Source organism: Neoaquamicrobium microcysteis, from assembly GCF_008180155.1.
GTDB classification, from domain to species: domain Bacteria; phylum Pseudomonadota; class Alphaproteobacteria; order Rhizobiales; family Rhizobiaceae; genus Aerobium; species Aerobium microcysteis.
Map to the genome: position 1 here is coordinate 1 of NZ_VSZS01000056.1, position 162,621 is coordinate 162,621.

At 64.8% G+C, this 162,621-nt stretch carries 160 protein-coding genes, 3 tRNA genes and 1 pseudogene; 62 read left to right on the plus strand and 102 right to left on the minus strand.

What is annotated here, in order from left to right; genetic code table 11:
• Positions 1–189: hypothetical protein (locus FY036_RS23730; RefSeq protein WP_161601094.1), on the plus strand; the 189-nt coding region annotated here is incomplete at its 5' end.
• A 313-nt stretch (positions 190–502) separates the two neighbouring features.
• On the opposite strand, the gene FY036_RS04755 is transcribed toward FY036_RS23730, so the two are convergent.
• The 3 genes from FY036_RS04755 to FY036_RS04765 form a co-directional block, all read right to left on the minus strand.
• The gene (locus tag FY036_RS04755; RefSeq protein WP_148913569.1) at positions 503–727 is read right to left on the minus strand and encodes a hypothetical protein; all 225 of its coding nucleotides are present in this window, start codon (positions 725–727) and stop codon (positions 503–505) included.
• 71 nt (positions 728–798) lie between these two features.
• Positions 799–2,424: a chaperonin GroEL gene (groL, locus tag FY036_RS04760; protein ID WP_148913570.1), complete on the minus strand. Its 1,626-nt coding sequence runs from the start codon at positions 2,422–2,424 to the stop codon at positions 799–801.
• Between the two features lie 55 nt (positions 2,425–2,479).
• Complete coding sequence (locus tag FY036_RS04765; protein WP_148913571.1) at positions 2,480–2,794, minus strand: co-chaperone GroES; 315 nt, start codon at positions 2,792–2,794, stop codon at positions 2,480–2,482.
• A gap of 343 nt (positions 2,795–3,137) precedes the next feature.
• Here FY036_RS04765 and FY036_RS04770 point away from each other — a divergent pair, with 343 nt between their 5' ends.
• Both FY036_RS04770 and FY036_RS04775 read left to right on the plus strand, forming a co-directional pair.
• Positions 3,138–3,482: a hypothetical protein gene (locus FY036_RS04770; protein WP_148913572.1), complete on the plus strand. Its 345-nt coding sequence runs from the start codon at positions 3,138–3,140 to the stop codon at positions 3,480–3,482.
• Positions 3,483–3,501: 19 nt separating this feature from the next.
• The gene (locus tag FY036_RS04775; protein WP_148913573.1) at positions 3,502–3,780 is read left to right on the plus strand and encodes an usg protein; all 279 of its coding nucleotides are present in this window, start codon (positions 3,502–3,504) and stop codon (positions 3,778–3,780) included.
• A gap of 37 nt (positions 3,781–3,817) precedes the next feature.
• Here the strand turns inward: FY036_RS04775 and FY036_RS04780 are convergent, their stop codons facing one another.
• The 3 genes from FY036_RS04780 to FY036_RS04790 all read right to left on the minus strand — a co-directional run bounded on the left by FY036_RS04780 (position 3,818) and on the right by FY036_RS04790 (position 5,543).
• Positions 3,818–4,129 carry an Atu4866 domain-containing protein gene (locus FY036_RS04780; protein WP_148913574.1) on the minus strand — a complete coding sequence of 104 codons (312 nt, stop codon included), beginning with the start codon at positions 4,127–4,129 and terminating at the stop codon, positions 3,818–3,820.
• A gap of 92 nt (positions 4,130–4,221) precedes the next feature.
• Positions 4,222–4,740, minus strand: a complete 519-nt coding sequence (locus FY036_RS04785; protein WP_148913575.1) for a nuclear transport factor 2 family protein — start codon at positions 4,738–4,740, stop codon at positions 4,222–4,224.
• Positions 4,741–4,820: 80 nt separating this feature from the next.
• Positions 4,821–5,543, minus strand: coding sequence for an SDR family oxidoreductase (locus FY036_RS04790; RefSeq protein WP_148913576.1), 723 nt, complete (start codon positions 5,541–5,543; stop codon positions 4,821–4,823).
• Between the two features lie 97 nt (positions 5,544–5,640).
• Here FY036_RS04790 and FY036_RS04795 point away from each other — a divergent pair, with 97 nt between their 5' ends.
• Both FY036_RS04795 and FY036_RS04800 read left to right on the plus strand, forming a co-directional pair.
• Complete coding sequence (locus tag FY036_RS04795; protein WP_148913577.1) at positions 5,641–6,534, plus strand: LysR family transcriptional regulator; 894 nt, start codon at positions 5,641–5,643, stop codon at positions 6,532–6,534.
• A 501-nt stretch (positions 6,535–7,035) separates the two neighbouring features.
• Complete coding sequence (locus FY036_RS04800) at positions 7,036–7,389, plus strand: hypothetical protein (RefSeq protein ID WP_148913578.1); 354 nt, start codon at positions 7,036–7,038, stop codon at positions 7,387–7,389.
• 425 nt (positions 7,390–7,814) lie between these two features.
• Here the strand turns inward: FY036_RS04800 and FY036_RS04805 are convergent, their stop codons facing one another.
• The 7 genes from FY036_RS04805 to FY036_RS04835 all read right to left on the minus strand — a co-directional run bounded on the left by FY036_RS04805 (position 7,815) and on the right by FY036_RS04835 (position 15,304).
• Entirely contained in the window at positions 7,815–8,816 is a 1,002-nt protein-coding gene (locus FY036_RS04805; RefSeq protein WP_148913579.1) for an SIS domain-containing protein, read from the minus strand.
• Between the two features lie 19 nt (positions 8,817–8,835).
• A complete protein-coding gene (locus FY036_RS04810; protein ID WP_148913580.1) occupies positions 8,836–9,789 on the minus strand; it encodes an N-acetylglucosamine kinase in 954 nt (317 codons plus the stop codon).
• Positions 9,790–9,794: 5 nt separating this feature from the next.
• Entirely contained in the window at positions 9,795–10,889 is a 1,095-nt protein-coding gene (locus tag FY036_RS04815) for an ABC transporter ATP-binding protein (RefSeq protein ID WP_148913581.1), read from the minus strand.
• Between the two features lie 20 nt (positions 10,890–10,909).
• The gene (locus FY036_RS04820) at positions 10,910–11,782 is read right to left on the minus strand and encodes a carbohydrate ABC transporter permease (RefSeq protein ID WP_148913582.1); all 873 of its coding nucleotides are present in this window, start codon (positions 11,780–11,782) and stop codon (positions 10,910–10,912) included.
• Complete coding sequence (locus FY036_RS04825; protein WP_148913583.1) at positions 11,779–12,666, minus strand: carbohydrate ABC transporter permease; 888 nt, start codon at positions 12,664–12,666, stop codon at positions 11,779–11,781. The genes FY036_RS04820 and FY036_RS04825 overlap by 4 nt, the downstream gene beginning before the upstream one ends.
• A gap of 81 nt (positions 12,667–12,747) precedes the next feature.
• Positions 12,748–14,007, minus strand: coding sequence for an extracellular solute-binding protein (locus FY036_RS04830; protein WP_148913584.1), 1,260 nt, complete (start codon positions 14,005–14,007; stop codon positions 12,748–12,750).
• Positions 14,008–14,137: 130 nt separating this feature from the next.
• Positions 14,138–15,304 (minus strand): ROK family transcriptional regulator, encoded by a 1,167-nt coding sequence (locus FY036_RS04835; RefSeq protein ID WP_235897525.1) that lies wholly within the window; start codon positions 15,302–15,304, stop codon positions 14,138–14,140.
• A 165-nt stretch (positions 15,305–15,469) separates the two neighbouring features.
• Between FY036_RS04835 and FY036_RS04840 the strand changes: the two genes are divergently transcribed.
• The gene (locus FY036_RS04840) at positions 15,470–16,552 is read left to right on the plus strand and encodes a DSD1 family PLP-dependent enzyme (RefSeq protein WP_235897540.1); all 1,083 of its coding nucleotides are present in this window, start codon (positions 15,470–15,472) and stop codon (positions 16,550–16,552) included.
• Between the two features lie 331 nt (positions 16,553–16,883).
• On the opposite strand, the gene FY036_RS04845 is transcribed toward FY036_RS04840, so the two are convergent.
• Together FY036_RS04845 and FY036_RS04850 are read right to left on the minus strand one after the other, a co-directional pair.
• The gene (locus FY036_RS04845) at positions 16,884–17,159 is read right to left on the minus strand and encodes a hypothetical protein (protein WP_235897526.1); all 276 of its coding nucleotides are present in this window, start codon (positions 17,157–17,159) and stop codon (positions 16,884–16,886) included.
• A gap of 190 nt (positions 17,160–17,349) precedes the next feature.
• Positions 17,350–17,426 (minus strand) — tRNA-Arg (locus tag FY036_RS04850).
• Positions 17,427–17,825: 399 nt separating this feature from the next.
• On the opposite strand from FY036_RS04850, the gene FY036_RS04855 reads away from it, so the two are divergent.
• From FY036_RS04855 to FY036_RS04865, 3 genes are all read left to right on the plus strand, one after another.
• Positions 17,826–18,872 (plus strand): porin, encoded by a 1,047-nt coding sequence (locus tag FY036_RS04855; RefSeq protein WP_148913586.1) that lies wholly within the window; start codon positions 17,826–17,828, stop codon positions 18,870–18,872.
• Between the two features lie 246 nt (positions 18,873–19,118).
• A complete protein-coding gene (locus FY036_RS04860) occupies positions 19,119–20,294 on the plus strand; it encodes a serine hydrolase domain-containing protein (RefSeq protein ID WP_148913587.1) in 1,176 nt (391 codons plus the stop codon).
• Between the two features lie 36 nt (positions 20,295–20,330).
• Positions 20,331–21,440: a pyridoxal phosphate-dependent aminotransferase gene (locus FY036_RS04865; protein WP_148913588.1), complete on the plus strand. Its 1,110-nt coding sequence runs from the start codon at positions 20,331–20,333 to the stop codon at positions 21,438–21,440.
• Here FY036_RS04865 and FY036_RS04870 read toward each other — a convergent pair.
• Positions 21,437–22,360, minus strand: a complete 924-nt coding sequence (locus tag FY036_RS04870; protein WP_148913589.1) for a bifunctional helix-turn-helix transcriptional regulator/GNAT family N-acetyltransferase — start codon at positions 22,358–22,360, stop codon at positions 21,437–21,439. The genes FY036_RS04865 and FY036_RS04870 overlap by 4 nt on opposite strands.
• 63 nt (positions 22,361–22,423) lie before the next feature.
• Positions 22,424–23,338, minus strand: coding sequence for an alpha/beta hydrolase (locus tag FY036_RS04875; RefSeq protein WP_235897541.1), 915 nt, complete (start codon positions 23,336–23,338; stop codon positions 22,424–22,426).
• 106 nt (positions 23,339–23,444) lie between these two features.
• On the opposite strand from FY036_RS04875, the gene FY036_RS04880 reads away from it, so the two are divergent.
• The 5 genes from FY036_RS04880 to FY036_RS04900 all read left to right on the plus strand — a co-directional run bounded on the left by FY036_RS04880 (position 23,445) and on the right by FY036_RS04900 (position 27,623).
• Positions 23,445–24,044, plus strand: a complete 600-nt coding sequence (locus FY036_RS04880) for a TetR/AcrR family transcriptional regulator (RefSeq protein ID WP_148913591.1) — start codon at positions 23,445–23,447, stop codon at positions 24,042–24,044.
• An 11-nt stretch (positions 24,045–24,055) separates the two neighbouring features.
• Positions 24,056–25,216, plus strand: a complete 1,161-nt coding sequence (locus FY036_RS04885) for an isovaleryl-CoA dehydrogenase (protein ID WP_148913592.1) — start codon at positions 24,056–24,058, stop codon at positions 25,214–25,216.
• 79 nt (positions 25,217–25,295) lie between these two features.
• On the plus strand, positions 25,296–25,631 hold the full coding sequence (locus tag FY036_RS04890) for an AbrB/MazE/SpoVT family DNA-binding domain-containing protein (RefSeq protein ID WP_148913593.1): 336 nt from the start codon (positions 25,296–25,298) through the stop codon (positions 25,629–25,631).
• Positions 25,628–26,005, plus strand: coding sequence for a type II toxin-antitoxin system VapC family toxin (locus tag FY036_RS04895; protein ID WP_148913594.1), 378 nt, complete (start codon positions 25,628–25,630; stop codon positions 26,003–26,005). Before FY036_RS04890 ends, FY036_RS04895 begins: the two co-directional genes overlap by 4 nt.
• Positions 26,006–26,015: 10 nt before the next feature.
• Complete coding sequence (locus FY036_RS04900) at positions 26,016–27,623, plus strand: carboxyl transferase domain-containing protein (RefSeq protein WP_148913595.1); 1,608 nt, start codon at positions 26,016–26,018, stop codon at positions 27,621–27,623.
• 28 nt (positions 27,624–27,651) lie between these two features.
• Here the strand turns inward: FY036_RS04900 and FY036_RS04905 are convergent, their stop codons facing one another.
• Positions 27,652–28,251, minus strand: coding sequence for a DUF922 domain-containing Zn-dependent protease (locus tag FY036_RS04905; protein ID WP_148913596.1), 600 nt, complete (start codon positions 28,249–28,251; stop codon positions 27,652–27,654).
• Between the two features lie 72 nt (positions 28,252–28,323).
• The gene (locus FY036_RS04910; protein WP_148913597.1) at positions 28,324–29,247 is read right to left on the minus strand and encodes a transglutaminase-like domain-containing protein; all 924 of its coding nucleotides are present in this window, start codon (positions 29,245–29,247) and stop codon (positions 28,324–28,326) included.
• A 189-nt stretch (positions 29,248–29,436) separates the two neighbouring features.
• Here FY036_RS04910 and FY036_RS04915 point away from each other — a divergent pair, with 189 nt between their 5' ends.
• The gene (locus tag FY036_RS04915) at positions 29,437–31,386 is read left to right on the plus strand and encodes an acetyl/propionyl/methylcrotonyl-CoA carboxylase subunit alpha (RefSeq protein ID WP_148913598.1); all 1,950 of its coding nucleotides are present in this window, start codon (positions 29,437–29,439) and stop codon (positions 31,384–31,386) included.
• A gap of 188 nt (positions 31,387–31,574) precedes the next feature.
• Here FY036_RS04915 and FY036_RS04920 read toward each other — a convergent pair whose 3' ends face one another.
• Positions 31,575–31,832 carry an SEL1-like repeat protein gene (locus tag FY036_RS04920; RefSeq protein WP_148913599.1) on the minus strand — a complete coding sequence of 86 codons (258 nt, stop codon included), beginning with the start codon at positions 31,830–31,832 and terminating at the stop codon, positions 31,575–31,577.
• Positions 31,833–32,276: 444 nt separating this feature from the next.
• On the opposite strand from FY036_RS04920, the gene FY036_RS04925 reads away from it, so the two are divergent.
• The 5 genes from FY036_RS04925 to FY036_RS04940 all read left to right on the plus strand — a co-directional run bounded on the left by FY036_RS04925 (position 32,277) and on the right by FY036_RS04940 (position 35,791).
• Complete coding sequence (locus FY036_RS04925) at positions 32,277–32,618, plus strand: DUF2147 domain-containing protein (protein WP_148913600.1); 342 nt, start codon at positions 32,277–32,279, stop codon at positions 32,616–32,618.
• Positions 32,619–32,772: 154 nt separating this feature from the next.
• The gene (locus FY036_RS23735; RefSeq protein WP_161601096.1) at positions 32,773–32,931 is read left to right on the plus strand and encodes a hypothetical protein; all 159 of its coding nucleotides are present in this window, start codon (positions 32,773–32,775) and stop codon (positions 32,929–32,931) included.
• Between the two features lie 13 nt (positions 32,932–32,944).
• Positions 32,945–33,133: a hypothetical protein gene (locus FY036_RS04930; protein ID WP_161601097.1), complete on the plus strand. Its 189-nt coding sequence runs from the start codon at positions 32,945–32,947 to the stop codon at positions 33,131–33,133.
• An 83-nt stretch (positions 33,134–33,216) separates the two neighbouring features.
• Positions 33,217–34,719, plus strand: a complete 1,503-nt coding sequence (locus FY036_RS04935) for an AMP nucleosidase (protein ID WP_148913602.1) — start codon at positions 33,217–33,219, stop codon at positions 34,717–34,719.
• 55 nt (positions 34,720–34,774) lie between these two features.
• On the plus strand, positions 34,775–35,791 hold the full coding sequence (locus tag FY036_RS04940; protein WP_235897528.1) for an endonuclease/exonuclease/phosphatase family protein: 1,017 nt from the start codon (positions 34,775–34,777) through the stop codon (positions 35,789–35,791).
• Between the two features lie 46 nt (positions 35,792–35,837).
• On the opposite strand, the gene FY036_RS04945 is transcribed toward FY036_RS04940, so the two are convergent.
• Entirely contained in the window at positions 35,838–37,517 is a 1,680-nt protein-coding gene (locus FY036_RS04945; protein ID WP_148913603.1) for an electron transfer flavoprotein-ubiquinone oxidoreductase, read from the minus strand.
• A 272-nt stretch (positions 37,518–37,789) separates the two neighbouring features.
• Between FY036_RS04945 and FY036_RS04950 the strand changes: the two genes are divergently transcribed.
• Together FY036_RS04950 and FY036_RS04955 are read left to right on the plus strand one after the other, a co-directional pair.
• Positions 37,790–38,386 carry a hypothetical protein gene (locus FY036_RS04950; protein ID WP_148913604.1) on the plus strand — a complete coding sequence of 199 codons (597 nt, stop codon included), beginning with the start codon at positions 37,790–37,792 and terminating at the stop codon, positions 38,384–38,386.
• 30 nt (positions 38,387–38,416) lie between these two features.
• Positions 38,417–39,265, plus strand: coding sequence for a uracil-DNA glycosylase (locus tag FY036_RS04955; protein WP_148913707.1), 849 nt, complete (start codon positions 38,417–38,419; stop codon positions 39,263–39,265).
• Between the two features lie 5 nt (positions 39,266–39,270).
• On the opposite strand, the gene FY036_RS04960 is transcribed toward FY036_RS04955, so the two are convergent.
• Positions 39,271–39,669, minus strand: coding sequence for a hypothetical protein (locus tag FY036_RS04960; RefSeq protein ID WP_148913605.1), 399 nt, complete (start codon positions 39,667–39,669; stop codon positions 39,271–39,273).
• Positions 39,670–39,812: 143 nt separating this feature from the next.
• Between FY036_RS04960 and FY036_RS04965 the strand changes: the two genes are divergently transcribed.
• Positions 39,813–40,610, plus strand: coding sequence for a helix-turn-helix domain-containing protein (locus tag FY036_RS04965; RefSeq protein ID WP_148913606.1), 798 nt, complete (start codon positions 39,813–39,815; stop codon positions 40,608–40,610).
• A 105-nt stretch (positions 40,611–40,715) separates the two neighbouring features.
• On the opposite strand, the gene FY036_RS04970 is transcribed toward FY036_RS04965, so the two are convergent.
• Positions 40,716–41,672, minus strand: coding sequence for a DMT family transporter (locus tag FY036_RS04970; RefSeq protein WP_148913607.1), 957 nt, complete (start codon positions 41,670–41,672; stop codon positions 40,716–40,718).
• A gap of 62 nt (positions 41,673–41,734) precedes the next feature.
• Complete coding sequence (locus FY036_RS04975; protein ID WP_148913608.1) at positions 41,735–44,047, minus strand: xanthine dehydrogenase family protein molybdopterin-binding subunit; 2,313 nt, start codon at positions 44,045–44,047, stop codon at positions 41,735–41,737.
• 141 nt (positions 44,048–44,188) lie between these two features.
• Between FY036_RS04975 and pepN the strand changes: the two genes are divergently transcribed.
• Positions 44,189–46,834, plus strand: a complete 2,646-nt coding sequence (gene pepN, locus FY036_RS04980; protein WP_148913609.1) for an aminopeptidase N — start codon at positions 44,189–44,191, stop codon at positions 46,832–46,834.
• A gap of 144 nt (positions 46,835–46,978) precedes the next feature.
• Positions 46,979–49,309, plus strand: coding sequence for a PAS domain-containing sensor histidine kinase (locus FY036_RS04985; RefSeq protein WP_148913610.1), 2,331 nt, complete (start codon positions 46,979–46,981; stop codon positions 49,307–49,309).
• A 6-nt stretch (positions 49,310–49,315) separates the two neighbouring features.
• On the opposite strand, the gene FY036_RS04990 is transcribed toward FY036_RS04985, so the two are convergent.
• The 39 genes and pseudogenes from FY036_RS04990 to minC all read right to left on the minus strand — a co-directional run bounded on the left by FY036_RS04990 (position 49,316) and on the right by minC (position 82,569).
• The gene (locus FY036_RS04990) at positions 49,316–52,270 is read right to left on the minus strand and encodes a bifunctional [glutamine synthetase] adenylyltransferase/[glutamine synthetase]-adenylyl-L-tyrosine phosphorylase (RefSeq protein ID WP_148913611.1); all 2,955 of its coding nucleotides are present in this window, start codon (positions 52,268–52,270) and stop codon (positions 49,316–49,318) included.
• Positions 52,267–53,703: a sensor histidine kinase gene (locus FY036_RS04995; protein ID WP_148913612.1), complete on the minus strand. Its 1,437-nt coding sequence runs from the start codon at positions 53,701–53,703 to the stop codon at positions 52,267–52,269. Before FY036_RS04995 ends, FY036_RS04990 begins: the two co-directional genes overlap by 4 nt.
• Before the next feature lie 2 nt (positions 53,704–53,705).
• Positions 53,706–54,380: a response regulator transcription factor gene (locus FY036_RS05000; RefSeq protein ID WP_148913613.1), complete on the minus strand. Its 675-nt coding sequence runs from the start codon at positions 54,378–54,380 to the stop codon at positions 53,706–53,708.
• Between the two features lie 91 nt (positions 54,381–54,471).
• Positions 54,472–56,025: a Do family serine endopeptidase gene (locus FY036_RS05005; RefSeq protein WP_148913614.1), complete on the minus strand. Its 1,554-nt coding sequence runs from the start codon at positions 56,023–56,025 to the stop codon at positions 54,472–54,474.
• A gap of 144 nt (positions 56,026–56,169) precedes the next feature.
• A complete protein-coding gene (locus FY036_RS05010) occupies positions 56,170–56,625 on the minus strand; it encodes a cytochrome c-type biogenesis protein (protein WP_148913615.1) in 456 nt (151 codons plus the stop codon).
• Complete coding sequence (locus tag FY036_RS05015; protein WP_148913708.1) at positions 56,622–58,613, minus strand: heme lyase CcmF/NrfE family subunit; 1,992 nt, start codon at positions 58,611–58,613, stop codon at positions 56,622–56,624. The genes FY036_RS05010 and FY036_RS05015 overlap by 4 nt, the downstream gene beginning before the upstream one ends.
• A 24-nt stretch (positions 58,614–58,637) precedes the next feature.
• Entirely contained in the window at positions 58,638–59,075 is a 438-nt protein-coding gene (ccmE, locus tag FY036_RS05020; protein WP_148913616.1) for a cytochrome c maturation protein CcmE, read from the minus strand.
• Positions 59,072–60,208: a c-type cytochrome biogenesis protein CcmI gene (gene ccmI / locus FY036_RS05025; RefSeq protein ID WP_148913709.1), complete on the minus strand. Its 1,137-nt coding sequence runs from the start codon at positions 60,206–60,208 to the stop codon at positions 59,072–59,074. The genes ccmE and ccmI overlap by 4 nt, the downstream gene beginning before the upstream one ends.
• A 110-nt stretch (positions 60,209–60,318) precedes the next feature.
• Positions 60,319–60,768: a hypothetical protein gene (locus FY036_RS05030; RefSeq protein ID WP_148913617.1), complete on the minus strand. Its 450-nt coding sequence runs from the start codon at positions 60,766–60,768 to the stop codon at positions 60,319–60,321.
• A 105-nt stretch (positions 60,769–60,873) separates the two neighbouring features.
• Complete coding sequence (locus FY036_RS05035; RefSeq protein ID WP_235897530.1) at positions 60,874–62,262, minus strand: ATP-binding protein; 1,389 nt, start codon at positions 62,260–62,262, stop codon at positions 60,874–60,876.
• 40 nt (positions 62,263–62,302) lie between these two features.
• Complete coding sequence (locus FY036_RS05040; protein WP_148913619.1) at positions 62,303–62,968, minus strand: response regulator transcription factor; 666 nt, start codon at positions 62,966–62,968, stop codon at positions 62,303–62,305.
• Positions 62,969–63,039: 71 nt separating this feature from the next.
• Positions 63,040–63,345 carry a hypothetical protein gene (locus FY036_RS05045; protein ID WP_148913620.1) on the minus strand — a complete coding sequence of 102 codons (306 nt, stop codon included), beginning with the start codon at positions 63,343–63,345 and terminating at the stop codon, positions 63,040–63,042.
• Positions 63,346–63,402: 57 nt separating this feature from the next.
• The gene (locus FY036_RS05050; RefSeq protein WP_148913621.1) at positions 63,403–63,609 is read right to left on the minus strand and encodes a hypothetical protein; all 207 of its coding nucleotides are present in this window, start codon (positions 63,607–63,609) and stop codon (positions 63,403–63,405) included.
• Positions 63,610–63,626: 17 nt separating this feature from the next.
• Positions 63,627–67,529, minus strand: a complete 3,903-nt coding sequence (locus tag FY036_RS05055) for a baseplate multidomain protein megatron (RefSeq protein ID WP_148913622.1) — start codon at positions 67,527–67,529, stop codon at positions 63,627–63,629.
• 13 nt (positions 67,530–67,542) lie between these two features.
• On the minus strand, positions 67,543–67,995 hold the full coding sequence (locus FY036_RS05060) for an NlpC/P60 family protein (RefSeq protein WP_148913623.1): 453 nt from the start codon (positions 67,993–67,995) through the stop codon (positions 67,543–67,545).
• Positions 67,992–68,879, minus strand: coding sequence for a DUF2163 domain-containing protein (locus FY036_RS05065; RefSeq protein ID WP_148913624.1), 888 nt, complete (start codon positions 68,877–68,879; stop codon positions 67,992–67,994). The genes FY036_RS05060 and FY036_RS05065 overlap by 4 nt, the downstream gene beginning before the upstream one ends.
• Positions 68,876–69,517 carry a DUF2460 domain-containing protein gene (locus tag FY036_RS05070; protein ID WP_148913625.1) on the minus strand — a complete coding sequence of 214 codons (642 nt, stop codon included), beginning with the start codon at positions 69,515–69,517 and terminating at the stop codon, positions 68,876–68,878. Before FY036_RS05070 ends, FY036_RS05065 begins: the two co-directional genes overlap by 4 nt.
• A 13-nt stretch (positions 69,518–69,530) precedes the next feature.
• Positions 69,531–70,067, minus strand: coding sequence for a phage tail tape measure protein (locus FY036_RS05075; RefSeq protein WP_148913626.1), 537 nt, complete (start codon positions 70,065–70,067; stop codon positions 69,531–69,533).
• 2 nt (positions 70,068–70,069) lie between these two features.
• Positions 70,070–70,285 (minus strand): phage tail assembly chaperone, encoded by a 216-nt coding sequence (locus tag FY036_RS05080; RefSeq protein WP_148913710.1) that lies wholly within the window; start codon positions 70,283–70,285, stop codon positions 70,070–70,072.
• Positions 70,282–70,620: a gene transfer agent family protein gene (locus tag FY036_RS05085; protein WP_148913627.1), complete on the minus strand. Its 339-nt coding sequence runs from the start codon at positions 70,618–70,620 to the stop codon at positions 70,282–70,284. Before FY036_RS05085 ends, FY036_RS05080 begins: the two co-directional genes overlap by 4 nt.
• Entirely contained in the window at positions 70,617–71,024 is a 408-nt protein-coding gene (locus tag FY036_RS05090; RefSeq protein WP_148913628.1) for a phage major tail protein, TP901-1 family, read from the minus strand. Before FY036_RS05090 ends, FY036_RS05085 begins: the two co-directional genes overlap by 4 nt.
• Before the next feature lie 53 nt (positions 71,025–71,077).
• Positions 71,078–71,488 (minus strand): DUF3168 domain-containing protein, encoded by a 411-nt coding sequence (locus FY036_RS05095; RefSeq protein ID WP_148913629.1) that lies wholly within the window; start codon positions 71,486–71,488, stop codon positions 71,078–71,080.
• Positions 71,485–71,634, minus strand: a complete 150-nt coding sequence (locus FY036_RS23740; protein ID WP_161601098.1) for a hypothetical protein — start codon at positions 71,632–71,634, stop codon at positions 71,485–71,487. The genes FY036_RS05095 and FY036_RS23740 overlap by 4 nt, the downstream gene beginning before the upstream one ends.
• Before the next feature lie 8 nt (positions 71,635–71,642).
• Positions 71,643–71,978 (minus strand): phage head closure protein, encoded by a 336-nt coding sequence (locus FY036_RS05100; RefSeq protein WP_148913630.1) that lies wholly within the window; start codon positions 71,976–71,978, stop codon positions 71,643–71,645.
• Positions 71,979–72,548, minus strand: coding sequence for a head-tail connector protein (locus tag FY036_RS05105; RefSeq protein ID WP_148913631.1), 570 nt, complete (start codon positions 72,546–72,548; stop codon positions 71,979–71,981).
• Positions 72,549–72,648: 100 nt separating this feature from the next.
• Entirely contained in the window at positions 72,649–73,905 is a 1,257-nt protein-coding gene (locus FY036_RS05110; protein WP_148913632.1) for a phage major capsid protein, read from the minus strand.
• On the minus strand, positions 73,902–74,591 hold the full coding sequence (locus FY036_RS05115) for an HK97 family phage prohead protease (protein WP_148913633.1): 690 nt from the start codon (positions 74,589–74,591) through the stop codon (positions 73,902–73,904). Before FY036_RS05115 ends, FY036_RS05110 begins: the two co-directional genes overlap by 4 nt.
• A complete protein-coding gene (locus FY036_RS05120; RefSeq protein WP_148913634.1) occupies positions 74,581–74,904 on the minus strand; it encodes a DUF6107 family protein in 324 nt (107 codons plus the stop codon). Before FY036_RS05120 ends, FY036_RS05115 begins: the two co-directional genes overlap by 11 nt.
• A gap of 25 nt (positions 74,905–74,929) precedes the next feature.
• Positions 74,930–76,096 (minus strand): phage portal protein, encoded by a 1,167-nt coding sequence (locus tag FY036_RS05125; RefSeq protein WP_148913711.1) that lies wholly within the window; start codon positions 76,094–76,096, stop codon positions 74,930–74,932.
• Between the two features lie 15 nt (positions 76,097–76,111).
• Positions 76,112–77,473 carry a DNA-packaging protein gene (locus FY036_RS05130; protein ID WP_235897532.1) on the minus strand — a complete coding sequence of 454 codons (1,362 nt, stop codon included), beginning with the start codon at positions 77,471–77,473 and terminating at the stop codon, positions 76,112–76,114.
• Positions 77,373–78,056, minus strand: a complete 684-nt coding sequence (locus FY036_RS05135; protein WP_148913635.1) for a hypothetical protein — start codon at positions 78,054–78,056, stop codon at positions 77,373–77,375. Before FY036_RS05135 ends, FY036_RS05130 begins: the two co-directional genes overlap by 101 nt.
• Before the next feature lie 264 nt (positions 78,057–78,320).
• Positions 78,321–79,076 carry a DUF3800 domain-containing protein gene (locus FY036_RS05140; protein WP_148913636.1) on the minus strand — a complete coding sequence of 252 codons (756 nt, stop codon included), beginning with the start codon at positions 79,074–79,076 and terminating at the stop codon, positions 78,321–78,323.
• Positions 79,077–79,260: 184 nt separating this feature from the next.
• On the minus strand, positions 79,261–79,572 hold the full coding sequence (locus FY036_RS05145) for a hypothetical protein (protein WP_148913637.1): 312 nt from the start codon (positions 79,570–79,572) through the stop codon (positions 79,261–79,263).
• 250 nt (positions 79,573–79,822) lie between these two features.
• Positions 79,823–80,011: pseudogene (locus FY036_RS05150) on the minus strand (IS1595 family transposase); the annotation flags it as partial.
• Entirely contained in the window at positions 79,987–80,379 is a 393-nt protein-coding gene (locus FY036_RS05155) for a GFA family protein (protein ID WP_148913638.1), read from the minus strand. The gene FY036_RS05155 and the pseudogene FY036_RS05150, both read right to left, overlap by 25 nt.
• Before the next feature lie 79 nt (positions 80,380–80,458).
• Positions 80,459–80,668, minus strand: a complete 210-nt coding sequence (locus FY036_RS05160) for a hypothetical protein (RefSeq protein WP_148913639.1) — start codon at positions 80,666–80,668, stop codon at positions 80,459–80,461.
• 48 nt (positions 80,669–80,716) lie between these two features.
• Positions 80,717–80,986 carry a cell division topological specificity factor MinE gene (gene minE, locus FY036_RS05165; protein ID WP_148913640.1) on the minus strand — a complete coding sequence of 90 codons (270 nt, stop codon included), beginning with the start codon at positions 80,984–80,986 and terminating at the stop codon, positions 80,717–80,719.
• Complete coding sequence (minD, locus tag FY036_RS05170) at positions 80,983–81,798, minus strand: septum site-determining protein MinD (protein ID WP_148913641.1); 816 nt, start codon at positions 81,796–81,798, stop codon at positions 80,983–80,985. The genes minE and minD overlap by 4 nt, the downstream gene beginning before the upstream one ends.
• A gap of 33 nt (positions 81,799–81,831) precedes the next feature.
• Positions 81,832–82,569 (minus strand): septum site-determining protein MinC, encoded by a 738-nt coding sequence (gene minC, locus FY036_RS05175; protein WP_148913713.1) that lies wholly within the window; start codon positions 82,567–82,569, stop codon positions 81,832–81,834.
• A gap of 275 nt (positions 82,570–82,844) precedes the next feature.
• On the opposite strand from minC, the gene FY036_RS05180 reads away from it, so the two are divergent.
• The 7 genes from FY036_RS05180 to FY036_RS05210 all read left to right on the plus strand — a co-directional run bounded on the left by FY036_RS05180 (position 82,845) and on the right by FY036_RS05210 (position 89,293).
• Positions 82,845–83,180 carry a hypothetical protein gene (locus FY036_RS05180; protein WP_148913642.1) on the plus strand — a complete coding sequence of 112 codons (336 nt, stop codon included), beginning with the start codon at positions 82,845–82,847 and terminating at the stop codon, positions 83,178–83,180.
• Between the two features lie 89 nt (positions 83,181–83,269).
• Positions 83,270–83,791 (plus strand): copper chaperone PCu(A)C, encoded by a 522-nt coding sequence (locus FY036_RS05185; RefSeq protein WP_148913643.1) that lies wholly within the window; start codon positions 83,270–83,272, stop codon positions 83,789–83,791.
• Positions 83,792–83,871: 80 nt separating this feature from the next.
• Positions 83,872–85,272, plus strand: coding sequence for a PepSY-associated TM helix domain-containing protein (locus FY036_RS05190; protein ID WP_148913644.1), 1,401 nt, complete (start codon positions 83,872–83,874; stop codon positions 85,270–85,272).
• Positions 85,273–85,365: 93 nt separating this feature from the next.
• Positions 85,366–85,638, plus strand: coding sequence for a hypothetical protein (locus FY036_RS05195; protein ID WP_148913645.1), 273 nt, complete (start codon positions 85,366–85,368; stop codon positions 85,636–85,638).
• A gap of 205 nt (positions 85,639–85,843) precedes the next feature.
• Positions 85,844–87,997: a transglycosylase domain-containing protein gene (locus tag FY036_RS05200; RefSeq protein WP_148913646.1), complete on the plus strand. Its 2,154-nt coding sequence runs from the start codon at positions 85,844–85,846 to the stop codon at positions 87,995–87,997.
• A 140-nt stretch (positions 87,998–88,137) separates the two neighbouring features.
• On the plus strand, positions 88,138–88,722 hold the full coding sequence (locus FY036_RS05205; protein WP_148913647.1) for a DUF1214 domain-containing protein: 585 nt from the start codon (positions 88,138–88,140) through the stop codon (positions 88,720–88,722).
• Entirely contained in the window at positions 88,715–89,293 is a 579-nt protein-coding gene (locus FY036_RS05210; protein WP_148913648.1) for a DUF1254 domain-containing protein, read from the plus strand. The genes FY036_RS05205 and FY036_RS05210 overlap by 8 nt, the downstream gene beginning before the upstream one ends.
• Positions 89,294–89,306: 13 nt before the next feature.
• On the opposite strand, the gene FY036_RS05215 is transcribed toward FY036_RS05210, so the two are convergent.
• Positions 89,307–89,498, minus strand: coding sequence for a hypothetical protein (locus FY036_RS05215; RefSeq protein ID WP_148913649.1), 192 nt, complete (start codon positions 89,496–89,498; stop codon positions 89,307–89,309).
• A 183-nt stretch (positions 89,499–89,681) separates the two neighbouring features.
• On the opposite strand from FY036_RS05215, the gene FY036_RS05220 reads away from it, so the two are divergent.
• Positions 89,682–90,575, plus strand: coding sequence for a hypothetical protein (locus FY036_RS05220; protein WP_148913650.1), 894 nt, complete (start codon positions 89,682–89,684; stop codon positions 90,573–90,575).
• Here FY036_RS05220 and FY036_RS05225 read toward each other — a convergent pair.
• From FY036_RS05225 to FY036_RS05235, 3 genes are read right to left on the minus strand one after another with little or no spacing between them, the layout of a single operon-like run.
• The gene (locus FY036_RS05225; RefSeq protein WP_148913651.1) at positions 90,562–90,909 is read right to left on the minus strand and encodes a DUF1491 family protein; all 348 of its coding nucleotides are present in this window, start codon (positions 90,907–90,909) and stop codon (positions 90,562–90,564) included. The two genes, FY036_RS05220 and FY036_RS05225, sit on opposite strands and share 14 nt — an antisense overlap.
• 7 nt (positions 90,910–90,916) lie before the next feature.
• Entirely contained in the window at positions 90,917–91,777 is an 861-nt protein-coding gene (locus FY036_RS05230; protein WP_148913652.1) for a peptidoglycan-binding domain-containing protein, read from the minus strand.
• The gene (locus FY036_RS05235; protein WP_235897533.1) at positions 91,749–93,512 is read right to left on the minus strand and encodes a sensor histidine kinase; all 1,764 of its coding nucleotides are present in this window, start codon (positions 93,510–93,512) and stop codon (positions 91,749–91,751) included. The genes FY036_RS05230 and FY036_RS05235 overlap by 29 nt, the downstream gene beginning before the upstream one ends.
• Before the next feature lie 465 nt (positions 93,513–93,977).
• On the opposite strand from FY036_RS05235, the gene FY036_RS05240 reads away from it, so the two are divergent.
• Together FY036_RS05240 and FY036_RS05245 are read left to right on the plus strand one after the other, a co-directional pair.
• Positions 93,978–94,328 (plus strand): DUF5330 domain-containing protein, encoded by a 351-nt coding sequence (locus tag FY036_RS05240; RefSeq protein ID WP_148913653.1) that lies wholly within the window; start codon positions 93,978–93,980, stop codon positions 94,326–94,328.
• 34 nt (positions 94,329–94,362) lie between these two features.
• Positions 94,363–94,797: a SufE family protein gene (locus FY036_RS05245; RefSeq protein ID WP_148913654.1), complete on the plus strand. Its 435-nt coding sequence runs from the start codon at positions 94,363–94,365 to the stop codon at positions 94,795–94,797.
• A gap of 7 nt (positions 94,798–94,804) precedes the next feature.
• Here the strand turns inward: FY036_RS05245 and FY036_RS05250 are convergent, their stop codons facing one another.
• Together FY036_RS05250 and FY036_RS05255 are read right to left on the minus strand one after the other, a co-directional pair.
• The gene (locus FY036_RS05250; protein ID WP_148913655.1) at positions 94,805–95,614 is read right to left on the minus strand and encodes a DUF6456 domain-containing protein; all 810 of its coding nucleotides are present in this window, start codon (positions 95,612–95,614) and stop codon (positions 94,805–94,807) included.
• A gap of 9 nt (positions 95,615–95,623) precedes the next feature.
• On the minus strand, positions 95,624–96,028 hold the full coding sequence (locus FY036_RS05255) for a helix-turn-helix domain-containing protein (RefSeq protein ID WP_148913656.1): 405 nt from the start codon (positions 96,026–96,028) through the stop codon (positions 95,624–95,626).
• A gap of 238 nt (positions 96,029–96,266) precedes the next feature.
• On the opposite strand from FY036_RS05255, the gene FY036_RS24110 reads away from it, so the two are divergent.
• Complete coding sequence (locus tag FY036_RS24110) at positions 96,267–96,584, plus strand: cytoplasmic protein (RefSeq protein ID WP_407941128.1); 318 nt, start codon at positions 96,267–96,269, stop codon at positions 96,582–96,584.
• A 13-nt stretch (positions 96,585–96,597) separates the two neighbouring features.
• On the opposite strand, the gene FY036_RS05265 is transcribed toward FY036_RS24110, so the two are convergent.
• Positions 96,598–97,017, minus strand: a complete 420-nt coding sequence (locus tag FY036_RS05265; RefSeq protein ID WP_148913657.1) for a MucR family transcriptional regulator — start codon at positions 97,015–97,017, stop codon at positions 96,598–96,600.
• Between the two features lie 393 nt (positions 97,018–97,410).
• Here FY036_RS05265 and FY036_RS05270 point away from each other — a divergent pair, with 393 nt between their 5' ends.
• Positions 97,411–99,507: a S9 family peptidase gene (locus FY036_RS05270; protein ID WP_148913658.1), complete on the plus strand. Its 2,097-nt coding sequence runs from the start codon at positions 97,411–97,413 to the stop codon at positions 99,505–99,507.
• 7 nt (positions 99,508–99,514) lie between these two features.
• On the opposite strand, the gene FY036_RS05275 is transcribed toward FY036_RS05270, so the two are convergent.
• The 4 genes from FY036_RS05275 to FY036_RS05290 form a co-directional block, all read right to left on the minus strand.
• On the minus strand, positions 99,515–100,438 hold the full coding sequence (locus FY036_RS05275; RefSeq protein ID WP_148913659.1) for a c-type cytochrome: 924 nt from the start codon (positions 100,436–100,438) through the stop codon (positions 99,515–99,517).
• A gap of 19 nt (positions 100,439–100,457) precedes the next feature.
• Positions 100,458–100,889 (minus strand): c-type cytochrome, encoded by a 432-nt coding sequence (locus FY036_RS05280; protein ID WP_148913660.1) that lies wholly within the window; start codon positions 100,887–100,889, stop codon positions 100,458–100,460.
• A gap of 189 nt (positions 100,890–101,078) precedes the next feature.
• On the minus strand, positions 101,079–101,681 hold the full coding sequence (locus FY036_RS05285; RefSeq protein WP_148913661.1) for a superoxide dismutase: 603 nt from the start codon (positions 101,679–101,681) through the stop codon (positions 101,079–101,081).
• Positions 101,682–101,780: 99 nt separating this feature from the next.
• The gene (locus FY036_RS05290) at positions 101,781–102,659 is read right to left on the minus strand and encodes a branched-chain amino acid aminotransferase (protein ID WP_148913662.1); all 879 of its coding nucleotides are present in this window, start codon (positions 102,657–102,659) and stop codon (positions 101,781–101,783) included.
• A gap of 155 nt (positions 102,660–102,814) precedes the next feature.
• Between FY036_RS05290 and FY036_RS05295 the strand changes: the two genes are divergently transcribed.
• On the plus strand, positions 102,815–103,471 hold the full coding sequence (locus FY036_RS05295; RefSeq protein WP_148913663.1) for a haloacid dehalogenase type II: 657 nt from the start codon (positions 102,815–102,817) through the stop codon (positions 103,469–103,471).
• 226 nt (positions 103,472–103,697) lie between these two features.
• Positions 103,698–104,450: a L,D-transpeptidase gene (locus tag FY036_RS05300; RefSeq protein ID WP_407941126.1), complete on the plus strand. Its 753-nt coding sequence runs from the start codon at positions 103,698–103,700 to the stop codon at positions 104,448–104,450.
• Positions 104,451–104,514: 64 nt separating this feature from the next.
• On the opposite strand, the gene FY036_RS05305 is transcribed toward FY036_RS05300, so the two are convergent.
• Complete coding sequence (locus tag FY036_RS05305; protein ID WP_148913664.1) at positions 104,515–106,095, minus strand: helicase HerA-like C-terminal domain-containing protein; 1,581 nt, start codon at positions 106,093–106,095, stop codon at positions 104,515–104,517.
• 235 nt (positions 106,096–106,330) lie between these two features.
• Between FY036_RS05305 and FY036_RS05310 the strand changes: the two genes are divergently transcribed.
• Positions 106,331–107,743: a methylmalonyl-CoA mutase family protein gene (locus FY036_RS05310; RefSeq protein WP_148913716.1), complete on the plus strand. Its 1,413-nt coding sequence runs from the start codon at positions 106,331–106,333 to the stop codon at positions 107,741–107,743.
• 12 nt (positions 107,744–107,755) lie between these two features.
• On the opposite strand, the gene greA is transcribed toward FY036_RS05310, so the two are convergent.
• A complete protein-coding gene (gene greA / locus FY036_RS05315) occupies positions 107,756–108,229 on the minus strand; it encodes a transcription elongation factor GreA (protein ID WP_148913665.1) in 474 nt (157 codons plus the stop codon).
• A 66-nt stretch (positions 108,230–108,295) separates the two neighbouring features.
• Between greA and FY036_RS05320 the strand changes: the two genes are divergently transcribed.
• Positions 108,296–109,711 (plus strand): TIGR03808 family TAT-translocated repetitive protein, encoded by a 1,416-nt coding sequence (locus FY036_RS05320; RefSeq protein ID WP_235897536.1) that lies wholly within the window; start codon positions 108,296–108,298, stop codon positions 109,709–109,711.
• Here the strand turns inward: FY036_RS05320 and FY036_RS05325 are convergent.
• Positions 109,704–110,711, minus strand: a complete 1,008-nt coding sequence (locus tag FY036_RS05325; RefSeq protein WP_148913666.1) for an asparaginase — start codon at positions 110,709–110,711, stop codon at positions 109,704–109,706. The two genes, FY036_RS05320 and FY036_RS05325, sit on opposite strands and share 8 nt — an antisense overlap.
• Positions 110,712–110,795: 84 nt before the next feature.
• Here FY036_RS05325 and FY036_RS05330 point away from each other — a divergent pair, with 84 nt between their 5' ends.
• On the plus strand, positions 110,796–111,533 hold the full coding sequence (locus FY036_RS05330) for a DUF3750 domain-containing protein (RefSeq protein WP_148913718.1): 738 nt from the start codon (positions 110,796–110,798) through the stop codon (positions 111,531–111,533).
• 6 nt (positions 111,534–111,539) lie between these two features.
• Here the strand turns inward: FY036_RS05330 and FY036_RS05335 are convergent, their stop codons facing one another.
• Together FY036_RS05335 and FY036_RS05340 are read right to left on the minus strand one after the other, a co-directional pair.
• Positions 111,540–112,283, minus strand: coding sequence for an SDR family NAD(P)-dependent oxidoreductase (locus FY036_RS05335; protein ID WP_148913667.1), 744 nt, complete (start codon positions 112,281–112,283; stop codon positions 111,540–111,542).
• Entirely contained in the window at positions 112,280–113,446 is a 1,167-nt protein-coding gene (locus FY036_RS05340; protein ID WP_148913668.1) for an acetyl-CoA acetyltransferase, read from the minus strand. Before FY036_RS05340 ends, FY036_RS05335 begins: the two co-directional genes overlap by 4 nt.
• Positions 113,447–113,619: 173 nt before the next feature.
• Between FY036_RS05340 and betI the strand changes: the two genes are divergently transcribed.
• From betI to FY036_RS05370, 6 genes are all read left to right on the plus strand, one after another.
• Complete coding sequence (betI, locus tag FY036_RS05345; protein ID WP_148913669.1) at positions 113,620–114,213, plus strand: choline-binding transcriptional repressor BetI; 594 nt, start codon at positions 113,620–113,622, stop codon at positions 114,211–114,213.
• The gene (gene betC / locus FY036_RS05350; protein WP_148913670.1) at positions 114,210–115,736 is read left to right on the plus strand and encodes a choline-sulfatase; all 1,527 of its coding nucleotides are present in this window, start codon (positions 114,210–114,212) and stop codon (positions 115,734–115,736) included. Before betI ends, betC begins: the two co-directional genes overlap by 4 nt.
• Positions 115,736–116,740, plus strand: coding sequence for a threonine/serine dehydratase (locus FY036_RS05355; protein ID WP_201744695.1), 1,005 nt, complete (start codon positions 115,736–115,738; stop codon positions 116,738–116,740). The genes betC and FY036_RS05355 overlap by 1 nt, the downstream gene beginning before the upstream one ends.
• Positions 116,733–118,385 (plus strand): choline dehydrogenase, encoded by a 1,653-nt coding sequence (gene betA / locus FY036_RS05360; protein ID WP_148913719.1) that lies wholly within the window; start codon positions 116,733–116,735, stop codon positions 118,383–118,385. Before FY036_RS05355 ends, betA begins: the two co-directional genes overlap by 8 nt.
• Before the next feature lie 9 nt (positions 118,386–118,394).
• Positions 118,395–119,861 carry a betaine-aldehyde dehydrogenase gene (betB, locus tag FY036_RS05365; RefSeq protein ID WP_148913672.1) on the plus strand — a complete coding sequence of 489 codons (1,467 nt, stop codon included), beginning with the start codon at positions 118,395–118,397 and terminating at the stop codon, positions 119,859–119,861.
• An 84-nt stretch (positions 119,862–119,945) separates the two neighbouring features.
• Positions 119,946–120,022: transfer RNA gene (locus FY036_RS05370), tRNA-Pro, on the plus strand.
• Positions 120,023–120,512: 490 nt separating this feature from the next.
• On the opposite strand, the gene FY036_RS05375 is transcribed toward FY036_RS05370, so the two are convergent.
• A complete protein-coding gene (locus FY036_RS05375) occupies positions 120,513–121,754 on the minus strand; it encodes a saccharopine dehydrogenase family protein (RefSeq protein ID WP_148913673.1) in 1,242 nt (413 codons plus the stop codon).
• A 43-nt stretch (positions 121,755–121,797) separates the two neighbouring features.
• The gene (gene nspC, locus FY036_RS05380; protein ID WP_148913674.1) at positions 121,798–122,901 is read right to left on the minus strand and encodes a carboxynorspermidine decarboxylase; all 1,104 of its coding nucleotides are present in this window, start codon (positions 122,899–122,901) and stop codon (positions 121,798–121,800) included.
• A 331-nt stretch (positions 122,902–123,232) separates the two neighbouring features.
• Here nspC and rnk point away from each other — a divergent pair, with 331 nt between their 5' ends.
• Positions 123,233–123,628, plus strand: coding sequence for a nucleoside diphosphate kinase regulator (gene rnk, locus FY036_RS05385; protein WP_148913675.1), 396 nt, complete (start codon positions 123,233–123,235; stop codon positions 123,626–123,628).
• A 7-nt stretch (positions 123,629–123,635) separates the two neighbouring features.
• On the opposite strand, the gene cysQ is transcribed toward rnk, so the two are convergent.
• The 3 genes from cysQ to cysD all read right to left on the minus strand — a co-directional run bounded on the left by cysQ (position 123,636) and on the right by cysD (position 127,326).
• Entirely contained in the window at positions 123,636–124,448 is an 813-nt protein-coding gene (cysQ, locus tag FY036_RS05390; RefSeq protein ID WP_148913676.1) for a 3'(2'),5'-bisphosphate nucleotidase CysQ, read from the minus strand.
• Between the two features lie 29 nt (positions 124,449–124,477).
• Positions 124,478–126,307 carry a sulfate adenylyltransferase subunit CysN gene (cysN, locus tag FY036_RS05395; RefSeq protein ID WP_235897543.1) on the minus strand — a complete coding sequence of 610 codons (1,830 nt, stop codon included), beginning with the start codon at positions 126,305–126,307 and terminating at the stop codon, positions 124,478–124,480.
• Between the two features lie 113 nt (positions 126,308–126,420).
• Entirely contained in the window at positions 126,421–127,326 is a 906-nt protein-coding gene (gene cysD / locus FY036_RS05400) for a sulfate adenylyltransferase subunit CysD (protein ID WP_148913678.1), read from the minus strand.
• Between the two features lie 250 nt (positions 127,327–127,576).
• Between cysD and FY036_RS05405 the strand changes: the two genes are divergently transcribed.
• Positions 127,577–127,651, plus strand: a tRNA-Gln gene (locus tag FY036_RS05405).
• Positions 127,652–127,886: 235 nt separating this feature from the next.
• Here the strand turns inward: FY036_RS05405 and FY036_RS05410 are convergent.
• The 5 genes from FY036_RS05410 to FY036_RS05430 are packed head-to-tail and all read right to left on the minus strand — an operon-like array spanning position 127,887 to position 132,634.
• On the minus strand, positions 127,887–129,341 hold the full coding sequence (locus FY036_RS05410) for an NAD-dependent succinate-semialdehyde dehydrogenase (RefSeq protein ID WP_148913679.1): 1,455 nt from the start codon (positions 129,339–129,341) through the stop codon (positions 127,887–127,889).
• On the minus strand, positions 129,338–129,778 hold the full coding sequence (locus FY036_RS05415; RefSeq protein ID WP_148913680.1) for an acyl-CoA thioesterase: 441 nt from the start codon (positions 129,776–129,778) through the stop codon (positions 129,338–129,340). The genes FY036_RS05410 and FY036_RS05415 overlap by 4 nt, the downstream gene beginning before the upstream one ends.
• Positions 129,778–130,935, minus strand: a complete 1,158-nt coding sequence (locus tag FY036_RS05420; RefSeq protein ID WP_148913681.1) for an iron-containing alcohol dehydrogenase — start codon at positions 130,933–130,935, stop codon at positions 129,778–129,780. The genes FY036_RS05415 and FY036_RS05420 overlap by 1 nt, the downstream gene beginning before the upstream one ends.
• Positions 130,936–130,979: 44 nt before the next feature.
• Positions 130,980–131,735 (minus strand): SDR family NAD(P)-dependent oxidoreductase, encoded by a 756-nt coding sequence (locus tag FY036_RS05425; RefSeq protein WP_148913682.1) that lies wholly within the window; start codon positions 131,733–131,735, stop codon positions 130,980–130,982.
• A gap of 26 nt (positions 131,736–131,761) precedes the next feature.
• Entirely contained in the window at positions 131,762–132,634 is an 873-nt protein-coding gene (locus FY036_RS05430; RefSeq protein WP_328593095.1) for an SRPBCC family protein, read from the minus strand.
• A 96-nt stretch (positions 132,635–132,730) separates the two neighbouring features.
• On the opposite strand from FY036_RS05430, the gene FY036_RS05435 reads away from it, so the two are divergent.
• From FY036_RS05435 to FY036_RS05450, 4 genes are read left to right on the plus strand one after another with little or no spacing between them, the layout of a single operon-like run.
• Positions 132,731–133,621, plus strand: a complete 891-nt coding sequence (locus FY036_RS05435; RefSeq protein WP_148913683.1) for an FAD binding domain-containing protein — start codon at positions 132,731–132,733, stop codon at positions 133,619–133,621.
• Positions 133,614–134,099 (plus strand): (2Fe-2S)-binding protein, encoded by a 486-nt coding sequence (locus tag FY036_RS05440; protein WP_148913684.1) that lies wholly within the window; start codon positions 133,614–133,616, stop codon positions 134,097–134,099. Before FY036_RS05435 ends, FY036_RS05440 begins: the two co-directional genes overlap by 8 nt.
• Entirely contained in the window at positions 134,096–134,857 is a 762-nt protein-coding gene (locus tag FY036_RS05445; protein WP_148913685.1) for an N-acyl homoserine lactonase family protein, read from the plus strand. Before FY036_RS05440 ends, FY036_RS05445 begins: the two co-directional genes overlap by 4 nt.
• Positions 134,818–137,247: a xanthine dehydrogenase family protein molybdopterin-binding subunit gene (locus FY036_RS05450; RefSeq protein ID WP_235897539.1), complete on the plus strand. Its 2,430-nt coding sequence runs from the start codon at positions 134,818–134,820 to the stop codon at positions 137,245–137,247. Before FY036_RS05445 ends, FY036_RS05450 begins: the two co-directional genes overlap by 40 nt.
• Positions 137,248–137,255: 8 nt before the next feature.
• Here the strand turns inward: FY036_RS05450 and FY036_RS05455 are convergent, their stop codons facing one another.
• The 5 genes from FY036_RS05455 to FY036_RS05475 form a co-directional block, all read right to left on the minus strand.
• The gene (locus FY036_RS05455; protein ID WP_148913722.1) at positions 137,256–138,176 is read right to left on the minus strand and encodes a winged helix-turn-helix transcriptional regulator; all 921 of its coding nucleotides are present in this window, start codon (positions 138,174–138,176) and stop codon (positions 137,256–137,258) included.
• Positions 138,177–138,309: 133 nt separating this feature from the next.
• Positions 138,310–139,320, minus strand: coding sequence for a branched-chain amino acid ABC transporter permease (locus tag FY036_RS05460; RefSeq protein WP_201744696.1), 1,011 nt, complete (start codon positions 139,318–139,320; stop codon positions 138,310–138,312).
• Position 139,321: 1 nt separating this feature from the next.
• Positions 139,322–140,209, minus strand: coding sequence for a branched-chain amino acid ABC transporter permease (locus FY036_RS05465; protein WP_148913686.1), 888 nt, complete (start codon positions 140,207–140,209; stop codon positions 139,322–139,324).
• Positions 140,210–140,218: 9 nt separating this feature from the next.
• A complete protein-coding gene (locus FY036_RS05470; RefSeq protein ID WP_148913687.1) occupies positions 140,219–140,923 on the minus strand; it encodes an ABC transporter ATP-binding protein in 705 nt (234 codons plus the stop codon).
• Positions 140,916–141,674: an ABC transporter ATP-binding protein gene (locus FY036_RS05475; protein ID WP_148913688.1), complete on the minus strand. Its 759-nt coding sequence runs from the start codon at positions 141,672–141,674 to the stop codon at positions 140,916–140,918. The genes FY036_RS05470 and FY036_RS05475 overlap by 8 nt, the downstream gene beginning before the upstream one ends.
• 256 nt (positions 141,675–141,930) lie before the next feature.
• Between FY036_RS05475 and FY036_RS05480 the strand changes: the two genes are divergently transcribed.
• Genes FY036_RS05480 through FY036_RS05490 form a run of 3 tightly spaced genes read left to right on the plus strand, consistent with a single transcriptional unit; the run spans position 141,931 to position 145,527 of the window.
• Positions 141,931–143,136: an ABC transporter substrate-binding protein gene (locus FY036_RS05480; protein WP_148913689.1), complete on the plus strand. Its 1,206-nt coding sequence runs from the start codon at positions 141,931–141,933 to the stop codon at positions 143,134–143,136.
• A 54-nt stretch (positions 143,137–143,190) separates the two neighbouring features.
• Positions 143,191–143,961 carry an enoyl-CoA hydratase/isomerase family protein gene (locus FY036_RS05485; RefSeq protein ID WP_148913690.1) on the plus strand — a complete coding sequence of 257 codons (771 nt, stop codon included), beginning with the start codon at positions 143,191–143,193 and terminating at the stop codon, positions 143,959–143,961.
• A gap of 45 nt (positions 143,962–144,006) precedes the next feature.
• The gene (locus FY036_RS05490; RefSeq protein ID WP_148913691.1) at positions 144,007–145,527 is read left to right on the plus strand and encodes a class I adenylate-forming enzyme family protein; all 1,521 of its coding nucleotides are present in this window, start codon (positions 144,007–144,009) and stop codon (positions 145,525–145,527) included.
• Between the two features lie 189 nt (positions 145,528–145,716).
• Here the strand turns inward: FY036_RS05490 and FY036_RS05495 are convergent, their stop codons facing one another.
• The 8 genes from FY036_RS05495 to FY036_RS05530 all read right to left on the minus strand — a co-directional run bounded on the left by FY036_RS05495 (position 145,717) and on the right by FY036_RS05530 (position 157,075).
• On the minus strand, positions 145,717–146,742 hold the full coding sequence (locus FY036_RS05495) for an Ldh family oxidoreductase (RefSeq protein WP_148913692.1): 1,026 nt from the start codon (positions 146,740–146,742) through the stop codon (positions 145,717–145,719).
• Positions 146,739–147,908 (minus strand): M20 aminoacylase family protein, encoded by a 1,170-nt coding sequence (locus FY036_RS05500; RefSeq protein WP_148913693.1) that lies wholly within the window; start codon positions 147,906–147,908, stop codon positions 146,739–146,741. The genes FY036_RS05495 and FY036_RS05500 overlap by 4 nt, the downstream gene beginning before the upstream one ends.
• 36 nt (positions 147,909–147,944) lie before the next feature.
• The gene (locus tag FY036_RS05505; protein WP_148913694.1) at positions 147,945–148,766 is read right to left on the minus strand and encodes an ABC transporter ATP-binding protein; all 822 of its coding nucleotides are present in this window, start codon (positions 148,764–148,766) and stop codon (positions 147,945–147,947) included.
• Complete coding sequence (locus FY036_RS05510; protein WP_148913695.1) at positions 148,763–149,650, minus strand: ABC transporter ATP-binding protein; 888 nt, start codon at positions 149,648–149,650, stop codon at positions 148,763–148,765. The genes FY036_RS05505 and FY036_RS05510 overlap by 4 nt, the downstream gene beginning before the upstream one ends.
• Before the next feature lie 10 nt (positions 149,651–149,660).
• Positions 149,661–150,560, minus strand: coding sequence for an ABC transporter permease (locus FY036_RS05515; RefSeq protein ID WP_148913696.1), 900 nt, complete (start codon positions 150,558–150,560; stop codon positions 149,661–149,663).
• On the minus strand, positions 150,557–151,564 hold the full coding sequence (locus tag FY036_RS05520) for an ABC transporter permease (RefSeq protein ID WP_148913697.1): 1,008 nt from the start codon (positions 151,562–151,564) through the stop codon (positions 150,557–150,559). The genes FY036_RS05515 and FY036_RS05520 overlap by 4 nt, the downstream gene beginning before the upstream one ends.
• A gap of 53 nt (positions 151,565–151,617) precedes the next feature.
• Entirely contained in the window at positions 151,618–153,171 is a 1,554-nt protein-coding gene (locus tag FY036_RS05525; protein ID WP_148913698.1) for an ABC transporter substrate-binding protein, read from the minus strand.
• A 76-nt stretch (positions 153,172–153,247) separates the two neighbouring features.
• Positions 153,248–157,075: a hydantoinase B/oxoprolinase family protein gene (locus FY036_RS05530; protein ID WP_148913699.1), complete on the minus strand. Its 3,828-nt coding sequence runs from the start codon at positions 157,073–157,075 to the stop codon at positions 153,248–153,250.
• 376 nt (positions 157,076–157,451) lie between these two features.
• Between FY036_RS05530 and FY036_RS05535 the strand changes: the two genes are divergently transcribed.
• The 5 genes from FY036_RS05535 to FY036_RS05555 all read left to right on the plus strand — a co-directional run.
• Positions 157,452–158,192: an IclR family transcriptional regulator gene (locus FY036_RS05535; protein ID WP_148913700.1), complete on the plus strand. Its 741-nt coding sequence runs from the start codon at positions 157,452–157,454 to the stop codon at positions 158,190–158,192.
• A gap of 393 nt (positions 158,193–158,585) precedes the next feature.
• Positions 158,586–159,611, plus strand: coding sequence for a TerC family protein (locus tag FY036_RS05540; RefSeq protein ID WP_148913701.1), 1,026 nt, complete (start codon positions 158,586–158,588; stop codon positions 159,609–159,611).
• A 102-nt stretch (positions 159,612–159,713) separates the two neighbouring features.
• On the plus strand, positions 159,714–160,607 hold the full coding sequence (locus FY036_RS05545; protein WP_148913702.1) for a LysR family transcriptional regulator: 894 nt from the start codon (positions 159,714–159,716) through the stop codon (positions 160,605–160,607).
• A 130-nt stretch (positions 160,608–160,737) separates the two neighbouring features.
• Positions 160,738–161,673 carry a pirin family protein gene (locus tag FY036_RS05550; RefSeq protein ID WP_148913703.1) on the plus strand — a complete coding sequence of 312 codons (936 nt, stop codon included), beginning with the start codon at positions 160,738–160,740 and terminating at the stop codon, positions 161,671–161,673.
• Positions 161,674–161,698: 25 nt separating this feature from the next.
• Positions 161,699–162,621, plus strand: a 923-nt coding sequence (locus FY036_RS05555) for a DUF5996 family protein (protein ID WP_148913704.1), incomplete at its 3' end; no start/stop codon positions are given.

Here is a 162,621-nt window from a genome sequence, read left to right on the forward strand (position 1 = left end):
ACCGGCGAACTCGTCACCTTCGCCGCCTTCGTCAGCCACAAGCAAACGGACGTTCCGCTCGACGCGGCGCCCGCCGGCCTGATCGTCAACTTCACCAGCAACGGCGAAACCGTCGCAACCACAACCACGCCAATCTGCACCGAAGTCGCCGGAACCTGCCAGGCACGCCAAGAGGCACACCTCAGATAGCGTGCCGCACAAAGACCAACAGAAGCCCCGCAGCTCACGTTGCGGGGCTTTTTTTCAACAGCACGATCACAGCGCCTTGCATCTGGTTCATTGACAACGGCCTGACGGATGGCGCTGAGCGATCGAGCGGAATCCCAGTCACCTCGCCACAGAGTTCTTGCGGCGATATCCAAGCGGATGATGCCTTGGCACCACCGTCAGCCAGACCGATAGTGCCGCACCGATTGGCAATCGCGGATAAGGAGCGGCAATCTAAAGAAACGCGCCCGCCAGACCCCCGCCCGTAGGCGAGGGCCAAGAGTCGTTGGCCGAGTTACTGGGTCGTCCCGTTTCTGTAGAAGGCCGACACCTGCGCCGCTGCGTGGAACATCAGCGCGGACGCGGCCGTCCGCCTGTCCCATCCGGCCATCGCCAGCCGGTCGAGCAAAGTGTCGACCAGCGGGGCGAGCGCGGTCCTTGCCTCGGCATCATGCGCCAGGAACTCCGCGGGCGGATGGTGCGGTGCGGGCACATGGTCAAAGTCTGGCATGACCGTCATGTCAGTCTCCGATCGACGTCTGGTCATCGCCCGCCCCCCGAACAGGGAGCGGGCGGTTCCGGCACGGATCGTCAGAAGTCCATTCCGCCGGCGGGAAGCGCCGGGGCGACATCCTTCTTTGGCCTTTCGGCGATCATCGCCTCCGTCGTCACCAGGAGGCCGGCGACGGACGCCGCATCCTGCAGCGCGGTGCGAACGACCTTTGCCGGGTCGATTACGCCCTGCGCGAAGAGATCGCCATATTCGTTGGTCTGGGCGTTCCAGCCGAATGCGAAGTCGGTCCTTTCGCGCAGCTTGCCGACGATGATCGAACCTTCCGCGCCGGCATTCTCGGCGATCTGGCGAACCGGCGCCTCGATGGCACGGCGCACGATCTCGACGCCGTGCTTCTGGTCGGTGTTGTCCACCTGAACGTTGTCGAGCGCCCTCGCCGCGCGCAGCAGCGCCACGCCGCCGCCGGGCAGGATGCCTTCCTCGACCGCAGCGCGGGTCGCGTGCAGCGCGTCGTCGACGCGGTCCTTCTTCTCCTTGACCTCGACCTCCGTCGCCCCGCCTACGCGGATCACCGCAACGCCGCCCGCAAGCTTTGCCAGACGCTCCTGGAGCTTTTCGCGGTCGTAGTCGGAGGTGGTCTCCTCGATCTGCGCCTTGATCTGCCTCACCCGGCCCTCGATCTCATCCTTCCGGCCTGAGCCATCGACGATAGTGGTGTTTTCCTTTTCGATGACCACCTTCTTGGCGCGGCCGAGCATGTCGAGGCCGACGTTTTCCAGCTTGATGCCGAGGTCTTCCGAGATGGCGGTGCCGCCGGTGAGGATGGCGATGTCCTCCAGCATGGCCTTGCGGCGGTCGCCGAAGCCCGGAGCCTTGACGGCCGCCACCTTAAGCCCGCCGCGCAGCTTGTTGACCACCAGCGTCGCCAGGGCCTCGCCCTCTACATCCTCGGCGATGATGATCAGCGGCTTGCCGGACTGGACGACGGCTTCGAGCACCGGCAGCAGCACCTGAAGGTTCGACAGCTTCTTTTCGTGGATCAGCACGTAGGGCTCGTCGAACTCGACGCGCATCTTGTCTTGATTGGTCACGAAATAGGGGCTGAGATAGCCGCGGTCGAACTGCATACCCTCCACGACCTCGAGCTCTGTCTCGGCAGTCTTGGCTTCCTCGACCGTGATGACGCCCTCATTGCCGACCTTTTCCATCGCCTGTGCGAGGAAACGGCCGATTTCAGCGTCGCCATTGGCCGAGATGGTGCCGACCTGGGCGATCTCGTCGTTCTTCGAGATCTTGCGGGCATTGGCCTTGAGCTCGGCGACCACCGCGTCGACCGCCCTGTCGATACCGCGCTTCAGGTCCATCGGGTTCATGCCAGACGCGACGGCCTTCGCGCCTTCCTTGACGATGGCCTGCGCCAGCACCGTCGCGGTCGTGGTGCCGTCGCCGGCGAGGTCGTTGGTCTTGGAGGCCACCTCGCGCACCATCTGGGCGCCCATGTTCTCGAACTTGTCCTCCAGCTCGATTTCCTTGGCGACGGAAACGCCGTCCTTGGTGATGCGGGGTGCGCCGAACGACTTGTCGATGACGACGTTGCGACCCTTGGGACCGAGCGTCACTTTCACAGCATTGGCGAGAATGTCGACGCCGCGCAGCATCTTCTCGCGCGCGTCGGAATGGAATTTGACTTCCTTGGCAGCCATTGGATCACTCCTTCAATAGGCAGCTTTCATGGACTGAAACGTGGGGAAGAAGCCGTCAGGCGGCCTTCTTCAGCGTGGCGGCATGTTCGATGACACCCATCACGTCGCTTTCCTTCATGATGAGCAGGTCCTCGCCATCGAGCCTGATCTCGGTGCCGGACCACTTGCCGAACAGGATGCGGTCGCCGACCTTGACGTCGAGTTCGACCAGCTTGCCGGTCTCGTCGCGCGCACCGGGTCCGACGGCGATCACCTCGCCTTCGCTCGGCTTCTCCCTGGCAGTGTCGGGGATGATGATGCCGCCAGCGGTCTTTTCCTCGGCTTCGATGCGGCGGACCAGGATACGGTCATGCAATGGACGGAACGCCATATTCGTTCTCCTTCAAGGACAAACAGATTTTGAAGTTCCTCCACACCGGACAGGCAATATCGGGCCGGTGCGGGGTGCTGCGACCCCGAGAGGGCATCGCGCTTCAACGAGCTAGTTTTCGGATTCCGGCGTTTCAAGAGGCGAACGCAAAAATTTCAGCACTCTCGTGCGACGGCTGCTAGTACGATGAAATCATGAGATAAAAACACGCACGGCGAAGATTTCGCTCTTGAAAATTGCGGCGGGTCGAGCAAAATTTCCGCAGTCCCGTGTACGATCGCACGGCCCGGATATCGGATCGAAACGGAGTTTTTTGGAACGGCAGAACGGAAGGAGGACAGCGATGCGCCGAACCGGTTTTTCGACGATCATTCCCTCTCTCGCGCCTCGGGCGGAAGACATCGCCCTAGACCGGCTTCTCTCGCCGGGGCGTCACTACAAACACCCTGATGACGTGCTTCGCGACGCCACGCTGGAGCATGGCGAAAAACGCGCCATCCTGTCGTCATGGGCGTCGGATGCATGTGCGGTGGAATCGATGCCTGCCTTGCGTCAGCCGCCGGGGGCGGAAAGACCGGTCCCGTTCGACAGCATCATGGATGCGCTGCGTCGCCTCGACCAGACGCATCCGGGAGCGCGGGACGGCGCATGTGCCGGTTCGAATGAGCCGCATCGTCTGGACGCATGAAGCAGTAACGGAGAGACAGATGCCAGCGATCGCCAGTCGCGAATTCCGGATGCAGATGGAAGGCTACGGCCTGACCACGGCGCAGATCCATTACCATCTCCCCGACCATCCCAGCCTGCTGCAGGTTTACGTATGGCAGGAATACGACCTCGCTCCGAAATTTCCCGAACTGCGCGGCTTTCTCGATTACTGGACAGAAACGCTCGAAGGGGCGCTTCACTCCGTGCGCGTCGCCCACCACCGCCTCATCCAGCCTTCCGAGTGGAAGGCAGTCGACGGGATAATCGCCCTTCATTGAAGGCAAACATGCAGGGTGTGTGGAGCGCTGGTTGCCGTCATCGGCGGTAGAGGATCATCCCGGCATGATGGAGAACGTCGTCGATGAAGTCTCCATCGGCGGTGAAGCCGGTGTCGTCCCAGTATTCGATGTGCGTGCCGGTCACTTCGTATCGGCCTTCGTAGGCGCGCTCGCGTGTCCCGCGCGCTTCCACGTAGCGGCCGGTGGGCAGCAGCTCGTGGCGGATATGGCCGTCCTCTGTGACCCAGAGCCCGACATAGGGATGGCTGGCTTGCATTTCGGTTTCCTCGGCTGTCACGGGGTGGGCCAGAAGCGTTGCCGCGATCAACATTGCAAAGGTACGCCGCATGGTCGAACTCCCTGTTTCACGATTGGGTTGGTGGCGGAGAGACGACCGCCTGGCGGCCGTCTCGGCTGTGACGTTTCTGTCTACTGGGCTGCCTATTGCTGGCGCGGCTCGTTGGTATCGACGACTTCCTGATAGGCGACGAGGTCGAGGAACGCCTCCGCCTCGACGACCGAACCTTCCTCCATCCGGAATATCCAGACGAACTGGTTGCGATAGGGTGCGCCTGAAGTGGTGGTCGCCGAGGCGTCGAAGCGGATGATGACCCTGTCTTCCGCGGCCCAGATATGATGGACCTGCGGCGTCAGCGGGGACGCCAGCCGGCTGACGAGCGGGACCGAGCCGCGCTGCATGAAATCCTCGGCGCCTTCGTAGGTATCGGCGACCGGGCCGGAACCGTGGATGGTCCAGCGGACGTCAGGGGCGAGCAGGTCGAAGACACTGCCGCTGCCGGCAGCCCATCGCTCGAACGCCTCGCGCACGAGCGTTTCATTGCGGATTTCGGCGCTCGAGGCGGTGGTGCCGGCTTGCGCCGGTGCGACAGCAACGAAGAATGCCAGTGCAATCAGCAGATTGCGGGCGGCGGCTGGCCTTTTTCTCGAAGCAGGGATCATCGGTTCACTCCATTCTTGCAGGGTTGCGGTATTGGCCGGGGCAGCCACCAGGTGGCCGCTTTGCATCGGCGCATCGGTCATCAATTCGTCGATGCGGTCGGACGGATGGTTATCTCGGTCGTGTCGACCCCGGCCGGCGCCTCGATCACCTGTCGGACGGCGCGCGCGATATCGGCCGGCTGAAGCGCAACGGCGCGGTATTCGTCCATCAGCGCCCGCGTGCGCTCGTGGGTGATGGTGGAGGCGAGCTCGCTTTCGACCACGCCGGGATTGACGCAGGTGACGCGGATACTCGTGCTTTCCTGCCGCAGGCCGTCCGATATCGCCCGGACCGCAAATTTCGTGGCGCAATAGACCGCCGCGGTCGGCACGACCTGCAGCGCGCCGATGGACGCGATATTGATGATCTGGCCGCTTCCCTGCGCTTCCATGGCGGGCAGCACCGCGCCTATGCCCCAGAGCACGCCCTTGATATTCACGTCCACCATGCGATCCCACTCGTCCTGCTTGCCGGCCGCAAGCGGCGAGAGCGGCATCACGCCGGCATTGTTGACGAGCACATCGATGCGTCCCCATTTCTCCTTCGCGGCCTGAGCGAAGGCGGCCATGGACGAGCGGTCGGTGACGTCCAGCGATCGTGCCTCGGCGGTCCCGCCAGCTTCGCGGATGTCCGCAGCGATCGCCTCGATCCGATCCAGCCTGCGTGCGCCCAGCAAGACTTTCGCGCCGGCACCGGCAAGCTCGCGGGCTATGCCTTCGCCGATCCCGCTGGAGGCGCCGGTGACAAGGATGGTCCTGTTCATTTCATGCTCCCTGCATCAGTTGCGAGGGAAGATGGACGCTCGCTATCGGTGATGGTATCCATCGCGTACTGGACTGACTGGTTAGCAATGCTGGACAATGACTGTCGATCTCAACCTGTTGCCGCTCTTTCTCGCCGTCGCGGAGGAGGATAATTTCCGGGCCGCTGCCGATAGGCTGGGCGTGACGCGCTCGGCCGTCAGCCAGGGCATGCGGCGACTGGAGGACACGGTGGGTACGGCGCTCGTCATGCGCACGACGCGGTCGGTGCGCCTGACGGAAGCCGGCGAGCGTCTGCACGACGCGCTTTCCCGGCCGCTCTCGGATATCGAAACCGCACTTGAAAGCGTCTCGGCGGAGAACGCGCCACGCGGGCTCCTCAGGATCGCTGCCACCTCGATCGCCGAGCAATTCCTTTCCGGTCCGCTCATCGCGTCATTTGCAGCGGCCCATCCGGGTGTGACGATCGACGTCACGGTCACCGATGACGAATTCGACATCGTTGCTGCCGGCTATGACGCCGGCGTCAGGCTGGGCGAGGTGATCGAGCAGGACATGATCGCCATCCCCATCGCCGGCGATCAGCGGGAGATGGTGGTCGCAAGCCCGGCCTATCTCGCCGCCCACGGAACCCCCGCGCATCCGCGCGAACTCGTCCGTCATCGCTGTATCGGCTGGCGCCCCGCACCCAATGTCGCGCCCTATCGCTGGGAATTCGAGGAAAACGGCGTTGCCTTCGACGTTGCCGTCCAGCCCCAGATCACCACCAACGACCTTCGCCTGATGCTGCGCACCGCGCTTGCGAGCGGCGGGATCACGTTCGCGCCGGAAGAGACGTTTCGGCCGTTCGTGGAAACGGGTGAACTCGTGCCTCTGCTCGGCGAGTTCCTGCCGCCGTTCCCGGGGTTTTTCCTCTACTTCCCCCAGCGCCGCAACATGGCCCCCAAGCTGCGCGCGCTGGTCGACCATATCAGGCGCTCGAACGCCTCCTGAGCCGCGCGTGGGTCGACCACCGCCGGGCAAAGGCGTGTGCGTTCAAGGATACAACTTGTTGATGAAGGCAATCTGCGGAATTTGGCGCACCACTCGCAATGACAGAGTGAACTTCTATGTCATTGAATTAGAAAGAGAAAAACGATCTTCGCGTAGATGGTTCGGTTGACGATTCTGATTTTCTTCTGAACTAGGCAAGCGCCTGACGGAGTTGATGGCACCTAAGCGACAGCGCCCACCGGCGATCTCCACCTAGGGGGTTCACGCGCTGATCGGGCTAGCCGTGATCGTTGGGCTTGTGTGGCTATTACTCTGAGACGGCAGAAGCTTTTGCGAACCCTAGCCAGAACTGGATATCGCAGAGGAAATTGAGAGGGCGAGGGATGCCCGCTGTATACAGCGCCTTTTCTTCTTGCACCTATTCCTCCCGGTGAAATCGCCCCCGATAGTGCGCCCCAGCGAACTCTGCTATTGAGGCGCACAGGGATGGGAGGGAATTTGATGGAGAAAGCCGTTGGGGCAGCCTCGCTGGTGGCGATGCTTACAGCCTGCCAGTCGTACCCTGACCAGCCTAGCGGCGTGTTTAGCGTCACCGGCGATTATCAGGCGATCGCCGATTGCACCTACCTGAAGTTGCGCGAGAACGGATATTGGCGGAAGGACGATCTGCCGAGTCTCAACAAGACGGAACTGGTTCTCGGTACCAACACTGTCGCCGCCGGTCGCATCGATTTCAGTGCATCCGGCGCGAACGCAACTACCGTCTCGATACTGTTTCCGACCCCTATTCAGGGCCGAGACCACTACACCAACCAGTTCCGGCCGATCGTGGAAAGCTGCCTCGGGCCGAGCTGACAGAGAGGGGAGGTTACCAGCAGTTCATCTTCGCGATCCGCAGCGGAACTCCTATCGCCGGCGCTCCGGCAACAGCCGAATACCTTCCCGTTGTTACGGCCGCACAGTGCGTCGAGCAGTGGGCCGGGCCGTTCCGTCTCCCCTTGTTGAAGGGTTGCGCATAACTCCGTTGGTGAGTGGCGAATGCCGCGCCAGCTTTTGCACCAACCGAGTTTCTTAGGTTTATCACAACTGCTCGTCGCGCCACAGCGGTCGGCGTATGTATTGAACTTCCACCGGCCGAATGCGGGCATGTCAGGATGGAAAGTTTTCACACCGCAGCACCTATCTTTGCCAATACCGCAGACCAAGACGCCAAGGATGCCGCCAAGGGGTGCACCATGGCCGCCTAACGCATCAGCGTAGCGTCGTCGACGAGAAGCCTGTCAGCTTGCCTGGTCGACGATCTTGGTATCGGACTGCTTGTAGCGGAACTTGACGTCGGTGAGACCGGCCGCATCCGAAAGTTCTGCTGCAAGAAGCTGCGCTGTGAAGATGTCGATGATGCCCCGCAGCACGAGATCGTCACTGGCGGGCACATGCACCACGGTCAGCTTGCCGCTATCCGATATGTCGGTGTTGCTCGTCACCAGCAAGGCTGGGCAGCCGATATCGTTGAGGTTTTCGGCCAGTGCCAGTTCGCGCGCGTCGCCGAAGATCACCACACCCGTAGCTGCGTCCATCGATTCCATCGGACCGTGCAGATAGTGACGCGTCTCGTAGCCCGAGGCGGGCAGGCGTGCCGCTTCGCGAATCAGCAGCGATGCGCCGTCCGCTGTGCCGATGGATGCGCCCGCCCCGACGCAATCGATGGCGCGGCGGTCGCGGAACAGCTCGGCCAGTCGGGGCATCTTTTCGGCCGCGCGGCCCTGCACGTCCTTCGTCAGTTCCGGCAGGCTGGCCCAGTCTGCACCGCCGCTGCCGTGTATCGCATCGATTGCAAGACCTGCTGCCAGCAGCGTGGCGGTGTAACCGGTGCTGGAAGGTGTGGCGTCAGAGCCGTTGTTCAGCTGGATGTGAAAGGTTGCAGTCTTCGCTAGCGGGCTTTCAGGGTTGTTGGTGACGGCGAGGGTCTTGGCGTTCGGAAGCTTCTGCAATGCCTCGACGGTTTCCACGCTGCGGCCGCGATGCGACAGCGCCAGAACTGTGTCCGCGATGTCGTATCCAGCCATCATCTCGCCCGAACGGACCGGAAACGCGCGGCGACCACGGCGCTGCAGTTCGGCGGCCACCACCACGGCGGCGGCATAGGACGCGCCGATGCCGGTGACGGCCATCACGCCCGATGAGAGTGGTGAAAGATCGAGGCTGGCCAGTTCCGCTTGTGCTGCTGCGAGAGTGTCGGCTAGCGATTCTGGCTGCCGGGCGACGGTGGAGCGATAGCTCATTGAACTGACCTTTCGTACATTAGGAAACGGCGGTGTGAGGGCTGGCGTGGAGATCGGCAGCCAATCTGTCGGCAAGCACGATGGCGCCTTCGACGGGTGGCCCCTCGTGCAGGAACAACGAAAACTCGGTCCCGCACAGCGCGGCGACACCGGCGCGGAACGCGTTCCACAGCCGGGGCTGCGAGGCGATGACGCTGCCGCCTGCAACGGCCGAACCGGCTTGCGAACCACGCAGCCTGAGGCGTGCGACAAGGTCTGCGAGTGCGCGACCGCCTTCTTTGATCACCGCGTCGGCAAGGGGCGACCCCTCGTCGGCCGCGTCGAATATCAGGCTGGCGTGGCGGCCGACAGCCGTCGCACTTCCCAGGCTGCCAAGCCGGCTGCCGATGCGCGCGGCGGACGGAATTTCCAGGGAAGCGAACAGGCGGCGCACGAGAGGGTCGTCCTCGCTCCCGCCGCCATCCAGGTGCAGCGCGACCGTGCGGGCCGCCTCGCGCACGAGGCTCGCGGCACTGCCTTCATCACCGATGATCCATCCCCACCCGCCGGCCACCAGCATTTCCCCGTCGGCCGTACGGCAGACTGCGATAGAGCCGGTTCCGGCCACCACACCAATCTGCTGCTCCAGCCCGAAAGCCGCCGGCATCAGCTCGGCATCGTTGACAACGCGCACCGGAAGCGGTCCGGCGCTGCGAAATGCATCCTCGAACGCCTCACACTCGCTTTTGTCGTCGCAACCATGCGCCCCGATCCCTATTGCCGCGAGCGGCGCATCGTTGGTGAAGCGCGCGATCAGCTCGAGCAGCGATCGCGCGTCGCGTTGCCACTCACGATGTCGCCAGTCCCCGGTCGGCACGACGAGATCGCGCTGGCCCGCCGCCTCGCGCAGGCGCAGGTGGGTTTTGGTGCCCCCTATATCGACGCCGACGACACTGGCCTGAGGGGCCAGCGGCGTCACCTGACGTGTTGTCATGTCGGTCAGGCCCCGCTTTCACGCAGCCGGCGACCGCCGGTATCGAAGAGGCGCATGCCTGCCGGGTCGATCGCAACCGTGCAGTTTTCCGCGCCGTCATGACGCTTGCCGTCGCTGCGCGCGATCACCGGCGTGCCGGCAGGCAGCTTGCCGTGAATGTAGGTGACGTCCCCAAGCTCCTCTGCGAAGCTGACGAAAACCGGCAGTTCGCTGGAAGCACCGGTCCCGATCCTGACATGCTCCGGCCGCACGCCGAGCGTGACGATCTTCACCGATGCATCGAAGCCTCGGAATGGCACACGCAGAGTGCGGTCGCTGCCGCCGACACCAGCGAGCGTGACATGATCGGCGCCGACCTCCTGCACAGAAGCGTCGAGAAAATTCATCTTCGGCGATCCGATGAAGCCGGCAACGAAGCGATTGTCCGGATCGTCGTAGAGATCGAGCGGACGGCCGTACTGTTGAACCACGCCGCCGTTCATCACCACGATCCGGTCGGCCAGCGTCATCGCTTCGACCTGATCGTGCGTGACATAGATCATGGTGGCGCCGAGGCGGCGATGCAAGTCGATCAGCTCGGCGCGCATCTGCACACGCAACTCGGCATCCAGGTTCGACAGCGGCTCGTCGAACAGGAATACTTTCGGCTTGCGCACGATGGCGCGGCCGATGGCGACGCGCTGCTTCTGACCGCCCGAGAGCTGGCCAGGCCTGCGCTCCAGCAGTTGCTCGAGCCTGAGGATCGCAGCGGCCTGCCCTACCTTCTCGCGGATCGACGCTTTCGGCTCGCCCGCCATCTTGAGGCCGAAACCCATGTTTTCGGCCACCGTCATATGTGGGTAGAGCGCGTAGGACTGGAACACCATCGCCGTGCCGCGCTTGGCCGGATCGATGTCGTTGACGCGCTGCCCGTCAATGAACAGATCCCCCGCACTTTCGGTTTCGAGCCCCGTGATCATGCGCAGCAATGTCGACTTGCCGCATCCCGACGGGCCGACGAACACGACGAATTCGCCCGAATTGATCTTCAGGTTGACGTCTCTGAGCACCTCGACCGCGCCAAAGGACTTCGAGACGGATGTGATTTCTACTTCAGCCATGATTTTCTCACTGTATCCGTTCAGCCCTTGGAGCCCGACATGGCGATGCCTTCGACGATCTTGCGCTGGAAGATGAGGAAGAAAATCAGCGGCGGCACGGCAGCCAGCAGGTTCGCCGTCATCACCACATCCACCGTCTGGTGCGAGAAGGGTGCGTTGAAGAGGCCGACGACCTGCCCGACGGTGTAGGTGTCGGGACGCGGAGCCACGATCAGGGGCCAGGCGAAATTGCCCCACGTCTTCATGAAGGTGAGGATGGCCAGCGTCACCATCGCATTCTTCGACAGAGGCAGGGCGATGTACCAGTAGATCTTGAAGTGGCTCGCCCCGTCGAGCCTCGCCGCCTCGATCATCTCCATCGGCAGGGTGCGCATGAACTGCACCAGCATGAAGAGGCCGAAGGCAGATGCGAGCCCCGGAACGACCAGGCCCTGCATCGTATTGAGCCAGCCTAGATCGGCAACCAGCAGGTAGGTCGGAATGATCGTGACCACCGTCGGAACCATAAGCGACAGCATCACCAGCCCGAAGAGAATCCGCTTGCCGGGGAAGTCGAACAGCGCGAACTCGAAGGCCGCCATCGAACCGATCAGCATTACCCCAAGAATGGTCAGCAGGGCGTAGGCGATGGTGATGTAGTAGGCGCGCAGATACTGTGTCTCCGTCAGGATCATTTGGATCTTCGACAGGCCCGAGCTGAGCGAAGTCGGATAGAGCCGCGGATTGATCGATACGGGTGTTCCGGGGTCGGAGAAGACGACGTTGATCATCCACCAGATCGGAAACACCGCCACGATCGCCACGCAGATGGCGACGACCCATTTGAGGAAACGCCACGTCCAAAGATCGGCGATAACGTACCGGTTGGCGGCGGAGGCTCGGCTGGCGCTCATTTCGGCGTCCTCCAGGCGCGCACTGCAAACATGGCGGCCGTTATAAAGATGATGACGGCGGTGAGGATAAAGCCATAAGCTGCGGCTTCGCCGAAGCGCACCGAACCGAACGCCCTGCCCATCATGTCCATGACGGGGAACAGAAGCGCGCTGCGGCGTCCGCCGTAGGCCGTAAACGACGATCCGGTCAGCAGCCATGGCACGTCGAAGACCTGCAGGGCTGAAATAAACCCGTAGGTGATGACGAAGAACAGCACCGGCGCCAGCATCGGTATTGTGATGTAGCGCACCTGCTGGATTCGGCTTGCGCCATCGAGCCGTGCGGCTTCGTAGAGGTCCTGCGGGATATTCTTCAGCCCGGCAAGCAGGATGACCATGTTGAAGCCGGCCGACACCCAAACGTCCACGGCGATAAGCGCGTAGAGCATCATGCCGGTGTCGTTGAGGAAGTTGATCGAGGGCATGCCGAACCAGCCCAGCACCATGTTCACCAGGCCGAAATTGGGCGCATACATCCAGCGCCAGATGGTCGCGGCCAGAAACGCCGGCAGCACCACGGGCAGAAAGAAGGCACTCCGGAAGAAATTGGCCCAAAAGCCGCTAAAGCTGTCCACCAGCAATGCCAGTCCGAATGCCACCGTAATGCCAAGCGGCACGGTAATCGCGATATAGGTGAGCAGGTTAGACATGGAGCGCGAGAAGTCGCGCGAGTTCAGCACCGCCTCGTAGTTGGCCAAGCCGACAAAACGCGCCTCGGTCGCGGCATTCCAGTCATGGAAGCTGTAATAGAGCCCACTCACGATCGGGTAGAGGAAGAACGCCGCAAAGAGCACGCCGAATGGCAGCACCATCGCGTAATGCGGCAGAAGTCGTCTGGCACTCATGACGGCTCCGAAAAAGTGAGGGGCATGGGTTGATTAGGATGGACGGATGGCGCGACTTCACGCGCCATCCGGGATGCCGGCTTATCGTGCCAGGCAGTCGTTCAGCTCTGCGATCAGTTCCTCTGCGCCCTCTTCGGCCGTGTATTCGCCGTCGGCGACGGCGGAGGCCATGTCGGTCATGATCGAGCGGTAGCAGTTCGGCACCGCACCGACGAAGTAGGGCGGCATCACGTCCATGGCGTACTTCACCGCCTCTACCGACTTGACGATCAGCGGCAGCGCTGTGACTTCCGGATCGGCCATGGCGGCTGCGTTGGCGTTGTAGCGCGACAGCAGCTTGGCCCAGCGCGCCATCTGGTTCTTTTCAGTGATGTAGGAAGCGAACTTCCACGCGATCTCACGGTTCGGGCCAGGCGCGATGCTGACGAACTCGTAGCTCTTGATGCCGCCATGGTCGCCTTCCGTGGCACCGGGCACGAGCACGAAGTCGTATTTCAGGCCGGAATCATTGGCGGCCTGCGCGTAGGTCGGGTTGACCCACGGCCCGACGACGTGGAAGGCGAGCTGGTTGGTGATGAACAGGTCGCGCGTGCCCTGGTCGTTGCGGCTGGTTCCGCTGTTCATGGGCGCCATGTCGATAAACATCTGCATGGTACGCGTCATCGACTCAGGCTCGATCAGCGTCTCGCGAGCCTCGAAGTCGATGCCCCACTTTTCCTTGTCACCGCGTACGGCGTACATGCTGGCGACAGAGTTGAAGACCTGAGTCTGGTCCGGAACGGCGAACTTGCCGGCTTCGCTTACCTTCACCATCTGCTCATGCCACTCTTCCCAGGTGGCGGGCGGCGTGGTGGTGTCGACGCCAGCTTCCTCAAGCACCGTCAGGTTACGATACATGATCTCGCCGAAGCCGGTGTAGGGGATGCAGTACATCTCCTCGGGCTTGGGCGTGCAGCTTGCAATAGCGGCCGCGTCGAACTGGTCGCGGAATTCCTGCGGCATGGCCATCCATTCTTCATGGATATTGGCCAACGCACCCACTTCCACCAGCTGCGCGCCGACGGCCAGACCGTTCATGAACACATCGGGAAGCGTGCCGGATGCGGCACCCGCGATCTGCCCGGAGGTGAGGTCGTCGTCGCCCCTGCCCGAGATAACGATCTTGACGCCGGGGTTTTCCGCCTCGAACTCGGCGATGAATTCCTGCTGCAGCTTCAGCGCCTCGCCCTGTGCGAAGTCGGAATAGACCCAGTATTGCAGTTCCTGCGCAGAAAGGGCGCCGGCACCCAGAAAGGTTGCGCTTGTCGCCAGTATGGCAGCGCGGCACGTCGTTGCGATCATGATAGTCTCCCTTGTCAAAACACCCTCGAAACACGACCTGCCCAAGCGGCCGCTTATTATGTTAGGCAAGTTAACAAAAAAAATCGGTGACGCAACGAAAATCGTATTCGGGCGCGATTCCGACAAGCCGTCAGTCCCGGCTCTCACCCAGCAGCAAATCGACGGTCTGTTCGCAGGCGAGCTTTTCGATGCCAAGAACGGTCGCATCCTGGCCCAGTGTGCTGGTGCGGACCTCTACAGGATAGCTGAGTCGGTTCGCCACTTCGGAAACGGTCGGCATCAGGAGCGGGCTGCCGCCCATCCCGCCGCCCAACACGACAAGCCCGGGGTCGGCAACGCTGACGCAGCTTGCGACGATCGCGCCGATGTCCTCGGCGTGGCGCGTCACATGCGCAAGCGCGGTGGCGCAACCCTCGCCCGCCCGCGCCATAAGGTCTGCAGCATCCGCCGGTGCCTTACCTGAGGGTTCAGGCCACGCCGCCACCACGCGCTGCATGAAACCCTCGGTGCCCATATAGCGCTCGATTTCGCCTGCTATCGGTTTGCTGCCGTCCGCCATCGGGAAAGCGAGATGCCCGATTTCTCCCGCCGCCCCATTGCGGCCCCGCAGCAATCTGCCGCCAAGCATCAGCCCCATGCCGATTTTCAGCCCGATTTGTACGTAGGCGAATGTCTCGGAATCCTTAGCGATGCCATAGGAACGCTCGGCAACGGCGGCGCAGTTGACGTTGTTTTCCAGCACGACCGGTACGTTTGCCGGAGGCTCGAAGCAGCTGAAGATTTCCTCCTGTCGCGTCGCGCTTCGGTCGCCCTGGGGGCCCACGACCCGCGACGGCACGGCGATGCCGATCATGCGCAACGGCCCCCAGCCGGGGTCGGTCTCTGTCAGCGTTGCTGCCACCTCTTCTGCCACCGCGCGGCTGATCTCCTCGCCTAGCAGAAGCTGGCTAGCCGGCAGCCGGTAAACGCGGCTGTGCAGGAGCCGCCTGTCGATTGTGGATACGCGCAGGCGCACATGCGTGGAACCTGCATCGATGGCGATCACATGGCCCGCCGTCGGACCGGGGCGGTAGATTGCGGCCTTGCGCCCGATCAGGCCTTGCACCTCACCGATTTTTGCGACGAGGCCGAGCTGCTCCAGCTCGGCGATGGCAGCCGACATGGTCGGCCGCGACAGGTTCAATGCCTCCCCAAGCTGCGGCCGGGTAGAGGGATCGCCCTCGGCCAGCAGTCGGAATATCGACTTCGCACTGGCGGTCAGCGACCCTGCCGGGCTTGATTCGAATGGTGGCCGCAAACGATGCCTCTTTCTTTTGTTCTTCTGCTTTGCAAAAGTAGCTGCGTTCGCCGGTCGTCTTCAACCCGCAACATCGGCCCTCAGGAGAATTTTGTGACAGACCTAATCCGCCACGTCCCCATCGAGGCTGCAGAGCCGGGCTTCGACGTTCCCGCTTTGCCCGGAATGGCTTTACACGAAATTCAGACGCCGGCGCTACTGGTTGATCTCGACGTCCTCGACCGCAACATGGAGCGCATGCGTGTGGCGGCCCAAGGGGCTGGCGTGCGGCTTCGCGCGCATGCCAAGACCCACAAATCGGCCGACATCGCACGCCTTCAGATGGAACGGGGCGGCGCCTGCGGCATCTGCTGCCAGAAGGTGTCGGAGGCCGAGGCCATGGTGCGTGCGGGCATTGCCGACATTCTCGTCGCCAACGAGGTTCGCGATCCGGCAAAGCTCGACCGGCTGGCACGGCTGGCAGGATGTGCACGCATTATCGTGTGCGTAGATGATCCGGCGGCAGTGGAAGACCTGTCAGCCGCTGCACAAAAGGCCGGAACCAGGATCGAAGTACTGGTCGAAATCGACTGCGGAGCCGGACGCTGCGGCATAGCGCCAGGCGAACCAGCCCGCGACCTGGCGCTGGCGGTTTCCTGCGCACCTGGCCTGCAGTTTGCCGGCATTCAGGCTTATCACGGCGGGGCCCAGCATCTGGCGACGGAACTGGAGCGCCGCGACGCCATCGCATCAGCCGAGACCCTGACGCGCAAAACCGTGGAGCTTATCGCGGCGGAAGGGCTTTCCTGCAACATCGTAGGCGGGGCAGGCACCGGCACGTATCCGCTGGAGGCCGCCAGCGGCGTCTGGAACGAGTTGCAATGCGGTTCCTACATTTTCATGGATGCCGACTATCGCCGCGCGCTCGGTCCCCTGGCCAACGCCGGTTTCGAGCATGCGCTCTTCGTTCTTTCTTCTGTGATGAGCAGGGCGCCGGGCCGCGCTGTGGCAGATGCGGGGCTCAAGTGCTTCTCGGTCGATAGCGGCCTTCCAGTCGTTCACGATCTCGACGGCGTCATATGCACCGGCCTCTCTGACGAGCACTGCCAGCTCGACGACCCACAGGGACGTCTTGCGATCAATCAGCGTCTGCAATTGATCCCCGGTCACTGTGACCCGACCTGCAATCTCTACGACTGGTATGTCGGCATTCGCGACGGCAAGGTCGAGACGCTTTGGCCGGTAACTGCACGCGGCAAGGTGTTTTAACCTGATGCCCTAGGCTCATTGGTTGGAGCGTCACAGGTACCAACCGAAAGACATGCGTGCGTAGCGGAAGGAAATTATTGGCTAGGCAATTGGCAGCTTTCTCCGCATAGCCGCTCAAAACCTGCCAGTCAGTTCTCAACCCCGGGCAAGTCGTTGGCGTCGTCCCGACCCGCTGGAGCCGGGAAATGTTTTCCCACTACCGCTCAGCGGCCATCTACGGTCCGTCCGGTTCAGGATGAGACACTGGGAAAGCCGACCTTCGGCAAACGACGCCTTTGCGGTCGTTCACAGGGCTGGCTCGGTTAGTGAGAAGCCGCCGTCCGTTTTCGCATCAGGCAGCGTTGAAGTCGAACGGTGCTTGCTGGAGCAGGTCTGGCCCGCGGACGAACACCTTACAGGTTCGACGTGCGCGGGTGATGCCGTTGTAGAGCAGTCTGGCTTTCAGCTCATCGCTCCCAAGCAGCGGGATGCCGCGCCTGCGCTCGCTAGCATAGGCGCGAAAATTTGCGGCCTTCCGCTCGACCAAGGCACGAAGTTCTGGTGCCGTCCAAAGCGTCTTGCCCTGAAAGATCATCGATTGAAAAGCGGCCGCCCCAACTTGCGACATTCAGTCGAACTCTGCGAGAACGCATTCGCGAGGGTAATCCCGTCCTGCGACGCAACTACCTAAAATCGATCATCGGCGCAGTCGTAGTTGAACAGGATCGAATCCGAATCGTAGGCCACAAGCCGACGATTGCGGAGACCGTAGGCGCACCTTCATTTGCCGAAAAAAAGTTCATAGTTTCGAACCGAATTGGCGCACCCGACAGGATTCGAACCTGTGACCTCTGCCTTCGGAGGGCAGCACTCTATCCAGCTGAGCTACGGGTGCTTGTCGGGCTGAGCCCGACGCCAGCGCAAACATAACGCCGATGACGCGGTTCATACAGGATGGCAGCGGCGGCTTCAACTACTGAAAAATGAAGGTTCGGCCCCCTGCGCTCCGCCACTAAACGAACCGAAATAGGCTGGCCGGCTTCCCTAAACTCCATGGCACGAACCATCTTTCGGCATATGCCTATTTGCGCGCCATGCAAAAGTAACATTTCCGCCACAGTTGGCGTGGTGCGAGATGCGCCCCTAACGCGCGCGGAACATTTAGATTGCGCGGCAAAGCAAATAAGGCACATTTTTGCCGTGGGGACACCCGGAGCCTGATCGCGATTCCTCCCAAGGCGCGGATGAGGTCGGGGAAAGCCCGGGCGATAACAATGTCGAAACGGAGACATTCATGAACATCAAGGGGCTTTTCCTTGGCCAGGCCGCAGCGCTGCTGGCCGTGTCTGGCGCTCAGGCCGCCGATGCCATCATCATGGCAGAGCCGGAGCCTATGGAATATGTGCGCGTCTGCGACGTCTACGGTGCCGGGTTCTTCTACATTCCCGGAACCGAGACCTGCCTGCAGATCGGCGGCTACATGCGCTACCGCATGGATTATGTGAAGATCGGCGGTCAGCCCTACGAATTCTCGAAGACGGCCCGTTTCGCGCCCAGCTTCGATGCCCGCAACGAGACCGAGTGGGGCACGCTGCGCAGCTTCGCGCACCTGTTCTTCGAGTGGAACTCTGTGACCGGCAATGACGTCTATGCCGACATGGCCTTCATCGAGCTGCAGACGGCCAGCGGCTCGTTCCTCATCGGCAAGAACGACACGCCCTATGCCCGCTTCTTCGGCGGCTACGGCGCCGATGGCGACCTGGACGGCGACTACGGCAGCCAGATCTACAACAGCGGCGAGCTGTCCTACACCTATACCGGCGCGAACGGCTTCTCGGCTGTGATCGCCGCGATTGAATCCATTGACATCACGACCGGCGCTGGCACCGGCAAGTTCCAGCCAAACATCGAAGCCGGCGCGATCTACGAGCAGGACTGGGGTTCCATCGGCGGTATCGTCGGCTACGACAATCCCGACGATTCGTGGGGCGCCAAGGGTGTGGCCCGCTTCAACTTCGACCCGTTCTCCGTCGGCGTCCACGTGCTGTACTCGAGCAGCGAGAGCGGCGTCTACGGCGCGGCCAACCCGGATTCCGGCGAGACCTCGGAGTGGTCGGTTCTGGCCCATGCCGGCGTGCAGGTCAGCGAGAAGGTTTCCGTCAACGGCTACTTCCAATGGTTCGACGCAACCACCAGCAGCCCGAGCGCCTATCAGGTCAAGGGTGGCCTGGGCCTGACGCCGGTCGAAAACCTCGAGATCCTCCCCGAGGTGCGCTACACCAAGGTTTCGGGCGGCGGCGACGCCTGGGAAGGCGTTCTGCGCTTCACCCGCAGCTTCTAGAGCATGTTGCAGTCGGGTGGACTCACCCGGCGTCGCATACATGCGGCTAAATCAATAAGTTGGACCATGATGTCGTCCGAAAACCGGTTCCCACTTTTCGGCATCATTGTCTAAAAGCGCGACATTTCGATTGCGAAACCCGGCGGGCGACCGCCGGGTTTTTTGTTGACTTCGCCAACCCATCTGCTCCCTATCGCGGCGCCGCACGAGCATATCGAGGCACAAGCCGCAATCGGAGAGCCATGCATGACCGAAGCCTTCCAGCGCACAGACATCACGCTGGCCAACTGGCGTCTTTCTCCCTTTAGCCGCTACAGCTTCGAGCATGTCGCCGAGTTCGTGCCGACGGCCGACGTGTCCGCTCGGGGCGAAAGGGAAGCGCCCTCCCCGGGCCCGGCGGCTTTGGCGGAGATGATGCTGGAGGACACCGATGGAAGCCCGATTACCGCGCTTGCGCATATGCGCCGCTCGCACACAGACCATGCAGTCGTCATGCGCGACGGCGCGGTCATCGCTGAGTGGCTGGCCGACCACGCGAATGCCTCGCGCCCGCACGTCATCTTCTCGATCAGCAAGTCGCTGACCGGCATCCTGGCCGGCATCGCGGCGGACGAAGGGCTGCTCGATGCCGACGCCCCGGTCACCTCATATGTGCCTTCCATGCGCGGTTCGGCCTATGGCGATGCGCGGGTACGCGATCTCCTCGACATGACCGTCGATCTCGATTTCGACGAGGAATATCTGGACAATGGCGGCGCGTTCGACCGCTACCGGCGCGCGATGCTGTGGAACCCGGAAAGGTCGGAGACGCACCCGGAAACCATGGAAGGGTTTCTAGCGACGCTCGGCAGGCGCGGCGAGCCGCACGGGAGCCGGTTCTACTACGCCTCGCCCAACACCGACCTTCTGGGCCTCGTCATCGAGCGGGCTACCGGCATCCGGTATCACCGCTATCTGGCCGAGCGGTTGTGGACGCCGATGGGCGCACGGGGTGCTGCCTGCGTCACGGTCGACCGTGTCGGCACCGCGCGAGCGGCCGGCGGCGTATGCGTGACCACGCGCGATCTGGCGCGGCTGGGCCAGCTCGTGCTCGATGGCGGGCGCACGGTTGACGGACATCAGGTCATTCCGCGCGCATGGATCGACGATATGCACAGGAACGGCAACAGGCAGGCGTGGATCGTCGGCAACTTCGCCGATGTGTTCGCGGATGGACGCTATCGCTCCTGCTGGTACGACGTCGGCGACGGGCGTGGGAGCTTCGCGGCCATCGGCATCCATGGCCAGTGGCTGTGGGACGACCCGCAAAGCCGCGTCGTCATCGCCAAGACGGCGTCGCGGCCGGATGCCAGCAATGACGATGCGACCGCGCTTGAAATCCGCATGCTCGCACAGATCGCAAAAGCCTTTGAAACGCTGTAAAGCGACGTGAACCGCCGTACCGCTGGAAAGCCCGCCATGACCACGCATCCCAAGCTCACCGCCCTTGCCGAATCTCTTCCGGCAACGGTTCCCTTCGTTGGCCCGGAGGCGCAGGAGCGCCAGCGCGGACGCCCGTTCCGCGCACGCATCGGAGCGAACGAGAGCGGCTTCGGCCCCTCCCCCGCCGTGCAGGCCGTGATCGCCGCGGCGGCCGGCGATGTCTGGAAATATGCCGACCCCGAGAACCACGATCTAAAGGCGGCGCTGGGCGCGCATCTGGGGATCGCGGCGGAAAACATCGTGATCGGCGAAGGCATAGACGGATTGCTGGGCCTGATCGTGCGGCTGTTCGTGGAGGCCGGGCAGCCGGTGGTCACCTCGCTCGGTGCCTACCCCACCTTCAACTATCACGTCGCCGGGTTCGGCGGGCGGCTCGTCACCGTGCCCTATGCCAACGACCGCGAGGATCTCAACGGCCTTCTTGCCGCCGTGAAGCGCGAGGACGCGCCGCTGCTTTATCTGTCCAATCCCGACAACCCGATGGGCACATGGTGGGAGGCGGATGAAATCTCGCGGTTGATCGAAGCGCTGCCCGAAACGACCATGCTTGTGCTGGACGAGGCCTATGGCGAAACCGCGCCTGCATCGGCGATGCCCGCACTCGACGTTTCGCGGCCCAACGTGCTGCGCATGCGGACCTTCTCCAAGGCCTACGGGCTGGCCGGCCTGCGCTGCGGCTACGCGCTCGGCGAGACGCAGATGATCCGCGCGTTCGACAAGGTGCGCAACCATTTCGGCGTCAACCGCGTGGCGCAGACTGCGGCTCTGGCCGCGCTTGCAGACCAGCAATACCTCCGCTCGGTGGTCGCCGATGTCGATGCGTGCCGCAAGCGGATAGCGGGCATTGCGGTGGCAAACGGGCTTGTGGCGCTGCCGTCGGCCACCAATTTCGTCACCTTCGATTGCGGCGGCGACGGCGCGCCGGCGCTGCGCGTCATGCAGGAACTCATCAAGCGAGACGTGTTCGTGCGCAAGCCCATGGCCCCGGTACTCGACCGCTGCATCCGCGTGAGCGTGGGCCCGTCAGCCGAAATCGACCTGTTCGAGCAGGAACTGCCGGAGGCGCTGAAGGCTGCGCGGGGTTAGAGCTCGAGTTCCCAGTACTGGCCGGTCAGGTCCACGCCGAAGCTGTGATGCGCCTCCTCGCTGACCAACTGAAAGCCGACGCGTTCGTAGATGCGGCGCGCCTCGGCGAGGATGCTGTTCGTCCATAGAGTGAGCCGGCGGTAGCCGCTGTCGCGCGCCTGCTGCACGCAGCGTTCGACGAGCATGCGGCCGACGCCCCTGCCGCGCGCGGCGCTCTCCACATGCAGAAGCCGCAGCTTCGCCACCTCGTCGTCCTGCCGCACCAGAAAGATCGCCCCAAGCCGCTCGCCACCCCTCTCCGCGATCCAGCAGAACTCTCGGGCGGGCTGGAAATTTCGCAGGAAGTCAGCGCAGATTTGCGCCACCATCGCCTCGAACTCGATGTTCCAGCCATATTCCTCGGTATAAAGGCTTGCCTCGCGGCTGATGACCCAGCCGATGTCGCCGGGCCGGTGGGGCCGCAGCACCACGGGGACGTCCGGCTCGGCGTCGCCCTGCAACGTCTCGGTGATCCGGGCCATCGCATCGACCATGTTTTCGCGGTGAAGCGCATCCAGCGGCGCCAGAAGCGCTTCTATCTGCTGCTTGGAACGCGCCTGAAGCGTGTTGAGCGCGGCACGTCCCTTGGCCGTCAGTTCAAGCCTGCGCCGGCGGCGATCCTCGCCATCGGCGTGCGCCTTCACCAGCCCGTTCTCCCGGAACCGGCGCAATATGCGCGCCAGATAGGCAGGGTCGAGCAACAGGTCGCGGGCGATATCCACCGCGTTCGGCGATGCCCGATGGCCAAGCTCATAAAGCACGCGCGATTCGGCCAGCGTGAACTCGCTCTGCGTCAGCGTCTCGTTCAGCACGCCGATGGTGCGCGTATAGAAGCGGTTGAACTCCCGAACCCTGCCTACGCTGTCCTGCAACGAAGTCATCGCACCGCTCCTCGCCATCACGCCTCAAGGATAATGACAATTAGTGGACTGCGTCAACTATTCTCATTGTGCAGCACGGCCGCCGAAAGGCAAGACTGCCGCAGACATGGGCCCCGCTCCCGCACCCTCGGCGACGGCCATGTGCAAGTCCGACAGGCCGGCCAGGAATTCGCGCACCACCTGGCCACCGCCGAGCCGAATGATGTTGACGTGGTTTGCGTCCTCTATCACCGCCACGCTCGCCAACGCGGGGTTGGCTTCCGCCAGTACGCGGGCAAACAGCGGCGGCGTGACTAGATCGCGGCTTCCGGCAAGCAGCAGCACCGGCGCACGGATTTCGGCCACGCGCGCGACATTGTCGAAGCGCGATCGCACCAGTAGCGCAGGGATGTTGCCGGCCTGCTGCCTTACCGCCTGAAGGAAATTGGACAGCGGCGCCTCAAGGATCACCGCGCGCACATCCAGCTGCGCGCCGGTGTTGGCCGCGATCGTCGAGCCCATCGAGTAGCCGTAGAGCACGAAACCGCCCGGCGCCTCCACCCGCTCGCGGAACTGCGTCAGCATCGACATGGCGTCCAGATACAGGTCAAACTCCCGCGGCGTGCCCCTGTTGCCGCCATATCCGCGGTAGCCTGCGAGCAGCAGGCCGTAGCCCTGCGTGGTTAGTTCCAGCAGATGGCCCGGCTTGCGCATGATGTCACCGTCCCTACCAGGGAAATAGACGAGCACCGGCTTGTCGCCTTGCGGCGCGACGTACCAGGAGCGCAATTTGAGCCTGTCGTGCGTGGTGTGATCGAACGGGCGCAGAACCGCGTGGCCGTCCAGATCGAAGACGTTGAACGCCAGCCGCTGGCGAAACAGGATCCATTCGGGAACGAGCGACAGGACGATGGCGCAGGCAGCGACAAGGATTGCTGTGGCCGTTGCCAGCGGCAGTCGTCGAAATCGCGCGGCAGGGTCTCGTGTCGACTGCAGCATGTTTCTCAACGAGTTTTTCCGCGGAGGGTTCCTGTGGACAGTCCCGCGACACCGACCTTGAATTAATTGAACGTTCGTTTTATTCTTGTCGGAACGGGAGAGAACGATGGCGCGAACGGCCGGATCGGATGGAGGAAAGACGCAGGCCGCGATACGCGACGCCGCCATCAGCCTCATCGCCCGCTTCGGCTACGAGGCCGTGTCGATGCGCCAGCTCGCCGCCGAGGTCGGCGTGCAGGCGGCCGCGCTCTACCGCTATTTTCCCACCAAGGAAGATTTGCTCTACGATCTGATGACGGCGCACATGCAGGCCCTGCTGGCAAGCTGGCAGGAAGCACGCCCTTCCACCGCCGAGCCCGCGCCCCGGCTTGCTGCCTTCGTCAGAAACCACATCCGCTTCCATGTCGAGCGGCGTCATTCTACCCACGTCAACAACATGGAGCTGCGCTCGCTGTCGCGCGACAGGCTGACGGCGATCCTGCGTCTGCGTGCATCCTACGAGAAGGAATTGCGGCAAATCCTGCGCGACGGCGCGGAGCAAGGCGCGTTCACCGTAGAGGATGTGACGCTTACCGCCATGGCCATCATCCAGATGGTGACGGGAGTGATCGTCTGGTTTCGGCCCGACGAGCGCCTTTCCGTGGCCGAAGTTACGGATACCTATCACAAGATGACGATGCGCCTCGTGGGCGCACGCGAGAATTAGGGAGAAAGCCCATGTACGACCGCGTGATGAATTTCGGGCTCGGCGAGGACATCGACGCGCTGCGCGACACCGTGCGCCGCTTCGCGCAGGACCGGATCGCGCCGGCAGCGGGCGAGATCGACCGTTCCAACGAGTTCCCGGCTCACCTCTGGTCCGAAATGGGCGCGCTCGGCCTCCTGGGCATGACCGCCGATCCCGAATATGGCGGCACCGGCATGGGCTACCTCGCCCACGTCGTCGCGATGGAGGAAATCTCGCGCGCATCCGCCTCGGTCGGCCTGTCCTACGGCGCGCACTCAAACCTCTGCGTGAATCAGATCAACCGCTGGGGCACGGCAGAGCAGAAGGCGAAATATCTTCCCGCGCTGTGCGCTGGCGAGGCGGTGGGCGCACTGGCGATGTCAGAGCCGGGCGCAGGATCGGACGTGGTGTCGATGAAGCTGCGGGCCGACAAGAAGAACGACTGCTACGTGCTGAACGGCTCGAAGATGTGGATCACCAACGGCCCGACGGCCGATACGCTGGTGGTCTACGCCAAGACGGAACCGACCATGGGCTCGCGCGGCATCACCGCCTTCCTCATCGAACGCGGGATGAAGGGCTTTTCGGTCGCGCAGAAGCTGGACAAGCTGGGCATGCGCGGCTCCGACACCGGCGAACTGGTGTTCGAAGACGTCGAGGTGCCTTACGAGAACGTGCTGCATCAGGAGGGCAAGGGCGTCGAGGTGCTGATGTCGGGTCTCGACTATGAGCGCGTGGTGCTGTCGGGCGGGCCGCTCGGCATCATGGCCGCCGCGCTCGATGTCGCCGTGCCCTACGCGCAGGAGCGCCGGCAGTTCGGCAACGCCATCGGCGAGTTCCAGCTCGTGCAAGGCAAGCTTGCCGACATGTACACGACGATGAACGCCTGCCGCGCCTATGTCTATGCGGTGGCCACCGCCTGCGACCGCAAGGAGACGACCCGCAAGGACGCCGCCGGCTGCATCCTCTATTCGGCTGAAAAGGCCACCCAGATCGCGCTCGACTCCATCCAGCTTCTTGGCGGCAACGGCTACATCAACGATTACCCAACCGGCCGCCTGCTGCGCGACGCCAAGCTCTACGAGATCGGCGCTGGCACCAGCGAGATCAGGCGCTGGCTGATCGGGCGGGAGATGATGGCGGAAGGATAAATGGCAGCCTTTTGGATATTTGCCATAAATTGCCGAACGTGGCATATTTTCTCCTTTTCGCCATAAGGGAATGCACACAATGAGCCCGGACGAGAAAAGCGGCTTCGCGGAACAGTCACAGACTTCGTACGATGCGGAATTGCGCGAGCAGCTTCTGCGCAGACCACCCCGCTATGAGAAACTGAAACTCGGGAATGGCGGCCGGATCGTCATCCCCGCCGCCATGCGGGAGGAAATGGGCGTCAAGCCGGGCGACACGCTGATCGCTGAGGTAAAGGATGGCGAGTTGCGGCTGATCTCCCGCAGGATGGCCCTGCGACAGGTGCAGGCTGAAATGGCAAAGTACCGCAAGCCGGGCGAGAGCGTCGTCGATGAGTTTCTCGCGGAGCGCCGCGCCATGTGGGGCGAAGAATGATCGTTCTGGACAGTTCCGCCGTGCTGGCGGCCATGCTCAATGAGAGCGGCGCAGACAACGTCCATGCCGTGATCGACGACAGCGTCATATCGTCGATCAACGCCGCAGAGATCATCACCAAGCTAGTCGATCGAGGATTGCCGGGAGCTGAGGTCCGCGCCCGATACGAAAATCTTAGGCTGGAGGTAATCGCCTTCGATGAGTCCCTTGCTATCGCGACAGGTTTTCTGCGCTCCGCCACCCGGCACAAAGGGCTGTCGCTGGGCGACAGGGCGTGCCTGGCGCTGGCCATCCGCGAGAACGGCACGGCAGTCACGGCGGACCGCAAATGGGCCGACCTCGACCTCGGCTGCACGATAAAAGTGATCCGATAGGAGAAAGAGCTTGCCTGTCATCCAGTCACAACTGTCACCTTCGTCAGACACGTTTCGCGCCAATGCCGAGCGGATGCGCGAGCTTGTCGCCGACATCGGCGAGAAGGCCGCCGCCGTCGAGCTGGGCGGCAGCGCCGAGGCGCGCGAACGTCACCTGTCGCGCGGCAAGCTCCTGCCGCGTGAGCGTCTCGCCCAGCTTCTCGATACCGGCGCGCCGTTTCTGGAGGTGGGACAGTTCGCTGCCTGGAGCATGTATGGAGATGACATCGCGTCTGCCGGCATGATCTGCGGCGTCGGGCGCATCGAAGGCACGGAGTGCATGATCGTCGTCAACGACGCGACGGTCAAAGGCGGCACCTATTATCCGCTGACCGTGAAGAAGCATCTGCGCGCGCAGGAGATCGCGCTTCAGAACAACCTGCCCTGCATCTATCTGGTGGACTCCGGCGGGGCGAACCTGCCCAACCAGGACGAGGTGTTTCCCGATCGCGACCATTTCGGCCGCATCTTCTTCAACCAGGCCAACATGTCGGCGGCAGGCATTCCGCAGATCGCCTGCGTCATGGGTTCGTGCACGGCGGGCGGCGCCTATGTGCCTGCCATGTCCGACGAGACGATCATGGTGCGCAAGCAGGCAACCATCTTTCTGGGCGGGCCGCCGCTGGTGAAAGCCGCCACCGGCGAGGACGTGACGGCCGAGGAACTGGGTGGGGCCGACCTGCACACGCGCGAATCCGGCGTAGCCGACCACTATGCCACCGACGATGCCCACGCGCTGGCCATCGTGCGGCGGATCGTGAAAAACCTGAATCGGAACAAGCGCATCGGGCTTGCTCTCAAGAAACCGATTCAACCGCTCTATGCGCCAGATGCAATCTACGGCGTGGTGCCGACCGACCTGCGCCAGCCCTACGACGTGCGCGAGGTCATCGCCCGCATCGTGGACGGCTCGGAGTTCGACGAGTTCAAGGCCAATTACGGCAGCACGCTAGTCACAGGCTTCGCACACCTGCACGGCATGCCGGTCGGTATTCTCGGCAACAACGGCGTGCTGTTCTCGGAAAGCGCGCTCAAGGGCGCGCACTTCATCGAGCTGTGCTGCCAGCGCAAGATCCCGCTGATCTTCCTGCAGAACATCACCGGTTTCATGGTGGGCCGCAAATACGAGGCCGGCGGCATCGCCAAGGACGGCGCAAAGCTCGTTACGGCCGTTGCCACCGCCAAGGTGCCCAAGCTTACGGTCATCATCGGCGGCTCGTTCGGCGCCGGCAATTACGGCATGTGCGGACGCGCCTATTCGCCGCGTTTCCTGTGGATGTGGCCCAATGCCCGCATCTCCGTCATGGGCGGCGAGCAGGCCGCCACGGTGCTGGCCATGGTCAAGCGCGAGGGCTTCGAGCGCAGGGGCGAGGAGTGGTCCGCCGAGGACGAGGCGAAATTCCGTAAGCCGATCCTGATGAAATACGAGCACGAAGGCCACCCGCTCTACTCATCCGCGCGGCTGTGGGACGACGGCATCATCGATCCGGCCAAGACCCGCGACGTGCTGGCGCTAAGCCTGTCTGCGGCACTCAACGCCGAGGTGGAGGACACGAAGTTCGGCGTGTTCAGGATGTAGGATGAACAGGGGTTTGCCGGCCTTGCCTTCAACCGCCATTGACGAGATCGAGCACCAGACGGTGGACGTTTCCGCCGTCGCGCAGCTCGACGCGGTCGAACTCCTGGCTGCGCCGGCGCTGCTCCTGAGACAGCGGCCCGAGCCGGCTTTGAAGCTCGGCGCGCACCTTCTGGCATTGGGGATCGTTGGGCGCGCTGAGGCCGACCGACGTGGCTTCGATGGCCTTCACCAGATCGACGATGAAATCGCCGTGGATTTTCTCATGCGCGGTCACGCCTTCGACGAACGTCTCCCACAGCCGGCGCGTGCCCGCCGGCATGTCGCCGGACGCGCGAGGAAGGCGATAGGTGATGGTCAGGCTGGGCCGCGCGGAAACGAGCGTGCACGAGCCGTCCGGCTGCGGGCGATAGTCTCGCGACCAGAGCAGGTCGAAATCGGTGTAGGCGATGGCTCGGCCGACGCCGACCTGCGGGCCGTTCTCGCCGATCGAGCGATAGAGCTCGATACCGGAACTGCCGGACACGTTGTAATGCACGACCTTTTCGACCGGCTGCCAGTTGGCGGAGGCCGTGCCTGGCGCCAGCGCAACCATCGCGCAAACGATACTTGTTCGGATTCCGCTGCTCATGAAGCTTCCCGGCTCGTTTCAGCCGCGGAAGCTAGAGGGGGTTTCGGGACCGCGCAACCCGCAGGCCGTCGCTCAGAGCAGATTGGTGGTCATCTCGGGAAGGCCGAAGTCTCGCGGCGAACGTCCCGGCGGTCCGTAGCGCGTGCTGCCTTCGCGCCGGCGCGCGCGCGGCACGTCCACGGGCAGCGCGCCCTTGAACTCTTCCGTCCAGACCTCGAACCTGTGCAGCCTGTGAGAGCCGAAGGTGTGGAGAAGCGGCACGTCTGTCGCGTCGCGACCGCGCGCCACCACGATGCGGCCGATCCGGCGCTGGTTGTGGCGGGCATCGAACGTGTACCAGCGTCCACCCAGATAGGCCTCGAACCACGCGTTGAAGTCCATCGGCGCGGGATCGGGCTCGACGCCGATATCGCCCATGTAGCCGTTGACGTAGCGGGCCGGAATGTTCATCGCGCGGCAGAATGCGACCGCCAGATGGGTGAAGTCGCGGCACACTCCCACCCGCTCCTCGTGCGCCTCGACGGCCGTGCGGGTGGCGCGCGCAAAGCCGTAGGAAAACGTCAGGCGCGAGTGCACGTAATCGCAGATCGCCTGCACCCGCTGCCATCCCGGCGGCGTGTCGCCGAAAAGCTTCCACGCCAGCGGCGCGAGACGATCCGTCTCGCAGTAGCGGCTGCCCAGCAGGTAGACGAGGCATTCGTCGGGCAGCTTGTCGGCATCGATCTGCTCGGCGTCGGGCTCATAGTCGTCGGGCAGCCCGGGGTCTTCCACGACGGCGTCGTAGCGAAGCACGCTGATGCCCGGCTTGGCCACCAGCCGCTCGCATGCGTTGCCGAAGCAATCGACGAAGGTGCGCGCGTCCGGACGCGCCTCGGCCAAAGGCGGGCGCGACCAGCGTATGTCGCCATGTCGTTCGGGATGCACGCCCATCAGCGTGTAGAGCGGCGTTGTCCGATCGACTTCGATGGCTATCTTGTACCCGACACGAATAAGCACGGCGAACATCCCTTCAAAACGCGCAGTCTGTTCGCAAAATTCCGGGCGGGGCGGTTTGTTCCACCCTCGCGTGAAGAAAAGTCCAATGATCTCAACCAATTAATAAAAGACGTAGTGCACCGCACAATGCACGGCAAGACCACGTACAAACCCACGTCCTTGCCGGCATTTGCATAGGGAGCGGCAGAAATGTTCCAGAAAATCCTGATAGCCAATCGCGGCGAGATCGCCTGTCGCGTCATCCGCACGGCGCGGCGGATGGGTGTCGCCACCGTCGCGGTCTATTCCGACGCCGACGCCCGCGCGCTGCATGTCGAAATGGCCGACGAGGCCGTCCATATCGGGCCCTCACCCGTCGGAGAGAGCTATCTGGTTGCGGACAAGATCATCGCCGCCGCCAGGGCTACGGGCGCGCAGGCGATCCATCCCGGCTACGGCTTTCTTTCCGAGAACCCCGGTTTCGTGGATGCGGTGGAAGCGGCGGGGTTGGTGTTCATAGGGCCTTCGGCGGCCTCCATCCGCGCCATGGGCCTCAAGGACGCCGCAAAGCGGCTGATGGAAAAGGCCGGCGTTCCGGTCGTGCCCGGCTATCACGGCGAAGGGCAGGAGATCGTCATCCTGGCATCCAAGTCCCGCGAGATCGGCTATCCGGTGCTCATCAAGGCGCGGGCGGGCGGCGGCGGCAAGGGCATGCGCAAGGTCGATCACCCCGACGATTTTCCCGAGGCGCTGGCGGCGGCAAAGCGTGAAGCCAAGGCCGCCTTCGGCGACGACCGGGTGCTGGTGGAGAAGTACGTCGAGAAGCCGCGCCACATCGAGGTTCAGGTGTTCGGCGACAGCCACGGCAACGTCGTCCACCTGTTCGAGCGCGACTGTTCGGCCCAGCGCCGCCACCAGAAGGTGATCGAGGAGGCCCCCGCCCCCGGCATGACGGCGGAAATGCGTGCTGCGATGACCGAAGCTGCGGTTAAGGCCGCGCAGGCGATCGACTATGCGGGCGCCGGGACGATCGAGTTCATCGTCGACGCTTCGCAAGGGCTTCGCCCCGACCGCTTCTGGTTCATGGAGATGAACACGCGGCTGCAGGTCGAGCATCCCGTGACCGAGATGGTGACTGGCATCGACCTCGTCGAATGGCAGTTGCGCGTCGCGGCAGGTGAGCGGCTGCCGAAACTGCAGCCCGAGATTTCTCTCGACGGCCACGCCTTCGAGGCGCGGCTCTACGCCGAGGATGCGGCGAAGGGTTTCCTGCCCGCCATCGGCACGCTGCATCATCTGCGGTTCCCGGCAGAGGGCGAAGCCCTGCGCGTCGAAACCGGCGTGCGGCAGGGCGACGCCATCTCGCCCTTCTACGATCCGATGATCGCCAAGCTGGTCGTTCACGGCCACGACCGCGCAACGGCGCTGGACGCGCTGATCCATGCGCTGGAACGGACGGAAATCGCCGGCTCCGTGGTCAACACCGCCTTTCTGGCCGCACTTGCCGCCGATCCTGCCTTCGCGGCCGGCGACGTCGATACGGGGCTCATCGCGCGTCGGCAGGAGGCGCTGGTCGCCCTGCCCTCGCCTTCGCCGCGCGATATCGCGGCGGCAGCGCTGGCCGCAGCCGAGCCCGCCGTCGACACGACCGCCGACGATCCATGGACCGCGCTGGCAGGCTACGCGCACTTCCATGCGCCAGAAAAGCAGGTTCGCCTCGCCCATGACGGGCAGCCGATCCTCGCGCGCCTGTCGGTCGCAGCCAACGGAAACGCCACGGTGACCGTCGCAGACCATACGACAACCCTGCCAGCCTCGGGCGGCCGCCATCCCGCCGCCCGCTGGCCGGGCCATGTGACGGTGTTTGCCGGCGCCGCGAGCCACACCTTCGCGGTTGCCGACCCCTTCGCCGAGGCGGAGGCCGCAACTGCAGGCGGCGATGCGCTGCGCGCGCCCATGCCCGGCCTCGTCAAGGTGGTTCGCGCGGCGGCCGGCGATGCCGTCCAGAAGGGACAGCCCCTGCTGGTGCTGGAAGCCATGAAGATGGAGCACACCATCGCAGCGCCGCATGACGGCATCATTGCCGAGATCGCGACGGAGGGCGCACAGGTCACTGACGGCACCGTGCTGGTACGCTTCGAGGAAGCCGAACAGGCCTGACGCACCTCCAACGACGAAGGCCGCGCCGACTGTTTCCGTCGGTCGCGGCCATGCGCCCTAGTCAAGCCCCCGGCGCGCCCCACGCCCAAGCCTGCCATCCCTGTTTTTGCGGCCGGCCGTCATTGCGGCCTGCTCGTCGTTGATTTCCCCTCGGTGCCTTGCCCTGCGTATTCCTTTGACGCGGTTTCTTAGTGAACCGTCATCCACTCGCGGGCTTCGCGCAGTGCCTTCGCAATGTCCTGCTTGGACATCGAGGCCGACAGTTCGGCGCGCAGTTCCGCGGCGCGGTCCGAGCCCTTGATCGCTGCGATGTTGAACCACTTGTGAGCGGCGACGAGGTCGATGTCGCAGTCGCGGCCGGTGGCGTACATCAGTCCCAGTTCAAACAGGATTTCCGCCTGTGCGGTGGAGCCGATCCCGGCTTCAAGCATATCGAAACGAGCCATTTTCAAGTCCCCTGTCTATCTCCCGAGAACCCTTGTTTTGTGCGGGTCTCGTTGTGTGATCCGATGGTTTGGAGAATGCCGGGCAGGCTTGAATCCGTCGTTAAATGGCGTGCTTAATTTGAAGAAAACAAAATTAAAACAAGAGGTAAACCTCGTAATTCGTTAAGGATAGGAAGCGCGGCGTTCTGCGGGGTTTGCCGAAAATGCGATGAAAATTGCGCGAGGTAGGCGAAAGCCTTTGCTAACCACGCCACAGCCTTGCGCGTCAGGATTATGCGCCCGATGCATTTTTCGGCGCGCCGAAAACACGTTTCCCCGCCAGCAAAAATCTTCATCGCTCCACCTCGAGCGGCCCTTCCAAGCCGCTCGAAAGTGGATTACGTTTACGTTTGCGTAAGAAACGAGCGGCGCTTGCCGTTTTGGCGTGGCCGCATGGGAGGAAACATGCTTCGCACACTCACCCTGGCTTTTGCGGCCACCGTCATGCTTGCCGGCGCGGCTTCGGCAGATCCGATCCTTGGCAACTGGAAGACCGACAGCGGCGCGATTGCGCAGATCGCCTCTGCCGGAGGCGCGTTCACGATCACGCTGCGCAGCGGCGACCACAACGGCAAGCGCATCGGGCAGATGCAGCCCAACGGCGCCGGCAAGTACAAGGGCACGATCACCGATCCGGCCAACGACAAGACCTATTCCGGCAACGCCACGCTCAACGGCAACCGTCTGGCCATGCAGGGCTGCGTCGCCGCCATCTTCTGCCGGACGCAGAACTGGCAGCGCCAGTAGCAAGTCCATGATCTCGCGGCTGCGCGCCTGCGCAGCCGCCTTCCATCCCGCGTTAACGCGCCGTCAAGGTAGCTGAACGCCGGATGAACGCACATCTCAGACATGGTTCAGCCGCAGTCGGGCATGTTCTCGCCATAAACGAGGAACCGCCCGAATGCTCGCCCGCCGCTTCACCATCGTTTGCCTGCTGGTTTCGGTCTTCGGAATGATGCTCTCGGTGCTGGTCGCCGAGGACAGCCGCGCCAACCATGTGCGCGGCACCGGCTTCCTCAGCTGCGACGCAAATGGCTGCGGCCTTCCGGCCCGGCGCTAAGGAGCCCATGATGATGAACCACGGCGCAACGATAGATCTTTTCGGCACGCTGATCCGCGTCGCGCTGCTCGTGGTCGTCCTGTTCTCGCCGCTGGTCGCGATCCAGACGGTGCAGGCGGGCTCGAGCACGATCATCGAAGGCGGGGATACGCCCAAGAAAGGCATCGGCTTCGTCCTGCTCACCAGCCTGCAGCGCGTCTGACCACGTCTGCCCGGCGAAACAGCTTCAAACCGAAATTGCAGGCAGCCCCTCGAAACGTGAGGGGCAAGTCTCTATAATAGGTCATGGAAAAGCGAATCTACCCGGAACCTATCGAATCGGTCTCCACCCCGGAGCCATACACCCGTCAGAGCTTCACCGACGCGACCGAAGCCGTTGAAGCGCTCAAGGCTCTCTACGAACGCAACACGGCCTTCCTGCGCACCTCTTTCGAGGAACTCGCGACAGGCGTCGACCAGCACCGGCGCTACCGCGCCTTCTATCCCGAGGTCGGCGTCTCGACCGCCTCCTACGCCCAGATCGACACGCGCCTGGCCTACGGCCATATGCCCGCGCCGGGGCACTATTCCACTACCATCACACGGCCCGACCTGTTCGAGAGCTATCTCCTCGAACAACTCAAGCTTTTGATGCGCAACCACGGCGTGCCGGTGACGGTGGGCGAGTCCGAAACGCCGATCCCGCTGCATTTCGCCTTCCTCGAGGGCACGCATGTCGATTCCGCCTTTGCCGACCGCATCCAGCGGCCGCTGCGCGACCTGTTCGACGTGCCGGACCTCAACGCCACCGACGATCACATCGCCAACGGCACATACGAGCCGCTGCCGGGCGACCCGTCTCCGCTTGCGCCTTTCACGGCCCAGCGCATCGACTATTCGCTGCACCGCCTGTCGCACTACACGGCGACCAGCCCCAACCACTTCCAGAATTTCGTGCTGTTCACGAACTACCAGTTCTACATCGACGAGTTCTGCGTTCTGGCCCGCGACCTGATGGCCAAGGGCGGCGGCGGCTACGAGGCCTTCATCGAGCCGGGCAACGTCACCACCTCGGCCGGCGAGACCATGCCGCACGACGGCGCGACGCTGACCCGCATGCCGCAGATGCCCGCCTATCACCTGACCAAGCCCGGCCATGCCGGCATTACCATGGTCAATATCGGCGTCGGCCCGTCCAACGCAAAGACGATCACCGACCATATCGCCGTGCTTCGCCCCCATGCATGGCTGATGCTGGGGCACTGCGCCGGGCTGCGCAACACGCAGGCCCTGGGCGACTACGTTCTGGCGCATGCCTATGTGCGCGAGGATCACGTGCTGGACGACGACCTGCCGGTCTGGGTGCCCATCCCCGCGCTTGCCGAGATACAGGTGGCGCTGCAGGAAGCTGTGGCGGAGGTGACCGGCCTTTCGGGTTACGACCTCAAGCGCATCATGCGCACGGGTACGGTCGCAACCATCGACAACCGCAACTGGGAGCTGCGCGACCAGCGCGGGCCGGTGCAGCGCCTGTCCCAGTCGCGCGCCATCGCGCTCGACATGGAATCCGCAACCATCGCGGCCAACGGCTTCCGCTTCCGCGTGCCCTACGGCACGCTGCTGTGCGTCTCCGACAAGCCGCTGCACGGCGAACTGAAGCTGCCGGGCATGGCGACCGAATTCTACAAGCGGCAGGTGGCCCAGCACCTCACCATCGGCATTCGTGCGATGGAGAAGCTGGCCGAGATGCCGTCGGAAAGGCTGCATTCCCGCAAGCTGCGCAGCTTCTCGGAAACCGCCTTCCTTTAGCTTTCCCCCTGGCGCGGTCTTGATCGCGCCAAAATCGTCAACCACCTGAGAAACGATGGATCGGCTGAGGGGATCACTGCTGCTGCGGCTTCTGGCGCTGGCGACGTTGCTTGGCATCGTTGGAGCGCTGGCGTTCGGCTATCTGGGCTGGATACATCCGGCCTTCGATTCCTTCTCGCATCTGCGCATTCATCTGGCGGCCGGCCTGCTCGTCTGCGGCGTGCCGCTGCTGGCGCTGCTGCGCTACTGGCCAGAGACGGTCTGCGCCCTGCTTGTCGGCACCATGTCCATCGTGCAGACCGTCGGCTTACCGATGACCGGCCACGCGTTCGAGCGCGGGGCGATCCATGGCGGCACCTACAGGCTGATCCAGCTCAACCTGCGCTACGACAATCCGACGCCGCAGGCGGTGTTCTCGATGATCGGGCGCGAGAAGCCCGACATCGTTACCTTGAACGAGGTCTCGGCCTACTGGATCGACAAGCTGGCGGCGCTGAAGGCCGCCTATCCCCACCAGATCATCTGTCCGCCGCCGGCCTTCATCGGCGGTTCGGCGATCCTGTCGCGCCGCCCCTTCGCGCACGGCTTCACGCCCGAGTGCGGTGATCGAGGTTCGCTTGCTCATGCGATCCTCGACATCAACGGCAATACCCTTGAAGTAGCGGCACTGCATCTGGGCTGGCCGTGGCCGTTCGCGCAGCCGTGGCAGCTTCCCCGCATGGAGCCGCTGCTGGCTCAGGTCGGCGACACCGCCATCGTGGCCGGAGACCTAAACGCCGTGCCGTGGAGCCAGACCGCGCGCCGCGTCGAGCGCGCAAGCGGCACGGAGATGCTGCGCGGCATCGGGCCCACCTATCTCGACCGCCGCTTCCCCGCGTGGCTGCGCACGTCGGCTGGCCTGCCCATCGACCACCTGATGGTCAAGGGCGGCGTGATACCGACAGGCGTCCGACGGCTCGACGCCGTCGGCTCCGACCATCTGCCGCTGCTGCTCGAATTCATGCTGCTGCCGCAGCAGCAGCGCGCGACGGTGCTGCAGGCGCAAATTCGGCAGTCGGCAGATCGGCAGTAGGTCCGAATGCCGATTGCCGATCTGCCGATCTGCCGACTGCCCGATTTCACATATTCGGATAGACCGGTCCCTCGCCACCCTGCGGCGGCACCCAGTTGATGTTCTGGTTCGGGTCCTTGATATCGCACGTCTTGCAGTGCACGCAGTTCTGCGCGTTGATGACGAACTTCACGTCGATGCCCATCCGGTCGGCGGCAGCATTGCCGTCTGCATCCACCCATTCGTAGACGCCCGCGGGGCAGTAGCGCGAGGACGGGCCGGCATAGACGTCATGCTCGGACCGCTTCTGCAATTCCATGTCGTTGACCTGAAGGTGGATCGGCTGATCCTCTTCATGGTTGGTGTTGGACAGGAACACCGAAGACAGCCGGTCGAAGGTCAGCACGCCGTCCGGCTTGGGATAGTCGATCTTCTTGTGCTTCGACGCCGGCTCCAGCGCGGCCGCATCGGTCTTGCCGTGCTTCATCGTGCCGAAGGGCGAGAAGCCGAACAGCGTGTTGAGCCACATGTCGAGCCCGCCGAGGCCGACGCCCAGCCACAGGCCGAACTTCGACCACAGCGGCTTGACGTTGCGCACACGCTTCAAATCCTTGCCGATGTCGCTCGCGCGCCAGGCGTTCTCGTAGGCGGTCAGCTCGTCATGCGAGCGACCAGCGGCGATGGCTTGAGCCACGTGCTCGGCGGCCATCATTCCGGACAGGACCGCATTGTGCGAACCCTTGATGCGCGGAACGTTGACGAGACCGGCCGAGCAGCCGATCAGCGCGCCGCCGGGGAATGAGAGCTTGGGGACCGACTGGAATCCGCCTTCGGTGATGGCGCGTGCGCCATAGGAGAGCCGCTTGGCGCCCTCGAAGGTGCCTGCGATCGACGGATGTGTCTTGAAGCGCTGGAACTCCTCGAACGGCGCGAGATACGGGTTCTTGTAGTTCAGGTGAACCACGAAACCGACGGCGACCTGGGTGTCCTCAAGATGGTAGAGGAACGAGCCGCCACCCGTCGCGCCGCCCAGCGGCCAGCCGAAGGAGTGCTGCACGAGGCCGGGCTTGTGATGCTCCGGCTTGACCTGCCAGAGCTCCTTGAGGCCGATGCCGTACTTCTGCGGCTCGCGCCCCTCTCCCAGCCCGAACTTCTGGATGAGTTGCTTGGCCAGCGAGCCGCGCACGCCCTCGCCGATCAGCACGTACTTGCCCAGCAGCGCCATGCCGGGCGCGTAGTTGGGGCCCTTGGTGCCGTCGCGCTCGATGCCCATGTCGCCGGTGGCGACGCCGATGACGGAGCCCGAATCGTCGTAGAGCACTTCGGCGGCCGCAAAGCCCGGGTAGATTTCGACGCCCAGCGCTTCGGCGTGGCCGGCCAGCCAGCGGCAGACATTGCCCAGCGAGACGATGTAGTTGCCGTGGTTGTTCATCAGCGGCGGCATGAGGATGTTGGGCAGCCGCACCGAGCCCGCCGGCCCGAGAATAAGGAAATGATCGTCGGTCACCGGCGTCTTGAACGGATGGTCGGCTTCCGAACGCCAGTCGGGCAGCAGCCGGTCGATGCCGATGGGATCGACGACCGCGCCGGACAGGATATGCGCGCCGACTTCAGCGCCCTTTTCGAGCACGACGACGGAAAGCTCGGGGTTGACCTGCTTCAGTCGGATCGCCGCGGCGAGACCCGCCGGCCCGGCACCGACGATCACCACGTCGAATTCCATGCTTTCGCGTTCAATCTCGCTCATTGAAATATCCTCTGCGTCCGCCCGTCGGCATTACAACCAAGATGATGACCCTTGCGCTCTTAACGCATGAATCGGCGGTGAGAAACCGCCTGCGACGCAGGGTCACGCAAATCTCTCCCCTTATGCAAAGGGCTATATTACTTTGACGTAAACGTCAATTTCATCCGAGGTTGGATGCTGCCAGCCGATTCTCGTCTCTGGGGATGATAGGAAGCGGCGATCTTCTACCGCGCCGACTTTGCCTGTAGAGTTGCCGGCATACGGGAGGATGCATGGTGAAGCTGCCGCATGTCCTGTTTCCGCTGGCGGGCCTGCTGACGGCAGGCCCAGCGTGGCCGGCCGACGATCTCGGCCGCTGGCATGCCGGCCCCTACTCCTATTCCGACGAGATGGGCGGCTTCACCATTCGCGGAATTTCGGGCTCCGGAACCCTCGACGATCCGGTCGTTCTGATACAGGAGCTCTATTCGGCCAGCCCGGTCACGCTGATGATACGCGCCGAAAAGCCAATTCGCGCAGGCGATTACTCGGGCAATTTCGCGCATGGAATCATCTACATCCGCCTCGAAACGCTCAACAGCAGCGGCCTGCCGTGGCTCGAATTCGAGTTCGAGCTGCAGGAAATCCACGGCCAGCCGAGCAGCTTCGGCGACGGACTTTCGTTCGACCAGCGGCGAACCGATTCCGCCAACATCTTTTCCGACAGCTATGCCGAGTTCAGCCGGGACTACGAACCCTACGACCGGCTGGTGTTTTCGAAGGGCTACACCGACCCTCTGGCAACGGTGGCGTTCGAGTTTCTCATCACCGATTTCACCCCGCGCTGGGAGTTCTTTCTCATACAGGACCCCACCGTGCCCTTCTCCTGACGGCCCCCGTCGCATATGGTCGCCGGCGTGATGCCGACCGCCGACCCCGCCATTCCTCCGATAGACCTTGCCGACCTGCTGCGGTTCTACGCCGATGCCGGGGTGGACGAGGCGCTGCTGGACGAGCCGGCGGACCGGTTCGCCGAGACCGCCACCGCGATGCCGCCCGTGAGAGCGCCGCAAACCGCGCCGGAGCCCGCCAAGGGACCGGCGACAACTCCCTCCCCAGCCCCTCCCCGCCCCGCGCCTTCCATGGCGGTGCCGGATGAGGCGCAGGCCGCAAAGGCACGCGAACTGGCGCGGCAGGCCGGATCGCTTGAGGAGCTGCGCGAGCTTCTTGCCGGGTTTGAGGGTTGCAATCTCCGGCTGACGGCGAAGCAGATGGTGTTTGCCGACGGCAACCCGCAGGCCGACCTGATGCTGGTCGGCGAAGCGCCTGGGCGCGACGAGGATCTTGAAGGCCTGCCCTTCGTCGGGCGCTCGGGCCGGTTGCTCGACCGGATGCTCGCCGCCATCGGCCTCGACCGCGCCAACGCCTACATCGCCAACGTGATCCCGTGGCGTCCGCCCGGCAACCGCACACCGACGCCGCTGGAAACGGAAATCTGCCGCCCGTTCATCGAGCGGCAGATCGAACTCGCCAATCCCAAAGTGCTGGTGACGCTGGGCGGGCCGTCGGCCAAGGTGCTTCTGAACGCCACTGAAGGCGTGCTGCGCATGCGCGGCAACTGGAAAGCGCACACCACCGCTTCCGGCCTGTCGATCCCCACCATGCCGACGCTGCACCCGGCCTACCTTTTGCGAAACCCCGCCCACAAGAAGCTTGCGTGGCGGGATTTCCTGGAGATCAGGGCGAAGCTGGAAGAGCTTCGCGGCTAGTCGTTTCAGGCGGCAACGGGTCGCGCCTGCCGCAGGGCAGTGTACTGGAGCACCGCAAAGAGGCCTACCGCCAGCGCCTGAGCCACCACGAAGGCGATGCCAAGCAGGTTGGGCTGCACGAGGCCGAGGGCGAGCAGACCGAAGCTGGCGACCACCCAGGCCGAATTTATCAGCACGATCTCGGCCAGCCACGAGCGGGGAATGTGCGCCTTGCGCGCCATCACCAGCAGGAAGGCCACGATCGGCAGGAGCGCCACGCCCGCCCAGAAGATCAGTGCCTCCGGCAATGCGAGCAGCGACGACAGGAAGCCTGCGCCGAAGATGGTGAGCAGGGCGGCCGAAGCGCCGACGCCGGCATCGGCCAGAAGGGTGTTGCGCAGGAAGGGGGTGTTCTCGATGGCCATCGTCGTTCTCCTGTGTTGAGAGGCATTCGATGGACGGGAACATGACCGCGAAAATTGCGGCTGGCGATTACGCGCGAGGTAATAGGAAATGACACCTGCGACGGATAGGTTTCGATGACCTACACGGACAGGGACCATTGCCAATGGACGCGACACCGATGACGGCGGGCATGCTCATCAGGGAGTGGCGGCAGCGCCGCCGCATGAGCCAGCTCGATCTCGCGCTGGATGCGGAAATCTCGCAGCGCCATCTGAGCTTCATCGAAAGCGGCCGCTCGTCGCCTTCGCGCGATATGGTGCTGCGGCTGGCCGAACGCCTCTCCGTGCCGCTGCGCCAGCGCAACCGTATGCTCGTTGCGGCCGGCTTCGCGCCGATATATGGCGAGCGCGGGCTGGAAGACGAGGCTTTCAAACCCGCGCTCGCCGCCGTCGAGCTGGTGCTGAAAGGGCACGAGCCCTACCCTGCCATCGCCGTCGATAAGGGATGGAACATGGTGCTCGCCAACGCGTCCATCGCGCCCTTCCTGCAAGGCATCGAGGAGGCGGAACTGCTCGAGCCGCCCGTCAACGTGCTGCGGCTCAGCCTGCATCCGAAAGGCCTCGCGCCGCGCATCGTCAACCTCGATGAATGGCGCACGCACCTTATCGAGCGGCTGAAAATCCAGGTCGAGGCGTCTGGGGACCCCGCGCTGGAAGCGCTGGAGAAGGAGCTGTCGTCCTATCCGGGCCGCCCGCGCGGCAACGCAAAGGCCTACGACCCTGCCGCAAACGTCGCCGTGCCGCTGCGGTTGAACATGGACGGCGCGATGCTGTCGTTCATCAGCACTATCACGGTCTTCGGCACGCCGCTCGACGTGACGCTCTCCGAGCTTGCGATCGAATCCTTCTTTCCCGCCGACCCTGAAACGGGCGCGTTCCTGCGCCGCATGGCGAAGCCGTAGGCTAAAGCATGTCTCCCGAAAGTGGGAACCGGTTTCGGGACAAAGACATGCGTCAAGACAAACAGCTAAAGCGCATGGAGCGAATCTGAAAGATCGCGACGCGCTTTATTGCGGCGGCGCGACCTTGCGCGCCCTGCCCCGCTCCAGCCCCAACTGCCGCTCGCGCCAGATGATGAAGATGCCGGCCGCAACGACGATGATACCGCCGACGAGCGTATAAATCGTCGGCAGATCGCCGAATGCGAGGTAACCGACGGCGATGCCGAGGATCATCGAGGTATATTCGAACGGCGCGACGGTGGACGCTTCGGCGTGGCGGTAGCTTTCCGTCATCAAGATCTGCGCGATGCCGCCCGAAATGCCGGCCGATACGAGGAAGATCGTCTGCCACATCGTCAGCGACGACCATCCGAACGGCACGGTGAAGAGCGCCACGATCGATGCCGTCAGCGAGAACCACAGGACGATGGTGGACGTCTTCTCGGTATGCACCAGCTTGCGCACGAGCAGCATTGCGACGGCCGAGACCGCGGCGGCCGCAAGCGCTGCGGCGACACCCAGCGCCTGCTCGCGCTCCATGCCGGTTTCACCCGCAAACAGGGTCAGGTTGGGCCAAGAGATGATGACGACGCCGAACAGCCCGACGATAACCGCCGTCCAGCGATAGACGCGGATCGCCTCGCCCAGGAACATGGCGCTGAAGACGACAACCAGAAGCGGCTGGGCATAGTTGAGTGTGATGGCCTCCGGCAGCGGCAGGCGGGTAAGCGCGAAAAAACCCAGCCCCATGGCAGTGACGCCGACGACGCCGCGCGCGATGTGCCCGCCGAGGTTGGAGGTATGCAGAGCGGTGCGCAGTTCGTGTCGCCACGCCAGCATCACCACGATGGGCAGGATGGCGAAGAACGAACGGAAGAAGACGATCTGCCCGGCGGGCAGTTGCCCGGCCGCCTTTATGAGGGCCGACATGCCCACGAATATCGCGACCGATGCGACCTTGAGCGCGATGCCGCGTAGCGGGTTTGCGGTTGCAGCCACAACCGGCGCGTGCTGGCTGGCCATATCAGAAAGCCTGACGCCGCCGGATACGGCCGGCGGCTCTCGTTACGCACATCAGCAAGGTCTCATCTGGACAGGCCGGCCTCCGCAAGCGCCTGCCAGACGCGCCGGGGCGTAGCGGGCATCTCGATATGGCCGATTCCGCATGCCCTGTGAAGCGCGTCGGTCACCGCGCTCATCACCGCCGGCGTCGCGCCGATGGTGCCGGCCTCGCCTGCCCCCTTCATGCCCATCGCATTGGTGGTCGACGGCACGTTGCGGGTCTCGAAACTGAATGACGGCACGTCGTCGGCGCGCGGCATGGCATAATCCATGAAGCTCGCCGTGAGAAGCTGGCCGTCCTCGCCATAGACGGTGTCTTCGGTGAGCGCCTGGCCGATACCCTGCACGACGCCGCCATGCACCTGCCCCGCCAGAAGCACCGGGTTCACCGTCGCGCCGAAATCGTCGACGATCGTGTAGTTGACGATCTCCGTGTGTCCCGTATCCGGGTCGATCTCCACCTCGCAGATATGCGTACCGTTGGGATAAGTCGCCTCGTCCTGAACGAACTCGCCGAAGCCCTTGATATCTTCCCGCGATTTCGCCGCACGAGCGATGTCGGCAAACCCGATGCGCCGGTCGGTGCCTACGATGCGCGCCTCGCCGCCGGAAAGCTCGATGTCGGCGGCCGCAGCCTCCAGTTCGTCCGCCGCTATCTTCCTGATCTTCTCGGCAAGGTTTTCGCCCGCACGCGCGGCCGAGACGCCGCCGAGCGGAATGGAGCGCGAGCCGCCGGTACCGCCACCGTCGTTCAGCCGGTCCGTATCGCCCTGATGCAGCGTGATCTTCGACACGTCGAGGTCGAGCTTCTCTGCGACGAGCTGAGCATAGGCGGTTGCGTGCCCCTGCCCGTTCGACTGGGTGCCGATGATGAGCGTGACGGTGCCGTCGTCGTTGAGCTCGACATGGGCCGGCTCCGAGCCTGCAAAGGCACAGGCCTCGATATAGGTCGCCATGCCGATGCCCCGCAGTTTGCCCCCTGCCGTCGAGGCCTTGAGCCGATCCTCGAAGGAAGCCCACCCGGCGCGTTCCATCGCAAGGGTCATGTGGCCTTCGAACTCGCCGACATCATATTTGCGGCCGCCCTGGGTCAGATAGGGGAATTGCTCGGGCCTGATGAAGTTGCGGCGGCGGATCTCATCGGGCGCAAGGCCCAGATCGCGGGCGCAGGCATCCGCCAGCTTCTCGATGAGGAAGGCAGCCTCCGGCCGCCCGGCGCCGCGATAGGCATCGACCGGGCAGGTGTTGGTGTAGACGCCGGTGATGGTCACATCCATCGCGGGAATATCGTAGACGCCGGTGGACATCGACGCGCCGCCATAGGGAATGTAAGGCCCGAATTGGTGCGTGTAGGCACCCATATTGGCGATGTTGTGCACGCGGAGGGCCAGGAACCGTCCCTCCCCATCCATCGCCATCTCCGCGGTCACGGCATTGTCGCGCCCCTGCGCATCGGTCAGGAAATGCTCGTTGCGGTCGCCGGTCCATTTGACCGGGCGGCCGAGGCGGCGGGCCGCTTCAAGCACCAGCGGATATTCGCGGTAGACGAAGACCTTAGGCCCGAACCCGCCGCCGACATCCGGCGTTATGACGCGCAGCTTCTCGTGCGGTATCTTCAGCACCTGATCGGCGATGATGCGGCGCACCGAATGGACGCCCTGCGAGCCGGTGGTCAGCGTAAAGCGCGCATCGACCTCGTCCCATTCGCCGATGGCAGCGCGCGCCTCCATGTAGTTGCAGACCAGGCGGTTGTTGACGAACTCGATGCGGGTGACGTGCGCGGCCTTGGCAAACGCCGCCTCCGTCCGGGCAGCATCGCCGAGCTTGTATTCGAATGCGCGGTTGGACCCGAGTTCCGGCCATACGAGCGCCGCACCGTCCTCCAGTGCCTGACGCGTGCCGGAGGCTGCATCTTCCGCCTCGAACTCGATGTCGATGAGTTCGGCGGCGTCCTGCGCCTGCGCGCGGGTATCCGCCACCACGAAGGCGACCGCATCGCCGACATAGTGGACGCGGTCGCGGCACAGGATGGGTATGTCGCGGGTCGGCGCGCGCGTTCCGTCGGCCTGTTTCTGCATACCGCCGGACTTCAGGTCGCCGAGTTCGGCAAGGTCGGCGCCCGTCAGCACCAAATGCACGCCGTCGGCCTCTCGGGCGGCATCGACGGACGCGATCGTGAACGTGCCGTTGGCGACGGGCGAGCGCAGCACATAGCCATGCAGCACGCCTTCGGGTGCGATATCATCGGTGTAACGTCCCTTCCCGGTGAGGAAGGTTTCGTCTTCGACGCGCAGCACGGACGCGCCCATGCCGAACTTCGGGGTCATAACGTTCATGGCGATTTCCCGGAAACGATCTGGCGATGGTTGTCAGATAGGTTGCAGCCCAGTTTTGTCGAGCGCACGGATCATGTAAAGACCACGACTCGTAAAACATGCGCGGACGCATCGGCCGCGCCACCGGCAGGACGACAGCGAATGCGCAAGGATACGGGGCAGGTCTTCCGCATAGAAGACTACAGGCCGAGCGACTATCTCATCCCGCAAACCGGCCTGACTTTCGCGCTGGCGCCGGAAGAGACGATCGTGACGGCGCAGCTTGAGATCGAGCGCCGGGAAGGCGTCGCGCCCGGTACGCCGCTGCGGCTCGAAGGCGACGAACTCGCGCTTCTCGGCGTGGCCGTAGACGGCGAACCGCTCGACGCATCGGCCTACGAGGCGACCAGCCAGCTCCTGTCCATTCCCCGCCCGCCCCGCAGCAGCAGGTTCACGCTCACCCTCGTCACCAAGGTCGATCCGTCGCGCAACAGCTCGCTCATGGGCCTCTTCCGCTCCAACGGCGTCTATTGCACCCAGTGCGAGCCGGAAGGCTTTCGCCGCATCACCTATTTCGTCGACCGGCCCGACATGCTCTCGGTCTACACCGTGCGCGTCGAGGCCGGCGAGGACGAAGCGCCGATCCTGCTTTCCAACGGCAATCTGGTCGAGACCGGCAAGCTGGAAAGGGGCCGGCACTTCGCCGTCTGGCACGATCCGTTTCCCAAGCCGTCATATCTTTTCGCGCTGGTGGCCGGCGACCTCGCCGTGCTGCACGACGAATTCATCACCGCGTCCGGCAGGAAGGTCGCGCTGGGCATCCATGTCGAGCACGGCAAGAAGGAGCGCGCGTCCTATGCCATGGACGCGTTGAAGCGGTCGATGAAGTGGGACGAGGACATCTTCGGCCTCGAATACGACCTCGACGTCTTCAACATCGTCGCCGTGTCCGACTTCAACATGGGCGCGATGGAAAACAAGGGCCTCAACGTCTTCAACGACAAATACGTGCTCGCCGACGAGGCGACGGCCACGGATGCGGACTTCGCCAACATCGAAGCCATCATCGCGCACGAGTATTTCCACAATTGGACAGGAAACAGAATCACTTGCCGTGACTGGTTCCAGCTGTGCCTGAAGGAAGGGCTCACGGTCTTCCGCGACCACGAGTTCTCCGCCGACCAGCGCTCGCGCGCCGTCAAGCGCATCGCGGAGGTGCGCACCCTGCGCGCCCACCAGTTCCCCGAGGACCAGGGGCCGCTGGCGCATCCCGTGCGGCCGAGGCGCTATCGCGAGATCAACAACTTCTACACCGCGACGGTCTACGAGAAGGGGTCCGAGGTGGTGCGCATGATCCGTACCATCCTGGGCCCGGACGATTTCCGCAAGGGGATGAACCTCTACATCACCCGCCACGACGGCGACGCGGCGACCATCGAGGATTTCGTCAAGGCGTTCGAGGATGCTTCCGGCAAGGATCTTTCGCAGTTTGCGCTTTGGTATCATCAGGCCGGTACGCCCAACCTGTCGGTGTCCACGGCGCATGACGCGGAGCGCGGCGAGTTTCGCATCGAGATCGAGCAGTCGGTGCCGCCCACGCCGTCTGAAAGCCGCAAGCGGCTGATGCACATTCCGCTGGCATTCGGCCTCGTGGGGCCGGACGGCAACGACATGCAGCCCGCAGCCGTGGATGGAGCAACCGTCGAGGACGGCGTGATCCATTTGAAGAAGCGCCGACATGTCGTGCGCTTTCAGGGCGTGAAGGAGCGGCCGTCCCTGTCGCTCAACCGCGGCTTTTCGGCTCCCATCACCCTGTCGGTGGAGCAGAAGCCGGAGGACCTGCTTTTCCTCGCACGCAAGGACAGCGACCTCGTCGCGCGCTGGCAGGCTTCCACCACCCTCTTCACGCAGGCGCTGATCCAGGGCTTCCGTGCGGTACGCGGCCAGAAGCAGGCGGTGTTCGACGACGCGCTCGTCGAAGCCATCGGCGAGATCGCGGCCGACGCCTCGCTGGAACCTGCCTACCGCGCGCTGGCGCTGACCCTGCCGGCCGAAGCGGACATCGCGCGCGAAATCGGCTCGCATATCGACCCGGACGCGATCTTCATCGCCCGCGAGGCGCTGTCGCAGGCAATCGCGCAACGCAATGCCGGCGTGTTCGCTACGCTGTACGAAGGGCTGGACGGCGGCGCGGCCTTCAGCCCCGATGCCGAAAGTGCCGGCCGGCGTGCGCTGCGCAACGTGCTGCTCGACTATCTCGCGGTAGGAGAAGGCGCACCCGATCTGGCGGTACGCCAGTTCGAGACCGCGACCAACATGACCGACAGGGCTGCGGCGCTGACCGTGCTGGCCCACAAGTTCTCCGGGCACGAAAAGAGCGTCGCCGCGCTTGCCTCCTTCGAGAACCAGTATGGCGACGACCCGCTGGTCATGGACAAGTGGTACCAGACGCAGGCTACCGTGCCGGGCGCGGGCGCGGTCGATCTGGTCAGGTCGCTGACCCGCCATCGCGGCTTCTCGCTGAGCAATCCCAACCGCGTGCGCGCACTGATCGGCACGTTCTCGACCATGAACCAGACCGGTTTTCACCGTGCCGACGGCGCGGGCTATCGCTTCTTCGCGGAGACGGTGCTGGAGATCGAGAAGCGCAACCCGCAGGTGGCGGCAAGGCTCGCCACCGCGCTGCGCTCGTGGCGCTCGCTGGAGCCCACGAGACAGGCTGCCGCGCGCGATGCGCTGCTGTCGATCGCCGCGCCCGAGAACCTGTCGAGCGACCTGCGCGACATCATCGAGCGGACGCTGGCCTGACGCCTGCGGCGACGGGCATAAACAATTTCGTAACTTTTGGGCGCGCGCCTCTAGACAGCGCGAATCACCTCTGATTCCTTAGGGACGATTCGGGCGTGCGGCGTTGCCGGATCATCAGAGGGACAGGGATCGGGGAGCCATTCGATGGCAAACGCGGACGCGTGGCACGCGGCCGAAGGGACGGCTCGCGCCCGGCGCAGGGCGGCACGAAACGCTCGTGCCGGGCTGACCGGTCATGCGAAGATGATCGCGGCCCCCGCCTACAAGCGACTGCTCGCAGCCGAACCGCTTCTCAAGCGTCTCATTCCTATCCTCATCGTCGTCTTCCTGATCGTGGTGGCCGGCACGCGCTGCCTCTCGCTCATGGCGCATCGCGACGATGTGGAACGTTCGGCCCGGGGCATGCTCGCGCTGGCGGCGGGCCAGCTCACTCATGCGATGACCGTGGCCCGCATGCAGGGCGAGCCCGATCGCGCAGCGCTCAACGCCCTGATCGAGGATGTCGCGCTGCACGGTTCGATCAGCGGTCGCCATGCGCTGCTGATTACCGATGGCGCCTTCATTGTGGAAAGCGCGACCCCGACGGCTGAGGCCTGGATCGGTCGCTCGCTGGAAAGCATCATCTCCGGCGCGCAGCCGCTGTTCCTTTTCGGCGAACGCGCCGGCGTGATGGAAGTGCGCGTGGGCGAAAGCGTCTGGTATGCCGCCATGGGCATCGACAACAACCGGCGCGGCGCGGCCCTTGCCATGATCGCGCAGGAGCATGTGTTCGCCGATTGGCGCAAATCGGTGACGCTCAACGTCACCCTGTTCGTCGCCACCGCCGCGGTGCTGCTGGTGATCCTCTACGCCTATTTCGGACAGGCGGCGCGCGCGCAGGCCGCCGATCGTCTCTATCTCGAAGCGCAGGAGCGCGTCGATCTCGCGCTGGTGCGCGGCCGCTGCGGGCTCTGGGACTGGGACATGGTGCGCGGCAAGATGTACTGGTCGCGATCGATGTACGACATGCTCGGCTATGAGCCGTCGGACTCGATGCTCTCCTTCGGCGCGGTTTCGGACATCATCCACCCGGAGGATGGCGACCTCTTCGCGCTCGCCAACCGCATCGTCTGCCGCGAGGTGGACCAGATCGACCACATCTTCCGCATGCGCCACGCCAACGGCCAGTGGGTCTGGATACGCGCCAAGGCGCAGGTGAGCGACCCAGATGCGCCGGAGGTTCACCTGATCGGCATCGCCGTCGACATCACCGAGCAGCGCACGCTTGCGCAGCGCTCCGAGACGGCCGACATGCGGCTGCGCACCGCCATCGAAAGCATTTCGGAATCGTTCGTCCTGTGGGACGCGAACCAGTGTCTCGTGATGTGCAATTCCAAGTACCAGCAGGACAACGGCCTGCGCGACGACCACATGGTGCCGGGCACGCCGCGCGCCACCGTGGAAGAGCGCATGAAGGCGCCGATCCACGAGCGGCGGCTGGCCAATCCCAACGGGCCCTCCGGCGGCGCCACGTTCGAGCGCCAGCTGGCGGACGGTCGCTGGGTGCAGGTCAACGAACTGCAGACCCGCGACGGTGGCATGGTGTCGGTGGGCGCCGACATCACGCAGCTCAAGCTGCATCAGGAAAAGCTGGTGGTCAGCGAACGCCGGCAGATGGCGACCATCCACGATCTCAGCCTTGCGCGAAAGGCCGAAGGCGAACGCACTGCCGAACTGGTCGAACTCAACCGCAAGTACATGAAGGAAACCGAGCGCGCCGAGGCCGCCAGCCGCGCGAAGTCGGAATTCCTGGCCAATATGAGCCATGAGCTGCGTACGCCGCTCAACGCCATCATCGGCTTCTCGGAAATGATGCAGCAGGCCTATTTCGGCCCGCTCGGCTCCGAGAAATACGAGGAATACGTCAAGGATATCCACGCCAGCGGCTCCTACCTGCTTGGCGTCATCAACGACATTCTCGACATGTCCAAGATCGAGGCCGGCCAGTTCTCGATCGAGCGCGAGGGCATCGACCTCGCCCCGCTCATCACCGAAACGGTGCGTGTCGTCGCGCTGCAGGCGGCGGAAAAGTCGATCACGGTCGATACCAAGATTTCCGACCAGATGGTGCTCTTTGCCGACCGCCGCGCCATCAAGCAGATCGCCATCAACCTGCTCTCGAACGCGGTGAAGTTCACCGGGCATGGCGGCCATATCTCGCTGCGGGCGCGCAAGGTGGCCGGCGCGATCATGCTGACGATCGAGGATACGGGCTGCGGCATTCCCAAGGACGCGCTCAGGAAGCTCGGCAGGCCGTTCGAGCAGGTGCAGAACCAGTTCTCCAAGAACCACACGGGCTCGGGGCTGGGTCTGGCGATCTCGCGCTCGCTTGCCGAGCTGCATGGCGGTGCGCTCAAGATCCGCTCCACCGAGGGCGCCGGCACCATCGTGTCGGTGCGCATTCCGGTAGGGCGGCAGCTGAAAAAGGCGGCTTGACCGCCTTTACCGCTTCTTTCGCACCAGCGCGTCGAAATGGCTTTCCACGCCCTTCGCGGTGTCGCGTATGTGCGCTTCCAGCACGCCCAGATCGGGAAGGTCGGTGCTTCGCAGCAGCAGGTCGGCCAGGCCCGGCGGCACGTCGTCCGGCTCGAACGGGCCGGTCAGGCAGAGCCGGATGATCTGCGTGAGCGTCAGGTAGAGCGAATAGGCCGCGAGAAGCTCGTCGCGCGCCTGCGCTTCGCAGAACCCCGGCGAAAGCCGGGCCAACGCATCGCCCGTTGACGTAGGCGGCCATCGCTCAGGCTCGATATTTCCGGTCAGGCGCGCGCATTGCGCGATGAACTCGAGGTCGATCTGCCCGCCCGCGATGAGCTTCAGGTCCCAGATGTCGCGCGGCGGCTTCTCCTGCGCGATGGTGGTGCGCATCTCGGCGGCATCCTTGAGCACCTTCGCTGCATCGTGCGGCCGCGCCAGCACATCCGCCACCTCGGCCTCGACGGCCTGGCAGAACGCCTCGTCACCGGCAACCGGCCGCGCGCGCGTCAGCGCCATGTGCTCCCACGTCCAGGCCTCTTCACGCTGATATTTGCGGAAGGATTCGATATGCGTGGCGACCGGGCCCTTGTTGCCCGAGGGGCGCAGGCGCAGGTCGAGCTCGTAGAGCACGCCTTCGGCCGTCGGCGCGGAGACGGCTGCGATGAGCCGCTGCGTCAGGCGGGCATAGTAGTGCGACGGGGCCAACCCCTTCTCGCCGTCGGATTCGTCCGCGCCTTCCTCGTGGTCGTAGAGCAGGATCAGGTCGACATCGGAGCCTGCGGTCAGCTCGCGGCTGCCCAGCTTGCCCATGCCCAGAATGGCCACCTGCCCGCCCGCTACCTGGCCGTGGCGTAGCGCGAACTCGGCCTTCACGGCGTCGAGCGCGGCACCGATTGTCAGGTCTGCAAGGTCGGAGAAGGCCTTTCCCGCCCGCACCGCGTCGATGGCGCCCGTCAGCAGGCGCACGCCGATGAGGAACTTCTGCTCGGCGGCAAAGATGCGCAGCCGGTCGAGCCTTTCCTCGTGCAGCTCGGCCCCCTGCAGGAAGGCGTCGAGCCGGGCGGCGAGATAGGCCTTGTTGGGCAGTTCCGACATCAGGCCGGGGTCCAGCAGCCCGTCGAACACATGCGCGCGCCGGGTGATGATGGCCGCGAGCCGCGGTGCGGCACCCATGATCGTCGCGATGAGATCGAGCAGCGCCGGATTGGTCTGGAGCAGCGAGAAGAGCTGGATGCCCGCCGGCAGCCCCGACAGGAATTCGTCAAAGCGCAGCAGCGCCTCGTCGGCGCGGCGTGTGCGGCCGAAGGTCTCGAGCAGCGCCGGCGTCAGCTCGGTCAGCCGCTCGCGCGCCTCGGCCGATTGCGTCGCGCGGTAGCGGCCGAAGTGCCACGTCCGGATCACCCGGCAGATGTCGCTCGGCCGCGAGAAGCCCAGTTCGTGCAGGGTCTGCAACGTGCCCGGGTCGTCCACGTCGCCGGTGAAGACGAGGTTGCCGACACCGCGAGAGAGCTGCGGCGCGGTCTCGAACAGCGCGGCGTAGTGTTTTTCCACCAGATGCAGCGAGGCGCGGAAAGCGGTCGCGAACGCATCGGCATTCTCGAAGCCCAGCATATGGGCGATGCGCTCGATGCCCTCGTCGTCTTCCGGCAGGTTGTGGGTCTGTTCGTCGGCCACCATCTGGATCGCGTGCTCGACATCGCGCAGAAACCAGTACTGCGCCGCCAGCGCGTCGCGCGCTTCCTCGTTGATCCACCCGCGCGCCGCCAGTTCGCCAAGCATCGCCACCGTCTCGCGGCCCCGCAGCTCGTGGAAGCGGCCACCGGCGATAAGCTGCTGCGTCTGCACGAAGAACTCGATCTCGCGGATGCCGCCGCGCCCCAGCTTGACGTTGTGGCCCTTGACCGCGACCTCGCCGTGGCCCTTGTGGGCATGGATCTGCCGCTTGATGGAATGCACGTCCGCGATGGCGGCGAAGTCCATGTATTTGCGCCAGACATAGGGCGTCAGCTCGCGCAGGAACGCCTCGCCCGCCTTGAGGTCGCCGGCCACCGGCCGCGCCTTTATCATGGCCGCGCGTTCCCAGTTCTGGCCGCGCCCTTCGTAGTAGTTCAGGGCCGCTTCCACTGGGATGGCCAGCGGCGTCGAGCCCGGATCGGGCCGCAGCCGCAAGTCGGTGCGAAAAACGTAGCCATGCTCGGTCCGGTCCTGGAGGATGCGCACCAGCCGCCGCGTCAGCCGCGAGAACAGCTCGGTCGCCTCCAGCGGGTCGGTGACAGCCGGCGCGTGGGGGTCATAGAATACGATGAGGTCGATGTCGGACGAGAAATTGAGTTCGTGCGCGCCGAGCTTGCCCATGCCCAGCACGATCCAGCCCGAACCCTTCCCCGGCTCCGCAGGATCGGGCAGCACGAGCTTTCCGGTGCGATGTGCGTCCCGCAACAGGAAGGCCACCGCCGTCGACACGGAGGCGTCGGCAAGCCTGCTCAGCCGCCGCACGGTTGTTGCGGCGTCCGCCTCACCGGCCAGATCGGCCAGCGCGATCAGGAAATGCGCCTCGCCCTTCAGTGCGCGCAACCGCTGCATCAGGCCCGCTTCCGTCTGGTCATCTCTCAGCCCCACGCCCGCGATGTCTTCGACGAGCGCATCGAGCCGCGCCTGCACGGGCGCATCGAACAGCGCCTCCAGCGCATCGGGGTGGCGGCGGGCACAATCGCGCAGGAAGGGCGAGAGATCGAAGACGGCGGCGAGGAAGGATGAGAGCGGCGACCCGCCTTCGGCCAGCTTCGCCAGCCGCTTGAGCCCGCGCTCCTCGGCCAGTTCCGCCAGATCGGCCAGCTCCGAAGCTGCATTGTCCGCGTCGAGCGGCTTGAGAGCGGCGGCCGGCTTCCCGAACCATTTATCGCCGTTTTCGGTTTTGCTCATGTCTGGCGCGATTCCCCCGGAAAGGTCATTTTGACCGATAGTCCGGGGTTTCGGCCCGAAAGTTCAAGCCCGCCGCCGTGAAATTTCATCACCGCCTTCGCAAGGCTCAGCCCGAGGCCCGATCCGGGCTGGGAACGGCTCTGCTCCAGCCGGACGAAACGCTCCGTCGCGCGCTCGCGGTCGTCCTCGGGGATACCGGGGCCGTTGTCGGCGACTTCGAGGGTGAAGCTCGAGCCGTCGGTTCGAAGCGAGACGACCACCTTCGGCGCGTCGCAGGTGCCGGCCGAGTATTTGATCGCGTTGTCGACGATGTTGGACAGCGCCTGCGCCACCAGTTCCCGGTTGGCCGTGACCGGTGCCTTGCCGGAAACCGCCGCTTCCAGCGCCACGCCCTGCTCCTCCGCGACCGGCTCGTAGAGTTCGACGACGTCGGCAACGATCTCGGCCAGATCCACCTCGCCGGTCTGCTCGGCCGAATAGCCGGCCTCCAGCCGCGAGATCATGAGGATGGCGTTGAAGGTGCGGATGAGATGATCGGATTCGGCGATGGTCGCTTCCAGCGCCTCGCGATAGTCGCCGGAGCTCTTCTTGCCGGACAGCGCTCCTTCGGCGCGGTTTCTCAGCCGTGTCAGAGGCGTCTTCAGGTCGTGGGCGATGTTGTCGGAGACCTGCTTGAGCCCGTCGTTGAGCCTGGCGATCCGTCCCAGCATGACGTTCAGCTTTTCCGACAGCCGGTCGAACTCGTCGCCCGAACCGCTCACGGGCAGCCGTTCCGACAGGTCGCCCTCCATGATGCGCTGGCTGGCGTGGGAAACGGTGTCGATGCGCTTGAGCGCCCGGCGACCCACGAAGAACCAGATGAGCAGCGCGCCGAAGCCCATCATGCCGAACGCCAGGATCAGCGCACGGTTGACGATGTCGCGCACGATCTCCGGCTCGCCCAGGTCGCGCCCGACGAGCAGGATCATCTGGTTCGGCAGGCGCAGCACCAGCGCAACGGCCCGGTGCCGCTGGCCTGTGCCCGCCGCATCCTCGTCGCCGTTCGCCGCGCCCTGCTGCTCTCCGAAACGGCGATACTCGAACGACCGCTCGGTCCAGCCGTCGATCTCCAGTACGCCCGGCTCGAGGCTTTCCACATTGCCGGAAAGAATGCGTCCGTTGGGGTCTGCGATCAGATAGAGGTTCGCGCCGGGCTGGCGCGAGCGCGTCTCGACGAACCGCACCAGCAGCGGCAGGCCGCCGCGCTGGTAGGCCCGGCCCAGCACCTGCACTTCCGCGGCCACCGTCTCCTGCGTCTGGGTTTCCAGCATCCGCACCGACAGCGACGACATGTAGAAGACCAGCACGGTCGCGCACAGCGCGAACAGGATGAGGAACAGCGCGGAAAGCCGCGCCGCCGTCGTCTTCATGATCGCTGGCATGGCAATCGCCACCGTCAGCCGGCCTTCAGCATGTAGCCGGCACCGCGAACTGTATGCAGAACGGGTGCGTCGAAGCCCTTCTCGATCTTGGAGCGAAGGCGCGAGACATGCACGTCGATGACGTTCGTCTGCGGGTCGAAATGATAATCCCAGACGTTCTCCAGCAGCATGGTGCGGGTGACGACGCGGCCGGCGTGGCGCATCAGATATTCGAGCAGCCGGAACTCGCGCGGCTGCAGAACGATCTCCTTGCCCGCACGCTTCACGGTATGGGAGAGACGGTCGAGTTCGAGGTCGCCGGCGCGGTACATGGTCTCGACATCCTTCGAGCCTACGCGGCGGCTCAGCACCTCGATACGCGCGAGCAGTTCGTTGAACGCGTATGGTTTGGTCAGGTAGTCGTCGCCGCCGGCCCGCAGGCCGGTGACGCGGTCGTCCACCTCGCCGAGCGCCGACAGGATCAGCACCGGCGTTTCCACGCCACGCGCACGCAGGCCGGCGATGACGGAAAGCCCGTCCCGCTTGGGAAGCATGCGGTCGACCACCAGCACGTCGTAATCGCCGCGCCCCGCAAGCTCGAAGCCGGTTTCTCCATCGCGGGCGACATGGGCGTTGTGCCCCGCCTCCCCCAGCGCCTTCTCCAAATATTCGGCCGCTTCGCGGTCGTCTTCGATGACAAGAATCTTCATGGCAGGACTATACGCGAAAACAGGAGAAACGAAGAAACGGCGGCAGGCCGTCAGACCCGCCGCCGCTTGTTACCTTCACACAGCCGCCCGCTTAGCCGATGGGCAGGGCTACGAAGCGGTTTGCCTCGTCGCGGGTGATCTGGATAAGCACGGCCTTGCGGCCGGCATCCGTCGCTGCGGCGACCGCCTTGGCGACATCCTCGGAGTTGGCAACTTCCATCGAGTTGACGGTCATGATGACGTCGCCAGCCTGGATGCCACGCTCCTCTGCGGCACTGCCGGGCTCGACATCGGTCACGACGAGACCCTTGCCGTCATCGGCGCGGGTTACCGTCAGGCCGAAATCCTCAAGCGAGGTGTCGGTGCCGGAGGGCGTCTCGGTTTCGACCGCTGCCTGCTGCTCCTCGCCCGGCAACTGGCCGAGCGCGACGCTCACCGTTTCCTGCGCGCCGCCTCTCCAGAGGGTCACGTCCACCTTCGTGTCGGGGGCGTAGTTGCCGACGATGCGGGCCAGTTCACGCGGGGAAGCCACTTCGCGGTCGTTCACGGCTGTAATCACGTCGCCGGCGCGAATGCCTGCATCGCGGGCCGGGCCATCGGCCTGCGCATCCGAAACCAGCGCGCCGCGCGTGCCTTCGAGCCCGATGGACTCGGCGATTTCGGCCGTCACCGGCTGGATTTGCACGCCCAGCCAGCCGCGCAGAACGGCACCGCTCTCGACAAGCGTACCGACCACTTCCTTGGCGGTCGAGGCCGGGATGGCGAACGCGATGCCGACATTGCCGCCCGAAGGCGAGAAGATGGCGGTGTTGATGCCCACGACTTCGCCGTTCAGGTTGAAGGCCGGGCCACCGGAATTGCCGCGGTTCACCGCCGCGTCGATCTGGATGAAGTCGTCGTAGGGGCCTGCGCCGATGTCACGGCCGCGAGCCGAGACGATGCCGGCCGTCACGGTTCCGCCGAGGCCGAACGGGTTGCCGACAGCGACCACCCAGTCGCCTACGCGCACCTCGGAATCGTCGGCGAAGGCGACGTAGGTGAACTTCTGGTCGGCGTCATCGACCTTCAGCACGGCAAGGTCGGTGCGCGGGTCGGTACCGACCAGCCGCGCGTCGAACTCGTCGCCATTGTCGTTGACGACGGTGAAGGTCGAGCCACCTTCCACGACGTGGTTGTTGGTGACGAGATAGCCGTCTTCGGAGATGAAGAAGCCGGAGCCCTGCGAGACAGGCCGTGCACGCTCGCCGCGCTCACGATTGCCGAAGCGCTCGCCGCCCCTCGGGCCACGCTCGCCACGAAACTCTCGGTCGCCGCGGAACTCACGGAAAAATCTGTTGAGCGGGTGATCGCGCGGCAGGTCTTCGAAGCCGGGCATGCCGAACTGGAAGGTGCCGTCTCCGCCACGGTCGGAAGCGGGTTCGACCCTAGCCTGCACGCGCACGCTGACGACAGCCGGCGTTACCTTTTCCACCACATCGGCAAAGCCGGTAGCCTGTACGCCTTCAACGCGTACCGCTTCGGCCAGAACGGGGGCGGTTCCGGTGGTCACCGCGCCGAAGCCGATCGCGCCGGCGATAGCAACCGACGCGGCTGCGGCCAGAAGGCGGCTGCGGGTCTTGGACACGGGGTTTGTCTGGTTTTGCATTTCTGGAATCCCTTGTGAAATCCACATGGACGCGCGGGGGCCGCATCCTTCGCACAAGAGATAGGAGCGTGAACCTTACGGCGCTCTTTCCGCTACATGAAACTTTCGTAATCTTGATCGCAGCGGCGCGCCTCGGCGACAAAATCAGTCCGGCTCTTTGAGAATGTCGCGAAGGCGGCGCTCCTCTTCCGCCGAAAGTCCGGCGGGTGCCGCACGCCTGCGCCGGGCCGCGTGAAGTGCGATCACGCTCCCCCCCGCCACAAGCAGGAGCACGGGCGTCGCCCACAACAGTGCGTTGCGCGCGCTGAAGCGCGGCTGCAGCAGCACGAACTCGCCATAGCGCGACACGACGTAGTCGATCACCTGCTCGTCGGTTTCGCCCGCGACAAGGCGCTCGCGCACCAGCACGCGCAGGTCGCGCGCAAGCTCGGCGTCCGAATCGTCGATGGACTGGTTCTGGCAGACCATGCAGCGCAGGCCGGCGGAAAGATTGCGGGCGCGCGCTTCCAGCGCCGGATCATCCAGCACTTCCGACGGCTTTACCGCCAGGGCGGGCGACGCGACGGCCAGCAGCAGCAGGATGGCGGCAAGGCGTCTCATTCGGCCGCCACCTGCGGCTTGAGAACGTCCTTCGATCGCCGTGCCGACGGCGCGCCGACGCGCAGGCGGCGATCCAGCAGGGACATGGTGCCGCCTGCCATCATCACCACGCCACCGAGCCAGATCAGCAGAACCAGCGGCTTCCACCACACGCGCACGACGACACCGCCGTCGGAGGTTGGGTCGCCGAGCGCGACATAGAGCTGGCTGAACCCGCGCGTGGCGATGCCGGCCTCGGTCGTCGGCATCTGGCGGGCCGTGTAGAGCCGCTTCGACGACATGATCGCGCCGCGCTCGCGCCCGGCGGCATCGAAATAGACGAACCGCCCCTGCTCTTCGGTGAAGTTCGGGCCCTGGAACGGCTGGATGCCCTCGAAGCGCAGCGTGTAGCCGGCAATCGGCATGGTTTCGCCCGGCCGCATCGTCACGATCCGCTCGACTTCCAGCGTGGTGACGGCAACGATGCCGAGCGTCGTGACGCCCAGCCCGAAATGCGCCAGCGCCGTGCCGAAAACGGACCTCGGCAGACCGACGAACCTGCGCCAAGCCACGGCCGCGCCGACGCTACCTATCCCGGATTTGAGCGCGAGATCCGTCACAGCTCCCAGCATCAGCCACGCCGCCACGCCGATGCCGAACGCGGCCAGCACACCGATGCCGTCTACGAAAAAGAACGAGAGGAGCACGACCAGAAGCGCGCCGCCGAAAGCCGCGAACAGCCTTTGAGCCACGGCGTAGAGATCGCCGCGTTTCCACGCCATCAGCGGCCCGAATGGCACGGCCAGCAGCAGCGGCATCACCAGCGGAATGAAGGTCAGGTTGAAGAACGGCGCGCCGACCGAGATCTTCTCGCCAGTCACGGCCTCGATCAGCAGCGGATAGAGCGTCCCGATCAGCACCGTGGCGGTCGCCGTCGTCAGGAACAGGTTGTTGAGGACCAGCGCCCCCTCGCGCGACACCGGATGAAACAGCCCGCCCTGCGTCAGCGAAGACGCGCGCAGCGCGAAGAGCGCCAGCGATCCGCCGATGAACAGGATCAGGATCATCAGGATGAACAGCCCGCGCGACGGGTCGGTCGCAAATGCGTGCACCGAGGTCAGCACGCCCGATCGCACGAGGAAGGTGCCCAGCAGCGACAGCGAGAAGGTCAGGATGGCCAGCAGCAGCGTCCAGATCTTCAACGCCGAACGCTTCTCCATCACGATCGCCGAATGCAGCAGTGCGGTGCCCGACAGCCACGGCAGGAACGAAGCGTTCTCGACCGGGTCCCAAAACCACCAGCCGCCCCAGCCGAGCTCGTAATAGGCCCAGTACGAGCCCATCGCGATTCCGCCGGTCAGGAAGACCCATGCGGCCAGCGTCCACGGCCTCACCCAGCGCGCCCAGGCCGCATCGATGCGGCCCTCTATCAGCGCTGCGACGGCGAAGGAGAAGCAGATCGAGAAACCGACATAGCCCAGATAAAGCAGCGGCGGGTGGATCGCGAGGCCGATGTCCTGGAGGATCGGGTTGAGGTCGCGCCCTTCCATCGGCGCAGGGTCGATACGCGCGAACGGGTTGGACGTCGCCAGCACGAACAGGAAGAACGCCGCGCCGATCAGACCCTGTACCGACAGCACGTTGGCGCGCAGCGTCGCCGGCAGGTTGGCGCCGAACCACGCCACCAGCGCGCCGAAGAAGGCCAGGATGAGCACCCACAGCAGCATCGAGCCTTCGTGGTTCCCCCACACGCCCGTCACCTTGTAGAGCATCGGCTTGAGCGAATGGGAGTTCTCCCAGACGTTTGCGACCGAGAAGTCCGACTGGACATAGGCAGCCGTCAGCGCGGCAAACGACAGCGCGGTCAGCGCGAAGCCTGCCACCGCCACCGGGCCGGCAACGGCCATCAGCCGCTGGTCGCCCAGCCTAGTGCCGGCAAGCGGCACGGCGAACTGCACCAGCGACAGTGCGAATGCCAGCACGAGCGCGAAATGGCCGGTCTCGACGATCAAGCAGTCTTCCTCCCGGCCGGTTCAGTCGTCATCTTGCCACAGGCCGGTTGCCTTGAGGCCGTCGGCGACTTCCTTGGGCATATAGTTCTCGTCGTGCTTGGCCAGCACGCTGTCGGCGACGAACACGCCGTCCTCACGGAACGTGCCCTCCGTCACCACGCCCTGCTCTTCGCGGAAGAGATCGGGCAGGATGCCGCTATAGGCGACCTTCACCGAATGAACCTGGTCCGTCACCGCGAAGGCGACGGCCGTTCCCTCGCCGCGTACGACCGTGCCCTTTTCGACCAGCCCGCCCAGACGGATGCGCTGGCCGGGCTCCAGAACGGCCGCCTGCAACTCACCGGGCATAAAGAAATATGAGGTCTTCTGGCCGAGCGCATACAGGGTGAGCCCGGACGCCAGCGCCAGGAACACCATCGCGCCGCCGATCACCGAAAGTCTCTTCTGCTTGCGCGTCACTGTTCCACCTGCCCTTCAAGCACCACGCCGCGTTCGGCTGCGAACGCAACCAGATCGCCGGCCGCCTCGCCTTCGTCGCCAAGCGCCTCGACACCGCGCTTTAGTGCATCGCCTGCGTCTTCCATGCGTCCCAGCACCACGTAGGACTGCACCAGCCTGCGCCAGCCTTCCGCATCCTGCGGGTTGTCGCGCAGCCGCTGGTCAAGGCCGGCTACCATATTCTCGATCATCTGGGCACGGTCGTTGTCCGACATCAAGGCGGCGGCTTCCATATCGTCGGCGCTGGGGCCGGGGCGCGCCGGGTCCGCCTCGACGCCAAGCTGGGCCAGCGCCTGCCCCACCGCGCCGCGCCAGGGCGAGTCGGCTGCAAGCCCGTCCAGCATCGTTCGCAGCATGCCCTCGGCCTCTTTCGTCCTGCCCTCCTGCGCGAAACCGGTGGCCAGGAGGAAGCGGGCCTTCGCATTGTCGGGCTCAATCTCCAGCGCGCGCTCGAACGCGGCCTGCGCCTCGGTCGTGATCATGCCGCCCGCGTTCGCGGCGATCGCCTCGCCTAGCCCGATCTCGCGCGCGGCGGTCACGCCCTGAAGGCGCATGGCGTTGCGATAGGCGACTACCGCGTCATTGTAGCGGCCCATGCGGAAATAGATCGGGGCCAGCACTTCCCAGCCGCGCCCGTCCTCCGGGTTGGCGGCAAGATGCCCCTCGGCGCGCGCCACCAGTTCCTGCATGGAGCTGTCCGCCGGGTTCTTCTCGAGCCGCGCCTGCAAGGGCTGCGCCGGCAGGTTGGGGGAGCCGATGGCGGCGTAGATGCCCCAGCTTGCGACCGGCACCGCCAGCACCGCGATCGTCGCAACGATCCGCCCCAGCCGGCCGCTGCCGGCGCTCCCGTCCTGCTTTCGCTCTGCGGCCAGCTTGATGATGCGCCGGCCGATCTCGGCGCGCGCCTGCTCGGCTTCCACGGCGTCGATCACGCCGCGCGCGGCGTCACGTTCCAGTTCGCCCAGCTGGTCCTGATAGACTTCCAGATCGTGGTCGGCATCCGCCACCGCCCGCCCGCGCACCCGCATGGCCGGCAGCAGCACGGCGAGGCACGCGCAAAGTGTGAGAACTGCGGCGACGATCCAGAACAGCATGGACACCAGATAAACCCTGCGTCGGCCCATGCCAATGACGCGGGCATGCGGCCTTTTTTCACTGGACGTCGCCTGCGGGCCGCCGGAGAGCGGCTAGACCGAGATGAGGTCTAGACCAGCGGCGTCCAGCTTCCATCCGGGTTGCGGCAGGCAGATCCCCGCGCCATTCGCGGTTGCCCGTTCAGATACACCGTATGGGCATATTGGCGGCAGTCCTGCGAACCGACGCGATAGGGCGATCCGGCCACGACCTGCCCGTGACGGCGGCTGCCTTCCTTGCCCCAGCCAACGGCCTGCCCCGCCGGTGTGTATTCCAGCGCCCGGTATTCGGCTTCAAGCCCGCGCCGGCGCTCGCGCGAATCGAGGTTGGAGCCGAGCGTGCCGCCGATGAGCCCGCCGGCCATCGCGTCCACGATCGCGGAGGCGAGCGGCGGTTCGGCCGGGTTGATGTCCTCGACAAAGGCCTGCACCGCAGAACCCGTGCCGCCACTGCCGGACGTCGAGCACGCCGAGAGCAGCGCCACCGCCGCCATGCCTGCTGCAACATGCTTCCAGCTCATCCTTGAATGCCCTTCCACTCTCGCTAAGCGATAGATCGGCACAAACCGCCGTTACTTCAAGCCTTCTTGCTTCCGACTTTGGCGCAGAAATGGCGCTGCGGCAAATTACACCTCTTCCTGCACGCGTCGCAGCACCACTGTTGCCTTGAGGCCACCAAGGTCCGAGCGCGCGAGATGCAGGCTGCCGCCATATTCCTTGACAACGTCGGCCACGATCGCGAGGCCGAGACCGGTTCCCGGCTTCGTCTCGTCGAGCCTTCGGCCGCGCACCAGCGCGTCGCGAGTCTTTTCTTCGGGTATGCCGGGGCCGTCGTCTTCGACCACGAGGGTGAAATTGCGTCCACCGCTTCCGTCGGGGCCGGGCGTCACGCTCACCGACACGGCCTTGCGGCCCCATTTCATCGCGTTTTCGAGCAGATTGCCGACGATCTCCTCGAAATCCTCGCGTTCGCCCGCAAACACGATCTCGCCATCCGGAAATCTGGCGTCCAGCTTCATATGCGGATTCAGTTTCGCAACCACGCGCACCATGCGCTCCATCGTCGCTTTCACCGGGGTGCGGAAAACGATGGTGTCGCGCTGCGCGGCCATGCGCGCGCGTTGCAGATAATGCTCGACCTGCTGGCGCATCGAGCCGGCCTGGTCCTCGATCAGCCTGCCCTTCGCGCCGCCTATGCTGCGCGCCTCGTTGGTCAGCACCGCCAGCGGCGTCTTCAGCGAATGCGCCAGATTGCCCACCTGCGTGCGCGAGCGTTCGACGATGCGCCGGTTGCTTTCGATCAGTTCGTTGGTCTCATCGGCCAGCGGCGCGATCTCGGCGGGAAACGTGCCGTCCAGCCGTTGCGCAGCGCCCGCACGTATTTCCGAAAGCGCCCTGCGCACGCGTCGCAGCGGCTCAAGTCCCACAAGGATGGCCAGCGCGTTGATGGCGATCATGCCGGCGCCGAAAATAAGCAGGTAGAGATAGATCTGCTGCTCGAAGGCGGAGATATCGTCTTCCAGCTCGGTGCGGTTTCCCATCATGCGGAACCGCGCGATGTTGTTGTCCGCATCGAGGACGAACTCGCTTTCGAAGACCTCGATCGTTTCGCCGGCCAGTCCTTCCGCGAGATAGCTGCGCTGGAAGTCGCTGTCGAACGGCACTTCGGAGGAAGGCGGAGACGGGATTTGCCCGGTCAACGATTGCGACCGAAGCTGCCCGGTCGCGCCCGTCACCGGCTCCACCGCCCAGTACCACCCCGATTGCGGAACGGTGAAACGCAGGTCGCCGAGGTTGGGCGAGCCCTGCAGCATCCCGGCCGGGCTCACGCCCACCGACCCGATGAGGTTGAAGAGATGGGCGGTCAGCAGGCTTTCGAAGCCCCGTTCGCTCGCCTGTCTGAACAGTGACGAAATCACGGTCGCGATCACCACCAGCGCAACCACGGCCCACAGCGTGGAAAACGCCACCACGCGGAAGGTGAGTGAGTTGAGCCGGCGTCTCAGCTTGGCCATCGCGCTTCCGCCCGTCATCGTCGGCGTGGCGGCGCGAGAATCAATCCTGCGCCTCGCGCATGCGATAGCCCATGCCGCGCACGGTTTCGATCATGTCGATGCCCATCTTCTTGCGCAGGCGGCCGACGAACACCTCGATGGTGTTGGAGTCGCGGTCGAAATCCTGGTCGTACAGATGCTCGACCAGTTCGGTGCGCGACACCACCTCGCCCATGTGGTGCATCAGATAGGCCAGCAGGCGGAACTCGTGCGAGGTCAGCTTCAGCGGCACGCCATTCACGTCGGCCTTCGAGGCCTTCGTGTCCAGCCGCAGGGGCCCGCAGATCAGCTCGGACGATGCATGGCCCGCGGCGCGGCGGATGAGCGCGCGCACCCTCGCCAGCACCTCTTCGATGTGAAACGGCTTGGTGACGTAGTCGTCCGCGCCCGCGTCGATGCCCGACACCTTGTCGCTCCAGCGGTCGCGCGCAGTGAGGATCAGCACCGGCATCTTGCGGCCGTCCCGCCGCCAGCGCTCGACCACGCTGATGCCGTCCATCTGCGGCAGGCCGATATCCAGCACCACCGCGTCATAAGGCTCCGTGTCGCCGAGAAAGTGGCCTTCCTCGCCGTCATAGGCGCGGTCCACGACGTAACCCGCATCGGTCAGCGCGTCGCCGATCTGGCGGTTCAGGTCCTTGTCGTCCTCGACCACGAGTATGCGCATGCGTTTTCCTGGCGATGTGATTGCGTTTTGCCGATTGTGCCGGATTCGGTGCTGGCGGCCAAGCTGGGCCGTCAGCCCATCGGCACCACGATCTCCTTGCGGCGGGGCCGTTCGCCGCCCTGTGCTGCCACCAGCACGACGATGACGCAGACCTGCTGGCCGCCTCTCACCTCCTGCGTCGCACGGGCGAGCTGGCCGCCTTCCTGCGCGGCCGTCTGCATGCCGATGGCGTAGCAATCGCCCGACTGCGCCAGTTGGATCGGCGCGGTGGGGACCGCTGGTGCCGGCACCGGCGCGGCGATCACCGAGGAGACGAGCATGCCCGCCATCGAAACGACGATGGTCGCAGTGCGAAGGAGGGTGTGGAGCGTGTTCATGGCAGTGTTTCTAACGCATGGCGGCTGAACACGGAATGAACAATTCCCGCTTGGGTTTCATTCAATTCTCGTCGTCGCCCCAAGCCGGCCCAAAATCGCGATCACGCCGGCCAGCGCAGCGACGGTCTGGAACAGCGCGTCGGCCAGCGCCTCGGTGTCCGCATCGTCGAGCGCGAAGCCGAAACCGCCCGCAATCGTCGCGCCGACCATCACCAGCGCGGCCCAGATCGTGCGCGACATATACCATGGCTTGGCATCTTCCATATGGGGTCTCCTCGGGTTCATGTCAGGTGAAAGCGTTTGGTGGCCGGCAGGCCCGCGCCGACGGTCGCGCTGATCTGGCGGATCGTCACGTCGATCTGCGCCGGCAGTACGGTCAGATCGGCCGCGATCTGCGTGCTGCCATAGGTCCAGTTCGGCACGCCGGTCTGCACCGTCCGCAACAGGTTGCCGGCAGAGGAGCGGATTTCGACGCGGTAGCGCTCGAACTCCTCGCCCAGCGGGATGTCCTCGGCCAGCCAGTTGTCGGCATCGACGCGCCCGCGCCTTGTCCATGTCAGGCGCGCGGCTCCGTCGGGCTGACGCGCGAGCCGCAGATGCACCGGCGACAGCGGCAGCCGCGAGCGCACGCCTCCCGCCTCGTTGAGCTCGACATAGTTCGCCCCGCCGAACTGCTCGCCCTGCGGGCCTACGCGCCAGTTGAGCGTCAGCCCGGCCTGTTCGGGCGAAAGGCCCGCACTGCTGACAGCATCGTCCAGCAGCACGAAGGCCGTTCCGAGCGAATGTCCGGCTTTCATAGCGTCGCCCGTTCCCTGCTGGCCGCGCAGCAACCGCGTCAGCCGCCAGGTCGATGGCGCGATCTCCTCCGCGCCTGCAAACTGCACGATCTCCCATTCGCCGTTGTCGGCCCGCATCGCGGCCGTGTTGCCGCCATTGAGAAGCTGGGCGTCGGATATGCTCGACAGCTCGCCGTCGTAGAGCGCGACAGTCAGCGCACCATGTGTGTCGAACCGGCCCTCGACCCCCTCGCCGCTCGGATCGACCAGTTCACCCATCGTCGCTGGTGCAGCCAGGCCGGCAGTGAAGGCGAAGCCCGTTTCCTCCGGCGACGAATAGGCGACCTGCCCCTTCCACGGGCTGGCATAGGCCGCGACGCGGAAAGCGTCCTGCGGCGCCGCACTGCCGGGCATGGCGGGCAGGTCCAGCATCAGCACGTAGGGTGCGCCCGCGATGGCCGGTCTCGCGCCCGCCCGGCCCGTCGCGCCTGCGCGCCACGGCGTGGGCGCTGCACGCGCCGCTCTCGTTGCCGAGACGCGGCGGGCCATGCCCGTCTCCACCGCGGTCACGAGATATTCGCGGCCATCTGCATCGTTGGGCAGCGTCACCAGCGCGCCCGGCTCCACCTCCACGGCTCCCGGCGGCACCGAAAACGTCACGCTTTCGCGCGCGCTCTGCGCCCGGCGCAGCCAGTCGTCCACCAGCGCGGCCGCCGCTCCGGATTCCAGGCACCCCGGAAAGCCGAGCGAGCGGCTTCCTCCACCCTCACCGTCGAAGGGCGCGCTGCGCGCCACCGATGCCTGATAGTCCAGAAAGGGATTGGCGAACGCCAGCTCCGCCTCGTCCGGCAGTTCGTGGCGCGGCAGGCGCGTGCGCTCCAGCGTCGCGCCGCCTTCCTCCACCACCATCTCCGAGATCGTCAGCGGCTCGCCGGCCACCGTGCCGCGATCCCGAAATGCCAGCGTCCCGTCCTCGTCGCGCACGGCGATGCCGTGCAGCTCGACCACCGGTTCCAGCGCGGATCGCGCGGTCGTCGGCGCTTCGACCGCATAGCCGGCGACGCTGCCTCCGACATGGTCGGTATCGGTATCGCCCAGCCCATGGTCGGCCAGGATCGCGCGGATCAGCCCGGCGGTCGATACGCCCGAGAGACGTCCGTTCAGCCAGTGGCCGCGATGCCAGTTGGCGCTGTCGCTCCACAATTCGCCGTCGGCCGGGAATACCGGAAACGGCCTTGCATCCCACGCCCAGACATAGAGCCTGGACGGATCGACCATCCGTCCGCCATAGACCGGCGATATGGGGTTGTGGGCTGGCTGAAAATGCCCGCTTGCCGGGCTCCAGCGGTCCATGTGCGCACGCAGGAAATGCGCCTGCGCGATGTCCGAGCGCCCGCCGGACGAGAAATACGGGACGGCATTTTCCGAAGACAGCGCATCCGGAAACACGTTCGGCTGGTTCGGTCCCTTGTCCACGGCCGGGCAACCCAGTTCGGTGAACCAGACCGGCTTGGAGCGTGGCGTCCAGGCCGTCGGCGTTGCGGCCTCCACCCCGCCGATACGATCGAAGTGCTGGTTCTCCCACCACGACCGGATGTCCTTGTAGCGGTAGACCCACGGCTTGCCGTAGGCACCGTCCGCGATCGAGGAGCGGTTTCGCCCCGCCCGGGCGGCATCGCTGGCATAGTACCAGTCGAACCCCTCGCCCGCGCCGATCTGGGCGCGCAGGCCGGCGAGGTCGTAGGGCCATGCGAACCCGTCCGGGTTGCCGCCGCCATAGTCTTCGTCGCGCCAGTCCGATAGCGGCATGTAGTTGTCGATGCCGACGGCACTCACCGCCTCATGCGCCCACAGCGCGTCGAGATGGAAATAGACGTCGCCCGAGCCGTCCGCCGGCTGATGGCCGAAATATTCCGACCAGTCGGCGCCGTAGCTGATCCCAGCCCCCGCGCCCAGCACCCCGCGCACGTCGCCCGCCAGTTGGCACAGCGCCTCGACGAACGGAAACGCGTTCGCCCCGTCGCGCAGCGTGGTCAGACCGCGCATCTCGGAGCCCAGCAGGAACGTGTCGACCCCGCCCGCCGCGACCGCCAGATGCGCGTAGTGCAGCACCAGCCTGCGATAGCCCCAGTCGTCGGCTGCCCCTGCATAGGTCACGCGCCCGCCGGCCACAGCGAAGTCGCCGGCCGACACCGCCCCGCAGAACGCATTGACCTGGCTTCGCGCCGCGCCCGTCCTGTCCGCGCTGCCGCCATGCCCCGGTGCGGGGCTGCAGGTGATGCGTCCGCGCCAGGGGAAGGCCGGCTGGCCCGTCCCGCCATAGGGGTTGGGCAGCGCGTTGTCTGGCGGAATGTCCATCATCAAGAAGGGGTAGAGCGCGACCCGCAGGCCCCTGCGCCTTATCTCGGAAATGCACTCGATCACCGAGCGGTCGGACGGGGTGCCGCCATAGGATGCGTTGTCGCCCACGAAGCTCACCGTCGCCGCGGCGGCGCGCGAGACCCCGCAAACCTCCCACGGCTCCGCATGCCCCGACGCGTCGTTGTACATCACCGCCGGGCGCACCGTGCAGGCGCCCGCCCGCAGGTCGCTGCCGAACCACGTCACGACGACGGCGACTTCCTGAAGGTTCGGGCACAGCGCCTGAAGCTCGTCCAGCGAGGCCATCAAGTCGGACGCCCCGTGCAGCACGTTGCGGTTCACCTGCACGGTTTCGCCGCGCCTCGGACTGCGCGTCACCGCACGTGGCAGCAGTCCGTATTCCGTCGATCCCGGCAGCAGCACCACCGATCTTATCTGCTCGTTCAGCCGGTCTACCGGCCGCATCACCTCGAACTGGAACTGCGGCAGGCGGTTGCCGTAATCGTCCAGCGGAAACCGCTCGAACACGACATAGGCGACGCCGCGATAGGCGGGCGCATTGCCGGTGCCCTGCTTGGCGGCGATCAGCGGGTCCACAGGCTGGCTCTCGCTGCCGCGATGGACCCGCACCGTCACCTGTTCCAGGTCGATCTCGCGCCCGTCCGCCCAGATGCGCCTCACGCCCGCGATCTCGCCCTCGCACAGCGCGAACGCCGCGTTGGCGTAGTAGGAATAGGTCGTCACCTTCGGCCCGCCCTTGGCGCCGCCGCGCCGCGACTGGCTCGCCTCCTCGAACCGCGTCGCCCAGATGACGTTGCCGCCCACCCGCACCGTGCCATAGAGCCGCGCCAGTGGCGCGCCCTCTTCGGCCAGAAACGGCTTCATCGAGCTGAGACGCGGCCCCTCCACGCGCTGCAGGCTCTGCAACGCGCTGCGGTCGAGCATGTAGCCGGCCATGGCTCCCGCGGCCCGCCCGATCGCGAACCCGACTGGCCCTAGAAAGCCGCCCAGAAACGCGCCTGCGGCCTGCAATACGATCGTTGCCATTGCGCCTGGCCTTTCAGCTCGCGTTGAGGTCGGGGAAGGCGAACACGCCGGCGATCCGGCGTCGCCATTGCGGCACCAGTGCCGAGATCGTCACGGCGTGGCCTTCATAGGCGTGCACGAAGCGGTCGCCCGGCATCAGCAGGCCCAGATGCTTGGCTGCGTGCTGCAGCCGCCAGCGAAACACGATCAGGTCGCCGGGCCTCGCCGCGTCCAGCGGCTTTTCTCGGCAGTGTCGGCGCGCGGCCTCCAGCAATCGGTCCTTTCCGCCCGCCTCGGCCCAGTCGGCGGCGTAGGGGCCGGGCGTTTCGGGTTCGCGCCCGTACACCGCCTTCCAGATGCCGCGCACCAGCCCCAGGCAGTCGCAGCCCAGCCCCTTCGTCGCGCCCTGATGGCGATACGGCGTGCCGATCCACGTCTCGGCTTCGGCCAGCACGGCCGCCGCCGCATTCCCACTAGACTTGCTCATTCGACGATAGGCCCTCCGTCGAACTGTCCGCCACCGGTGACGTAGCCATAGGCCGCGTCATTGCCCGGCAGATGCGGAAACCCCCGGAAATTGACGGGATTGGAGAACTTCGCCTTGCAGGTCGCAAACTGCTTGTCGCAGCCGGCGACGATGCTGAACGTGTCTCCCGGCCCCGGCATCGCCTCGTCGGCCGGCAGCGCGATCAGCACGCCTTCGCTTGCGATCCGATGGTCCACCACGATGGCGGAGCGGCCCTGCAACGCGCCGCCGGTCCAGGAGATCTCGCCGAACGAGAACCACCCGGCCGCGAAGCCTCCAAGCCCGCTCACCCGGATGGTCGCGGGTGCGGTCTGCTGCACGACCGCGCCGCGCCCGTTCAACGCGCCGGCGCTCATGTTCACCCCGCAGCGCGCATCGCCCAGCCGCGCATCACAGGTCCGCCTCAGATACCGGCCATTGGGGCGGTCGAGGCTTGCCGCCACGCTTTCCAGCTCGGCTACGAACCGCCCATCGGTCCGCACGATCTTTCCGATCACCGCCCTGCGGATCGAGGCGAACTGCGCCGGCGTCTGCCAGTTCACCAGCAGCGTCTGCACGGTCGCGCCGTCGAACAGGCCGCCCGCGATGTCGTCTTCCGCGATCACGTCGGAAGACAGCGCGCCCTCCACGTCCACCGCATCGGCCGCCATCCCAAGCGATGCGCGCGCCTCGCTCGTCGCAAATCCGCTCTGGGGTTCGTAGGCGAAGCCATCCACCGTCAGCGCACGGTCATGGTCGGTGAAGCCGAAACTCTGGCCGTCGCGGCGCGTCACCCGCCAGCAATGGCACAGCGTCGTGCACTCGCTTTCGAGATGCGCGCGGAACGCGGGAGAATAGGCGCTCAAGGGTCGATCTCCACGATGGGTATGGACGGGATTTGCCCGGCCTTGAAGGCGTTGAGGCTGATGGCGATGCGCTCCGTATCGAAGCGTGCCGGCACGTCGAACTCGTAGCCGGCATGGATGGTCTGGCCGCTGGCCGGGATCGAGGCGGGCTGAAACGTCACGACGCCGGTCTGGTGGTTCACGGTGAAATGCGTCGGGCTCGTCCGCTCGACACCCGCGACCGCCACCCGCACCGTGCCCGAGACCGGCTTGCGGATCGGCCGCAGATAAATGTCCGCGCCGGTGCCGTAGCGTTTGACGAGCTGGAAGCTGGCCGTCGCGCCGTTGCCGGTACCCACAAGCTGGTCCGTCGGCGCCGGCATCTGGTCCGGCGGGCAGGATTTCATCTCGAACGGATCGCGAAACCGGAATCCGTGAAACGAACCCCTGCGCGCCTCGAAGAACGCGATGATCTCGTTCAGCTCGGCCAGGGAGCGCACGCCGGTGCCCGCGTCGAAGTGGCGGCGCGACTGCGAGAACCGCAGGTTGCGGCGCTCGCGTCCCGATGTCAGCGTCACGATTTCGTTGCGCCGTTCCGGCCCGCCCGTCGCTCCGAACGATACCGAGACCGGAAACCGGACTTCGTGGAAACTCTGCATCAGCCTCTCTGCCTCAAAGGGTTCTCGTGCCGCGTGAGACGGCGCGTGCCAGCATCCCCGTCACCTGCGCTTCGGATTTGCGGAAGGATGCGGCGTCCTGCGTCGTCACGTTGAAGACCACGTTCGTCGGCGCGCCGGCGCGGCTCCCCTCCATTGGCGCGCCTTGCATGTTCTGGCCGATCGCGGCGGAAACAGCCGCTCCGCCCGCTGCACCTATCGCAGAGGCCGAAGGCAGATAGCTCGGCGCGGCAAACCCTCCTTCGGTGAGGAAAGGCAGCCCGCCACCGCCGCCCAGAAAGCCCGGCAACAGCCCCGAAATCAGGCCCGAAAGCGGGCGCAAGCCCATGTTCAGCGCCATGCCGGCTAGGTTGAGGCCGATGCGCTGAAGCACCTGCTCCAGCGAACGGCCGTTCACGACGGCGTCGCGCAGCGCGCCGGTCAGCTGTCGGCCGAACGCATCCGACAGCGATGCCAGATCGTCCAGCGCCGCCGTGAATGCCTGCGTATCCACATCGAAGCGCACTTCGATGGGCTCCACGCCGTCGATCATCTTCAGCCCCCTTCTCTCGTATCGGGAAACATCGTCATCAGCCTTTCCAGCACAGGTCGGCGCAGGGGCTGGCCCGCGCCGAACGCGCGCAGCACGTGCGCAAGCTCACGCGGCGTCGTCGCCCAGAAATCGCGTGGGGAAAGCCGCAGCCGGCCCAGCCCCAGGGCGATCAGCTCGTCCCAGGGAAACTGGCGCGTCGTGCCGGTTGCGGCGTTCAGGGGTCCGGGCGCGTTCCGTCGCCTGCGCCGAAGGTCACTTTCAGCAGGTCGACGGCGATGGCGGCAAAGCCCGCGATCCCGCCTTCAGTCGTCATCGTGGCGACGTCGCCGTCACTCACCGCAGCGCCGCCGCCGCGCAGGCCGGCGGCCACCACCCGCGTCAGGTCGCGGGCCGACAGCCGCCCCGTCGAGAAGCGCTGCGCCAGCGCCGCGAGGTCTTCCACCTCGAAGGCGGCTTCCAGTTCGGCCAGCGCGCCCAGCGTCAGGCACAGCACGCGCTCCTGCCCGTCTATCGTTGCGGCGATCTCGCCGCGTCTCCTGTTGGCCATCGTCATGCCGCCGCGAAGCTGATGGAGCCGGCCGATTCCAGCGCGATCTCGAACGTCACCTCGCCATCGTGGTTGCCGGTGTATTCCAGCGCCGTCACCTGAAACGGCCCTTCCACCGTGCCGAAATCCGGTATCGCCAGCTGCCAGGAAACGATCGTCCCGGCAAAGAAGCCGGTGCGGATGAGCGCGTCCGACTGCGCATCCTTGAAGATGCCCGCCCCGCTCAGCGAGGCGCGTTGCACGCCGGCTCCCGCCAGCAGTTCGCGCCAGCGCCCCGCAGAATCCGCGTCGGTCACGTCGACCGTCTCGCTGTTGAACGCCAGCCGCTTGGTGCGCAGCCCCGCCACCGTCACGAAGCTTCCGCCATTGCCGATCTTCAACAGAAGATCCCTGCCCTTCTGTGCCACCACAGCGAGCCTCCTTTATGGTTTGATGATCTCGAAAAGCGCCCTGGGCGCCGATGTCAGCTTGCGGGCTCGGTCACCGCGCGAAACCGGAGCAGGCCGTGATAGACGCCGAAATCGTCGTCGAACCTGGCTTCCTCGAACTCGGCGCGCAAATTGACCAGATGGTGCCCGTCCAGCGCCGGCTCCACATCCGCCAGCGCGGAGCGCACGATGTCCAGCAGTTCCAGGGTCTCGCCCCGTCCCCGCGCCTTCGACCAGACGTGGATGGTCAGGAGATGCTCCCTGCCCTCCTCGCTGTCGGTGCTCCAGTCGCGCACAGTGCTCCGGCCGAAGGTCAGGTAGGGGAATTCCGCCCTCGCCGGCGCATGGTCGTAGATGCGCGCCTCGCCCAGCTTGGCGAGCAGCCCGGCGTCGGCGCTCAGCACCGCGAACACCGCTTTCTGCAATTCCATCGCGGCCGATGTCATGTCGCGCGCTCCTCCCTTTCTTCGCCGGCGGCGGCGATGCGCGCCTCGCGCCTTGCCTGGACCGCCCTGTCCGCCGCGATCTTCTCGGCGATTTCGCGGGCCCGCGCGTCCAGCGTGCGCAGCAGCCCGTCGAGCGTAAGCTTCATCGTCGCCTTCACAAGCCCTCCTCCCTGACCCCGCACACAAGGTAGCGGCCGCTCTCGTCGGGATCGTGAACGGTCATGATGTCGAACACCCGGTCGAGCCGCCTCATCCGCATGCCGCTGCGCAGGTCGCCACGGTGGCGAAGCGTGATGCGGTGCGTCAACGTCTCGATCGTCTGGTCTGCGCCGAAGCGGCTCCTGGCAGTCACCGGCTCGATACGCGCGAACACCGTGGCGATCTCGCTCCACTGTTCGGCGTGGCCGCCCGCATCGTCCGGCAGCAGCGTCGCCGCCTCCAGCGCCAGCTCGTGCCGGAACCGGCCCGGATCGATGAACTCGCCCCTCATCTAGAGCCTCCGCATGCGCCACGGCGCAATCAGCCGGTCGTAGCCCGCAGGCAGCGAGACCGGCTGGTCTGCGGCCGAAAAATGCGCGCGGAACTCGTACCAGTGCGCCACCAGCATCAGCATCGCCCGCTTGAGGGCGTCTGGCACGTCGGTGCCTGCCTCGCCGAAGCCGGCCGCAAAATCGACCTCGATCCCGTTCATCGCGACGCCCGGCTCCGGCGTCGACGAAAAATGCAACCTTGCCGGCCGCGCATTGCGGTCGACGCTGTAGCTCGAAGGGTCAACCAGCGAGGCCTCGCCGTCTTTGCCGTAAACCGTTACCGACAGGATTTCGCGCACCGGATGCCGGCGCAGCAGCACGCGGCCCGAACGCGGCAGCCTGTCGAGCGAAAGCCGCCACGACTGGTCGATCAGCGCCAGCCCGCAGGCGGCCTCCACCTCCTCGCGGGCCGCCCGGATCAGCCCGCCCAGCAACTCGTCCTCGCTGTCGTGGCCGATGCGCAAATTGCGCTTCACCTCGACCAGCGTCACCGGCTCGGCCTCGGGCGCCACCGTACGGAATTGTGTCATTCGAACCTCGTCGGACAGGGAAGGAAAAACGGCCCCGGCAGGGAGAACCGGGGCCGTCGCGGCATGGATCGGGAGGGCGGGAGGGGTGCCCGCCGCGCCCCTACGCCACGCCGAACTTGAGCAGCTTGATCGCGTTGAAGTCCTGCACCCCGCCGCCGACGCGCTTGGTCACGTAGAACAGCACGTAGGGCTTGGCGGAATACGGGTCGCGCAGCACGCGCACGCCCGCCCGGTCGACCACCAGATAGCCGCGCTGGAAGTCGCCGAAGGCGATCGGCGTGGCGTCGTTGGCGATGTCGGGCATGTCCTCGGCTTCCACCACCGGGAAGCCCATCAGCATGGCCCGGCTGCCCGCGGTCGCCGGCGGCTGCCACAGATAATTGCCGTCGGCATCCTTCATCTTGCGGATCGCCGCCTGGCTCTTGCGGTTCATCACCCAGCTCGCGTTCTGGCGATAGCCGGCCTTGAGCGCATAGATCGTGTCGATGAGCCTGTCGGCCGGGTTCTCCGCCGGGAAGGCACCCGCCGCCCCGGTCGCCAGATAGCCGATCCTGCCCCAGGCCCAGTCGGCCTCCGGCTCCCTGTCGTAGTCGAGGAAGCCGCGCGGCATGTTCACGCCGTCGCCGTCCACGAAGGCCTTGCCCTCCTGCTCGGCGAACGCCGCTTCCACCTCGCCCACGATCCACTGGTCGAGGTTGACGACCGCGTCCTCCAGCAGAGACGGGGTCGCCGCCGGCATGGCGTAGATTTCGGCCGCCGGGAACTGCAGCGCGTCGAGCGACGGCGAACCGGTCTTTGGCCGCGCCGCCGTCTCGCCCACCCAGCCCGTCACCGGCCCCGACACCATGAACGGCTTCTTGAGCACCGCGCTTGACACCTGCGTCACGGATGCGATCGAGCGGATCGGCGAGATCGACGCCAGCCGCCGGCCGATCTCGGCCTCCACCTCGTCGGGCACCAGATAGCCGCCATCCGGGCCGGAGCCGTAGGACATGTCCTTGGTTTCCAGCGAGCGCAGCGCGCGCTCGTCACCCGACCGCATGTAGCTGTCGAACGCCTGCTTGCGCTCCACATCGGCCACCGAAAGCGCGTCGTCGCGGCCGCCTAGCGCCGGGCGCACGCGCTTCAGCGCCAGATTGTCCAGCACCTGTTTCTGGCGGTCGAGCGCATCGGAGATGCGGTCCACCTTCTCGGTGGTCACGACATCGGCGCCCTTGCGGGTCTCGATCTCGCGCAGGCGCCTGTCGTTGCTGTCGCGAAACTCCGCGAACGTCGTCATGAACTCGTCGAACGTGTCCGCCAGCGCCGCATAGCCGCCGTCGGATTTGGTTTCAGGCGCGACCTGAGATGTCCTCATGTCCTGTCTTCCTCTTGCTTGATTGTGTCCATGGCCCGGCGAATGCGCTCCGCCAGCCCTTGCGCCGATCCCCGCGCGGCGTCCCGCCCGTCCACGAGGCTGGAGAAGCCGCGCGCGATCACCGTGCGCGCCTCCCCGCGTGTCAGCTTCGCGTCCCGCGTCAGCCAACGTTCGAATTCCCGCACCGAGGGCAACCGCCTGCCCGCCTTCACGCTGTCGATCCGCGCCTCGGGCAGCATGGGAAACGTCACCACCGAGATTTCCCAAAGGTCCGCCTCGACGATCCGGCGCACGCCCGCCTTGGCGTCGCGCTTCGCCTTCACGGTGCGGAATCCGATGGAAAGCCCGTCCAGCGCGCCGCTGCGCATCAGCTCCAGCACCTCGGCGGCGCGGCCGACGCCGCGCGTCAGCCGGCCACGAACGAACAGCCCGCGTGCGTCCTCGCGCAGGTCCAGCCAGGTGCCGATCGGCTGGTTCGGGTCGTGCTGATAGAGCATGCGCACGCCGCCCGCCCCGCGCCGCGCCAGCGAGCGCGCGAACGCGCCGGCCTCCACCACGTCACGCGCCAGGTCCGTCCTGCCGAACACGCTGGCGTAGCCCGAAAACGTGCCGTCGCCATCGACATGGCTTATCGCCGCGTCGGCGAATTTCCGCTCGCGCGCCGCAAGTATCGTCTCATGCCTCATCCGTGCCGCTCCGGTTTCGTCCGTTTGCCTTGAATGCGCGCATGACGACGCCCAGCGCCCACCAGGCGCACAGGCTTGCGGCCGCCGATCCCATCAGCACCAGCTCGTAGGGGCCGAGATGCTCCTCGACGCCCAGCTCCACGGCGATCTTCAGGCCCACCGTGCCGCCGAACACCAGTCCGCTCGCCAGCCCGACGCCGAAGCGTATGCCCGCCTCGCGCCGCTCGACCGGCAGCACATAGGCCAGCGAGATCGCCGACCCCGCCGCCGCGCCGCCCATCTTGGCCCACCAGAGCCAGATCGCATCGTTCATCTGTTTCCTGCCTCCTGAAATGGGCTCAGAGCCGAGCGCCATAGCCAACCGCCTCCCGCTTTTCGTCATCCGTCAGGAAATCCGCCGCGCCGATGCGGGCCCACAGCGCCTCGCGCTCGGCCGAAAGCCCGTCGATCCGGTCGGCGTCGAAGCCCAGCTTCAGCCCGTCGCCGAAGCGCGGGCCCAGGAAGGCCGAGAGCTCCACCGCCGTCTTGGCCACCAGCGGCAGCACCGTCATGCGGTAGAAGGCGCGGTTGGCCTCCTGATAGTTCGCGTAGGTGTTGTCGCCGGGAATGCCGAGGATCATCGGCGGCACGCCGAAGGCCAGCGCGATGTCGCGGCTGGCCCCGTTGCGCGCCTCCACGAAGTCCATGTCCTTCGGCGTCAGCCCCATCGCCTTCCAGTCGAGCCCGCCTTCCAGCAGCATCGGCCGCCCAGCCCGCGCCGCGCCGGAATAGCCTTCCTCCAGCTCTTCCTTCAGGCGGGCATACTGGTCCTCGGTGAGGTTGCCGCCTTCCTTCGGCGCATAGACCAGCGCGCCCGAGGGCCTTGCCGAATTGTCCAGCAGCGCCTTGTTCCAGCGCCCCGCCGCGTTGTGGATGTCCAGCGCCATCAGTGCCGCCTGCAAGGGCGGGAACCCGTAATGGTCGTCCAGCGGGTGAAACAGCCGCAGATGCAGCGCGCCCCCGCCATCCTCGCCGCCCAGCGCTACCCGTCGCGCCGTGCCGCCATGGCGATGTTCCAGCGCCACCGGCCATCCGCTTGCGTCGGTCGCAACGGCCACATGGTCGGGCCGAAGCAGGTGCAGCTCGCGCGCGTCGCCCGCCTCCGCCAGCTCGACATAGGCGTTGCCCGACATCAGCAGATGCCCGTACAGCGTCTCGAAGAAGCTCGTTCCCGCGCCGCGCTGGTTCGGCCGTTCCAGCAGATCCAGCAGCGGATGCTCCGACAGCTCGGCCGTCCCGTCATAGAGCAGCCAGGGCACCGCTGCGGCCGCCTCCGCGATCATGCGCACCGCCCGGTGCACCACCGGGTTGCGCATGAAGCCCTCGCGCGCCAGTGCTGCATAATCCCTGCGCGTCCATTGCGCGTCTGCCTGCGCGTGCAGCGCGACGAAGCCGTAGCCGCCGCTCTTCGTCTGCAGGCGCGCGCCGTCGCGCCGGCCGCGTTTCCATGGCCAGTCCCAACCCATCATGTCGTCCTGTTTTCAGTTCAGATTGCGGATACGCGGCTGCCCGGTCGTGCCGAGCAGCAGTTCGGTGATCGCCCATACGAGCGCGTCGACCCGGTCGGGCGAGCGCCCGCCCGACAGCCCTTCCGGGCCGAAGTCGCACATCTCGTCTTCCAGTTCGGGAAAGTGCCGCGCATGAATCACCCGTCCCTGCGCATAGAGTGCGGCCACCGGCTCGGCGCGCAGCCACTTGCCGCGTCGTGCGCGCACCTCGCGCACCGGCACCGTCGCGTCGATCGTGCGCAGCACGGCCGTCACCATCTCGCCGCCCTGGTTCACTTCGGCGACGATGCAGTCGGCCTCGTGCCGGTTGAAAAGCGCCACCGCGCGCGCTGCCCATTCCTGCGGCCTTGCCGCCGCCAGCGTCGCGTCTTCCAGCACCACCGCGCGGCCCGCCTCGTCCAGCCCCGCCACCACGATGCCGCAGGCGTCCGACGTGCGCCGCGAGGTCGCCGGCGGGTCCACCGCCACGACGATGCGCTGCAGCGTCCCGTGGTCCGCGCCAATCATTTCCAGCCCGGCGCGCGTCCACAGTGCGTCGGCGCGGTCCTCGATCATCTCGCCGTCGAGTTCCTGCCTTTCCAGACGTGAACCCGCGTAGCGCGCCCTGATCGCGTCGATGAACCCCCCTGCCAGGTTCGTCGCGTTATCCTGCGTGCGCATCCGCGTCAGCGTGAAGGTCGGGTCGGCCAGCAGCCGCTTCAGCAGCGGCACCGGCTTCGGCGTCGTGGTCACGAGCTGGCGCGGGTTCTCACCCAGCCGCAGGCCGAACTGCAGCATGTCGAAGCAGTCGTTCGCATTCTTCCATTTCGCCGCCTCGTCGCACCATGCCGCCTCGAATTGCGGGCCTCGCAGGCTTTCGGGGTCTTCGGACGAAAACGCCTGCGCCACCGCGCCGCTCTCCCACAAAAGCCTGCGCCGCGTCGGCTCATAGCGTGGCCGGTTGGTTCTGGTCACACTCAATATGCCCGACGCCCCGTCCACCATCACCTCGCGCACGTCGCCCAGCGTCTCGCCCACCAGCGCGATGCGCATGGTCCTGTGTCCTCGCGAAAACGGCGAAAGCCCCCGCGCCATCGCGTTGACCCATTCGGCGCCCAGCCGCGTCTTGCCGCAGCCGCGTCCGCCCATCACCAGCCAGTTGACGATTGCCGGAACGCCCAGAAGCTCCAGCCCCACCGGATACTGCGCCAGCCTGCCGTGGGTCACCCACGTCCCGGCCGCCAGCCGCACATCGTCAGGCGACAGCGCGCCTCGCGACCAGCTGGCCTGCAAGCTCCTCAGCGAGGGCGACGATACGATCGTCGATGCGTTCGAGAACGGCGGCCAAATCTTCATCGCTCTGCGCTTCCGCTTGCTTCGTCCGTTCGGCAGCGATGGCTTCCCACCGCTCCATCATGCGCATCATCGCGCCGAGCGTGTCGATCTCGGTCTTGGGAATACGCCTGCCGTCGTCGGCCAGCACGATGAGGGCGTCCACCCGACGCGCGACGAACGACGCGCACCGCGCCAGCACCGCCACCGGGTCTTCGTCGGCCGCGCTCCCGTCGGCCCCGTCAGCGTCGGTCCGATCCGCGTAGGTGACGCTCACGCCGTCTGCATCCTGCGCATCGCCATGGGCATCGATGCCAGCCCCGCCAACGCCCGCAGCGCCGCCTTCGGAAGACGCTCCGCCGGCCTCGCCACCCCCGTATTCCTCAAGCGCCACCGCGACGAACATCCGGTGCGCCTCCTTCACGTCGTGCCGCCTGAAATCCAGCCGTTTCCAGCCTTCCAGCGCCGCGCGCTCGTAAAGCGTCGTCTCGTTGCAGCCCAGCACCTGCGCGATCAGCTTGCGCGTCGGCGGCTCGCCCTCGGCGATAGCACGCGCGGCAAGCCACTGCGCCACCGGAAGCGGCCGCCTGGCTTTCGTCTTCGTCATGTTAGGAAAGCACCCGTGTGTCGCCCACCCGGCGGGGCGAATGTGATATGGTCGAAATGTCCCGAAACCACCGTCCCAGGCACAATTCTCCGACGATAGCCAGAACCTACCAAACCACCGTCACGGTGTCAAGGAATTTTTTCCTAGTAATATACCTGACGTACAAAACATTAGCATATACTAAATTACCCTCGACAGGCCGGCTCTTTTTGTTCGACGGGTACGAGTAGGGCGGGACAGGACGCGAAGGTTGCGAAAGCAATTTCACGGAGCGGCTTGCTCCCGCCCTATTTCTCTCCACGCCATTCGTTGTTGATGGAGGGAGAACGGCAACGCAGGCCAGTAGGAGACCGCCTGAAAGCCTTTGTAGGGGTGCCGCGCGAAGATCGGCAGAAGATCGGTTATGTACCTTGGCTCAAGGGTGCCATATTCGGAAACCTCAACGGCCTTATAGATAGCGCTCGCGATGCAATCTGCGACTTGCAAGCCTCGATATTTCCTATTCGGTTCGATATGGATTTCGTCGTGCTGGAATACGTTCCAAAGGATTTCGTCGCGCTTGACGAAGGGGCTGGATTTGATGCGGCCGAAGTAAGCCTTTAACTCATCCTTATCTAGCCCTCGGCGCGACGAGAGCATGAGGTGAATCGGTTCGCGCGCCGTCGTCTCTGCCCATTTCGTGGCGCGTTCTAGAAGGAATTTTAGGGCGTAGAAGTAAAGCCAGTATCGCTGCTTAAAGCGTTCCGGCTTGTCGATGGACGGCTTATGGATCATTACCGCCATGCCCTGATACGGGGCCTCTCGGATGGCGTGGATAAATCCTATTCGTTCATCGTGGCTGCGCTTCTGAAAGTGGAAAAACCAGTCGTCATTTTTGCGTGCTGCCTTGAATGTATCATAGCAGCCGACGCACGAGTGGAGGCCGCTATTAGCATGCATCGAGCCGCCTAGGATGAACCACTCGGAACTCGTTTCCTTGAAGCCTTCTTCACCGGCTTCATCAACGTAGAGAACTGCCATGTCCGAGACCGCGAAAAACAAAGACCAGGAAAAGGGCGACGAGTTATTGCGCCGCCTGTTGAAGACCCCTCCCGATCCGAAGGCCGGGAGGGGCAAGGATAGGACCGAAAAAAATGAACATCAGACGGATAAGGCTAAGGGCCGCTCTCGGTCTCGCTCGACTTCTTCGAATCCCGATTGAAGTTCATTCGAACTTTTGGGCACTGGGTATGAAAGACTCCAGCACCTCAGGATGCCGAACTGCTCCAAAGTAGCGAGCTTCATCGTTCGCAATCCGGCGCACCACGACAAGGTCTGTGCCCGGGTCCAGCGGCGCGGTTATCGCGCCCATAAAGCTATCGATGCCTAAATCTGATTCGACCAGCCAGAAAGACGTGGGTTCGGACCAGAAACCCTTGCGTTTCGCTTCCTTGAGAGCCTCAACGAAGCCCTCGTATCGGTCGTCATATGTTGCATCGTTCTTGATGCGGATAGTTACCCAGTAGCTGTATGCCATTCCGATTTTCCTTGTATGGATGCCTCGGATGACTTGACGTGAACCGCGTTACGAGCGACAGATGGGACGTGATCACAAACAAGCCCTCCAACGGCTTGGTTTCAACGTAAAGGCGACCGTCTGAACCACGGTCGCCTTTTACGTTTGAGTGACTCGCGCAGTGGCGACAAGCTCTCCTGTCGCCCTCTCCCCGGTTTTCACAGTAACGTCTTCTTGCGTTTTCGAAGAATTTTGCGCGATTTCTGCTTAGGTGACCGGCTTCACCAATCCGCCGAAAGGTAAGGCGCTCGTCGCTAGCCATGCGAAGCAAGTCTTCGGCGCGTTCTGCATCGCTGATATTTAGCGCGGTGCGGCGGTTATAGCGGAAGTCAAATTCGGCAAGGTAGCGGTGAAGATGGGCTTCGCCGAAATGCCCTACCCCTCCGTCCGTCCCTCGCCTTCCCTGTTGCCCTCATACCGCTTCTTCACCGGAAACGGCGGCAGCCAGCTTTCGCGGCGGACGGTCCAGAGTTCGTATGTCGGGATGAACTGATCGATTTCGTCCAGCGCGCCGAGATTGATCTCGACCTCGTCGCCGCTGCGTCCGAATACGGGCGAGCCGCAATTGGGGCAGAAGAATCGGTCCTTGTAGTCGCGCGTTTCGCCCTCGACCGTCACCGCGTCGGCTGGAAAAATCGCGGAGGCGTGGAAGAGTGCGCCGTGGTGCTTGCGGCAGTCGAGGCAATGGCACATGCCGACGCGGTAGGGCTCTCCGGTCGCCACGAAACGCACGCCGCCGCAGCGGCAGCCGCCGGTGTATCGGTCCATGCCGCGTCTCCTTGCAGTTCGGGGCAGTTCGGCGCAGTCGGGGCAGTGCAGGACCGGGGCGCAAGCGCCCCGGCAAAGTTCAGGCCCGGCCGGCGTGCGCCTGCGTGCCGCCTGCCTTGCCCGCCGCATCGTGGCGCGGCGGCACGGCTGCCGCCGCCTCGCAAAGCTCGACGTGCTTTGCCAGCGCCGACATCGACAGCATTGCGCTGACGGTTGTGATGTCGCGGCCCTGATATTTCGGCGTCTGCTGCAGTTCCTTGAGCCGTTCGAGAAGTGCCAGTCGGGTCATCGAGTTCTCCTTCTTGGGTCCGGCAAAGGTCGGATGCTGGAGGCGGCCTCAGGCCGCCTTTTTCTTCTTGCCCGCGTCGAACGGGATTTCGACGTCGACCGCCAGCGTGGAGACCTGCGCGCCGCGCTCCATCTTCACGCTCACCTTGTCCTGGTCGATCTTCATGTGCTTCGAAATGACCGCCATGATCTCGTCGCGCAGCTTGGTGACGAGGTCCGATTCGCCGGCCGATACGCGCTCATGGGCGAGCAGCACCTGCAGGCGCTCGCGCGCGGCGGGCGCCGACGGCGTCTTGGAGAAGTAACGGAAAATGTTCATGCCGCCTTCCTTCCGAAGATCTTGCCGAAGAAGCCCCGCTTCTCGCCCGGGATGGTGACGGGAACCGTCTCGCCCATGAGGCGGCGGGCCGCGTCGAAATAGGCCTTTGAAGGCGCGCAGTCGCCGTCGGCGAGGGTGACGGGCGATCCGAGGTTGGATGCGCGCAGCACGTCCATGCTTTCGGGGATGATACCCAGCAGCGGGATGGAGAGGATTTCGAGAACGTCGTCGACCTTGAGCATGTCGCCGCGCTCGGCGCGCATCGGGTCGTAGCGGGTCAGCAGCAGGTGCTTCTCCATCCGCTCGCCCTTTTCCGCCTTCAGCGTCTTGGAATCGAGCAGGCCGATGATGCGGTCCGAATCGCGAACCGACGAAACCTCTGGATTCGTTACCACAATCGCCACGTCCGCATGGCGCATTGCCAGCGTCGCGCCGCGCTCGATGCCGGCCGGGCTGTCGCAGATCACCCAGTCGAACGCCTTCTTCAGCGCGCCGATCACCATCTCCACGCCCTCGGGCGTCAGGTTATCCTTGTCGCGGGTCTGCGAGGCGGGCAGCAGGTACAGCGTCTCCAGCCGCTTGTCGCGGATCAGCGCCTGCGTCAGCTTGGCCTCGCCCTGAATGACGTTGACCAGGTCGTAGACGACCCTGCGCTCGGCTCCCATCACGAGGTCGAGGTTGCGCAGGCCGACATCGAAGTCCACCACGACGACCTTCTCGCCCTTCTGCGCCAGCGCTGCCCCCAGTGCGGCCGAGGAGGTCGTCTTGCCGACGCCGCCCTTGCCAGATGTAACGACGATGACCTTGCCCATTGACCTCTCCTTTTTATCCGGACCCGACATTCTTCAGCCCAGTGTTCCCGCCGCTATGGTTTCGCCGTCCAGCCAGATCTGGACCGCGCGTCCCCGCAGGTCCGGCTCCATGTCCTCGGCCGTCTTGTAGTAGCCGTCGATCGCGATCAGCTCTGCCTCGAGCTTGCGGCAGAAGATGCGCGCCGAGGCGTTGCCCATCGTGCCCGCCATCGCGCGTCCCCGCAGCGTGCCGTAGATGTGGATCGACCCGCCGGCGACGATCTCTGCGCCCGATGCCACCGAACCGACGATCGTGACGTCGCCTTCCGGGAAGATCAGGCTCTGGCCCGAGCGCACCGGCTGCGTGACGACCAGCGACGGCACCGCCCTGCCCGGCTCGGCCGACGCGGCGGGGACGACGGGAACTGCCGCACCACCCTCTTCAGCCTCGGCCTTCTCGGGAGCTTCGAAGTCGGATGCGGGTCGCCCGTCGGCCATGGCCGGCGGCAGGTCGGCAGCCAGCATGGAAGGCCGCGCGCCTTCGATGCCCATGACGCGCACGTTTCGCGAGCCGAGCTGCTCGACCAGTTCGCGCAGCTGGTTTCGGTCGATGTCGAGCCCGTCCACGTCGAGAACCACCGGCCGCCGAAGGAAGAAGCCTGCCGAGCGGGCAGCCAGATCGTCCAGCCGCGCCAGCCAGTCGGCCAGCGGCAGTTCGGGGGTAAGCGCGAGCGCAAGGAAGGATCGACCCTTGAGGCGGATCGGCCGCGAGTCAGTTAACACTTGAGTGATCTTCGTTAATTTTCCGTCACTTGGGTGTATCGGCGGAATGGTTAACAAAAGGTTAACGCCACCCCTCGGGGAGCCGTCTGAAACACAATGTGAACTCCCGATCGGCGTGAACCAACGAAGCGTCAAAAACGCGCATGGGCGCTCTTCCGGCGCAAAACCGGCCCGTCGCTATTCTCAACGCGATCTTCCGCTGTTAAGCACGGCTTGGAGGCAGTTTATTGGCAAACACTCGGCGGAAAACGGGCAATCTTGGCGTCGCGCTTGCCGCGGCCGCAATGCTCGTGCTGCAGGGCTTCCTCGGCGCCTTCGCCGTCGGCACGGCCAATGCCTCGCCCATGCTCGACGCATTCGGCAATCCGCTCTGCATCACCAGCGTCGAAAGCCACCAATCGGATACCGGCCACGTCGACCATACGGCCATGCCGGATTGCTGCACGGTTGCATGCAGCATGTTTGCCCCGGCTGCCAGCGACGGAGGGTCCGGCCATTCGCTGGAAAACCCACTCTCCACCAAAGCCGTGCGCCTGCAAACGCCTGAGGCCGTTTCCGGGTATACGGATGCGCTGCACCGTGGTCCCGGCAGTCCGCGATCTCCTCCCCTGACGATGTGATCCCGCTGCCGCGCCAGCGCGCGGCTGTTTCATATTGTCTGCGTCTTTCGAGCCCGGAGTGGCCGAACATGACGCTCAGGAGATTTCCAATGCACCAGTCTTTCCGCGCCGCCGCTCGCGCCGCTTCCTTTGCCATCGCCATGCTGTTCGTCGCGAACCAGTCCGCCCTCGCCCACGGGTTCGAGGTCGGTGAACTTGAGATCGACCACCCGTGGTCGCGCGAAACGCCGGAGGGCGCGCGCGTCGCCGCCGGCTACGTCAAGATCGTCAACCACGGTTCGGAAGCCGACCGTCTCGTCGCCGTTACGGGTGACATCGCCGGCCGCACCGAAATCCACGAGATGGCCGTCGACGACAAGGGCGTCATGACCATGCGTCCGATCGAAGGCGTCGAAATACCCGCCGGCGGAGAGGTCGAGCTCAAGCCGGGGGGCTACCACGTCATGTTCCTCGAACTGACCGGCAGGCCGAAGCAAGGCGAAAAGTTCGCGGGCACGATGACCTTCGAGAAGGCGGGCACCGTCGAGGTCGAGTTCGCCGTCGAGGCGATGGGCGGGGCGCAGAGCCACGGCGGTGGCGGGCACGATCACGGTGACCATTCCTCGCATTGATCCCGGAGGATGAGCGGCGCGGCCCGACCGCGCCCGCATTCCTCCGACCCTCCACTCCTTCTCGACACCTCGAGGTCACCATGACTGACATAACCGGCGGAGCCGAAGCTCCGCAGGCGGCTGCGGCTGCCAACAAATTCTATTTCATCGCCTGGCGATGGCACTTCTATGCCGGCCTGTACGTGATCCCCTTCCTCGTCATGCTGGCCACGACGGGCCTCGTCATGCTGTGGATTTCATGGGGCGCAGGCATCGGCGGCGAACGCACCGCCGTCGCTCCGCAAGCCGAGTTTGCTGCGGTCAGTGCCTTGCAGACCGCGGCCGAGAGCGCCGTTTCGGGCGGACAGGCCGTGCAATATATCGAGCCGCTCGCAGCCGACCGCGCGGCGGTCTTCGCGGTTGCGTCCGACGCCGGCAGAACCGGGGTGGTGGTCGATCCCTACACGGCGGAAGTGCTGCAGACTTTTGCGTGGCGCGCCGGCTGGTACGATTTCGCTAACAAAATCCACGGCACGCTGCTGCTCGGCTCCTTCGGCGACCGGATGATCGAGATCGCCGCCAGCCTCGCCATCGTCATGGTGGTCACCGGCCTCTATCTCCACTGGCCGCGAAACGGCGCGACATGGCGCGAAACGCTCCTGCCGCGACTGACGGCCAGAGGCCGCACCTTCTGGAAATCCCTGCACGGCGTCCTGGGTTTCTGGATTTCGGCAGTCCTCGTCGTCTTCCTGATCTCGGGCCTCAGCTGGGCCGGCATCTGGGGCGAGCGGATGGTGCAAGCGTGGAACACCTTCCCCGCCGAAAAATGGGGCGCGCCGCTGTCCGACGTGACCCATGCCAGCATGAACCACGACGGCGCGCACGAAGTGCCGTGGGGGCTGGAGCAGACGCCGCTTCCGGCTTCCGGCTCTCTTGCGGGCACGGATGCCATCGAGGGCGACGTCACCATCGACAGTGTGGCGCAGTTTGCCCGCGGTCTAGGTTTCGTCGGGCGGTTCCAGATCAACATTCCCGGCGATGAGACCGGCGTGTGGACGGTGAGCCATGACAGCATGTCGAATGACGGCCCGAACCCGGCCGCCGACCGCACGATCCACATCGACCAGTACAGCGGCAACGTGCTGGCCGACGTGCGCTACGCAGACTATTCGCCTTATGCCAAGGCGATGGCGTGGGGCATCGCGTTCCACGAAGGCGATCTCGGCGTCTGGAACCTCGTCTTCAACACGCTCTTCTGCCTGTCGGTGATCGGGGTGTCAGTGTCGGGCCTGGTCATGTGGTGGAAGCGTCGACCCGCAGGCGCCGCCCGGCTCGCCGCGCCGCCGCGGCCGCGCGATCTGCCGCTGTGGAAAGGCGCTGCCGCGCTGGTGGTTGTGCTGGGCATAGCTTTTCCCCTCGCCGGTGCCGCGATCGTCGCCGTGCTGCTGCTGGATGCAACCCTGCTGCGCGTCGTTCCACGGTTGAGGCACGCACTGTCCTGACCTTCCGGAACAGCGGCGGTTCTTGCCGGTTCATTCCGAAACCGCTAAAGAACCGCCGCTGATCGCGAGACGCGACCGCCAGAGGACATTTTCATGTTTCAGATTGCTGCTGCCATCCTTGCCGGCCTCATGATCGTGTGGACCGCCGTCAGGGGCCTGCGTCCGCGTGCGGGTATTTTCGAGCGTCTCTATTCGCTGACGGCTGGCGGGTGGTCGGCCTTCGGTGCGGCCATCTACTACCCTGCCCTGCTTGGCCGCTTTGCCCCGGCCGGCCTCATTCACAGCCACCTCGCCGTCACCGTGTTCGGCTTCGGGCTCATCGCTCTTGGCGTATGCGGCGCGACCATCATGCTGGGCGACAAGTAGCTGCGATTCGCGTGGCGTGCCGGCAACACGTTAAACCAACCCTAACGCGAACATTTACGATCACTCGCCTTTTACCGTGACGGCCTATGCGCCTCGCGGTATGATCGGTGAAATTCGTGGGCGCTGACCCGGCGTCGCCAGCCTTGAATATGCCGTAATTCGGGATCGGGCTGGCTTTGGGGTTTGATGGCGTGGGCGTGGTGTAATGGACGATCCCCAGAAAATGCGCAAACGGCGCATTCCGCGTGCGACGAGGCTGCTCGCCGTCGACGCCTGGATCGATTCAAGCCTTTACGAAGCCGGCTTCAAGGCCCGTGAGGCTTGGGAAAACATCACCATCTTCTTCCGCCGCTTCCGCGTATCCGGCTGGCGGCGGGGCGTCGTCGAGCTTGGCAGCGAGGCGTTCACGCTCGGCACGGTCGGCGTCATCGGCATGCTGGCGCTGGCCATTCCCGCTTTCGAGGAGACGGCCAAGGACTGGCGCAGCCAGGGCGACTACGCCGTTACCTTCCTCGACCGCTACGGCAACGAGATCGGCCAGCGCGGCATCATCCAGCGCGATTCGGTGCCGGTGGACGAGATCCCCGACCATGTCATCAAGGCGGTTCTTGCAACCGAGGATCGGCGTTTCTTCGAGCATTTCGGCATCGACTTCATCGGTCTGGCGCGCGCCATGAGCGAGAACGTGCGCGCCAACTCCGTCGTGCAGGGCGGCTCCACCATCACGCAGCAGCTGGCCAAGAACCTGTTCCTGACCAACGAGCGCTCGATGGAGCGCAAGATCAAGGAAGCCTATCTGGCGCTCTGGCTGGAATGGAACCTGTCGAAGAAGGAAATCCTCCAGCTCTATCTCGACCGCGCCTATATGGGCGGCGGGACGTTCGGCATCACCGCGGCTGCCGATTTCTACTTCGACAAGGGCATCAAGGAGGTCAATCTGGCCGAGGCCGCGATGCTTGCGGGCCTGTTCAAAGCCCCCGGCAACTATGCGCCGCACATCAACCTTCCTGCCGCGCGCGGCCGCGCCAACGTGGTGCTGTCCAATCTCGTGGATGGCGGGTTCATGACCGAAGGCCAGGTGCTTTCGGCGCGCCTGCATCCCGCCACGGCAATCGACCGGGGCGGCATGGACAGCCCCGACTATTTCCTCGACTGGGCATTCGAGGAGGTCAAGAAGATCGCGCCGCGCAACGGCCCGCGCTCGCTGGTGGCGCGCACCACCATCGACCTCAACCTCCAGAAGGCCGCCGAAGAGGCGATGGAATTCAACCTGCGCCAGCACGGCCAGGCCTATCGCGTTTCCGAAGGCGCGATGGTGATGATCGAGAACAGCACCGGCGCCGTCCGAGCCATCGTCGGCGGGCGCGACTATGCCCGCAGCCAGTTCAACCGCGCGACGCGGGCTCTGCGCCAGACGGGCTCGTCGTTCAAGACCTACGTCTACACCGCTGCGATGGAAGCGGGCTTCACGCCCGATTCGGTCGTGCCGGACGGCCCCATCACCTGGGCCGGCTGGTCGCCGCGCAACTATACCCGCGGCTATGCCGGCCGCGTGCCGCTGTCGAGCGCCCTCATCCGCTCGCTCAACACCGTGCCGGTGCGGCTGGCCAAGGACCATCTGGGCATTCCCGCCATCATCGAGAAGACGATGGCGATGGGCGTGGAATCGGAACTCAACGGCCATCGCACGATGGTTCTGGGCACGTCGGGCATGACGGTGATGGATCAGGCCACCGGCTATCTCACGCTTGCCAATGGCGGCTTCACCGGCTCGCGCCACGGCGTGACGCAGCTGGTCACCCATGCCGGCGAGATCGTCTACGACCACGGCCGCGACGCGCCCGAGCCGCGACGAACCGTGTCGGAACAGGCGGTCGCCTCCATGAACTCGATCATGGTGCAGATACCTGAGACCGGCACGGCCCGCCGCGCCGCCCTGCAGGGTATCCGCTCCGCAGGCAAGACGGGCACGACGCAGGCTTATCGCGACGCCTGGTATGTCGGCTACACCGGCAACTACACGGCTGCCGTATGGCTCGGCAATGACGACTACACCTCGACGCGCGACATGACCGGCGGCTCGGTGCCGGCGATGGTCTGGCAGCGCCTGATGCAGTATGCGCACCAGAACGTGGAGCTGCGGCCGATACCGGGCATCGACAAGCCGTTCCTCGACGCCAAGCCTGAAGCCGCAGTGGCCGATGCTTCGGAAGCGCTCGACGGTGAGCGGCCGGACATCGAGCGGCCGTCGGTCCTTTCCGGCCGCACGACGCGGCTTCTGGTGGACATGTCGCGCCAGTTCCGCGACGCGCCCAACCTCGACGTGCCGCCCGAGCCGGAGGCGCTGTCTTCGCTGTGACCATGCTTCCCACGCGGCCGCAAGCCATCGAAACGGCTTGACTTTCCGCGCCAAGACGGCGACCGCTTGGGCCTCCGAAAACCTCTCTTTGACGCTCCCGCCAGCGGCGACAGCTTCGCGGCGGAAACCGATCCGGGCCCATGCTCAAGACCATCTTCCTGACAGCCCTGACACTTGCGATCGCGCTCGGCGCGGGGGCAGGCAGCGTCTGGCTGGCTCTGGACGGCGACTTCGAGTTCGACACGGTCGAGATCGGCAACTGGACGGCCTACCCGCAACGCGGAACGCCTCAGGCCGACCCCTACTCCAAGGCCCGCTTCTCGCGCGAGGCCGACCTGGCGCTGGGCCATGCCGAGGGGCTGGTCTTCATCGCCACCCGCGACGACGCTGGCGAGCCGCTGAGGCTGGAGTGCGACTACCGCATCGAAGGCAGCCTGCCGCCGGCGCGGTTCTGGACCCTTTATGCGCGCGACGCGGACGGGCAACTGATCGCGCCTGAAGGCAACCGCGCCGCAGCGCTGCATTCCTACGCCATGCTGCGCCAGACCGACGATACCGTCTCGGCCGTCGTTTCCCGCATGCCCTCTCCGGGCAACTGGCTCGCGGTGCGCGGCACCGGAGAGTTCCGGCTGATCCTGACGCTCTACGACACCGCCGTCGCCTCGAGCGCGCGGGTCGCGGAGGTGGAGCTGCCGCCGGTACGGCGGGAGGCTTGCGATGGCTAGAGGCCACAGAACGCCCTACTCGCGCCCGCTATGGGCCGCCCTGCTGCATGCGCTGCTGCTGGGCCTCGTCGGCGCCGGCATCGTCCACATCGCCATCCTGCTCATGGTGCCGTCTTATTCGCAGCGCGACGCATGGTCGATCCTGTCGCAACAGGCGAACTACTACACGCTCGCAAGGCTCGATCCGCCCGGCGCCGCGCCGCTCATCGGCTCGATGGACCCGCTGTTCAACGCGGTCGCCTGCCGGGTCGATCTCGAGGAGGGGACGGTCCGGGTTCACGGAAGCGGCAATGCGCCCTACTGGTCGATTTCCGTCTACGACCGGGCCGGGCAGAACGTCTTCAGCCTCAACGACCGCTCTTCCGCGGACGGGCAGGTGGATTTCGTCATCGCCACGCCTGCGCAGATGATCGACCTGCGCAACGCGCTTCCGGCGGCATACGACCGCTCGGTGTTCATCGAAGCCGATATCGGGGAAGGCATGGTGGTCGTCAGGGCGTTCGTGCCCGACGAGAGCTGGGAGCCGACGATCTCGCGCTATCTGGACGGCATCGCCTGCACGCCCGGCTAGCCGGTCTGAGCGTTCAGGCGGTTTTGCCCTTGCGCTTGCGGCGCGGGCTGTCGCCGGTACGTCCTTCACTGCCGCCGGCCTGATGGTCGTCGCGGCGCGCCTCGTAGCGGACGCCGGGAAATATGACGATGGCGGCGACACTATCGGCTGGTCGCCTGGTTGACGGCGTCCGCGGGCGGACGACGAAGGGAAGTATGGTAGCCATGGATATGCTCGTTTCTCGGTTAGACCGGAGCAGAACGCTACGCCTCCGTCCCGACTACGCGCAGGAGAGGGTTAACACGACGCTAACGAATACGGTCTAAATTGAGCGAACAGGCCGCATATTCGCCGTTTTCCGGCTTTGCGTGCCTTCACAGTGTCAGTTTGCGTATCAGGCGTTTCCTTCGTGCACCGCTCGGCTTCCCTTCCGTTCAACTCCCATCGCGCCGCCGGCCGGTCCGAACGGCTCCTGCGTGCGTCCGTCACCGCCTTCTGCTCGCTTACCCGCCCTACCCGCCGCGAAATCGTCCAGCTGGACGATCTGGCGGTGCCGCTGCTTTCCGGCGTCTCGGAAGAAGCGCTACGCTTCGTGGCGGCAGCCCTGTGCGAATCGCCCTACGCTCCGCCCGTTCTCGTTCGCAGGCTGGCCGACCGGCCCATCGAGATCGCCGCGCCGCTGCTGATGTCATCGCCGGTGCTGACCAATATCGACCTCGTTGCGCTCATCGGCCGTCACGGCCTGCCTCATGCGCGCGCCATCTCCATGCGTGCCGAGCTCGACGAGCGCATCCTGCGCCTCATCCGCTCGCTCGGCGCGCTGGATGCCGAGGCAACGCCGGACAAGGCGGAAGAAACCCGCGCCCGCCTGCTGACGATGATGCGCCCTGCGGCACCGGACAAGGCTGCCGCATCGCCCGTTAGCCTGCGTTGGGACGGCGAGCCCGGGGCTTATCGCAAGCTGCGCTCGACAGCGCTTGCGGGCGTTTCGGCCCTCTTCCACACCGCGCTGGCGGACGTGCTGGGCATCGATCTGGCGAGAGCCGAGGCGATCACCGACGACCAGGACATCGCCGGTTTCATCGTGGCGTTGCGTTCGCTTTCGCTTTCCGACGAGCAGGCGCTGCTGCTGGTGCAGTGCGTAAGGCCGATGAGGTCTGGCGACACGCGCGCGATCGCCGCGTTCCTCGACGCATACGCGGCCGTGACGCCCGACACCGCGGCAAGGCTGATGGGGGAATGGCGTAACGCGCCGCTGGCGGCCAACCGGTCATCGCAGACGGGCAAGCTCAAGGCGTCGTAAGCGGCACCAGCTCGGCGAAGGTCGCGTCGTCCACTTCCAGTTCCACCACCCAGATGTCGGGGTCGAAGCGAAGCTCGCGGTCGATCCTCTTGCGGATTTCCTCGTCGTCGACAGAGCGCAGCAGCTCCGAAAACAGCCGCTCGTCGGGACGCGCCTCGTCGTAGCTCGTCTGCGGGGCTGGGCCGTAAAGCCGGATTTCACCGAGACGGTCGCGCTGGGTCACCATCACCGCGCCGGCCTCGGTCGCACCCCGCCGCACGACGGCAGCGAACCCGCCGGTGGCGAAAGCCCTTCGCACGATGGCGGAAACCCAGAAATCGGTGGTGAGCCGCATCGGGCGATCAGTCCGTCAGCCCGATCTCGCGCATCTTGGCGTAGACCGACTGGTCGGGTTCTCCGGTTTCCGGCAGCCCGAACAGCGACTGGAACTCCAGTATCGCGGACTTGGTCCTCGAGCCGACCTGGCCGTCGATGTCGATGCCGTCATTACCGAATGCCTTGAGGCCAGCCTGAATGCGCATCACGAGCCCGTTGTCGTGCGAAACGGCCGACGACGTTTCGATCATATCCGTACCGGGCGAACCGGTCGGCAGCGGCGAAGCGCTGCTTGTGGCGCGCGGCTGCGCGCCCAGTTGCGCCAGAAGCTGATCGTCTATGTCGGCCGAAGCGCTCAGCCCTACCATCTTGCGATAGCCTTCGATCGCGCTTCGGGTCTTGGGACCGGTCAGGCCATCGACGTCGCCATCATAGAGGTTCAGTTCGGCCAGAATCCGCTGAACGTCCTCCACCACCGGGTCGCCTCGCGGCGATATCATCGGCGTGGGTGCCGCCGGCAGCGGGGTTGGCGCGGGTGCTGCGATGATCGTCTCGATGCTCGGGCCGGCAGGCGGCGTCTGCTGCGCGCCTTCGGGTTCCCGCTCCAGCCTGATGACCGTCTCGAACTCGCCCGGCATCGCCTCGTCCTGCGCGACCGACGCGGCTGCGGGCGCCGTCAGCGGTCTCGTGGCGAAGAATGCGCCGCCATGGGCGTGCGGCTGATACCAGACCGCGTTGGCTCCGACATAGGAAAACGCGACGGCAAAGGCGGTCAGCCCGCCCAGAACCCGCCGGTGGCGTATCAGGAATGCGCCCACGCCACTTTCATCGTCGAACTCTTCGACCTGCCTGCGCCCTCTAGGCGGTCTTGCGGAGCGCGATGCCATGTCTCTCCCCCTTCTCGCCTCGTGTTTCAAGTTTGGCTACCCGCCCGCCCGTCTCGCCGGATGAAGCTGCCGGCAGGCCGATGGTAACCGTCGTGCCCAGCCCCGGCGCGCTCTCGATGGACATCGAGCCGTGGTGCAGTTCCACCAGCCCCTTCACCAGCGAGAGCCCAAGCCCGGTGCCCTGGAACTGCCGTGTATAGTCGTTCTGCACCTGCATGAAAGGCCTGCCCAGAGTGGCAAGGTCTTCGGCCGAAATGCCGATGCCGGTGTCATTGACGAAGATGCGGATCGTATCGTCCGAACGCACGGCGTTGACGGTGACGTTGCCGCCCTCCGGCGTGAACTTGATGGCGTTGGAGAGCAGGTTGAGCAGGATCTGCTGCACCGCTCTCTGGTCGCCCGCGACTTCGCCCAGTCCCAGAGGCAGCCGCGCCGACAGGTTCACGCCCTTGGCGGTCGCCTGCGGCTCCAGCATCGCGCGGCACATCTCCAGCGCAGGGCCGAGATCGAACGGCTCGACGTTGATCTGGTACGAACCCGCCTCGATCTTGGAAACGTCGAGGATGGCGTTCACGACCGAAAGCAGGTGGTTGCCCGCCTCGCCGATCAGCGTCACGTGCTCCTTCTGCTTGCCCGTCATCTCGCCGGAAATCTCGCGATGCAGCAGCATGTCCGAAAAGCCGATGATCGCGTTGAGCGGCGTGCGCAGCTCGTGGCTCACGGCTGCAAGGAAGCGGCCCTTGGCGATCTCGGTCGCATTGGCCTGCTCCAGCGCGCGCGCCAGTTCGTCGCGCAGCGTCGCAGCCTCCTGCCCGTCGCGGATCAGCGCCACTACCGAACCGTCGGTCGCGGGGCGCACGACCTCGATGTCGAAGGCGCGATAGCCGCCGCCTTCAGCGCCTGGAATGCGCGGCATCCGAAGACGGACCGTGCACCGCGCTGCCGTTCCTTCGTCGCGCGCCTGTGCGACCGCGCACATGAACGCGACGCGGTCCGCCACGTGAACCCGATCGAACAAGCCGGTCGCGAGAAGCAGTTCGGGCTCCAGCCCCATGATGGCGGTGGCCTGCGCCGAAGCGCTTTCAACCTCGCCATGGCGAGCGATACGCACCACCAGCGCGTCGAAGCACGCCTCGGGCAATCCTTCGGCGTTGCGCTCGCGCGCATCCGACACGGCCTCGGTCTGCTGCAGCCAGCGCAGGCCCAGCGTCGCCGCATAGAGCGTCGGGGTAAGCCACAGCCAGTCGAGCGCCCCCGAAGGCGCGCCTTCGAGGAGGAAGCCTCCACCGACGGCTGCGGCAAGGGCGAGGCCACCGGCTTGGAGTGCCGCCTTGCGCGAGCGGCTTATCCAGTAGGTTTCCATCGGCAGTGCGACGAGAAGAATCGCGAGAGGCCCGGCAAGACCGCCTGCGAGCGCCACGAGCGTGCCAGCGAGCAATGCGCCCGCGGCGAGAGCCACCGGCTCCGCCCGGTCGCGTCTTCCGCTCGTACCGACGAGATAAGCCACCAGCCAGCTCGCGCTGAAAACGGCGCACAGCACGGCCAAGCCGGTCGCCGCACCGTAATGCGGCATCACGGTCTGGACGATGGCGGCAGCTGCCACGAATGGCCCCGACAGCAGCGCGGCAAGAAGCCGGCGCTGGCGCTTGCGCTCGCCACCGGTTACCGCCGGATGGACAAGACGCTCGCATCCCGCGGCCATTCCGGTCAGCCAATTGCCCGGTCTGGTTGTCACTGCACTCAACTCAACGCACTCGCACAACGTCCGCTTTGCGGATCGAACTCTTTGAAGCCGACCCTCGCACCCGCGGTTTAAGGAATGAATAAACGACGCCCCGAGACGACCGCCGGCACCCCCCTTTCCACCGGTTTAGGGGGTGCTCCCGGCCAACAATTCTCCCCATGGTAAACAGAGGGTAAGGGCAAAACCGGCACGAAAGCCGTGCACCCCCAGGATCATCATCGACAATCGCGCGTATTTTTGCACAATAATTTCAATTGGTTGAAAGAACGCAACTTCGCCCAAATCCACCTTCATCTTGCGTCGACGTTTAATCGAACCCGAAAAGATAAAATTGGAATCAAATTTGAGGCGAATGCGACTCAGCTCTTCAAGCCGTCCTTTGCGTCCCGTGCGTAGGGTGGCCACATTCGCGGACTTGGGGAAAGTTTGTCCGCAACGGGTATCGAGGGTGTGGAAATGGGTTTCCTGATTAAATCCGCGTTCTGGTTGTCGCTGGTGCTGCTGGTCATCCCGTTCGGCGGAACGGACGAAAATGGCAGCAAGCCCACCATCGGCGCAGTCGAGGCGTTCTTCGCGGCACGCGCCGTCATCGGCGATTTCGCCGGCCTGTGCGAGCGGCGTCCGGACGCATGCGAGGTCGGGCGCTCGGCCATGCACACGATAGGTGTCCGCGCCAGGGAAGGTGCACGCATCGCCTATGGCATGCTCGACGAGCATTTCGGCGAACAGCCGGCCATGCCGCACGAGCCGCTGCACACCGGGTCCGTTCCTGTGCCGTCCGAGCCGGTATCCGCCGCGCAGGAGTGACAGCGCCGCCCGCACGCACTATATGCGGTCCACGATGACCGCAACGCTCGACACCATCCGCGACGACTTCGCCTTCCTGGACGACTGGGAGGAGCGCTACCGCTATGTGATCGAGCTTGGCGGCGACCTCGCGCCCTATCCCGAACACGCGCGCGACGACGCACACAAGGTTCAGGGCTGCGTAAGCCAGGTCTGGCTACAAACCACGCGCGGCGAAGGCGATGACCCGGTCCTGACCTTTCTCGGCGATTCCGACGCCCATATCGTGCGCGGGCTGGTGGCAATCGTTCTTGCCATCTTCTCGGGGCGCAGAGCCTCCGAGATTCTCGCGACCGAGGCGGAAGACACGCTCCGCGCGCTCGGGCTCGACGAGCACCTGACGCCGCAGCGCGCCAACGGCCTGCGGTCCATGGTCCAGCGCATCCGCCGCGAAGCCCAGAACGCGCTGTCCGCACCAGCCGTCTCCTGACCGCGCATCACCGCAGCATCGGGCGGTAGTCCTCCGTTCCCCAGTGAAGAACCGGCCTGTCGCGGTTTCCACCACCCGACGAGGCTGGTTCGTAGTGACGCGCCAGCGCGCCCAGTCCCGACTTCAGCACCACCTTGGCGGAGCGAGCCGGCCACTGCCGCTCGATCTCCACCTGCTCGAGCCCCTTGAGAAAGCAGCATACGTCGATCAGCACGCCCGAGAGTTCTGGCCCGACGGCCTGCACCGCCTTTTCCACGCGCAGCCGCGCGGCCAGCGCCGCGTCTGTAAATTCGGCCACGCCGTTGGCATCGCCCAGTCTTCGTCCGCCCCCGACGCCGCCCCAGTTGATGCCCATTCGCGGCATGAGCCTGCCGCGCGTGTAGTCGCTGCGCAGCCGCTCGCCCGCACGAAACTCACGCGCCTCAAGAAAGCGCGCGCCCGCCCGGGTCCGGCGTCGCCACAGCAGGCCCAGCGGCGATTCGGCATGGTCGATGGTCACTTCGTCCGTGCGTGCGGGCGTCGCGATCACCGCCTCCTCCAGCACCTGATGCTGTGCACGGTAGGGCTCGGCGGCAACCTCCGCCCGCTTCATGGCATTGCGGCCGAGGGTCGTGAGGCTGACGGCGCCGGCCGCCATCTCGATCAATCCGCGGCGCGCCGCATCGACCAGCACGTTTTCCGCCACGCCCACGACCCCGCGCTCACCCGCGTTCAGCAGCAACCTGCCCGCTGCCGCCGCGTCGCGCAGGGTCGCGTCGCCTTTCGCCAAAAACCGTATGACGCGCAAAAGCGCGCGCTCGTTCGCCGCCTTGTCCATCCTGCGAAGTTACTCCTGCCCCTGTCGCCCGAATGCGGCGGTGACCACGCGCTCCACCATCGCGACGATGCCGTCGAACTCCTCGTCGTCTCGCATGTCCTCGATCAGGTGGCACGCATGCAGAACAGTCGTCCGGTCGCGCCCGAAGCCCAGTCCGACGTCGCGCATGCTCATCTCGAGCGCTACATGGGTGACATACATCGCGATCTGCCGCACGCGGCTCACGCCAAGCGTCGAGCGTCCCGGCTCGCGCAGTTCCTTGCCACTGACGTTGAACAAGGCTGCCGCAATGTCGATGACCGCATCGCAGATCACCGGCACGCGCTCGGACGCCGAGAGCTTCGTCAGCGACGGCAGCGCCGCGATCTCGGGGTCTGTGTCGTCCGATAGTGTTTTGCGTTTCAGCGCCGACATCTGCACGTAATCACCCCTCCCGCATTATAGGAATGATTTCTTATATCGGCAGATATTCAGGGTGTGAACAAACCACGAACAAGTTTTGCGAAATCGGCGACTAACCCGCTGGTTCAAATCGGCTTTTTCTCGGATTGCCGGAAATGACGACGGCTTCTGTCCACGCGGTCCGGCCGACGCGGGAATATCGGGGCACTCAGACGAAGGAGATTTCCCCGTGGCCGCTCTCGATGCCGACATACGCGCCTTCACCGACAGGAAGAGACAGGAGCACCGCCAGGCCGGACAGACGGCGGCATTCTTCCTTGCGTGCGGCGTGGATCTGGCCGAAGCGCTCGCATCGACCGGCGAACAGCGCATGCGATTTGCAGCCCGGCTGGAGCGCCTTATCGAGCGGGAGCGTCTGCGCGGCGCGCGCCGCCACTGGAGCTACGATCTCAACCGCCACATCGCGTTAAAACAATCGCTGGACCGGCTCCGCGCGCCCGAGGAACCGGCCCAAGCTTCGACAAACGAAAAGGCGGCCTCGATGAAGCCGCCTTTCAGAAACCTTTGATGGAGGGGAAGCGCTATTTGCGCTTGCGTCCCAGGCCCATCTTCTTTGCAAGCTGCGAACGCGCGGCCGCATAGTTCGGCGCGACCATCGGGTAGCTTGCGTCCAGGCCCCACTTCTCACGGTACTGGTCAGGCGTGAGACCGTAGTGGGTCATCAGGTGGCGCTTGAGCGACTTGAACTTCTTGCCGTCCTCGAGACAGACGATGTAATCGTCGAACACGGACTTCTTCGGGTTGACCGCTGGCTTCTGCTTGTCCGCAGGTGCGATCTCCGGTGCGCCGCCCACGCGCCCAAGGGCGGCATGCACGTCAGCGATCAGGTTTGGCAGTTCCCCGACGGGAACAGGATTGTTGCTGACATAGGCGGCCACAACATCTGCGGTCAGCTCGATCAGCATCTCGTCATTTTTCGAGGAAGTTTCGGTTATATCCATTCTTTTGGCCCCAGTATGGTGATTAGTTGCTAGTTCCAAGGCGCGTAAATCCCTGGAATATAACGCATGGGCGCTTATCTGCCGCACCTTCCGATTCGCGTTATCCCGCATACATGGGCCCGTGACTACAACAAGTCAATGCAACATTAGCCGTAGCCCAAAAATCTACGTGAATAACCAGTATAGACTGGCCGGTTTTTCTTTGTTCGGGCCTAGAATTAAATCGATTGCACAACCGATGATTTAATCGGATCGCAAGTCTCCCGCCGCGTCTCATCGATTGGGCCGTTGTGCGCGGCGCAATGCACGGGTCGATTCGGCACGCTCTTGCGTAATGCCAGCCAACACCGATATTCGCCTCTCGACAAGATAATGACGAGGAATCCGCACAGCATGTCCCGCCTTGGTAAATTTCCGGCCACCACCGCCCCGATCGCCGAGCTCCGTCCGCAGACCGATATGCGCCATGGCATCGAGCGGACCGACGAATATGCCTGGCTCCGTGCCGGAAACTGGCAGGAGATGTTCAAGGATCCGAAGAAACTCGACCCCGCCATAAGGATGCACCTCGAAGCGGAGAACGCCTATCAGGCCGAGCTGATGGCGGACACGTCGGAGCTTCAGAAGACGCTGTTTGCGGAGATGAAGGGGCGCATCAAGGAAGATGATTCCAGCGTGCCGATGAAGGACGGGCCGTTCGCCTACGGCACCTCCTACAAGACCGGCGGGCAACATCCACGCTTCTTCCGCACCGCGCGTGAGGGCGGCGCGGAGTCGATCCTGCTCGACGGCGACAAAGAGGCGGAGGGCTCAGCCTATTTCCGTATCGGCGGCGTCGATCATTCGGGCGATCATGCGCGTCTGCTTTGGGGCTACGACGACAAGGGTTCCGAGTTCTACACACTTCGGGTGCGAGATGTGGCGAGCGGCACCGATATTGCCGATGTCGTTGCCGATACTGGCGGAGGTGGTGTGTGGGACGCGCCGGGCACCGGCTTCTTCTACACACGGCTCGACGAAAACCATCGTCCCTCGCAAATCTTCCATCACCGGATCGGGGACGACGGGTCGGACAGGCTCGTCTACGAAGAGACGGACCCGGGCTTCTTCATGAACGTGGGCGGAACGCGCCTCAACGACTGGATCATGATCTCGATCAGCGATCACGAGACGTCAGAGTACCGGATCATGCCCGCCGACCGGCCGGATGCGGAACCCCTGCTCGTCAAGGCGCGGGAGACCGGTATCCAGTACGACCTTGAGGAGGGCGGCGACATCTTCTTCGTCCTGACCAATTCCGGCGGCGCGAAAGACTTTCGCATCATGACCGCCCCGGTCTCCGATCCGCGCGAGGAAAACTGGACCGAACTCGTCCCGCACGAGCCCGGCCGCCTCATCCTGTCCGCGATGGGCTTTCGCGGCTACCTCGTCCGCCTGGAGCGCAAGGACGGGCTGCCGCGCATCGTCGTGCGCGACCGCGCGAGCGGTGACGAGCACATCGTCGCCTTCGAGGAGGAGGCCTATTCGCTCGGCCTGTCGGGCTCCTACGAATACGACACCGACATCATCCGCTTCACCTACTCGTCGATGACGACGCCGGCGCAGGTCTACGACTACGACATGCGCACGAGGCAGCGCGTGCTTCTGAAGACGCAGGAAGTTCCCTCCGGCCATGATCCGGAGAACTACGTCACCCGCCGCCTCATGGCGCCTGCGGCCGACGGCGAACTCGTGCCGGTGTCCCTGCTCTACCGCAAGGATACGCCGCTCGACGGCAGCGCGCCGTGCCTGCTCTACGGCTACGGCTCCTACGGCATCTCGATCCCGGCCTCCTTCAACACCAACTGTCTGTCGCTGGTGGATCGCGGCTTCGTCTACGCCATCGCACACATACGCGGCGGCAAGGACAAGGGCTACGCCTGGTACGACGACGGCAAGCGCGACAAGAAGGCAAATACCTTCACCGACTTCATCGCGGCGGCGCGCCATCTGGTGGCCGAGGGCCTCACCAGCCACGACCGCATCGTGGCGCAGGGCGGCTCGGCCGGCGGCATGCTGATGGGCGCCGTCGCCAACATGGCGCCGTCCGATTTCGCAGGCATCATAGCCGAGGTGCCGTTCGTCGATGTGCTCAACACGATGCTGGATGCCAGCCTGCCGCTGACGCCGCCGGAGTGGCCCGAATGGGGCAACCCGATCGAGTCGGAGGCCGACTACCGCACCATCGCGTCGTACTCGCCCTACGACAACGTCTCGGCTCAGGCCTATCCGCCCATCCTCGCCGTTGCCGGCCTTACCGACCCGCGCGTCACCTATTGGGAGCCAGCGAAGTGGGTGGCGAGGCTGCGCGCGTGCAAGACGGACGACAACCCGATCCTGTTCCGCATCAACATGGATGCCGGCCATGCCGGCGCGTCAGGCCGCTTTTCGAGGCTGGAGGAAATCGCCTACGGCTACGCCTTCGCGCTGAAGGTCGTCGGCAAGGCCTGAGGCAGGCTCAATAGCCGTTCGGATGACCGGGGATGGCCTTCAGGTAGGCGGCCACCGCCTCGCGGTCCGATTGCGGCAGTTCGGCCATGTTGCGCACCACCGACGCCATGGCTCCACCAACCGAGTCGAAGTCGGGCGTGAAGCCGCTTTCCAGCAGCGCGACGATGTCGGCTTCGCTCCAATCGCCGATGCCGCCTTCGCCCGTCGTGATGTTGGGAACGTTGCCCGTGCCTTCCGCCGCCGCCGCGCCAGCCAGCCATTGCGCGGTATCGGTGCCGCCAATCGCGTTGCGCGGGGTGTGACACTCGCCGCAATGGCCCGGCCCCTCGACCAGATATTGCCCGCGCGCGATCTGGTCGGACGGATTGTCGAGCGCCACGGCCGGCGCTCCATCCAGATAGAGCCGTTTCCACAGCCCCAGGCCCCGCCGCATGTTGAACGGGAAGGCCAGTTCATGGCCCGCCGCGGCGCCCTCGACCTGCGGCAGCGTCGTCATGAAGGCGTGGAGGTCGGCGATATCCGACGGCTCCATGCGCACATATGACGTATAGGGAAACGCCGGATAGTAGTGGCTGCCGTCCGGCGAGACGCCGCGCATCATGGCGTTGGCGAGGTTCTGCGCCGACCATCCCCCTATCCCGTCGCGCGGGTGCTGCGAGATGTTCGGCGCGACGAACGTGCCGAACGGCGTTTCCAGCCGCACCCCGCCCGCGAGCGAAAGCCGGTCATCCCCCGTCGCGCCCGGCGCTGCATGGCAGGAGGCGCAGCCCGATGCCCAGAACACCTGTTCGCCTCGCCCCGCGTCGCCCGGGCCGAGCGCGGCGAGCGCTGCACCGTCGAGCGTCTGCGGCGCGCTGAGGAACCATAACGCCGCACCGCCGGCGATGGCGATGCCCGCGCCGGTCAGCAGCAGCTTGCGGATGATGGACACGGTACGCCGCCCTCAGCAGCTACAGACGGTAACCTTCATGGCAGGTTCCGCAATTCGCCGCCACCGGCCCGAACACGGCGCGATAGGCGTCGATATCCTGCGGCGCGGCCTCGACGGCCGCGGCCGTGTCGGCGGCGAACTTGTCGCTGGCGGCCTGGTAGCCTGCCCGATCCTCCCAGATGCGCGGCGACGACTTCGTATCGCCGCTCTCCGTGCCTGCCGGCCACAGCGCGTCGATGTCGGTCGCCGCCTCGGCGTTGGCGCTCAGCTTCTCCAGCGCGTCCAGAACGGTCGCCGCGTCGAAGGGCTGCTGGCCCTGGGCCACCGGAGCCAGAATGCGCATCAGGGCTCCGCGCTCCTTCATGTTCTCCTTGCGGTCAGCAATGGGATCGGCCGAGGCGCCCGCAACCATGATGCTGAAGGCGACTGTAGCAAGGGCGAATAATTTCATGAAAACACTCCGGATTTGGCAGCGGCTGGCGCGGAACACGCGGCCGCGATCTTGGCTCATTCCTGCCCCTTCGGAAGTCAAAACAGGCGTTGTGCATTTCACGGTTGCGTGATCGGGCCGGTGCCGGTGGCGCACTAAAAGAAAAGCCCCGACCAAGCGGGGCTTTTCGAGAAACGCTGGCGCGCGGGCTTACTTTGCAGCCGCCTCGTACATTTCCAGCACGTAATCCCAGTTGATGAGGCTGTCGACGAACGCCTCGAGATATTTCGGCCGGGCGTTGCGATAGTCGATGTAGTAGGAGTGCTCCCACACATCGACGCCCAGGATCGGCGAGCCGCCATGCACGAGCGGGTTTTCGCCGTTCGGCGTCTTGGTGATCTCGAGCTTGCCGTTCTTCACCGAAAGCCATGCCCAGCCCGAGCCGAACTGCGTCGTGCCGGCGTTGATGAAATCGGCGCGGAACTTGTCGTAGCCGCCAAGGTCGCTGTCGACGGCCTTCTGCAGCGCGCCCGGCAGGCTCTTGCCGCCGCCGCCCTTCTTCATCCACTTCCAGAAATGGATGTGGTTGTAGTGCTGGCCGGCATTGTTGAAGAGGCCCTGATTCTTGCCGTAGGACTGCTTGACGATCTCTTCCAGCGAAAGGCCGTCCATGCCGGCTTCCGCCGCCAGCTTGTTGCCGTTGTCGACATAGGCCTTGTGATGCTTGTCGTGGTGATACTCCAGCGTCTCCTTGGACATGTAGGGCTGCAGCGCCTCGTAATCGTAAGGCAGTTCGGGCAGTTCAAAGGCCATGACAAATTCTCCCTTGCTCAAATCAATGGGTGGATGTTCCAGCTTCTACATAGGCTTCATCCACGACGACGCAACACCGTCGTGCCGGAATGTTTGCCCTCAGGAAGCGGGCTTGGAATGCGCCCATTCCCAGTAGAGTTCACGTGCGCGCTTGGCGACCGGCCCGGGCTGGAGGTCGCGCTGCTCGATGCGGGTGATGGGCACCACCTTGGAATGGTTGCCGGTTGAAAAGATTTCATCGGCCTCGAGGAAGTCGCGCACGCTCAGCGTCTTTTCCGTCACCTTGTGGCCGGCGTCCTTCAGCAGGCCCAGGGTGCGCGACCGCGTGATGCCGGACAGGAAGGTGCCGTTCGGAGCGGGCGTGAACACTTCGCCGTCCTTGACCATGAAGATGTTGGAAGACCCCGTCTCCGCGACGTTGCCGAGCATGTCGAGCACCAGCGCATTGTCGAAGCCGCGCGACTTGGCTTCCAGTATGGCCCGGCCGTTGTTGGGATAGAGGCAGCCCGCCTTGGCGTTGGTCGGCATTGTTTCGAAGGTCGGCCGGCGAAACGGCGAGACCGAGATCGAGAAGCCGGACGGCGCGATCATCGGCGCTTCGTAAAGGCACAGGCAGAACCGCGTGGACGCCGGGTCGGCCGGCACGCCCATGTAGCCGCCATGCTCGGCCCAGTACATCGGCCTTATGTAGACAGCGGTCTTGCCGTCGAATTTCTTCAGCCCTTCCCACGTCAGCGCGACCATTTCGTCGGGGGTGACGGTCGGCTTGAGACCCAGGGAGATGGCGGACGCGTTCACGCGGGCGCAGTGAAGGTCGAGGTCGGGCGCTACCCCCTCGAACCAGCGCGCGCCGTCGAACACGCTGGAGCCGAGCCACATGACATGGCTGCGCGGGCCTACGATCGCGACGTTGCCTTCATGCCAGTCGCCATCGACGAAGGTCCAGGTAATCGTCTGCGCCGGGGTAGACAGGGTCATGACAGGCAATCCTTCCTTTTCTGCGGGGCGCCATCGAAAGGCGTTTGTCCTTTCGCGTCAACCGACAGCGCGCCCCGTTCGTTCGGTCCAGAACGTTGCGGCTGCTTGACCGCAATCGAGCCTTGCGGTCAAGTCGCGCGCGAAAGGTCGCCCTCATGAACCACACCGCCTATGTGTTCGACGCCTACGGCACGCTCTTCGACGTGCATGCGGCCGTGCGCCGTCATGCCGGAGAGATCGGACCCGACGGCCAGGTGCTTTCGGAGATATGGCGCGCCAAGCAGTTGGAGTATTCGTGGGTGCTGACCCTGATGGGCAGCTACCGCGACTTCTGGGAACTCACCGAGCGCGCGCTGGACTTCGCTTTCGCCAGGGTGCCATCGGTCGATCCCGCCCTGCGGCAGAAGCTGCTCGACGCATACTGGAAGCTTGACTGCTTTCCCGAAGTGCCGGGGATGCTTGCGTCGCTGAAGGCATCGGGCGCACGCATTGCGATTCTCTCCAACGGCTCGCCGGCGATGCTCGAGGCGGCGGTTCGGTCGGCTGCGCTCGACAAGGTTGTGGACGAAATCTTCTCGGTCGACGCGGTGAAGCGCTTCAAGACCGACCCGCAGGTCTACGACCTCGTCACGACGGCATGGCGGCTCTATCCGCAGTCGGTCTCGTTTCAGTCGTCGAACAGGTGGGACATCGCAGGCGCCCGGCAATTCGGGTTCCGCACCGTCTGGATCAACCGCTTCTCCCAGCCGGACGAGTATCAGGACCATGCTCCCGACCTCATCCTGCCATCCCTTCAGGGCCTCGTCGCGTAAGGTTGGAGCACTCGCATACCCTACACGACAACGTCATTTGCCGCCTTTGTTGCGGCGCGGCAACACTGCTTCTTCGCTGGCCGTGTTAGGCATTTGTTATCCATGTTTCTGACAAATTCAGGATAGCTTGTGCCCGCTGCCGGATGGGGATTGGTTTCAGGGGGAAACCGTGAGTGATGTCCGGCTGCCGTTTCTTTCCAATGTTAGAACCTTCCACGGAGCCGACGTGTCCGCCGCCCTCAGCAAATCCATGATTTCCCGTCGCTCGCTGCTCACGGTCGTGACAGCGTCGGCCGCGTCCGCCGCTCTCGCAGGTTGCACCACCAGCGGCCCGCCGCGCCGCGACCGCGTCGTGACCGAAGCGCCTCCTCCGGTCGAGGAGCTTGGCGCGCCGGTGATGATGTACGCCGCCGTCAACGATGGCGGCCACGCGGTTCCAGCCGTTCCGATCGAGCGTATCGACAGGCGCTATCATCGTCAGGTGGTGCCCGATCCGACTGGCGAGCGCCCCGGGACCGTCGTTGTCGATACCGGCAACCATTTTCTCTACGTCGTACAGCGCTTCGGCCGAGCGATGCGTTATGGCGTCGGGCTCGGCCGTCAGGGCTTCGAGTGGTCCGGCGATGGCGTGATCGAGTGGAAGCAGGCATGGCCCCGCTGGCATCCGCCGGAAGAGATGATCGAGCGCCAGCCGGAGCTCAAGAAGTACAGCACCACCTACGATCCCGTGACGCGCGAGTGGAAGGGCGGCATGGAGCCGGGCATCAGCAATCCGCTCGGCGCGCGTGCGCTCTACATCTACCAGGGTGGCAAGGACACGCTCTATCGCCTGCACGGCTCGCCCGAGTGGTGGTCGATCGGCAAGTCGGTCTCGTCAGGCTGCGTGAGACTCATCAACCAGGACGTCATCGACCTCTACGACCGCGTAGCCGAGAAGTCGCCGATCGTCGTCACGTCGGGCCTGCGCGTCACGGCCTGACCGGCTCAGCTCCCATAAAATCTCAAGCGGCGGGTGCCTTGGCCCCGCCGCTTTATCTTTGCGGCTATCGCTTGCGCAGGCTGCCCAGAATGCCCCGGACGAGTTCGCGGCCGAGCGTCGAGCCCACCGTGCGCACGACCGACTTGATGGCGGCCTCCGTCACGGTCTGCCGCTGGTAGCCGCTGCGCCCCGAAGTCTTGCGCGGGGCGGGCTGCCCCCCATTGCCGGATGAGCCGCCGCCGAAATCCGGCAAAGTCCATCCGCCGCCATCGCCCCGCCCCTGTTCGGCAGGTTGCTGGGCACGGCGGTCATCCTCCTCCTTTGCGCGCGCCGCATCTTCGGCCCGCTTCTGCAGGATTTCATAGGCGGATTCGCGGTCCACGGCCTGATCGTACTGGCCTGCAACCGGGCTCATGCCCATCAGCTTCTTGCGCTCGTCGGGCGTGATAGGCCCCATGCGCGCTGCCGGCGGACGGATCAGCGTCCGCTGCACCATCGAGGGGATGCCCTTTTCCTCCAGCGTGGACACCAGCGCCTCGCCTGTTCCAAGCTTGGTGATGGCTTCGAAGCAGTCGAAATCGGGATTGGGGCGGAAGGTGTCGGCAGCCGTCTTCACGGCCTTCTGCTCGCGCGGCGTGTAGGCGCGCAGCGCGTGCTGGATGCGATTGCCGAGTTGGGCGAGCACGGTTTCAGGCACGTCGAGCGGGTTCTGCGTGACGAAATAGACGCCGACGCCCTTGGAGCGGATGAGCCGCACCACCTGCTCCACTCTTTCGACGAGCGCCCGGGGCGCCTCGTTGAAGAGCAGGTGCGCCTCGTCGAAGAAGAAGACGAGCTTGGGCTTTGCCGGGTCGCCTACTTCCGGCAACTCCTCGAAAAGCTCGGATAGCAGCCACAGCAGGAACGTCGCGTAGAGGCGCGGGTTCATCATCAGCTTGTCGGCGGCAAGCACGTTGATCGCGCCGCGGCCGTCGCGCGTCGTGCGCATGAGGTCGGCGATCTTGAGCGCAGGCTCGCCGAAGAAGTAGTTGCCGCCCTGCTGTTCCAGCACCAGCAGCTGGCGCTGGATCGCGCCGACCGACTGGCGCGTCACGTTGCCGTAGCGCGCGCCGATCTCGGCCGCCCGCTCCGCCATGTTGGCGAGGATCGCCTGCAGATCCTTCATGTCGAGCAGCAGCATTCCCTCTTCGTCCGCGATGCGGAAGGCGATGTTCATCACGCCCTCCTGCGCGTCCGACAGGTTCATCAGGCGCGAAAGAAGCAGCGGTCCCATCTCGGAGACGGTCGCGCGGATCGGGTGCCCCTGCTCGCCGAACAGATCCCAGAAGATGACGGGAAATTCGCCGAACTCGTAAGGATCGAGCTTGATCGCCTCGGCGCGCTTGAGCAGGAAATCCTTGGCTTCGCCCATCATGGCGATGCCGGAAAGGTCACCCTTGATATCGGCGCAGAACACGGGAACGCCTGCGCTCGAAAAGCCCTCGGCGAGGATCTGGAGCGTCACCGTCTTGCCGGTGCCCGTCGCACCCGTCACTATTCCGTGCCGGTTGGCGTATTTCAGCAGCAGTTCCTCGGCCTTCTGGTAGCTGTCGTCGGGGGTTCGGCTGGCGCCAAGGAAAATGCCCGTCTGCTGCTCTTCCCACATATGCCCTCTCCAATGCCCTCTTGCCGGCGGCTCTAAGCCTTTATGCCGGTATAGCCAGCCCGGCGAGACCTGCCAATCGCGTTGATGCGCGCCGTTGCCGATTGAACACACGGCTTCATGAAATGCAGTCATGCGTCGTGATAATGGGATGGGCGACCGGCCTTCGCATTGCAGCAGCGTCGCGTGCATCCTAAACTTGGCGCTGGTTACCGCCACCGGGCGGATGTGGAGCGACATGGAAGCGGCGATCATCAATACCGGCACCTTTCCGCCGATCAGCCGTGCCCAATGGCTGGAGACGCTGCGTGCCGGCGGTGCCGCCCTGCGGCGCGGCGATGCCCCGCCCCCCTTGTCCTATTCCGACCTCCAGTTCGAGAACCTCAGGCAGAACGGTTCGCAGCCGGGCGCCGTCGCGCCGGGATGGACCATCGTCCAGCGCGTGGACGATTCGGATGCCAAGCGCGCCAACCATCAGGCACAGGACGACATCGCGGGCGGCGCGACAGGCCTGGCCATCGTCTTCGAGGGCGCGCCCAACGCGTTCGGTTACGGTCTGCCCGCGCGACCGGAAGCGCTGGCCGCAGCGCTCCACAACGTCCAGCTCAACCGCATCTATCTGCGTATCGACGTGCACCCTTCCAGCCGTGCGTCGGTCGACTGGATCGTCGAGCTCATGCGCCGCAAGAAGGTCGATCCCGCGCGCCTCAGCCTCTCCTTCGGCATAGACCCGGCCGCGATCTTCGCCGGAAACGGCAGCCTGCGCATGTCGATCGAGGCGCTGAAGGCGTCGATGCCGCCGTCCCTCGCGCATTTCTTCGCCATGGGCATTCCCGCCGTGCTGCTGGAAGCCGATGGCCGCGTCATGCACAATGCCGGCGCAACCGAGGCGCAGGAGCTGGGCGTGATGCTCGCCAGCGCCGTGTCGCATCTCCGCATGTTCCAGGAGGCGCGGCAGCCGCTCGTCTATGCGGCCCCGCATATCGGCTTCGCGCTTTGCGCCGATCAGGACCAGCTTCTGTCCATCGCCAAGATCAGGGCGCTGCGGCGGCTGTGGGCGCAGTTGCAGGAAGCCTGTGCGATACCGCCCTCGCCCGCCAAGGTCCATGTCGAGACGTCCTACCGGATGTTGAGCGCGCGCGGCGTGGAAACCAATATCCTGCGCAACACGCTGGCGGCGTTCTCGGCTGCGGCGGGCGGCGCCGACACCATCAGCGTTCTGCCGCACACCGCGCCCCTCGGGCTGGCGGAGAGCAAGGCGAGAGAGCTTGCCCGCAACGCGCAGCTCGTGCTGGCCGGCGAGACGCATCTCAGCCTCTTCGCCGACCCGCAAGGCAGCTCCGAGGACCTCGAGATCCTCACGGCATCGCTATGCGAGGCTGCATGGGAAGAATTCCGTCAGATCGAAGCGGAAGGCGGTCTGCTGACCAGCCTCGCCGCCGGCAAGGTGCAAATACGCGTCATCGCCGCGCGAGACAGCAGGCTCCAGAAACTGCGCGAGCATGGGTCGGGCGTGGTCGGTGCGTCCGGCACCGCCGCCGACGACAGCATAGCCATGCTGAAGGCGGACCGCCGGGAAGCGCCGTCGGACGGCGTCGTCTTTTGCGAAAGCCTGCCGCCCGTCAGGCTGGAAGAACTTCTGCGCGGCTGATAGCCGCCGAAATCAGCGCGTCGCGATCGACACGATCTCCCAGTTCTTGCCGCTGACGGTCGCGACATCGCCGACCTTCTTGCCGAAAAGCGCCTGCGCCATCGGCGACACGTGCGAAATCTTGCCCTGCGACACGTCCGTCTCGTCTTCGCCGACGATCTTCCACGTGCGCTCTTCCTCGTCGTCGTTGACGATGGTGACGCGCATGCCGAACCGCACGACATCGTCTTTAGGGTCGGGCTCGGAAAGCTCGGCCGACTCGCGGCGCGCGGTCCAGTAGCGCAGGTCGCGCGCAACGAGGGCGATGCGTTCGCGCACGCCTTCGGCCTCCGCGCGGCCAAGCTCCTCGCGCAGGCGGGCGACTTCCGCGTCGATCATCGCCAGCCCCTCGGGCGTGACGAGGTTGCGATGGGTGCTCACGGGCCGCTCGCCGATGTCGGCAAGGGCGGCTTCGCTGTCTTCTTCTCTTGTGAAAGCTCTGCTCATGGAACAAATCTAGGTTACGGGAGCATGGTCGGCAAGTTGCTACGACCATTGAGGGTGGCACGCATCATGCAAACCCCCTTTGGCATGGTGGTTACAACTGTCCCGAAAATAAACAGGCGAAAGCTTCTCGCCGGCGCGCTGGGCCTCGCCGGCAGCGCCATTGCGGCGCGTGCGGCCGCGGCCCCGCTGGCCGACATGACCGTCACGTCGGCGATCCGCGGCTCCATCAATGCCGAGGAATTCGGCGTCTGGCCGGGAGCGCTGGACGACCAGAGCCGCGCGTTTGCGAAGATGCTGGCCAAGGCCGCCGAGAGCCGCGCGCCGGTCTTCCTGCCACCTGGCGACTACAGGGTGTCCAACATCCGCCTTCCCCGCGAGACGCGGCTTGTCGGGGTCCCGGGCGCGACGCGCATCGTCTACGGCGGCGACGGCTATCTTTTCGCCGCCGAGGATGCCGGCTTCATCGAACTGACCGGGCTGTCGATCGACGGCGCCAACCGGCCGCTGGGCCGCGAGGCGCAGGCCTTGGTCGAGATGCGCCGCGTGGCAAATCTGGCGATGGACCGCTGCGAGATACTGGGCAGCGCCGGGTCCGCCATCGCGCTGGAGCGCGTCTCGGGCTCGGTCGAGCGCTCCACGATCAGCGGCGCGGCCGCATACGCGCTCTACAGCGTGGAGGCCGGCCGCATGCGCATCGCCTCAAACGTCGTGTCGGATTGCGGCGACGGCGGCATTCTCGTCCATCGCTGGCAGCCGGCGGCCGACGGCTCCATGGTCACCGGCAACCGCATCGAACGCATCGGCGCGCGCAGCGGCGGCACGGGCCAGAACGGCAACGGCATCAACGTCTTCCGCGCCGACAACGTGATCGTGGCGGACAACCACGTCGCCGACTGCGCATTTTCGGCGATTCGCGCCAACAGCGCCGGCAACGTCCAGATCACCGGCAACCAGTGCCTGCGCTCCGGCGAGACCGCGATCTACTCGGAGTTCTCCTTCGAGGGCGCGGTCATCGGCTCGAACGTGGTCGATGGGGCCGCCATCGGCATATCCATCGCCAACTTCAACGAGGGCGGCCGGATGGCCGTCTGCAACGGCAACATCGTTCGCAATCTGGTCGACAAGGCTCCCTACGAAGCCTTCGAGGCCGTGGGTTTCGGCATCGGCATCAGCGTGGAAGCCGACACCGCCGTCAGCGGCAACGTGGTCGAGAACGCACCGCGCTTCGGCATGATGCTCGGCTGGGGCGAGTTTCTGCGCAACGTGACGGCAACCGGAAACGTCGTTCGCAACGCGCGGGAAGGCTTTGCCGTCTCAGTCGTGGAGGGCGCCGGGTCGGCGATCGTCGCCGACAACATCGTCGACGGCTCCGAACGCGCGGTTGTCGGCTACCGCTGGGCGGATGCCGCCACCGGCGATCTCGCTGGGGGCGACGAAACCCGCTTCGGCCATCTGCGGGTCGAGCGCAACCTCGTCAGCTAGCCAACGCGCCGGCGGGTCTCACCCGGCCGACCTCGATGCCGTTCCAGTTCTTCATCACCGGGTTGGCAAGTTCGCGCATCGCGCCAGACAGTTCCGCATCGCCCGACAGAAGCCTGCCGAGCACGGCCGCGACCATGGTCTCCGCCGCCCTGCCCGCCCCGTCGTCGCATTTGATGGCGAGGCCGAGCCCGAGTTCCGGCACCGCGCCGCAATAGACGCCCTCGGCACCCGTCTTGACCATGATCCGGCCTCCGGCGGCTTGCATCAGGCGCGTGTCCATGCGCTCGGTGCCCGCCACGAAGAACGGCTCTGCCATGCACGCCGCAAAGATGCGCCGTGCCGCCTTTGCCCGCTCCGCGCCCAGCCCGACGCCGGTAGCCATGCGCGCGAAGCCGAGCGCCAGGTTCTTCAGCGGAACCGCATAGGTGGGTATGGAGCAGCCGTCCGTTCCGCAGATGTCGGCTTCATGCGCGGCTCCCGTCACCGTCTCCATCGCCTCGCGCACCATCTGCTGCGAGCGATGCCCGGCGTTCACGTAGCCGCTGTAGTTCAATCCCATATGCGCGCAGGTGCAGACGAAACCGGCATGCTTGCCCGAGCAGTTGTTGTGCAGCGCGCTCGGCGCAGCCCCGCCGCGCGCGAGTTCGAGCGCCGCCTCCTGCCGCATCGGCCAGTGCGCCCCACATTCCAGCGCGGTGTGATCCAGCCCTGCCCTTCCAAGCATGGAGGCTGCCAGCCCGGCGTGTTCCGGCTCACCCGAATGCGAAGCGCAGGCAAGCGCGATCTCCCGATCCCCGAAGCTATAGGCGTCTGCCGCACCCGATTCCACCAGCGGCAGCGCCTGTATGGCCTTGACCGCCGAGCGGGGAAATGTCGGGCGCCCGACATCGCCCAGTTCCAGCACCACCTTGCCGTCGCCATCGACCACGCAGACCGCTCCCCGGTGCCGGCTCTCGACGATGTTACCGCGCGTGACTTCAACCAGAATGGGATTTGACATTATTTCACCAGAGTTGCGAGTTTCGAGGCCATAATCCGCCAGATCGCCAGACGCAAAGGGTTTCGCTTGCTCCAGTTCAGCTTCCTGCGCCTGCTGCGCCGCGCCGCCATCGCCTTCTTTCTGGTCTTCCTGCTCCCCGTTGCAGGCACTGTCGCGTGGTGGTCGCTGCAGGACAGGCCCACGTCATGGCGCGGGGCAAGCTGGGCGGCAAGCGGCGTCCTTCCGGCCGCAGGCGACAATTCCGATGCCGCCATCCACGTCATGGCGGCGCGAACCGGCGGGCTCAAGGGCGCGATCTCCCTTCACAGCTGGATCGTGGTCAAGAAGCCGGGCAGCGCCGAATACGAACGCTACGACAAGGTCGGCTGGGGCATGCCGGTGCGGCGCAACGCCTATCCCGCCGACGCGCTCTGGTATTCCAATCTGCCATGGTCGGTCCATTCCGTCACCGGGGCGGAGGCCGAGCGGTTGATCCCGCAGGTAGAGGCCGCCATCGCCGCCTACCCCTATGCCGGCAATGGCGGCTACCGCATCTGGCCCGGCCCGAACTCCAACAGCTTCGTCGCTCACGTTGTGGCAACGGTGCCGGAACTGGGCGCCCAGATGCCGCCCAACGCCACCGGACGCGACTATGCGCCCGGCTTTGCATCGCTGCGCATCTCGCCCGACTGGCGCGAACTGCACGCAACGTTGGGCGGGTTGGCCGGTGTGTCCATCGGCATGCGCAGCGGCTTCGAGGTCCATCTGCTGGGCGTCGTCGCGGGGGTCGATTTTCTTCGCCCCGCGCTCAAGATCCCGGCGCTCGGCCGCGTCGGCTGGTAGAGGCGGTCAGTCGAAGCGGATGATGCCCGCCGCCATGAAGCCGCCATCCACGGCGATCGTCTGGCCGGTGATGTAGCTCGCCTCCGGCGAAAGCAGGAAAGCGATAGCGGCCGCAACCTCGTCCGGTTCGCCATAACGGCGCTGCGGCAGGCGATCGAGCCAGTGCCGGCGCACCTCGTCGCCGTGCAGCCTTGCCACCATCGGCGTGTCCACCGGGCCGGGCGCGACGCAGTTTACCCGCACTTCGCGCTGGGCGAGTTCGACCGCCATCACCTCCGACATCAGCTTCACGCCTGCCTTCGATGCGCCGTAGGCCGCACGGCCGTGATTGCCGCGAAGGCCGGAAACCGAAGCGATGTTGACGATGGCCAGCGTCTCGGCCATGCGCTCGACCGCTGCCTTCGCCGCGATGAACGAGCCGACGAGATTGATGTCGAGGATCTGGCGAAACTGCTCGGCAGTGGTCTCCATCACCGGCGTGTCGCGTGCGACACCGGCGGAATTGACCAGCCCGCCGATGGGGCCCAGAACGTCAACCGCCTGATCGAAAGCTTCCGAGACCATCTCCTCGTCGCTCACGTCCACGGAGATGAACACCGCGCTCTCGCCGGAGAACATGTCTTCGGCAGCCGCAAGCGCCACCGGATCGGCGTCGAGCACGGCCACCGGCCATCCATCGTCAAGGAGCCATTCGACAGTGGCGAGGCCAATGCCGGATGCGCCCCCGGTGACGATGGCGGATGGTTTCATTTGATCCTTTCGAGGATGGATACGTAGTTGGCGACGGCCGCGCCGCCCATGTTGAAGATGCCGCCCAGCTTGGCGCCCTCGACCTGGATGCCGCCGGCCTCGCCGGTCAGTTGCATCGCGGTCAGCGCGTGCATGGAAACGCCCGTCGCGCCGATGGGATGGCCCTTGGCCTTGAGCCCGCCCGACGGGTTCACCGGCAGGCGGCCGCCCTTTTCGGTCTGGCCTTCCAGCGCGATCCTGCCGCCCTCGCCTCGCTTCGCAAGGCCCATGGCTTCGTATTCGATCAGTTCCGCGATGGTGAAGCAGTCATGCGTTTCGACGAAGGAGAGATCGTCCAGCGACACGCCGGCATTCTTCAGCGCGCGCTCCCAGGCGGCCTCGCAGCCCTCGAAAAGCAGGATGTCGCGCTTCGACATGGGCAGGAAATCCTGCACGTGCTCGTTGGCGCGGAAGGCCACCGCGCGGCGCATCGAAAGCGCGGTGGTCGCATCGGAAAGCACAATCGCGGCAGCACCGTCAGACACCAGCGAGCAGTCGGTACGCTTCAGCGGCCCGGCGACGAAGGGATTGCGCTCGCTCTCGGTGCGGCAGAACTCGTAGCCGAAATCCTTGCGCATGTGCGCATACGGGTTCTCGACACCGTTCTTGTGGTTCTTGGCTGCAATGCGCGCCAGCGCGTCGGACTGGTCGCCGTGGCGCTGGAAATAGGCGGCTGCGATCTTGCCGAACTGGCCTGCGAAACCGGCGGGCGTGTCGCCCTCTTCCGCGATATAGGACGCCTTGAGCAGGTTCTTGCCGACTTCCGCTCCCGGCGTCGTGGTCATCTGCTCCACGCCGACGACGAGCACGACACGTGCGGCGCGCGCCTCGATGGCGCGGATGCCCTGACGCACGGCAGCCGACCCGGTCGCGCAGGCGTTCTCGACGCGGGTGGCCGGCTTGAAGCGCAGCCGGTCATCGGCCTGAAGAACGAGGCTGGCGGTGAAATCCTGAGCCGAGAACCCGGCGTTGAAATGACCCAGCACGATCTCGTCGACGTCGTCGGGACCGATGCCCGCATGGTCGAGCGCGTCCTTCGTTACTTTGACGATGAGGCTTTCAACGGTCTCGTCGGCAAGCTTGCCGAACTGCGAATGGGCCCAGCCCACGATACAAGCGGTCATCTATCTCTCCCTAGGTTGTGAGCATAGCACGCCGAAAACGTTCGGCGAGCCACTATATTTTGTTCAACGATGAACGAATTGTGCGCTGCCGTAAAGAGCATATCGCAACCGCGAAATGGGAATTGTTCTTGATTGATGGCTCAATCAAAAATAGACCGTGAGCAGGAGTCGTCATGCCCAAGATCGGAATGGAGCCGTTGCGCCGCAAGGCGCTCATAGACGCAGCCATCCTCGCAATCGGCGAGAGGGGTTCGCTCGACGTCACCATGTCCGAGATCGCCGGCAAGGCGGGCGTTTCGCCTGCACTCGCGCACCATTATTTCGGCGCGAAGGACGATCTGCTTCAGGCCACCATGCGCCATATCCTTCGGGCGCTGGGGCGCGACACTGTTGCCGCGCTGGAGAAGCTGACCGAGCCGCGCGCGAGGATAAGCGCCGTCATCGCCGTCAACTTCGCCCATGCGCAGTTCCGCCCGGAGATCATCGCTGCGTGGCTCGCCTTCTATGTGGAGGCCCAGCGCTCGCAACCCGTGCGGCGGCTTCTGCGGATCTACGCGCGGCGGTTGCATTCCAACCTGATGAGCGGCCTTCGCCCCCTGCTTCCGGCAGACGAGGCGGAGCGCACGGCGGAAGGCATCGCGGCGCTGATCGACGGGCTCTACATCCGCCACGCGCTGAAGGACGGCGCGCCGGATGCCGCACGCGCCGTCGCACTCGTGGAAGACTATCTCGAAACCCGGCTGGCGAGGGAGACAGCACACTTATGAGCAGCAAGCCGAACATCCTCATCGTGATGGTGGACCAGCTTACCGGCACGCTGTTCCCCGACGGCCCGGCGGATTTTCTCCACGCCCCGCATCTCAAGGCGCTGGCGGCGCGTTCGGCGCGTTTCGTCAACAATTACACCGCCTCGCCGCTCTGTGCGCCGGCCCGCGCGTCCTTCATGAGCGGCATGCTGCCGTCCCGCACCGGGGTCTACGACAACGCGGCCGAATTCGGCTCGTCGATCCCCACCTTCGCGCATCATTTGCGGGCTGCGGGCTACTACACCTGCCTGTCGGGCAAGATGCACTTCGTCGGGCCGGACCAGCTCCACGGCTTCGAGGAAAGGCTGACGACCGACATCTACCCGGCCGATTTCGGCTGGACGCCGGACTGGCGCAAGCCGGGCGAGCGGATCGACTGGTGGTATCACAATCTGGGCTCGGTCACCGGCGCAGGCGTTGCCGAGATCACCAACCAGCTCGAATATGACGACGAAGTCGCGCACAACGCGGTCCAGAAGCTCTACCAGCTTTCCCGCACCTCGCAGGACGAGGACCGCCGGCCGTGGTGCCTGACGGTTTCCTTCACCCATCCGCACGACCCGTTCGTCGCGCGGCGCAAGTATTGGGATCTCTACGAAGACTGCGCACATCTGGAGCCTGAAATCCCGTTTATCCCGCTGGAACAACAGGATGCGCATTCGCAGCGGCTCTACAAGGCGAGCGATTACGCCTCGTTCGACATCACCAAAGAGGACATTCGCAGGTCGCGGCAGGGCTATTTCGCCAACATCTCCTACATAGACGACAAGGTCGGCGAGCTGCTGGGCGTGCTGGCAGACACCCGCATGGCGGACGACACGGTCGTCGTTTTCTGCTCCGACCACGGCGAAATGCTGGGCGAGCGCGGCCTCTGGTTCAAGATGAGCTTCTTCGAGGGCTCGTCGCGGGTGCCGCTTATGATCGCGCATCCCATCATCCCCAGAAGCTCGATTCGTCGTCCCACATCCAACCTCGACCTCGGACCCACGCTCTGCGCTCTGGCCGGCATCGATCTGGAGCCCATCGCTGCATGGCTGGACGGCGAATCCCTCTTGCCCTTGATCGACGGAAACCCGCGCAAAACCCCGGTGTGCATGGAATATGTGGCGGAAGGCTCCATCGCTCCGATGGTGGCGATCCGGACGGAAACCCACAAATTCGTCCACTGCCCCGCCGATCCGCCGCAACTCTTTGATCTTGCTGCAGATCCGCGCGAGCAGACCAACCTCGCCTCAAACCCCGCCCATGCGGACCTCGTCCGCTGGTTCCAGGCCGAGGTGGAAAAGCGCTGGGACATCGCCCGTTTCGACGCCGACGTACGCGAGAGCCAGGCCCGCCGCTGGGTGGTTTATCCGGCGCTGCGAAACGGCGCGTACTACCCCTGGGACTTCCAGCCGCTGCAGAAAGCGTCGGAGCGCTACATGCGCAACCACATGGACCTCAACGTGCTCGAAGAGCGCCAACGTTTCCCGAGAGGCGAATGATGAGTGAACCCCGCATCCCCGATCTCGACCACCTGCGCCGCGCCTATGACGCCACCTCGAAGGCAACGCAGGTCACCCCGCTGCTGGAAGCTCGCGCACTGGCCAAGCTGACCGGCGCGGAGCGCGTATTCGTCAAGCCGGAATCGCTGCAATGGGCCGGCTCGTTCAAGGTGCGCGGGGCGTACTGGCGGCTGAAATGCCTGACCGCCGAAGAGGCCCGCAAGGGAGTCGTCGCCTATTCGTCGGGCAATTTCGCGCAGGGGCTGGCGGCTGCGGGCCAGGCGCTTGACATTCCGGTCACGATCGTCATGCCGATCGACGCGCCAAAGGCAAAGAGCGACGCCACGCGCGGCTATGGCGCCCGCGTGATCCAGACCGAGCACGGCAGCCGCGCCCGCGAGGAAGTGGCGCTGGAACGCGCGAAGGAGATTTCGGAAGCGGAGAAGCTGACGCTGCTGCACCCGTTCGACGACCCGGAAGTGGTTGCCGGACAGGCAGGCGTCGGGCTGGAGGCGCTGGACCAGCTGGCTGCCAAAGGCGTCTCCGCCAACACGCTGTTCTGTCCCGTCGGCGGCGGGGGGCTGATCGGCGGCGTCTCGCTGGCCTTCCACTACCTTTCGCCGCGCACGGAGATCGTCGCCGTCGAGCCCGAGCGCTTCAACGGGATGGGAAAGTCGCTGGCGCATGGCGGCATCGAGACGGTGCCGCTGACCACCCCGCCCTCGATCTGCGACGGGCTGATGGCGCGCCGGCCGGGTGTGGCGCCTTTCGCGGCGATGGAGCGGGTGGGCGCGCGCCCGGTGACGGTTGCAGACGCCGACGTGCGCCGCGCGATGAAGCTCGCCTTCGAGCGGCTGAAGCTGGTTCTGGAGCCTTCGGGTGCGGCATCGCTGGCGGCACTTCTCTCGGGCACCGTGGACGTGACCGGCGACACCGTGCTTGTCGTCTGCTCGGGCGGCAACGTCTCGCTGGCGGATTTCATGAGGCATGTCGCCGATGCTTGAGGCCGACTACGTCATCGTCGGCTCGGGCTCGGCGGGGGCGGCGTTGGCCTACCGCCTGTCGGAGGACGGCAGGCATTCGGTCATCGTCATCGAATATGGCGGGTCGGATTTCGGCCCGTTCATCCAGATGCCGGCGGCCCTCTCCTTCCCCATGAACATGAGCATGTACGACTGGGGCTTCCAGAGCGAGCCGGAGCCGCATCTGGGCGGGCGCGTGCTGGCCACGCCGCGAGGGAAGGTCATCGGCGGTTCCTCGTCCATCAACGGCATGGTCTATGTGCGCGGCCATGCGCGCGACTTCGACCATTGGGCGGAGGAAGGTGCTGCCGGCTGGTCGTATGCGGACGTGCTGCCCTATTTCAAGCGCATGGAGAACTCCGACGGCGGCGAGGATGGCTGGCGCGGCACCGACGGGCCGATGCACGTGCGGCGCGGCCCGCAGGAAAATCCGCTCTACGCAGCCTTCATCGAGGCGGGGCGGCAGGCGGGTTTCGAGCTGACTCAGGACTACAACGGATCGAAGCAGGAAGGCTTCGGGCCGATGGAGCAGACGATCCACAAGGGCCGCCGCTGGTCGACCGCAAACGCCTATCTGCGCCCCGCGCTGAAGCGGCAAAACGTGAGTCTCGTCAACGGCTTCGCGCGGCGCGTGGTGATGGAGAATCAACGCGCCGTCGGCGTCGAGATCGAAGTTCGCAAACAGATTCAGGTCGTTAAAGCACGACGTGAAGTCGTCATCGCCGCCTCCTCGATCAACTCGCCCAAGCTGCTGATGCTGTCGGGCATCGGACCGGCCGGACACCTGCGGGAAAACGGCATCGAAGTGGTGGCCGACAGGCCGGGCGTGGGCCAGAACCTTCAGGACCACATGGAGCTCTACATCCAGCAGGAATCGCTCCAGCCGATCACGCTCTATTCCAAGCTGAACCTGTTTTCGAAAGCGCTGATCGGGGCGCAGTGGCTGTTCTTCAAATCCGGCCTCGGGGCGAGCAACCACTTCGAGGCGGCAGCCTTCCTTCGCTCCGCGCCGGGCGTGGACTACCCCGACATCCAGTATCATTTCATCCCGGTCGCCATCCGCTATGACGGCAAGGCCGCGGCGAAGGCGCACGGCTTCCAGGCGCATGTCGGCCCGATGCGGTCCAAGTCGCGCGGCTCCGTCACCCTGCGCTCCGCCGATCCGCGCGAGAAGCCGGTAATCCGCTTCAACTACATGTCCCACCCCCACGACTGGTTGGACTTCCGCCACTGCATCAGGCTGACCAGGGAGCTTTTCGGCCAGCAGGCGTTCGATCTTTACCGGGGCCGCGAGATAGCGCCGGGCGACGACGTCCAGAGCGACGAGCAGCTCGACGCCTTCATCCGCGAACATGCCGAGAGCGCCTACCACCCGTGCGGCACATGCAGGATGGGTCGCGCGGACGACGCGATGTCGGTCGTCGATCCCGAGTGCCGCGTGATCGGCGTAGAGGGGCTGCGGGTCGCCGACTCCTCGATCTTCCCGCGCATCACCAACGGCAACCTCAACGCGCCGTCCATCATGACGGGCGAGAAGGCGGCGGACCATATTCTCGGCCGCCAGCCGCTCAGCCCGTCCAATCAGGAACCATGGATCAACCCGCGCTGGCGGGAATCCGACCGCTAGGAGAAACCCATGCTGGCCCAGCCGAAAGCATCCCACTACATCGATGGCCGCTTCGTGGAGGACACCAACGGCGCACCGCTGGAGGTCATCTATCCGGCCACAGGCGAAGTGATCGCGCGGCTGCACGCCGCAACCCCGGAGATCGTTGAACGGGCGATCCAGTCTGCCGCTGCCGCGCAAGCCAAGTGGGCGCGGATGCGCCCGGCCGATCGCGGCCGCATCCTGCGCCGGGCCGCCGACCTTCTGCGTGAACGCAACGATGAGATCGCGCGCGTCGAGACGCTCGACACCGGCAAGCCGATACAGGAAACGACCGTTGCCGATCCGGCTTCGGCGGCGGAAGCCATCGAGTTCTTCGGCGGGGTCGTCGCAGGCTATCACGGCGAATATATCGACCTTGGCGGCGGCCCCTTTGCCTATACGAGACGCGAGCCGCTGGGCGTATGCGTCGGCATCGGCGCGTGGAACTACCCGATACAGGGCGCAAGCTGGAAATCGGCCCCCGCGCTCGCCATGGGCAACGCGATGATCTTCAAGCCGTCGGAGAACACGCCGCTGACGGCGCTGATGCTGGCCGAAATCTACACCGAGGCCGGGCTGCCCGACGGCCTGTTCAACGTCGTGCAGGGGTTCGGCGATGTGGGCGGCGCGCTTGCGGGCCACGCGCTCGTCGCCAAGGTGTCGCTGACCGGATCGGTGCCGACCGGCCGGAAGGTGCTGGCGCTGGCGGGCTCGCAGATGAAGCACGCGACGATGGAGCTCGGCGGAAAGTCGCCGCTCATCATCTTCGACGATGCCGACGTGGAGAACGCCGTAGGCGGCGCGATGCTCGCAAACTTCTATTCGACCGGGCAGGTCTGCTCGAACGGCACCCGCGTCTTCGTGCAGGACGGCGTCTACGACCGGTTCCTCGACCGTCTCACCGCGCGCACCAAAAAGATCAGGATCGGCGACCCGCTCGATCCGGAGACGCAGATGGGGCCGCTCATCAACAAGGCGCAGCACGAGAAGGTGACGGGCTACATCGACATCGGCAAGGCGGAAGGCGCGACGCTGCACTGTGGCGGCGGCGTGCCGCAGCTTCAGGGGTTCGAGGGCGGCTTCTATGTCGAGCCGACGATCTTCACCGGCGTGAAGGACGACATGCGCATCGCGCGCGAGGAGATCTTCGGACCGGTGATGAGCGTGCTTTCGTTCTCGCGGGAAGACGAGGTGATCGAGCGGGCGAACGATACGGAGTTCGGCCTCTCTGCAGGCGTGTTCACCCGCGACCTGCCGCGCGCGCACCGGGTGATCGCCGAGATCAAGGCCGGGAGCTGCTGGATCAACCACTACAACCTCGCGCCGGCCGAACTGCCTTTCGGCGGCTTCAAGCAGTCCGGCGTGGGGCGTGAGAACTCGCTGGCAGCACTCTCCCACTATTCGCAGCTGAAATCCGTCTACGTCGAAACGGGCGACGTGGAGAGCCCGTACTGAACGAGCGTCATATTTCTCGCGCGAAGGGCCCGTTCGCGCTTGCAGGCGATGCGGCCGGACGCTATAAGCCCGGCCTGCCGGTCACGGAGTGTAGCGCAGCCTGGTAGCGCACCTCGTTCGGGACGAGGGGGTCGCAGGTTCAAATCCTGCCACTCCGACCATCCGGCTCAAAGGGTTTCCCGGCCCTTCCCGCCTGTGGCGCCATCATCGCGACATGAAAAACTGCGCCAATGCCCCTTCGCGCAATTGCGCCGACGGCCATTAGCCTCGGGGAAAAAAGCCCCGCCAACCGAAGCCGGCGGGGTCACCAAAGGGCATTGACGTGCGCAGCCTGCACCCGGCGTCACAACGCCGCATCCCCCGTTCGGGGGATAAAACGCGACGACGTGGAACTTAATGCTTGAACCAACGTTGCAGGGCAGGCCAAACGCTATCGCACGGTAGTTTCGCCTTTGCACCGACGTGTGTACGGAAGCGTCAAAACAGGAACGGACCCGTGATTACCAGATACGCCAATCACGCCATTCTCATCGTGCTGATGTGCTTGGCCGTCGCATTCTTCCTGACCGCCCCCGTTTGAGGCGGCGAGGGCGAAGGCGCGCCCGAACCACAGACATGATCCGGACTGCCCCCGCGTCCTGACAAATTCAGTCAGGCGAAGTCCAGCGCGCGGTCGTCCTCGCCTTCCCTGATACGGGTCGGCAGGCCGAGGCGGTCGAGCACGGCGAGGAACGGCCGGGGCGCCAGATCCTCGACATTGGCCATCTTCTTCACATCCCACTCGCCGGTGGCGATCAGCATGGCGGCAGCGACGGCGGGAACACCGGCCGTGTAGGAGATGCCCTGGCTGCCGACTTCGTTGTAGGCGTCCTTGTGGTCGGCGACGTTGTAGATGAAGACCTCGCGCTCCCTGCCGTCCTTCACGCCCTTCACCAGATCGCCGATGCAGGTCTTGCCGGTGTAGTCGGGTGCGAGCGATGACGGGTCCGGCAGGACCGCCTTCACCACCTTGAGCGGCACGACTTCCAGCCCCTCGGCGGTCGTCACCGGCTGTTCGGACAGGAGACCCAGATTCTTGAGGACGGTGAACACGTTGACGTAGTGGTCGCCGAAGCCCATCCAGAACCGCACCGTCGGCACGCCGAGATTCTGCGACAGCGAGTGAATCTCGTCGTGTCCGGTCATGTAGGTGGTGCTGGTGCCGACCACCGGCAAATCCCACTCCTTGCGGATTTCGAACATGCTGTTCGACACCCACGCATTGTCCTGCCACGACCAGACCTGACCGGTGAACTCGCGGAAATTGATCTCCGGGTCGAAGTTGGTCGAGAAATAGCGGCCGTGGCTGCCGGCATTCACGTCGATGATGTCGATCGTGTCGATGCGGTCGAAATACTCGTCATGGGCGAGCTTCGCATAGGCGTTGACGACGCCGGGGTCGAAGCCCGCGCCCAGGATGGCCGTGACGCCGGCCTTCTCGCACTCCTCGCGGCGCTTCCACTCGTAATTGGCATACCAGGGCGGCGTCTCGCAAATCTTCAGCGGGTCCTCGTGGATTGCGGTGTCGATATAGGCCGCGCCCGTCTCGATGCACGCCGACAGCACCGACATGTTGATGAAGGAGGAGCCGACATTGAGGACGATCTGTGCGCCGGTCTTCTCGATCAGCGCCTTGGTGGCGGCGACATCCATCGCATCGAGCGCGTGGGCCTCGAGCCTGCCCTCCACCTTCAGGCTTCCCTTCTCGCGAACGGAAGCAACGATGGCCTCGCATTTCTCAACGGTGCGGGAGGCGACGTGGATATCGCCGAGGACATCGTTGTTGCGGGCGCATTTGTGCGCCACGACCTGCGACACGCCACCGGCGCCGATGATGAGGACATTCTTCTTCATTTCTGGGGTCTGTCTCCTTCAAGACTGCTTGAACGGGACGGGCCTACGAAAGGCTCGCTGCATAATCGTCGAACCCGAACTCGCGCACGACTTTGACGGTGCCGTCCAGTTCACGGACGGCGATGGACGGCATCTTCACGCCGTTGAACCAGTTCTTCTTGACCATGGTGTAGCCGGCGGCGTCCTGGATGGAGACGCGGTCGCCGACCTTCAGCTCTTCGGGGAAGCGGAACTCGCCGAAGATGTCGCCGGCCAGGCACGACTTGCCGCACACCATGTAGCTGTGGTCGCCCTCGTTGGGCGCGACCTTGGCGCTCTCGCGGTAGATCAGCAGGTCGAGCATGTGCGCCTCGATCGACGAATCGACGATGGCGAGGTTCTTGCCGTTGAACAGCGTGTCGAGAACCGTGACCTCCAGCGTCGTGCTTCGGGTGATCGAGGCCTCGCCGGGCTCCAGATAGACCTGCACGCCGAAGCGCTGCGCGAACGCCTTGAGGCGGGCGCAGAAGGCGTCGAGCGGGTAGTCGTCGCCGGTGAAGTGGATGCCGCCGCCGAGGCTGACCCATTCCACGCGCGACAGAAGTGCGCCGAAACGCTCCTCGATCTGGCCGAGCATGCGGTCGAACAGGGCGAAATCGGCGTTCTCGCAGTTGTTGTGGATCATGAAGCCGCTGATGCGGTCCATCACCGTCTCGATGCGCGCAACGTCCCATTCGCCAAGGCGGCTGAACGGACGCGCAGGATCGGCGAGATCGAAGGTGGAGGACGAGACCTGCGGGTTGAGGCGCAGGCCGCGCGCGATATGCCCTGCCCTGCCGGCGAACCGCTCCAGCTGGCCGATGGAGTTGAAGATGATCTTGTCGGCGTTCGAGATCACCTCGTCGATCTCGTGATCGGCGTAGGCGACCGAATAGGCATGGGTTTCGCCGCCGAATTTCTCGCGACCGAGCTTCACCTCGTTGAGCGAGGACGAGGTGGTGCCGTCCATGTACTGGCGCATCAGGTCGAACACCGACCACGTGGCGAAGCACTTCAGCGCCAGCAGCGCCTTCGCGCCCGAAGCCTCACGCACATGGGCGATCTTCTCCATGTTGCGCAGAAGCTTCTGCTTGTCGATGAGGTAATAGGGCGTGGCTATCGTCGTCATGGTCGGCAATTGCTCGTTGGGGGTCGAGCCGCGTTATAGGGATGCTGAGCCGAATGGCAAACCCGCAGCGGCCTCCATAGCGCCCGTTTGCCACAGCGCCTTGACAAAGACGGCCATTGCGACAAGCTGAATGGCATGAACACGCGCTTCGCATTCGCCATTTTCAGGGTGGTCCCCATCGCGGGATCCTGACCCCGGCTCGGGCTTCCCCGGGACCGGGGAGCCGCGTTTCGCATTTTTCCAATCACCGCCCCCGAACAGCCTGCCTGAGGCGGGCATGACCGTGACGCGATGCGCGCCACGGGGCAGTACATCTTTTCAGACGAGAGACATGACCATGAACAAACCCGAGATCGTCATCAGCAAGGTCGACCACGGACGCCTGACGCAACTCGCCAACGGGCTGCTCGACAGCAAGCCGGACATGGCGGACGGACTGCTCAGCGAGTTGGAACGCGCCAGTGTGGTGGCCGACGACGCGGTGCCTGCCGATACGGTTCAGATGGGCACGACGCTCGAATACACCTCGAACGACGGCAACGGGCGACGCGTGACGCTGGTCTATCCCGGTGAGGCAGACATTGCGGAGGGCAAGATTTCCATCCTGACACCCATCGGCACGGCGCTGCTGGGGCTGGGCGTCGGCCAGTCGATCGAGTGGGTCGCCAATGACGGCAAGGCCCACGTCCTGACCGTCAACAAGGTGGAACGGGCACCATCGACCTGATGGCGGCTCAGCCGCGCGGCACGCGTCCTTCGGCAACGAAGAACGGGTTGGCGAAGGGGGCGTCGTCCGCGCAGGTGCCGTGCCCGTAGCGGAACGGCTCGCCGTCGAGCGTCCGCGTCATGCCGCCGGCCGCACGCAGGACGGCGTCGCCCGCAGCGGTATCCCACTGCATGGTGCGACCGAAGCGGGGATACAGATCCGCCTCGCCCGACGCGACCAGACAGAACTTCAGCGACGACCCGATGGTGACGCGGTCGGCCGGTTCGTAGCGGCCGATGAAGGCGTCGGTTTCGGGCGTGTTGTGCGAGCGGCTGGCGACGATGGTGAGCGGGGCGCTGCCTTCGCGCACGCCGATCGCCCGACGATCAACGGGCTGGTGCGCGCCATCGGTACGCACCATCTCGGCGATGCCCGGCGCGCCGGAATACATTGCATTGGCGGCGGGGGCATAGACGACGCCGACCACCGGCTCGCAGGCGCGCACCAGCGCGATGTTGACGGTGAAGTCGGTGCCGCCCTTGACGAATTCCTTGGTGCCGTCGAGCGGGTCGATCAGGAAGAACACGTCACCCACGGTTTCGGGCGACAGGCCGATTGAGGCTTCCTCCTCGGCGATGATCGCCACGCCGGGAAACCGCTCTCGAAGACCGGCGAGGATGATCGCCTCGGCGTCGCGGTCGGCCTGCGTTACCGGCGAGGAGTCAGCCTTGGCTTCGGCCTCGAAGCCCCGGGCGCGGATTTCCATGATGCGGCTGCCGGCGGCAAGCGCGAGGGGTTCGAGGACGCCAAGGATCGTCCGGTCATCGGGCAGAGTGTGCATGGCAGGCGCGATACTACCCCTCGCCGCCCTTAGCAATAACCATTGCGCTTGAGCGTGTCGTAGACCTCCTGAACCGCATCCTGCGGGGTGGTCTCGGTGGTCCGGATATGGATTTCGGCGTTCTCCGGAGCTTCGTACGGCGAATCGAGACCGGTGAAGTTCTTGATCTGGCCGTCGAGCGCGCGCTTGTAGAGACCCTTGGGGTCGCGGCGGGCGCATTCCTCGAAGGGCGTATCCACGAACACCTCGACGAACTCGCCCTCCCCCATCAGCTCGCGCGCCATGCGCCGCTCGGCCCGGAAGGGCGAGATGAACGAGACCAGCACCAGCAGCCCGGCATCAGCCATCAGCCGGGCCACCTCGGCGACGCGGCGAATGTTCTCCACCCGGTCTTCCTCGGTGAAGCCCAGATCGCGGTTGAGCCCATGGCGCACATTGTCGCCATCGAGGATGTAGGTGTGACGGCCTTCGGCGTGGAGCCTCTTTTCCAGAAGGTTGGCGATGGTCGACTTGCCGGAGCCCGAGAGCCCGGTAAACCAGAGCACCGCCGGCTTCTGGTGCTTCAGCTCGGCGCGCGCATCCCGGTTCACGTCCAGCGCCTGCCAGTGGATGTTGGCCGCGCGGCGAAGCGGATGCAGGATCATGCCCGCCCCGACGGTCGCGTTGGTGAGCCGGTCGATCAGGATGAACGCGCCGGTCGCGCGGTCGTCGGCAAAGCTGTCGAAGGCGATGGGCGCCTGCAGCGAGATATTGCACACGCCGATCTCGTTGAGCTCGAGCGACTTGGCGGCCTCTTGCGAGAAATTGTCGACGTTGATGCGGTGCTTCAGCTCCGTCACCGTCGCGGCGGCCTGGTCGGTCTCGGTGCGCAGGACATAGGCGCGGCCCGGCATCAACGCATGGGCATCGAACCACACGACGCGCGCGGTGAACTGGTCGGCCACCTGCGGACGCGCATCGGGCGTCACCAGCATGTTGCCGCGCGAAACCTCGATCTCGTCCTCCAGCACCAGCGTCACGGCCTGTCCCTCACGGGCGCTGGCGAGATCGCCGCCTGCGGTCACGATGCGGGCTATGCGCGAGGCGCGGCCGGTCTTGGCCTCCACCACCTCGTCGCCGGCCGCGATGGTGCCGGACGCGACGGTGCCGGCAAAGCCGCGAAAGTCGAGATTGGGGCGGTTGACGTACTGAACCGGGAAGCGGAACGGCTGGTCGACCTTGTCTTCCTCGACCTCGACGTTTTCCAGATGCTCGATCATCGTCGGCCCGTCGTGCCATGGCGTATGGGGCGAGCGGCCGACGATGTTTTCGCCATAGCGCGCGGAGACAGGCACTGGGACGATCGAGGCGAACCCCAGATCGGTGGCGAATGCGCGATAGTCCGCGACGATGCGGTCGAAGACCGACTGGTCGTAGTCCACCAGATCGATCTTGTTGACCGCCAGCAGGATGTGGCGGATGCCGAGCGCGGACGCGATGAAGGAATGGCGGCGCGTCTGCGGGAGAACGCCCTTGCGCGCGTCGATCAGCACCACGGCAAGATCGGCCGTGGAAGCGCCGGTGGTCATGTTGCGGGTGTACTGCTCGTGGCCGGGCGTGTCGGCGACGATGAACTTGCGCTTCGGCGTGGCGAAGAAGCGGTAGGCGACATCGATGGTGATGCCCTGCTCGCGCTCGGCTTCCAGCCCGTCGACCAGCAGCGCGAAGTCGATCTCGTCGCCCGTGGTGCCGTGCTTGCGCGAATCGCGTTCGAGAGCGGCGAGCTGGTCCTCGAAGATCAGCCGCGTGTCATAGAGCAGCCGCCCGATGAGCGTCGACTTGCCGTCGTCCACCGAGCCGCAGGTGAGGAAGCGCAGCATCGACTTGCCTTCCTGCTCAGCAAGGTATGCGCGGATGGAATCCGGCGTGCCGGTTTCTTCAGGCTGGGCAGCGGTGAATGCGAGGGCGGATGAAGCCGTGAGGTGAGCCATGGTCAGAAGTACCCTTCCCGCTTCTTCTTCTCCATCGAGCCCGCCTCGTCGCGGTCGATGAGGCGGCCCTGCCGTTCGGAGGTGCGCGCCGTCAACATCTCGGTCACGATGGCTTCCAGCGTGTCGGCTTCCGATTCGATCGCACCCGTCAGCGGGTAGCAGCCAAGCGTGCGGAAACGCACCATGCGCTCCTGCGCCGTCTCGCCCGGCCGCAGCTTCAGCCGCTCGTCATCGACCATGACCAGCATGCCGTCGCGCTCGACGACCGGACGCGGCGCGGCGTAGTAGAGCGGCACGATCGGGATGTTTTCCTGCAGGATGTACTGCCAGATATCGAGCTCGGTCCAGTTGGACAGCGGGAATACGCGGATCGATTCGCCCTGGCTGATGCGGGTGTTGTAGATCTTCCACATCTCGGGGCGCTGGTTCTTGGGGTCCCAGCCGTGCCGGGCATCGCGGAAGGAAAAGATGCGCTCCTTGGCGCGGCTCTTTTCCTCGTCGCGCCGCGCGCCGCCGAAGGCGGCATCGAAGCCGTATTTGTCGAGGGCCTGCCTGAGACCCACGGTCTTCATCACATGGGTGTGGACGTTGGAGCCGGAATCGAACGGGTTGATGCCCTGCGCGACGCCTTCCTGGTTGACGTGCACCAGCAGGTCGAAGCCGAGCTTCGCCGCCATCTCATCGCGAAACGAGATCATCTCGCGGAACTTCCATGTCGTATCGACATGCAGGAACGGAAAAGGCGGCTTGGCCGGATAGAACGCCTTCATCGCCAGATGAAGCAGCACCGAGGAATCCTTGCCCACCGAATAGAGCATCACCGGCCGCGAAAAGCTCGCCGCTACCTCCCGGAAGATGTGGATGGCCTCGGCCTCCAACCGCGCCAGATGCGACAAGCCAACAGTCATGAATCAAGCGTCCTTACCGCGACCTCGCCTTTCCGGCGGCGCCGCATTTGCATTGACCCGAGGGTTTCCCACAGCGGGCGCATTGGGAACAGGTGAATAAGCCTAAATTTCGCCCCGCGACGAGTGCGGATTTGCCCTCACCGGCCCACCCGCCGAAAATCCGTGCACCGCAGTAGCGGCAAGTGCGGCTGCCGCCAACCTTGCTCTTTACGCCACGCGGCGCACGCGATAAGGAACGGCCCGGCCGCGTTGGGGCGTAGCCAAGCGGTAAGGCAGCGGTTTTTGGTACCGCCATTCCCTGGTTCGAATCCAGGCGCCCCAGCCATTTACCTTTTCAAGTCGTTGGATTTGCACGGTGCGTTTCGGGCGACACCATTTGAAGCGCCATTCCGCACCTGTGCAGGAAACTAAGGCACTTAAGCTGCCAATCCGGTCGGACGACCTACTTCAAGGTCCGGCCTCTTCGCGCAAGCTTCCGGTGCTCTCGTTTGCCGATCATCGGCCGGTGCGCGTGCGAAGAACATCGGCTCTTCATCGACGCGACCCGGACACTCGCAATACTAAAGCTGCAAGCAAATATACTTCAGCTCAATGTAATCATCGATTCCGTATCTCGACCCCTCGCGACCCTGGCCGCTCTCCTTGACGCCGCCGAACGGGGCTGCCTCGTTGGAGATCAGGCCGGTATTGATGCCGACCATGCCGTATTCCAGCTTTTCGGCCACGCGGAAGATACGTCCGACGTCCCGCCCGTAGAAATAGGAGGCGAGGCCGAACGGCGTGTCGTTGGCCAGGCGGATCACCTCTTCCTCGCTGTCGAAGCGGAAAATCGGCGCAATCGGGCCGAAGATTTCCTCATGGAAGAACGCCATTTCGCGCGTGGTGCCGGTGACGACGGTCGGCTCGAAGAACGTGCCGCCCAGCGCATGGGCCCCGCCTCCGACCGCGACCGTAGCCCCCTTGGAAGCCGCATCGTCGAGAAGTTCGCGCACCTTGGAAACGGCGGCGTCATCGATGAGCGGACCGATGTCCACATCCGGCTCGGTTCCCGCGCCGACCTTGAGGCTCGCGACGCGCCGCGCCAGGCGCTCGACGAAAGCGTCATGCACGCCCGCCTGCACGAAGAGCCGGTTTGCGCAGACGCAGGTCTGCCCCGCATTTCGGTATTTCGAGGCCATGGCGCCTTCGACCGCCGCATCGATGTCCGCATCGTCGAAGACGATGAACGGCGCGTTGCCGCCCAGTTCCATCGAGGTGCGCTTTACCGTGTCGGCGCACTGTTTCATGAGTTCCTTGCCGACCTCGGTCGAGCCGGTGAAGGAAAGCTTGCGGATCACCGGATTTGAGGTCAGTTCGGCGCCGATTTCGCGGGCCGATCCGGTCACGACCGACAGGAGCCCTTTCGGGACGCCAGCACGCTCGGCAAGAATGGCGAGCGCCAGCGCCGTCAGCGGCGTCTGGCTGGCAGGCTTGAGCACCATCGCGCAGCCTGCCGCAAGGGCCGGAGCGATCTTTCGGGTGATCATCGCCGCTGGAAAGTTCCATGGCGTGATCGCTGCCGTCACACCGACCGGCTGCTTGAGCACGATGATGCGGCGATCGGCGGCGGGACCGGGGACCGTGTCGCCGTAGACGCGCTTGGCCTCCTCGGCGAACCACTCGATATAGGACGCCGCGTAGGCGATCTCGCCCCTGGCCTCGGCAAGCGGCTTGCCCTGTTCGCTGGTCAGTATCAGCGCCAGATCGTCGGTGGCGGCCACGACGAGGTCGAACCAGCGACGCAGGATGTTCGCGCGTTCTTTCGCCGGGCGAGCGGCCCATGCTTCCTGAGCCGTCGCGGCTGCCGCGATCGCCAAGGCAATCTCACTGCGGTCCACCGCAGGTACCTTGGCAATAGTCGCCCGGGTTGCGGGATTGGTGACGCTGATCGTCTTTCCGCTTGCGGCAGCAACCCAATCGCCTGCAATCAGGTTGCGGCTTTCCAGCAGGGACGAGTCATTGAGAGAAAGGGTCATGACGCCTCCTTCACGAGGCCCTGAAGGGCGGCGCGGGTCGCTTCGGGGATAGGGCACGGCTTGCGGGTGCGCGCATCGACATAGACATGCACGAAGAAGCCTTCTGCGGCGGCGATGTCGCTTTCGTCTGCGAAAAGCGCGATTTCGTAGCGGACGGACGAGGTGCCGAGCTTCGTCACCTTCATCCCGGCAACGACGCCCTGCGGATAGGACAGCTCGCCGTGATAGCGGCAGCCGGTTTCAGCGACGAGACCGATGGCCGAGCTGTTCTTCGTGTCGAGAAGGCCGTTACGGATCAGCCATTCATTCACCGTCGTATCGAACAGCTTGTAATGCACGACATTGTTGAGGTGGCCGTACACGTCGTTGTCGCTCCAGCGCGTCGTGTGGGCACGGAAATGGATGTAGTCGGCACGGGTACCGGGGGGCGCGCGCATCACCAGGCCTCCCTGTAGATCGCCAGTGCGTCGGTCTCGCTCACCGGCCGCGGATTGTTCACCAGGAGCCGCTGCTGCTTCATCGCATCGGACGCCATGCGCGGCAGGGCATCTTCCGGAATGTTCACGTCACGCAGGCGCATGGGCATCTGCAGGCGGCCGATCAGCGACTGAAGCGCGGCGACGAAGGCCTCGGCACGGCCTTCCTCGGGCATGTCGGCCAGATGCGGAAACGCATCGGCAGCGATCTCGGCATAGGCGGCGGCGGCGGCGGGCAGGTTGAAGCGCAGGACAGCCGTCAGGACCAGCGCATTCGACAGGCCGTGCGGGATATGAAAGATGCCGCCGACCGGATAGGCAAGCGCGTGAACGGCCGCGACCGGCGAATTGGCGAAGGCCTGTCCCGCAAGCATCGATCCCAGCAGCATAGCCTCGCGTGCAGCGACGTTGCCCCCGTCCATGACGGCGGTATCGATATTCGCGCCCAGAAGACGCAGCGCCTCGCGCGCCAGCATGCGCGACAGCGGATTGTTGTTGGCGCTTGCCGACGTGTAGGCCTCGATCGCGTGAACCATCGCGTCCACGCCGGTTGCCGCGGTGATCGGAGCGGGCAGGCCGAGCGTCAGCTCCGCGTCGAGGAGTGCGATGTCGGGCAGAATGGCCGGAGAGGAAACGCCACGCTTCTCGTCGCCGCCCACGGTCAGGATCGCGACCGGCGTGACTTCAGAGCCGGTGCCGGAGGTGGTGGGAACGAGCACCAGCGGGAGCCGTGGGCCGACCGCGTTGTTGACGCCCCAGGCATCATCGAGGGGCTGGTCGGACCCCAGCAGCAGCGCGGCCACCTTCGCGACGTCGAGCGAGGAGCCACCGCCGAAGCCGAGAATGCCTGTCGCCCCTGCAGCGCGCCCTTCCTCTACCGCGGCCATCAGCGTGGCGACCGATGGGTCCGCCTCGACGGCATCGAAAACCTTGACCTCGTGCCCGGCTCCCCGCAGTGCGGCGATGGCCGGATCGGCGAGGCCCAGTTTCGTCAGTCCCGGATCGGTGATCAGCAACACCTTGGGGCCCAGCAGGCTTCCCGCATGCCTGTCGATCTCGCGCGCCGCGCCGGAGCGGAAAACGATCGACTTGGTCGTGTTGAAGGCGAAGGGGTTCACGGTCTTCCTCCCGTAGCGAACGGCTCCCGCCAGAGCCGCAATCATCAGACCATCGAAAAGCCGCCGTTGACGCTGACGACCTGGCCGGTCACCCACGACGCCGCGTCACTTGCCAGGAAGGCAACCATCGGAGCGACATCGCCTGGCTGACCGATCCTGCGCAGCGGGTAGGCCTTGACGATCTTGTCCATGTTCTTGGCGAGGAAATCCGGATCGCTGTGCGAGGTCTGGATCAGTCCGAGCGACACCGTGTTGACGGTAACGTTGTTTCGGCCGAGTTCGCGGGCAATGGATTTGCCGAGCTGGATGGTCGCACCGCGAGCAGCGGCGGCCAGCGCGAGATTGGCTTCGCCGATCCGCGAGCTGTCGCCGACGATGTTGATGATCCGCCCACCGTTTTGCGCAATGAAATGTTCGGTCACCGCATGGCTGCAATGCAGCGCTCCGTAGAGGCAGGTATCGATTTGCGCCTTCCAGTCGGCGGGCGTGCTTTCGACGAAGCGCTGGTATTTCACATAGCCGGCGTTGTTCACCAAAATGTCGACCCGGCCGAAGTCGGCCACGATGGCCGCGACCATCGCTTTCACCTGATCGTAGTCTGAAATGTCTGCCTGATAGGCCTTGGCCTGCGCGCCGGCGTCGACCAGCTCGGTCACGAGCCCGGCGGCCTCGGCTTCGGATTTGCGATAATTGACCGCAACGGCCGCGCCGAGGGCGGCAAGTTCCCGCGCGATTTCAGCTCCGGTATCGCGACCTCCGCCGGTGACGAGCGCGACTTTGCCAGCAAGAGAAAGCTGCATGAAAAGAACTCCTGGAAAAGGGGCGCCTAGTGGCGCCGTTCGGAAAGTCGGCCGAACAGATATCCGACCGCAGCTATCAAAATGAGTTGCACGGCAGAGCCGAACTCGGGCGAAAGGGCCTGGTGCGAGACGGCAGCAGGTACGCCCCCCTGAAGCCCCGTGAGCCACAGAAAGGCAAAGATTGCCGCCATCGCCAGCGCGACCAGAAACCCAGCACGCGACCCGCCGGCGGGCGCCGGGTGCGCTGCGGGAGGCACGGCGTGGTGTGCGTCTTGCGATGCAACGGGAGCATGCCCGGCCTGTTGCGCAGCGACCGTTGAAGCGGCCCCTGCCCCGGCAGATGCGGCCGAAATAGGCGCGGCGCCCTCACTATGGTACTGCCTGCGGATTTCGGTTGCGAACTTGTCGAAGAAGGCTTCGGACAACTTGCGCGCCGTGGCATCGACCAGCCGCCCGCCCAACTGGGCCAGCTTCCCACCAATCTGCGCATCGACGCTGTAGCTAAGCAGAGTGCCGCCATCCACCTCGTCAAGGGTTACGAACGCACTGCCCTTGGCGAAGCCGGCGACGCCGCCCTGCCCCTCGCCGGTGATGCGATAACTGACCGGGGCGTTCAGTTCAGAAAGTGATATCTTGCCGGAAAACTTTGCGGAGACTGGCCCGACCCTGATAGCGGCTACCGCTTCCATTTCGGTATCGGAGGTCTTTTCAAGAGACTGACAGCCAGGAACACAGCTACGCAGGATATTGGGATCGTTAAGCGCTCTCCAGACGGCTTCACGTGTCTCCGGGATCAGCTTCTGACCCTTCATTTCCATGTGAAAACCTCCCCTTTCGAGCTGGAAACCACCAGCGGACAAGTCGCCGCCAACCCCTTCCGTTGCCTTGACATGCACCATTTTAGTCTAGTAAAGCAAGTGAAAAATTGGCGAGAACGCTGAAGGAAGCCCGCGGCGCACCGGCGTGCTCACGACCCTTCGGCTCGAGAGGCTTCGTTGAAACCCGCACGATTCGACTACGTCAGGGCGGAGAGCGTCGACCACGCCCTTGAAGTGCTGTCGCAGAATGGCGATGAAGCGAAGATCATCGCGGGCGGACAGAGCCTCATGCCGATGATCAACTTCCGGTTGGTCAAGCCTTCGGTTCTCATCGACATCAACCGCATCCCCGGCCTCGAGATCATCGAGGACAAGGGTGACCGGGTGCATATGGGCGCGCTGGCTCGCCACAGGATGACAGCTTGTGATGCGACGATCCGGCGGAAGATCCCGGTCCTGCATGAAGTCATGCACCATGTGGCGCATATGACCATACGCAATCGCGGCACCTTCTGTGGCAGTGTCTGCCATGCCGATCCCGCCGCCGAGATGCCGATGATCGTGCAGATGCTGGACGGTGAAATCGAGATCGCCTCGGCATCGAAGCGCCGGGTGCTTCCAGCTGCCGCATTTCTGGTGGGCTCCCTGGTCAACGCGCTCGAGCCGGATGAGATGGTGACGGGGATCACCATCGGCACGTCGCCTGCCGGCGCAGGCTGGGCGTTCGAGGAATTCTCGCGAAGACATGGCGATTTCGCCATGGCCGCCATCGCCGTCACCTTGCGAACGGACGACGGGCGGGCGATCCGCGATGCACGCATCGGCATGACGGGCGTGGGAGAAACAGCCATGCGCCTGCACGGATTGGAAACGTTGCTGGAGGAGCGCCAGCTTGACGACCTGTTGCTCGGCGAGGTCGCTGAATGGCTGAACGACAATTTGAGCCCGAACGCGGACATCCATGCCAGCGCAGACTATCGTCGCAATCTGTCCGGCGTGCTGGCGGGCCGTGCCATTCGCAGGGCACATGCCCGGGCGCTGGAAATGAGGACCATCGGCCATGGATGACGGCGAGACGGAAGTGACGCTCACTGTAAACGGCATCAACGTCACGCGCCGCGTGGAACCGCGCATGCTGCTTTCGGACTTTCTGCGTCACGAACTCGGCCTGACGGGCACGCATGTCGGGTGCGAGCACGGCGTTTGCGGCGCCTGCACCGTCACGCTCGACGGGCGCTCCGCGCGCTCCTGCCTTACCCTGGCCGTCATGGCCGACGGGATGGAAGTGGAAACGATCGAGGGACAAGGCACGCCGGAAAACCTTTCGCGCATCCAGAAGGCGTTTCACGACCACCACGGCCTGCAATGCGGCTTCTGCACCCCCGGAATGATCATGGCCATCGCCGATCTGCTCAAGCATCACGCGCTCGAGACCGACGAGCAGATCCGGGAAGGCCTGTCGGGGAACATCTGCCGCTGCACAGGCTACGTCAACATCATCAAGGCAGTTCGAGAACTGGCGAAGGAAAGAGGGCCGCTGACATGAAGATGGACATTCTGTCCGCTGGACGGCTGAGGATGCGCAAGTCGATCTACATGCCTGCTGAAAGCAAAGAGGAGATGGTCGAACTGCCGGTGGTCTCGGTTCTGCTGCGCCACAGCGCCGGCAACGTGCTCTTCGACACCGGCTGCGCGCCGCAGGCCGCCGATGACCCGGCCGGGCGGTGGGGCGGACTGGCCAAGGTGATGCAGCCGATCTTTTCGGCGGCCGATACGGTTGTGCACCAGCTGCCCAAGCACGGGCTCTCCGCCGACGACATCGATGTCGTGATTTGCTCTCACCTTCATCCCGACCATTGCGGCTGCAACGCCGCTTTCGGGCGCGCCACCGTTTTCGTGCATCGCGCCGAGCTTGCCGCCGCACGCGCCGAAGGTGCCGACAAGCAGGGTTACCTGCCGCAGGAGTGGGACATCGCGCAGGGCTATTCGGAGATCGACGGGCAGAAAGACCTGTTCGACGACGGGAAGATCGTCCTGCTGCCGCTGCCCGGTCACTCCCCCGGCCTTACTGCCGCGCGCGTGGAGCTCGAGCGCGACGGCACGTTCCTGCTGGCTTCCGACGCGGCGCCGATGACGCGCCATGTCGATGAAGGCTACGCCCCCAAGAACAGCTGGGACATGGACCTTGCCGTCAGCGCGCTTGAAGAAATCAAGGTGCAGAAGGACCGTGGCGCAACGGTGATCTGCGGGCACGACGAAGCGCAATGGCAGCAGCTTTCATCGAGGCAAGAGGGCTTCCGGTGACGAAACCCGACTACTCCGATGTGACGATGCGCCCCAAGCTCGTGGGCAAGCGTATCAAGCGGACGGAGGACCTGCGTCTTCTGACTGGAACCGGTGAATATGTGGATGACATGCAGGCCCCCGGCATGCTGCATGTCGCCATCCGCCGGTCCGACCAGCCGCACGCGAAGATCGTTTCCATCGACGCTACCGACGCATTCGAGGTTCCCGGTATCGTCGCCGTGTTCGACATGAGCGATTTCGAGGGCGAATGCGAGCCGGCGGTTCCGACCTCGCGGATGAAGGACTACTACGCCACGCCGACATGGCCGCTGGCGCGCGGCAAGGTGCGCTATGTCGGCGAACCGGTCGTCGCGGTGGTGGCCGAGAGCCGCTACGCGGCCGAGGACGCGCTGGAGCACATCCGCATCGAATACGAGGCCTTGCCCTTCGCCATTCGGCAGGTCGATGCGGTGAAGGACGACGCGCCCCTGCTGCATGAAGAGGCGGGCACCAACGTCATCATCAAACGCGAATTCGTACGCGCCGACGTGGACGAGGTTTTCCGCACCGCTGCCCACACTGTCGGCGGCACCTTCCGCATGACCCGCAAATGCGCGAGTCCTATGGAAAATCGCAGCTACATGGCGCAGTGGGACAAGCGTCGACGCTCTCTTACACTCTATACGTCGTCGAACATTCCAGGCGTCGTGCGCGACGTGCTGTCCGGTTGCCTTGGCCTTTCCAGCCATCAGCTACGTGTCGTCGCGCCCGATGTCGGCGGCAGCTTCGGCGGCAAGGGCTCGCTTTACGGCGAGGAGATGCTGGTCTGCCTGCTGGCGCGAAAACTCCAGCGGCCCGTGAAATACGTCGCCGACCGGCTGGAAGATATTGCCGCCATGAGCCAGGCTTTCGACGAGCTCATCGAGGCGGAGCTAGCCTTCGACGATGAAGGCCATTTTCTCGGCCTTCGGGCGGACGTCATCGGCGATGTCGGCGCTTTTTCGATCTATCCCTGGACGGCGGCACTGGAAACCGTACAGGTGATCAGCTTCCTGCCCGGCCCCTACAAGATCGATGCCTATCGCGGACGTATCCGCGGCGTGCTTACGCCTAAGCCTCCGACGGGCCCGTATCGCGGCGTCGGCAGGCCGTCATCCACCCTGGCGATGGAGCGCCTCGTGGACATGGCAGCGCGAAGAATCGGCATGGACCCGGCTGAAATCCGACGGCGCAATCTCGTGCGCGACGAGGATTTCCCTTACCGCACCGCGCCCGGAATCATCTGGGACCGGTCGGCCTTTCGCGACTGCCTCGAGGGTGCGTGCAACGCGCTGGACTATCCACGCCTGCTGAAAAGACGCGACCGCATGCGGGCCGAGGGCAGATGGGTCGGCATCGGCATTGCAAGCTATGCCGAACTGACCGGGATCGGGTCGCGCATCTCCGTCGCCCCCGGCATGCCGATCAATACAGGTACGGAGACGGCGAACATCTCGATCGATTCCACAGGGGTCGTCACGGCCGCCTTCGGCGTCGCCTCCCACGGACAAGGGCTGGAAACAACGCTGGCCCAGATCGTCGCCGACGAGTTGGGCTGTTCTATGGGCGATATCGTCGTGCTTCACGGCGACTCGTCCCTCGTGCCGATGAGCTCGGGAACCTATGCGAGCAGGTCCGCCGTGCTGGGCGGCGGCGCAGCGGCTTTGACCTCGCGTACGCTGAAGGCCAAGGTACTGGCCATGGCGGCTATCCTGATGGACGCCGACGCAGCCGACCTCGACATTCATGAAGGCCTCGTCACCTCGCGCACATCGAACCAGAGCATGACGCTGCGCGAGGTTGCCACGGCAGTCTACAACCAGATGGGCCGGATCCCGCGCGACCAACGCGTCGACCTGACAGCGCAGCAGACCTACGATCCCTATCTCGGCACGGCCTGTTCATCGACCCATCTTTGCATGCTGGAGGTCGATCCGGGCACCTATGGCGTGAAGATCCTGAACTATGTCGTGTCGGAAGATTGCGGGCGGATCATCAACCCGATGATCGTTGACGGCCAGGTTCATGGCGCGGTCGCACAGGGGATAGGCGCGGCGCTGCTGGAAGAGGTCATCCACAACGACGAAGGACAGAGCGTGGCCGCCAGCCTTGCCGACTACCTGCTGCCGGTGGCCACCGACATTCCCGACATCGAGATCGTCCATATCGAAGCGGAGCTGCCAAACAATGTCGGCGGGTTTCGCGGCATGGGCGAAGGCGGCACGATCGGCACGCCGGCAAGCATCGCCAACGCGCTCACCGATGCACTGTCACATCTCGATATCGGGGTGGACATGCTTCCCGCCACTCCGGAGAGGCTGTTCCAGTTGGTCAGGACTGCTCGAACGAGCGAGCGCGCGACGATCTGACGATCTATCTATTCGGGCAGCTCGTAGCGCAGGATATAATCGGTATCGCGGGCATCGATCGCCTGCTTGCACTCCGAACACACCACCGTCGGCGTGAAATCATGCCCGCATGGCTTGTGGCGCAGACGCATTGGCGGCTTGCCGTTTGTAAGCCACTTGTCGCCCCATGCCATCATCACGATCATCGGCTTGTAGAGAGCCAGGCCCTTCTGCGTGAAGCGGTACTCCTGGCGGTCGCCGTTGCCATACGGCACGCGGCGGAAGACTTCCGCCTCCACTAGCCGGTTCAGCCTGTCGGTCAGGATGTTGGGCGCTATGCCGAGATTTTCGCGCATCTCCTCGAAGCGCCGAACGCCGGTCCACCCCTCTCGCAGGATCAGGAAGCTCCAGCGGTCACCGATGATCGCCAGGCTTCGCGCGACCGAACACGGCCTTCCGCGCTGCAGGAGCATGGGATCGGAACTGCGGCGCGAGCGTGGGCGGGTTTCGACCGGTTCATAGCCTGCGCCCGGACCGTCACGAGAGGCGACGGCGCGGGCATCCACCGGCTCGAGGCAGTTAGAGCAGACGGTGACCGGGCTGCACTCCTGTCCGCATCTCGTATGGATAAGTTGCAGCGGCGGGGGCTCGCCCCCGGCGAGCCAGTTATCCCCGAACTCCATCAGCGACAGCATGGCCGGAAACAGGTCCTTGCCCCGTTCGGTCAGAAAATACTGGTGGCCCGGCTCTCCGGCCCTGCGGCCGATGGCGAATATCTGCTTTTCGACAAGCACGTTGAGCCGTGACGACAGCGTCTGGCGCGGTATGCCGAGACGCGCCTGAAACTTGTCGAAGCGGCGCACGCCGAAGAACGCCTCGCGCAGGATGAGGAAGTTCCAGCTGTCGAGAACGATGTCGATCGTCTTGCGGACCGACGAGTGTCGCTGCATCACGACCGGCATCGTAGGGGAAACAGTCACATGCTGATCCATTGCGCTGTAAGCCTCCGCAGGACGAAGCGTTCCCCTATACCTATCAAATTTCCCACGCAAATCTGCCCCCACGCCGGCGGCGAATTCGCTTTCATTTCTGCCCCTCCCTGCCTGCGGTTGCACGCAGGGAGACATCGCGTAGCACGCGTTCGCGCAGGTATTCCACAGTTTCCCCGTAAAAGCCCCTGCGGAAAAGCATGACGCAAGCCATAAACACCACGCCGATGACGAGCGAGACCGGCAGGCCGGACGTTGCAAGGAAATGTCCGATCATGACGACGAAGATGGCCCCGACCAGCGGTCCCCACAACGTTCCGATGCCTCCGATGAGGACCATCAGCACGACTTCGCCTGAAATGTGCCACGACACATCCGTCAGCGTCGCCAGTTGGAACGCCGATGCCTTGAGCGCGCCTGCGAGACCCGACAGGGCTGCGGAAAGGGTGAACGCAAGCAGCTTGTAGCGGCTGACATTCAGCCCGAGGGACGTCACGCGGGCCTCGTTCTCCCGGATCGCCCCGAGGATGTGGCCGAAAGGTGAATGCACGGTCCGCCGGATAAGCAGCAAGCAGATTACGACGATCGCCAGCACGACATAATAGAGCGTATGCGTGTCGCGCAGATCCAAAACGCCCAAGAGCGTGCCGCGCGGCACGTTCTGGATCCCGTCTTCCCCGCCGGTAAAGGGTGCCTGCACGGCGAGGAAATAGATCATCTGCGCCAACGCCAGCGTGATCATCGTGAAATAGATGCCCTGACGCCGAATGGCGATCAGGCCGAAGACGAAGCCAAGCCCACCGCCGACGACGACGCCGAACAGCAGGGAGAGTTCGAAAGGCCAGCCCCACACCTTGGCGGATTGCGCGAAGGCATAGGCGGCACCGCCGAAGAAAGCGGCGTGCCCGAGTGACAGCAGGCCCGCGAAACCCAGTACGAGGTTGAGCGCCGCCGCAAACAGCATGAAGCAGAGCACCTTGACGAGAAACAGCGGGAAAATCGCCATCGGTGCCGCCAGCGCAACTACGGCGGCCAGGGCGAGCAGCCCGTAGCGCATCGGGTCTGAGACGAGTCTCGGCCGGAAATCCTTGTAGCGATGAGCCATCTTACTTGTCCTTTCCGAAGAGTCCGGCCGGGCGCAGAAGCAGGACGAGGATCATCACGATGAAAACGGTTATCGCCGACGCGGTGGGAAAGAACACCTTCGTAAGTCCCTCGAGCACCCCCAGCATCAGGCCGGTGACGATCGAACCCATGATCGAACCCATGCCGCCGATCACGACCACCGCGAAGACGATGACGATGAGGCTCGAGCCCATGTTCGGGCTGACCTGATAGATCGGAGCCGCCATCGCACCGGCCAGCCCGGCGAGCCCGACGCCGGCCGCGTAGGTAAGGGTTAGCATCAGCGGAACGTTGATGCCGAAAGCCGTTACCAGTTTGGGGTTCTCAGTGGCGGCGCGAAGGCGCGCGCCCAGCGGCGTCTTCTCGATCAGCACCCACGCAACGAGGCAGATGGCGAGCGACGCCACGATCACCCACGCGCGGTAAACGGGCAGCATCATGAAACCGAGATTGTAGACGCCCTGCAGGCTGGGCGGCACCGGATAGGACTTTCCGCCCGCGCCGTAAATCCAGCGGAACACGCCTTCCAGCGCCAGAGCCAGTCCGAAGGTGAGCAGCAGGCTGAAGAGATGATCCAGCCCGTAAAGCCGACGCAGCATCGTGCGCTCGAACACCGCGCCGAAAGCGCCGACTATCAGCGGCGTCAGGACCAGGGACGGCCAGTATCCGACCCCTGCATAGGTGAGCAGTCCCCAGGAGACGAATGCACCCACCATATAGAAGGCGCCGTGGGCGAAATTGATGACATTGAGCAGGCCGAAGATGATGGCCAGCCCCAGCGACAGAAGCGCGTAGAACGATCCGTTGATCAGGCCGATCATCACCTGTCCCGACAGGACGGCGAGCGGCACTCCGAAAAGCTCGGTCATGTGGCCCCCTTAGATGCCGAGATAGCGGTTCAGCTGGTCCATGCTCGCGGACAGGCTGTCATTGGCGAATTCATCGACGACGCGGCCTTGCTCAACGACGTAGTGACGGTCGGCGACGCCGCGCGCGAAATTCAGGTTCTGTTCGACCAGAAGCACCGTGAAGCCCTTCTCTTTCAGCCGCACCAGCGCCTTGCCGATCTGCTCCACGATGACGGGCGCAAGGCCTTCCGTCGGCTCATCGAGAAGGATGATGTCGCAACCGGTGCGCAGGATGCGGGCTATCGCCAGCATCTGCTGCTCTCCACCCGAAAGCCTCGTGCCCGTCGTCGTGTCGCGTCCCTTGAGGTTCGGGAAGAGTTCGTGGATCGCATCGACGGACCAGCCGCCCTGACGCACCACCGGCGGCAGCATGAGGTTTTCGCGCACGGTCAGGGAGGAAAATATCCCCCGCTCCTCCGGGACGAAACCAAGACCCAGATGGGCGACCCGATGAGGCGGCGTGGACAACAGATCATGGCCGTCGAGCAGGGCGCTGCCCCTGCGCTTGCGCATGACGCCGGCCAGAGCGCGCAGCGTGGACGTCTTGCCGGCGCCGTTTCTGCCCAGCAGCGTGACCACCTCGCCGCGCTTCACATCGAACGTGACGCCATGCAGGACGTGGCTCTCGCCATACCATCCTTCCAGCGCCGAAACCTGAAGACGGATTTCAGCCATGCGCTCCTCCCATGTAGGCCGAGCGCACCTCTTCGTTCGCCGCGACCTCGTCGTAGCTTCCCTCGGCGATTTTCTCGCCCCGGCGCAGCACCGTGATCCTGTCGGATATGTCCGCCACCACCTTCAGATTGTGCTCGACCATCAGGACGGTGTGCTTGCCTCCCAGCGAGCGAATGAGCGCCGACGTGCGCTCAATATCTTCCTGGCCCATGCCGGCCATCGGCTCGTCAAGAAGGATGAGTTCGGGATCCAGGGCCAGTGTCGTGGCAAGTTCCAGAGCACGCTTCCGGCCGTATGGCAGATCGGCAGCCCGCGTATAGATGAGAGGCTCGAGCCCCACCTGACAGACCAGCTCATGAACCTGGTCGTCGAAGCGATGCAATCCGCGTTCGCTTCGCCAGAACCTCCATGTATCGCGACCGTGCGCCTGCAGTGCGACGCGAATGTTTTCGTAAACGGTAAGGTGAAGGAAGACCGAGGATATCTGGAACGACCGCACCATGCCCAGCCGCGCTATCGCAGCGGGAGGCGCATGGGTGATGTCCTTGCCCTTGAAGCGGATGTCGCCTGCGGTGGGCTGAATGAACTTGGTCAGCAGATTGAAAAGCGTCGACTTGCCGGCCCCGTTCGGGCCGATCAGCGCGTGAATGTTACCCGTCTCGACATCCAGGTCGACACCTGAGACCGCAACGAAGCCGCCAAATGATTTGCGCAATCCTCTTGCCTCGAGGATGCAACTCGATGTGCTCACGACGTCTCCTCCCTGCCATCTGAATGAACGGCATTGTCGAAGAAACCATTCCGGAGAACGGTTCCGTCCGACCCAGATAAGTCTAACTATGAAACTTATATGCATGTCAAGGAGGCACCAACGCGTAGCCGCAAATGCGCCAGTTTGCCCAATAAGTCTACCTATTGACGATCGGGGTTCAGTAATGCAATGAATATGGAGTTCCACAATGATACTGGAAAATTCAGTATCCCTTCATACTCGGGAGGATGAAGACATGAGACGTTTCACGACGCTGTCGATTGCGGCAGCGCTGATGTTGTCGGCTGCCCACGGGGCGCTCGCACAGGATGGGCCCGTGCGCATCGGGGTGCTGACCGACATGAGCGGCCAGTTCAGCCACGAGGCCGGCGAAGGCTCGGTCACCGCGGTTCGCATGGCAGTGGAGGACTTCGGAGGTGAAGTGCTCGGTCGCAAGATCGATGTGCTCGTTTCGGACCATCAGAACAGGCCGGAGCTTGCCGTCTCGACCGCTCAGGAGTGGTATGAATCGGGCGGCGTGAACCTGATCGCCAATCTGATCAACTCCGGCATCGCGCTGGCTGTTGCAGGTGTGGCTGCGAACCACAACGGCATCGCCATCGTCAACGGTTCGGGCTCCTCGCGCATCACCGGCGACGGTTGCACCCCGCATTCCATCCACTACGCCTACGACACCTATGCGCTGGCCGTTGGCACCGCGCGCGAACTGTCGAAGCAGGGCCACGAGAACTGGTTCTTCCTGACCGCCGACTACGCCTTCGGCCATGCGCTGGAAGCCGACGCCTCCGCTATCGTCACATCGCTTGGCGGCACGGTCGAAGGTGCGATCCGCTATCCGATCGAAACCACCGACCATAGCTCGTTCATGCTCCAGGCAATGGGTTCACCTGCGGATGTGGTGGCCATCGCGGGATCGGGAACGACCTTCATAAACGCCGTCAAATCGGCCGGCGAATTCGGCCTGACCAGCAGCGGCAAGACGCTTGCGGGCCTTCTCGTGTGGTTGACGGACACCCATGCGCTCGGCCTCGAAGCCGCGCAGGGAATGATCCTCACCAACGGTTTCTACTGGGACCGTGACGATGAGACCCGCGAATTCTCAGCGCGGTTTGCCGAACGTATCGGCCGTCCCCCGCATATGGGCGACGCCGGCGACTACTCCTCCACTCTTCACTACCTGAAGGCCGTCGAGGCAGCAGGCACCACCGATGCCGACGCGGTCATGGCCAAGATGCGCGAAATGCCCGTCAACGACTTCTTCGCCAAGGGCGGCATCATCCGTGAGGACGGACGTATGGTCCATGACATGTATGTCTACCAGGTCAAGACGCCCGAAGAGTCGACGGGCGAGTGGGATGTCTACAAGCTCGTCAATGTCATTCCGGGGGAAGAAGCGTTCCGGCCGCTGTCGGAAAGCACCTGTCCGCTGGTAAATAACTGATATTACGGGCGGCGCGTGACAGCGCCGCCCGCCTTTCGTACGGGGGCAGTCGCGATGACGGACATTCTGGTCGAGCAGGAAAACGGCGTGGCCGTCGTGACGCTCAACCGCCCGGAACATCGCAACGCACTCACCTACGCGATGTGGAACGGGCTTGACCGGGTGTTCGGCGAACTCGGACGCGACCGAAGCGTCAAGGCCGTGGTCCTGACCGGCGCCGGAAGCGATTTCACGGCTGGCGCCGACATCGCGGAGTTCGGCACGATACGGGACGATGCCGAGCAAGCCCGCGCATATGAGGTCGCCGTCGACCTCGGCTGCGACGCCATCGCGCAGTGCCCCAAGCCTGTCATTGCCGCCTGCAAGGGCTATACGTTGGGCGGAGGGATGCACGTCGCCATGTCCGCCGATTTCCGCTTCGCGCCAAAGGAAGCCCAGTTCGGCATTCCTGCCGCGCGCCTTTCCATAGTCTACGGCGTGCAGGCAACGCGCAAGTTGCTGGCGCTGGTGGGGCTGACGGAGGCCAAGCGCATTCTCTACGCAGGGGACCGCTTCGGATCGGACCGGGCGCTGAAGGCAGGCCTGATAGACCGCATCTGCGACGATCCTCTCGCCGAGGCGATCGCGTTTGCCCGCGATCTGGCCACCAGTTCCGCACCCCTGACGATCGGCGGAGCCAAATACATTCTCAACGGTCACGCCATCGCGCCATTCGATGCGACCGAAGCGGAGCGCCTGATCGACCAGGCAGCCGCCAGTCATGACTATCGCGAAGGCCGCGCCGCCTTCGCCGAAAAGCGGCCTCCGGCTTTCCAGGGGCGTTGAGGCACTAAGTGGATACGAGGCGGCTGCCGCCGCCGGGAGGCTGAAATGATACGATTCGATCTCATCGCTTCGGTTGGCGACCTGCTCCAGCGCCACGCAACAGCGACACCCGACAAGCCCGCTTACATCGACGACAGTCGCACCATCACCTGGGCGGCGCTGGAAACCGAAACCGCTGCACTCGCGCACGATCTCGTTGCCGGCGGCCTCCAGCCCGGCCGGTCGGTCGCTGTCTGGCTGCCCAATTCGGTCGACTGGGTGGTGGCCACGCTGGCGACGCTCCGCGCCGGCGGTGTCGCGGTGCCGATCACCGTGGAGGCCACCTTCAATGAAGCCGACTATCGCATCGAGGACAGCGGCGCGCAGGTCATCTTCGCAGATGCCTCCACCCGATCCGTGATGGAACAGATCGAAGCCTCCGGCCGAACCCTGCCACGGATCATCTGGCGGGAGGCCGGCCTCCCGACAATATCGGGAGCGGACGCGCGCCAGCTTCCCGTCGAAGACATTCACGCGCCAGCCTTCATCGTCTACACCTCGGGAACCACCGGCAAGCCGAAGGGCGTCGTGCTCTCGCAGCACTCGATGCTGTGGGTTTCCGCCGCCTGCTGGGTGCCAATCGCCGGTCTTTCGGCCGATGATGTGGTCCTGTCGCCCCTGCCGCTTTTCCATTCCTATGCGATCAACATCTCCGTTCTGGGGATCCTTGCGACCGGTGCGACGGAACGGATCATGGGCAAATTCTCGCCCGGGCGTGCCCTGGAAATCCTGCAGCAGGGTGAAGTCACGCTGATGCCCGGCGTGCCGACGATGTTCCACTACCTGCTGCTCACCGCACGCGAGAACAAGGTCGCCTCGCTCGGACGATTGCGCGTGTGCATCTCGGCGGGCGCGATCCTTCCCGCAGCGCTCAACCGCGATTTCGAAGCACAGTTCGGCGTCGAACTTCTGGACGGATACGGCATCACCGAGACATCAACGATGGTCACGATGAACTGGCCGGGCAAAAGTCGCATCATGGGCTCTTGCGGGCTGCCTTTGCCCGGCGTCGCCGTCCGCATCGTCGACCCTGCCACAGGACTGGACTGCGTGCGCGGTGAGGAAGGTGAACTCATCTGCTCGGGGCCCAACCTCATGCAGCGTTATCTGAACAAGCCCGAGGAAACCGAAAAGGCGCTGCGAAACGGCTGGTATCACACCGGCGATCTCGCGCGCGCCGACGAGAACGGATTCCTGACCATAACCGGTCGGCTAAAGGAACTGGTGATCCGCGGAGGCCAGAACATCTCGCCTGCCGAGGTCGAAGAAGCGCTTCTGGAGCACCCCGCCGTGCGCGATGCCGCCGTGGTCGGCGTACCGCACGAGACGCTTGGCGAAGTGCCGGTGGCCTATGTCGTATGGGGCGAAGAACCGGCGGCGGCGGACGACCTCATCGCCCATTGCCGCAAACTTCTCGCCGCCTACAAGATCCCCACGGACGTGAAGGCGATCGACGCAATTCCCCGCACGGGATCGGGAAAAACAATCCGCTTCAAACTCCGCGATCACTACATCTCGGAGCGATGAGGGACGAGCCTGCGGGCAACAAACCTCGAAAGCTCGCTCCAAAACCGGCACGACGCATCGAGCGATCTCTCGAATTGGCTGGGTCGGCGAGAGCTACTTGCAATCCGTTGTACGCTGGCGCTCGGTCCGGACCGTGTCGCCGAGCGGCGGCGCGGCCAGGAAGAATTTCGACGTAGTTAGGATATGGCCTCAGGCGAGTTTCGATAGCAGCATGGCGTGGTCGGCCGCTGACAGGGCGATACCCTCGCGGGCGGACCGTTGGCGCTCGAGCAGTCGTCTGTCGCCGGGCAGGCGCGACTGGCCTGCCTCCACCGTCAGCGCGCAGATTTCCGAGACGCGCTCGCGGAAGACGCCGTTTCCGCCGCGCTCCGGGTCGATGACGATGAAAAGCTGTCCGGTCTTGGGCGTCTGCGCGCCCTTGAACTCGCTCCAGTCGAACTCGCCGGAAAAGAAGCCGCCCGTCAGCGCCGCGGCGAGGATCTCTACCATCAGCGCGAAGGTAGATCCCTTGTGGCCGCCAAACGCCAGCAGCGCGCCGCCGTTCAGTATCTCCTTAGGGTCGCGCGTCGGCTTGCCGTCCTTGTCCACACCCATGCCTTCTGGAAGCAGCCGGCCTTCCCGGGCGGCGATCTGCACGTCGCCATTGGCAATCGCGCTCGTCGCAAGATCGAACACGAAAGGCGGCTCATCCTTGCGCGGGGCCGCAAAAGCAATCGGGTTGGTCCCGTATAGCGGTCTCGTGCCACCATGTGGGACGACGCAGGTCATGCTGTTGACGAAAGCCAGCGCCACCAGCCCTTCCTCGGCGAAGGGCTCGACATCCGGCCAGAGTGCACTGAAATGATGCGAACGGCGGATGGCCAGAAGCCCGATGCCATGCTCCTTGACGCGATCCACCAGAAGGTCGCGGGCAGCGAAGAACGCCGGCTGCGTGAACCCATTCTTTGCGTCCACGCGGATATAGGCCCCGCCGGTGTCATCCACCACGGGAACCGCCGCGCCATCCACCCATCCGCTGTTCAGCGTCGAGACATAGCCGGGGATGCGAAAAATCCCGTGGCTGTGCGATCCGTCTCGCTGACAAGCGGCACAGTTGCGCGCAAGGATGGCGGCGTTGGGAGCCGAGACGCCGTGACGGATGAATATGCGTTCGAGAAGGTCAGTCAGTTCGTCGAAAGATACGACGACCACTTCGTCCTGCCTGTTTTCGGTCAATGGCTTGTCCCCAGTCTTTGCTCAACCAGCGCGTTCCAATAGCGCAGGCCGTGGATGATCGCTGCGTCATTGAAGTCATATGCGGGATGATGCAGTCCAGCGGAATCGCCGTTGCCGAGCCATATGAAGGCACCGGGGCGCTGTTCGAGCATGTAGGAAAAGTCTTCCGAGCCCATGATGCGCGGGCAGTCGTCGTCGACACGATCGCCTCCGGCAACCCGGCGCGCAGCAGCCAGAATCTCTGCCGTCATCGCCGGGTCGTTCACCGTTACCGGATAGCCCGGCCGCCAGTCTGTCTCGACCTCGAGCTCGAAAAGCTTCGCCGAGGACGCGACGATGTCGCGGAAGCGGGCCTCGACCGCCTTGCGGGTTGCAGGATCGATGGTGCGAATGGTGCCGCCAAGCTGAACGGATGCCGGGATGACATTGAGTGCGCCGACGCTGCCGGCAGCCAGATGGGTCACGGAGATGACGACCGGATCGAACGGATCGGTATGGCGCGACGCAATCGACTGGAGGGCGGACACGAGATGGCCGCTCGCAAGCACGGGGTCCGGCGTGTGGTGCGGCGTGGCTGCGTGGCCACCGCGCCCGCGCAGCGTCACCAGGAAGCGGTCGCCCGCCGCCATCAACGGGCCTGGCCGCGTTGCGAAGGAGCCCACAGGCAGGCCCGGCTCGTTATGCATGCCATAGACCTCCTGGATACCGAAGCGTTCGAGAACGCCTTCTTCGATCATCACCCGGCCACCGGCGCCACCTTCCTCCGCCGGCTGGAAGATCAGCACCACTGTTCCGGCGAAATCGCGCGACCCGGCAAGTTGTCTTGCCGCCGCCAAAAGCATCGCGGTGTGCCCGTCATGGCCGCAGGCATGCATCCGGCCTTCCACCTTCGAGGCATAGGGAAGGTTCGTCCGTTCCGACATCGGCAGAGCGTCCATGTCGGCGCGCAGGGCGATCGTGCGGCCCGGCCCGCGACTGCCCCGAAGCACGGCGACGACGCCGGACGTGGCGATGCCGGTGATAATCTCATCGCATCCGAACTCACGCAGCTTGTCTGCGACGAAGGCGGAGGTTTTGGGCAGATCGAAGAGCAGTTCGGGGTTCTGGTGGATATGACGCCGCCAGCTTACGGCTTCCTGTGCGATCGCTTCCAACCCGTCCTGCATGCGTGATCCCCTTTTCCGATACCTTGGCGCTGTACGTCACTCGCCGGTGCGGAACGGCGAACGCTCCGGATCGGGATCCGGCATCGCCTCCAGCAAGATGCGGGTATAGTCGTTCTGCGGCGCGTCGAAGATGCTCTCGCAGGGGCCCTGCTCGACGATCTGGCCGCGATAGATCACGGCGACATCGTCACAGATATAGCGAACCACACCCAGATCGTGACTGATGAAGAAGTAGGTAAGGCCCAGTTCTTCCTGCAGCCGGTGAAGAAGGTTCAGCACCTCGGCCTGAACCGACACGTCGAGCGCAGATGTCGGCTCATCGAGTATCAGCAGTTCCGGGCCGACGGCCAGGGCGCGCGCGATACCGATGCGCTGGCGCTGACCGCCGGAAAACTCGTGCGGGTAACGAAAAAGGTGTTCGCTACGCAGTCCCACCTGCAACAGGAGCTCCACCACGCGGTCGGTCCGCTGACGCGCGCCGAACCCGACCGTGTCCTGATGGATCACCATCGGCTCCGCGACGATGTCGTGGACGGTCATGCGCGGATTGAGCGATGCATACGGGTCTTGGAAGACGATCTGCATGCGCGCGCGCAGCCTTCGCATCGCTTGCGCGGAGAGTGCATGGATGTCCTCGCCGTCGAACAGGACCGATCCGGCACTGACGCTTTCCAGCCGCAGGATGCAGCGCGTGAGCGTCGTCTTGCCCGAGCCGGATTCGCCGACCAGACCGAAGCTCTGGCCTTTCCTGACCGACAACGACACGTCGTCCAGCGCCTTGAAACCGTCGCCTCGGCCAAACATGCCCTTGCGCTGGCCGGGGAAGACTTTGCTGACGTTCCTGATCTCAAGGGTCATACGAACATCTCCGGCGACAGACCGCTCAGCCCCCGCAATTCACCCCGCCTGGTATGCACGGTCGGCACCGACTCCAGCAACGCCTGGGTGTAGGCGTGGCTGGGACGCTTGAGGACGTCGAGAACCGGGCCCGCTTCGAGAATGCGACCGCGATACATGACCGCGACATGGCTGCAAATCTGCGCCACCACGCCGAGATTGTGGGTGATGAGCAGCACACCGATGTTTCTCTCGGCAACAAGTTCGTGGATGAGGCGCAAGATCTGCGCCTGTACAGACACGTCGAGCGCGGTGGTCGGCTCGTCGGCGATCAGCAGGTCGGGCTTGCCGATCATCGCCATCGCAATCAGGACGCGCTGACGCATGCCGCCTGAAAACTGGTGAGGATAATCGTCGATGCGGCTGGCTGCATCGGGAATTCCCACACTCTCGAGAGCTTCAATCGCCGTCTTGCGGGCGGCCGCCTTGAAGTCGCGACGCGACGCGCCCGCTGAAAGCCCGAGGACGGACGGGTCGGTGCGGCCTGCATGCAGAGCGACATCGACAAGCTGCGTACCAATCCGGAAAACCGGGTTGAGATTGGTCGTCGGGTCCTGGAAGATCATGCCGATGTGTCGGCCCCGCAGCGCGCGCATCTCGCGATCGCTGGTCTTTAGCAGGTCCTTTCCCTGAAACTGAATGGAGCCCGCCAGATAGCGGCCGGGAGGCGTGGAAATGAGCCGCGATACCGAAAGCCCGGTCAGAGATTTTCCGGACCCGGTCTCCCCGACCATGCCCCATATCTCGCCGCGCTCGATCTTCAGGTTGATACCATGCAGAATCTGGGTTTCGCCCTCGTAGCTTTTCATCGAAAGCTGCAGGTCGGTAATGTCGAGAAGAGCCATGGCCTGCCTCCTAACGCCGTGCCTTCGGGTCGAGCACGTCCCGCAGCCCGTCGCCGAGCAGGTTGAACGCGAAGACTGCGAGGAAGATCGCCATGCCAGGGGCCACGGCCGTCCACCAGTAGTCTGGCATGTAGCTGCGGGCACCGGAAAGGAGCGTACCCCATTCGGGTGTGGGTGGCTTGACGCCGATGCCGACGAAGCCGAGCGAGGCGACCGTGAGGATCGCGAAACCCATGTCCAGTGAAGCCTTGACGACGATCGGCGAGACGATGTTCGGCAGGATGTGACGGCTGAGGATACGCACCCAGCCGGCGCCCAACGCATGGGCCGCGACAACGAACTGTTCTTCCTTCTTGCCGATGACCTCGCCCCGGACGAGGCGCGCATAAGCGGGCCACCAGGTGATGGCAATGGCAACGATCATGTTGAACACGCCGGTTCCGAGCGCCGCCGCGACAGCCATCGCCAGGATGAGGCTTGGAATGGTCAGAAGCAGGTCGGTGATGCGCATCAGCACTTCATCGATCCAGCCACCGAAATAGCCTGCGATGGCGCCGATGGTCGTGCCGACCACAATGGCGATCACGACGACCGCCAGACCCGAGAACAGCGAAACCTGCGACCCTATGAGTACGAGCGAGAAGATGTCCTGTCCCAGTTCATTGGTCCCGAACCAGGCCGCGGCGGACGGCGGCTGGAAACGCGCGGCCGTATTCGTCACGCCCAGTGCGTGCTCTGGATGCGGAACGATATAGGGGGCGGCAACTGCCAGCACGATCAGTGCGAGGACGATGGCCAGACCGACCACCGAAAGCCAGCTTTGCCGGAACCGATAGAAGGCGCGACCCCAGTTCTCCCTGCGCGAGGACCGGTCGCGGGCGGGGATGACGATCTGGCTTTCGGCTGTCATGCGTAACGCACCTTCGGATTGAAGACACCGTACAGCACGTCGACGACGAGCATGGTGAGCAGGTAGATGATTGCGATCACGAGCGTGACGCCGATGACCGGCATGAAGTCCTGCGTGAGGATCGCCTGCGTCGCATAGAGCCCGAGCCCAGGCCAGTCGAAAACGGTCTCGACCAGCACCGTGCCGCCGAGCAGCCACGAGACGTAGAGGCCGATGACCGTCAGCGTCGAGGTCATCGCGTTCTTCAGCACGTATTTGAACAGGATCAGGCGGTTGGAGAGACCCAGCGCCCGCTCGGTCATCACGTAGTCCTGCTGAAGGATCTCGATGGTCGAGGCACGCATCATGCGCATGATCGTGGCGAGGGGCGAAAGCGCCATGGCTATGGCGGGCAGCGCAAGATGTGCTGCGGCGATACGGAAGGCGTACATGTCACCGGCGATGAGTGCATCGACGGTATAGAAACCCGTGACCGTCTCGGGCGGTATCTCGATGAAGGGGAACCGGCCCGCAAGGGGCAGCCAGCCGAGCCAGGCCGCGAAGGCCAGTTGCAGCAGCAGGCCGAGAAAGAAGCGAGGCATGGCGATACCGCCGAGCGCCAGCGTGCGTGTGGCATAGTCCAGCACGCCGTTGCGATAGACGGCGGTGAGCAGGCCGAGAGGGATGCCAATGACGATCGCCAGGAACAGGGCTGCGAAGACCAGCTCCAGCGTGGCGGGAAGATAGGCAAGGATGTCCGAGAAGACGGGCCGCCGCGTAAAGACGGAAGTTCCCCAGTCGCCCTGCAACAAACCGGTCAGATAGGTCCAGTACTGCATCGGCAGGGGCTGATCGAAGCCGAACTGCTCGCGCAATTGCGCAATCGTTGCCGCAGTTGCATTCGGGCCGGCAGCCAGGCCAACCGGATCGCCGGGCAGGATGCGGGCGACCACGAACAGCAACAGCGTCAGCCCGATGAGCGTCGCGATCATGAGCAGCAGCCGGCGCAGGATGAACGAAACCATGCAGAACTCCTGAGTGGCGGCGGGCAGGTTTCGGCCTGCCCGCCGCCGGAACGTTACGTGATCGACAGCGGCCAGACTTCGAACGTGTTAGCCGCCACGGGGCAGAAGGAATAACCTTCCACATTGTCCCGCATCGCAAACTTGCGCAGTTCCATGACGCCGAAAATGTCAGGCGCGTCTTCAACCAGCAATTCCTGAAGCTCGCGATAGAGGTCCGCACGCTTCGTCGTGTCGACTTCGGCGCGGGCGTCCTCGATCAGCTTGTCGACGTCGGGGTTGCTGTAGACCGGATTCTGCCACTGGCCGTTGCGCGACGAGTGATAGGCCGCGAACAGCGTATTGTCAGGGTCGGCGTAGTTGGCGGACTGGAAGATCGAGTGGAAGTCCGGCATCGTGTCCGGCGACTTCGCGGCGGCGACGATGTCGGGCCACACCATCGGGCGGATGTCCAGGTCGATATTCAGGGCCTTGAGCGCCTCAAGCAGGATGAGCGCCCAGCGACGCTGGTTCTCGTAGCCGGCCGCATGACCGATCGACAGGGTGAAGCCGCCGTCCTTGTACTCCGACTGCGCAAGATATTCCTTCGCCTTCTCCATGTCCTGGCGGTAGATGGCCAGGTCGTCGGCGTGACCCAGCATGCCTGTGGGCAGAGGCCCTTCCATCAGCTGTGCCGGGCCGGCGGCGTCGAGCATGGCCTGATAGTTGTAGGCGTAGGAGATGGCCTTGCGCAGATTCTTGTCTGCAAGCGGCCCCTTGGCGGTATTCATCTTGATGGTGAAGCTGCGGTAGTCGGGCTCCATAATGCGCACGACGCCCGGCACGCCCTCCAGCGCATCCATGTCCTCGGCGAACATGTCGAGCGCGAAATGCACCTCGCCGCGCTGCAGCATGAGGCGATTGGTTGCCGCTTCGCGCACGATCTTCCAGATCGCGGACTGGATGTTGCCACCCTGATGCCAGTCGTTCTCCGCCCGGATCAACTCGTACAGATCGCCCGGACGTGCACGGCCCATGGTGAAGGCACCGGAACCGGCGATGTTGGACAGGAGGTAGGACTGGCCATCGTCGCTGCCGAGATTGGCTTCGACCACGGCCGAGTTGACCACGAACATCCATGGCAGAACCGACAGCAGCGGGGCGAAGGGCTGCAGCAGCGACATCGTCACCGTCATGTCGCCGGTTGCCTTGACGCCGTTCTCGTCGAGGATGCCGGCAACCATCCATGCGGGGCCCTGCTTCAGGCGCAGAAGGCGCGCGAAGGAGTATTCGACATCCTTCGCCGTCACCGGCGTCCCGTCATGGAAGCGCGCGTTCTCATCCAGCTCGAAGGTGTAGGACTTGCCGTCTTCCGACTGGGTCCAGCTCTTGGCGAGGCCCGGCTGGGTCTCCGGCGGATTGCCGACGACGCGTACGAGGGCGTCATAGGTGTTGCGGAACAACCATTGCGGCGCATAGCCGGTGGCGACATGCGGGTCGAAATTCGGAATGTCGACGGTGCTCGACAGAACCATCACCTTGCGCCCCTGGGCGCTCGCATACCAGGGCATGGACGCAGCGATCGCCGCGCCGGCCGAACCGATAAGAAACTGACGTTTGTTAAGTAGCATGCCATTCCCCTTTCATGCCGGCATCGCCGGTAGCTAGAAACAGGCCGACGTGAACCGCCGGCCTGCGGTTTCACGTTCAGGCCGCCAGCACCTTCTTGCGGGAGCTCAGGCGGTAGACCTTCTCTGCCGTCTCGGCGCTGATGCGCTCTTCGCGCAGATCGTCCTCGACGCTTTCGACAGGGCGTTTGAGCGGATCGCCATATCCGGCGCCGCCGCCAAGCTGCAGTTCGACGACCCGGTCGGCGCGGTCGACAACCACCAATCCGCCCGAACCGACGTCCTCGACAACCTCGCCATTCGCATCGCGCATGCAGCCATGGGCGAGGAGGCCGGTCTGGCCGCCGAAGAGACCCTCGATCGGCGCGTTGACGCCTTCGGGCGACACGAACACGGTGAGCGGCATGCCGTCGTCATTGCGCTTGGCGATACGGATGCGGGCACCAAGGCCGCCGCGATACTCGCCCGCGCCGCCGGAATCGGTGACGAAGCCCTTTTCAAGGACGACCACCGGCGAGCGGCTTTCCAGCAACTCGATCGACGAGGTGGCGGCAGAAGTCGGCCACAGCACCGACGACTTGCCGTCCTTGGCGATGCTGCCGCCCTGCCCTCCACCCGACAGGAGGTGGTCGTAAAAGACCTTGCCGTCCGGCGTCTTGCCGTAGACGGTCATCAGGCTCGGAAGGCCCGTGTGGGCGACGACGCGGTCAGGTGCCGCTTCCGACAGCGCGCGGAAGATGTTCGGCGAGGTGTACCAACCCGTGCGGGTGCGCAGGCTGACCGGCGCGGGCTTGTTGCAATTGAGCACCGATCCCTTCGGCGCCTTCACCTTGAACGGCCGGTAGCAGCCCGCATTGCCGCGCACGTTCGGCGTCAGCATGCACTTGAGCGGGTAGGTCGAGTGCGCGGTCGTGTAGCTGAGCGTGCAATTGATGCCGCCCAACGGCACTTCAGGCGGCGCGCCTTCGAAGTCGAGCTCGATCTCGTCGTCCGCGATCGTCACCTTGACGGGCACCGTCATGGGCGTGCCCAGCGGGTTGTAGGTCGTGGTCGATGTGTAGACGCCGTCCGGCAGCGCGCGGATCGCCTCGCGCATCGCCTTTTCCGACCGCGACTGGATCACTTCGGCCAGCGCCGTCAGGTCGGGCAGACCATACTCTTCCATGAAGGACGATAGGCGGCGACCGCCGGTCTCGTTGGCGGCGATCAGCGACCTTACATCCCCAAGCACCTGCTGCGAGTCACGGATGTTCTCCGCCATGATGCGGAACAGATCCTCGTTCTCGACGCCAGCCCTGATGAGCTTCATCGGCGGGATCTGCAGGCCCTCCTCGTAGACTTCGGTGGCCTTCATGCCGTTGCGCGTGCCGCCGATGTCGCCGACATGGCCAACCGTTCCCATCACGGCCACGACCTTGCCCTGGTGGAAGACCGGGGTGATCACCGCGATGTCGAACAGGTGTCCCGCACACAGCCAGGGATCGTTGGAAACCAGCACGTCGCCGGGTTCCAGCGTGTCTACCGGATAGCGCTCCAGCGCCGCCTTCACCACCATGGGCAGAGTCAGGTTGAACACCGGCATGACGCGGCTCGAATGCGCCAGCGTCTCGCCGGTCGCGTCGAGGATCGAGCAGCCGAAATCCTGCGATTCCGAGATGATGAGCGAGTAGGCCGTACGGCAGACAGTGTGCCACATCTCTTCCGAGACGGTGACCAGCCTGCTCCACATGATCTCGAGCGAGATCGGATCGGATTCGATCTTCTCGACAGCCTGCGCCTTTGTCATCTGCGGCGAGAAGAGATCCATGCCCTTTCCGGTGACCGAAATGGCAATGCGCAGATTGCCCGCCTCGTCGACCGTCAGCGTATCGCCGGGCGGAACGACGGTGGTCGATTCGCGCTCTTCGATGATGGCGGGACCCTTTACGGTGACGCCCTGCGTCAGGCGGTAGCGGTCGTAGATCGCCGCATCGACGAAGCCGTCACCGAAATAGGCCTTGCGGTGGCCCTTGAGCGCGTTCTCTCCGCCCTGCGGCAGGTCGGCCTGGTTGATCGACAGCTTTGGGGTCGCACCGCTGACGCGGACGCGGAAGGAGAGGATTTCGAGGTCTGCCCCGCCAGGCACCAAGGTGTAGCGCGCGGCATAGACGTCCTCGAACGCCTTGCGGATAGCGCCATAGGCGGACGCATCAAGGCGGCCTTCGGGGATCGGCACGTTGATCTCGTGCACCTGACCGACGAGGCGCATGTCGGCCGTCCGCTCGATCTTCGCGTCCGACGCATCGCCGCCCGCCGCCACCAGCTTGGCAACGCCCTCGTCCGCAAGCGCGCCGAACGCGGCGTTCAGTGCCTCGGCGTCCAGATCCGGCGACAGCTCCAGCGGATGGGAGCGCACCATGTCGAACGACAGCGGCGCGGTCAGGAAACCAAATGCGGAGGCCGCGCCACTCGCCTGCGGGATGATGACCTCGGACACGCCGAGGATGCGGGCAACGCGGGCGGCGAAGGCCGGTCCTGCGCCGCCGAAGCCGATCATCGAATAGCCACGCGGGTCTTTGCCTTTTTCGACGAGATGGATGCGTGCCGCACTCGCCATGTTCTCGCCGACGACCTGGTGGATGCCCCACGCCGCCTCGACGGTCGTGACGTTGAGCGGCCCAGCGATCGTCTTCAGTGCCGTTTCGGCGGCATCGAGGTCGAGCGTCATGCGCCCGCCGAGGAAGAAGGACGGGTCGTAATACCCAAGGGCGACGCTGGCGTCGGTTACGGTCGGCTTGTCGCCGCCCTGCCCGTAGCAAGCGGGACCGGGGGCCGCACCCGCCGAATGCGGCCCGACCTGCAGCAGGCCGACTTCGTCGATAGCGGCAATCGAGCCGCCGCCCGCCCCGATCTCGATCATGTCCACCACCGGCGACTTGATCGGCAGGCCGGAGCCGTTCTTGAATCGGCGCACACGGCCGGCCTCGAGATAGGAGGCGATGTGCGCCATGCCGTCCTCGATCATACAGGCTTTTGCGGTCGTGCCGCCCATATCAAAGGCGATGACGTTGTCCTTACCGGCCGTCTTGCCAAACCAGGCGGTCGCGAGTGCGCCGCCGGCGGGACCGGATTCGAGCAGGCGGATGGGGAACTCGCGCGCCTCGTCCAGCGACACCAGACCGCCGGCAGAGTGCATCAGCCGCAACGCACCCCTGAAGCCACGTGCGTGAAGCTCGCGCTCGAACCGGCCAAGATAGCGATCCATCAACGGCTGTACGTAAGCATTGGCGCAGGTTGTAACGAAACGCTGGTATTCGGAGATTTCAGCGACGACTTCCGAAGAGATCGACACCGAGATTTCCGGATGATGCTGCTTGATGATGTCGCGAACGCGGCGCTCATGCTGCGGGTTGCGATAGGAGTGCATCAGGCAGACCGCGATGGCCTCGACCTTGTCGGCGACCAGCTTCTTCACGGCCTTCAGAACGCTTGCCTCGTCGAGCGGCTTGATCACCCCGCCGTCGGCGCCGATGCGCTCGACAATCTCGATCCGGCGCGACCGGCTGACCAGTGGATCCGGAAAGGTCAGGAAAAGGTCGTAAATGTCGTAGCGCTGCTCGAAGCCGATCTCGATGACGTCGCGAAAACCCTCGGTGGTGATAAGACCGACCGGAGCGCCCTTGCGCTCGATCACGGCGTTGGTCACCAACGTCGTGCCGTGCACGATCTCATCCAGGTTTGAGACGGTGATGCCTGCGCCGTCCACAACTTCGGCAAGCCCGCCGAGGGCGCCCTTCGACGGGTCGCTCGGGGTCGTCAGGCACTTGTGTAGACGGATGGCGCCGGCACTCTCGTCAAACAGGATGAAGTCGGTGAACGTGCCTCCGATATCGATGCCGGCACGGAAACCTTTGGCGTTGGCTTGCATTCGCATATCCTCAATGATCGAGGCCAGCCGCAGGCAAGCCTCCGTCGCAACCGCCGTCGCCGGCAGATCAAGCTTGATGTCCCATTTTTATTCTTCCGCTGACTTGGAGGGCCGGCCGCCGCCTGACACCAGGCAAAGGATTCCCAGCCCTCACGCCTATTATTTGAGCATGAAGAATGTTGCCTTGCTTATAGGCTCGCACGAACGATGAGTCCAGCGGAAGTTTCATATTTGACATCATGTTCCAATAGTGGAACAACATGTCGAAATAATCTTTCGCCTGTTCCGTCGTGACGCTTGGAGTGCGCATGACTTCAGGCAGCGCTCCGTGGCTTCGTCCGGAACGCACGAAACGGGGAAATGAAAGGGGAAGCGCATGAGCGCGTTGGAAGATGGCATCGCGATTCTGGGTTGCTTCACGTTTGAAGAGACCGCCCTCACCCAGGCCGAACTGACCCGGCGGGTCGGACGTCCCAAGGCAACTGTGTCGCGCGTGATGAAGACCCTGCGTGAAACCGGCATGCTGGAATACGACCCTGCCAGCCGCCTCTACCGGCCAGGCATCAGGCTGTTCGAGCTCGGCCAGATTTCAAGGGCGCATCAGAGCTTCCTCGATCTCGTGCAGAAGCATCTGCAACATGTCTGCGCCGTGGGCGGCCACACCGGCTATATAACCGTGTTCGATGGCCCGCAGCTGGCGGTACTGCGCATGGTGCGAGGGTCCAGCCCCGTCGCCATCGCTACCACGCCTGGCTACCGCGCATGGCCGCACGCCACCTCCAACGGCCGCGCGATGCTCGCACTGCTGTCGGAAGAGGAGTGGAAGCTGCGCGTGCCGGCAGAACTTCCGCGCCTGTCAAAGAACACGCCCAAGGATCATGCCGAGTTGCTGGAGCGCATCCGCGTCATCCGCGAGACCGGCCGGTCCTATTCGTCGGACGATTCGTATGAAGGCGTCTCCTCCCAGGGCATGGCCTTGCGTGATCCCGACAGCGGGGAAGTCATAGGCATCGCCATTTCGTATCCTACGGCGTTGGTCACAGAAGCGCTGAAGGAAACGGTCGCGGCTCTCCTAGACGCGATGAAGGCCGATCTGGAACGCCGCCATACCGCATGAAACGCCTTTTCGGATAACCTGCCTCAAGCTAGGGCTCTCTCGACGCCCCAACTTGCCCACGTCAATCTTGGCCCTGATTGCCGCACCAGCTTCGTTGGGTCGGGTAACCGGGACTATGCGTTGGTGGCCAAGCCGGGGTGCGGTTCCAGCGGCCGGGCAGGCCAACGAGGCGGAACAGAAACCGCTCGCAAGTTAACTGAGCGGAGCGCAGGTTTCCTGCGCATACCCGTGGTCACGAGGTCGTGATAGCCGGGTCCTTGAACTTCCCGTTCAACCGAACCAATTGCGATGCGTCCCGCTGGTCCGGGCCCCTCTGGCAAGAGCGCCGGTTCTCTTGCGATGTCGGACCTTTTTCCGATGTCGCTCATGCCGGTGCCTGAGAGGGAGTTTCCAATGGAATTTGCATTTCTGTTCGCCGACTGGCTCGGCAAGCCCGCCTGGATGTGGCTCGGCTTCATCACCGTTGTCATAGCGCTTCTCGTCTTCGATCTCGGTGTCCTCCACAAGGACGACCGCGAAATCGGCGTGAAGGAGAGCTTTGCCCTTTCCGGGTTCTACATCGCGCTCGGCCTTGCCTTCGGCGGCTTTGTGTGGTGGACGCTCGGGGAGGAGCCCGCGCTTAACTACGTCACCGGCTTCCTCGTCGAAAAGACGCTTGCGATGGACAACGTCTTCGTCATCGCGCTGATCTTTTCTTATTTTGCGGTTCCTCGCATCTATCAGTACCGGGTCCTGTTCTGGGGAATCCTCGGCGTGATCGTTCTTCGCGCCATCATGATCGGCGCGGGCGCGGCCATCGTGACGAACTTCTCGTGGGTGCTCTACATCTTCGCCGGTTTCCTCATCATCACCGGCGTCAAGATGCTGTTCTCGTCCGACGAGGAGAAGCCGATCGGCGACAATCCGGTGATCGCGTTCATGCGGCGGCGCTTTCGCGTGACCGAAGAGTTCCACGGCCCGAAGTTTCTGGTACGCCAGCCCGACCCGAAGAGCGGCAAGCCGGTTCTGTTCATGACGCCGCTTTTAATGGCGCTCGTCCTGATCGAAATCGCCGACGTCATCTTCGCCGTCGATTCCGTGCCGGCCATTTTCGCGATCACGACCGATCCGTTCATCGTTTACACGTCGAACATCTTCGCCATTCTCGGCTTACGCGCGCTCTACTTCGCCCTGTCGGCGATGGCGCACCGTTTCATCTACCTGAAATACGCGCTGGCGGCGGTGCTGATCTTCATCGGCTCCAAGGTGTTCGCCGCCGACCTGATGGGTATCGACAAGGTTCCGCCACTGATCTCGCTCGGCGTTACCTTCACGATCCTCGCGGCGGGTATCATCGCGTCGCTGTTCGCCACGCGCGCCGACCCCGACCCGGTTGCGGCGCAGCGGGCAGCGCATCTTTCCGAAAAGTCGCAGGGGTAAGCAGGACGCGGCGCCAAAACGAACCGGCAGTAAGTGACATTCTTGGGGCGATACGGTAGGGCTCGTACCTGCCCCGCCGTGTCGCGACACTGGGAACGCCTGATGGATATCGACGACCTTCGGACATTCGTGGAAGTCGCCGATGCCGGGGGCGTATCGGCGGCGGCCCGCCGACTTGGCGTGTCCAAGTCTATCGTCAGCCGTCGCCTTTTCCGGCTTGAGGCGGAGCTTGGCGTCCAGCTTCTTGCAAGAACGACCCGTGGCGCGGCCCTCACGGAAGCTGGGGCCGCGTTTCGAGACCATGCAGCGAGAGTGGGCGCCGAAATCGATGCGGCGAGGGAGACCATCCAGCCCACCGGCGACCTCACCGGCCGCCTGCGCGTCGCAATACCGCTGACCTTCGGTCCGACGCATCTGGCACCCGTGCTGGCCGAGCTGGCGCGGCGCCACCCGAAACTTCACATCCACTCCTCCTACAGCGACCGCTTCGTCGATCTCATCGCCGAGGGTTTCGATTGCGCGATCCGGGTCGGCCATCTTCAGGATTCAAATCTGGTGGTAAGGCGCGTGGGCGTTATCCATGGAAAGTTTCTGGCCAGCCCCGCCTACGTAGAGGCGCATGGCGCACCGGAGGCACCCGACGAGATAGCCTCTCACCAGGCGCTGATGCAGGGCACCGAAGCCTGGCAGTTCATGGATGGCGACAAGACCATCACGGTCAATCCGCAGGGGCGCTACAAGGCAGACAACGGCATCGCGCTCGCCGCTGCGGCGGCCGCGGGACTGGGTGTCGCCTGGCTGCCCGATTGCGTCACAGACGCTTACGTAGCGTCGGGGGCGCTCGTGCCGATCATGACGCGCTACCCGCCACCCTCGGCAGGCGTATACGTCATCCGACCGCCGGGGCAGCATCCGTCACGAAAGGTACGCGTCCTGACCGAGTTGCTGATCGAGTGCCTCGTGGAAGATCCGCGCCTGGCGGCCGTCGAGCGCTAGCGACAGGCTTTTGCAAAGACGCCGTAGCGTTCCACTTTTCGCGACACAGCTCGGCGGATCGCGGGGCTAGCTGCGAGGACCGCCGGCGGCTACGTCAATCACCTGGCGGGACCACGAAAGGATGACGCACATGAGCTGGAACCCATCGATCGACCCGGGCTGTCCCGATGACGTCGGGCTTGACGCTATCGAAACCCTGATCGTTCCGCGCTCCCGCGACCTTGGCGATTTCGAGGTCCGCCGCGCCCTGCCGGCGCCGAAACGCCAGATGGTCGGTCCGTTCATCTTCTTCGATCAGGCCGGGCCGGCGGAGTTTCTGACCGGTCACGGCGTGGACGTGCGGCCGCATCCGCATATCGGCCTCGGCACGGTCACCTACCTTTTCCAGGGCGATTTCCATCACCGTGACAGCACCGGCGCCGATCAGATCATCAGGCCCGGCGCGCTGAACTGGATGGTCGCCGGGCGCGGCGTCACGCATTCGGAGCGCACGTCGGCGACGGCGCGCAGCGGGCCGAACAGCCTGTTCGGGATCCAGACCTGGCTGGCCCTGCCGGACAGCCACGAGGACGTTGCGCCCAGCTTCGAGCATCACGGCAAGGAGACGCTGCCGGTCATCGAAGATAACGGTGTTTCGGTTCGGCTCATTCTTGGAAACGCCTATGGCAAGGCAGCGCCCGCGACGATGCTTTCGGAGACGTTCTACGCCGATGTGAGGCTCGAGCCGGGAAGCCGCCTGCCGATGCCGGACGATCACGAAGACCGCGGCATCTATATCGTCGAGGGTTCGATCTCCGTCGCTGGCCAGGACTTCGAGGCGGGCCAGATGATGGTGTTCCGGCCCGGCGACCGGATCACGGTTGCCGGCGGAGAGCGCGGCGCGCGGCTGATGATCCTCGGCGGAGCGACCTTCAACGGGCCGCGCTACATCTGGTGGAACTTCGTCGCCTCGTCGCAGGAGCGCATCGAACGCGCCAAGGCCGAATGGCGCGCAGCGAACTGGGGCACGGGCCGCTTCGACCTGCCCGTCGACGACCGCAACGAGCACATTCCCCTTCCGGATTGACCGGAACCAGCGCGGAGACACGACCATGAACAAGTGGCCCCAACTCGACTACCTCGGCTGGCGCGAGACGTGTTCGGCGCTGCATCTGCATCTCCAGATCGCCGGCAAATACCGGCTGGCCCACACGCCGTGGCTCAACCATTCGTGGAACGCGACGTTCTATGTGACGCCCCGGGGGCTTGCGTCCTCGCCCATACCCGATGGGCCGGGCATCGAGATCCTGTTCGATCTTCGCGAGCACAGGGTGATCGGCACATGCGGCAATGGCCGCGAGGCGTCGTTCGATCTCGGACCCATGACGGTCGCGGCATTCCACGCGCGCTTCGTGCAGCTGATCACGCAGCTCGGCGGCACGCCTACCTTCAACGGCAGCCCGAACGAAGTGCCCTATCCTGTTCCCTTCGCCGAGGATGATCGCGACCGGCCCTATGACCGCGAAGCCGTTCAGCGCTTCCATCAGGCCCTGATCGCGGTCGACAAGGTCTTCAACCGGTTCCGCACGTCGTTTCTGGGCAAGTCCAGCCCCGTTCACCTGTTCTGGGGCAGCTTCGATCTGGCTCTCACGCGGTTTTCGGGGCGGCGCGCACCGCTCCACCCCGGTGGCGTCCCGGCATTGCCGGACGATGTGGCGCAGGAGGCCTATGACCGCGAGGTCTCGTCGGCGGGCTTCTGGCCGGGTGGCGGCGGCATCGACTACCCGGCCTTCTACGCCTACGCCTATCCCGCGCCCGGCGGCTACCGCGCCGCCTCCGTGCAGCCCGATGCCGCGTTCTGGCACGAGGGACTGTCGGAGTTCGTCCTCCCCTACGATGCGGTGCAATCCGCCGCCGATCCCGACGAAGCCTTGCTGGCCTTCCTCGTCTCGACCTACGAGGCGGCGGCCGATCTGGGCGGGTGGGACCGCGACCTCTTGGAATGCGCGCACGGCAAGCCGCGCCAGGTGCGCAG

Coding starts and splice junctions, on each gene's coding strand:
- FY036_RS05075 (WP_148913626.1), bottom strand. CDS start 70,067: ATGATCGACGGCGTGGAGCCCATCGAAGTGCGCTTCGATGTGGATACG.
- FY036_RS04800 (WP_148913578.1), top strand. CDS start 7,036: ATGGAGAAAGCCGTTGGGGCAGCCTCGCTGGTGGCGATGCTTACAGCC.
- FY036_RS05045 (WP_148913620.1), bottom strand. CDS start 63,345: ATGAACACGCTCCACACCCTCCTTCGCACTGCGACCATCGTCGTTTCG.
- FY036_RS05115 (WP_148913633.1), bottom strand. CDS start 74,591: ATGAGGCATGAGACGATACTTGCGGCGCGCGAGCGGAAATTCGCCGAC.
- FY036_RS04970 (WP_148913607.1), bottom strand. CDS start 41,672: ATGGCCAGCCAGCACGCGCCGGTTGTGGCTGCAACCGCAAACCCGCTA.
- FY036_RS05210 (WP_148913648.1), top strand. CDS start 88,715: ATGGCTAGAGGCCACAGAACGCCCTACTCGCGCCCGCTATGGGCCGCC.
- FY036_RS05135 (WP_148913635.1), bottom strand. CDS start 78,056: ATGACGAAGACGAAAGCCAGGCGGCCGCTTCCGGTGGCGCAGTGGCTT.
- minD (WP_148913641.1), bottom strand. CDS start 81,798: ATGGGCAAGGTCATCGTCGTTACATCTGGCAAGGGCGGCGTCGGCAAG.
- FY036_RS05040 (WP_148913619.1), bottom strand. CDS start 62,968: ATGCGCATACTCGTGGTCGAGGACGACAAGGACCTGAACCGCCAGATC.
- FY036_RS05270 (WP_148913658.1), top strand. CDS start 97,411: ATGTCCCGCCTTGGTAAATTTCCGGCCACCACCGCCCCGATCGCCGAG.
- FY036_RS04845 (WP_235897526.1), bottom strand. CDS start 17,159: ATGTCGCAAGTTGGGGCGGCCGCTTTTCAATCGATGATCTTTCAGGGC.
- minE (WP_148913640.1), bottom strand. CDS start 80,986: ATGAACATTTTCCGTTACTTCTCCAAGACGCCGTCGGCGCCCGCCGCG.
- FY036_RS04860 (WP_148913587.1), top strand. CDS start 19,119: ATGACCGAAGCCTTCCAGCGCACAGACATCACGCTGGCCAACTGGCGT.
- groL (WP_148913570.1), bottom strand. CDS start 2,424: ATGGCTGCCAAGGAAGTCAAATTCCATTCCGACGCGCGCGAGAAGATG.
- FY036_RS05160 (WP_148913639.1), bottom strand. CDS start 80,668: ATGACCCGACTGGCACTTCTCGAACGGCTCAAGGAACTGCAGCAGACG.
- FY036_RS04765 (WP_148913571.1), bottom strand. CDS start 2,794: ATGGCGTTCCGTCCATTGCATGACCGTATCCTGGTCCGCCGCATCGAA.
- FY036_RS04870 (WP_148913589.1), bottom strand. CDS start 22,360: ATGACTTCGTTGCAGGACAGCGTAGGCAGGGTTCGGGAGTTCAACCGC.
- FY036_RS05470 (WP_148913687.1), bottom strand. CDS start 140,923: ATGGCTGAAATCCGTCTTCAGGTTTCGGCGCTGGAAGGATGGTATGGC.
- FY036_RS23735 (WP_161601096.1), top strand. CDS start 32,773: ATGCTCGCCCGCCGCTTCACCATCGTTTGCCTGCTGGTTTCGGTCTTC.
- FY036_RS05525 (WP_148913698.1), bottom strand. CDS start 153,171: ATGCTACTTAACAAACGTCAGTTTCTTATCGGTTCGGCCGGCGCGGCG.
- FY036_RS05030 (WP_148913617.1), bottom strand. CDS start 60,768: ATGAGCTGGAAGCATGTTGCAGCAGGCATGGCGGCGGTGGCGCTGCTC.
- FY036_RS05215 (WP_148913649.1), bottom strand. CDS start 89,498: ATGGCTACCATACTTCCCTTCGTCGTCCGCCCGCGGACGCCGTCAACC.
- FY036_RS05305 (WP_148913664.1), bottom strand. CDS start 106,095: ATGTGGGAAGAGCAGCAGACGGGCATTTTCCTTGGCGCCAGCCGAACC.
- betB (WP_148913672.1), top strand. CDS start 118,395: ATGCTGGCCCAGCCGAAAGCATCCCACTACATCGATGGCCGCTTCGTG.
- FY036_RS04905 (WP_148913596.1), bottom strand. CDS start 28,251: ATGAGCAGCGGAATCCGAACAAGTATCGTTTGCGCGATGGTTGCGCTG.
- FY036_RS05430 (WP_328593095.1), bottom strand. CDS start 132,634: ATGGTGCATGTCAAGGCAACGGAAGGGGTTGGCGGCGACTTGTCCGCT.
- cysN (WP_235897543.1), bottom strand. CDS start 126,307: ATGCTGCGCTTCCTCACCTGCGGCTCGGTGGACGACGGCAAGTCGACG.
- FY036_RS04925 (WP_148913600.1), top strand. CDS start 32,277: ATGCTTCGCACACTCACCCTGGCTTTTGCGGCCACCGTCATGCTTGCC.
- nspC (WP_148913674.1), bottom strand. CDS start 122,901: ATGACGACGATAGCCACGCCCTATTACCTCATCGACAAGCAGAAGCTT.
- FY036_RS05500 (WP_148913693.1), bottom strand. CDS start 147,908: ATGCAGGACGGGTTGGAAGCGATCGCACAGGAAGCCGTAAGCTGGCGG.
- FY036_RS04960 (WP_148913605.1), bottom strand. CDS start 39,669: ATGGCCATCGAGAACACCCCCTTCCTGCGCAACACCCTTCTGGCCGAT.
- FY036_RS05425 (WP_148913682.1), bottom strand. CDS start 131,735: ATGCAGCTTTCTCTTGCTGGCAAAGTCGCGCTCGTCACCGGCGGAGGT.
- FY036_RS05510 (WP_148913695.1), bottom strand. CDS start 149,650: ATGGCTCTTCTCGACATTACCGACCTGCAGCTTTCGATGAAAAGCTAC.
- FY036_RS05105 (WP_148913631.1), bottom strand. CDS start 72,548: ATGACACAATTCCGTACGGTGGCGCCCGAGGCCGAGCCGGTGACGCTG.
- FY036_RS05375 (WP_148913673.1), bottom strand. CDS start 121,754: ATGAAGAAGAATGTCCTCATCATCGGCGCCGGTGGCGTGTCGCAGGTC.
- FY036_RS05545 (WP_148913702.1), top strand. CDS start 159,714: ATGGATATCGACGACCTTCGGACATTCGTGGAAGTCGCCGATGCCGGG.
- FY036_RS05340 (WP_148913668.1), bottom strand. CDS start 113,446: ATGACCGCTTGTATCGTGGGCTGGGCCCATTCGCAGTTCGGCAAGCTT.
- FY036_RS04775 (WP_148913573.1), top strand. CDS start 3,502: ATGCCAGCGATCGCCAGTCGCGAATTCCGGATGCAGATGGAAGGCTAC.
- FY036_RS05490 (WP_148913691.1), top strand. CDS start 144,007: ATGATACGATTCGATCTCATCGCTTCGGTTGGCGACCTGCTCCAGCGC.
- FY036_RS05415 (WP_148913680.1), bottom strand. CDS start 129,778: ATGCGCGCGCCCCCCGGTACCCGTGCCGACTACATCCATTTCCGTGCC.
- FY036_RS05050 (WP_148913621.1), bottom strand. CDS start 63,609: ATGGAAGATGCCAAGCCATGGTATATGTCGCGCACGATCTGGGCCGCG.
- FY036_RS04875 (WP_235897541.1), bottom strand. CDS start 23,338: ATGCTGCAGTCGACACGAGACCCTGCCGCGCGATTTCGACGACTGCCG.
- FY036_RS05200 (WP_148913646.1), top strand. CDS start 85,844: ATGGACGATCCCCAGAAAATGCGCAAACGGCGCATTCCGCGTGCGACG.
- FY036_RS04955 (WP_148913707.1), top strand. CDS start 38,417: ATGCCGACCGCCGACCCCGCCATTCCTCCGATAGACCTTGCCGACCTG.
- FY036_RS05060 (WP_148913623.1), bottom strand. CDS start 67,995: ATGAGCAAGTCTAGTGGGAATGCGGCGGCGGCCGTGCTGGCCGAAGCC.
- FY036_RS05320 (WP_235897536.1), top strand. CDS start 108,296: ATGCAAACCCCCTTTGGCATGGTGGTTACAACTGTCCCGAAAATAAAC.
- FY036_RS04885 (WP_148913592.1), top strand. CDS start 24,056: ATGTACGACCGCGTGATGAATTTCGGGCTCGGCGAGGACATCGACGCG.
- pepN (WP_148913609.1), top strand. CDS start 44,189: ATGCGCAAGGATACGGGGCAGGTCTTCCGCATAGAAGACTACAGGCCG.
- FY036_RS05085 (WP_148913627.1), bottom strand. CDS start 70,620: ATGACGATGGCCAACAGGAGACGCGGCGAGATCGCCGCAACGATAGAC.
- FY036_RS05325 (WP_148913666.1), bottom strand. CDS start 110,711: ATGTCAAATCCCATTCTGGTTGAAGTCACGCGCGGTAACATCGTCGAG.
- greA (WP_148913665.1), bottom strand. CDS start 108,229: ATGAGCAGAGCTTTCACAAGAGAAGAAGACAGCGAAGCCGCCCTTGCC.
- FY036_RS04795 (WP_148913577.1), top strand. CDS start 5,641: ATGACTGTCGATCTCAACCTGTTGCCGCTCTTTCTCGCCGTCGCGGAG.
- FY036_RS04865 (WP_148913588.1), top strand. CDS start 20,331: ATGACCACGCATCCCAAGCTCACCGCCCTTGCCGAATCTCTTCCGGCA.
- FY036_RS04935 (WP_148913602.1), top strand. CDS start 33,217: ATGGAAAAGCGAATCTACCCGGAACCTATCGAATCGGTCTCCACCCCG.
- FY036_RS05295 (WP_148913663.1), top strand. CDS start 102,815: ATGAACCACACCGCCTATGTGTTCGACGCCTACGGCACGCTCTTCGAC.
- FY036_RS04840 (WP_235897540.1), top strand. CDS start 15,470: ATGGCTTTACACGAAATTCAGACGCCGGCGCTACTGGTTGATCTCGAC.
- FY036_RS05285 (WP_148913661.1), bottom strand. CDS start 101,681: ATGGCCTTTGAACTGCCCGAACTGCCTTACGATTACGAGGCGCTGCAG.
- FY036_RS05130 (WP_235897532.1), bottom strand. CDS start 77,473: ATGAAGATTTGGCCGCCGTTCTCGAACGCATCGACGATCGTATCGTCG.
- FY036_RS04975 (WP_148913608.1), bottom strand. CDS start 44,047: ATGAACGTTATGACCCCGAAGTTCGGCATGGGCGCGTCCGTGCTGCGC.
- FY036_RS04825 (WP_148913583.1), bottom strand. CDS start 12,666: ATGAGTGCCAGACGACTTCTGCCGCATTACGCGATGGTGCTGCCATTC.
- FY036_RS05120 (WP_148913634.1), bottom strand. CDS start 74,904: ATGAACGATGCGATCTGGCTCTGGTGGGCCAAGATGGGCGGCGCGGCG.
- FY036_RS04920 (WP_148913599.1), bottom strand. CDS start 31,832: ATGGCTCGTTTCGATATGCTTGAAGCCGGGATCGGCTCCACCGCACAG.
- FY036_RS05125 (WP_148913711.1), bottom strand. CDS start 76,096: ATGGGTTGGGACTGGCCATGGAAACGCGGCCGGCGCGACGGCGCGCGC.
- FY036_RS05290 (WP_148913662.1), bottom strand. CDS start 102,659: ATGACCCTGTCTACCCCGGCGCAGACGATTACCTGGACCTTCGTCGAT.
- betC (WP_148913670.1), top strand. CDS start 114,210: ATGAGCAGCAAGCCGAACATCCTCATCGTGATGGTGGACCAGCTTACC.
- FY036_RS05465 (WP_148913686.1), bottom strand. CDS start 140,209: ATGACCGAGCTTTTCGGAGTGCCGCTCGCCGTCCTGTCGGGACAGGTG.
- FY036_RS05410 (WP_148913679.1), bottom strand. CDS start 129,341: ATGACCCTTTCTCTCAATGACTCGTCCCTGCTGGAAAGCCGCAACCTG.
- FY036_RS05515 (WP_148913696.1), bottom strand. CDS start 150,560: ATGACAGCCGAAAGCCAGATCGTCATCCCCGCCCGCGACCGGTCCTCG.
- FY036_RS04790 (WP_148913576.1), bottom strand. CDS start 5,543: ATGAACAGGACCATCCTTGTCACCGGCGCCTCCAGCGGGATCGGCGAA.
- cysD (WP_148913678.1), bottom strand. CDS start 127,326: ATGACTGTTGGCTTGTCGCATCTGGCGCGGTTGGAGGCCGAGGCCATC.
- FY036_RS04755 (WP_148913569.1), bottom strand. CDS start 727: ATGACGGTCATGCCAGACTTTGACCATGTGCCCGCACCGCACCATCCG.
- FY036_RS05230 (WP_148913652.1), bottom strand. CDS start 91,777: ATGGCATCGCGCTCCGCAAGACCGCCTAGAGGGCGCAGGCAGGTCGAA.
- betI (WP_148913669.1), top strand. CDS start 113,620: ATGCCCAAGATCGGAATGGAGCCGTTGCGCCGCAAGGCGCTCATAGAC.
- FY036_RS05485 (WP_148913690.1), top strand. CDS start 143,191: ATGACGGACATTCTGGTCGAGCAGGAAAACGGCGTGGCCGTCGTGACG.
- FY036_RS04820 (WP_148913582.1), bottom strand. CDS start 11,782: ATGAGCGCCAGCCGAGCCTCCGCCGCCAACCGGTACGTTATCGCCGAT.
- FY036_RS05505 (WP_148913694.1), bottom strand. CDS start 148,766: ATGACCCTTGAGATCAGGAACGTCAGCAAAGTCTTCCCCGGCCAGCGC.
- FY036_RS05095 (WP_148913629.1), bottom strand. CDS start 71,488: ATGACATCGGCCGCGATGGAATTGCAGAAAGCGGTGTTCGCGGTGCTG.
- FY036_RS05245 (WP_148913654.1), top strand. CDS start 94,363: ATGACCGCAACGCTCGACACCATCCGCGACGACTTCGCCTTCCTGGAC.
- FY036_RS04890 (WP_148913593.1), top strand. CDS start 25,296: ATGAGCCCGGACGAGAAAAGCGGCTTCGCGGAACAGTCACAGACTTCG.
- FY036_RS05110 (WP_148913632.1), bottom strand. CDS start 73,905: ATGAGGACATCTCAGGTCGCGCCTGAAACCAAATCCGACGGCGGCTAT.
- FY036_RS23740 (WP_161601098.1), bottom strand. CDS start 71,634: ATGAAGCTTACGCTCGACGGGCTGCTGCGCACGCTGGACGCGCGGGCC.
- FY036_RS05250 (WP_148913655.1), bottom strand. CDS start 95,614: ATGGACAAGGCGGCGAACGAGCGCGCGCTTTTGCGCGTCATACGGTTT.
- FY036_RS04805 (WP_148913579.1), bottom strand. CDS start 8,816: ATGAGCTATCGCTCCACCGTCGCCCGGCAGCCAGAATCGCTAGCCGAC.
- FY036_RS04940 (WP_235897528.1), top strand. CDS start 34,775: ATGGATCGGCTGAGGGGATCACTGCTGCTGCGGCTTCTGGCGCTGGCG.
- FY036_RS05140 (WP_148913636.1), bottom strand. CDS start 79,076: ATGGCAGTTCTCTACGTTGATGAAGCCGGTGAAGAAGGCTTCAAGGAA.
- FY036_RS04930 (WP_161601097.1), top strand. CDS start 32,945: ATGAACCACGGCGCAACGATAGATCTTTTCGGCACGCTGATCCGCGTC.
- cysQ (WP_148913676.1), bottom strand. CDS start 124,448: ATGCACACTCTGCCCGATGACCGGACGATCCTTGGCGTCCTCGAACCC.
- FY036_RS04950 (WP_148913604.1), top strand. CDS start 37,790: ATGGTGAAGCTGCCGCATGTCCTGTTTCCGCTGGCGGGCCTGCTGACG.
- FY036_RS05450 (WP_235897539.1), top strand. CDS start 134,818: ATGGCAGCAGCTTTCATCGAGGCAAGAGGGCTTCCGGTGACGAAACCC.
- FY036_RS05520 (WP_148913697.1), bottom strand. CDS start 151,564: ATGGTTTCGTTCATCCTGCGCCGGCTGCTGCTCATGATCGCGACGCTC.
- betA (WP_148913719.1), top strand. CDS start 116,733: ATGCTTGAGGCCGACTACGTCATCGTCGGCTCGGGCTCGGCGGGGGCG.
- FY036_RS05540 (WP_148913701.1), top strand. CDS start 158,586: ATGGAATTTGCATTTCTGTTCGCCGACTGGCTCGGCAAGCCCGCCTGG.
- FY036_RS05185 (WP_148913643.1), top strand. CDS start 83,270: ATGCACCAGTCTTTCCGCGCCGCCGCTCGCGCCGCTTCCTTTGCCATC.
- FY036_RS05070 (WP_148913625.1), bottom strand. CDS start 69,517: ATGCAGAGTTTCCACGAAGTCCGGTTTCCGGTCTCGGTATCGTTCGGA.
- FY036_RS04880 (WP_148913591.1), top strand. CDS start 23,445: ATGGCGCGAACGGCCGGATCGGATGGAGGAAAGACGCAGGCCGCGATA.
- FY036_RS05240 (WP_148913653.1), top strand. CDS start 93,978: ATGGGTTTCCTGATTAAATCCGCGTTCTGGTTGTCGCTGGTGCTGCTG.
- FY036_RS05355 (WP_201744695.1), top strand. CDS start 115,736: ATGAGTGAACCCCGCATCCCCGATCTCGACCACCTGCGCCGCGCCTAT.
- FY036_RS04965 (WP_148913606.1), top strand. CDS start 39,813: ATGGACGCGACACCGATGACGGCGGGCATGCTCATCAGGGAGTGGCGG.
- FY036_RS05225 (WP_148913651.1), bottom strand. CDS start 90,909: ATGCGGCTCACCACCGATTTCTGGGTTTCCGCCATCGTGCGAAGGGCT.
- FY036_RS05335 (WP_148913667.1), bottom strand. CDS start 112,283: ATGAAACCATCCGCCATCGTCACCGGGGGCGCATCCGGCATTGGCCTC.
- FY036_RS04855 (WP_148913586.1), top strand. CDS start 17,826: ATGAACATCAAGGGGCTTTTCCTTGGCCAGGCCGCAGCGCTGCTGGCC.
- FY036_RS04780 (WP_148913574.1), bottom strand. CDS start 4,129: ATGCGGCGTACCTTTGCAATGTTGATCGCGGCAACGCTTCTGGCCCAC.
- FY036_RS05445 (WP_148913685.1), top strand. CDS start 134,096: ATGAAGATGGACATTCTGTCCGCTGGACGGCTGAGGATGCGCAAGTCG.
- FY036_RS05055 (WP_148913622.1), bottom strand. CDS start 67,529: ATGGCAACGATCGTATTGCAGGCCGCAGGCGCGTTTCTGGGCGGCTTT.
- FY036_RS04830 (WP_148913584.1), bottom strand. CDS start 14,007: ATGATCGCAACGACGTGCCGCGCTGCCATACTGGCGACAAGCGCAACC.
- FY036_RS04810 (WP_148913580.1), bottom strand. CDS start 9,789: ATGACAACACGTCAGGTGACGCCGCTGGCCCCTCAGGCCAGTGTCGTC.
- FY036_RS04915 (WP_148913598.1), top strand. CDS start 29,437: ATGTTCCAGAAAATCCTGATAGCCAATCGCGGCGAGATCGCCTGTCGC.
- FY036_RS05100 (WP_148913630.1), bottom strand. CDS start 71,978: ATGAGGGGCGAGTTCATCGATCCGGGCCGGTTCCGGCACGAGCTGGCG.
- FY036_RS05550 (WP_148913703.1), top strand. CDS start 160,738: ATGAGCTGGAACCCATCGATCGACCCGGGCTGTCCCGATGACGTCGGG.
- rnk (WP_148913675.1), top strand. CDS start 123,233: ATGACCATGAACAAACCCGAGATCGTCATCAGCAAGGTCGACCACGGA.
- FY036_RS04945 (WP_148913603.1), bottom strand. CDS start 37,517: ATGAGCGAGATTGAACGCGAAAGCATGGAATTCGACGTGGTGATCGTC.
- FY036_RS05535 (WP_148913700.1), top strand. CDS start 157,452: ATGAGCGCGTTGGAAGATGGCATCGCGATTCTGGGTTGCTTCACGTTT.
- FY036_RS04785 (WP_148913575.1), bottom strand. CDS start 4,740: ATGATCCCTGCTTCGAGAAAAAGGCCAGCCGCCGCCCGCAATCTGCTG.
- FY036_RS05195 (WP_148913645.1), top strand. CDS start 85,366: ATGTTTCAGATTGCTGCTGCCATCCTTGCCGGCCTCATGATCGTGTGG.
- FY036_RS05455 (WP_148913722.1), bottom strand. CDS start 138,176: ATGCAGCGACACTCGTCGGTCCGCAAGACGATCGACATCGTTCTCGAC.
- FY036_RS05005 (WP_148913614.1), bottom strand. CDS start 56,025: ATGCAAAACCAGACAAACCCCGTGTCCAAGACCCGCAGCCGCCTTCTG.
- FY036_RS04770 (WP_148913572.1), top strand. CDS start 3,138: ATGCGCCGAACCGGTTTTTCGACGATCATTCCCTCTCTCGCGCCTCGG.
- FY036_RS05145 (WP_148913637.1), bottom strand. CDS start 79,572: ATGGCATACAGCTACTGGGTAACTATCCGCATCAAGAACGATGCAACA.
- FY036_RS04895 (WP_148913594.1), top strand. CDS start 25,628: ATGATCGTTCTGGACAGTTCCGCCGTGCTGGCGGCCATGCTCAATGAG.
- FY036_RS05205 (WP_148913647.1), top strand. CDS start 88,138: ATGCTCAAGACCATCTTCCTGACAGCCCTGACACTTGCGATCGCGCTC.
- FY036_RS05440 (WP_148913684.1), top strand. CDS start 133,614: ATGGATGACGGCGAGACGGAAGTGACGCTCACTGTAAACGGCATCAAC.
- FY036_RS04985 (WP_148913610.1), top strand. CDS start 46,979: ATGGCAAACGCGGACGCGTGGCACGCGGCCGAAGGGACGGCTCGCGCC.
- FY036_RS05255 (WP_148913656.1), bottom strand. CDS start 96,028: ATGTCGGCGCTGAAACGCAAAACACTATCGGACGACACAGACCCCGAG.
- FY036_RS05010 (WP_148913615.1), bottom strand. CDS start 56,625: ATGAGACGCCTTGCCGCCATCCTGCTGCTGCTGGCCGTCGCGTCGCCC.
- FY036_RS05530 (WP_148913699.1), bottom strand. CDS start 157,075: ATGCAAGCCAACGCCAAAGGTTTCCGTGCCGGCATCGATATCGGAGGC.
- FY036_RS04815 (WP_148913581.1), bottom strand. CDS start 10,889: ATGGCTGAAGTAGAAATCACATCCGTCTCGAAGTCCTTTGGCGCGGTC.
- FY036_RS05460 (WP_201744696.1), bottom strand. CDS start 139,320: ATGGCTCATCGCTACAAGGATTTCCGGCCGAGACTCGTCTCAGACCCG.
- FY036_RS05190 (WP_148913644.1), top strand. CDS start 83,872: ATGACTGACATAACCGGCGGAGCCGAAGCTCCGCAGGCGGCTGCGGCT.
- FY036_RS05480 (WP_148913689.1), top strand. CDS start 141,931: ATGAGACGTTTCACGACGCTGTCGATTGCGGCAGCGCTGATGTTGTCG.
- ccmI (WP_148913709.1), bottom strand. CDS start 60,208: ATGCTGTTCTGGATCGTCGCCGCAGTTCTCACACTTTGCGCGTGCCTC.
- FY036_RS05035 (WP_235897530.1), bottom strand. CDS start 62,262: ATGGCCAAGCTGAGACGCCGGCTCAACTCACTCACCTTCCGCGTGGTG.
- FY036_RS05180 (WP_148913642.1), top strand. CDS start 82,845: ATGCTCGTGCTGCAGGGCTTCCTCGGCGCCTTCGCCGTCGGCACGGCC.
- FY036_RS05310 (WP_148913716.1), top strand. CDS start 106,331: ATGGAAGCGGCGATCATCAATACCGGCACCTTTCCGCCGATCAGCCGT.
- FY036_RS05265 (WP_148913657.1), bottom strand. CDS start 97,017: ATGGATATAACCGAAACTTCCTCGAAAAATGACGAGATGCTGATCGAG.
- FY036_RS05280 (WP_148913660.1), bottom strand. CDS start 100,889: ATGAAATTATTCGCCCTTGCTACAGTCGCCTTCAGCATCATGGTTGCG.
- FY036_RS04990 (WP_148913611.1), bottom strand. CDS start 52,270: ATGAGCAAAACCGAAAACGGCGATAAATGGTTCGGGAAGCCGGCCGCC.
- FY036_RS05155 (WP_148913638.1), bottom strand. CDS start 80,379: ATGGACCGATACACCGGCGGCTGCCGCTGCGGCGGCGTGCGTTTCGTG.
- FY036_RS05000 (WP_148913613.1), bottom strand. CDS start 54,380: ATGAAGATTCTTGTCATCGAAGACGACCGCGAAGCGGCCGAATATTTG.